This window comes from Acinetobacter sp. TGL-Y2, assembly GCF_001612555.1.
In the GTDB taxonomy this organism is placed as follows: Bacteria; Pseudomonadota; Gammaproteobacteria; order Pseudomonadales; family Moraxellaceae; genus Acinetobacter.
This window is the reverse complement of the sequence record NZ_CP015110.1, coordinates 1785391-2016076: the sequence shown is the minus strand read 5'-3', so window position 1 is coordinate 2016076 and position 230686 is coordinate 1785391. Positions and strand designations below refer to the sequence as shown.

General features: G+C 40.0%; 234 protein-coding genes, 1 tRNA gene, 1 other RNA gene, 4 pseudogenes and 1 riboswitch (2 of these 241 running past the window's edge). Of the genes and pseudogenes, 133 read left to right on the top strand and 107 right to left on the bottom strand.

Annotated features, from left to right (window positions below; translation table 11 throughout):
- From AMD27_RS09635 to pyrF, 17 genes and pseudogenes are all read left to right on the top strand, one after another.
- Window positions 1-187: the 3' portion of a PilZ domain-containing protein gene (locus AMD27_RS09635; protein ID WP_067659611.1), read on the top strand. The gene continues 158 nt to the left of window position 1, outside the view; only the last 187 of its 345 coding nucleotides appear in the window; its start codon lies off the left edge, out of view; its stop codon occupies window positions 185-187.
- Between the two features lie 31 nt (window positions 188-218).
- On the top strand, window positions 219-995 hold the full coding sequence (locus tag AMD27_RS09630) for a TatD family hydrolase (protein ID WP_067659608.1): 777 nt from the start codon (window positions 219-221) through the stop codon (window positions 993-995).
- A 44-nt stretch (window positions 996-1039) separates the two neighbouring features.
- Window positions 1040-1654 (top strand): TetR/AcrR family transcriptional regulator, encoded by a 615-nt coding sequence (locus AMD27_RS09625; protein ID WP_067659605.1) that lies wholly within the window; start codon window positions 1040-1042, stop codon window positions 1652-1654.
- A gap of 6 nt (window positions 1655-1660) precedes the next feature.
- The gene (locus AMD27_RS09620; protein WP_067659602.1) at window positions 1661-2263 is read left to right on the top strand and encodes a pilus assembly FimT family protein; all 603 of its coding nucleotides are present in this window, start codon (window positions 1661-1663) and stop codon (window positions 2261-2263) included.
- Window positions 2264-2408: 145 nt separating this feature from the next.
- A pseudogene (gene gspI, locus AMD27_RS09615) lies at window positions 2409-2783 on the top strand (type II secretion system minor pseudopilin GspI); the annotation flags it as partial.
- Window positions 2780-3421: a type II secretion system minor pseudopilin GspJ gene (gene gspJ, locus AMD27_RS09610; RefSeq protein ID WP_067659599.1), complete on the top strand. Its 642-nt coding sequence runs from the start codon at window positions 2780-2782 to the stop codon at window positions 3419-3421. The pseudogene gspI and the gene gspJ, both read left to right, overlap by 4 nt.
- A 57-nt stretch (window positions 3422-3478) precedes the next feature.
- Complete coding sequence (gene gspK, locus AMD27_RS09605; protein WP_067659595.1) at window positions 3479-4426, top strand: type II secretion system minor pseudopilin GspK; 948 nt, start codon at window positions 3479-3481, stop codon at window positions 4424-4426.
- A gap of 180 nt (window positions 4427-4606) precedes the next feature.
- Entirely contained in the window at window positions 4607-5203 is a 597-nt protein-coding gene (locus AMD27_RS09600) for a 6-pyruvoyl trahydropterin synthase family protein (protein ID WP_067659592.1), read from the top strand.
- Between the two features lie 39 nt (window positions 5204-5242).
- On the top strand, window positions 5243-5956 hold the full coding sequence (ung, locus tag AMD27_RS09595; protein ID WP_067659589.1) for a uracil-DNA glycosylase: 714 nt from the start codon (window positions 5243-5245) through the stop codon (window positions 5954-5956).
- Window positions 5953-7080 (top strand): enoyl-CoA hydratase/isomerase family protein, encoded by a 1128-nt coding sequence (locus AMD27_RS09590; protein WP_067659586.1) that lies wholly within the window; start codon window positions 5953-5955, stop codon window positions 7078-7080. Before ung ends, AMD27_RS09590 begins: the two co-directional genes overlap by 4 nt.
- Window positions 7081-7608 carry a tRNA adenosine(34) deaminase TadA gene (gene tadA / locus AMD27_RS09585; RefSeq protein ID WP_067659583.1) on the top strand — a complete coding sequence of 176 codons (528 nt, stop codon included), beginning with the start codon at window positions 7081-7083 and terminating at the stop codon, window positions 7606-7608.
- A gap of 70 nt (window positions 7609-7678) precedes the next feature.
- Window positions 7679-8113 carry an SRPBCC family protein gene (locus tag AMD27_RS09580; RefSeq protein ID WP_067659579.1) on the top strand — a complete coding sequence of 145 codons (435 nt, stop codon included), beginning with the start codon at window positions 7679-7681 and terminating at the stop codon, window positions 8111-8113.
- Between the two features lie 12 nt (window positions 8114-8125).
- Window positions 8126-8815 carry a (d)CMP kinase gene (gene cmk / locus AMD27_RS09575; RefSeq protein ID WP_067659576.1) on the top strand — a complete coding sequence of 230 codons (690 nt, stop codon included), beginning with the start codon at window positions 8126-8128 and terminating at the stop codon, window positions 8813-8815.
- A gap of 106 nt (window positions 8816-8921) precedes the next feature.
- Window positions 8922-10598, top strand: coding sequence for a 30S ribosomal protein S1 (gene rpsA / locus AMD27_RS09570; protein WP_067659573.1), 1677 nt, complete (start codon window positions 8922-8924; stop codon window positions 10596-10598).
- A 159-nt stretch (window positions 10599-10757) separates the two neighbouring features.
- On the top strand, window positions 10758-11063 hold the full coding sequence (locus AMD27_RS09565) for an integration host factor subunit beta (RefSeq protein WP_067659570.1): 306 nt from the start codon (window positions 10758-10760) through the stop codon (window positions 11061-11063).
- Window positions 11064-11080: 17 nt separating this feature from the next.
- Window positions 11081-11446, top strand: coding sequence for a lipopolysaccharide assembly protein LapA domain-containing protein (locus tag AMD27_RS09560; RefSeq protein WP_067659567.1), 366 nt, complete (start codon window positions 11081-11083; stop codon window positions 11444-11446).
- Window positions 11447-11607: 161 nt separating this feature from the next.
- On the top strand, window positions 11608-12315 hold the full coding sequence (gene pyrF / locus AMD27_RS09555) for an orotidine-5'-phosphate decarboxylase (RefSeq protein ID WP_171254796.1): 708 nt from the start codon (window positions 11608-11610) through the stop codon (window positions 12313-12315).
- A gap of 62 nt (window positions 12316-12377) precedes the next feature.
- On the opposite strand, the gene dapC is transcribed toward pyrF, so the two are convergent.
- The 5 genes from dapC to AMD27_RS09530 all read right to left on the bottom strand — a co-directional run bounded on the left by dapC (window position 12378) and on the right by AMD27_RS09530 (window position 18695).
- Window positions 12378-13547, bottom strand: coding sequence for a succinyldiaminopimelate transaminase (dapC, locus tag AMD27_RS09550; protein WP_067659562.1), 1170 nt, complete (start codon window positions 13545-13547; stop codon window positions 12378-12380).
- A gap of 36 nt (window positions 13548-13583) precedes the next feature.
- Entirely contained in the window at window positions 13584-16250 is a 2667-nt protein-coding gene (gene glnD, locus AMD27_RS09545; RefSeq protein WP_067659559.1) for a [protein-PII] uridylyltransferase, read from the bottom strand.
- Window positions 16251-16280: 30 nt separating this feature from the next.
- Window positions 16281-17498, bottom strand: a complete 1218-nt coding sequence (gene purT / locus AMD27_RS09540) for a formate-dependent phosphoribosylglycinamide formyltransferase (RefSeq protein ID WP_171254795.1) — start codon at window positions 17496-17498, stop codon at window positions 16281-16283.
- Window positions 17499-17620: 122 nt separating this feature from the next.
- Window positions 17621-17971, bottom strand: a complete 351-nt coding sequence (gene ygaH, locus AMD27_RS09535; protein ID WP_067659552.1) for an L-valine transporter subunit YgaH — start codon at window positions 17969-17971, stop codon at window positions 17621-17623.
- On the bottom strand, window positions 17961-18695 hold the full coding sequence (locus AMD27_RS09530; RefSeq protein WP_171254841.1) for an AzlC family ABC transporter permease: 735 nt from the start codon (window positions 18693-18695) through the stop codon (window positions 17961-17963). Before AMD27_RS09530 ends, ygaH begins: the two co-directional genes overlap by 11 nt.
- 122 nt (window positions 18696-18817) lie before the next feature.
- Here AMD27_RS09530 and AMD27_RS09525 point away from each other — a divergent pair, with 122 nt between their 5' ends.
- Window positions 18818-19300, top strand: a complete 483-nt coding sequence (locus AMD27_RS09525; protein ID WP_067659546.1) for a hypothetical protein — start codon at window positions 18818-18820, stop codon at window positions 19298-19300.
- Between the two features lie 77 nt (window positions 19301-19377).
- On the opposite strand, the gene ychF is transcribed toward AMD27_RS09525, so the two are convergent.
- From ychF to AMD27_RS09490, 7 genes are all read right to left on the bottom strand, one after another.
- Complete coding sequence (gene ychF, locus AMD27_RS09520; protein WP_067659543.1) at window positions 19378-20469, bottom strand: redox-regulated ATPase YchF; 1092 nt, start codon at window positions 20467-20469, stop codon at window positions 19378-19380.
- Between the two features lie 317 nt (window positions 20470-20786).
- Window positions 20787-21446 (bottom strand): methionine ABC transporter permease, encoded by a 660-nt coding sequence (locus AMD27_RS09515; RefSeq protein ID WP_067659540.1) that lies wholly within the window; start codon window positions 21444-21446, stop codon window positions 20787-20789.
- The gene (locus AMD27_RS09510; RefSeq protein WP_067659537.1) at window positions 21427-22497 is read right to left on the bottom strand and encodes a methionine ABC transporter ATP-binding protein; all 1071 of its coding nucleotides are present in this window, start codon (window positions 22495-22497) and stop codon (window positions 21427-21429) included. Before AMD27_RS09510 ends, AMD27_RS09515 begins: the two co-directional genes overlap by 20 nt.
- 11 nt (window positions 22498-22508) lie before the next feature.
- Window positions 22509-23363 (bottom strand): MetQ/NlpA family ABC transporter substrate-binding protein, encoded by an 855-nt coding sequence (locus AMD27_RS09505; protein ID WP_067659534.1) that lies wholly within the window; start codon window positions 23361-23363, stop codon window positions 22509-22511.
- Between the two features lie 24 nt (window positions 23364-23387).
- Complete coding sequence (locus AMD27_RS09500; RefSeq protein WP_067659531.1) at window positions 23388-24797, bottom strand: LLM class flavin-dependent oxidoreductase; 1410 nt, start codon at window positions 24795-24797, stop codon at window positions 23388-23390.
- Window positions 24797-26038: an SfnB family sulfur acquisition oxidoreductase gene (locus AMD27_RS09495; RefSeq protein ID WP_067659528.1), complete on the bottom strand. Its 1242-nt coding sequence runs from the start codon at window positions 26036-26038 to the stop codon at window positions 24797-24799. The genes AMD27_RS09500 and AMD27_RS09495 overlap by 1 nt, the downstream gene beginning before the upstream one ends.
- 11 nt (window positions 26039-26049) lie before the next feature.
- Window positions 26050-27252: an SfnB family sulfur acquisition oxidoreductase gene (locus AMD27_RS09490; protein WP_067659525.1), complete on the bottom strand. Its 1203-nt coding sequence runs from the start codon at window positions 27250-27252 to the stop codon at window positions 26050-26052.
- Window positions 27253-27619: 367 nt separating this feature from the next.
- Here AMD27_RS09490 and AMD27_RS09485 point away from each other — a divergent pair, with 367 nt between their 5' ends.
- The 3 genes from AMD27_RS09485 to AMD27_RS09475 all read left to right on the top strand — a co-directional run bounded on the left by AMD27_RS09485 (window position 27620) and on the right by AMD27_RS09475 (window position 29308).
- Window positions 27620-28384, top strand: a complete 765-nt coding sequence (locus AMD27_RS09485; protein ID WP_067659522.1) for a glutathione S-transferase family protein — start codon at window positions 27620-27622, stop codon at window positions 28382-28384.
- Between the two features lie 102 nt (window positions 28385-28486).
- Entirely contained in the window at window positions 28487-28957 is a 471-nt protein-coding gene (locus AMD27_RS09480) for an Lrp/AsnC family transcriptional regulator (RefSeq protein ID WP_067659519.1), read from the top strand.
- Between the two features lie 105 nt (window positions 28958-29062).
- Complete coding sequence (locus AMD27_RS09475) at window positions 29063-29308, top strand: hypothetical protein (RefSeq protein WP_150115769.1); 246 nt, start codon at window positions 29063-29065, stop codon at window positions 29306-29308.
- Between the two features lie 62 nt (window positions 29309-29370).
- Here the strand turns inward: AMD27_RS09475 and AMD27_RS09470 are convergent, their stop codons facing one another.
- On the bottom strand, window positions 29371-30120 hold the full coding sequence (locus tag AMD27_RS09470) for a YebC/PmpR family DNA-binding transcriptional regulator (protein ID WP_067659515.1): 750 nt from the start codon (window positions 30118-30120) through the stop codon (window positions 29371-29373).
- 489 nt (window positions 30121-30609) lie between these two features.
- Window positions 30610-30686: transfer RNA gene (locus AMD27_RS09465), tRNA-Ile, on the bottom strand.
- 300 nt (window positions 30687-30986) lie between these two features.
- Between AMD27_RS09465 and AMD27_RS09460 the strand changes: the two genes are divergently transcribed.
- Window positions 30987-31550, top strand: a complete 564-nt coding sequence (locus AMD27_RS09460) for a 1-acyl-sn-glycerol-3-phosphate acyltransferase (RefSeq protein ID WP_067659513.1) — start codon at window positions 30987-30989, stop codon at window positions 31548-31550.
- A gap of 107 nt (window positions 31551-31657) precedes the next feature.
- On the opposite strand, the gene AMD27_RS09455 is transcribed toward AMD27_RS09460, so the two are convergent.
- The gene (locus tag AMD27_RS09455) at window positions 31658-32539 is read right to left on the bottom strand and encodes a LysR family transcriptional regulator (RefSeq protein WP_067659511.1); all 882 of its coding nucleotides are present in this window, start codon (window positions 32537-32539) and stop codon (window positions 31658-31660) included.
- 162 nt (window positions 32540-32701) lie between these two features.
- Here AMD27_RS09455 and AMD27_RS09450 point away from each other — a divergent pair, with 162 nt between their 5' ends.
- From AMD27_RS09450 to AMD27_RS09415, 8 genes and pseudogenes are all read left to right on the top strand, one after another.
- Window positions 32702-34219: a CoA-acylating methylmalonate-semialdehyde dehydrogenase gene (locus AMD27_RS09450; protein WP_067659507.1), complete on the top strand. Its 1518-nt coding sequence runs from the start codon at window positions 32702-32704 to the stop codon at window positions 34217-34219.
- 11 nt (window positions 34220-34230) lie between these two features.
- Complete coding sequence (mmsB, locus tag AMD27_RS09445) at window positions 34231-35118, top strand: 3-hydroxyisobutyrate dehydrogenase (protein WP_067659504.1); 888 nt, start codon at window positions 34231-34233, stop codon at window positions 35116-35118.
- A 149-nt stretch (window positions 35119-35267) separates the two neighbouring features.
- Window positions 35268-36941, top strand: coding sequence for an AMP-binding protein (locus AMD27_RS09440; RefSeq protein WP_067659501.1), 1674 nt, complete (start codon window positions 35268-35270; stop codon window positions 36939-36941).
- Between the two features lie 19 nt (window positions 36942-36960).
- On the top strand, window positions 36961-38088 hold the full coding sequence (locus AMD27_RS09435; protein ID WP_067659498.1) for an acyl-CoA dehydrogenase family protein: 1128 nt from the start codon (window positions 36961-36963) through the stop codon (window positions 38086-38088).
- Window positions 38089-38150: 62 nt separating this feature from the next.
- Window positions 38151-38924 carry an enoyl-CoA hydratase gene (locus tag AMD27_RS09430; RefSeq protein WP_067659494.1) on the top strand — a complete coding sequence of 258 codons (774 nt, stop codon included), beginning with the start codon at window positions 38151-38153 and terminating at the stop codon, window positions 38922-38924.
- Window positions 38925-38971: 47 nt separating this feature from the next.
- Window positions 38972-40027 carry an enoyl-CoA hydratase/isomerase family protein gene (locus tag AMD27_RS09425; protein WP_067659491.1) on the top strand — a complete coding sequence of 352 codons (1056 nt, stop codon included), beginning with the start codon at window positions 38972-38974 and terminating at the stop codon, window positions 40025-40027.
- Window positions 40028-40365: 338 nt separating this feature from the next.
- Window positions 40366-41766: an MFS transporter gene (locus AMD27_RS09420; RefSeq protein ID WP_081405960.1), complete on the top strand. Its 1401-nt coding sequence runs from the start codon at window positions 40366-40368 to the stop codon at window positions 41764-41766.
- A gap of 149 nt (window positions 41767-41915) precedes the next feature.
- Window positions 41916-42129: pseudogene (locus tag AMD27_RS09415) on the top strand (hypothetical protein).
- Between the two features lie 124 nt (window positions 42130-42253).
- On the opposite strand, the gene bioB reads toward AMD27_RS09415, so the two are convergent.
- Window positions 42254-43243 carry a biotin synthase BioB gene (gene bioB / locus AMD27_RS09410; RefSeq protein ID WP_067659488.1) on the bottom strand — a complete coding sequence of 330 codons (990 nt, stop codon included), beginning with the start codon at window positions 43241-43243 and terminating at the stop codon, window positions 42254-42256.
- Between the two features lie 292 nt (window positions 43244-43535).
- Window positions 43536-44627 (bottom strand): tRNA epoxyqueuosine(34) reductase QueG, encoded by a 1092-nt coding sequence (gene queG / locus AMD27_RS09405; protein WP_067659485.1) that lies wholly within the window; start codon window positions 44625-44627, stop codon window positions 43536-43538.
- Between the two features lie 22 nt (window positions 44628-44649).
- Here queG and AMD27_RS09400 point away from each other — a divergent pair, with 22 nt between their 5' ends.
- Window positions 44650-46176 carry a bifunctional ADP-dependent NAD(P)H-hydrate dehydratase/NAD(P)H-hydrate epimerase gene (locus AMD27_RS09400; RefSeq protein ID WP_067659482.1) on the top strand — a complete coding sequence of 509 codons (1527 nt, stop codon included), beginning with the start codon at window positions 44650-44652 and terminating at the stop codon, window positions 46174-46176.
- A gap of 60 nt (window positions 46177-46236) precedes the next feature.
- Window positions 46237-46569 (top strand): hypothetical protein, encoded by a 333-nt coding sequence (locus AMD27_RS09395; RefSeq protein ID WP_067659479.1) that lies wholly within the window; start codon window positions 46237-46239, stop codon window positions 46567-46569.
- Window positions 46570-46588: 19 nt separating this feature from the next.
- Here the strand turns inward: AMD27_RS09395 and AMD27_RS09390 are convergent, their stop codons facing one another.
- Both AMD27_RS09390 and ruvC read right to left on the bottom strand, forming a co-directional pair.
- Entirely contained in the window at window positions 46589-47839 is a 1251-nt protein-coding gene (locus AMD27_RS09390; RefSeq protein ID WP_067659476.1) for a WG repeat-containing protein, read from the bottom strand.
- A 125-nt stretch (window positions 47840-47964) separates the two neighbouring features.
- Window positions 47965-48510: a crossover junction endodeoxyribonuclease RuvC gene (ruvC, locus tag AMD27_RS09385; RefSeq protein WP_067659473.1), complete on the bottom strand. Its 546-nt coding sequence runs from the start codon at window positions 48508-48510 to the stop codon at window positions 47965-47967.
- A 122-nt stretch (window positions 48511-48632) separates the two neighbouring features.
- Here ruvC and AMD27_RS09380 point away from each other — a divergent pair, with 122 nt between their 5' ends.
- Both AMD27_RS09380 and AMD27_RS09375 read left to right on the top strand, forming a co-directional pair.
- Window positions 48633-49220, top strand: a complete 588-nt coding sequence (locus tag AMD27_RS09380) for an FxsA family protein (protein WP_067659470.1) — start codon at window positions 48633-48635, stop codon at window positions 49218-49220.
- A gap of 137 nt (window positions 49221-49357) precedes the next feature.
- Window positions 49358-49996, top strand: a complete 639-nt coding sequence (locus tag AMD27_RS09375; protein WP_067659466.1) for a LysE family transporter — start codon at window positions 49358-49360, stop codon at window positions 49994-49996.
- A gap of 18 nt (window positions 49997-50014) precedes the next feature.
- On the opposite strand, the gene AMD27_RS09370 is transcribed toward AMD27_RS09375, so the two are convergent.
- On the bottom strand, window positions 50015-50224 hold the full coding sequence (locus tag AMD27_RS09370) for a hypothetical protein (protein ID WP_067659463.1): 210 nt from the start codon (window positions 50222-50224) through the stop codon (window positions 50015-50017).
- Between the two features lie 316 nt (window positions 50225-50540).
- Between AMD27_RS09370 and AMD27_RS09365 the strand changes: the two genes are divergently transcribed.
- Window positions 50541-50786, top strand: a complete 246-nt coding sequence (locus AMD27_RS09365) for a hypothetical protein (RefSeq protein WP_067659460.1) — start codon at window positions 50541-50543, stop codon at window positions 50784-50786.
- Window positions 50787-50967: 181 nt separating this feature from the next.
- On the opposite strand, the gene metK is transcribed toward AMD27_RS09365, so the two are convergent.
- Window positions 50968-52134 (bottom strand): methionine adenosyltransferase, encoded by a 1167-nt coding sequence (metK, locus tag AMD27_RS09360; protein ID WP_067662935.1) that lies wholly within the window; start codon window positions 52132-52134, stop codon window positions 50968-50970.
- A gap of 892 nt (window positions 52135-53026) precedes the next feature.
- Here metK and AMD27_RS09350 point away from each other — a divergent pair.
- The 3 genes from AMD27_RS09350 to AMD27_RS09340 all read left to right on the top strand — a co-directional run bounded on the left by AMD27_RS09350 (window position 53027) and on the right by AMD27_RS09340 (window position 56271).
- The gene (locus AMD27_RS09350; RefSeq protein ID WP_081405959.1) at window positions 53027-53710 is read left to right on the top strand and encodes a GGDEF domain-containing protein; all 684 of its coding nucleotides are present in this window, start codon (window positions 53027-53029) and stop codon (window positions 53708-53710) included.
- Between the two features lie 187 nt (window positions 53711-53897).
- Window positions 53898-55886: a transketolase gene (tkt, locus tag AMD27_RS09345; RefSeq protein ID WP_067659451.1), complete on the top strand. Its 1989-nt coding sequence runs from the start codon at window positions 53898-53900 to the stop codon at window positions 55884-55886.
- Window positions 55887-56055: 169 nt separating this feature from the next.
- Window positions 56056-56271: a hypothetical protein gene (locus AMD27_RS09340; RefSeq protein WP_067659448.1), complete on the top strand. Its 216-nt coding sequence runs from the start codon at window positions 56056-56058 to the stop codon at window positions 56269-56271.
- 301 nt (window positions 56272-56572) lie between these two features.
- Here AMD27_RS09340 and AMD27_RS18150 read toward each other — a convergent pair whose 3' ends face one another.
- Complete coding sequence (locus tag AMD27_RS18150; RefSeq protein WP_228140650.1) at window positions 56573-56842, bottom strand: hypothetical protein; 270 nt, start codon at window positions 56840-56842, stop codon at window positions 56573-56575.
- A gap of 242 nt (window positions 56843-57084) precedes the next feature.
- Here AMD27_RS18150 and AMD27_RS09330 point away from each other — a divergent pair, with 242 nt between their 5' ends.
- Both AMD27_RS09330 and AMD27_RS09325 read left to right on the top strand, forming a co-directional pair.
- Window positions 57085-57531, top strand: a complete 447-nt coding sequence (locus AMD27_RS09330) for a GNAT family N-acetyltransferase (protein ID WP_067659445.1) — start codon at window positions 57085-57087, stop codon at window positions 57529-57531.
- A 118-nt stretch (window positions 57532-57649) separates the two neighbouring features.
- A complete protein-coding gene (locus AMD27_RS09325) occupies window positions 57650-58258 on the top strand; it encodes a YceI family protein (RefSeq protein ID WP_067659442.1) in 609 nt (202 codons plus the stop codon).
- A 126-nt stretch (window positions 58259-58384) separates the two neighbouring features.
- Here AMD27_RS09325 and AMD27_RS09320 read toward each other — a convergent pair whose 3' ends face one another.
- Together AMD27_RS09320 and AMD27_RS09315 are read right to left on the bottom strand one after the other, a co-directional pair.
- Window positions 58385-59008 (bottom strand): LysE family transporter, encoded by a 624-nt coding sequence (locus AMD27_RS09320; protein WP_067659438.1) that lies wholly within the window; start codon window positions 59006-59008, stop codon window positions 58385-58387.
- Window positions 59009-59070: 62 nt separating this feature from the next.
- Window positions 59071-59787 (bottom strand): glutamine amidotransferase, encoded by a 717-nt coding sequence (locus tag AMD27_RS09315; protein WP_067659435.1) that lies wholly within the window; start codon window positions 59785-59787, stop codon window positions 59071-59073.
- 235 nt (window positions 59788-60022) lie between these two features.
- Between AMD27_RS09315 and AMD27_RS09310 the strand changes: the two genes are divergently transcribed.
- The 3 genes from AMD27_RS09310 to AMD27_RS09300 all read left to right on the top strand — a co-directional run bounded on the left by AMD27_RS09310 (window position 60023) and on the right by AMD27_RS09300 (window position 62864).
- Complete coding sequence (locus AMD27_RS09310) at window positions 60023-60775, top strand: SDR family oxidoreductase (protein WP_067659432.1); 753 nt, start codon at window positions 60023-60025, stop codon at window positions 60773-60775.
- A gap of 253 nt (window positions 60776-61028) precedes the next feature.
- Window positions 61029-61622, top strand: coding sequence for a 2-hydroxychromene-2-carboxylate isomerase (locus AMD27_RS09305; protein ID WP_067659429.1), 594 nt, complete (start codon window positions 61029-61031; stop codon window positions 61620-61622).
- A 189-nt stretch (window positions 61623-61811) separates the two neighbouring features.
- A complete protein-coding gene (locus AMD27_RS09300; protein ID WP_067659427.1) occupies window positions 61812-62864 on the top strand; it encodes an NAD(P)-dependent alcohol dehydrogenase in 1053 nt (350 codons plus the stop codon).
- Window positions 62865-63005: 141 nt separating this feature from the next.
- Here AMD27_RS09300 and eutC read toward each other — a convergent pair whose 3' ends face one another.
- From eutC to AMD27_RS09280, 4 genes and pseudogenes are all read right to left on the bottom strand, one after another.
- A complete protein-coding gene (gene eutC, locus AMD27_RS09295) occupies window positions 63006-63821 on the bottom strand; it encodes an ethanolamine ammonia-lyase subunit EutC (protein WP_067659424.1) in 816 nt (271 codons plus the stop codon).
- Between the two features lie 9 nt (window positions 63822-63830).
- Window positions 63831-65213 (bottom strand): ethanolamine ammonia-lyase subunit EutB, encoded by a 1383-nt coding sequence (locus AMD27_RS09290; RefSeq protein ID WP_067659421.1) that lies wholly within the window; start codon window positions 65211-65213, stop codon window positions 63831-63833.
- 34 nt (window positions 65214-65247) lie between these two features.
- A pseudogene (eat, locus tag AMD27_RS09285) lies at window positions 65248-66695 on the bottom strand (ethanolamine permease).
- Between the two features lie 272 nt (window positions 66696-66967).
- Window positions 66968-68479, bottom strand: coding sequence for an aldehyde dehydrogenase family protein (locus AMD27_RS09280; RefSeq protein ID WP_067659418.1), 1512 nt, complete (start codon window positions 68477-68479; stop codon window positions 66968-66970).
- Window positions 68480-68867: 388 nt separating this feature from the next.
- On the opposite strand from AMD27_RS09280, the gene AMD27_RS09275 reads away from it, so the two are divergent.
- Entirely contained in the window at window positions 68868-70046 is a 1179-nt protein-coding gene (locus AMD27_RS09275; protein WP_067659415.1) for a transcriptional regulator, read from the top strand.
- Between the two features lie 69 nt (window positions 70047-70115).
- Here AMD27_RS09275 and AMD27_RS09270 read toward each other — a convergent pair whose 3' ends face one another.
- Window positions 70116-71066, bottom strand: a complete 951-nt coding sequence (locus AMD27_RS09270; RefSeq protein ID WP_067659412.1) for an alpha/beta hydrolase — start codon at window positions 71064-71066, stop codon at window positions 70116-70118.
- Window positions 71067-71198: 132 nt separating this feature from the next.
- Window positions 71199-72044 carry an SDR family oxidoreductase gene (locus tag AMD27_RS09265; RefSeq protein WP_067659408.1) on the bottom strand — a complete coding sequence of 282 codons (846 nt, stop codon included), beginning with the start codon at window positions 72042-72044 and terminating at the stop codon, window positions 71199-71201.
- Between the two features lie 381 nt (window positions 72045-72425).
- On the opposite strand from AMD27_RS09265, the gene AMD27_RS09255 reads away from it, so the two are divergent.
- The 3 genes from AMD27_RS09255 (at window position 72426) to AMD27_RS09245 (ending at window position 76781) form a co-directional block, all read left to right on the top strand.
- Complete coding sequence (locus tag AMD27_RS09255) at window positions 72426-74489, top strand: hypothetical protein (protein WP_067659402.1); 2064 nt, start codon at window positions 72426-72428, stop codon at window positions 74487-74489.
- A 99-nt stretch (window positions 74490-74588) separates the two neighbouring features.
- Window positions 74589-76304 (top strand): AAA family ATPase, encoded by a 1716-nt coding sequence (locus tag AMD27_RS09250; protein ID WP_067659398.1) that lies wholly within the window; start codon window positions 74589-74591, stop codon window positions 76302-76304.
- Window positions 76305-76412: 108 nt separating this feature from the next.
- The gene (locus AMD27_RS09245) at window positions 76413-76781 is read left to right on the top strand and encodes a 5-carboxymethyl-2-hydroxymuconate Delta-isomerase (RefSeq protein WP_067659395.1); all 369 of its coding nucleotides are present in this window, start codon (window positions 76413-76415) and stop codon (window positions 76779-76781) included.
- Between the two features lie 88 nt (window positions 76782-76869).
- Here the strand turns inward: AMD27_RS09245 and thiM are convergent, their stop codons facing one another.
- Complete coding sequence (gene thiM / locus AMD27_RS09240; RefSeq protein ID WP_081405958.1) at window positions 76870-77757, bottom strand: hydroxyethylthiazole kinase; 888 nt, start codon at window positions 77755-77757, stop codon at window positions 76870-76872.
- A gap of 9 nt (window positions 77758-77766) precedes the next feature.
- Window positions 77767-78930 (bottom strand): hypothetical protein, encoded by a 1164-nt coding sequence (locus tag AMD27_RS09235; RefSeq protein ID WP_067659392.1) that lies wholly within the window; start codon window positions 78928-78930, stop codon window positions 77767-77769.
- Window positions 78931-79325: 395 nt separating this feature from the next.
- On the opposite strand from AMD27_RS09235, the gene pepN reads away from it, so the two are divergent.
- The gene (gene pepN / locus AMD27_RS09230) at window positions 79326-81935 is read left to right on the top strand and encodes an aminopeptidase N (protein WP_067659389.1); all 2610 of its coding nucleotides are present in this window, start codon (window positions 79326-79328) and stop codon (window positions 81933-81935) included.
- Window positions 81936-82017: 82 nt separating this feature from the next.
- Here pepN and putA read toward each other — a convergent pair whose 3' ends face one another.
- Window positions 82018-85767: a trifunctional transcriptional regulator/proline dehydrogenase/L-glutamate gamma-semialdehyde dehydrogenase gene (putA, locus tag AMD27_RS09225; RefSeq protein WP_081405957.1), complete on the bottom strand. Its 3750-nt coding sequence runs from the start codon at window positions 85765-85767 to the stop codon at window positions 82018-82020.
- 126 nt (window positions 85768-85893) lie between these two features.
- On the opposite strand from putA, the gene AMD27_RS09220 reads away from it, so the two are divergent.
- Window positions 85894-86385: an Lrp/AsnC ligand binding domain-containing protein gene (locus tag AMD27_RS09220; RefSeq protein WP_067659383.1), complete on the top strand. Its 492-nt coding sequence runs from the start codon at window positions 85894-85896 to the stop codon at window positions 86383-86385.
- 87 nt (window positions 86386-86472) lie between these two features.
- Here the strand turns inward: AMD27_RS09220 and putP are convergent, their stop codons facing one another.
- The gene (gene putP, locus AMD27_RS09215; RefSeq protein WP_067659380.1) at window positions 86473-87987 is read right to left on the bottom strand and encodes a sodium/proline symporter PutP; all 1515 of its coding nucleotides are present in this window, start codon (window positions 87985-87987) and stop codon (window positions 86473-86475) included.
- A 440-nt stretch (window positions 87988-88427) separates the two neighbouring features.
- Here putP and aspA point away from each other — a divergent pair, with 440 nt between their 5' ends.
- Together aspA and AMD27_RS09205 are read left to right on the top strand one after the other, a co-directional pair.
- A complete protein-coding gene (aspA, locus tag AMD27_RS09210) occupies window positions 88428-89885 on the top strand; it encodes an aspartate ammonia-lyase (protein WP_067659377.1) in 1458 nt (485 codons plus the stop codon).
- Between the two features lie 131 nt (window positions 89886-90016).
- A complete protein-coding gene (locus tag AMD27_RS09205) occupies window positions 90017-90925 on the top strand; it encodes a DUF4349 domain-containing protein (protein WP_067659374.1) in 909 nt (302 codons plus the stop codon).
- 137 nt (window positions 90926-91062) lie between these two features.
- On the opposite strand, the gene AMD27_RS09200 is transcribed toward AMD27_RS09205, so the two are convergent.
- A complete protein-coding gene (locus tag AMD27_RS09200) occupies window positions 91063-91764 on the bottom strand; it encodes an SIR2 family NAD-dependent protein deacylase (RefSeq protein ID WP_067659371.1) in 702 nt (233 codons plus the stop codon).
- Window positions 91765-91974: 210 nt separating this feature from the next.
- Between AMD27_RS09200 and AMD27_RS19150 the strand changes: the two are divergent.
- Window positions 91975-92271: pseudogene (locus tag AMD27_RS19150) on the top strand (acyl-CoA dehydrogenase); the annotation flags it as partial.
- Window positions 92272-92330: 59 nt separating this feature from the next.
- On the opposite strand, the gene AMD27_RS09195 reads toward AMD27_RS19150, so the two are convergent.
- Genes AMD27_RS09195 through AMD27_RS09185 form a run of 3 tightly spaced genes read right to left on the bottom strand, consistent with a single transcriptional unit; the run spans window position 92331 to window position 94172 of the window.
- Window positions 92331-92672, bottom strand: a complete 342-nt coding sequence (locus AMD27_RS09195) for a hypothetical protein (RefSeq protein ID WP_067659368.1) — start codon at window positions 92670-92672, stop codon at window positions 92331-92333.
- Window positions 92673-92702: 30 nt separating this feature from the next.
- Complete coding sequence (locus tag AMD27_RS09190; RefSeq protein ID WP_067659365.1) at window positions 92703-93623, bottom strand: alpha/beta fold hydrolase; 921 nt, start codon at window positions 93621-93623, stop codon at window positions 92703-92705.
- A gap of 12 nt (window positions 93624-93635) precedes the next feature.
- The gene (locus AMD27_RS09185) at window positions 93636-94172 is read right to left on the bottom strand and encodes a PadR family transcriptional regulator (protein ID WP_067659362.1); all 537 of its coding nucleotides are present in this window, start codon (window positions 94170-94172) and stop codon (window positions 93636-93638) included.
- Between the two features lie 146 nt (window positions 94173-94318).
- On the opposite strand from AMD27_RS09185, the gene AMD27_RS09180 reads away from it, so the two are divergent.
- The 5 genes from AMD27_RS09180 to AMD27_RS09160 all read left to right on the top strand — a co-directional run bounded on the left by AMD27_RS09180 (window position 94319) and on the right by AMD27_RS09160 (window position 101209).
- A complete protein-coding gene (locus AMD27_RS09180) occupies window positions 94319-96343 on the top strand; it encodes an NADPH-dependent 2,4-dienoyl-CoA reductase (protein WP_067659360.1) in 2025 nt (674 codons plus the stop codon).
- A gap of 183 nt (window positions 96344-96526) precedes the next feature.
- Window positions 96527-96934, top strand: a complete 408-nt coding sequence (locus tag AMD27_RS09175) for a nuclear transport factor 2 family protein (protein WP_067659357.1) — start codon at window positions 96527-96529, stop codon at window positions 96932-96934.
- An 87-nt stretch (window positions 96935-97021) separates the two neighbouring features.
- Window positions 97022-98107 (top strand): YheT family hydrolase, encoded by a 1086-nt coding sequence (locus tag AMD27_RS09170; RefSeq protein ID WP_067659354.1) that lies wholly within the window; start codon window positions 97022-97024, stop codon window positions 98105-98107.
- Between the two features lie 290 nt (window positions 98108-98397).
- Window positions 98398-100455: a bifunctional 2',3'-cyclic-nucleotide 2'-phosphodiesterase/3'-nucleotidase gene (locus AMD27_RS09165; RefSeq protein WP_067659351.1), complete on the top strand. Its 2058-nt coding sequence runs from the start codon at window positions 98398-98400 to the stop codon at window positions 100453-100455.
- Between the two features lies 1 nt (window position 100456).
- Window positions 100457-101209, top strand: coding sequence for a tetratricopeptide repeat protein (locus tag AMD27_RS09160; protein WP_081405956.1), 753 nt, complete (start codon window positions 100457-100459; stop codon window positions 101207-101209).
- Between the two features lie 140 nt (window positions 101210-101349).
- Here the strand turns inward: AMD27_RS09160 and AMD27_RS09155 are convergent, their stop codons facing one another.
- The gene (locus AMD27_RS09155; protein WP_067659345.1) at window positions 101350-101805 is read right to left on the bottom strand and encodes a hypothetical protein; all 456 of its coding nucleotides are present in this window, start codon (window positions 101803-101805) and stop codon (window positions 101350-101352) included.
- A gap of 227 nt (window positions 101806-102032) precedes the next feature.
- On the opposite strand from AMD27_RS09155, the gene AMD27_RS09150 reads away from it, so the two are divergent.
- The 10 genes from AMD27_RS09150 (at window position 102033) to AMD27_RS09105 (ending at window position 112480) form a co-directional block, all read left to right on the top strand.
- Window positions 102033-103670 carry a CTP synthase gene (locus AMD27_RS09150; RefSeq protein WP_067659342.1) on the top strand — a complete coding sequence of 546 codons (1638 nt, stop codon included), beginning with the start codon at window positions 102033-102035 and terminating at the stop codon, window positions 103668-103670.
- Between the two features lie 31 nt (window positions 103671-103701).
- Window positions 103702-104559, top strand: coding sequence for a 3-deoxy-8-phosphooctulonate synthase (gene kdsA, locus AMD27_RS09145; protein WP_067659339.1), 858 nt, complete (start codon window positions 103702-103704; stop codon window positions 104557-104559).
- A 45-nt stretch (window positions 104560-104604) separates the two neighbouring features.
- Window positions 104605-105894, top strand: coding sequence for a phosphopyruvate hydratase (gene eno, locus AMD27_RS09140; RefSeq protein WP_067659336.1), 1290 nt, complete (start codon window positions 104605-104607; stop codon window positions 105892-105894).
- A 12-nt stretch (window positions 105895-105906) separates the two neighbouring features.
- Window positions 105907-106296, top strand: a complete 390-nt coding sequence (locus AMD27_RS09135; protein WP_067662930.1) for a septum formation initiator family protein — start codon at window positions 105907-105909, stop codon at window positions 106294-106296.
- Complete coding sequence (gene ispD, locus AMD27_RS09130) at window positions 106262-106981, top strand: 2-C-methyl-D-erythritol 4-phosphate cytidylyltransferase (protein ID WP_067659332.1); 720 nt, start codon at window positions 106262-106264, stop codon at window positions 106979-106981. Before AMD27_RS09135 ends, ispD begins: the two co-directional genes overlap by 35 nt.
- 375 nt (window positions 106982-107356) lie before the next feature.
- Window positions 107357-107731, top strand: coding sequence for an IS630 transposase-related protein (locus AMD27_RS09125; RefSeq protein WP_067655598.1), 375 nt, complete (start codon window positions 107357-107359; stop codon window positions 107729-107731).
- Entirely contained in the window at window positions 107728-108276 is a 549-nt protein-coding gene (locus tag AMD27_RS18145) for an IS630 family transposase (RefSeq protein WP_081405914.1), read from the top strand. Before AMD27_RS09125 ends, AMD27_RS18145 begins: the two co-directional genes overlap by 4 nt.
- A gap of 55 nt (window positions 108277-108331) precedes the next feature.
- Window positions 108332-109594 (top strand): D-amino acid dehydrogenase, encoded by a 1263-nt coding sequence (locus AMD27_RS09115; protein ID WP_067659329.1) that lies wholly within the window; start codon window positions 108332-108334, stop codon window positions 109592-109594.
- 182 nt (window positions 109595-109776) lie between these two features.
- Entirely contained in the window at window positions 109777-110913 is a 1137-nt protein-coding gene (gene rodA, locus AMD27_RS09110) for a rod shape-determining protein RodA (RefSeq protein WP_067659326.1), read from the top strand.
- Between the two features lie 83 nt (window positions 110914-110996).
- Window positions 110997-111085: riboswitch (glycine riboswitch) on the top strand.
- 150 nt (window positions 111086-111235) lie between these two features.
- A complete protein-coding gene (locus AMD27_RS09105; RefSeq protein WP_067659323.1) occupies window positions 111236-112480 on the top strand; it encodes a D-amino acid dehydrogenase in 1245 nt (414 codons plus the stop codon).
- Window positions 112481-112545: 65 nt separating this feature from the next.
- Here the strand turns inward: AMD27_RS09105 and nfsB are convergent, their stop codons facing one another.
- The 4 genes from nfsB to AMD27_RS09085 all read right to left on the bottom strand — a co-directional run bounded on the left by nfsB (window position 112546) and on the right by AMD27_RS09085 (window position 115382).
- Window positions 112546-113199 carry an oxygen-insensitive NAD(P)H nitroreductase gene (gene nfsB, locus AMD27_RS09100; protein WP_067659320.1) on the bottom strand — a complete coding sequence of 218 codons (654 nt, stop codon included), beginning with the start codon at window positions 113197-113199 and terminating at the stop codon, window positions 112546-112548.
- Between the two features lie 231 nt (window positions 113200-113430).
- A complete protein-coding gene (locus tag AMD27_RS09095; protein WP_067659317.1) occupies window positions 113431-113850 on the bottom strand; it encodes a hypothetical protein in 420 nt (139 codons plus the stop codon).
- Window positions 113851-114025: 175 nt separating this feature from the next.
- Window positions 114026-114745: a UDP-2,3-diacylglucosamine diphosphatase gene (locus AMD27_RS09090; protein ID WP_067659315.1), complete on the bottom strand. Its 720-nt coding sequence runs from the start codon at window positions 114743-114745 to the stop codon at window positions 114026-114028.
- A gap of 127 nt (window positions 114746-114872) precedes the next feature.
- Window positions 114873-115382, bottom strand: coding sequence for a peptidylprolyl isomerase (locus AMD27_RS09085; protein ID WP_067659313.1), 510 nt, complete (start codon window positions 115380-115382; stop codon window positions 114873-114875).
- A gap of 165 nt (window positions 115383-115547) precedes the next feature.
- Here AMD27_RS09085 and AMD27_RS09080 point away from each other — a divergent pair, with 165 nt between their 5' ends.
- On the top strand, window positions 115548-117272 hold the full coding sequence (locus AMD27_RS09080) for a glutamine--tRNA ligase/YqeY domain fusion protein (RefSeq protein WP_067659301.1): 1725 nt from the start codon (window positions 115548-115550) through the stop codon (window positions 117270-117272).
- Window positions 117273-117368: 96 nt separating this feature from the next.
- Here the strand turns inward: AMD27_RS09080 and AMD27_RS09075 are convergent, their stop codons facing one another.
- Complete coding sequence (locus AMD27_RS09075; protein WP_067659298.1) at window positions 117369-118271, bottom strand: LysR family transcriptional regulator; 903 nt, start codon at window positions 118269-118271, stop codon at window positions 117369-117371.
- Window positions 118272-118375: 104 nt separating this feature from the next.
- Between AMD27_RS09075 and AMD27_RS09070 the strand changes: the two genes are divergently transcribed.
- Window positions 118376-119434 (top strand): aldo/keto reductase, encoded by a 1059-nt coding sequence (locus AMD27_RS09070; RefSeq protein ID WP_067659295.1) that lies wholly within the window; start codon window positions 118376-118378, stop codon window positions 119432-119434.
- Window positions 119435-119941: 507 nt separating this feature from the next.
- Here AMD27_RS09070 and AMD27_RS09065 read toward each other — a convergent pair.
- The 6 genes from AMD27_RS09065 to AMD27_RS09040 all read right to left on the bottom strand — a co-directional run bounded on the left by AMD27_RS09065 (window position 119942) and on the right by AMD27_RS09040 (window position 124186).
- Window positions 119942-120496, bottom strand: a complete 555-nt coding sequence (locus AMD27_RS09065) for a lecithin retinol acyltransferase family protein (protein WP_067659292.1) — start codon at window positions 120494-120496, stop codon at window positions 119942-119944.
- A gap of 190 nt (window positions 120497-120686) precedes the next feature.
- Entirely contained in the window at window positions 120687-120932 is a 246-nt protein-coding gene (locus AMD27_RS09060; RefSeq protein WP_067659290.1) for a hypothetical protein, read from the bottom strand.
- Window positions 120933-121123: 191 nt separating this feature from the next.
- Window positions 121124-121357, bottom strand: coding sequence for a hypothetical protein (locus AMD27_RS09055; protein WP_067659288.1), 234 nt, complete (start codon window positions 121355-121357; stop codon window positions 121124-121126).
- Between the two features lie 243 nt (window positions 121358-121600).
- On the bottom strand, window positions 121601-122686 hold the full coding sequence (trmA, locus tag AMD27_RS09050; protein ID WP_067659285.1) for a tRNA (uridine(54)-C5)-methyltransferase TrmA: 1086 nt from the start codon (window positions 122684-122686) through the stop codon (window positions 121601-121603).
- Window positions 122687-122776: 90 nt separating this feature from the next.
- Window positions 122777-123676, bottom strand: a complete 900-nt coding sequence (locus tag AMD27_RS09045; RefSeq protein ID WP_067659282.1) for a LysR substrate-binding domain-containing protein — start codon at window positions 123674-123676, stop codon at window positions 122777-122779.
- A 57-nt stretch (window positions 123677-123733) separates the two neighbouring features.
- Window positions 123734-124186: an HD domain-containing protein gene (locus AMD27_RS09040; protein WP_067659279.1), complete on the bottom strand. Its 453-nt coding sequence runs from the start codon at window positions 124184-124186 to the stop codon at window positions 123734-123736.
- Window positions 124187-124414: 228 nt separating this feature from the next.
- On the opposite strand from AMD27_RS09040, the gene AMD27_RS09035 reads away from it, so the two are divergent.
- Window positions 124415-124744: a hypothetical protein gene (locus AMD27_RS09035; protein ID WP_067659276.1), complete on the top strand. Its 330-nt coding sequence runs from the start codon at window positions 124415-124417 to the stop codon at window positions 124742-124744.
- Window positions 124745-124849: 105 nt separating this feature from the next.
- On the opposite strand, the gene AMD27_RS09030 is transcribed toward AMD27_RS09035, so the two are convergent.
- Window positions 124850-126202, bottom strand: a complete 1353-nt coding sequence (locus tag AMD27_RS09030) for a TrkH family potassium uptake protein (RefSeq protein WP_067659273.1) — start codon at window positions 126200-126202, stop codon at window positions 124850-124852.
- On the bottom strand, window positions 126202-126858 hold the full coding sequence (locus AMD27_RS09025) for a potassium channel family protein (protein WP_067659272.1): 657 nt from the start codon (window positions 126856-126858) through the stop codon (window positions 126202-126204). The genes AMD27_RS09030 and AMD27_RS09025 overlap by 1 nt, the downstream gene beginning before the upstream one ends.
- A 129-nt stretch (window positions 126859-126987) precedes the next feature.
- Between AMD27_RS09025 and AMD27_RS09020 the strand changes: the two genes are divergently transcribed.
- The 6 genes from AMD27_RS09020 (at window position 126988) to AMD27_RS09005 (ending at window position 129469) form a co-directional block, all read left to right on the top strand.
- Entirely contained in the window at window positions 126988-127194 is a 207-nt protein-coding gene (locus tag AMD27_RS09020) for a hypothetical protein (protein ID WP_067659269.1), read from the top strand.
- 67 nt (window positions 127195-127261) lie between these two features.
- Entirely contained in the window at window positions 127262-127459 is a 198-nt protein-coding gene (locus AMD27_RS18140; protein ID WP_150115767.1) for a hypothetical protein, read from the top strand.
- Between the two features lie 27 nt (window positions 127460-127486).
- Window positions 127487-128434, top strand: coding sequence for an IS5 family transposase (locus AMD27_RS09015; protein ID WP_067658713.1), 948 nt, complete (start codon window positions 127487-127489; stop codon window positions 128432-128434).
- A 37-nt stretch (window positions 128435-128471) separates the two neighbouring features.
- A complete protein-coding gene (locus tag AMD27_RS18135) occupies window positions 128472-128723 on the top strand; it encodes a transposase family protein (RefSeq protein WP_171254793.1) in 252 nt (83 codons plus the stop codon).
- Window positions 128671-129141 carry a transposase family protein gene (locus AMD27_RS09010; RefSeq protein WP_067655823.1) on the top strand — a complete coding sequence of 157 codons (471 nt, stop codon included), beginning with the start codon at window positions 128671-128673 and terminating at the stop codon, window positions 129139-129141. The genes AMD27_RS18135 and AMD27_RS09010 overlap by 53 nt, the downstream gene beginning before the upstream one ends.
- A gap of 118 nt (window positions 129142-129259) precedes the next feature.
- Window positions 129260-129469 carry a hypothetical protein gene (locus tag AMD27_RS09005; protein WP_067659266.1) on the top strand — a complete coding sequence of 70 codons (210 nt, stop codon included), beginning with the start codon at window positions 129260-129262 and terminating at the stop codon, window positions 129467-129469.
- A 61-nt stretch (window positions 129470-129530) separates the two neighbouring features.
- Here AMD27_RS09005 and ilvA read toward each other — a convergent pair whose 3' ends face one another.
- Complete coding sequence (gene ilvA / locus AMD27_RS09000; RefSeq protein ID WP_067659263.1) at window positions 129531-131069, bottom strand: threonine ammonia-lyase, biosynthetic; 1539 nt, start codon at window positions 131067-131069, stop codon at window positions 129531-129533.
- A 107-nt stretch (window positions 131070-131176) separates the two neighbouring features.
- Here ilvA and rpiA point away from each other — a divergent pair, with 107 nt between their 5' ends.
- Together rpiA and AMD27_RS08990 are read left to right on the top strand one after the other, a co-directional pair.
- Complete coding sequence (gene rpiA, locus AMD27_RS08995) at window positions 131177-131848, top strand: ribose-5-phosphate isomerase RpiA (RefSeq protein ID WP_067659260.1); 672 nt, start codon at window positions 131177-131179, stop codon at window positions 131846-131848.
- A 134-nt stretch (window positions 131849-131982) separates the two neighbouring features.
- A complete protein-coding gene (locus AMD27_RS08990) occupies window positions 131983-132663 on the top strand; it encodes a SprT family zinc-dependent metalloprotease (protein WP_067659257.1) in 681 nt (226 codons plus the stop codon).
- 262 nt (window positions 132664-132925) lie between these two features.
- Here the strand turns inward: AMD27_RS08990 and AMD27_RS08985 are convergent, their stop codons facing one another.
- Entirely contained in the window at window positions 132926-133735 is an 810-nt protein-coding gene (locus AMD27_RS08985; RefSeq protein WP_067659255.1) for an alpha/beta fold hydrolase, read from the bottom strand.
- Window positions 133736-133738: 3 nt separating this feature from the next.
- A complete protein-coding gene (locus AMD27_RS08980; RefSeq protein ID WP_067659252.1) occupies window positions 133739-134491 on the bottom strand; it encodes a hypothetical protein in 753 nt (250 codons plus the stop codon).
- A 193-nt stretch (window positions 134492-134684) separates the two neighbouring features.
- Here AMD27_RS08980 and argC point away from each other — a divergent pair, with 193 nt between their 5' ends.
- The 6 genes from argC to AMD27_RS08950 all read left to right on the top strand — a co-directional run bounded on the left by argC (window position 134685) and on the right by AMD27_RS08950 (window position 141405).
- The gene (gene argC / locus AMD27_RS08975; protein ID WP_067662927.1) at window positions 134685-135734 is read left to right on the top strand and encodes an N-acetyl-gamma-glutamyl-phosphate reductase; all 1050 of its coding nucleotides are present in this window, start codon (window positions 134685-134687) and stop codon (window positions 135732-135734) included.
- Window positions 135735-135813: 79 nt separating this feature from the next.
- The gene (locus tag AMD27_RS08970) at window positions 135814-136563 is read left to right on the top strand and encodes a DUF6776 family protein (protein ID WP_067659249.1); all 750 of its coding nucleotides are present in this window, start codon (window positions 135814-135816) and stop codon (window positions 136561-136563) included.
- An 18-nt stretch (window positions 136564-136581) separates the two neighbouring features.
- Window positions 136582-137007 (top strand): ATP-dependent Clp protease adapter ClpS, encoded by a 426-nt coding sequence (gene clpS / locus AMD27_RS08965; RefSeq protein WP_067659246.1) that lies wholly within the window; start codon window positions 136582-136584, stop codon window positions 137005-137007.
- A 10-nt stretch (window positions 137008-137017) separates the two neighbouring features.
- On the top strand, window positions 137018-139294 hold the full coding sequence (gene clpA / locus AMD27_RS08960) for an ATP-dependent Clp protease ATP-binding subunit ClpA (protein WP_067659243.1): 2277 nt from the start codon (window positions 137018-137020) through the stop codon (window positions 139292-139294).
- Window positions 139295-139398: 104 nt separating this feature from the next.
- Window positions 139399-139752 carry a YnfA family protein gene (locus AMD27_RS08955; protein ID WP_067659240.1) on the top strand — a complete coding sequence of 118 codons (354 nt, stop codon included), beginning with the start codon at window positions 139399-139401 and terminating at the stop codon, window positions 139750-139752.
- 360 nt (window positions 139753-140112) lie between these two features.
- Window positions 140113-141405, top strand: coding sequence for an MFS transporter (locus AMD27_RS08950; RefSeq protein ID WP_067659237.1), 1293 nt, complete (start codon window positions 140113-140115; stop codon window positions 141403-141405).
- Between the two features lie 210 nt (window positions 141406-141615).
- Here AMD27_RS08950 and argF read toward each other — a convergent pair whose 3' ends face one another.
- Window positions 141616-142536, bottom strand: coding sequence for an ornithine carbamoyltransferase (gene argF, locus AMD27_RS08945; protein WP_067659234.1), 921 nt, complete (start codon window positions 142534-142536; stop codon window positions 141616-141618).
- A gap of 116 nt (window positions 142537-142652) precedes the next feature.
- Complete coding sequence (locus AMD27_RS08940) at window positions 142653-143303, bottom strand: TetR/AcrR family transcriptional regulator (RefSeq protein WP_067659231.1); 651 nt, start codon at window positions 143301-143303, stop codon at window positions 142653-142655.
- 232 nt (window positions 143304-143535) lie between these two features.
- Between AMD27_RS08940 and prpB the strand changes: the two genes are divergently transcribed.
- Both prpB and prpC read left to right on the top strand, forming a co-directional pair.
- Entirely contained in the window at window positions 143536-144420 is an 885-nt protein-coding gene (gene prpB, locus AMD27_RS08935; protein WP_067659228.1) for a methylisocitrate lyase, read from the top strand.
- Window positions 144421-144424: 4 nt separating this feature from the next.
- Complete coding sequence (gene prpC, locus AMD27_RS08930) at window positions 144425-145561, top strand: 2-methylcitrate synthase (protein WP_067659224.1); 1137 nt, start codon at window positions 144425-144427, stop codon at window positions 145559-145561.
- Between the two features lie 170 nt (window positions 145562-145731).
- On the opposite strand, the gene AMD27_RS08925 is transcribed toward prpC, so the two are convergent.
- From AMD27_RS08925 to glnL, 3 genes are all read right to left on the bottom strand, one after another.
- A complete protein-coding gene (locus AMD27_RS08925) occupies window positions 145732-146373 on the bottom strand; it encodes a hypothetical protein (protein WP_067659221.1) in 642 nt (213 codons plus the stop codon).
- Between the two features lie 92 nt (window positions 146374-146465).
- Window positions 146466-147953 carry a nitrogen regulation protein NR(I) gene (glnG, locus tag AMD27_RS08920; RefSeq protein ID WP_067659218.1) on the bottom strand — a complete coding sequence of 496 codons (1488 nt, stop codon included), beginning with the start codon at window positions 147951-147953 and terminating at the stop codon, window positions 146466-146468.
- Window positions 147940-149049: a nitrogen regulation protein NR(II) gene (gene glnL / locus AMD27_RS08915; RefSeq protein WP_067659214.1), complete on the bottom strand. Its 1110-nt coding sequence runs from the start codon at window positions 149047-149049 to the stop codon at window positions 147940-147942. The genes glnG and glnL overlap by 14 nt, the downstream gene beginning before the upstream one ends.
- 362 nt (window positions 149050-149411) lie before the next feature.
- On the opposite strand from glnL, the gene rimO reads away from it, so the two are divergent.
- The 12 genes from rimO to lpxA all read left to right on the top strand — a co-directional run bounded on the left by rimO (window position 149412) and on the right by lpxA (window position 161745).
- The gene (rimO, locus tag AMD27_RS08910; RefSeq protein WP_067659211.1) at window positions 149412-150755 is read left to right on the top strand and encodes a 30S ribosomal protein S12 methylthiotransferase RimO; all 1344 of its coding nucleotides are present in this window, start codon (window positions 149412-149414) and stop codon (window positions 150753-150755) included.
- 63 nt (window positions 150756-150818) lie between these two features.
- The gene (gene pyrH / locus AMD27_RS08905) at window positions 150819-151547 is read left to right on the top strand and encodes a UMP kinase (protein WP_067659208.1); all 729 of its coding nucleotides are present in this window, start codon (window positions 150819-150821) and stop codon (window positions 151545-151547) included.
- A 79-nt stretch (window positions 151548-151626) separates the two neighbouring features.
- Window positions 151627-152181, top strand: a complete 555-nt coding sequence (gene frr / locus AMD27_RS08900; protein ID WP_067659205.1) for a ribosome recycling factor — start codon at window positions 151627-151629, stop codon at window positions 152179-152181.
- An 8-nt stretch (window positions 152182-152189) separates the two neighbouring features.
- A complete protein-coding gene (gene uppS / locus AMD27_RS08895; protein WP_067659204.1) occupies window positions 152190-152942 on the top strand; it encodes a polyprenyl diphosphate synthase in 753 nt (250 codons plus the stop codon).
- Entirely contained in the window at window positions 152942-153766 is an 825-nt protein-coding gene (locus AMD27_RS08890; protein WP_067659203.1) for a phosphatidate cytidylyltransferase, read from the top strand. Before uppS ends, AMD27_RS08890 begins: the two co-directional genes overlap by 1 nt.
- Window positions 153767-154963: a 1-deoxy-D-xylulose-5-phosphate reductoisomerase gene (ispC, locus tag AMD27_RS08885; RefSeq protein ID WP_067659201.1), complete on the top strand. Its 1197-nt coding sequence runs from the start codon at window positions 153767-153769 to the stop codon at window positions 154961-154963.
- 2 nt (window positions 154964-154965) lie between these two features.
- A complete protein-coding gene (rseP, locus tag AMD27_RS08880) occupies window positions 154966-156321 on the top strand; it encodes an RIP metalloprotease RseP (RefSeq protein ID WP_067659198.1) in 1356 nt (451 codons plus the stop codon).
- 41 nt (window positions 156322-156362) lie between these two features.
- Window positions 156363-158870 (top strand): outer membrane protein assembly factor BamA, encoded by a 2508-nt coding sequence (bamA, locus tag AMD27_RS08875; RefSeq protein WP_067659195.1) that lies wholly within the window; start codon window positions 156363-156365, stop codon window positions 158868-158870.
- Between the two features lie 39 nt (window positions 158871-158909).
- Window positions 158910-159398, top strand: coding sequence for an OmpH family outer membrane protein (locus AMD27_RS08870; RefSeq protein ID WP_067659192.1), 489 nt, complete (start codon window positions 158910-158912; stop codon window positions 159396-159398).
- Between the two features lie 3 nt (window positions 159399-159401).
- A complete protein-coding gene (gene lpxD, locus AMD27_RS08865) occupies window positions 159402-160472 on the top strand; it encodes a UDP-3-O-(3-hydroxymyristoyl)glucosamine N-acyltransferase (RefSeq protein ID WP_067659189.1) in 1071 nt (356 codons plus the stop codon).
- 2 nt (window positions 160473-160474) lie between these two features.
- Window positions 160475-160960 (top strand): 3-hydroxyacyl-ACP dehydratase FabZ, encoded by a 486-nt coding sequence (gene fabZ / locus AMD27_RS08860; RefSeq protein ID WP_067659186.1) that lies wholly within the window; start codon window positions 160475-160477, stop codon window positions 160958-160960.
- Window positions 160957-161745 (top strand): acyl-ACP--UDP-N-acetylglucosamine O-acyltransferase, encoded by a 789-nt coding sequence (gene lpxA, locus AMD27_RS08855; RefSeq protein WP_067659183.1) that lies wholly within the window; start codon window positions 160957-160959, stop codon window positions 161743-161745. Before fabZ ends, lpxA begins: the two co-directional genes overlap by 4 nt.
- 76 nt (window positions 161746-161821) lie before the next feature.
- Here the strand turns inward: lpxA and AMD27_RS08850 are convergent, their stop codons facing one another.
- Window positions 161822-162655, bottom strand: a complete 834-nt coding sequence (locus tag AMD27_RS08850) for a YbgF trimerization domain-containing protein (protein WP_067659180.1) — start codon at window positions 162653-162655, stop codon at window positions 161822-161824.
- 295 nt (window positions 162656-162950) lie between these two features.
- Between AMD27_RS08850 and ffs the strand changes: the two genes are divergently transcribed.
- Window positions 162951-163047: signal recognition particle sRNA small type (ffs, locus tag AMD27_RS08845), an RNA gene on the top strand.
- Between the two features lie 63 nt (window positions 163048-163110).
- Here the strand turns inward: ffs and AMD27_RS08840 are convergent.
- From AMD27_RS08840 to AMD27_RS08825, 4 genes are all read right to left on the bottom strand, one after another.
- The gene (locus AMD27_RS08840; RefSeq protein WP_067659177.1) at window positions 163111-163734 is read right to left on the bottom strand and encodes a regulatory protein RecX; all 624 of its coding nucleotides are present in this window, start codon (window positions 163732-163734) and stop codon (window positions 163111-163113) included.
- Between the two features lie 66 nt (window positions 163735-163800).
- Complete coding sequence (recA, locus tag AMD27_RS08835; protein ID WP_067659174.1) at window positions 163801-164841, bottom strand: recombinase RecA; 1041 nt, start codon at window positions 164839-164841, stop codon at window positions 163801-163803.
- Between the two features lie 147 nt (window positions 164842-164988).
- Window positions 164989-165429, bottom strand: a complete 441-nt coding sequence (locus tag AMD27_RS08830) for an RNA-binding S4 domain-containing protein (RefSeq protein ID WP_067659171.1) — start codon at window positions 165427-165429, stop codon at window positions 164989-164991.
- Window positions 165413-166132, bottom strand: a complete 720-nt coding sequence (locus AMD27_RS08825; RefSeq protein ID WP_067659168.1) for an HAD-IA family hydrolase — start codon at window positions 166130-166132, stop codon at window positions 165413-165415. Before AMD27_RS08825 ends, AMD27_RS08830 begins: the two co-directional genes overlap by 17 nt.
- Before the next feature lie 17 nt (window positions 166133-166149).
- On the opposite strand from AMD27_RS08825, the gene AMD27_RS08820 reads away from it, so the two are divergent.
- Both AMD27_RS08820 and AMD27_RS08815 read left to right on the top strand, forming a co-directional pair.
- Window positions 166150-166998 (top strand): 3'(2'),5'-bisphosphate nucleotidase CysQ family protein, encoded by an 849-nt coding sequence (locus AMD27_RS08820; RefSeq protein WP_067659165.1) that lies wholly within the window; start codon window positions 166150-166152, stop codon window positions 166996-166998.
- Between the two features lie 65 nt (window positions 166999-167063).
- Window positions 167064-167795 (top strand): histidine phosphatase family protein, encoded by a 732-nt coding sequence (locus AMD27_RS08815; RefSeq protein ID WP_067659162.1) that lies wholly within the window; start codon window positions 167064-167066, stop codon window positions 167793-167795.
- Between the two features lie 177 nt (window positions 167796-167972).
- Here the strand turns inward: AMD27_RS08815 and rpsT are convergent, their stop codons facing one another.
- Window positions 167973-168242 carry a 30S ribosomal protein S20 gene (gene rpsT / locus AMD27_RS08810; RefSeq protein ID WP_067659159.1) on the bottom strand — a complete coding sequence of 90 codons (270 nt, stop codon included), beginning with the start codon at window positions 168240-168242 and terminating at the stop codon, window positions 167973-167975.
- 215 nt (window positions 168243-168457) lie between these two features.
- Between rpsT and AMD27_RS08805 the strand changes: the two genes are divergently transcribed.
- The 7 genes from AMD27_RS08805 (at window position 168458) to AMD27_RS08775 (ending at window position 176747) form a co-directional block, all read left to right on the top strand.
- On the top strand, window positions 168458-169123 hold the full coding sequence (locus AMD27_RS08805; protein ID WP_067659156.1) for a nucleoside-diphosphate sugar epimerase: 666 nt from the start codon (window positions 168458-168460) through the stop codon (window positions 169121-169123).
- A gap of 14 nt (window positions 169124-169137) precedes the next feature.
- Entirely contained in the window at window positions 169138-169650 is a 513-nt protein-coding gene (gene rraA / locus AMD27_RS08800) for a ribonuclease E activity regulator RraA (protein ID WP_067659154.1), read from the top strand.
- Window positions 169651-169704: 54 nt separating this feature from the next.
- Window positions 169705-170484, top strand: coding sequence for a glutathione S-transferase N-terminal domain-containing protein (locus AMD27_RS08795; RefSeq protein ID WP_067659151.1), 780 nt, complete (start codon window positions 169705-169707; stop codon window positions 170482-170484).
- A gap of 145 nt (window positions 170485-170629) precedes the next feature.
- Complete coding sequence (locus AMD27_RS08790; RefSeq protein ID WP_067659148.1) at window positions 170630-170983, top strand: hypothetical protein; 354 nt, start codon at window positions 170630-170632, stop codon at window positions 170981-170983.
- Window positions 170984-171129: 146 nt separating this feature from the next.
- On the top strand, window positions 171130-174591 hold the full coding sequence (mfd, locus tag AMD27_RS08785; RefSeq protein WP_067659145.1) for a transcription-repair coupling factor: 3462 nt from the start codon (window positions 171130-171132) through the stop codon (window positions 174589-174591).
- Between the two features lie 229 nt (window positions 174592-174820).
- Window positions 174821-175258, top strand: a complete 438-nt coding sequence (locus AMD27_RS08780) for an HIT domain-containing protein (protein ID WP_067659141.1) — start codon at window positions 174821-174823, stop codon at window positions 175256-175258.
- Window positions 175259-175313: 55 nt separating this feature from the next.
- Window positions 175314-176747, top strand: coding sequence for an adenylate/guanylate cyclase domain-containing protein (locus AMD27_RS08775; protein ID WP_067659138.1), 1434 nt, complete (start codon window positions 175314-175316; stop codon window positions 176745-176747).
- A 151-nt stretch (window positions 176748-176898) separates the two neighbouring features.
- Here AMD27_RS08775 and fdx read toward each other — a convergent pair whose 3' ends face one another.
- From fdx to AMD27_RS08735, 8 genes are all read right to left on the bottom strand, one after another.
- Window positions 176899-177237 (bottom strand): ISC system 2Fe-2S type ferredoxin, encoded by a 339-nt coding sequence (gene fdx / locus AMD27_RS08770; RefSeq protein ID WP_067659134.1) that lies wholly within the window; start codon window positions 177235-177237, stop codon window positions 176899-176901.
- A 16-nt stretch (window positions 177238-177253) separates the two neighbouring features.
- On the bottom strand, window positions 177254-179113 hold the full coding sequence (hscA, locus tag AMD27_RS08765; RefSeq protein ID WP_067659131.1) for a Fe-S protein assembly chaperone HscA: 1860 nt from the start codon (window positions 179111-179113) through the stop codon (window positions 177254-177256).
- 37 nt (window positions 179114-179150) lie between these two features.
- Window positions 179151-179666: a Fe-S protein assembly co-chaperone HscB gene (hscB, locus tag AMD27_RS08760; protein ID WP_067659128.1), complete on the bottom strand. Its 516-nt coding sequence runs from the start codon at window positions 179664-179666 to the stop codon at window positions 179151-179153.
- A gap of 102 nt (window positions 179667-179768) precedes the next feature.
- Window positions 179769-180089, bottom strand: coding sequence for an iron-sulfur cluster assembly protein IscA (iscA, locus tag AMD27_RS08755; protein ID WP_067659125.1), 321 nt, complete (start codon window positions 180087-180089; stop codon window positions 179769-179771).
- A 30-nt stretch (window positions 180090-180119) separates the two neighbouring features.
- Window positions 180120-180506 (bottom strand): Fe-S cluster assembly scaffold IscU, encoded by a 387-nt coding sequence (gene iscU, locus AMD27_RS08750; RefSeq protein ID WP_067659122.1) that lies wholly within the window; start codon window positions 180504-180506, stop codon window positions 180120-180122.
- Between the two features lie 105 nt (window positions 180507-180611).
- Window positions 180612-181829, bottom strand: coding sequence for an IscS subfamily cysteine desulfurase (locus AMD27_RS08745; protein WP_067659119.1), 1218 nt, complete (start codon window positions 181827-181829; stop codon window positions 180612-180614).
- Window position 181830: 1 nt separating this feature from the next.
- Window positions 181831-182304, bottom strand: a complete 474-nt coding sequence (locus tag AMD27_RS08740; RefSeq protein WP_067659116.1) for an Rrf2 family transcriptional regulator — start codon at window positions 182302-182304, stop codon at window positions 181831-181833.
- Between the two features lie 139 nt (window positions 182305-182443).
- A complete protein-coding gene (locus AMD27_RS08735) occupies window positions 182444-183085 on the bottom strand; it encodes a hypothetical protein (RefSeq protein ID WP_067659113.1) in 642 nt (213 codons plus the stop codon).
- Window positions 183086-183286: 201 nt separating this feature from the next.
- On the opposite strand from AMD27_RS08735, the gene AMD27_RS08730 reads away from it, so the two are divergent.
- The 3 genes from AMD27_RS08730 (at window position 183287) to AMD27_RS08720 (ending at window position 186170) form a co-directional block, all read left to right on the top strand.
- Window positions 183287-183733: a phasin family protein gene (locus AMD27_RS08730; RefSeq protein WP_067659110.1), complete on the top strand. Its 447-nt coding sequence runs from the start codon at window positions 183287-183289 to the stop codon at window positions 183731-183733.
- A 168-nt stretch (window positions 183734-183901) separates the two neighbouring features.
- Entirely contained in the window at window positions 183902-184174 is a 273-nt protein-coding gene (locus AMD27_RS08725) for an HU family DNA-binding protein (RefSeq protein WP_067659107.1), read from the top strand.
- A gap of 130 nt (window positions 184175-184304) precedes the next feature.
- The gene (locus AMD27_RS08720; protein ID WP_067659104.1) at window positions 184305-186170 is read left to right on the top strand and encodes a SurA N-terminal domain-containing protein; all 1866 of its coding nucleotides are present in this window, start codon (window positions 184305-184307) and stop codon (window positions 186168-186170) included.
- Between the two features lie 64 nt (window positions 186171-186234).
- Here the strand turns inward: AMD27_RS08720 and AMD27_RS08715 are convergent, their stop codons facing one another.
- A complete protein-coding gene (locus AMD27_RS08715; protein WP_067659100.1) occupies window positions 186235-187209 on the bottom strand; it encodes an AraC family transcriptional regulator in 975 nt (324 codons plus the stop codon).
- Window positions 187210-187400: 191 nt separating this feature from the next.
- On the opposite strand from AMD27_RS08715, the gene AMD27_RS08710 reads away from it, so the two are divergent.
- A complete protein-coding gene (locus tag AMD27_RS08710; protein ID WP_067659095.1) occupies window positions 187401-188624 on the top strand; it encodes an alkane 1-monooxygenase in 1224 nt (407 codons plus the stop codon).
- Between the two features lie 89 nt (window positions 188625-188713).
- Here AMD27_RS08710 and AMD27_RS08705 read toward each other — a convergent pair whose 3' ends face one another.
- The 6 genes from AMD27_RS08705 to AMD27_RS08680 all read right to left on the bottom strand — a co-directional run bounded on the left by AMD27_RS08705 (window position 188714) and on the right by AMD27_RS08680 (window position 194322).
- Window positions 188714-189199: a GNAT family N-acetyltransferase gene (locus AMD27_RS08705; RefSeq protein WP_067659092.1), complete on the bottom strand. Its 486-nt coding sequence runs from the start codon at window positions 189197-189199 to the stop codon at window positions 188714-188716.
- A 103-nt stretch (window positions 189200-189302) separates the two neighbouring features.
- A complete protein-coding gene (locus tag AMD27_RS08700; RefSeq protein ID WP_067659089.1) occupies window positions 189303-190502 on the bottom strand; it encodes an acyl-CoA dehydrogenase family protein in 1200 nt (399 codons plus the stop codon).
- Between the two features lie 31 nt (window positions 190503-190533).
- Window positions 190534-191829: an acyl-CoA dehydrogenase family protein gene (locus AMD27_RS08695; protein ID WP_067659085.1), complete on the bottom strand. Its 1296-nt coding sequence runs from the start codon at window positions 191827-191829 to the stop codon at window positions 190534-190536.
- 241 nt (window positions 191830-192070) lie between these two features.
- Window positions 192071-193444 carry an ABC1 kinase family protein gene (locus AMD27_RS08690; protein WP_067659082.1) on the bottom strand — a complete coding sequence of 458 codons (1374 nt, stop codon included), beginning with the start codon at window positions 193442-193444 and terminating at the stop codon, window positions 192071-192073.
- 157 nt (window positions 193445-193601) lie between these two features.
- Entirely contained in the window at window positions 193602-193910 is a 309-nt protein-coding gene (locus AMD27_RS08685; protein ID WP_067659079.1) for a hypothetical protein, read from the bottom strand.
- A 202-nt stretch (window positions 193911-194112) separates the two neighbouring features.
- The gene (locus AMD27_RS08680; RefSeq protein WP_067659077.1) at window positions 194113-194322 is read right to left on the bottom strand and encodes a cold-shock protein; all 210 of its coding nucleotides are present in this window, start codon (window positions 194320-194322) and stop codon (window positions 194113-194115) included.
- A 372-nt stretch (window positions 194323-194694) separates the two neighbouring features.
- On the opposite strand from AMD27_RS08680, the gene prmB reads away from it, so the two are divergent.
- On the top strand, window positions 194695-195705 hold the full coding sequence (gene prmB / locus AMD27_RS08675) for a 50S ribosomal protein L3 N(5)-glutamine methyltransferase (protein WP_067659075.1): 1011 nt from the start codon (window positions 194695-194697) through the stop codon (window positions 195703-195705).
- Between the two features lie 12 nt (window positions 195706-195717).
- Window positions 195718-196803, top strand: coding sequence for a chorismate synthase (gene aroC / locus AMD27_RS08670; RefSeq protein WP_067659072.1), 1086 nt, complete (start codon window positions 195718-195720; stop codon window positions 196801-196803).
- A gap of 70 nt (window positions 196804-196873) precedes the next feature.
- Here the strand turns inward: aroC and AMD27_RS08665 are convergent, their stop codons facing one another.
- Both AMD27_RS08665 and AMD27_RS08660 read right to left on the bottom strand, forming a co-directional pair.
- Window positions 196874-197350: a hypothetical protein gene (locus AMD27_RS08665; RefSeq protein ID WP_067659069.1), complete on the bottom strand. Its 477-nt coding sequence runs from the start codon at window positions 197348-197350 to the stop codon at window positions 196874-196876.
- A gap of 175 nt (window positions 197351-197525) precedes the next feature.
- On the bottom strand, window positions 197526-198068 hold the full coding sequence (locus AMD27_RS08660; RefSeq protein WP_067659066.1) for a hypothetical protein: 543 nt from the start codon (window positions 198066-198068) through the stop codon (window positions 197526-197528).
- A gap of 364 nt (window positions 198069-198432) precedes the next feature.
- On the opposite strand from AMD27_RS08660, the gene AMD27_RS08655 reads away from it, so the two are divergent.
- Window positions 198433-198675, top strand: a complete 243-nt coding sequence (locus AMD27_RS08655; protein ID WP_067659063.1) for a hypothetical protein — start codon at window positions 198433-198435, stop codon at window positions 198673-198675.
- Window positions 198676-198746: 71 nt separating this feature from the next.
- Here the strand turns inward: AMD27_RS08655 and AMD27_RS08650 are convergent, their stop codons facing one another.
- Window positions 198747-199190: a universal stress protein gene (locus tag AMD27_RS08650; RefSeq protein WP_067659061.1), complete on the bottom strand. Its 444-nt coding sequence runs from the start codon at window positions 199188-199190 to the stop codon at window positions 198747-198749.
- 888 nt (window positions 199191-200078) lie between these two features.
- On the opposite strand from AMD27_RS08650, the gene AMD27_RS08645 reads away from it, so the two are divergent.
- Window positions 200079-200276, top strand: coding sequence for a hypothetical protein (locus tag AMD27_RS08645; RefSeq protein ID WP_067659055.1), 198 nt, complete (start codon window positions 200079-200081; stop codon window positions 200274-200276).
- 150 nt (window positions 200277-200426) lie between these two features.
- On the opposite strand, the gene AMD27_RS18730 is transcribed toward AMD27_RS08645, so the two are convergent.
- The 3 genes from AMD27_RS18730 to AMD27_RS08635 all read right to left on the bottom strand — a co-directional run bounded on the left by AMD27_RS18730 (window position 200427) and on the right by AMD27_RS08635 (window position 201716).
- Window positions 200427-200600 carry a hypothetical protein gene (locus tag AMD27_RS18730; protein ID WP_171254792.1) on the bottom strand — a complete coding sequence of 58 codons (174 nt, stop codon included), beginning with the start codon at window positions 200598-200600 and terminating at the stop codon, window positions 200427-200429.
- 302 nt (window positions 200601-200902) lie between these two features.
- The gene (locus tag AMD27_RS08640) at window positions 200903-201373 is read right to left on the bottom strand and encodes a transposase family protein (RefSeq protein ID WP_067659053.1); all 471 of its coding nucleotides are present in this window, start codon (window positions 201371-201373) and stop codon (window positions 200903-200905) included.
- A complete protein-coding gene (locus AMD27_RS08635) occupies window positions 201321-201716 on the bottom strand; it encodes a transposase family protein (RefSeq protein WP_067659051.1) in 396 nt (131 codons plus the stop codon). Before AMD27_RS08635 ends, AMD27_RS08640 begins: the two co-directional genes overlap by 53 nt.
- Window positions 201717-202029: 313 nt before the next feature.
- Here AMD27_RS08635 and AMD27_RS08630 point away from each other — a divergent pair, with 313 nt between their 5' ends.
- From AMD27_RS08630 to AMD27_RS08615, 4 genes are all read left to right on the top strand, one after another.
- Window positions 202030-204771, top strand: a complete 2742-nt coding sequence (locus AMD27_RS08630) for a type VI secretion system Vgr family protein (RefSeq protein ID WP_067659046.1) — start codon at window positions 202030-202032, stop codon at window positions 204769-204771.
- Entirely contained in the window at window positions 204764-205783 is a 1020-nt protein-coding gene (locus tag AMD27_RS08625) for a T6SS immunity protein Tli4 family protein (protein WP_171254791.1), read from the top strand. The genes AMD27_RS08630 and AMD27_RS08625 overlap by 8 nt, the downstream gene beginning before the upstream one ends.
- Before the next feature lie 10 nt (window positions 205784-205793).
- The gene (locus tag AMD27_RS08620) at window positions 205794-207689 is read left to right on the top strand and encodes a lipase family alpha/beta hydrolase (protein ID WP_067659043.1); all 1896 of its coding nucleotides are present in this window, start codon (window positions 205794-205796) and stop codon (window positions 207687-207689) included.
- Between the two features lie 609 nt (window positions 207690-208298).
- Window positions 208299-209471, top strand: coding sequence for an MFS transporter (locus AMD27_RS08615; RefSeq protein ID WP_067659040.1), 1173 nt, complete (start codon window positions 208299-208301; stop codon window positions 209469-209471).
- A 47-nt stretch (window positions 209472-209518) separates the two neighbouring features.
- Here the strand turns inward: AMD27_RS08615 and AMD27_RS08610 are convergent, their stop codons facing one another.
- On the bottom strand, window positions 209519-210913 hold the full coding sequence (locus tag AMD27_RS08610) for a GGDEF domain-containing protein (protein ID WP_067659035.1): 1395 nt from the start codon (window positions 210911-210913) through the stop codon (window positions 209519-209521).
- Between the two features lie 433 nt (window positions 210914-211346).
- Here AMD27_RS08610 and AMD27_RS08605 point away from each other — a divergent pair, with 433 nt between their 5' ends.
- Window positions 211347-211829, top strand: a complete 483-nt coding sequence (locus AMD27_RS08605; protein ID WP_067659031.1) for a hypothetical protein — start codon at window positions 211347-211349, stop codon at window positions 211827-211829.
- Window positions 211830-211939: 110 nt separating this feature from the next.
- On the opposite strand, the gene accC is transcribed toward AMD27_RS08605, so the two are convergent.
- The 5 genes from accC to AMD27_RS08580 form a co-directional block, all read right to left on the bottom strand.
- A complete protein-coding gene (gene accC, locus AMD27_RS08600; RefSeq protein WP_067659027.1) occupies window positions 211940-213298 on the bottom strand; it encodes an acetyl-CoA carboxylase biotin carboxylase subunit in 1359 nt (452 codons plus the stop codon).
- Between the two features lie 15 nt (window positions 213299-213313).
- Window positions 213314-213733 (bottom strand): acetyl-CoA carboxylase biotin carboxyl carrier protein, encoded by a 420-nt coding sequence (gene accB, locus AMD27_RS08595; protein ID WP_067659026.1) that lies wholly within the window; start codon window positions 213731-213733, stop codon window positions 213314-213316.
- A gap of 18 nt (window positions 213734-213751) precedes the next feature.
- Window positions 213752-214207 carry a type II 3-dehydroquinate dehydratase gene (gene aroQ / locus AMD27_RS08590; RefSeq protein WP_067659025.1) on the bottom strand — a complete coding sequence of 152 codons (456 nt, stop codon included), beginning with the start codon at window positions 214205-214207 and terminating at the stop codon, window positions 213752-213754.
- Window positions 214208-214443: 236 nt separating this feature from the next.
- On the bottom strand, window positions 214444-215772 hold the full coding sequence (locus AMD27_RS08585; protein WP_067659022.1) for a Y-family DNA polymerase: 1329 nt from the start codon (window positions 215770-215772) through the stop codon (window positions 214444-214446).
- 11 nt (window positions 215773-215783) lie between these two features.
- Complete coding sequence (locus tag AMD27_RS08580) at window positions 215784-216401, bottom strand: LexA family protein (RefSeq protein WP_067659019.1); 618 nt, start codon at window positions 216399-216401, stop codon at window positions 215784-215786.
- A 145-nt stretch (window positions 216402-216546) separates the two neighbouring features.
- Between AMD27_RS08580 and AMD27_RS08575 the strand changes: the two genes are divergently transcribed.
- Window positions 216547-216894, top strand: coding sequence for a hypothetical protein (locus AMD27_RS08575; protein ID WP_081405954.1), 348 nt, complete (start codon window positions 216547-216549; stop codon window positions 216892-216894).
- A 3-nt stretch (window positions 216895-216897) separates the two neighbouring features.
- Window positions 216898-217311, top strand: coding sequence for a hypothetical protein (locus AMD27_RS08570; protein ID WP_067659016.1), 414 nt, complete (start codon window positions 216898-216900; stop codon window positions 217309-217311).
- Between the two features lie 92 nt (window positions 217312-217403).
- Here AMD27_RS08570 and AMD27_RS08565 read toward each other — a convergent pair whose 3' ends face one another.
- The 4 genes from AMD27_RS08565 to tusD form a co-directional block, all read right to left on the bottom strand.
- Window positions 217404-217727, bottom strand: coding sequence for a TusE/DsrC/DsvC family sulfur relay protein (locus tag AMD27_RS08565; RefSeq protein ID WP_067662917.1), 324 nt, complete (start codon window positions 217725-217727; stop codon window positions 217404-217406).
- Between the two features lie 86 nt (window positions 217728-217813).
- Window positions 217814-218098 carry a DsrH/TusB family sulfur metabolism protein gene (locus AMD27_RS08560; RefSeq protein WP_067659011.1) on the bottom strand — a complete coding sequence of 95 codons (285 nt, stop codon included), beginning with the start codon at window positions 218096-218098 and terminating at the stop codon, window positions 217814-217816.
- Window positions 218099-218104: 6 nt separating this feature from the next.
- A complete protein-coding gene (locus tag AMD27_RS08555; protein ID WP_067659009.1) occupies window positions 218105-218455 on the bottom strand; it encodes a hypothetical protein in 351 nt (116 codons plus the stop codon).
- A gap of 43 nt (window positions 218456-218498) precedes the next feature.
- Window positions 218499-218867 carry a sulfurtransferase complex subunit TusD gene (tusD, locus tag AMD27_RS08550; RefSeq protein WP_067662913.1) on the bottom strand — a complete coding sequence of 123 codons (369 nt, stop codon included), beginning with the start codon at window positions 218865-218867 and terminating at the stop codon, window positions 218499-218501.
- A 281-nt stretch (window positions 218868-219148) separates the two neighbouring features.
- On the opposite strand from tusD, the gene AMD27_RS08545 reads away from it, so the two are divergent.
- Window positions 219149-220168 (top strand): tyrosine-type recombinase/integrase, encoded by a 1020-nt coding sequence (locus tag AMD27_RS08545; protein ID WP_067659006.1) that lies wholly within the window; start codon window positions 219149-219151, stop codon window positions 220166-220168.
- Here the strand turns inward: AMD27_RS08545 and AMD27_RS08540 are convergent.
- The 6 genes from AMD27_RS08540 to AMD27_RS19145 form a co-directional block, all read right to left on the bottom strand.
- The gene (locus tag AMD27_RS08540) at window positions 220165-220452 is read right to left on the bottom strand and encodes a DNA-binding protein (RefSeq protein WP_067659004.1); all 288 of its coding nucleotides are present in this window, start codon (window positions 220450-220452) and stop codon (window positions 220165-220167) included. The genes AMD27_RS08545 and AMD27_RS08540 overlap by 4 nt on opposite strands.
- 76 nt (window positions 220453-220528) lie before the next feature.
- Window positions 220529-221128, bottom strand: coding sequence for an HNH endonuclease signature motif containing protein (locus AMD27_RS08535; protein WP_067659001.1), 600 nt, complete (start codon window positions 221126-221128; stop codon window positions 220529-220531).
- Window positions 221129-221131: 3 nt separating this feature from the next.
- Complete coding sequence (locus AMD27_RS08530) at window positions 221132-221374, bottom strand: hypothetical protein (protein WP_067658998.1); 243 nt, start codon at window positions 221372-221374, stop codon at window positions 221132-221134.
- Between the two features lie 164 nt (window positions 221375-221538).
- Window positions 221539-222273: an ERF family protein gene (locus tag AMD27_RS08525; RefSeq protein WP_067658992.1), complete on the bottom strand. Its 735-nt coding sequence runs from the start codon at window positions 222271-222273 to the stop codon at window positions 221539-221541.
- 11 nt (window positions 222274-222284) lie between these two features.
- Window positions 222285-222581, bottom strand: a complete 297-nt coding sequence (locus tag AMD27_RS08520) for a hypothetical protein (protein WP_067658991.1) — start codon at window positions 222579-222581, stop codon at window positions 222285-222287.
- Complete coding sequence (locus tag AMD27_RS19145) at window positions 222581-222847, bottom strand: hypothetical protein (protein ID WP_228140649.1); 267 nt, start codon at window positions 222845-222847, stop codon at window positions 222581-222583. The genes AMD27_RS08520 and AMD27_RS19145 overlap by 1 nt, the downstream gene beginning before the upstream one ends.
- 357 nt (window positions 222848-223204) lie before the next feature.
- Here AMD27_RS19145 and AMD27_RS08510 point away from each other — a divergent pair, with 357 nt between their 5' ends.
- Entirely contained in the window at window positions 223205-223426 is a 222-nt protein-coding gene (locus tag AMD27_RS08510; protein ID WP_067658986.1) for a hypothetical protein, read from the top strand.
- Window positions 223427-223623: 197 nt separating this feature from the next.
- Here the strand turns inward: AMD27_RS08510 and AMD27_RS08505 are convergent, their stop codons facing one another.
- The 4 genes from AMD27_RS08505 to AMD27_RS08490 all read right to left on the bottom strand — a co-directional run bounded on the left by AMD27_RS08505 (window position 223624) and on the right by AMD27_RS08490 (window position 227449).
- A complete protein-coding gene (locus AMD27_RS08505) occupies window positions 223624-223947 on the bottom strand; it encodes a hypothetical protein (RefSeq protein WP_067658983.1) in 324 nt (107 codons plus the stop codon).
- A gap of 80 nt (window positions 223948-224027) precedes the next feature.
- Window positions 224028-224891 carry a DNA adenine methylase gene (locus AMD27_RS08500; RefSeq protein WP_067658980.1) on the bottom strand — a complete coding sequence of 288 codons (864 nt, stop codon included), beginning with the start codon at window positions 224889-224891 and terminating at the stop codon, window positions 224028-224030.
- Window positions 224892-224918: 27 nt separating this feature from the next.
- On the bottom strand, window positions 224919-226646 hold the full coding sequence (locus AMD27_RS08495) for an AAA family ATPase (protein ID WP_067658977.1): 1728 nt from the start codon (window positions 226644-226646) through the stop codon (window positions 224919-224921).
- Window positions 226647-226669: 23 nt separating this feature from the next.
- Window positions 226670-227449 (bottom strand): LexA family protein, encoded by a 780-nt coding sequence (locus tag AMD27_RS08490; RefSeq protein WP_067658975.1) that lies wholly within the window; start codon window positions 227447-227449, stop codon window positions 226670-226672.
- Between the two features lies 1 nt (window position 227450).
- Between AMD27_RS08490 and AMD27_RS08485 the strand changes: the two genes are divergently transcribed.
- The 8 genes in view from AMD27_RS08485 to AMD27_RS08450 are tightly spaced (at most 59 nt apart) and all read left to right on the top strand, a layout consistent with a single transcriptional unit that may run on beyond the window.
- Window positions 227451-227696 carry a transcriptional regulator gene (locus tag AMD27_RS08485; RefSeq protein WP_067658969.1) on the top strand — a complete coding sequence of 82 codons (246 nt, stop codon included), beginning with the start codon at window positions 227451-227453 and terminating at the stop codon, window positions 227694-227696.
- Between the two features lie 24 nt (window positions 227697-227720).
- Window positions 227721-228167, top strand: a complete 447-nt coding sequence (locus tag AMD27_RS08480; RefSeq protein ID WP_067658967.1) for a phage regulatory CII family protein — start codon at window positions 227721-227723, stop codon at window positions 228165-228167.
- Between the two features lie 59 nt (window positions 228168-228226).
- Complete coding sequence (locus tag AMD27_RS08475) at window positions 228227-228484, top strand: hypothetical protein (RefSeq protein ID WP_067658964.1); 258 nt, start codon at window positions 228227-228229, stop codon at window positions 228482-228484.
- Window positions 228481-228777: a hypothetical protein gene (locus tag AMD27_RS08470; RefSeq protein ID WP_067658962.1), complete on the top strand. Its 297-nt coding sequence runs from the start codon at window positions 228481-228483 to the stop codon at window positions 228775-228777. Before AMD27_RS08475 ends, AMD27_RS08470 begins: the two co-directional genes overlap by 4 nt.
- Window positions 228774-229112, top strand: coding sequence for a hypothetical protein (locus tag AMD27_RS08465; protein ID WP_067658959.1), 339 nt, complete (start codon window positions 228774-228776; stop codon window positions 229110-229112). The genes AMD27_RS08470 and AMD27_RS08465 overlap by 4 nt, the downstream gene beginning before the upstream one ends.
- Window positions 229109-230065: a helix-turn-helix domain-containing protein gene (locus tag AMD27_RS08460; RefSeq protein WP_067658952.1), complete on the top strand. Its 957-nt coding sequence runs from the start codon at window positions 229109-229111 to the stop codon at window positions 230063-230065. Before AMD27_RS08465 ends, AMD27_RS08460 begins: the two co-directional genes overlap by 4 nt.
- A complete protein-coding gene (locus AMD27_RS08455) occupies window positions 230062-230322 on the top strand; it encodes a hypothetical protein (protein WP_067658949.1) in 261 nt (86 codons plus the stop codon). Before AMD27_RS08460 ends, AMD27_RS08455 begins: the two co-directional genes overlap by 4 nt.
- Window positions 230319-230686 carry the 5' portion of a hypothetical protein gene (locus AMD27_RS08450; RefSeq protein ID WP_067658946.1) on the top strand. 37 nt of this gene lie beyond the right edge of the window, so the window shows 368 of its 405 coding nt (coding positions 1-368); the start codon lies at window positions 230319-230321; its stop codon lies off the right edge, out of view. Before AMD27_RS08455 ends, AMD27_RS08450 begins: the two co-directional genes overlap by 4 nt.

Here is a 230686-nt window from a genome sequence, read left to right as displayed (position 1 = left end):
ACCCAATCAGTCTCAAAAAATTCCGCTCACTGGCAAAGTCATTTGGTTATCCCATAAACAGGTCGCTAATAAGCCACAAGGCTTTGCAATAAAGCTCAGTGGTGAAAAAGGCATCTATTACAAAATGGAAGCAGAAAAATTACTCGCAGGGAGTATGTCTGCAGACCATCCTAGTTTTACAATGTAGTTCACGAATTTTATAAACTGTAGGTGTTGCTGTGTTTGTTGATACACACTGTCATTTAACCCTGTTAAATCTAGATCCCTATAACGGCGATCTAGATGCTGCAATTTTGCAAGCCCATGAAGCGGGTGTATCTAAAATGATGGGCATTTCAGTCGATCTGGATGATCATATTGCCTTATCTGAAATTGCAGTACGTCATCCAAGTGTAGGCTATAGCGTAGGGGTACATCCGTGTGAAGACCCGGTCATGATGCAGCGCGCTTCAGTTGAAACCTTGGTTAAACTGGCTCAGTTTGAAAAAGTTTGGGCGATTGGTGAGACAGGACTGGATTATTTTCATAGCACCGAATTTGTCGCTGAACAAAAAGACTGTTTTGCACGACATATTCAAGCGTCGCAGATTGTAAAAAAACCAGTGGTGGTGCATACACGTTCGTCTAAATCAGACACCATTGACATTATTCGTGCTGAAAAATCAACGCATGGTATTTTGCATTGTTTCACCGAAGACTGGGAAACCGCCAAAGCAGTGCTTGATTGTGGCTATTACATCTCATTTTCAGGCATTGTATCGTTTAAAAATGCGCAAGATTTACGTGATGTGGCCAAGCAAATACCGCTTGATCGCTTGCTCATTGAAACAGATAGTCCTTATCTTGCGCCTATGCCCTATAGAGGAAAGTCTAATGAACCAAAGTACGTTCCCTATGTAGCCAAAGCCTTAAGTGATGTATATGATAAGTCACTCGAAGAGATTGCATTCATCACTACCCAAAATTTTGAAAATCTTCTTCGAATGCAAGCATAACGTTTCAACGGTTAGAATAAAAGAAGAGAGCTTATAGAGTGAAGATGGATCGTCAGGCTCAGTTTAGAGCGAGAGAAGCATTAATATTTCAGGTAGCTGAACAACTTCTTCTAGAAAATGGTGAGTCAGGAATGACTTTGGATGCTCTTGCCGCTGAATTGGATTTGGCCAAGGGTACGCTCTATAAACATTTTCAAAGTAAAGATGAGCTGTATATGTTGCTCATTATTCGTAATGAGCGCATGCTGCTAGAAATGGTGCGTGACACTGAAAAAGGATTTCCAGAACACTTGGCATTTTTTATGTTGCATCACTTGCATCATCCTGAGCGTACTGTGCTTTTTCATCAAATTGAAGAACGTCTTTCGACCACAGGGCAAGGCATTAATCATTTGTTTAGCGAGATGTATCAGATCCGTAAAAGTCGTTTAAGAATTATTATTCGCATGACAGAAAACCATCTTGAAGCCATTCAAAGTGCCATGTCTTCACGTGATTATTTGGCATCCATCTGGTCGGTGACACATGGTGGTGCTGCTATTCTTAATTCTAGTTTTTATCAGCGTTATTTGGGATGTCGCGACACGCTCCGTGTCACCTTGATTGATCAGGCGTTAATGTTGCCGAAGCAGTCAATGGCTACAGATTCTAGGGCTTAATTTCCAATGACAACACAATCATCGCATCAGCAAATGGGTTTTACGCTCATCGAGCTTATGGTGGTGATTGTGATCATCAGTATTATGGCCTCTCTGGTGGTCATGAACCTGAGTGGCACAGATCAACGTAAAGCGATGCAGGCGCGCGAAATTTTGATGTTGGATTTACAGCGTATCAATCGCGAAGCCAATGATCAATCCCGCATTTATGCCCTGAGCACTCAACCTGCAACGGATGTCCAGCCTTTTCGATATGGTCTACTAGAGTATCGAAATGCCAATATGTCTAATCAACACGCTTTAAATAACACCAATCAAAATGGGTTCAATCGCTCGGCTGCCCAATCAACTCAAAATGAAACTTGGGCTGAAGTCAAAGATCAGCCGATGAAAGAATTACCACATGGCGTTTCATTTTCAATTCAAGCTGAAGAGCATGAGTTTAAAAATGCCAATAATTCAGATTTGATCAGCGCCGAAGCGCCCAAACTCATTTGGTTAGGCAATGGCGAAGTCAAACCGGTTACTATTCAAATGTATTTTGAACAAAAGTCTGTTGGCGATTTAATTCAGGTGGATTATTTGGGGAAGGTGATCGATGAAAGCTAGATATTTAACAAAAAATTCATCAAATTGCTCCTCAACTAATGCTTATGGGCTTTTGACACTATCCAGCAGTGCTGTAATCGTTAATTCGAAACAAAGTTTCTCATCTTGCACTCGGGCAAAACAATGTTTTGCTCATCCTCGTTCAGGGTTTACCTTAATTGAAGTCGTGGTGGCTTTGGCGATTTTCGCAGTGGCGGCGATGGCACTAACCAAAGTGGCGATGCAATATACCCAATCGACCGCACACTCCATTCTACGCACCAAAGCACAGTTTGTGGCGCAAAATGAAATTGCGCAAATGCAAATCAATAATGAATGGTTAGAGGGCACACAGTCCAAACAAATCACAGCACAAGGTGAAACTTGGCAGATTGATAAACGTTCGGAATCGACCATCAGCCCGAATGTCCAGAAAGTTGAAGTGCAGGTGAGTCTTTATAATAACGCGCTAGGCAAAGTTGAATCTGGTGTGAATCATACTGTGTTTTATAATTATCCTGTGAAAGACAAACAATTATGAGGCTTCAGATCGCGCGAAAACATCTTGGCTTTACCTTGGTCGAGTTACTGGTTGCCATTGCCATTTTTGCGGTGCTGTCTGCTTTGGGCTGGAAAGTGTTTGATTATTTAATCAAAGTTAAAGATCGTAATGCCACGCATGAACAGAATCTTGGACAGCTTCAAGACGCCTATTTGCAAATCCAGCGTGATGCTTTACAGATTGTACCCATCACGGCCAATGTTGCAGGCGAGATTCAACCGGCATTGGTCTTAAACAATCAGAATCTAAGTTTTAGCAAGGCGGGCGTAACAGACCCTTTAAAGCAAGGCTTATCGCCGTTTGAGCGCATTGAATACCAATATAATCAGCAAGAGAAGAAAATTTACCGTTTAAAGTATCCACAATTAAATATGAATGCTTCGGCACAGCCCTTATCAAGCGTACTGCTCTCCGATGTGGAGCAATATCAAATTCAAGTCTTAAATCCCAATGAGCTGACGCAGTGGCCTGAAGATTCGATGAGTCAAGAAGATGCTAAAACTGCGCAGTTATTGCCGAAAGGTTTTAAAGTGAAATTTATGCTGCGTGATGTGGAGTATGAATGGATACTGACAGTGTTGAATACTGATTTTCTAAAAGATCAAAAAGATGAATAACTTTAAAATTATTTATAGCAAGTCTGTTTTATCTATCTTTAGAGTGTGGGTGTTGAGATGAAGCATCAGCGCGGTATTGCCCTTATTACCATTTTAATGATGGTGGCGCTTGCAACCATTATTGCGGCGACCATTGCTAAACGCCAAGCCAATACCAATGAAAATACGGCGTATCTTATGCGGCAAAATCAATCTTTGTTTTACGCCCAAAGTGCAGAGTCCTTTTTTTCAGACGTCTTGGTTCAAGATGCTGAGTCCAATTCAAGCGCAGACTATTTACAAGAGGTTTGGGCAAAGCCCATGCCTGGTTTTCCTATAGACGGTGGAATGGTGTCTGGGCAAATCATAGATGAATCGGGTAAGTTTAATTTAAACACCTTGACCAATGCCGAGGGTGCACCGAATCCTGAAGCACAAGCATACTTCGAGCGCTTGCTAAAACGCGTGGGTCTAACACCTGAACTGAGTCAAGCGGTGATTGATTGGCAAGATCCGGATGACTTGACGGTAGGTGCCATGGGCGCTGAAAGTAATCATTACAGTGGTTTGCCTCAAGGTTATAGGGCTGCAAATGCTCTATTTCATAGTTCAGAAGAGCTTAAACAAGTTCGGGGTTTTGAAAGGGCGAACTATGACCTGATTGCGCCTTATGTAACGGCAATTCCAAGCCATAGTACTAAAATCAATATCAATACTGCACCTGCTTTGGTGCTAGCAGCCATAGACGATCAACTTGATCCAAATGCTATTCAAACGATGTTAGAGATGAAAAATGCCAATATGGAATATTTTTCAAATCTCAATGAACTGTGGGAGATTTCTCCCTTTGATCAGATTGATGCCAAGAGCAAAACCACAACAGCGAATCTGCTTGATGTGAAGTCAACGTTTTTTAAAGCTGAGATTGAAGTGATGCTTTCAGATCGAAAGCGTCAATTTAGTAGCTATCTGATGCGTGAAGATAAACAGGTGTATATTTATTCAAGAAGTTTGGCGCCATTTTAAGTCTATCGATTACGTTGTATCGAAGACATATTCATTTACAGATTGAACAAAGCCTTTAACAGCAGGTCAATACCGCATTAATCCCTTTTAGCTATGGACAATAACGTTAAAATTTATGATCCGTTTGGCGTATTTGATCTATAATCAAAGTCCTTAACGTTTTGTTGATTGCTGTGGCATATGTTAATCCGTAAGTTATTTAAATTTGAAAATGCACATATTGTGCGTAATTGCACCTCCGATCGCTGTAAGCGGTCTATTCATGGTCATAGCTATAAAGTCGAGTTATTGTTAAAAGCGTCGAAACTTGATCATGGACAAATGGTGTATGATTTTGGTTTGCTTAAAGGGGTGATTAAAGATCTTTATGATAGCTTTGATCATGCCATTTGCTTTTGGCAAGAAGACAATTCAGAATATATTCAAGCGTGTAAGACGTTTAGCGCAAGATGGGTATCTTTACCTGTATCACCATCAGCTGAACAGTTCTCTCGCATCTTCTTCTATTTGGCACAGCAAGTTTTAAAATCAACTGTGACCCAAAATGGCGAAGGCGATGTTGAAGTTTATTCGGTCATCGTGCATGAAACTGATACGGGTTATGCACAAAGTTTTGCTGAAGATATTAATAATGCCCAAATGGGTTTATTGGCTTTGGATCAAATCATATTTTCAGAACAAATTGAGTCTGAATGGACAGATCCAAGCATGTATCAACATTTAAAATCAGGCTTGGCATTTGAAAACCCAGTCGTTGATTTACAAGTGAATGTATAATTTTTTTAATATGAGTGTTTAATTTAGGATGAATAAGCAATGCAGTTGACCGAACACGACATGACGAAGTTAAATCAGGTTCGGTTAGAAGAGGGCTGGAAAAATAGTTTGACTGAATTTTTGCTCAGTGCACGTATGGATCAACTGCGCGCATTTTTAAAAGCTGAGATTCAGGCAGATAAAGTGATTTATCCACCTAGCTCGCTTATATTCAGTGCATTGAACACCACACCTTTAAGTCAAGTCAAAGCGGTGATTATTGGTCAAGATCCTTATCATGGACCGAATCAAGCACATGGTTTAAGCTTTTCAGTGCAAAAGGGGCTTGCATTGCCTCCATCTTTACGTAATATCTTTCACGAGTTGAATTCGGATTTGGGCATAGCACCGGCTAAACACGGTAACTTGACCCAATGGGCTGAAGAAGGTGTATTGCTTCTAAACAGTGTACTCACTGTAGAAGCGGGTCAGCCGACATCGCATCAAAAACAAGGTTGGGAAGATTTCACCGATGCGGTGATTGATATACTGAATCAAGAGCGTGAGCATATTGTGTTTATTCTTTGGGGTGCATACGCACAACGCAAGGGACAACGCATAGATCAAGAAAGACATTTGGTGCTTAAAGCAGCGCATCCGTCTCCGTTGGCGGCGAACCGGGGTGGCTTTTTTGGTTGTAAGGCGTTTTCAAAAACGAATAATTATCTTAAACAAAATGGCATTGAGCCAATTAAGTGGCAGCTGGAAGCATGACTATTTCTCCTGATATACATCAGTATCACCCAGACTTGATCGTTGAAGAGGCGAATAATGGCTGGCGTGTGATTCGTTTAAACCGTCCAAAATCTTTACACGCACTGGATGAGTCGATTGTGACTGCACTTTTGCAAGTCTTTCAAGATTTTCATCAAGATGACGCGGTAAAAGCAATTTGGTTGGATTCAACTACACCTAAAGCGTTTTGTGCGGGTGGGGACGTTCGTAAGTTACGCCAATTGGTGATTAATAACGAGGCAGATGCTGCCAATAAATTCTTTGAGCAAGAGTATGCTTTAGATTTACTGCTACATAACTATGCGAAACCGATTGTCGTTTGGGGCGAAGGTTATGTTATGGGCGGTGGTTTAGGTTTGTTCATGGCTGCACCATTTCGTCTGGTGACGCCTTATTCACGTTTGGCTATGCCTGAAGTGAATATTGGTCTATATCCGGATGTAGGTGCAAGTCGCTTCTTAGCAGACCGTGGACCGGTAGGCTTATTTACAGGCTTGACCGGTTCAATCATGACTGCGGCAGGTGCTTATGGTATTGGTTGGGCAACGCATATTTGTGATACTCAGCGTGACGTGGTTCTGCAAAAGCTTGTTTCAATCGATTGGGATCATTACCCCGCGGGTGATTTCCGTGCGTTAGATGACACGTTAAACAGTCTACACCGTCCAGTATCGCCAGGACCTTTGCAAATCTCTTTGGATGTGATTCATAGTGTATGTCGCGGTGCTCACTTTGAAGCTGATTATGAAGCGATCATTGGTTTAAGTGATGCGCGAAGTGATTGGCTTCGTCAAGCCAGTGAAAACCTCGAAAAAGGTTCGCCAAGTACCGCAGCCATTACTTGGTTACTGTGGCAATGGGGACGTCAAGTTCATTCATGGCAAGAAGTTTTTGATCTTGAGACTCAAATTTCAGATTGGAAAATTCGTCATCCAGATTTTGTTGAAGGGGTGCGTGCACGTTTAGTCGATAAAGACTTGTCTCCTGAATGGGCGGCAACCGAATCGATGAGTCTAAAAGCAATCTTGGGTTCAAACCCGCCTATCACCAATATTGAAAGTTGGAATGCATTACTTAAACATCACGGTATTATTGAAGCTTAAATGACGGTTGTACAAAGTAAGAATGATGAACAGTGGATGCAGCTTGCCTATGCGCAGGCTGCATTGGCCGCTGATATTGGGGAAATTCCAGTCGGAGCGGTCATTGTCAGTCAAGGACAAGTGATTGGGCAGGGGTTTAATAGCCCGATTAGTCAACAAGACCCAACCGCACATGCTGAACTGGTGGCAATACGTCAGGCTTGTCTCAATATTCAAAATTATCGCTTGCCTGAAGATGCAACGCTATATGTGACTTTAGAGCCATGTACGATGTGTGTAGGTGCATTGATTCATTCCAGAATCCAGCGCGTGGTTTTCGCGGCAACTGAACCCAAAGCTGGTTCACTGGTCAGTGCCCGCCAACTGCTCAATAACAATGGTTATTACAACCATGTGTTTGAGTTTTCAGCAGGCTGTATGCAAGAACAATGTTCACAGCAATTGTCTGATTTTTTCAGGATGCGCCGAGAGCAAAAGAAGCAGCTTCGGTTACAACAAAAAAAACAAAATCAGCCACAGAATGAATGATGATTATGGCAAAATAACTGACAAGGATAATTGTCAAATTTTAAAAATCGTTTCATAAAAAGGAAAAACAATGAACTCAATCCAAGTTAAACAAGAATTTAATGCGCCGCTCGAAACTGTTTTTGAGCTTTTATCAAAACACGCCACCTATAATCAGGTCTTCGCGCCGGTTCAGGTTGAACGAATTAAAGATGCCGCAGATCCACAGCGTCCTGATGGTGTCGGTTCAGTACGTAAAATGGGTATTGGTCCGATTAAACCACTTCAAGAGCAAATTACGCTTTTGGATGTCAATGAACGTATTGAATATCAGATTATTAAAAATCCATTGATTAAGCATCATTTAGGTATGATTGAATTTAAAGCTATTGATGCAAATAAAACCTTAGTTACTTACACGATTGAATTGCAGGCAAGAGCGCCATTTGTGAGTAAATTAATACTTGCACAGCTTAAACTTGCGATTACACTGGGTTTCAAGAAGTTGGCAAAAACGCTAGTTTAAATTGGACATGCAATGACAATTCATATCATTACGATAGATGGGCCGAGTGGTTCAGGCAAAGGCACACTTGCTGCAAAACTTGCGCAGCATTATCAATATCATCTATTAGATTCGGGCGCAATTTATCGTTTATTGGGATTGTCTTTACATCAAAAAGATTTGATTGATTCTCTTGATCAAATATTGATTTTGGAGCAGTGCGTAGAGATTGCGACACATTTAGACATCAAATTTATCAGTGATGTAAAAGGTACTCAAATCTACCTTGATGATATTGATGTCACTGAAACCATCCGCACTGAACGTGTGGGTGAATTTGCATCAAAAGTTGCAGCGATTCCTGCACTTAGGGTAGCACTTTTTGAGCGCCAACGTATTTTCGCACAAGTACCAGGTTTGGTTGCAGATGGTCGAGATATGGCAACGACTGTGTTTCCTGAGGCACAAGCCAAGATATATTTGACTGCTTCTGCTGAATCTCGTGCTGAACGACGTGTAAAGCAGTTGCAGGGTATGGGGCTAGATGTTAAAATAAGCGACATTTTATCTAATATCCAAGCACGTGATAAGCGTGATATGGAGAGAACTGTGGCGCCCCTTAAGCCGGCAGAGGATGCATTCATTATCGATAGCTCAAATTTGAGTATTGAAAATGTCTTTACTCTGATGACCGATTATATTGACGCGCAGTTGGGTAAATAACTTATTATCAGTGGAAGCATAGCTTGATCAGTTTATACGGACTATGTGGATACTTAATTAAACCGGCCTTGTCTGATCCAAGACCGCTGACTTTTCTAGGTATATCATGACCGAATCTTTTGCAGCCCTCTTTGAAGCAAGTGAATTAAACCTCAACGTTGAAAAGGGTGCAGTCATCCAAGGTATCGTTGTTAGCATCGATTCTGACTGGGTAACTGTAGATACTGGCCTTAAATCTGAAGGCGTAGTTTCTCGCTCTGAATTCTTAAACGAACAACGTGAACTTGAAGTTCAAGTTGGCGACACTGTTGACGTTGTTGTTGAAGCGCTTGACAACGGTATGGGCCAAACAGTTCTTTCTCGCGAAAAAGCGAAACGTGCTGAAACTTGGACTAAACTTGAAAAAATCTTTGAAGACGGCGAAATCGTTACCGGTATTATCTCTGGTAAGGTTAAAGGCGGTTTCACTGTAGACATCGGTCCAGTACGTGCGTTCCTTCCAGGTTCTTTGGTTGACACTCGTCCTATCCGTGACACGACTCACCTTGAAGGTAAAGAGTTAGAGTTTAAAGTAATCAAACTTGATGCTAAACGTAACAACGTTGTTGTATCTCGTCGTGCAGTTATGGAAGCTGAATCTTCAGCTGACCGTGAAGCATTACTTTCTCAACTTGAAGAAGGTCAAACAGTTACAGGTACGATCAAAAATCTTACTGATTACGGCGCATTCGTTGACCTTGGTGGTATTGACGGTCTTCTACATATCACAGATATGGCTTGGAAACGCATCAAACACCCTTCAGAAGTTGTTGAAGTGGGTCAAGAAGTTACTGTTAAAGTACTTAAATTTGACAAAGAGCGTAACCGTGTTTCTCTAGGTCTTAAGCAACTTGGTGAAGATCCATGGTTAGCGATCATGAACCGTTACCCTAAAGGTTCAATCGTTAAAGCTCGCGTAACTAACTTAACTGACTACGGCTGTTTCGCAGAAATCGCTGAAGGCGTTGAAGGTTTAGTACACGTTTCAGAAATGGATCACACGAACAAAAACATCCACCCATCTAAAGTTGTTCAGATTGGTGACGAAGTTGATGTTATGGTTCTTGAAGTTGATGAAGAACGTCGTCGTATTTCTTTGGGCATCAAACAAACTCGCGCTAATCCGTGGGAAGAGTTTGCTAAAGACCATGACAAAGGCGAAAAAGTTTCTGGTACGATTAAATCGATCACTGACTTTGGTATCTTCATTGGTCTACCAGGTGGTATCGACGGTCTAGTTCACTTGTCTGATATTTCTTGGAATGAACAAGGCGAAGAAGCAATTCGTCGTTACAAGAAAGGTGACACTGTAGAAGCTGTTATCTTGTCTGTTGACGCTGAAGGCAACCGTATCAGCCTTGGTATCAAACAAATGAACAACGATCCATTCAATGACTTCTTGGCAACGAACGAACGTGGTGCATTGGTTAAAGGTACTGTAACTGCTGTTGACGCTAAAGGCGCAACAATCAAGTTAGCTGATGAAGTTGAAGCATCGCTTAAAGCTTCTGAAATCAACCGTGATCGCGTTGAAGATGCAACTAAATTCTTGGAAGTTGGTCAAGAAGTAGAAGCGAAAATCATCAACGTTGACCGTAAGTCACGTGCAATCAACTTGTCAATCAAAGCGAAAGACGAAGCTGAAGAAAAAGAAGCAGTTGCTAACTTAAAAGTAACAGCAACAACTTCTGAAAATGGTCCTAAGACGATTGGTGACTTAATTAAAGCTCAAATGGGCAACTAAGTCTGTGCGAACTGTATTGTTAATGTAATTTAACTAATACTTTTTACACAAATACTGTAAACGGTAGCGTAGTATTAACTTATTGCGCTACCGTTTTGTATTTAAACAGGTTATTATCAGCCTATCTACCAAGTAGCTTGATAATTAAAGAGGTCGCAGATGACTACTGAAGCACTTAATAAGTCTGACTTAATAGAGCGCATTTCTGTTAAAAATCCACATTTAGCTGAGCCATTAGTTGAAGAAGCTGTTAAAATTATGATCGATCAAATGATTGCATCATTATCTTCGGATAACCGCATTGAAATTCGCGGCTTTGGCAGTTTTGCGTTACATCACCGTGATCCACGTGTTGGTCGTAACCCAAAAACAGGTAAGTCAGTAGAAGTAGCTGCTAAAGCAGTTCCTCACTTTAAGCCTGGTAAAGCGCTACGTGATGCAGTAAACGAAACTGCAAACAAATAAAATAATATGGGGTGTTTATGCGTTACGTACTAGTCGCATTATTAATTGTACTTTTTGGCTATTCTCTAGCATTGGTACTTCAAAATGGTACTGAACTAACAGTCGATTTGCTTTTTACTCAAGTTCCAGCCATGCGTTTAGGGTTATTGCTCTTACTTACGTTAGTGTTGGGTGTAGTATTAGGTCTATTGTTGGGCGTTCAAATTTTCCGTGTTTTCCAAAATAGTTGGGAAATTAAACGTTTACGTAAAGACATTGAGCATCTCCGTAAGGAACAAATTCAAAATGCTCAACTGGCTGCTGCTGAAGCTGCTGCAAGTGTGAGACATGAAAAAACAGTTTTAGATATTCAAACGGAAGATAAAACTACACATCCTTTATAAAGATCTGTACTTCCTAAAGCTCTTCACTGCTATGCAGTTGAGGAGCTTTTTTTATTAAAAATTAGATTTTACAAAAAATGAGTTATAAAAACAGAACTTAAGTTATAACGGGACTTTGCAGCGAGTGTCAAAGATCTCTATAATTACGCAACTTTTGTGTGATGGAAAAAAGACCCATGAGTATCATTGTTGCGTTGGATGCAAAGAGCCAATTTGAGGCCTTAACGATTGCTGAACAACTTGATCCATCACTGTGTAGAGTGAAAGTGGGCAAAGAAATTTTTACGCATGAAGGTCCATCTGTGGTGCGTGCATTACATGATCAAGGATTTGATGTATTCCTTGATTTAAAATTTCACGATATTCCAAATACAACGGCTCAAGCGGTGTGTGCAGCGGCGGATCTAGGGGTATGGATGGTCAATGTTCATGCCTCAGGTGGCCGTAAAATGATGGAAACCTGTGTAGAGCGTATTCAAGCAGGAAACTATCAAACTCAACTCATTGCAGTGACTGTATTGACTTCTATGGGGCGTGAAGACTTAAAAGATTTAGGTTTAGATGTTGAGCCTTTTGAACAGGTTAAGCGTTTGGCGAAATTAACCCAAGACAGTGGTTTAGATGGTGTGGTGTGCTCTGCACAAGAAGCGAAAATGCTTCGAGAAACCTTAGGGCAAGAGTTTTCTTTGGTTACACCTGGTATTCGACCTGCGGGTTCAAATGCGGATGATCAAAAACGCATTGTGACTCCCAAACAAGCCATGTTGGATGGTTCAACCCATTTGGTGATTGGTCGTCCAATTACGCAAGCCAGTAATCCGAGTCAAATGCTTAAAGATATTTTACAGAGCCTTGAGTCTGTTATTTGATCTGTTCAATGCGATAAAAAAATCCACGCTGAACGTGGATTTTTTTATGTCTGATTTAATTGTTAGAGTATGGCTTTTAAACGTTGAATCACTTCTTCACACTGCTTTAAATCCGCCACTAAGGCCAGTCGAACATGACCTTCACCTGGATTGCCTTGCTCAGTATCACGAGACAAATAGCGACCCGGTAAAACTTTAATGTGTGCTTTTTCCATCAAAAGTTGGGCAAATTTTTCGTCATTTTCAACTTTAAGCCAGTAATAAAAGCCAGCATCTGGTTTCTTGAGTGGTAATAAATGTCCGAGTTCTTTTTGAAATAAATTAAATTTAGCGCGGTATTGGATACGGTTTTCTTCGACATGGCTTTCGTCATTCCATGCTGCAATTGAAGCCAGCTGATGTTGTACTGGCATCGCTGCTCCGTGATAGGTACGGAATTTCAAGTATGGTTTTAATAGATTTGCATCACCTGCAACAAAACCTGAACGCATACCCGGTAAATTTGAACGTTTAGAGAGGGAGTGAAATACGATGCAATTTTTATAATCATCGCGGCCTATTTCAGCACACACTTCTAACAGTCCGACAGGAGCTTCATCAAACCAAAGCTCTGAATAACATTCATCCGATGCGATCACGAAATTATATTGATCTGATAGGGCAATGAGTTTTTTAAATTGCTCTTTTGAAAGAACTGCACCTGTTGGGTTACCGGGAGTGCAGACGAACAGAAGGGCTGTCTTCTCCCAGACCTCAGCAGGAACAGAATCAAAATCACCGAGGTAATCATTGTCTTCCGTGCAGTTGATGAAGTAGGGTGTTGCGCCTGCCAATAAAGTCGCACCTTCGTAAATTTGATAAAACGGATTGGGCATCACCACATAGGGCGCTTCATCACGATTGATCAGTGCTTGCACAAATGAAAAAATACCTTCACGTGTTCCAGTGACCGGAATGATGTGATCTTCAGCACTAATGTTATTTAATTTAAAACGCCGGGTTAACCAGTTGGCGATGCTTTGGCGTAATTCAGGCAAACCTTTACTGTTTGGGTAAGTCGACAGATGATTAAAATTCTCGAGAATCGCTTGTTTCACAAACTCTGGCGCAGGATGCTTGGGTTCACCAATAGACAAAGGAATCAATGGTAAATCAGCGGGTTTGACATCCTTAAAAAGCTGGTTCAATTTTTCAAAAGGATAAGGATGTAATAAAGTCAAACTTGAGTTCATGAAACAATTACCGTGATGTTAAATCAATAAATAAAATTAATGGGTATTGCAGACTTGATTAGAGGCTTCATCTAAGGCTGCAATTAAGCGTTCAGCAAAAGCCTTGGATTCACTGTCTGTCATCGGAATATTATTCTTTTTCGTGACAAAGAAAATATCCTCGGCGCGTTCACCTAATGTGGCAATACGGGCGGAATGAATATCAAGACCTTGCATCATAAATAATCCGCCAATTTTCGCCAGTAAGCCGGGATGATCGAGCGTTGCAATTTCAACCATATTTTGCTGTAACGCTTCATTGAGCGTGATATCGACTGTATTTTCAATATCAAAATGACGCAATTGGCGTGGAATACGGCGCTGCATCAAGCCTGGATATTTGTCTGAATCACTTAAGGCTTGTACCAGTGCTTGCTGCACGGTGGCTTCACGCTCAGGATCAGTCAGCAGTGTGCCAAAACGATCGAGCACCACATAGGTATCCAAGCTAAAGGCCTTAGTGGCAGTAATAATACGTGCATCTTGGACATCGAGATTCATCCGATCCAGCACAGCCACGGTGGTTGCAAATAGATTCGGCTGATCCTGCGTATAAATAAAGATTTGCACGGCATCTTGTGCAGCCTTTCGGTGCGCACGCATCATCACGATTGGAGCAGGATTATCACCATGTTCCAATATGACACGGGTATGCCATGCAACCTCATCTGCGGTTTCTTTAAGGAAATAATCATCACCGAGTTCTTGCCAGACTTTTTCGACTTCATCTAAAGAGAAGTCGTTGACCAATAATTCACTGGCTGCAAATTTGGTGTCTTCAATCAGCAGTTGATACTCGACAGGACGTCCAAGCCCAGTACGAATGTCATCACGTGCATGAGTGTAAAGCTGGCGCATGAGCGATGAACGCCACGTATTCCAAAGACTTGGATTGGTTGCATTGATATCTGCCACGGTCAGTGTGTACAGATAATCGAGATGCTCCATATCACCGAGTTTCTCAGCAAATGCTTTGACGATATCTGGATCTGAAATATCTTTCTTTTGTGCAGTCATCGACATCAGCAAATGGTTTTGAATGAGCCATGCAACCAGATTACATTCTCTTTCAGTAAAACCGTGGGCGGTACAAAATTCAATCGCATCCACTGCACCCAGTTCACTGTGATCACCACCACGGCCTTTGGCAATGTCATGAAACAGGGCTGCTAAGAAGACAATATCACGGCGCACTAAACGCTGAAACACTGAGCTGACTACAGGATAATCCTTGGCGAATTCAGGTTCTTTAAAGCGATTTAAATTTCGAATCAATAACAGGGTATGTGCATCGACAGTGTAAATATGAAATAAATCATATTGCATGAGTCCCATGATCTGACCAAATGCAGGAATATAATTACCCAAGACCCCATAGCGTTTCATCGCCAGCATGGTTTCATACAGACGATAAGGTGAGCGAATAATCGCCATAAATAGGGCTTGATGCACAGGATTATTGCGATAATCTTGATTAATACGTTTTGCTGCAAGTGTTAGCAGTCGGAGGGTTCTTGCGCGAATGCCTTGAATTTCAGGTCGATTGGCTAAAATATAAAATATTTCTAATATCGCGCTGGGTTTTTCTGAGAAAATTTTATGGTGCTGAACTGCAAGTTTGCCATCGACCAATTTGAAATTTTCATTAATTTCTTCAATTTGACGCTCATAGTTCGGCAGGCGCGGGGTAATGACCGACTCATTAAAATACGCCAACAGCATTTCATTTAAAGTTGAGACTTGTTGAGCTGCACGGTAGTAGCGTTTCATGAACTGTTCAATCGGGTAATTGATATGTTCGCCTTCCACTTTTTGGTAGCCAAATTTCGTTGCAATATCACGTTGATAATCAAACAGCAGACGGTTTTCATCGCGTTTGGTGAGGCGGTGCAGTTGAGTGCGGATTTCCCAGAGAAAGTTTTCAGCTTCTTCTAAAACGCCCAGTTCAAACTCAGAAATAAAACCCAAATGGACCAAGTCATAAATACGATTGACTCGAAAATGACGTTTAGCAATCCACCCAATTTGGTTGATATCTCGAATACCGCCGGGTGCATTTTTAATATCCGGTTCTAAGTTGCTTTCGGTATTGTTATGTTGAGCATAACGTCGGGCTTGTTCATCCATTTTCGCATCAAAAAAGGTTTTATCTGTCCACGTTTGTGACACCACACGCCGCGGCCATTTGGCCAAATGCGGATTACCCGTAATGAGGCGTGCTTCAATGAGCGTGGTAGCAACAGTTAAATCGGCCATGGCTTGATCAAAGCAGTGCTGAATGGTACGCACACTCACGCCAGGTTTGAAATTGCCCACATCCCAAAGCGATGAGATAAAACTGGAAACGGCAATCTCTTGCTCTGGCGTTAAGGCATCTTCAGACAAGATCATGATGTCCACATCTGAATAAGGCAGCATTTCACGGCGACCGTAACCCCCGACTGCAAATAAACCCAAATTGCTCTGATCGAGTTCGACATGCTTCCAGAGGAAAATTAGGGCTTCATCGATCAGATTGGAACGTGCCAGAATAATCTCACGAATCGGCTTTCCTTGATCAAATTCTGTTTGCAACTGATTTTCGACATCGCTACGCCACTGGTTAATGGCTTTAATGTCATGAATATTAGAAACATATTGATCTAAAGGAGACGTGTTGATCATGAAATAATTGCCCGCCCAAATGTGTTGATACTATTTATTTTGATGTACAGAAACTTTCGATGCTACTTCGATTGCCAGTTCACGTGCTTGATCGGTTGTTTCTGCACGAGCCGTCGCAACGCCCATACGGCGACGTTTAAAACCTTCTGGCTTTCCAAAGAGTCGTAAATCAGTATTTGGATTTTCTAAAGCAAGATCTAAGCCAGAGAATGAAAGATTTTGATCATCTACACCTGCATAAATGACAGCGCTTGCAGCCACGCTATGACGTTGGGTGTTGACAGGTAGGCCTAAAATGGCGCGCGCATGTAGTTCAAATTCACTTTGAAATTGGGATGCAAGCGTGACCAAACCCGTGTCATGAGGTCGTGGTGAAACTTCACTAAACCAAACTTGATCTGCTTTGACAAACAGTTCTACACCGAAAATACCACAACCCCCAAGGGCAATGGTGACTTTATTGGCAATTCGTTTTGCTTCATCCAGTGCAGCCGCTGACATCGGCTGAGGCTGCCAGCTTTCAACATAGTCACCTGCATCTTGACGGTGTCCAATCGGGTCGCAGAAATGCGTTTCGATTTCACCTGTTTGCGAATTTTTAGCACGGACGGTGAGCAGTGTAATTTCAAAGTCAAAATCAATTTGTGATTCCACAATGACAGTACCTTGATTTACACGACCGCCGGTTTGTGCGTATTTCCAAGCTGCATCGACTTCAGCAAACGCTTTTACGCGAGATTGACCTTTACCGGAAGATGACATCACCGGCTTAACAAAGTTTGGATAACCAATATCATCACATGCCGCGCGGAACGACTCTAAAGTGTCTGCAAAACGATAAGCTGATGTCGGAAGACCTAATTCCTCTGCTGCCAAGCGTCGTATACCTTCACGGTTCATGGTTAGATTGACGGCTTTAGCCGAAGGAATGACCGTGGCGATGTTTTGTTCTTCGATTTCGATTAACACTTGTGTTGCAATCGCTTCAATTTCAGGCACGATCAGATGAGGTTTAACTTGTTCAATTAAGGCTTTGAGTGCAGATGGGTCTGCCATATTTAAGGTATATGAAAAATGAGCCACTTGCATAGCAGGAGCATGGTTATATCGGTCAGCTGCGTGTACTTCGACACCTAAACGCTGCAAAGAAATCACCACTTCTTTCCCTAATTCGCCTGATCCAAGCAGCAGAACTTTGAATGCAGAAGATTGAAGTGGAGTACCGAGAATAACGCTCATGCTGATCATCCATGCTTGATATTTTGGTCTTTTAGCATATCAGAACTAGCACAGCTGTTAAGCTTTGATTCACATAAAATAATGATATTGTCTAACACTATTTTAGATAACGAATACCTTAATGAATGTATTCATGAAAATGACAAAGGCAGGTAGGTATAAACCAATCCATAGCTTAAGGCCGCGGTTAAAGTCGCAGGGACAATTTGCCTAAATTTGAAATATAGACCTGTTAGCACAGCAAAACCGACCAACATGGCAAAGCTTTTATTGGGTGTTTGGAGGAGTGGCGGAAGGGTGGCCACCACGAGCATAGAGCTAATTGCTGCGATACCAATTGAACCCAGTGCAATTTTGATCCATAAAGAACCGCGTTTTTGTGAGCCTTGTTGGAACTTTTGAATTACAAAAAAAGGACCGAAGCGTGATGCAAAGTTAGCAATTCCCACCACAATTCCGACCAGAATAATCTCAAGATTCATGTTGTTCTCCAACCACAGCGTCATGGTGACGCTTTAAAACATAATGCTCAAATAAGCCTGCAAGGATACCTGACGTGATACCAATAAAAATGGCAGCAGAAATATCAATAAAATAGCAGGCTACAGCAGATACAAGCGTGGTAATGGCAACCACAAAGGTATGTTTCTTTTCAAAGGCAGCCAATAAGAAACTTAAGAAAAGTGCAGGAAGTAAAAAGTCTAAAGCCGCTTGTAAAAACTGCGGCATGTTGCTGACTTGATCTGCAAAAATTCCACCGAGAAACGAACCCAGTGCCCAAGATAGCCAGCTAAATAAACTTAATCCCAGCATCCAAGATTCAGACCATTCTTGACGGCGCTGAGTCAATTTAATCATGCCTGAGGCAAAAACTTCGTCAGTCAAACCCCATGACCAAATCGCGGTTTTCTTTAAATTGAGTTTGTCTTGAATTAAGTTTTGAAGTGCAGGCCCGTAAAGCAGATGACGGATATCTAAGGCAATAACGGTCAGCGCCGTCATCCAGATCGACGTACCACTGCCTAAAAGTGCGACCACTAAAAATTGACTTGCGCCCGCATACATCGAACAAGATAAAAATAAAGCTTCCCAAGCGCTAAAACCAAACTGGGTGGCAGATACCCCAAAGGCGAAGGAAACAGGAAGATAAGTAAATATAATTGCTTGACTGTCTTTAGCGCCTTGCCAAAAACCAGCAGGTTTTATTGTTGAGATTGTCTGCTCTGACACGCTACACCTGATGCGAAAAGAATAAAAGGTAGAAATCAAGATTGAGTATTGTAGCTGAATTTACTAGCATAGGCCGAATTGTTTGTTTGGGCGATCCTATGTTTGCTTTGAAAGATTATCCTTGGCTGTGCATGTGTATGATACTCATGACAGTTGGGCTACAAGGTTGTGGAAATTCATCAAACGGAACTGACGAAAAGATTGAACTGAAAGTTGCACCGAAGATTACCAATGATGCAACGGTTTACGCGCAGCAAGCTTGGGTGTTGATCAATCAGGTCGATCCTGTGCTGTATAATGCGCAGACAGATCAGATTGCAACTCAAGTACGTGAACCTGTACGTAAGCTTATTTTAGATTGGCGTATTAATGTAAAAATGACAGACTCGGTGACTGAAGGAAAATATGCTTTGTGCCGTAAAGCATTGAACAGCATAGATTCTTGGGCACGTGCCATCGCGGAAAATGAAGGGCAGCTAGCAACCCGACAAGCCAATTATGAGCGAGATAAAACGCAGTGTAAAACTGCGATAGACAACCCAGCACTGGGCAATACCAAGGAATATAAAAATTTATTCTAAGGTCTAATTTGAGTATAAAAAAGCCCCGAATCATCGGGGCTTTTTAGGCTTCAAAACTTATGTTTTTGAAAATATTTTTAGACGTTAAAACGGAAATGTAAAACATCGCCATCTTGGACGATATACGTTTTACCTTCTAAACGCCATTTACCTGCTTCTTTCGCGCCAGCTTCACCGTTGTATTGAATGAAGTCGTCATAAGCCACACATTCAGCACGGATAAAGCCTTTTTCAAAGTCGGTATGAATCACGCCAGCCGCTTGAGGGGCAGTCGCACCGATTTTCACAGTCCACGCACGTACTTCTTGTACACCTGCAGTGAAATAGGTTTGTAAGCCAAGAAGTGAATAGCCTGCGCGAATCACGACGTTTAGACCCGGCTCTTCCATACCCATTGCTTCTAGGAATTCAGCACGGTCTTCATCTTCAAGCAATGAAATCTCAGCTTCGATTTGGTTGCATAATGGCACAACAATCGCATTTTCTTCAGCAGCTAATTTTTTCACAGCATCTAAATGTGGGTTGTTTTCAAAACCGTCTTCAGCCACGTTTGCAATGTACATGGTTGGTTTTAAAGTCATTAAACCGTAACCACGAACCAATTTACGTTCATCATCATCAAGATCAGCTGCGCGAGCAGGCTTACCTTCATCCAGTAATGGCTGGATTTTTTCTAAAATTGCTTTAACTGCAATCGCTTCTTTGTCACCGCTTTTTGCAGATTTGCTTAAACGCGTGATCGCTTTCGCCACAGCTTCGAGGTCAGCCAGTGCCAGTTCAGTGTTAATGGTTGCAATATCGTCGAGTGGATCAATACGACCATTGACGTGAATCACGTTTTCATCTTCAAAACAACGTACCACGTGAGCAATGGCATCTGTTTCACGGATGTTGGCAAGGAATTGGTTACCCAAGCCTTCACCTTTCGATGCACCCGCAACCAAACCTGCAATATCAACGAATTCCATAGAGGTTGGAATCACACGTTGTGGTTTAACAATGGCAGTGAGTTTATCTAAACGTGGGTCAGGCACAGGAACGATACCTGTGTTGGGTTCAATGGTACAAAATGGGAAGTTTTCTGCAGCAATAGCAGCTTTAGTCAATGCATTGAAAAGTGTAGATTTACCAACGTTCGGCAAGCCGACAATACCGCAATTAAAACCCATGAAATGACTCACAAAGTGTTTTTTAAAAATTGTCGCTGATTTTACATGAAAGCTGTGACAAAGTCAGGTCACAAATCGGGTTTTCAAAGTGTGATGGGGTCTTGAAATATTTCAGCACATGATACTTGTGCGATGAGATCAATGGTTTGAGTAGACAATCTGTGGGTTTTAATCAAACATAATATCGATTCTAAAGGTATATCGCTTTTATTTCAGCAGAGTGTCAGATGAGATGGTCAAAATAGCCTAAGCATATTTAATTGCTCCATGAGATTTGAATCAAATAAATCATGCAAACCTCATAGCGCGATTCATGTTTAAATTTTACGTTTATCCAGCAGGTTAGACAAATTATCTCCCAATGCTTGAACCAACATAACCAGTACCACCAAAACTAAAATGACTGCCAACATGATTTGCATGTCAAAGCGCTGATAGCCATAACGATAGGCAATATCGCCTAAACCACCTGCGCCAATGGCACCGGCGATGGCAGAGGAGTTAATCATCGTCACAAGAGTGACTGTAAAGCCCGCCACAATACCGGGTAAAGCCTCAGGCAAGAGCACATGCCAAATGATTTGCTTACGATTACAGCCCATGGCTTGCGCCGCTTCAATCAAGCCATGATCGACTTCGCGCAGGCTGACTTCTGCGATGCGTGCAAAGAAAGGTGTCGCTGCAATGGTTAAAGGCACAACAGCCGCCCAAACGCCATAACTTGTTCCTACAATAAAACGGGTGAGTGGAATGAGTGCCACCATTAGAATCAAAAAGGGCACAGAGCGGGTGATATTCACGATCCAGCCCAACACTTGGTGAATACTTTTCGATGGGTAAATACCGTGCTCTGAAGTATTGACCAAAATCACCGCCATCGGTAAACCTATCAATAAGGCAAAAAAAGCAGATACGCCCACCATCAGTAAAGTATCAATGGTTCCTGTAATCAGCAAATCAATGAGTTGGTCGTGCATAGCCCAATACCTCTACATGTGCAATCTGATGTTTAAACTTATTTTTGAGTGTTGCGATATCAAGGTTGAGATCTGGTACGGTAAGGATCAGTGTCCCGACCAGATGATGTTGAATGGTATCTACATGGCTTTGATATAAATACACGGATTGCTGAAACTGATTTAACACATGGGCAAGGTCAGGCGAGGATTTGGTGTCAGTAGCATATTTTAATTTCACTACACTATGCGTCACCAGTTCATTTAACTCGTTATACACTTTAAAGGGTAAATCCAGTTGTTCCAGATTAAGTAGCTCTTGGGTAATCACTTGCTGTGGATTTGAAAAAACCGACCAGACTTGACCCGATTCTACAATTTCGCCTTGATCAATCACCACCACTTGATCACAAATCTCACGGATCACTTGCATTTCATGGGTAATCAGTACAATGGTAATCCCCAGTTCAAGATTAATTTTTTTCAGGAGTGCCAAGACCACAGAAGTGCTTTCAGGATCTAGCGCGGAAGTGGCCTCGTCACAGAGTAAAATTTCAGGTTTGCTGACCAAGGCACGCGCAATCCCTACACGTTGCTTTTGACCGCCTGAAAGCTGAGACGGATAATGCTGGGCTTTGTCAGTTAAACCGACCAGTGCGAGCACTTCATTGACACGCGTTTCGATCTCTTTCGTTTTATAGTGAGCAATCTTGAGCGGCAACGCCACATTTTCCCAGACTGTTTTGGCTGACATTAAATTAAAATGTTGAAAAATCATACCCATTTTCTGTCGAAGTTGAATCAGTTCAGTATGCCCAAGTTCACTCAAAGACTGCTGATGAATCTGGATATGACCTTGGTCAATGTTCTCTAGACCATTTAGGGTTCGAATGAGGGAAGATTTACCTGCGCCACTTTTACCAATAATGCCTAAAATTTTGGCTTGCGGAATATCTAGGTTGATATTTTTAAGTGCATGTACTTGCTGACCATTGACGTGATAAAACTTATTTAAATGTCGAATCGTGACATGCGGAACAGCAAATTCAATGTGTGAGCCGAAACTAACCATACTGTTACTCCTTATTTCCAACCTTTAAACCATAGTTTTTCACCGATATCTGCATTCAGTTCTTGTTTTACTTTTTCAGAATTTTGATAGATCTGAATAAATTTCTTCAAGTTTTCAGCTTTTTCAGGGTGGGTTTGTTCATAGTCATCACGGACCACAAATAAAATGGCATAACGCGTGTTATTGATTTGATCAAGAACTAAAGCAGCATTAGGGTCTATGGTTTTAGCCAAACGCAGATACATTGGGTAACTAAAGACCAAATCAGCTTCGTCTACAGCACGAGCGGTCTGAGGACCTTCCACCTCAATGAATTTTAAATTTTTAGGATTGCTGGCAATATCTTGTAGATTAGATAAGTGATTATTCGCATCTTTTAAAGTAATGAGTTTTGATTGTTGTAGAAGTAATAATGCTCGACCTTGATTTACTGGATCATTGGGGATTACAACGCGAGCGCCATCTACAACTTGATCAACGGATTTATATTTTTTAGAATACAATCCAACATGTGTGCCTGACCCTATGCCAAGCGCTTTTAGCTTGAAATTAGTTTCTTTTAAAGCATTGTCCAAAAAGGGTTGATGTTGAAAATAGTTCGCATCAATATCGCCATGATTAAGCGTGATATTTGGTGTATTCCAATCTGAAAACTCTACTAATTTGACGTTAATTCCTTCTTTTTTAGCCTCATCTACTGCCACTTGTAAGGGTTTTGCAAATGGAGGACTAATTCCAATGACAATTTCTTGCTGATCTTGTTTGCCTTTTTGTGACCAAATGACGAGTCCAATAATGATGGCAACAATAACAACTGCGACAATAGTGAGTTTCTTTTTAGCGGATTGATTTGTAGTTTGTGGCATAGTGCACCCCGAGTTTTAATATTCTTAAGCTGTTTGCTTTGTTAAATCTTTAGTTTTAATAGTTGAGTGAGAGCTTTGACATCGAAACTGTTGGGCGGGGTGGTTGGCAGGTAAATGATGACCTTTTTGAAAAATTTTATGTCTTAAACTCCCAGAATCATATTCAGTTTTATAACGCCCTCGTTGCTGTAACACAGGAATGACCAAATCAATAAAATCATGATGAGATTCAGGGGCGACAGTACGAGTCAGATTAAAACCATCAATTCCTGTGTCATCCATCAGTTGAATTAAGGCGTCTGCAACGGTTTCAGCACTGCCCACAATCAGTGGATAGCGTCCACCCAGTCTGTGCTGTGCTTTGAGGTCATTTTTTGAAATTTTTTGTTCTTTGAATTTCTGATTGACTGAGGCAATGCTGTTGGTTTTTTGGTAGGGAATGGCTTCATCATCTGTAAATTTCGACAAATCAATACCAACTGAACTTGAATAATGTGCGAGTCCTGCTTCTGGGCTGGCATAGCGTTCGTACTCTGCTAGCTTTTCCTGTGCCAATTGATCTGTTGCAGCAGTGACTACGGTAATACCGACGAAAATTTTAATTTCCTCAGCAGGACGCCCTTGTTCTAATGCCAATAGACGAATGTCATTTACTTGTTTTTTTATTTTTTCAGGCTGATCACCACCAATAAAAATCCCTTCTGCATGACGTGTAGCAAAACTTAAGCCTTTGGCAGATGAACCCGCTTGGAACAGGACAGGGGTGCGTTGAATAGATGGCGACACTTGAAACACGCCTTGGCTTTGATAAAACGGTCCATGATGTTGAATGGCGTGCACTTTTTTAGGGTCTGTAAAGATGCGATTTTTCTTGTCTTTCACTACCGCATCATTTTCCCATGAACCTTCCCAAAACTTATAGCAAAGTTCTAAAAATTCTTCTGCCTGATCATAACGTAGGTCATGATCTTTTAAGCCTTTTTGTCCAATCAGCCGTTCGGCACTGTCTAGATAACCCGTTACGATATTCCATCCAATACGACCATGACTCAAATGATCTAAACTGGCAAATCGCCGTGCAAATTGATAAGGAGACTCATAACTTAAATTGACCGTAATTCCAAACCCGAGATGGTGCGTAACTGCTGCCATAGCAGATACCAATGTACTTGGATCATGACTTGGAAGTTGAATGGACTCTTTTAAGGTTAAATCGAGACCATTCTGATAGACATCATATACGCCCGTAATATCGGCAATAAATAATCCATCAAATAAACCTTTTTCCAAGGTTTGGGCTAAATCTGTCCAATAGCTCAGCTCATTGAAACGATGTGATTCATCTCTGGGATGGGTCCATAGACCGTGATTGATATGTCCAACAGAGTTCATATCAAAGGCATTGAGTAAAATTTTCTTTGGCGTAATGGTCATTACAGTGTTCCTCGGCGGGGAGGAACAACACCATTTAATGCAAAATTAGCAATGAAATAATATTTCCAGCGTGAGGCATCATGTAGGGTATGAACCCGAGCATTACGCCAAAAACGATCTAATCCCGTTTGACGCTGACTGCCACGACTGCCTGCCAGCTCGATCAATTTTGAGGACGCTTTAAGTGCAGTCTCTGTACTGTGCGCGCGCACTTTAGCGACATCTAATGAAGCTTTAGCGACATGATGTTCAGTGGGGTCAGCTTTGGCCAAGTCCACTGATTTAGCCGCGCGTTTTAACAAAACTTCAGATGCACGCACATCAGTCACGACACGTCCCAATTCAAATAAAGTCAGAGGATCTTGGGTGGCGTAATCGACCCCTGAATCAATCCAAGGACGGGCTTGACGGACATGAATCAAGGTTTCTTCAAAGGCAGCGCGTGCAATGCCTGTTTCAATGGCGGCATGAATTAGCTGAGCAAAGGGTCCTGAAGTGGTCGGCTTGCTATAGGCTTCATCAAATGCAATCACGTCTTCTGCCAGTATGTGAACATTGTCAAACTTTACTGTGCCGCTGCCCGTGGTGCGCTGCCCAAAACCGCTCCAGTCATCGATAAAAGTCAGCCCGACATTGTTGGAGGGCACAAAAGCTAAAAATTGACGCTCAAGATCATCAGTGACCAAAGTGGGAATCCGCTGTGCAAATAAACTGCCCGTGCAATAGAATTTTTCACCATTGATCACAAAACCATGATTGGTCTTACGAAGAGCGGTATGTTTATGCGAGGCAGTTTTGGTTTTAAACTCAGCCAAGGCATTGCCAAATCTGGCCCCCCTTAAAACTTCGGCATACAATTTCTGTTTTTGCTGTTCTGTTCCGGTATTGCGTAGAATCTCTAAGGCATAAAAATGATTCTGAGGGATTTGACCGATCGAACCATCGACACCACTCATTAAGGCAATAATTTTTGCCAAGGTATAGCTTGATACCTCGGCGCCGCCATATTGTTTGGGTACGGTAATGGCCCACAAACCCGACTGACTATAGGCCTGTATTTCATCAAACGGCAAAATACGTTCAATGTCACGTTGAATGGCATTTTTTTTAAATTGTTCAGCCAGCGCTTGAGCCACTTCAAGTGCTTCAGCATCGGATTGAATAATATGCGCGTGGGTCACGTGGAGCACTTGTGCCTGTTCAGCACTTTTTACATGTTGAATTTGTTGATAGGAAGTCATGGTGTTGCTCCTTAAATCCAAGCGTGGCGAGCAGGAAGTTTGTCATTCAAGTAATACTCACCCAATGCATGTAGTTTCCATCGAATAGGATCATGGAGCGTATGCACACGGGCATTACGCCAGTGTTGATCTAAGTTATGCGTACTCAGGCTTGAACGGCTACCGCCTAATTCGAGAAGTTTTTCAGAAATATGTAGCGCTGCATCATTGGCATAAACTTTTGCCTCTGCGACTAAAATGGACGCTTTAGCGGCTTGTTCGTCTGTGATATGTTCAAGCGCATCGAGTTCATCTAAATATTCAGCAGCGTCGTCAAGCAGTAAAATTGCCGCGTCAAGCAGCACATTTGATTTACCGATCTCTTGTAAGGTGTAGTGCTCAAAACGGGCATGTTCGACTTGCGCGTCAATAATTGGGCGGGCTTTTTGCACCGCAGTTAAAGTATCTGCGAAAGCGGCTTCAGCAATACCAACATCAATGGCGACTTGCATTAACTGTGAAAAGGCGCCGCGGTAGTTGGTTTGGGTGCTCAGCAAACGCTCATCAAAAATAAGAAAGGGGTCTATTTCGACCTGATTTAAGCTGATTGTGCCACTTGAGGTGGTACGTTGCCCAAAACCATCCCAGTCATTGATGACGTCCACACCTTTGGCATGACGATCAATGATGGTCAGCACGACATGACCTTCAGGATGCACTGCTTTAATGGCCAACCAGTCTGCAAAACTGCTGCCTGTGGAGTAAAATTTTTGCCCATGAACAATGTGACGACCGTCTGCAATGCTGAGGGTGGTATTTAAGGTTTTAGAATCCTTGGTATTACGCTCAGGGCCACCATTGGCAAGGCGTTTTCCTTTTAAGATCTCAGAGAAGACAAATGCTTTTTGCTGTTCGGAACCCATAATATTGATCATGTTGAGCAGTGCAATTTGGTTTTGCGGAATTTGCCCTAAACTTGAGTCTGCTTTATTGATAATCCGAAACACATGCGCTAAGGTTTTATTCGAGACATATGCGGCACCGTAAGACTTGGGTATACGGATACCGCCCAAACCTTTCTGGCTAAACAATTCCACTTCATTAAAAGGAAGCTCGTGATTTTGGTCTCGTTTATTTCGACCTTCCAAAGCAAAATCGGCCACTTGGTAAGCAGCATTGATCGCATCTTGTTCATTTTCAATAATATGGACACTTTCAGTGATTAAGCGTGACATAATGAAATCCTCTTTGAATCTCATTACGCTACGCCTGAAGGCTTTAGTTTTTAAATGTCAGATTTTGCTGAGCTATGCTGAAAAAAGATTAAAAAAAAATGATGATAAGGTTTGATTCAAAATGAATAATTCAACAGACTGAAAATACTCAATATTTGTAAATTGCATGATGCTGTGGCTGGTTTGCATATTTATTTTAAAGATAAGGTTTTAATCAATACGTATAAAACCGAATCAGTCAAAACTGCTCAAGCATGACTTATACCCAGAAAATGAGTTGGATTGCGGGTTGTCTTTTCGCGAGGGCTTATCTAGGGTACACTCAAGAGAAGTCAAAACTGTTTAAGCCTTAGTTTTTGGAGAATATATGCGCACCATTTACCAGTTTCCTCTGTCTCACTTTTGTGAGAAAGCTCGCTGGTTGCTCGATTATAAAGAGTTGGATTTTGTGGCGCAAAATTTGATCCCGGGGGTGCATCGTGCATTCGCTCAGTTAAAGACTGGGCAAAACACTTTGCCTATTTTAAAAGATCAAGAACATTGGATTTCAGACTCGACCCAAATTGCACTGTATCTCGATGATACTTATCCAGAACATGCTTTATTAAGAGCAGATAAAATCTTGCGCGAACAGGCGCTACAGATTAACCAAATTGCCAATGAATTGGGTTTGCACGTTCGCCGATGGGGGTTAGCACATGCTTTATCTGAGAGTGATGAGCCTTTAGAAATCATGATTGGTGAAAAAGGGTATTTGCGCAAATTTGAAAAATTTTCAAAACCGATTTTAAAAAGCTTGGTGTCAAATGGCTATCAACTTGATTCAGAAAAAGTAATGGGTGCAAAACAGCGGCTGGATGAAATTATTTTAGATTTGAATCAGAGGTTGATTGAAAACAATGGTCGATATTTAGTGGGCGAACGCCTTGGCTTGGCGGATATTGCGGTCTGCTCCATGCTGGCACCCTTACTTGAAATAGCGGGAACGCCTTGGGAACGTGAACATATTGCTATCGTTTCAGAAGACTATGATCAATTTAAGTTGCAACTTTTAGATTTACCGCTGGGTCAATATGTAAAACGGATTTATGAAACAGAACGCCATGCAAGAGTGGATTGGCGCGGTATATAAGACTGACATTATTTAAATGTTTGAATTGAATCATCAATACTTCATTAGGTCTCGACCCATACAGTTAGGATAAAAATTAAATTGAAAAAAATGGAAAATTCGATGGAATTGGATCGTTATGATAAGCAAATTCTCGAAATTTTGACCCATGAAGATCTTAATTTAAATGAGTTGTCCGAACGGATCAGTTTGTCGGTGAGTTCAGTGCATCGACGGATTAAACATTTGATTGAAACCAATATCATGACCAATCTAAAGCGTGATATTAATTATCAAAAGCTCGGCTTTAGTTTGCATGTGTTATTACAGGTATCTTTAAGCAAACATGATACAGACACCTTTGCCAAATTTTTAGAGGAACTAGAAAGCATTCCAGAAGTGATTAATGCGTTCTTAGTCACAGGGCAGTCTGCTGATTTTATTGTGGAAGTGGTGGCACGTGATATGGAAAACTACAGTGACATTTTACTCAAAAGAATTGGCAAAATAGAATTTGTGGTGGCACTGCATTCAAGTTTTGTGATTAAAGAATATAATGTGTTTAATTGTCATGGATTACTCAGTCGAGTCTAAGTCTTCACTTTAAAAAGATAAATGGTAAGAAAAGTGAAGGGAACAGAAACGGTAAACATAATCTTTAAATTCTTTTGTTTCTTTATTCTGATTCTGAATTTTTGGATGTTACTCGATTTTCTACAGATGCATGATCTGGCCAGTGGATTGAGCATTATTCCGGATGAACTGTGGCATCTTCTACATTTGGCGATTTGGTGCTGCGCTGTCCGAAATTTATTGAGTGATTATACTTGGGTCAATAGATGGTTGCGTCGTGTATGTTTGGCGTTAATGTTATGGTTAGGCTCAACTGTTCTTTTGGTCGTTATTATTTTAAATGTCCATAGTCAAATGGGTTGGACGCTTTGAAAGCTAATGATTAAAAATAAAAAAATGCACCTACAGGTGCATTTTTTACAAACATAATAAATTTAAGCTTCTAGTTCAACCATCACTTCAGCTGAGAATTCAACGTTGGTATAGACGTTTTGAACATCGTCTAAATCTTCAAACATATCAATCATTTTCAAAATCATTTTGGCTTGATCAATATCCGTGATTTCAGCTTTGGTCGATGGACTCATGACCACTTCAGCGTTGTCAGACTTCAAACCCGCAGCTGTTAAAGCATCTTGTACATCACCAAAACTTTCTGGTGTGGTAATCACCAAAATTTCATCTTCAGAAACTTCAATATCTTCCGCACCCGCTTCTAAAGCGATGTCCATGATTTGATCTTCTAAAGACACATCATCAAAGCTGATTTCACCACGTTTGGTAAAGAGATAAGCCACAGAACCTGCTGTGCCTAAATTACCATTGGTTTTAGAGAAGCAGTGACGCACATCTGGAACGGTACGGTTTAAGTTATCTGTCATGGTTTCGACCAGAACAGCTACGCCACCTGTACCATAGCCTTCGTAAGTTACTTCTTTTAAGTCATCGTTGTCTTCGCCGCCTGCACCGCGTTGAATTGCACGGTTAATCACATCACGTGTCATGTTTACAGACAATGCTTTTTCAACCACGGCACGAAGACGAGGGTTACTTGCAGCGTCAGGACCACCAAGTTTTGCAGCGGTTACAAGCTCACGAATATATTTAGTAAAAACTTTACCACGGCTCGCATCTTGTTTTGCTTTACGATGCTTAATATTAGCCCACTTGGAATGACCCGCCATGCGAAATATGCTCCTTGTAGATTGGCCTTATGCCGAATCAAAATAATTCGAATTCTACCATAAGGCGTTTTTTCTTAGAAAGTACTTCATTTTTTGATTTGAACATATCAAACAAAAAAACCCCAAAGATGATGAATTATTGCTCAAACTAGACATGCGCTTGAATCATGAAGATGGATTTCCTGATTCTAAACCCATTCAATAATCAAAATTGCCATAGGGTTTTAATGTATAGAAGGGCTTTATGTTCTAAATTATTGAAATCTGGCGGTCTAAAATAAACGTTTGAATGAGTTAAAAAAATATAATCAGCACATAGGTTATAAAATAACAATTTCTGTTTAGGATATTTTCTGATTGACTGAGTAGACTCACGATGTGGAGCTAGTTCAATTTTCGCCATTTATTTTAATTGCTTACATAGTGTTTACATCAGATTAGACATTAAAAAAGCACCTAGAAGAAGTGCTTCTAAGTGCTTCAAATATATGGTGGGCCCAGACAGACTTGAACTGTCGACCAACGGATTATGAGTCCGCTGCTCTAACCAACTGAGCTATAGGCCCGATAAATACTGAATAATCAAGTATTTTCGACTCAGAATACTAGCGAATCTAAAAATGAAACACAAGCGCTTTAAAGCAAGTAAAATTCGATATGCGCAAATATCAAGCGATTCAATCTTTTTATTCATTTTTATAAATGAATTCTAATCGCAGTGATCTTTGACAGTCGATTGATGACAATTGATCTGTTTGCTTATTATTTAAGATTTTAAGCAGATTTATACGCTTTACACATTGTAATTTTCGAGTGTTCATTTCACACTTAGAAGTAAAGTGTAATTTCGCTATAAGATCATTGACATGAAAAAACAAATTGCAAAAATGGCATTCAAGCTTGCGGGTGTTGAGTACCATGTTGAACCGAATATTTTAGAAGATAAACAAGTGATTATCGGTTTTGAACACACCACCATGATGGATGCAGTATTATCTATCGCATTGTTTGAAATCCACGATATTAAAATTCACACCTTAATTAAAAAAGAGCTGTTTAAAGGGCCTTTCAAACCGCTTTTGGAAGGTGTAGGGGGAATTCCAGTTGACCGCAAATCTAATCAAGATATTGTCTCGCAAATGGTGGAGCAGTTTGAAAATAATCAAAAATTTAATTTAGTCATTGCACCAGAAGCAACACGTGCTAAAAATGGTGAATCACGTCGTCCGATTCGTACCGGCTTTTGGCATATTGCAAAAGCGGCCAATGTCCCGATTGTATTTTTATTTGTGAATCAAAAAACCAAGAAAGGCGGAATTTTCGGTAAGCTTTATCCTTCAGATTTAGACAGCGATTTGGCTCAAATTAAAGCCATGTATAAAGAATACACCGAGCTTGATATCGTGATTCCAGAGCCCGTAACTGTCTAAAACAAATCCTTTTTTAGTTTGTTTAAAATTTTTATTTAAATTTAGAGGCTTACTGAATGGTGAGCCTCGAATGTTAAAATTTGAACGATATAACAAAAATAAATGAATCAATCCATTAATAAGTTCTGCTGAGCATCAACTTGTTTTCTTAGAAAATCCCACACCAACTTAATCCGCGGTTCATGTTGTAAATCCACCAAGGTTAGCATCCAAAAAGTATGGGTAAAGCGCACCTGCTGTTGTAAAACCTGTTCAAGTTCAGGTTTATCTTCCGCTATAAATTTGGGTAAGATCGCAAGTCCTGCGCCGGCACTGACCGCAATTTGTTGGGCCAAAATACTGCTGCTCCTAAACTGTGCAGATAACTGTAAGGGAATGCGTTCTAAACAATACAGTTCAGGGCTATAGACTAAATCATCAATGTAATTGACAAAACGATGCTGAGCCAAATCATCTAAAGTCTGTATGCTTGGGTTGGCTGCCAAATAGCTTTTACTGCCATAAATTTTGAGACAATAATCGGTGAGCCGAGTAATGATATAAGGTCCAGATTTAGGCCGATCAATTGAAATGACAATATCTGCTTCACGATGAGACAGTTTTAGCATCTTGGGTACAGGAATCAGGTCAATACTGATCAACGGGTATTGTTTAGAGAACTTCACCAAAAGCTGAGTTAAAAATGCTGTTCCAAACCCTTCGGGTGTGCCAATTCGCACACGGCCTTCTAAGGGATTATGCGGTTTTTTAATTTGTAAATAAGCTTGTTCCATATGTTCAATACGAGGAACCAGTGCCATTCCCTCGGTGGTTAACTCATACCCAGTGACTTCTCGTTTGAACAGCGGTGTACCCAAAGCCAGCTCTAAAGCCTGTATGCGCCGTGCCACCGTACTGTGTTCCACCCCAATAATCTTGGCGGCATTGGTCAATGTTTTGGCCCGTGCCAGCACCAAAAAAAACTGCAAATGATCCCAATTGATTTTCATTGTTCTTTCCACGTCCTGTGCAATTTTGCACATTGATCGTGCACGAATTTGCGTTGGTGGTCAAAGATAATTTTGCTAGTTTGAAGGGAGAGAATTTGAAAAAGCACAGCTCATAGATTGAGCGTGACAACGAATAGAACAATCAAAACCTAAGGAAAGGTCATGAACGCAATTCACACCCTACAATTGACAAAAGCACAGTTACTGATTAACGGCGAATTTATTGAATCTACAACCACACATTGGCAAGACATTGTGAATCCAGCCACTCAAGAGGTGATTGGGCAAGTACCTTTTGCAACGGTAGATGAGGTCAATGCTGCGATTGAATCTGCGCAAAATGCATTTGCCAGCTGGCATCAAACGCCGATTCAAGCGCGTATGCGTATCATGCTGAAGCTGCAAGATTTGATTCGTCAAAATGCCAAAGACATTGCCAAAGTATTGACCGCCGAACAGGGTAAAACCTTGGCAGATGCTGAAGGTGATATTCAGCGTGGACTTGAAGTGGTTGAACATGCTTGTTCAATTGGCAGTCTGCAAATGGGTGAATACATTGAAGGCGTAGCACGTGGTGTGGATACCTATACTTTGCAGCAGCCGCTAGGCGTGTGTGCAGGGATTACCCCATTTAACTTTCCAGCGATGATTCCACTGTGGATGTTCCCTATGGCGATTGTGTGCGGAAATACATTTGTGCTTAAACCCTCTGAGCAAGATCCATTATCGACCATGATGTTGGTTGAGCTTGCGGTTCAAGCCGGCGTGCCAGCCGGGGTCCTCAATGTTGTTCACGGTGGCAAAGAGGTGGTGGATTTACTCTGTACGCATCAAGATATCAAAGCGATCTCATTTGTCGGTTCAACCCATGTGGGCACACATGTTTATAACTTGGCAGGCAAACATGGCAAACGTGTTCAATCGATGATGGGCGCAAAAAACCATGTGGTGGTTATGCCAGATGCCAATAAAGAACAAACTTTAAATGCTTTGGCGGGTGCGGCTTTTGGTGCGGCAGGACAGCGTTGTATGGCTTTATCGGTAGCGGTTATGGTCAGTGAGAGTAAACAGTGGATTGATACACTGGTTGAAAAAGCCAAGACATTGTCTGTCAATGCAGGGCATGAGCCCAATACCGATATTGGACCTGTGATTTCACCTCGTGCTAAAGCACGCGTGATTGACCTGATCAATAGTGGTGTCGAAGAAGGTGCGACACTTCTACTGGATGGTCGTGATGTACAAGTCAAAGGTTATGAGCAAGGTAACTTTGTCGGTCAAACTATTTTTAGCAATGTCACCACCAACATGCGGATTTATAAAGAAGAAATTTTTGGTCCAGTGCTCGCGATTATTTGTGTAGATACATTGGATGAAGCCATTGCGCTGGTGAATGCCAACCCGTTTGGCAATGGCGTGGGTTTATTTACCCAAAGTGGTGCAACGGCACGTACTTTTCAACATCAAATCAATATTGGTCAAGTTGGCATCAATATTCCGATTCCAGTCCCTGTTCCATTCTTTAGCTTTACGGGTTCGCGTGGTTCAAAACTGGGTGATTTGGGTCCGTATGGCAAGCAAGCGGTGCAGTTCTACACCCAAACCAAAACCATTACCAGTCGTTGGTTTGAAGATACCCAAGAGTCCACTGGCGTCAACACCACCATCAATTTGCGCTAAGGAGATCGACCATGAAAATTGCATTTATTGGTCTAGGTAATATGGGGGGTGCGATGGCGCACAATCTGTTAAAAGCAGGGCAACAGGTTTTTGGTTTTGACCTGAGTGAAAAGGCCTTGAATACGTTTGCATCTCAAGGTGGCATCGTTTGTGAAAGCCCGCAGACAGCAGCTGCGCAAGCGGATGTGGTGATCAGTATGTTACCTGCTGCAAAGCATGTCCGTGATGTGTATTTGGGTGAAGACGGTGTGTTGGCCGTACTTAAAGCAGGAAGCCTATGTATTGACTGTAGTACCATTGACCCGAAAACTATTCAAGATATTGCCAAAACGGCCCAAGACAAAGGCATTCAAATCTGTGATGCACCTGTTTCAGGTGGCACTATTGGCGCACAAGCAGGCACATTGACTTTTATGGTCGGTGCCAACTCACAGACCTTTGAGGCAGTTCAGCCCATTTTGTCTTTCATGGGTAAAAATACAGTGTCCTGTGGTGAGGTCGGTGCAGGTCAAATTGCCAAAATTTGTAATAATCTAATCTTGGGCATTTCAATGGCCGCTGTTGCAGAAGGTATGGCATTGGGCGCGAAACTGGGTATTGATGCACATGCGCTGGCAGGGGTGATTAACAGCTCAAGCGGTCGCTGCTGGAGCTCTGAGGTGTGTAATCCATGGCCTGAGATTAGCCCGAATGCGCCTGCATCACGTGGCTATACAGATGGCTTTGCCAATCAGCTGATGCTCAAAGACTTAGGTCTAGCAGTTGAAGCGGCGGGTCAAGTGCAACAACCTGTTTTACTTGGCGGCTTAGTACAACAGTTGTATCAACAAATGTGCCTACAAGGCAAAAACCATTTAGATTTTTCCAGTGTGATTCAGCAGTATTTACCGCAGCCCTAAATAGCTGAACCCTTCACATGTGGACTGATACATGTGGAATGATTAAAGATTAAAAAAAAGCGTCATGGGATGACCAGTGCAGCACTTAAATTTTCTAGTCAATTTTCTAAGTGCTGTCATCAATAATAAAGCGAGACTGAGGTAGCAAGATGTCAAACTATCAAGAAGTTGCACAAAATTTTAATTTAGAAAATGCAGCCAGTGCGCTGCTGAGCGGTTCACTCAATGCATTGAATGCTTGTTATGAATGTTGTGATCGACATGCGACAGGTGACAAAATAGCATTGTATTGGCAGTCCAAAGAGGGTCAAAAAAAGCAATATACCTTTAAACAGTTACAAGATTATTCCAGTCAATTTGCCAATTTTTTAAAGTCTCAAGGCGTGGGTCCTGGAGATCGAATTTCAGGTTTATTGCCTCGAAATGTCGAGCTACTCATTACCATTTTAGCTGCATGGCGGATTGGTGCAGTATATCAGCCCCTTTTTACGGCGTTTGGACCAAAAGCCATTGAGCACCGCGTACAACTGGCAAAAAGTAAGTTTGTGGTGACCGATCTCACCAATCGTCCGAAACTCGATGAAGTCCAAGATTGCCCTCAGATTATTTCAGTCAGCGCTTTAGACGGTCATGATCTTCCGAAAGGCGATTTAAATTTTTGGCAGGAAGTGAATGCTCAGTCTCATCAATGTGATGTGGTTTTACTGGGGATCAATGATCCATTTTTATTGATGTTTACCTCAGGCACTACAGGTCTAGCCAAACCCTTAGAAGTGCCGTTAAAGGCGTTGATTGCCTTTGGTCGTTATATGCAAAACGCCGTAGGACTTACAGAAGATGATGCGTTTTGGAACATTGCAGATCCGGGTTGGGCCTATGGGTTGTATTATGCCATTACTGGACCCTTGTTATTGGGTCATTCAACTTTGTTCTATGAAGGTGGATTTAGCACTGAAAGCCTGATTAAGATTACTCAAGAATATAACATCACTAACTTAGCAGGTGCTCCGACAGCATATCGTTTAATGATGGCAGCCGATCCAGATCAAATGGCGAGCCTACGTGGTCAGTTCCGCCGAGTCAGTAGTGCAGGTGAGCCTTTAAACCCTGAAGTGATCCGTTGGTTTAAGCAGGTATTAGACGCCCCGATTTATGATCACTATGGTCAAACCGAAGTAGGGATGGTGGTGTGTAATCATCATGCTTTAGAACATAATATTCGTGCAGGTTCTGCTGGCTTTGCCAGTCCTGGTTATCATATTGCGGTGGTGGATGAACACGGTCAGCCTTTGCCCGCAGATACACCTGGAATCTTAGCAATTGATTTAAAACAATCACCGCTGATGTGGTTTGGCGGTTATCAAGAAAGTCGCAAATCACCATTCATTGGAAGTTATTATTTAACGGGCGATACTGCTGAAATTCATGCGGACGGTAGTATGAGTTTTGTCGGTCGCAGTGATGATGTGATTACTACGTCTGGCTATCGTATTGGGCCATTTGATGTGGAGAGTGCATTATTAGAACATGATGCCGTCGTTGAAGCGGCTGTGGTGGGCGTGCCTGATCCTGAGCGTACTGAAGTGGTAAAAGCCTTTATTATTTTGGCACAAGGGTTTGAACCCAGCTTAAGCTTGTCGAGTGAACTGAGTGAATTTGTCAAGAAACGGTTGTCCGCGCATGCTTATCCAAGATTGGTTGAATTTGTGACTGAACTGCCGAAAACCCCGAGTGGAAAAATCCAGCGCTTTTTACTGCGCAACCAAGAAATTAATAAACAAGAAGCTCAAAACCAACAAGCTGCATCCACAGCCGTGAATTAATGTATTAAAGGGATTAAGCATGCAATTAACCGAAGAACAAGTCCTGATCCAAGATATGGCGAAAAGTTTCGCAGTCGAGCAAATTAAACCCTTTGCCAGTGAGTGGGATCAAAAAGGCATATTTCCGAAGCAAGCCCTGAATCAAATGGGTGAGCTTGGGTTTATGGGCATGTTGGTACCTGAGCAGTGGGGTGGCTCAGAAACCGGTAACTTGGCTTATGTGTTGGCTTTAGAGGAAATTGCCGCGGCAGATGGCGCAACGTCAACCATTATGAGTGTGCACAACTCAGTCGGCTGTGTGCCCATTTTAAAATTCGGTACGGATGAGCAAAAAGAGCGGTATTTAAAGCCTTTGGCGCAAGGGGAAATGATTGGTGCTTTTGCCCTCACTGAGCCACATACTGGCTCAGATGCGGCTGCTATTAAAACCCGTGCGGTGAAAGAGGGTGATGACTATATTTTAAATGGGGCGAAGCAGTTTATTACCTCAGGGCATAATGCTGGCGTAATTATCGTATTTGCTGTAACGGATCCAAGCGCAGGTAAAAAAGGCATGAGTGCTTTTTTAGTACCGCGTGAAAGTGCAGGTTATGAGGTGATTCGCGTTGAAGAAAAACTCGGGCTACATGCCTCCGATACCTGTCAAATCGCCTTAACCGATGTGCGTCTGCATAAAAGTATGATGCTGGGCAAAGAAGGCGACGGTTTAAAAATTGCCTTATCCAATTTAGAAGGTGGGCGTATTGGCATTGCCGCGCAAGCGGTGGGTCTGGCACGCGCTGCCTTAGAAGAAGCAACTCAATATGCCAAAGAACGTGTTGCATTTGGTAAGCCTATATTTGAGCAGCAAGCCATTTCATTTCGCTTGGCCAGTATGGCAACTGAAATTCATGCGGCACGCCAAATGGTGCATTATGCAGCGCGTTTAAAAGAAGCGGGTCAGCCGTGTCTGACTGAAGCGTCTATGGCGAAACTATTTTCGTCTGAAATGACCGAACGGGTCTGTTCACAAGCCTTACAAATTTTTGGTGGCTACGGGTATTTAAAAGATTTCCCGATAGAACGGATTTATCGTGATGCACGTATTTGCCAAATCTATGAAGGCACCAGCGATATTCAACGCTTGGTGATTGCCCGTAGTTTATAAAACGGCATGCATAAAGAAAATAATTTAAACCTAAATATAAAGATATCAAGGATTAAAAAATCATGAATTGGCAAACGATTTTATTAAACAAGAACAATGGCGTAGGGCTGATTACCTTAAACCGTCCCAAAGCGCTGAATGCTTTAAACACTGAACTCATTTCAGAAATGAATCAAGCTTTAGATGCGCTTGAACGAGACCCTGAGATTGGCTGTATTGTCCTGACAGGTTCAGAAAAAGCCTTTGCTGCCGGTGCTGATATTAAAGAAATGGCGGAGTTAAATTTCCCGAATATTTATTCTGATGATTTTTTTAGTCTGGCAGATCGAATCGCTCAGCGTCGTAAACCGCTGATTGCCGCAGTCAGTGGTTATGCACTCGGTGGTGGCTGTGAATTAGCGCTGATGTGTGACTTCATTTACTGTTCGGACACCGCCAAATTTGCTTTGCCAGAAGTCACTTTAGGGGTGTTGCCTGGCATGGGGGGGACTCAGCGGTTGACCTTAGCGGTCGGTAAAGCTAAAGCGATGGAAATGTGTTTAACCGCACGTCAAATGGGTGCAATTGAAGCTGAACAAAGTGGTCTAGTGGCTCGGGTATTTGCTCACGATGAACTGTTAGAACAGACCTTACACGCTGCTGAAAAAATTGCTGAGAAATCTTTGACTGCCGTGATGATGATTAAAGAATCGATTAACCGTGCTTTTGAAGTCAGTCTGGCAGAAGGCTTGCGCTTTGAGCGCCGTACCTTTCACTCGATCTTTGCAAGCCAAGATCAAAAAGAAGGGATGCGCGCATTTATTGAGAAACGTCCTGCGATCTTTAAAAATCAATAAATTGTAATCGGACATTCTCTCATTTGAAAACAGCGAGAAAATCAAAAATGAACCATGAAAATAGCCATGAAAAGAACCATGAAAATAACTTAATCATTCATACACAAGGTGCTTTGGGCATCATCACCTTAGATCGCCCCAGTCACTTAAATGCGTTGTCACTTGAGATGATTCAAGGCATTCAAGCGCAGTTTGAAGCGTGGGCAGACCAACCCAATGTTCAAGCCATTTTAATCAATTCGAATAGTCCAAAAGCCTTTAGTGCAGGCGGTGACATTCGCTATTTATATGATGCCTATAAAAATAACACGAGTAATTATCGAGATTACTTTGTGGCCGAATATAAAATGCTCAGCACTATTCGACAATACCCGAAGCCTGTACTGACCTTTTTAGATGGTTATGTATTGGGCGGTGGATTCGGTTTGGCACAAGCCTGTCATATTTTAGTCAGCAGCGAAAAATCCCGCTTTGCGATGCCTGAAACAGCAATTGGTTTCTTCCCTGATGTAGGCGCAACGCATTTTCTATCACGTTTAGATGATATTGGGGTTTATTTTGCGATTACAGGCGAGCAGATGAGCAGTAGCGATGCCTTGTATTTAGATTTAATTGACTACCATGTGCCAAGTGAGCGTTTGGCTGAGTTACTCGAGGCGATTAGCTATAAACCTGAACTGGATCAGTTGCAAATTGAGCAGATTATTTCGCGCTTTATTACAGACCCTGCCAGTAGTGATTTAAGAGCATTGACGGCGGTGATCCATCAACATTTCTCCCCTGCAACCATTGAAGAAATCGAAAGCAGTTTAGCCAAAGAACAGGATCCTTTACATCAGGCGTGGACTGAAAAAATCTTAAATGTGCTTCAGCAGCGCTCATCCATTGCCAAACAAACCAGTTTGAAGCTCCAGCACGTGGGACGTAGCCTGTCACTGGAACAATGTATGCAGTTAGAGCGTAATTTACAGGATATTTGGTTTGAGCATGGTGATTTGATGGAGGGTGTTCGTGCCTTGCTCATTGATAAGGACAAGCAACCAAAATGGCAAAGCCACAATCCAACATTAATAAAAATCATTGATGATCTGACAGCTGCATAATCAAATGTAACTGTTAACAGTGTTGAATTGAAAATAAAACTCTTTCATAAAATAAAAGACATTTCGCTGGTATTTAAGTAATGAATAAACACTCCTGCTTCCTTTGGGAGGGAAGATACTCCACAGGAAGATGAGAGAGGTTTCATTAAAACTTCATTTTGGGAAGTTTTATTTCTTATATCAGAGAAAAATAGACAATCTTTGTTTGATGGTATGAATCTTCAAAGATGAAAGATACCGAATAGATAGGCTTGAGGAGACAGCTAACGATTAAACATTGAAATTGGGAATCTATTAAACACAACAAGAAATATGAATCAATATGGAAGAGAGTCACTATGGAACAGGTGAAACAGCAAAATCCACAACAGAAGAAGTCATCTCATCGCTTGGCAGGAATATCAAGCATGGTAGGCACCACCATTGAATGGTATGATTTTTTTATTTATGGCGCAGCTGCCGCGTTAGTATTTAATAAATTATTTTTTCCCAATTTAGATCCGCTATCCGGTGTTTTGGCAGCCTTTGCCACCTATGCAGTAGGTTTTATTGGTAGACCCTTAGGTGGCATCGTGTTTGGTCACTACGGTGACAAGATTGGGCGTAAGTCAATGTTGTTACTGACCTTATTACTTATGGGTATTCCCACAGTACTGATTGGATTGCTACCCACCTACGAGACGATTGGCTATTGGGCGGCATTTGCTTTGGTGTTGCTGAGATTCATTCAAGGCATGGCAATGGGCGGTGAGTGGGGAGGCGCAGTCCTCATGGCCGTTGAACATGCACCCGAAGGTAAAAAAGGCTTTTGGGGGAGTCTGCCTCAAGCCAGTACTGGCGGTGGTTTAATGTTGGCATCCATTGCACTTTGGCTGGTGTCATTATTGCCTGAAGCAGCCTTGTTTAGTTGGGGTTGGCGCTTACCCTTCTTGGCGAGTATTTTGCTCTTAGGTGTGGGCTGGTATATTCGAATGAAAGTGCCTGAATCACCTGATTTTGAGAAAGTGAAAGAGAAAGCCAAAGAGGTCAAAATTCCTGCGTTTCGCGTACTACGAGATTATCCAAAACCTGTGCTACGCATTATTGTGGCACGTGCTGCAGAAAATGCCTGGTTTTATATGGCATCTACCTTTACCTTGGCCTATACCACCACACAACTAGGGATTCCGCGAGCCGATATCTTATTTGCCACCATTTGCGGTGCGGTGGTTATTATGTTTATGACTCCCTTATGTGGGCATTTGTCCGATAAAGTCGGTCAGCGCAATATGTTTATGTTTGGGCTTGTTGTATTGGCGCTATATTGCTATCCGTTCTTTATGATGTTAGATACCAAAGATCCTATTTGGGTCTGGACGGCCATCGTCTTAGCGATTGGTGTAGTTTTTCCACTGATGTACGCGCCACAAGCTCAGCTCTTTTCTCGCCAATTTCCTGCAGAAATCAGGTACAGCGGTATTTCAATTTCAGTACAATTTGCGGGGGTACTTGGGGGCGGTTTAGCGCCATTAATTGCGACTAAACTTTTAGGTGTTGGCGGAGGAAGCCCTTATCTGATTTCATTGTATATCTTGGGTATGACTCTGATTGCAATTATCTGTACCAGTTTTATGCCTCGTGACCGAGACGTACTTCAACACAAGACTTTTATGGATAATAATGGTGTTGACCCTACGCTTACCAATAATGAAATCGCTTCTAAAGGTGCAGTAAATAAGGCGTTAGTTGATAAAGTTTAAGCTCATTGAGTCTGATCATTCATAATTACCTGACTAACGTACCAAAAGGGATCCTCAAACGTAGGGGGATCCTTTTTTAGAATTATAATTTATAAAATGACGACTTTCGGTAGAATGACACTCATCTATGTTCAATATAACATCCAACTATGTCTAAAGATTTTAAAGCATTGACCTATATCGTCGATGATCATTTGGCAGATACCTTAACTTGGTTAGTCGAGCATCAAGATTGTTATGAATTCTTTTGAATATGATGCTTTAACCCAAGAGTTACGTGTACATCACGCCAATGGTACAGATCGTATTAAACAGGGAGATTATCTCAATGCAAGTTACGGTATTTTAATTAGCTCACTTTAAGGTGAACTCAGGCTAAATGCTTTTTTGAATGTTCCCACATATAGTCAGTTCAATGTTTAAACATATAGATAGTTTAGAGCGTAAAAAGCCCAAAATGATTTGGGCTTTTTTTCTGTCGTGATGTTTAGCTTGCCATGGCGTCAATGGTCAGCTCAACAATAGACGGTTTGGCTTTTTCAGCAGTTAACCCTAATTTTTGGAAGAGTTGTTTATCACGACCATCACCAGCATTCGGGGTGGTGAGCAATTTCTCGCCTGAGAAAAGTGAGTTTGCGCCCGCCATAAATGCCAGTGCTTGATCAGAATCAGACAAAGACTCGCGACCCGCAGACAAACGAATATAGCTTTTTGGCATAATGATGCGCGCAACAGCAATGGTGCGTATCCATTCCGTCACATCAAGTTTTTCCACATCTGCAAGCGGAGTACCTTCAATCGGCACTAACATATTAATCGGTACAGATTCTGGATGAATCGCCATGGTTGCCAGTTCGTGTAATAGTCCCACACGGTCTTTACTGTTTTCACCTAAACCGACAATACCACCGCTACAGACTTTCATACCTGCTTGGCGGACATAATCAATCGTATCTAAGCGGTCATCAAAAGTACGTGTGGTTATTACATTTGGATAATATTCACGTGAGGTATCTAAGTTATGATTATAATAATCCAGACCAGCATCTTTTAAGCGTTCTGCTTGAGACTGGTTTAGCATACCCAAGGTCATACAAGTCTCTAACCCAAGCGCTTTCACTTCTTGCACCATTTCCAGTACATATGGCATATCGCGCTCATGCGGATTACGCCAAGCAGCGCCCATACAAAAACGTGAAGAACCCGAAGCAAGCGCTTCTTTGGCTTCGCGAATTACTTTATCTACCGCAATACGCTTTTCTGCCTCAAGTTTTGAGTCATAGCGCGCAGATTGCGAACAGTATTTACAATCTTCAGGGCATTTACCTGTTTTGATTGAAAGTAGTGTGCTGACCTGAATGGCATTGGCTTCAAAATGTTGGCGGTGGACAGATTGCGCTTGAAATACCAAATCTAGAAAAGGTTGGTCATACAGGTTTTGAATGTCTTCACGCGTCCAATCATTGCGAATGTGCATATCTTATCCATATCATAAATTCCATTTTTTTGATCATACTGTGTTTTTCCCAATTCAAAAGCGTAAAAAATGCCATTTTTGTTGAAAAAAATTCATCATTTTTGCCAAGTTGATTGGAATTTAAAATTGTCAATTTACTGACAAAGTTGAGGGTTATTTTCAATAAATACTGACAAAGTTTATTTTTAACAATGAAAATCGCAAACGTGATGCGATCGTGCAGTTAAAATTCAAAAACGTGTCCATTTTTAGATTTTTGGGGGAAATTTAATAAGAGAATTTCTTTTTAAATTTATTGTTTCATGTTCTGTTCTTGAATGGCCCAATCAATATGGACTTGCACAAGTTGACTTTGTGCTTCACGTTTTAATTTCAGTTGCTCAAGAATTTGTGCTGAATATGGCGCATTACCCAGTCCAATGGCGACATTACGCATAAAACTTTGATAGCCAGTTCGACGCAGGGGACTACCTTCAGTACGTGCTAAAAAAGTGACTTCATCCCATTGCCATAAATCCAAAAGGCTGACCGTATCTAGGTCGTAACGTGGGTTAAAGTCATCTATAGTGGCCTTTTGGGCAAAACCATTCCATGGGCAAATGAGCTGACAGTCATCACAGCCAAAAACGCGATTACCAATACCGCGGCGCAGCTCAATCGGAATAATGCCTTGATACTCAATGGTTAAATAGGCAATGCATTTTCGTGCATCGAGCATATAGGGTTCAACAATGGCTTTAGTTGGACAAATATCAATGCATGCAGTACAGGAGCCGCAGTGCGCTGTAGTGGGTGAGTCAAAAGGTAAATCCAATGAGGTAAATAGCTCACCCAAAACAAAAAATGATCCTGATTTTTTATGAATGAGTAAAGTGTGTTTTCCTGTCCAACCCATACCTGCACTTTCTGCTAAGGATTTTTCAAAAATAGGGGCTGAATCTGCAAAAGGACGAGATTCAAACTCACCAACTTTGGCTTTAATTTGAATTGCCAGTGTTTTTAAACGTCCACGCATGACCTTATGATAATCGCGTCCTCGAGCATAGCGAGCGATAATGGCGGCATTCGGTTCATAGGGCACATAACGAGGTTTGGGTGTTTCAACCAAGTAATTCATTCGCACACAAATAATGCTTTTGGTGCCCGGAACTAAGAGTGCAGGATTGGCTCTTTTTTCTAGATTTTCTGCCAAAAAAATCATATCGCCGTGATAACCACGGTCTAAATACTCTTGAATTCTTGGCAATTCTGCTTGAGCATCCGGTTGGGCAATGACACAATCAGCAAAACCCAAGGCTAAGGCTTGTGCTTTAATCCACGCTTTTAAAGCATGAGGATCCATCTGATCCAATTGAATTTTATGTGAAGACGTGGACGTAGTCATAACCAAAGAACAAGGAAGAATAATGCATTCGCAAGTTTATCACAGCCGCGATATACGCGCATGGGAGCAGCGCTGGTTTGCTCAGCAAAATAGCGCCTATGGCTTAATGCAGCAGGCAGCATGGGCAATAACTCAGCGAATGATGGCTAAACTCGACATACAAAATAACAAAGATTTAAAAATAGCGGTGTGCTGTGGTCAAGGTAACAATGCAGGTGATGGCTATTTACTTGCAAAATATTTAACTCAGCACGGTTATGACGTTGAAATCTATGCCGCAGAATTAGGCGCTTCAGCATTATTAATGCAAGCAAAGCATGAGGCGCAACAAGCAGGGCTTACCATTCATACTGGGTTTGATTTTCTTAGAAGTTATGATGTTTATGTCGATGCTTTATTTGGGATAGGTTTGAATCGTACTTTAAGTGATGAATGGCAAGCCATTATTCAAAACATCAATGTCCAATCAGGTTTAAAAATTGCGATTGATATTCCCAGTGGACTCGATGCCAATACAGGGCAAACACTCCCAATCGCTTTTAAGGCAGATTATACATTGACCATTTTGGGGCTAAAAATAGGACTATTTACCGCTCAAGGCAAAGAATATGCCGGTAAAATTGAGATCCTTTCACTGATTCCTCAAGATGCAGCGCTTAAAGCTCTCGCGCAACTATCTCCAACTAATATTGAACTTCCTAAGCGTCAAGCGTTTGGGCATAAAGGCAGTTATGGTCATGTTCTCATCGTGGGTGGGCACGCAGAGATGGGCGGTGCGGTGATATTGGCGGCAGAGGCTGCATTTCATGCAGGCGCAGGTAAAGTCACTGTCGCCTGTCATGCCAAACATCACAGCGCTATTTTATCCCGTGCACCGAATATCATGCTTCGCGATATAGATGCTTTATCTTCAAGCGATATTGACGTGTTGCTTGAGCAGGTGGATGCAGTCAGTTTCGGTATGGGCTTAGGACGAGATGCTTGGGCTGAACAGATGTATTTAAAATGGTTCGATCAAATCAATTCATCGAATTTGGAGGTGGTTCTAGATGCAGATGCACTCTGGTTTTTAGCATTAAATCCCTCCATGTTAAAACTCAAGACGTATGCAACACCTCATCCTGGCGAGGCAGCTAAACTTTTAGGCATAAGGACTCAAGACATTGAATTAGATCGTGTGGCCGCTATTCAGCGCTTAAAGCAACACTATGCGGGTGAGTGGGTACTCAAAGGTGCGGGCAGTCTTATTTTAGAAGAGATATTGATAAAAGATAAACTTCTACCAAATATACAGTCTGAAAAAGAGATGCTGCCGCAAAATCAACTCTGGGTCTGTACATTAGGCAATGCCGGCATGGCGACAGGTGGCATGGGTGATGTACTTTCAGGCATGATTGCCAGCTTAAAAGCCCAGTTTCAAGCTCAGATTCAACTGCATCAAATTGTGACCTTGCATGGTTTAGCAGGGGATGAACTGGCGAAAGGGGGTATGCGTGGTGTCCAAGCACAGCATATGAGTGAAGCGATTTATCAGGTGGTAAATCGTTAAAACAATGAATTGTTCGGTTAGAATATCATTTATATATAAAAAATAAGGATACTTTGATTGATGGAAAAATACTTTATTGTGGGATTAGTGGCTTTGATTCTGATCGTTGTAGTTTGGTACACTCAAGTCTCATCTGGAGAAAATAAAGATCCGAATACGCTGAAACAAAGCCTTCAAAAAGCATTTCCGCAGTACAGCGTGATTGAAAAAAATGGCACGATCATGATCTGTGAGATCAATCATCGTAATGAACCCGATGAACTGGTGTTTATTCGCGTAGATCGCAATCAAGAGAAAAATGTGCGTATGTTCGGAAGGCGTGCAACTATTACCTATAAGAAACCACCGTCACTTCGAGAAATAAAAAAAGATGTCGCAGCCTATTTAAAGTAAATCGCTTTTAAAAAAAGAGTTAAAGCGAACGAGTGATTTGATGGGCGTTCAGATCGTACACTTGCCATATTTGATTTTGGAAGATCAAAATATGTTGTGCCTGATCCTCTAATTGAATTCGCTGTATGTGGTCGAAGACAATAACACCCTGCATATTCAACAGACGAAAATATTGTTCTAAACGTTTAATGGGTTTAATTAAAATATAGTCATCTGAAATTTTTCGTAAATATTCAGGATAATATTGTCCTAAATAAGTTCCAGAACAATGATAAAAGTTTTTGTAAGCTTTGCGATCTGATTGTGTAAAAAAAATATGTTCATCCCAAATTTCAAAGCTAGATGGGTGATTTTTAATGACTGGATTTAAGTGATGGTCTAAAATTGAAAAATATTCATTTTCTTGTATTTGAATATAACCATTATAAAAACACGTTATTTCTGTAAACCAAGTATTAAATAGAAGCTCTCCTGTTTTTAGATCCATTAAGTTTGCATATTTACTTCGGTATACAACACAGCGAAAATACTGATGATCGTCAACGTGCTTAATCCAATCCCATTCAATTTGCACAACAACCTGTCCTAGGGTGTCGATAAGACCAAATACGTCATTTTTTTTGACAATAGCAAGACCATTGAGTGTAAATGACCAAATTTCATCATAAGTAGCATATAAAATGATTTTTTGTTGTTTATCTTTTAAACCAAAATGCTGATGGTCTTGATAGATATAAACTTCAGTATGATTAAATTGTCCGACTTCAAATAATCGCCAGCCATATTGGTTATTTTCATGTTCGAGCACAGCCAGCCAATGATCATAATGACATTCATCTAATAAATTCTGAAGCAGATCTAGATTGCCTAGCGAGATTGCGTTTTCAATCAGAACATTTTTCTCATTAATGTGTTGCAGGTATTGTTGTGCTTGTTGCTCATGAGGCTGCCTTGATAAGTTGAACACATCAGTTGCATTTAAGACCAACATTTCATCAGGAAGTTCAGTTAAATATTGAAATACTTTTTGACGGTATTTTTGAAAATCTTCATGTTGCTCTAAACATAAACTTTTTTCTAAAAAAAAATAGAATAATCGAAGATTTTTTATCCCCGAATTTCGATCAAAATAAAGTTGATCTTCAACGATTTGCGGATTACTCAATAAAGGAATAAATAGCAGCGGAATCTCATATTTCCACTCGCAAATTTGAAAGCCAATTTTTTTTGATCGATGGCTATAGGTGTATACATTAAGTCGATGTGCCATTTATATTCAATCTTTAATATTCTAATTTTTTATGGATTAATGGATTGATCAAGTTTGGATGGCTTATTTAAACAGGTTCACTCATTGATTTCAGTAGTTTAATCTATGCCAAGTCTGAAGGATTACTATCTCCTTCGACTGCTGGTCCGGCTACGCCCACGTGCCATGCCACCCAAAGCATTCAGAACTGCCATCTTGGACATACTGCCTGAGGCATGCGCATGACAAATGGCCGCGGCGAGTGCATCGGCTGCATCCGATTGCGGTTTAATGCTTAAGTTTAAGATGCGCATGACCATCATTTGGACTTGTTCTTTATCTGCGGCGCCGTAGCCAACCACAGATTGCTTAATTTGGCGTGCGGTATATTCAGCCACTTGTAAGTCTGAAAAAGTCAGTGCTGCTATGGCAGCACCTCGCGCTTGACCTAATTTCAGCGCAGAATCTGGGTTGACTGCCATAAATACTTGTTCTACCGCAGCCTCTGTAGGACCATGAAATTTGACGATTCGGTCAATCCCTGCAAAAATTCGCTTTAAGCGTTCTGGCATGTCCGGGGTTTCTGTGCGAATGGTACCTGCATCAACAAATATTAATTTTTGACCTTCCTTTTGAATGATTCCATAACCCGTTAACCGTGAACCAGGATCGATACCAATAATTAATGACATGCAAAGACTTTAAAAATACAATAATGCCCATATTGTTACATAAGCGTATGAAAAAAGCTTGATACAGATTAAGCACATGATTACTGCCATCTATTTATTTTGTTGAGATTAAAGTACGACCCATGAAATTAGCTCTTATTGTTTTAATCGGCTTGGTATTAGAAATATTCGTATGGATCGGGGTAGGTGATCTCGTCGGAAGCATGTGGTATGTATTCTTCTGGTTTATCGCAGCCTTTTTTATCGGTATGAATATGATTCGTACGCACGCTTCAGGACTGATGCCGCAGATGCAACAAATGCAGCAAGGTCACATGAGCGCAGATCCGAACTTAACCAACAACTTACCTAAAATTATTTCGGGTTTATTCCTGATGATTCCGGGATTAATTACAGATCTGATTGCGCTTTTGATTTTGATTCCACCCGTACAAGCTGCGTTTAAGGCCATGATGATGAAAACCATGATGAAGCGTCAGCAAGCCATGATGGAAAAAATGATGGGTGGTATGATGGGCGATCTAGGTGGCATGGGTGGTATGAGCGGCGGTGCTCAAGGTCAAAACCCGTTTGCAGACATTATGCGTCAAATGCAAGAAGCGCAAAATCAACAATCAGGTCGTCATCAGGACTCGACTATCATTGATGGCGAAGCACGTGAAATTACACCTGAAGCAAAAAAAATTGAAATGAAAGATGTAAATAAATAATCCTTATACGTACTGCTTAAAGCTGAATGATTTGATTCGGCTTTTTTTAATGGTCGTTATGCATAGATGCGCGCTTCGATGTTCATCAGGCGCTGTCAACGCTATAATAGGTTTTTGAAACACGCGCCTGATTTTATATGTCTTTGCTTTTTACCATCTGTGCTCTACACTTTGTGGCACAGCTTAGCCCCGGTCCTGATGTTTTGCTGATTGCAAAAAGTGCCGCCACCACCACACGTGAAAACTCTCTTAAAATTATCTTGGGAATTTCCTTGGGTATTGTAATTTGGGTCTGTTTAACTTTACTGGGTTTTACCGTTCTGATTGAGCAATTCCCTTGGATTCAGCAAGGGCTGATGCTCGTTGGTGGCTTATTTTTAGCAAAAATGGGCTGGGCGATGTTTCAAGGCGGTATGCGCAGTTTAAATTCAAGCGCAGATTTGGCTGAAGGTGAGATTCTAAAAACCGAAGCTGCACAAAATTATTTTTTATTGGGGCTATTGACCAATTTATCCAATCCTAAAACCTTAATTTATTTCAGCAGTGTATTTTCACTGGCTTTAAGCTCATCTGCATCGGACTATTTAAAGATGCAATTGGCGGTGATTATTCCCTTACAAACCTTTATGGTGTTCGCTGCGTTTATGTGGATTATGTCAATGCCAAAAATAAAAGCGATTTATCAAAAATCCGGCAGTTATATCGACATCGTCTCAGGGGGCCTATTTTTAATTTTTGCATTTTGGTTGTGGTACGACGCTTTAGTTCAAATCTGAATCTGTCAAAAGTAGAAATTATTCAGGATCCGATTCATCGGTATGTATTGCATTTGGGTGAGATGGGGAGGTTATCGGCGTCTCATTTTTGTCGCTCGCCAATAAAGAAGGCATAGTGTTCTGATAACGATTGGGTTTCAGTGTCGTCTCAGTGTTTTCAGAGCCTTGATAAGTACGGCTGCGGTTTGCACGTTCTCTTAGCCCGCCTTTTTTAATGAGCTGCACCATACGCTTTCTCCTAAAATGAAGCGGGTTATTTTAACTGAAATTAACCGCGATTATCATTCGAATCTTACTGAAATGATCTTAATGGGTGTTTCAGCTCAGCTTTCAATAAAATTTGCTTACATATTTGTTAAGATGCTTCAAATTAAAGATTATGATGCAATACAGAGGTTTAAAAAAAAATTGTGAATAAATGCTAAATTACTCATGCATATGTGTTGAAAATAGAATGTGTCTCACATAAACTTAATCTTGAGTGAGGTTTGACTCTAAAATAATCATAAAAATAAATAGTTAAAGTCAGATAAGGAGTGTAAAAATGCTATATCAATATCACTGTGCGTGTTGTGAAAAGGTGGTTACATCAAATCAAAAAGCGTGTCATGAATGTGGTTCGCAAAATATCAGAACCCCCTATGGCTTTTGGTTATTTTGTATTTTAGCCTGTCTGATTGCAGCGATCACCTTTAAATTGGTGCATGTATATTTAAAAGATCACCAAAGTGTTCCTGTGCAGCAATCCTTTTTAGACAGTCTCAATCAGAGCAATAAAAACACACATTAGAAAATACTGATCATTAAAACCTTTGATTTTTTGAAAATGTTGACCTGACTCATTATAAAAATATGAAGTGATCACATATGGAGTTATAAAAATACTAAGCTGATAAATGGTTGAAATAATATAGATAAAAGATTAAGCCATAAAAAAGCTCACCAAAGTGAGCTTTTTTATATGGAAACTTTTATAGACCCGCAGAGGCTTTAAGTGCTTCAACTTTATCTGTTTTTTCCCATGTAAATGCTGTATCAGAACCTTCGCGACCAAAGTGACCATAAGCCGCTGTTTGCTTATACATCGGCTGAATCAGGTCTAACATACGGGTAATGCCGTATGGGCGTAAGTCGAAATGTTCACGAACCAAAGCAATAATCAATTCTTCAGACACTTTTGCCGTATTGAAGGTGTTGATTGAAATCGACGTAGGCTCAGCCACACCAATCGCATAAGAGACTTGAATTTCACATTTGTCTGCAAGACCTGCAGCAACAATATTTTTTGCAACATAACGACCCGCATATGCAGCAGAACGGTCAACTTTCGATGGATCTTTACCCGAGAAAGCACCACCACCGTGACGCGCCATACCGCCGTAAGTATCGACAATAATTTTACGACCCGTTAGACCACAGTCACCGACAGGACCGCCAATCACAAACATACCGGTTGGATTAATGTGGAATTTAGTCTCTGCATGGAACATATCCGCAGGAATCACTTTCCTTACAATCTCTTCAATGACCGCTTCTTTTAAGTCAGCTTGTGAGATATCTGGATCATGTTGAGTCGATAGAACCACAGCATCTAGACGAACCGGCATGCCATTTTCATACGCAAAAGTCACTTGGCTTTTTGCATCAGGACGTAGCCAAGGTAGATTACCGTTACGACGTAATTCAGCTTGTTTTTCCATGAGGCGATGCGCATATGAAATTGGTGCAGGCATTAAAACGTCAGTTTCACGGCTTGCATAACCAAACATTAAGCCTTGGTCACCAGCACCTTGATCTTCAGGCTTCTGACGATCTACACCTTGCGCAATCTCTGGAGACTGTTTGCCAATCATATTGATGACTGCACAAGTCGAACCATCAAACCCTAAGTCTGAATGATGGTAGCCAATACCGTTTACGGTTTGACGAACAATCGCTTCAAAGTCTACATTTGCAGTTGTTGTGATTTCACCTGCAAGAACGACAGCACCTGTTTTGACAAGCGTTTCACAAGCAACCCGCGCATACGGATCTTCTTTTAAGACGGCATCTAAAATAGCATCACTGATTTGGTCAGCCATTTTATCTGGATGACCTTCGCTTACAGATTCTGAAGTAAATACAGCGTACTCGCGCATAAGTCCTATCACAGTTAATTCAAAAGACGCAATATGGTACATCGAGTTAGACTTTTGGACTAGCTTAACCTGACTAAAAATCATGAAATTATTTCAAATAGTTGTCTTTTTATCTGATATTGAGCTGAAGCATGCTCAGTTGATCATTTAAGAGCTGAATTAAATCTACTTTTTGCGCATAGCTTTTAACATTCTTTTTGAAGTCTTCGACTACTTTAGGCTTATTCTTAACGCTAGGAATATAATGATCGAGCTTATCTTGGCAAATTCAACTTGTAATTAATTGTGGTATTAATACAACATTGGGTAGATTTTATAGTTGATTTGTAATGATTAGAGAATAGGATGTTATTTGTTTAGATATTTTGATTAAATTATTAAGTGTAAGTTAATAGCTTTAAAAGAATAGGTTGCTCTATATCAATGAGAAAAAACTTACAGCAACTACGGTTTAAAGTTGTTCGTGATCCAAACATTTTAAACTGGAGTCCTATTCATAAGTGCATTTTGATGCTTGTTTTTTTTATCTTTATAAAAACCTTATGGATTACATGGAAGGTTTATACACTTAGCTCAGCAGAACTTATCGAGCACATCAATTACGATTCAGTCATGTTTCATTTAAAGATCGATATTTTTGAATTTTTTATGATCGTATTTATTCTGCCTGTTTTTATCTCAATCGAGGGCGAAGTCAAGCGCAGCACTATTTGCCTTATGGTTGCATGGTGCTTTTAATCAGTATGTTGGTCTTCGATTGGTATTCATCGGGACTTTTGGTTGCAGGTATTATTAATGTTATGAGCTTTATATACCTCATGATTGTACTGTTTGAACGTAAGATTATCTTTTTTCACTGGGTTACTCATTATTAACCTTCCGTGCTATCCATATGAGTGGCATCGTGACAGGGGAATATCAATATGCGCCCATGTTTAATTTGTCAACCATTGGCTATCCCAATTTCAAGAACTTATTCTGGTTGGCAAGTACCTTATATTTTAGTGTGCCACCTTTTCTGATTGGTATATTTATTTTAAGTACTATTTTAAATCAATGGCGTAAGCGTGAAATTTTTATTACAGAACTCAGTCAAAAGGATGATTTAACGGGGATTTATAATCGACGTGTATTGACCCAGCATTTGCTGAAACTTGATCAAGATCCGCAAACCGTGTCTAGCTATGCCATTTTGCTGTTGGATTTAGATCATTTCAAAAGAGTAAATGATACCTATGGTCATATTGTCGGGGATCAAGTCTTGATTCAGTCAGCGCAAATTTTAAAACAAAATTTAAGAACTGATGATATGTTAGGGCGTTATGGCGGTGAAGAGTTTTTAATTATTATTCACAATTCACATTTTTACGAAGTGTATAGAGTCGCAGAACGTTGCAGACAGGCACTCGAGACTTCTAGATATCTGGCGGGTGTTGGCATCGAAATTCAAGTGACCTGTAGTATAGGCATTGCTTGTTCGGAAAGTGGTCAAAATGCTTTGAGTATTCTCAATGAAGCAGATTTGGCTTTATATCAAGCCAAATCAAAGGGACGCAATCAGATCACTTTTGCCTAAATTCACATTAAATACATGCTTGAGCTGTAGTATAATTTGTCAGAAGGATGGATTTTTATTTTTTCTCACACAGAAAAGATAAATATTCACGCCTAGGCTTTACGCTGTGCTGTTTTTTTAAGACAATACGTCTAGTTCTTGAATTCTATTCAACTTTCCCATCTTTTTATATATCGGACGCTGATCTATGACAACCCCGCTGAATGAACGTCGCATTGCCAATGCAATTCGTGTATTAGCAATGGATGCTGTGCAAAAAGCAAATTCTGGACATCCAGGTGCTCCAATGGGGATGGCAGATATTGCCGACGTAGTATGGCGTGATTTTTTAAATCATAACCCGACCAATCCACAATGGGCGAACCGCGATCGTTTCGTCTTGTCCAATGGTCATGGATCAATGCTTCATTATGCATTGTTACATTTGACAGGTTATGATCTTTCGATTGAAGATTTGAAATCTTTCCGTCAATTGCACTCTAAAACCCCAGGTCACCCAGAACTCGGTTATGCACCGGGTATTGAAACGACCACGGGTCCACTGGGTCAAGGTATTGCCAATGCAGTCGGTTTTGCTTTGGCAGAAAAAACCCTAGCTGCGCAATTCAATAAAGATGATATTCAAGTGGTCGATCACTTCACGTATTGTTTCTTGGGTGATGGCTGCTTAATGGAAGGTGTTTCACATGAAGCATGTTCATTGGCAGGAACCTTGGGCCTCGGTAAACTCGTTGCTTACTATGATGACAACGGTATTTCAATTGACGGTGAAGTAGAAGGTTGGTTCTCTGATGATACAGAGCAACGTTTCTTAGCATACGGCTGGCAAGTGCTTAAAGTGGATGGTCATGATGCAGATGCATTACGTGCTGCAACTTTGGAAGCAAAAGCTGAAACGGCTAAACCTACTTTAATTATCTGTAAAACAGTGATTGGTTTGGGTTCACCCAACAAACAAGGTAAAGAAGATTGCCACGGTGCACCATTAGGCAATGACGAAATTGCGTTAACACGTACAGCTTTAGGCTGGACCGATGAAGCTTTTGTTATTCCTGCTGATGTATATGCGGCTTGGAATGCGAAAGACAAAGGTACTCAGGCTGAAGCCGCTTGGAATGACACTTTTGCTGCCTATGCTGCAAAATATCCAACTGAAGCCGCTGAACTGAAGCGTCGTATGTCGGGTGATTTGCCAAGCGATTTTGCTGCCAAAGCAGATGCTTTTATTGCTGAAACCAATGCAAAAGCTGAAACCATTGCAACGCGTAAAGCCAGCCAAAACACCTTACAAGCGTTCGGTCCACTACTACCAGAAATGTTGGGTGGCTCTGCAGATCTTGCAGGTTCTAACCTTACACTTTGGAAAGGTTGCCAAGGTGTTCAAGACAATCCAGCGGGTAACTATGTACACTATGGCGTACGCGAGTTTGGTATGACTGCCATTGCCAATGGTGTAGCCCTTCATGGTGGTTTTGTACCTTACGTGGCTACATTCTTGATGTTTATGGAATATGCACGTAATGCAGTGCGTATGTCTGCACTGATGAAGCAACGTGTGATTCATGTGTATACGCATGACTCGATTGGTTTGGGTGAAGATGGTCCAACGCATCAACCTGTTGAGCAAATTGCATCTTTACGTGGTACACCGAACCTCAACACATGGCGTCCATGTGACACTGTAGAAGCTGCAATTTCTTGGAAATCTGCACTTGTACGTAGTGAAGGTCCATCTGCACTGATCTTCTCTCGTCAAAACCTACCATTCCAAACCCGTACAGATGCTCAAATTGCAGATGTAGCGAAAGGTGCTTATGTATTGGCTGAAGAAAAAGGGGAATTGAAAGCGATCATCATTGCGACGGGTTCTGAAGTGTCACTTGCTATGGAAGCGTATGCACAACTTGAAGGTGTGCGTGTGGTGTCTATGCCGTGTGCTGAAGAATTTGTGAAACAAGATGCGGCTTACCGTGAAGCAGTTCTTCCATCTAACATTCGTGCACGTGTTGCTGTTGAAGCGGCGCATGTCGATTACTGGTGGAAGTTTGTGGGTCTTGATGGTCGTGTGATTGGTATGACGACGTATGGCGAGTCTGCACCTGCAAAAGATTTGTACCAACACTTCGGTATTACCACTGAGGCGGTTGTCGCAGCGGTTAAAGAGATGACAGCTTAATCACTTAGATTGAGCCTGCGAAAAAGCGCTCCTTTGGGGGCGCTTTTTTTGTTCATTCAAATGCTGAGCGATATTCTTCTTTAATGTAAAATTAACGCGTATAATGTCTACGCCATTTATTCAGTATTAAAATTTTAGTGTGGCCTTGAAAGGTTACAAGTGAGGAAATATGAGCCTGTATAACCAGATTAGTGATGAAATTACCTTAATGGATGCGGGTGAAGAGAAGTGGATTGGCCAAGATCTATCTTTGGAAAGCATGGTCGCCGTGGTTCTTTTGTTGAAAGATATGGAAGAAGACAAGATTATTAAAGTCCGTCGTCAAAACCGCGAAACGACTTCTGGCCGTAAGCAAGTTGACCGCGTATTGGTGAAGAAGCTTTAAATTGTTGTAAAAAAAGCCCTGAAAGGGGCTTTAATTTTTTCTAGGAGGCTGATCTTACTTTTATTCAGACACGTTGAAATTTAAGTTTTCAGCTTATTGCTGAATAATCTCTCCTCCACTTATGCGAAATGAAGCTGCCAAAGCATAAGTGTCTTCCATCAAGTGAAACAAGTCATGAAACCATTTTCAACCATGACTTGAATTGAATACAGTGAACTAAAGGTGCGTTTTCCAACCCCAGATGTATAAGTTAACTGACTGAAATAGCGACATTTTCACTATCAAAAATTAAGTTACTGACTTAAAAACCATCGACACTCCAATATATGCCCACATTCGAAAAGGTATAAACATAGACTTCTCGACCTTGAGAGGTTCCTGCCCAAGGCTCAATTTTTTTAAGTTCAGGATTGCTAAAACTCAAAGATACATAGTCAGCATCGATCGCAACTAATTGTTCAGCTGCATAGGCAACCTGTTCTTTTGAAGTGTTAAGTAAAAATGCATGGACTACGTCTTTAGGTGATTTTGTTTCAAGTGCTTTATCGATCGCGCCTAATGATTCTGACATTTTAGTTTCAGCTTAAGTTGACTATATTCCTCCATCTTAATCAAACTTGGTCTTTAGATCTGCTGAGCATAGTGTGAAACTGTTTCCCAAAAGTATGACAATACACCACAAAGATGAGCAGCTTGTAGCTTACTGTCGTCTTAAGCAATTGAGAAAACAATTGAAATTTAAGCGCGAGTAACACTAGATTGTCTTTTGGTAAAATTAAAAAATAAATTTAAGACTTGGTAAAAGGTAGAAAGATGAAATCAAATACTGCAATTCAAGCATTGAATGAATCACATGAAAAGCCGTGGCTTGATCTATGGAAGGGATATCAGGCATTTTATCAGACTAAAATCGGTGACGATGTAACACGCAATACATGGACTAAGTTATGCCAAGCACAATATGCGCATATATATGGGTTCGTGGCTGAGGTCGATGGCAAAGTAGTGGGAATAGTCCATGTAATTGAACATGACAGTTGTTGGACTTTAAAACCTTATGCCTATTTACAAGATTTATTTACCCATGAAGCGTATCGTGGACAAGGCATTGCACGTCAATTGATTGAACATGTACATACTTATACCCAAGTAAGACAGTGTGATCGTGTGTATTGGCTCACGCATCAAGATAATATAGTTGCACAAAGCTTATACGAAAAACTGGCGAAAAAAACTGGTTTTATCCAATATAAACTTTAAATTAAACACACAGATGTGCTTGAGTGTTCTATAGATAGAACATAATGTTTTAAACATAGACCTGACCACAATTAAAATTCGTATACACTCGTTCATATTCCTTAGTGAGAAAATAATCATGAATTTAAAAACATTAACATTGGGTTTAACTTTAGCATCTGTAGCGACTTTCAGTGTTGCTAAACCTGTAGCATACCAAATTGACCCAACCCATACTGCGACTGTATTTACCTGGAATCACTTTGGTTTCTCTACGCCATCTGCAAACTTTAGTGATATTCAAGGGACAATCAACGTTGATAATGCAAAACCTGCAAATTCATCTGTAAATGTGACAATTCCGCTTTCGAGCTTAAACACCAATGTCAAAGTTTTGGATGAGCATTTGTTAAAAGCAGATTTTTTTGATGCTGAGAAATATCCAAACATCACTTTTAAAAGTACCAAAGTTCAAGCTTTAGCGCAGAACAAATACAAAATTACAGGTGATTTGACCATTAAAAATGTCACTAAACCAGTGGTGTTGGATGCAGTTTTAAACAAGCAAGCTGTACATCCAATGTCTAAAGCGCAAACCATCGGTTTTAATGCAACGACATCTTTTGATCGTTCTGCTTTTGGTGTAGGTGCTTATGTGCCGAATGTGGGTGATAAAATTACGGTTAATATCACCACTGAAGCCTCTGTTCCTACAGCGGAAACGACTAAAGACGCTGCTAAAAAATAATGCTTAAAGATTAAAAAAGCCCTCAGATCTAACGATTACGTTAAAGATCATGAGGGCTTTTTTATGTCGCATTTTTTATATATCGAATTTTTTTAATCGAGTATTTAAATGATGTCTGAACTAAAATTAATCTCGATTCAAAATTAAAAAACAGCCAAAACTAATAAAGATTCCACCCGTAATCCCATCAATCCATTTGCTCAAGCGTTGATAATACATTGTGATTCGAGCAATTGAAAATATATAGGCGACAACAGCAAACCACAGCAAGCTTTCAATCCAAATTAAAAGCAGTAATGAACTTTGTGTGCTCAGCGGTGCATCTGAATTGATGGCTAAGGCAAACACACTACTGAAATACACCAAGGCTTTCGGATTTGCCATATTGGTCAAAAAGCCTTGAATGAGTAGTGTACTTCTGGATTTAGGGGTATATGTGACCTGCTTTAACGGCGTGGTGTTATTCTTTGGCTTGAGTGATTGACACATTTGGTAGCCCAAATAGATCAAATATAGCCCACCGAAGATCATTAAAAATTGTTGCAACCATGCCATTTTTTGAAATAAGTAATGCAAACCACTGATTGCACAAACCGCCCAGACTAAAATACTAAACGAAATTCCGACCGCTGCGCATAATGCGTGAGATCTCGACTGTCGAATCGCGCTTTGCGTGACAAAGAAAAAATCTGGCCCTGGACTAATTAAAGCAAAAAAGTGGATCAGGGCGATACTCAGCAGTGGGGTCATATAGATTCAATGGATTGAAGAGACTACGCTTATTCAAGCGTAGTCACAGTCAGATGTAAAGTCTACTTTATGATGATTTGACGCATAAAGTTACTTAAAATTTCAGCTGCGACTGGTGCTAAAGCAGGGGCATAGCTGAGGTTGTCTTGACGTAGTTTAGGTATGTGAATAGCAGCTTTATGCAGTTCGCAGCTGTGCCCAATGAGCCATTTTTCAAGACTTTCACTCGCCACTTCAATATGAAATTGTAAGGCTAAAATATTTGAGCCGATTTGAAAGGCCTGATTACTATACACTTTTGAGCTGGCAAGCAGCGTCGCTTGCTCAGGCAAATCAAAAGTATCGCCATGCCAATGTAGTACAGGAATATTGGCAAGCGGCGCTAATAAGTTTTGGCTTGCGTAGCGAATATCTAAAGCACTCCAACCGATTTCTTTCACATGACCTGCATACACTTTCGCACCAAGCGCATGTGCGATCAGTTGAGCGCCGAGGCAAATACCAAGTGTAGGTAAGTTTTTCTCTAAGCGTAATTTGAGTAAGTCTATTTCTTGTTGTAAAAAAGGATAATCATCGGCTTCATACACACCTATAGGGCCACCCAAAATAATGGTCAGACCTGTGTATTCTAGAGCTTTACTTAAGTCCTCTACACCTGCTTCAAAATAACGCACACGAAAACCCAATTCGTACAATACATCTTCTAAAGCACCTAAGTCTTCAAAAGCTAAATGTTGAATGGCATAAATGGTTTTAGGAAGATGCTCAAATGCAGACATGGGGTTGATCAGATATGAAAATAGAGAGTGTGAACTGTACTGGCTTCAGTTCTAAAAAAGAATAACTATTTTGTGAAATTTATTGATGACATGATGGGCGGTATTCTCGGGTTAAACCGCACGGGTTAAGTTGGATATTGATTTAAAAAACCACAAGCAAGATACAGATATTCATTTGCTTAAACGGACAATCCGAGTATCTTTAAAACTAAGTTACGATAAAATGGAATGCTGAATGCAACCTGAATTAAACGATATAACTATACAGAAAAAGGTCGCTTTGGTGATTGGAGCAGGTGATGCAACAGGTGGTGAAATTGCCAAACGGTTTGCTCAAGGCGGTTATATCACCTGTATGACTCGGCGTAATGTAGACAAATTACAGCCTTTAATCCAAGATATTGAGCAGTCGGGCGGACAAGCCTTTGGTTTTGCGTCAGACGCACGAAAAGAAGATCAAGTCATTGCGCTGGTTGAAAAAATAGAAGCTGAGATCGGTACTATTGAAGTGATGGTGTTTAATATCGGTGCCAATGTACCCTGTAGTATTTTAGAAGAAACAGCACAAAAGTATTTTAAGATTTGGGAGATGGCTTGTTTTAGTGCATTTCTGACAGGACGTGAAGTGGCGAAGCGAATGGTCACACGCGAGCGAGGGACGATTATTTTCACAGGTGCAACCGCAGGCATGCGAGGCTCGGCTTATTTTGCTGCTTTTGCAGGAGCTAAACATGCTTTACGTGCCTTGGCACAAAGTATGGCTAGAGAGCTTGGGCCACGGAATATTCATGTGGCGCATGTGGTTATTGATGGTGCAATTGATACAGACTTTATTCAAAGCAGCTTCCCAGCCCTGTATGCCAAAAAAGAGCAAGACGGAATTTTAAATCCAATACACATCGCTGAAAATTATTGGCATATAGCACATCAACCGCGAGATGCATGGACACATGAACTTGATTTAAGACCGTGGATGGAACAATGGTGATTTTGGTGTGTCTTAATTTCTATAGATTGAGCGCTGAGGCTAGACGGTTTCAGCTCACCAAAACAGAAAAGACATTGATGTATGTTACTTAGATAGATAAAACAACTCTTTAAATATAAATTCGTCTTTTTAAAAGAATGAACAAAATTGTGGATATAAAATTGAGCTTTATAACCCTGATCAGAGCAATCAAAGAAACAGCAAACAATATATTAAACAAAACATGAAGCAGAACAAGAGCAGGAATGACAGCATGAATATCGTAGAGTTTTATTTTGATTTGGGCAGCCCTTATAGCTATATCGGTTTTCAGCAGCTACAAAAAATTGCTGGGCAGTATCATGCTGAAATCATTTATAAACCGATGCTTTTAGGTGCCGTGTTTAAAACAACAGGCAACTCAAGTCCTATTATGGTTCCTGCCAAAGCACAATATGCCATGATTGATTTGCGCCGTTGGTCAAAGCTTTGGAATATTCCCTTTAAAATGAATTCGAATTTTCCCATTAATACTTTGCCTTTAATGCGCTTGGTTACAGCGATAAAATTGTTTGCCCCTGAACAATTTCATCAGGTGTTAACAGGGCTGTTCGACGCCATGTTTGGTCATCCGCGTAATTTAAATGATCGAGAGGAGTTAATTCAAGTTGCTAAAGCATTAGGTCTTCATGAAGCTCAAGTAAAGCTCTGGCTAGAAGATGAAAAAGTCAAAAGCGAGCTTAAATTTGTCAGCGATGAGGCGATTGAACGTGGTGTTTTTGGTGCACCGAGCTTTTTTGTCAAAGATGAGATGTATTGGGGCGTAGACCATTTACATTTTGTTGAAAGCGCTTTGAATGAGCAATAATCACAGCCGCTTCACTTTTGATCTGATGAACTCAGGTTGCGATTTAATTTATAAAATTGACCTAGCTCATTTGACCAGTCGAACGAGTCTTAGGATGATCTATTTTATAACGTTCTTTTAAGATTGTTAGCACATATTCATTTCAACACATATCAGTACATAATATATCAGTACATAAGGAACACTCCCATGACACAACAAATTTTGGCTTATGCCGCACTTGATTCAAAAAGCCCTTTGGTGCCCTTTAAATTTGAACAGCGCAAAGCGCGAGCGGACGATGTCATTATTGATATCGAATACTGCGGTGTATGCCATTCAGATTTGCACCAAGCACGTAATGACTGGGGCGGGAGTCAATATCCAATCGTGCCTGGTCATGAAGTGGTTGGCCGTGTGAAAAGTATTGGTAGTGCTGTAACTAAATTTAAAGTGGGTGATTTGGTCGGCATTGGCTGTATGGTTGATTCATGCCGTACTTGTTCTGCCTGTCATGAAGGTTTGGAACAATACTGTGAGCAGGGCAATACAGGCACTTATAACAGTCTAGATCGTCATGATAAAAGCGTGACTTATGGTGGCTATTCACAAACCATTATTTGCAGTGAGGCTTTTGTCCTTAAAGTACCTGAGAACTTAGATACTCAAGCCGTTGCTCCGCTGTTGTGTGCAGGGATTACCACATGGTCACCACTACGTCATTGGAAAGTTGGTCCTCAGTCTAAAGTAGCGGTGGTGGGTTTAGGCGGCTTGGGCCATATGGCGATCAAACTTGCCCATGCGTTAGGTGCTGAAGTAACTTTATTTACGCGTTCTGCCAGTAAAGAGGCTGATGCTAAAGTGTTGGGCGCAAATCATATCGTACTGTCAACTGATGAAAAACAGATGAAAGCGGCGCGTAATCAGTTTGATTTGATTATTGATACTGTTCCTTATGATCATGATTTAAAACCGTATATTCCAACGCTTGCTCTAAGTGGTACTTTGGTTTTAGTGGGGTATCTAGGTCAAATTAGTGCCAATTCTGTCCCGATGATTATGGGGCGTAAGTCTATTGCAGGTTCATTGATTGGTGGTATTCAAGAAACGCAAGAATTACTCAATTTCTGTGGTGAGCACAATATTGTGTCTGACGTCGAAATGATTGATATGCAAAACATCAATGATGCTTATGAGCGCATGTTAAAAAGTGATGTCAAATATCGTTTCGTGATTGATTTAAAGTCGCTTAAAGATGAATGATTCATCTATGATTTAGATTAGAAAAGCCCAATGCTGACTCAATCAACATTGGCTTTTTTATATAAAAGAATAGACGTTTAAAAACAAGATCAAGATTAAAAAATGGGTATAAATACCAGTCTCAGATGAACCTAGGATGATTTAAAACAATCGTTTTTGTGTAGCATTTGAATCAATACTTTCAACTTCATGCTCATCTTTCAAATTTACCCCCGAGTAGCCGAGCTTTTTCGACTGACGCATTAGACAGATCAAGCGTTGGGTCGCTATGGGAATGCTTAAACCAGCAGGGCGCACATTTGAAATACAGTTGCGCTTTGAATCTAAGTAACCGGATTTTGCCTGCCATGTATAGTAAATCCCCATACTGTCAGGTGAGCTTAAACCTGGACGTTCACCAATCAGCATCACCAGCATTTTGGCTTTGAAAATCTCTGCAACTTCATCTCCTAAAGCCACACGACTGCCTGTAGCCAAAACAATTGGGGCGAGTGTCCATTGTTCATGTTCTAGCTGGGATTGCAAAGACTGGATTAAAGCTAGAGCATTTTCTTCAATCGCCAGTGCCGAGAGTCCATCTCCCACCACGATGCATACATCATAAGTGGCGTTATTATTTTGCTTAAACTGCATCAGATGTTGTTTTGATTCATCGCTGAGCAGACGACCATAATCAGGACGTTTCAAATATTCTTGTTTGTCTTTCGCTTGGCTTTGAATGACGAGACTGCCTAAACCAAGTGCATTTAATTTGTCTTGCAAACTATCGGTATCGAGTACTTGATACACTGCATCACGTGCTTGCGCATGTGCCAATTGAAATTCCAACATGGCTGTGGTGGGAATACTACAGCCCGCACGTCCAATCGCAATCCGAGCATCGGTAAATTGTTTCAGTTTTTCCCATGGATTAAGATGGGTGTCATTTGAATAGGGATCATTGGGGGTAAGATTCATGATGCGCTCCTAAGCCAACAGTTTCGAAAATTGCGTAGGCATAGCATCTGCCCATTGAATTTGGTTGTTCTGCTGTTTAAAAATCCCTTGTTCAGCCAGCCAAGTATCAAATTCGGGTGCAGGTTTTAAACCTAAAAGTTGACGCAAATACAAGGCATCATGAAAAGAAGTGGTTTGATAGTTCAGCATGACATCATCTGACCCTGGAATACCCATGATGAAATTTAGCCCTGCTGTGCCAAAGAGGGTCAGTAACACATCCATATCGTTCTGATCGGCATCCGCGTGGTTGGTATAACAAATGTCACAGCCCATCGGTAAACCGAGCAACTTTCCACAAAAATGGTCTTCTAAACCTGCACGAATAATCTGTTTTCCGTCATAAAGGTATTCAGGCCCGATAAAGCCGACCACAGTATTCACCAGTAACGGTTTGTATTTTCGGGCAACCGCATAGGCGCGGGCTTCGATGGTTTGTTGATCGACGCCGTGGTGGGCATTGCTGGACAATGCGCTACCTTGACCCGTTTCAAAATACATGACATTTTGCCCCACTGTGCCACGTTTTAAGGCGAGCGTAGCATCGTATCCCTCTTGTAACAGTTCTAGAGAAATCCCAAAACCTTCATTCGCCAGTTGTGTTCCTGCAATAGACTGAAACATCAGGTCAATCGGTACATTTTTCTCAGCCAATTGAATGCCCGAACTAATATGCGTTAATACACAGGACTGAGTCGGAATATCGTGACTTTGAATCACATGATCCATGAGCTTTAACAGTTCAGATAAATTTTGCAGATTATCTGTCGCAGGGTTAATGCCGATCACGGCATCACCATTGCCATACATCAGCCCATCTAAAATACTGGCAGAAATGCCGAGCATGTCATCAGTGGGATGGTTCGGCTGTAAGCGTGTTGAAAGATGACCTTTGAGTCCAATGGTATTGCGAAATTTAGTGACCACTTCACATTTACTTGCCACCAGTATCAAGTCTTGATTACGCATGATTTTACTGACCGCAGCCACCATTTCTGGGGTTAGGCCCATCGCCAGTTTGTGCAGTTTTTCAGTTGTTGCATCTGCGCTCAACAACCAATTCCTAAAATCACCCACGGTAAAATGGGAAATCGGTGCAAATAAGTCTGCCCGATGCTCATCAATAATTAAGCGAGTGACTTCATCACTGTCATAGTCCACCAAAACTTCATTTAAGAAATTTTTAAGGGGAACATCGGCCAATGCCATTTGAGCAGCAACATGCTCCGTGGCATTTGTTGCTGCGATGCCAGCCAGTTCATCACCTGAACGGAGCGGGGTAGCTTTAGCCATGAGGGTTTTCAAATCTGCAAAAACGTATTGCTCTTGCGCAATGATGGTTTTATAGCTCATATTTAAAGTCCTTTTTTCTTTGAAGCTTCACGTTTTAAAGCTCCTGTTCGGCTTTACGGATATTTTCAAACTCTTCTTCTGGTGTGCCTTTCACCAACTGGTGGCGACTATAGAAAATGAAGTAGGCAATGAATAATACGTAGATACCGGCAGCCATAAACCACACCTTAGGATTCACGACGAAACCTGCAATTACCGCAATCATCGCCAGCACCAGTGCGATGCTTGAAGTGACTATGCCGCCCGGGGTTTTGTAAGGACGAGGCATTTCAGGACGGCTTAAACGGAGTTTGATATGAGATAGCATCATCAACACATAAGAAATAGTGGCGCCAAATACGGCCATCAAAATCAGAAGATCACCTTCACCCGTGAGTGAGAGTAAGAAACCGATAATGCCAGGAATGATAATGGCCAAATACGGGGCTTTATTTTGATTGGTCAGTGACAAAGAGGTCGGTAAATATCCGGCACGTGACAGAGCAAAGATTTGGCGTGAATAGGCATAAATGATCGAGAAGAAACTCGCGATTAGACCCGCCAAGCCAACGAAGTTTACGAAACTTGATAACCATGTATTTTGACCATAGACAGCAACCAAAGCATCGACCAAGGGTGCGCCAGAGTCTTTGAGTAAGTCCGCACCTGCTGCACCCACGCCTAAGATTAAAATCAGTAGGGCAAAAGTCGCCAAAATGAGCATCGCACCAATCAGGCCACGGGGTACAGATTTGGTCGGGTCTTTGGCTTCTTCAGCTGCCAGAGGTACACCTTCAACGGCTAGAAAAAACCAAATGGCATAAGGAACAGCAGCCCAAATGCCCATATAACCGAAAGGTAAAAATGAGCTTGCGCCTGTTTTATCAGTCACCGCAATATCAAATAAGTTCGCACTGTTAAAATGTGGAATCATGGCAATGATAAATACAAACAGGGCAACCGCTGCGATCGCCGTGATCACAAACATGATTTTAAGGGCTTCGCCAGCACCTTTTAAATGGATGCCCATAAATACCAAGTAGCAGACCAGATAAATTTTCCAGCCGCCTATGCCAAATAAGCTTTCACAATATGCCCCGATAAAACAAGCAATCGCAGCGGGTGCAATCGCGTATTCAATCAGAATGGCTGTACCTGTCAGATAACCGCCCAGAGGGCCAAAAGCTGTACGGGCAAACTATATCCACCGCCTGCTGTGGGAAGCATCGTGGCCATTTCAGACATGGATAAACACATACACAAGTACATAATCGCAACCACAACGGTGGCTACAAACATACCGCCCCAGCCCCCTTGCGCTAAGCCGAAGTTCCAGCCTGCAAAGTCACCTGAAATGACGTAGGCAACCCCTAGTCCGACCAACAGTAACCAGCCGACTGCACCTTGCTTGAGTTGTCTTTTTTCAAAATATTCTTGCTGAGCATGTGTTTGGGCGGAAGACGATAAGGGTGTTGAATTATTGCCGCCATTTGAATCAGTCATGTTGAGCTCCATCATTTTTATATTGCGATATGCAATGTTTGATTTGTGCAATAAGAGATATGAATGCAAATTCAATACCAAGCACAGGTCATACGTCCGTGTGACTGTTAAAGTGTGAAACCTATTAATGTTGTTTTTATTGGGAATATTTACATTTATACGAGGTTAGGTTGCTTTAAGCAGTGGGCACTCGGGCGACATATGTCATCCGAATGATCTGTTTTTAACAGTGCTTATTTTTTAACTCAATTTAAGTACTATTCACCAGAGCTTTAGAAGAAGCCCATGGCTTTGGTTGAGTAACTCACCAACAAGTTTTTGGTCTGTTGATAATGATCGAGCATCATTTTATGGTTTTCACGACCAATGCCTGATTTTTTATAACCACCAAATGCCGCATGCGCAGGGTAGATATGGTAGCAATTGGTCCAAACTCGACCGGCCTGAATCGCACGACCTGCTCTGTAAGAAGTATGCGCTGAACGTGACCAAACCCCTGCGCCTAAGCCATAAATAGTGTCATTGGCAATCTTGATCGCATCATCAAAGTCTTTGAATGTTGCAACAGCAAGCACAGGTCCAAAAATCTCTTCTTGGAAGGTTTTCATATCATTGGTGCCTTTGAAGATGGTCGGCTCAATATAGAAACCTGCACCCACTTCATGACGCTCTTCACCACCAGTTAAAATCTGTGCACCTTCAGCACGACCTGTAGCAATACAGCCTAAAATTTTATCTTGCTGTTCTTGCGATGCTTGAGCGCCGATCATGGTCTCTGTATCCAGTGGATGACCAGTTTTGATCCGCTTAACACGCTCTATCGCCATTTCTAAAAAGCGATCTGCAATACTTTCTTGAACCAATGCGCGCGAAGGGCAAGTGCAAATTTCACCTTGGTTTAAGGCGAACATGGCAAAACCTTCTAAGGCTTTATCTAAAAACTCATCATCTTTATCCATGATGTCTTCAAAGAAGACGTTTGGAGATTTACCACCGAGTTCTAAGGTCACAGGAATAATATTTTCAGTGGCATATTGCATAATTTGTTGACCGACCGCCGTTGAACCGGTAAATGCAATTTTAGAAATACGTGGATTCGTCGCCAGTGGACGTCCCACTTCAACGCCGTAACCATTGACAATATTGAGTACACCGGCAGGCAATAAATCTTGAATCAGCTCAACCAATACTAAAATACTGGCAGGGGTTTGTTCAGCAGGTTTCAAAACGATACAGTTACCAGCAGCAAGAGCAGGCGCTAGTTTCCACGCCGCCATTAAAATGGGGAAGTTCCATGGAATAATTTGACCCACAACTCCCAGCGGCTCATGGAAATGGTAAGCAATCGTATCATCGTCTATTTCAGAAATACCGCCTTCTTGCGCACGAATACATCCGGCAAAATAACGGAAATGATCAATCGTCAGTGGAATGTCTGCTGCTAAAGTTTCACGGACAGGCTTACCGTTGTCCCATGTCTCTGCAACAGCAATCAGCTCTAAATTTTCCTCTAGACGATCTGCAATTTTGAGTAAAATATTGGCACGTGTGGTGGTCGATGATTTACCCCAAGCCTCTTTGGCTTTGTGGGCAGCATCGAGCGCAAGTTCGATATCCTCAGCAGATGAGCGTGGGATTTTGGTAAAAACCTTACCATCTACAGGTGAAATATTATCAAAATATTCACCTTTTAAAGGTGGAACCCATTGTCCACCAATAAAATTTTCGTATTGAGCTTTAAATTGAACTTTTGAACCCGGTTGGTTTGGATCGACATAACGCATAATAATTTCCCTTTATTTTGTTGGATATGAAGTGAAGTAGTTAAAATGAAACCTGTAACAATGAATCCTGAATAAAATACCGCTAAAAAGAGCGTCTATAGGTGAGCATAAATCTTAAAGGTTGGTAAAAGGTTGGAGCGATGAATTTCTTGCTTTTATTTCTAGATATACCTGAGCCAAAACGTTGTGGCTGTCTTTGTTTTTTAACAGGAATATGTTGCTCTAATGTTTCAGCTCTTTCCTAAGTTTTTGCATTGGTATAAAATGAACTGATCTGAGGATGAATGTGCTTTAAATTGCGTTTATCTTTGGTTTTTTCTGAGAATAAATATAAAAACAGGATGCTAAAAACAGAAAAAGTTTTTTTAAGATTTAAGGATGATTGGATATGTTAAGCAAGCAGGTTTTATTGCAGAAAAGACATCAGATAGAACAGCTGCGACACAGCAGCAGTTTATCACTTCAGCAAGCACAGCAATTGGGTGAAAGTATTCTGCATTCTTGGAAACGATCTCATTCGGCCGATATTCCGAAAGACCGTGAAGCTGCGCCACTCATTTACCCGCAGAAGAAAACAGCTTATTTAGATCAAGCTCTCATGCACTGTGCCCAAGATTTAAAGCATATTGCTGAACAGTCTTCCATGGTCATTGCGGTGGCTGATGTAGGCAGTACCATCGTTTGGAGCGCTGCCAGTGGTGTGATGCAACAAGCCGCAGAAAAAGTGCATTTTGTAGAAGGTGGTCAGTGGCGCGAGGATTTCGTCGGAACCAATGCATTGGCTTTAACGGTAAAAACCCAGCAATCAAGTTGTGTGTTTTCCAATGAACATTATATGTCATCCATTCACGATTGGGTCTGTTATGCCGCACCGATTATGGACCCCAGTTCTAAACAATTGTTAGGTGTGATTGATTTATCCACCACGTGGAATAAACACAACAGCTTGGGACTATTGGCTGCAGAGCGCTGTGCATCTATCATTCAAAACGCTTTAGTTGATCTGCAACAGCAGCGTTTATTTATTCGTTCGTTTGGTGTGCCACAGGTAGCGTTCAATGGCAAAATTGTGGTACTGACACCGCGTCAAATTGAAATCTTGTGTATCTTGGCTCTCTGTCCACAAGGAATGAATTTAGAGAATTTACATCATGCACTGTATGGTGAACGAAAAGTGAGTTTAGGCACCTTAAAAGCAGAAATGTCACATTTGCGTGAAATACTCGGTGCAATACTGGGTTCTAGACCGTATCAACTGCTATATCAAATTGATGCAGACTTTTTACAAGCGGAACAGGCGTTAAATTCAGGTTATATTGAATCTGCACTACAGCTCTGTACGGGAGTTTTTCTGGCGAAAACCGAGAGTCCGTTTTTGACTGCATGGCGCGATTGTCTAGAGTCGAGGTTGAGTACAGCTATTTTTGAGACAGAACAGACGGATGTTTTATTTAAACATTTATCTAGATGCCCTGATGCCATAGATGCAGTCGAGCGACTCATGGAATTAATTCCAAAGCATCATCCTGCCCATGCACGTTTAAGCAGTCATTCCATTCTCATCTGACATTGACATAATTGCTTTGTCGAAAGGCTTAAATATTAAGAACTTCAAATGTAAAATCAAATTCAAATTTTATAATTGCTTTTCTTTGATCCACTGAGATAGCTCAGCATAAACTTTTTGACGTACATCGGGTTTTGATAGCACTAAATCGTGTAAACCTTGTTTAATTGTAATGACATTAACATCCCCTTGTAATGATTTGGCGTATTTTTCAATATTTTTAACATCTAAAATCACATCTGTTGTTTGAGCATTTTCATTGAATTTCTTTGGGGTGGTTGTTCGATCTGAGTGCATCACCAAGGTGGGAATATTTAATTTTGCTCCTGTATGAATTTCCTTTTGCGCCTGATAAATCGCATGAACAAAACTTAAATACACAAAACGATAGCTTTTAGGTTTCCAAGCCAAATTGAAATTCCATTCGCCGTAAAAGTCTTGATGCAAACTGGGTACGTAGAATGGATTGAGTTCACTGGGAAATTTGAGTCTAGGAAAGTTACGACCCAAACGTGCCAGTTGTGGCAGAGCAAATTTCTTCTTGATTGGATGCATATTAAAATCAAAGAAAGGACTATTCAGCCATAATCCTTTAATGAGTTCATAGTGTGGATGATGTGCTGCAAATAAAGTTGCAATGAGTCCACCAGTCGAATGTCCAGCCAGCAAGACACTGTCATGATGTTCTTGTTTAATGATGGACAGTGCTTGGCTAATTTCAGGCTCATATTCATTTAAGTCTTCAACATAAAACCAAGTTTGATGGGATTGGTGTGAGCGACCATATTTTCTTAAATCAAGGGCGTAAAAATCAAAACCTTGTTGGTTAAATTGCTCAGCCATTTCAGTTTGAAAGAAGTAATCGATAAAGCCATGAATATATAAAACCGCTTTTTGGGTTTTATGCAGGGCCTTTTTTCGAATCAGTGTCGCTGTGACAGCACCTTCTACATCATCTGGAAAGTGAAGGGTAAGTTGTTCATAACCGTCATCTAAAATATCCGGTTGATAATCCTTCATCAAGTCTTTACTCCTTTTTTTACTTAGTTTAATAAATCTCGCTCATTCGGAATATCGCTCTATCCGCTCTTAACTCGATTGTTATATGTATTGCCGAGATTAAACTTTATGTCTCATTATGTCTCATTTAAGTTATGACTTTTTTAAATAGTCTTTGAGTAATGCATAGGTGTGATCATAAAGTGCTTGAGCGAGTAGTTTGTCTTTGGCATGACCTGATTTAATTGCAGGGGTTTGCAGGCTGACATAATCGCCATTTCGATTCATCCAAGACGGATCGAGCGCGATTTTTTGAATCAGATTTGCCGGTTTGCTCGGTGAAATCAAAAACAGCTTTATCACTGCATATTGATATTTTGGCAATTCACGGTAAATTTCAGAATTAACACCGCCTGGATGAAGGGCATTACAGGTTACATTTGTACCCACCAGCTGTTCAGCTAAAGCATTACTAAACAGTAAATTGGCAAGTTTACTGTTGCCATAACTAAGCACGCCATTGTATTTTTTGACTTGGTCTGCTCGGAATTGATTCACATCAATTTTCCCCAGCATATGCATCATAGACGCGAGGTTAATAATGCGTCCTGCATCGGATTGTTTGATGACAGGCAACAGTTTCATGGTCCAGAGAAAATGCCCAATATAATTCACCCCGATTTGCTTCTCAAAGCCATCTTGGGTTTGCTCTAAGTTTGGCGTCATTAGACCTGCGTTATTGACCAGTATATCGATTTTGGGATAACGCTGTATGAGTTGATCTGCAGCATTGGCCACTTGTTCAAGGCTTTCAAGATCGAGCTGAATAATGTCGACGTGTCCTTTAGCGTATTCTGACTGTTCCAACTGTTGTTTAGCTGCTTCAGCTTTTTTTAAATTACGACAGGCCAAAATGACCTGATGACCTTGTTCTAAAAAGCTTTGAGCGGTAGCAAATCCGATGCCTGTGTTTGCACCTGTAATGACGACTGTTTTCATTGTTTTATCGACGTAGTTTGTGTAGTTCAGTTTTAATTCAGACCTATAGACTTGTCAAATATTGAGCCTTTAAGTTGTATGACAATGTTGGGCATCTCAGATGAATTTCATTATTTTGAAATTTTTGTGACAATTTTCAAATTCAATTCATTCGGCTTGAATGCCATTTATCATCCAGTTCTCATGATTTTAAAATATCTATCCTTGATACTCCTATCATTCAGATTATTTTCACATTTTAAAAAGCAGAAAAATAAAATGGCGATAATCATGACCAAGACTATAGATTACAGAATCTGAACTGCAATGCTTTTTTTTAATCGAATAATGTTAAGATTCATTTACTTTCATTATCAAGCTGCGTGAGTTTAAGGCTCTGTTATGGAAATCGACCTTGAAAAAAGATTAATGCAGAAGCACCAACAGACAGCGCAGCAGTTGCTCGATTATTCTGTGAGTTTAAAGCAGCTTTTCCAAGATCAGTGGTTCTATCTGTGGACGCTGACACCAGATAATCTATTTGTGGTGGACTCAGACCATCAACAGCTGTTGATTGCCGACGGACTATTGAAGGTTGAATTTAAACAAAGCCCAGCGGGTTTAATCCAGTTTTCTACATCACATCCCGAAATTTCAGTTCAAAAGCTGGCAGATTTCGTTGCCAATGAAATTTCGTTTCTCATTCGAGATTTAAAAGCTCAGCACTCTTTATTTTTAAAAACCAAAGTTCAATTGTTTAGACAACTGTTGGTAGAAGAAGTCTTTAAATGGGTCGATGGTGAAAATCGAATCGAGCACTATTTATATAATTTAAACTTACATGACGCTCAAGCCCTTGATCAAATCATGATGGATGCCGGCTATTATGAGGTTGCACATTTAACCGCATTTGCAGCATCGGGTACGACCATTCCTTTAAGTGTTGAACTGAATTTTAAACATTTAAGTTTGGTGAATTCAATTTTAGGGGCTAATTTTTTAACGATTCAACCGCTTATGCTTGCTTACGATCAATTGTGTTTTTCGGCTGAATCATTTATCCCTGCACCAGTTTATCGGATCATTGAAACCACCTTTCATGATCACTTTACTTTGGCTCAAGTCATTGAACACCAAACTGAGTTTAATTTACTGCTGAATCATGCCAAAGAGCAGCCTCAGGTGTTGGTCTTTGCCTCTTGGATTAAGCGTGGGTATTGGCAATATAGCGATATTTTCAGTAAGAAAAATTTCACGACAGCGAATTCACCGTATTGGGATGAGCAGATCAGCTCGCGGTTTCCACTGTTTTATTTTAATCGAACGGTTAACTGGTTGTTTAAGCAAGACAAGCTAGTGATTGATTGGGTCGCTAAACGCATTGATCAAATCAATGTCAGAGTCGCTGTGACTGCGCTGAGTTTTGTCGATACCAGTCAAATTCATCCGCACATATTAGTCTTAACCTTAAAATATTTTAAATCGATTGCAGGTAGATTGTTTGTTCAAGCATGTCATGATGCAGCGGATAAGAACGCTTGGTTTTTATTAGAAAATTCTTCCGATGAGTCTACTCAAAGCACCGTTAAGCATCCCTATGTATTACGAGATACTGTACCGAACACTTCAAATAAGACGGAAATTAGCGCATCGGTGTTGTATTTAGAAGAATGGTTGCATCTTTTATATCTGCAAGCCAAAAATGATCAACGTGTCGCTAAACATGTCTATAAAAATTTATCTCGGGTGATGCAAGCCTATGCTTTATTTATGCAGCGTTTGATTGACGGTTTACCGAACGAATTGATTGGGTTCATTGAACCGCATACCCAAGAACATCCGCAATTTTTAGCCATCTTACAAAAGTATCAGCTTGAGAAGGAAAAGTTTAGAAAAATCTTTAAACACCCCGTTTTACAATTTAATCGTAATACCAGTGTCTTTGATTCCTATGTGGCAGATTATTTGCTCGATTATTTCCATCAGCCGCAAACTTTAGCTAAAAATGTTACATGGTCTGGTTTATATCAGCAGGCAGTGCGTTGGCATCAGCAGATCCATTATCAAGACACCTTGTCCAAGTTGCGTTTAAGATTGGATATTGAGACGTGGCGCCGTGTTTCTCCGCAAGAGATCATGTTTACGGAGCGCTGGAAATTTATAGAATTAAACAGTCTTGAGCAAATTATTCATGAATCGACCAGCTATAAACACTGTTTGGCACTGTCGTATACTGAACGTATTGCGGAGGGTGAATATGTGGCATTTCACATGTCATCCCTTGATGATGAAGACATTCATTTGACTTTGGGTTGTTATTTTAAATTTGAGCAATTACATTTTGATCAGCTAAGACTGCCCAACAATGAACACGCTAGTAAAGATGTCGTACAAGATGCCAAACTATTTATTCAACAGGTCAATCAGCATCTGATCTGGGATTTTAAAGCGCGTAAAGTGGAGTAGAAAATGGACTAGCCATAAAACATACCAATCGTAATTTAAACTTAACTTTTTAGACAAAAATCGTTAGGCTATGACCCATCTGATAAGGTTATGGTTGTTATGAAGCAAGAAACTGCACTTAAATTAATGAAAGCGGGTGAAAGTGTCTTTTTGACAGGTTCTGCCGGTGCAGGAAAGACCTATACATTAAATCAGTACATCAATTATTTAAAAGCCCGTAAAGTGCCTGTTGCCATTACCGCATCGACAGGAATTGCTGCAACCCATATGAACGGCATGACAATTCATACGTGGGCAGGGATTGGGATTAAAGACTTTTTGTCTGATGACGACTTAAAGCGCATGAAAGAACGTAAATATTTAAAAGAGCATTTAGAAAATGCCCAAGTCTTGATCATTGATGAAATTTCAATGTTGCATGCCAAACAGCTCAATTTGGTTAATCAAGTTTTAAAATTTTTCAAGGAATCCGATGAAGCCTTTGGCGGCATACAAGTGATTGCCGCAGGGGACTTTTTTCAGTTGCCACCCGTGGGTCGTAATGATGAAAAGAATCGGGATAAATTCTGTTTTATGTCACAGGCCTGGGTAGAAGCCAAATTTCGGGTATGTTATCTGACCGAACAACATCGTCAAGATGATTCAGCCTTAAACGATATTTTAAATGCGATTCGCTCACAAAGTATCAGTCAAAAGCATATTGAATGTTTAGAGCAAACGCGTGAACAAGATATAGGCGAGACCTATACGCGTTTATACACCCATAATATGGATGTCGACAGTCTTAACTACCGTCATTTAAATGAGATTGAAGGTGATGGTCATCAATTTTGCGCACAAGTCGATGGCAATGAAAAACTGATTGAAACTTTAAAGTCATCCGTTCGTGCGCCAGAAGAACTAACCCTAAAAAAACATGCTAAAGTGATGTTTGTTAAGAATAACTTCGATATGGGTTATATCAACGGTAGCTTGGGCGAAGTCATCGGTTTTGAAGAAGTAGATGACCATGGTATTTTGCCTAAGGTTAAACTGACCGATGGCACCGTGCTATTGGTTGAACCTGAAACGTGGTCAGTGGATAACGATGCCGGTAAAACCATTGCCAGCTTTGCGCAAGTTCCACTACGTTTGGCATGGGCAATTACCATTCATAAATCACAAGGGATGACCCTTGCTGCTGCCGAAATTAACCTCGCCAATACCTTTGAAAAAGGGCAGGGTTATGTGGCTTTATCGCGTTTAAAATCGATCAATGGTTTAAGGCTTTTGGGTTTTAACACACAAGCATTAGAACTCGACAGTTTAGCGATTAAAGCAGATAAACGTTTTCAAGAATTGTCTGCGGAAGCGGAAATACATTTTGCAGATCAAGACTTAGATGCACAGCACAAAGCCTTTATTCGTCATTGTGGTGGAACGCTAAACGAAACAGAAATTACACGCAACGAAAAGAAAATTGCTAAAAATGCGGGTAAACAAAGCTATGCGACTGCAACTTTGGATGAAACCAAAGAATTGTTTTTGGGCGGTTATGAAATTCAAGATATTGCGGTTGAACGCGGTTTAACGCCAGCCACGATTATTAATCATTTAGCGAAACTGCACCGTGAACAAGGGTTGGATATTTCGGTTGCACATCCGGGTGATGAAGTGGTGGAACAAGTGCGTAAGATTTATAAAAAACTGATGAAACGTAAAAGCCCAGAACATTTTGCAGATGACGGTGCAATTAAACTGCGTCCAATTGTGGAAGCGACCAGTCCACGTATGGGCTACGACCAAGTTCGTTTGGCGCTTTTATATATTGAATAATTTTAATCACGGTAGAAAGTACCTAAGTCCTATTGAGGCAATCGGACTGAGCTAATAGTATTTAAGCATGATCAGCTGATCGGTGAATTGAAAAAAAGGATATCATTTATGCCACAAATGTTTGTTGATTATTCAGCCAATATTCAAAATTTAGATACGAAAAAACTATTGCTCGGTTTGAATCAAGCCTTATTTGATACAGGTTTAGTCGGGCATGAGTATGATATTAAATCCCGTACTCGGCTCAATTCAGATGACCTGATTGGTTTTGGGAATAATCATCAAGCCTTTATCTTTGTTCAATTGGCGGCGCTGAGTGGGCGTACGGATGAACAAAAAAATAAAATGTCAGATGCATTGTCAGATTATTTACAGACCTTTGATGGTTATTCGGCTCAAGGTCTAGAGGTTCAATTGTGCGTCGAACTGGTCGAAATGCCAAAAGCGTTTTATCGTAAAGTTAAAGTTCAAAAATGATGATATGAGTTGATTGGATTCGTTTGTTATTTATCAATTGATCCCGAACTAAAAAGCCAATCTGATCTGATTGGCTTTTTTTATCATATTATTTTAAAACCTGAATATCGGCATATTGCGCAATCATTTCAGCGTCAATCGAGTATACATAATCCATAAATGCCACATTAAAACTGCCGACGCTTTGTGCTTGTTCGAACGCCAATTTGCCTGCAATTGCGAAATGCACGTGTGCAGCAATACATGCCAGTGTCGGTGTCGTCACGGCACTATACGCCGCAATAAGCGCACCTAAGGCACAACCTGTAGCGGTGACTTTAGGTTGTAAAAATGATCCTCCATTGACTTGAATGACGGCATCCCACGCTTTTGATACGATAAAATCAGATTCGCCTGAAATCGCGACGCACTCCGTGTGTGCAAGCAGAACTTGTGCCTGATCATACATATCTGCGCTATTTAAGGTGCTATCGACGCCTTTAGATTCAACTTGATTTCCTGCAAGGGTACTGATTTCAGAAGCATTACCACGGATAACGGTTGGTTTGAACTGGATTAGTTCATCGACCATGTCTGAGCGCCATTTTAAAACAGATCCATAACCAACAGGGTCAAGCACCCATGGAGTTTGATGGGCTTGCGCCGTTTGCGCAGAAATTCGCATGGCTTGCATTTGCTCAGTGGTGGGTGTACCTAAATTGATGCTTAAAGCGCCACTGATTTTGACAAAGCTTTCAGCTTCAAAAGGGTTGTCGATCATGGCCGGGGACGCGCCCGCTGCAAGTAAAATATTCGCCGCGTAATTGGCGGCCACAGTGTTGGTAATGCACTGCACCAAAGGTTGCTGGAGCTTGAGCTGTTTCCACGCTTCAATCACAGCGTCTAGAATCTCGTGCGGATTCAATTTCTCAGGCTCAATATTTTCAGTTTGTTCTTGAGCTGGCTCTGCTTGGATCAGTTGTTCTAGATGATTCATGGGATTGCCTTACTGGGTAAAGTAATGATCTTGATGCTTACAGCTTCTACACAACAGAGAAACATAATCATTGGCATCATATTCAACGGTCAGCTCATTTGAGCCACAATGCATACAGCGCTTTTGCGAATAGAAACTTAAACGGGGTTCAATACTTTTCCAAGAGCGCCAAATCGGTTGGAAAAAGATATTTTCATCATAGCCTAAAAATTTAAAAAATAAGATTTCACTCATTTTACTAAAAGGCATATTGGGTAAACGAGGCAGGGTTGAGGTTTCCCATTTTTCGTTGAGTGAGCGTTCACGGTATTGCTCTAAAGTTTTCTTGAGCAAATTCGTATTGATGAAATTTTCATTGCGCGCTTTGAGCAGTTTTTGTTTATTGAGATATTCAAGTGCAGTTTGCACCAAATAATAAATTTGTCCCACCGCGAGTGAATCCATAAGACGAAAACAAAAGCTTTGAAATGCAGTGTTGCCTGCAATTTGAATGCCCCAAGGACGACAGTAAAATTGCATGAACTGAATGATTTCTTGGTACAGCACCATGTACAGCGCACTCTTAACTTCGTCAGCATCTTTAAAAGGGACGCCCAAACTCAAATTTTCAAAAAATAAATTGCGTAATTGCTGGGTAATGCTAAACAGGCTGGGTTCAGAATAACCATCAAGACGAATATTAATATAATAATCATGTGCTTCGTCTGCAAAATCTTTGGGTACTAATATTTGATCACGTACCAATTGCTTAACTAAATAATTTTGGTAAAGATAGTTTGGCGTAATCGAGTGATATTTAATACTTTCCCAATGAATAAATTCTTGGTGATGGGTATGTTCATGCACCTGCTGATCTAAAATGCTAAGTAAAAAAAGTTTATTGATAAAACTCAGTTGATTGAGATCATATTCATAGACCTCTTTATTTTTGGCACTGATTTTACGCTGTTCTTGAAGACGGGTTTCCTTCATCATTTTTTTACGTTTGTTCTTACAGCTTTCGCAGTGGCAGGTTTTGCTTGGATCTTGGAAAACCTGATGCTGACAGTGTTTGCACTGATGAAAAAACACTTCCTTTTCAAATTCTTCGGCTTCTATGAAGTACATACTTGCCTGACACAGTGGGCAATGTGAACTTTCATCTAACTGTTTTTGCAGAATTTGAAGAAGCATGGAAAGATTCAACACACAATAAATTAAAGGTTAAATTGATTATACACATCTGCAAATTATGCAGAACACTTTATCCGCTTTAATCACCATGTAACGTGACTAATCCTTATGCTTAAACATCTTTTAAGTACATTTTCCCTAATCCATTTTGGGGACTGGGCTAGAAATAAATCTTCAGCATCATTCACTTTTAGCATTTGAATTTTTAAATGGCTGCGAATGATTGAAATTAGTCCAAATGACTTGCTTATTTGATTCTATAAATTGAAAAGCGGTCTGTGAATGCCCATATATAAATACAAAGCAAAGGCGCAGACAGATGGATCAACTTGTCGTATGATCTTTGCATACACAAGAATTCGTTCTCTGATGAGACAACAAGATCAGGACATTTTATGAATATCGCGGCAAATCCAGTAATCGAGGCCGATCAAACGGTTTACTTAAAAGATTATCAAAAACCATCATTTTTAGTTGAATCTATCCATTTAGATATTCAAGTTTTCGCAGATTATAGTAACGTCAACTCCACTTTAGTGATGAAGCGCCAAACGGCGGGCGATCTGGTACTTTTGGGACGTGATCTCGAACTCAAATCGATCGTATTAAATGGTAAGGCATTGACTGAAGCGGAGTATCAACTCGATACTGAGCAATTGGTCATAGTGGATGCCCCCGATGATGTCATTTTAAATATAGAAGTGGTGATTCACCCTGAGTCAAATACCCAGCTTGAAGGTTTGTATCAAGCCAGCGGTGATTTGTTTGTGACGCAAAACGAACCTGAAGGTTTCCGTAAAATTACCTTTTATCCTGACCGCCCAGATGTGCTGTCAGTATTTACCACACGTGTAGAAGCCGATAAAAAATTCCCTGTATTACTTGCCAATGGCAATTTGCTGGAAAAAGGCGACGTAGGTACAGATCGCCACTATGCCATTTGGCAAGATCCGACCCAAAAACCAGCATATTTGTTTGCTTGTGTGATTGGAGATTTAGCGGTATTCAAAGATCATTATGTAACTTCTGAAGGACGTGATGTTGCTTTAGAAATCTACGCTGAAGAAAAAGATATTCCAAAGTGTCATATTGCCATGGAAGCGCTCAAGCACTCGATGCGTTGGGATGAAGAGCATTATGGTCGTCCTTATGATCTAGACAATTATATGATTGTGGCGACCAGTGCGTTCAATATGGGGGCGATGGAAAATAAAGGTCTCAATATTTTCAACACCTCGTGTGTACTTGCAGATGAAGAATACACCACTGATGCTGCAATTATGCGGGTACAGTCGGTGATTGCACATGAGTATTTCCATAACTGGACCGGTAACCGTATTACTTGTCGTGATTGGTTCCAACTGTGCTTAAAAGAAGGGTTAACGGTTTTTCGTGATCAGTCTTTCTCGGAAGATTTACAATCGGCTGCGGTACAACGTATTGATGATGTGGCTGTGCTGAAAGCTCATCAATTTCCCGAAGATTCAGGTCCCTTGTCACACCCACCAAGACCAGATCACTTTGTCGAAATTAATAACTTCTATACTGCAACAGTGTACGAGAAAGGTGCTGAAATTAACCGCATGATGGCGACCTTGCTTGGAAAAGAGAAGTTTCGTGCAGGGACAGATGAGTATTTCAAACGTCATGATGGTCAAGCTGTTACCGTAGAAGATTGGGTCGATTCATTGACGGCAGGTTCGTGTGTTGATTTATCTGCATTTTTAACTTGGTATAACCAGCCGGGTACGCCAAAGCTTGAAGCGCAAGGTGCATATGATGCCACAGCTCAAACCTATCGTTTGACTTTAAAGCAAAGCTTAAAAGCTCACGCCAAATATCCAAATTTAAAAGCGGTGCCTATTCCTGTGGCACTGGCATTATTTAATGCAGAAACCGGTGAGCAACTGCTGTTAAATTCAGAGGCTTTGGTGGAAAATGGCATCAAAGATGGCGTGTATTTATTTGATACAGAGACAGCAACTATTGAATTTACAAATGTCACTGTTAAGCCTGTGGTATCGCTACTGCGTAATTTCTCTGCACCAGTAAATCTTGAGTTTAACTATTCAGATGAAGAGCTTGCATTTTTAATGCAGTTTGAGACCAATGGCTTTAACCAATGGCAAGCCACTCAAACTTTGCTTGAACGTATTTTATTGAATGGTCATGATGCCCATATCTATATTCAAGCCATTAAAAATACCATTCCAAATTTAATTCAAAAAGATCCGTTATTGGTTTCACGTCTATTTGATGTGCCGTCAGAAGGTTACTTGGGTAGTCGTATTGATACAGCTTACAATCCATTTAAAGTTCAAGAACAGCGTGAAGCTTTAATCAATAAACTCGCACGTGAATTGGGCGCATTCTGTAAACAGACTTATTTGGCCTTAGATCCAAAAGCGCAAACTGAATTTTCTCAAGCGATGGGTGTGCGCGCACTGAAAAACATTATGCTGAGTATGATGGCGCGTCAAGGTGATGAAGATGTCTTTGCACTGGCAGATGCCCAGTATAAAACCACCGGCAATATGTCTGAGCGCCTAGGTGCCTTACGCGTTTTGGTTTGGAATGATGCGCCTCAAGCAGAAGCCGCTCTGATTGATTTTTATTTGCGCTTTAAAGATGAAGCATTGTCGATGGATCAGTGGTTTATGGTTCAAGCATCACATCCACAAGCAACTGTTGAAACCATTGCTTATTTAACCTCGCATCCAGATTATGATTTGACGGTTCCGAACCGTATTCGTGCGGTCAGTGGTGGATTAAATGCCAATCCTGTGAATACGTGGAGTTTTGGTGTGCAACACTTTGTTAATCTCGCCAAATATCTCGATGAGAAAAATCCAATAGTTGGTTCTCGTTTGCTGCAAGTGTTGTCACGTTGGTATACATTGGCTGAGCCACAGCGCTCAGAAGTCAAAGCGACCTTAGAATCACTGAAACCTTTGGTGAAATCTAAAAATGTCAGCGAAACCTTGAACAGTATGCTCAGTGTTTAAACTTTGATTCTTCAATAAAAAATCCCAGTCATGTGACTGGGATTTTTTATTCATTGTTTAATTTATTGCTTAATGATTATGCTTAAGCATCTTCAAGAGTCATGAGGCTTGCATTACCGCCTGCGGCTGCTGTGTTAATACTTAATGCACGTTCAATCACTAAAGCTTCAACAGGAATATTCAACTCGTGGTCTTTAAAATGGTTGATCGCGATAATTGCGCCCTCACGCTGTGCAATATGCTTTTGTAATTCAATTAACTGATTGGTGCTGCCATGATGTAGAACAGCATCAAATTCGCCAGTATGGAGATCTTTAATCATCGCAACTTGTTGTCTAAGGGCTTCTGGCATACTTTGTAGATATTGAAGAACAAAAGCATTATCGGCTAAAACAATCGCTTGAGCGCCGACGGTAAATATTGCATTTAACTGTGCCAGTTGCTGCGCTTCGTTTTGAGCAATCGAAAGCACACGTTGACGTGCTAAAACCGTGTATTGATTGGTTTCACCTGTAGGACCCGGTAAAGTGTAGATACCGACAGGGGAATGAATATTTTCAAGATTTATCTGTGGAAAATGTTTAGATGTCCACGTTTTAAAGAGTTGACGTGGCGATTGATCATTATTTGGCTCAGCCACTTGCGACAGTGTACCAAAAGGCTTCGCAAAAGCGAGTGAGTTTGGCTGCATCAGCTTATGCATATACAAAGGACCACCGGCTTTTGGGCCTGTGCCCGAAAGACCTTCGCCACCAAAAGGCTGCACGCCAACCACAGCACCCACAATATTTCGGTTGATGTAGAGGTTACCGACATGTGCCTGCTCAATCACTGTCTGAATGGTTTCATCGATACGCGTATGTAAGCCCATAGTGAGACCGTAACCTTTGGCATTAATCTGTGCCAAAAGCTGTTTCAGTTCGCCGTATTTGTAGGTAATCACATGCAAAACCGGACCAAACACTTCGCGTTTTAAATCATCCAGATGCGGAAGTTCAATCAGCGTGGGTGGTATAAACGTCCCTGATTTTAACGCTTCTGCATTTTTATTTAGCATGAATTGATGGACCGGATAACCTTTGGCACGCATATGATCAATATGTTTTTGAATATTAGTTTGCGCTTCAGCATCAATCACAGGACCGACATCGGTACTTAAGAATTGCGGCTGACCGACATTAAGCTGTTTCATCGCACCTTTGAGCATTTGGATGAGCGTTTCAGCATTGTCTTTTTGCACACAGAGCACTCGTAATGCAGAACAACGTTGACCTGCACTATCAAAAGCCGAGTTGACGGCATCCAAAACCACTTGTTCAGTCAATGCTGATGAGTCAACAATCATGGCATTTTGACCGCCGGTTTCCGCAATCAGGGGAATGGGTAAGCCGGCAGGGCTTAAGCGTTGAGATACGGTTTTGTGTAAAATTTTCGCCACTTCAGTGGAACCTGTAAACATGATGCCGTGAATACGATCATCAACAGACAACTGTGTACCTACGGTTTCACCGCGTCCAGGTAAAAGCTGTAATACAGATTTTGGTACACCTGCTTGCCATAAAATTTTGACTGCTTCAGAGGCAATGAGTGGGGTTTGTTCCGCAGGTTTGGCAATAACGCAGTTACCTACCGCAAGTGCGGCAGAAATTTGCCCAGAAAAAATAGCCAAAGGAAAATTCCACGGACTGATACAAAGTACAGTGCCTAAAGCTTTGATTGCGCCGTCAGTTTGAACGCTATGTATTTGCGAAGCGTAGTAACGCATGAAATCAACGGCTTCACGAACTTCAGCAATCCCGTTGGAATAGGTTTTGCCACTCTCACGGCAGAGCAGTACCATCAACTCTTGTATACGCGCTTCCATCAAATCTGCAGCTTTAAATAAAATATCGGCACGTGCAGTCACAGCTAAGTTTGACCAATCTGCTTGCGCAATCATAGCCTGATCTAAAGCGAGATTAACTTGATCTGTCGTTGCTTCTATCACCGAGCCCACCACATCTTGATGCTGAGATGGATTCAAAACGAGTTCTGCATTTGGCGCTGCGTTTGTTAGATCTTTGGCTTGTCCAAGTAAAGGGGAGGCATGCCACTGTGCTTTTGTATAATCTGCAACTATCTGATTTAATTCAGCTAAAACAGCATCATCAGCTAAATCTAGTCCTTTAGAATTGGTCCGAACAGGTTCTAAAACATCTTGAGGGAGCGGAATAGCCGTATGTTTTTCACCGACTTGACCAGTGAGTTGTGCCGATTTTTGAATTTCATGGATTGGATCTTCAATGAGATCTTCAACTTTTAAAGTCTTATCTGCAATACGGTTTACAAATGAGGTGTTTGCACCATTTTCAAGTAGGCGGCGAACCAAATAAGCCAAAAGTGTTTCGTGATTGCCTACAGGCGCATAAATACGGCAAGGAATACCGAGTTTAGCATCGGCAACATTTCCGACTACTTGCTCGTACAATGGTTCACCCATGCCATGTAAGCATTGGAATTCATATTGCCCGACATAATATTGCTCAGGATTTGCCAGTTGATAAATCGTGGCTAAAGTTTGTGCATTATGGGTGGCAAATTGCGGGTAAATATGATCGGGTGCTGCCAAGAGTTTCTTTGCACAAGCAATATAAGATAAATCGGTATGCACTTTACGGGTAAAAACAGGGTAGTCAGACATGCCATCGATTTGCGCTTTTTTAATTTCGCTATCCCAATACGCCCCTTTGACCAAACGAATCATTAAACGCTTGTTGCTACGCTTAGCAAGATCAACAATATAATCCACCACGTATAAACAGCGCTTTTGATAAGCTTGAATCACAAAACCAATGCCTTTCCAATCCGCGAGTGTCGGCTCAAAACATAAGCGCTCTAGAAGTTCGAGTGAGATTTCTAAACGATCTGTTTCTTCAGCATCAATATTGAGTCCAATATTATAATTTTTCGCAAGCTCCGCCAGTTCTAAAATTTTAGGGTACAACTCATCATGTACACGTGCGATTTGCGAGCGCTGATAGCGTGGATGTAATGCTGAAAGTTTGATAGAGATGCCGGGACCAGAATAAACATCTTTATCCGCAGATGCTTGACCAATCGCATGAATTGCTTGGGTATAATCATTAAAATATCGAGTGGCGTCATGATCGGTGAGGGCCGCTTCCCCGAGCATGTCATATGAATAGCGAAAGCCTTTTTCTTCTAAAACTTCTGCATGTTCCAGCGCTTCTTCAATGGTTTCACCTGTGACAAACTGTTCGCCCATCATGCGCATAGCAACATCAACGGCTTTACGAATAATACCGCGTCCGCTACGTGCCAAGAGTCCTGTAAGCATACTCGACAGGCTTTGCTGTTTCGGCGTTTCCATAAGCTTGCCTGTCAGCATGAGACCCCAAGCCGCAGCATTGACAAACATCAGGTTACTTTGACCCAAATGATCTTTCCAGTTGCCTTGATTGATTTTATCTTTGATTAATAAATCGCGGGTGGCGCTGTCTGGAATACGAAGCAGAGCTTCAGCCAAACACATCAAGGCAATGCCTTCTTGCGAAGACAATGCAAATTCTTGGAGTAAGCCTTGCACGATGCCGGCTTTACCGCCTGAACTTTTGCGCTCACGTAAGCTATGCGCCAGATTAAAAGCCAAATCATAAATTTTTTGATTTAAATCTTCATCAATTTGAGTGATTTCAATTAAATGTTCAACACATTCTGGCTCTGATCGGCGCCAAGCATGGTTGATTTTAATTTCATATTCGTTTTTGTGACTAAACTTGGTAATCGGATTTAAACTTGATTTAGCCTGATCGAATTGGGTTCTTGAGTCCATCATTTTTACGCCAGCATCCTGTGACAACGAAATTAAATTGAGCGAAACGGTGTATTTAATTTATCATTACAGAAAATATGGCGCATAACTCACTATAATTTGCAGAGTTTTTAGGGATAAATTCAAATGACGAGCCCCATGATGAGCTTAGATCGCACGGATATTCGTATTTTAGACATCCTTCAAAAGGATGGTCGATTATCCAATATTAAACTGGCTGAAGCCGTCAATTTATCGCCCACTGCGGCATTGGCGAGAGTACAAAAGCTCACGAAAGATGGTTTTATTGTGGGGTATGAAGCAAAACTCAACCCTGATCTGTTAAACAATAGTTTTGTGGTCTTTGTGGAAATTTTACTTGATAAAACCACCCCGAATGCCTTGGATGAGTTTTCTCATGCAGTGGTGCATCATCCTGAAATTGTAGAATGTCATATGATCAGTGGTGGCTTCGATTTTGTGGTGAAAATTCGTTGTGCCAATATGGAGGCATTTCGTAAAATTTCAGGACAGATTTTATGGCAATTGCCCGGCGTTAAAGAAACCCGAAGTTACCCAGTCATGGAAGTGATCAAAGAAAGCTCACAAATTCACCTTAAAGCTCATCCCAGAAAATAAAATAAAATATTCAAAGTTGATCTGTAAATTTCAATCAAAAAAAGGAGCATTACGCTCCTTTTTTAGTGTGTCAGGTTTGGGTGTTTATCATTTACCTGCTTTTAATTCCTGCATTTCTTTTTCGTATAATGCATTGGCTTGATCAAAACGATCCGTCACATCTTTAGATGGCGCTTTACCGAGTAAACTTATCACAACGATGCTGATGAGCGAGAAAATAAAGCCAGGGATAATTTCATAAATCCCTGTATCTGCAAAGCTATTTTTCCATAGAATCACGGTAACAGCACCTACAATCATACCGACAATTGCGCCGTTTAAAGTCATACGCTTCCAAAATAGCGATAAGATCACCAGTGGACCAAATGCGGCACCAAAACCTGCCCATGCATAGGCCACCAATCCCAACACCTTACTTTCAGGATTGTGTGCAAGTGAGAGCGCAAGTACAGCTACGACCAACACCATTAAACGACCAATCCACACCAACTCATTTTGAGATGCATTTTTACGCAGAAAGGCTTTATATAAATCCTCAGTCAAAGTACTTGAACACACGAGAAGTTGACAGCTCAATGTACTCATGACAGCAGCCAAAATTGCAGCCAAAATAATCCCTGCAATCCAAGGATTAAATAGAATTTTGGTGATTTCCATAAACACAGTTTCAGGATTGGCATTGACCACAGCACCGATTTCTGGATGTGCGCCAAAGTATGCAATACCCAAATAACCCACGGATACCGCACCGCCTAAGCAGAGAATCATCCATGTCATCCCGATACGACGTGCAGCAGGGATCGATTTAACCGAGTCGGCTGCCATGAAGCGAATCAAGATATGCGGTTGACCAAAATAGCCTAAGCCCCATGCCATAGAGGATAAAATCGCAACCATACTCAAATCTGACAAAATGTTGTTGGCCAGTGGGCGTATAGATTCAACCATTACAGAGACGTCTTGTGTGTGATCGCCAATGGCCAAATAGGTCATAATAGGGGCAAGCAGTAAAGCAAAAATCATTAAACCTGCTTGAAAGGTGTCTGTCCAGCTAATCGCTAAAAATCCACCAATACACACATAACTAATCGTGGCAATTGCACCAATCCACAGGGCAGTGGTGTAGTCCCACCTAAATAAACTTTCAAATAAACGTGCGCCTGCCACCATGCCTGAAGCACAGTAAATAGCGAAGAAAATCAGAATCACCACCGCAGAAATAATGCGAATGACTTTTTGTTTATCACCAAAGCGACTGGTAAAATAATCGGGTAGCGTCAGTGCATTGTGTTGAACTTCAGTGTGTACACGTAAACGACCTGCCACCAATAACCAGTTTAACCAAGCACCAATGATTAGACCGACGGCAATCCAAGCTTCTGAAAGTCCAGACAAATAAATAGCGCCTGGGAGACCCATCAGTAACCAGCCGCTCATGTCTGAGGCACCTGCTGAAAGTGCAGTGACGACGCTACCTAGGCTGCGTCCACCTAAAATATAGTCATCGAAATTTGTTGTTGCTTTATAAGCATATAGCCCAATACCAATCATAGCGACGATATAAAATATAAAGGTGATGAGCGTGGGGTTGAATTGGCTCATAGTTATGCCATCCTTTGTCTGTCCTAAATGACCATCTATCCGAGATGAATTATTGCTCAGCTTAGCTAAGGTGCTGATTCAAGCACAGTTTAAAAATTACGCTCTGTTACAATTGAGTGCGAATTATTATCGCTTTGTGAAACTGATTGTAAATTTAGTTACAAAACCAGCAAAAATCACGAATTAATTTGTTTTTTTTATTTTTTCAGAGTTATCTTAAAGATTCCCCGCTTTTTTTATAAAACTTATACACAAACTGTGAAGTGAACTCAAATGAATAGCTATTCAGCTCATTTTTACATAATGTTACTTTGCTTACTTGAAGCGTGTGTTTGTAATAATTTATTTCATAAATAAATAATAAAATGCTGATTTAAAAAATGGATAATACTAAGATTATAGATGCACAATGATAGTGCATCTTTTGAGAGTATATTAAAGTGTCAACGGTTGATATTGAGAAAACAAGAACAGAACATGACTTACTGGGCGACAAGCAAGTGCCTATTCATAGTTATTACGGAATTCACACGGTTCGTGCATTGGAAAATTTCCAAATATCGGGTCAAACGGTAGGGCAAAATCCACATTTCATTCGTGCTTTGGCACAAGTTAAAAAAGCATCAGCACAGGCCAATTTAAATTTCGAACTGATCGATGCTGATAAAAGTATCGCCATTCAAAAAGCTTGTGATGTTTTAATCGATCATCCTGAAGCGTGGGCTTCGGCTTTTCCAAGTGATGTTTTTCAAGGGGGAGCAGGTACATCCATCAATATGAATTGTAATGAAGTCATTGCCAATATCACGTTGGAAATGCTTGGACATGAAAAAGGTCGCTACGACATTATTCATCCCAATGATCATATCAATAAGTCACAATCTACCAATGATGTCTATCCGACTGCATTAAGGTTAGCAACCTATTATTCGCTAGACACTTTATTTGTGCAGATGAATAATTTAATCAGTAGTCTAATATTAAAATCCACCGAATTTAATTTTGTCTTGAAAATGGGTCGAACGCAGTTGCAAGATGCTGTACCTATGACACTTGGTCAAGAGTTCCATGCCTTTGCAACTTTATTAAAAGAAGATGTAAGACTGATTAAAAAAACCCGTGATTTATTGCTTGAAATTAATTTGGGTGCAACAGCGATTGGTACAGGGGTTAATACACCGCATGGGTATGCGCCTATTGCAAGCCAATACTTAAGTGAAATATCAGGTTTAAAACTGGTCGGCGCTGAAGATTATGTCGAAGCGACCAGTGACTGTGGTGTGTTTATTATTTTATCAAGCACGCTAAAACGTTTAGCAGTGAAACTCTCTAAAATCTGCAATGATTTAAGATTGCTCAGTTCTGGGCCTCGAACAGGTTTGGCTGAAATTCGCTTACCTGAGCTTCAAGCGGGTTCTTCGATTATGCCTGCTAAAGTTAATCCTGTGATTCCTGAAGTGGTCAATCAAATTGCATTTAAAGTGATTGGAAATGATTTGACCATTACCTTTGCAGCTGAAGCGGGCCAATTACAGCTCAACGTGATGGAGCCTGTCATTGCAGTGTCTTTAAATGAGTCGATTGCACTGCTGATCAATGCGATTCAGACCTTGGATGTGAAATGTATTCAAGGCATTACTGCAAATGAGCAAGTCTGCTTTGATGCCGTGATGCGTAGTGTTGGGATTATTACATTGCTTGAACCTATTTTAGGACATTCAAAATGTGATGAGATTGGTAAGCAATGTATTGCTGAGAATAAAACCATTCAAGACGTGGTGTTAGAGCAAGGCTTATTGACCCAAGCAGAGCTGGATCATATTTTCTCATTTGAAAATATGATTTCAGAAATTGCGGTGCAATCTTATGACGATGTCGTGATTGATCGGGTGAGTTAATTGAAGCTTTAATGTGGTTAAAAGTGATGTAGGAATACATCACTTTTTTTATAACAATTCATTACTTACATCCCATTAAAAAGTTTTTATAATCGCCTCGCATAATAACTATTCATCATAACGAGTCCTTCATGAATCATAAACTTTTAGCGGCCTTTCTGTGTGCCGTTGTTTTATCCGGTTGTTCAAAAAAACAAGATGAATCTTCGGCCGAAGCCAGTGCAGATAGCGCTGTCGTTGCAGCAGATTCAGCCCAGACTGAAGCGGTTGCTGTATCTGCCGAGCATGAACCGAATGCAACCCCTGTGACCTCGCAGAAGCCTGATGTGATTTTAAACACTGAGGTCAATGCTGCTGAAGCGACACGTCGTATGGTACGTGAGGCAAGTGTTACATTTACTGCGCAGGATGTGGTCAAAACCACATTGGCGGTCGAAAAAATTACGCTTGAAGCGGGTGGTTTTATTGAGCAGAAAAACATTGATTTTAATGTTGTAGATTCGCGTTCACAAAAAATAGCCGATGGTAAAGTGAAAGTTTTTGAAAAAGTTGATCCACTGGCAGCCATGGTGATTCGAGTACCGAGTGAGCGCGCAGCAGGGGTGGTGAATCAGTTATTGCCACTGATGTACTTTTTGAATCAGCAGCAATATTCAGCCAAACGTTATGAATTACGCATGCTTGAGGAAAAGATTTCTCAAACCCAACATGTGCCGAGTGATACGCGTAATGCACAGCTCAGTGAAATTTCACGTTTGACGCGTATGGAAGTTCAAGATCGTGTGCGTTATAGCACCATTACCTTAGCCATTAGCCAACCGACCTTGGTTCGTGAACGAATCGATGTGGATGTCGATGCAGTGGCACGTCTAAATGGAGACAGTTTCTGGAAACGCGCTTGGAATGGTATTCAATATGGCTGGCATTTTGTCCTTGATTTATTGGTATTACTCATCACCATTTGGCCACTTTATCTATTAGCTATAGGGGCTTACTTACTGTATCGCCTGTGCAAACCATGGATCAATAAGGTTAGATAAAGCCAAGTTTGATCAGGATGTTTTTTCATATATCGTAAAATGAACTAATTTTTAGCTGGGACAGTCCGGCTTAAAACAGATCACTCACTGGGTACAAGGCTAAGGCTGAGCTTGGCTCGGATATCCAGCGAGTAGATCTAGGCAGGGATAAATATTTCTGCGAGCTTGTTCATACCTTCAGTGGCGGTCATGCTTAAACATTGATATTGCTTTGGAACACGGCTGTGATCTGCGTGGGGATCAATATAATAAGCTTGGCAAGATGCCGCAATGTCGTGAATAAGACCCGCAACTGGATAAACACTTAAACTTGAGCCAATCACGATAAAAATATCAGCACTTCGAATGATTTTAATTGCATCTTCATAAGCAGGAACAGCTTCACCGAACCAGACCACATGCGGACGCAGTGGATAGCCCAAAGGACAGCGGTCTTTATCCAGATCTAAGTCTGTACCTGAGACAGCATAAAACTGAGTACTGTACTGTGCATCTGGGCCAGAACTTTTAGACAGACGAATATTGCCATGTAAATGCAGCACCTGTGAGCTTCCTGCACGTTCATGCAGATCATCAATGTTTTGAGTGATGACCTGCACGTCATAATAGTGCTCAAGTTGAGTAATGATCTCATGGGCAGGATTGGGCTTGGCTTCAAGAATATTTTTGCGGCGTTCATTATAAAAAGCTTGTACTCGTGCTGGATTTTTTGCCCAAGCTTCAGGTGTTGCGACATCTTCAATATTATGGTTTTCCCATAGACCATCATGATCACGGAAGGTCTTGATCCCACTTTCAGCACTCATGCCCGCACCTGAAAAAATCACCATGTTTTTCATTATTTTCCCTCTAGACTTTAATGAGTATCTGTAAATGAAGATAGCAAAAATATCGAATAGGCAATAATGCAATAGATTTGATTACACTTATTACTTAGTGATACTTTAATGTGGATAGATCAATAGGTGATTAAACTCATAGGTTCAAGTTAATTACATTTATTTATTTGAGTATTTGATTTTAGAGTACGAGCAACGCCGAAGGAAACTATGCAGACTCAAATCGCCTTGGGTCTTCAAATTGCCTTATGTTTTAGTCGTATAAACGATCAAAGAATGGCTTCTTCGTTGAAGGCACCTCACTGATCAAACGCCATCAGCTGCGAAGCTTTGGATATCGCACATATGGCACCTGACATGATAGGTGGAAACAGCATTTCTGATAAATTTGGTGTGGGCACGTTATTTGTGAATTTAGAAGGGGTAGATATCTATACAGGCTCACAAGATATGCAAGCATTGATCTTATCACGTGCTCAATCAGGTGATGCTGCATTTTATGATTAAGTGAGTAAACTCACTATTACCTTAGACATGCTGATGCGTTTATTATTTACCCTCGATTTTTAAGGTTTGGATAATACTTTTATTTTCTGAATAAAGTACAATTTTTCATCATGGCCTGGACCGACAATGCGATCATTATTGATTTCGTAAGACAGTTCGGCACTGATTTTTTGACCTTTATATTGGCTTTTTAACGTTTCACCTTCATGTTCGGTAGACGCTTCAAACCAGTTGCCACATTGATCCAGACAATAACTATGTATCTCTTGCCCTTGCTGGTTCATGAGTCCTAAAGATCTATCATCCACACCGCCACCAGACACGATCGTATAGGTCAGCATTTTTGCGACAGAAAGCGAGCTGATACAAATCAATAAGCTGAATAGGAATATTTTTTTCATGATGTTCTCAACGGTATTTTGTTTAAGTCGTTATTGAAATCGGTAACTGCTACGTTTTAAAAAATTGGACAGTTCACCACTAAATTTAAAGGGTTCAGTCATTAAAGGCGCGTGACCTGAGCGCTTAAATAACACATGATTTGAATTTGCTACAGACTCCGCAATTTGGATTTGTCCTTGCGCTGGATAGAGTGTGGACTGCGCACCAATAAAGAAAGTCGCAGGACAGTCAAGATTAGACAAAGCTTCACGGTAATCCTCATGATGATACAAATAATTGTCGATGTACCAGCGCATATAGTCTAAGCGCTGAATAGGCAATAGACGCTGTTGCAAGCTCGGCTGATTCAAAGCGAATTTGAGTATTTTTGTGGTGAGAGGAGGATTCGACTGTAAGCTAAGAAAAGCCAGCCAAAGCGCTACCAATTGATTTCTCTGATTTGGGTTTAAGTCACGAAGTTGTGTGTAGTTTTGATGATCATGTAGAAATTTTGCCAATTGCTGCATCAGCACTTTAAACTCAGGATGTTTTGCACCCAACAAGCCATATGCCCAAGTATCATCAGTTATAATTTTGGGCGTTTGGTCAATATGCAGATAAGCTTTGAGTTTTCTGCCTAAATCCCCATATTGCATACCATGCATGGCGGTGGTTGCGCCCATGGAATAGCCCATTAAAATAAAATCATTCAAATCAAGCTGCTTGATTAAACATTCAATATCTTGCCAATGGCTTGAAATGGCGTCAATTGCAGGAATAGCACATTGACCAGATCCGCCAAAACCACGCCAGTCTGGAATCATGAATTTGAATGTTTTTAAATGCGTCGCGATAAAGGGGAGCCATTGCCAACTTTGCATGCCAAGGCCTGAGAGCACAAGTACGGGTTGACCTTGACCGATTTCACGAACATAAAGCTGTTCGCCGTCCTGCATGGTGTATCGCGGCATTATCGCTCCTGATTATTCAAATTTTTTAAGCTGTGGAATCACACGTTCTAACCAATTAATCCAGCCCATTTCTAATTCTATACCCAGCTGTAACACCATTTTATGAATATATAAGGTACGGTCTGAATCATCTGAATGTTTAAAGTCTTTATCATAGATGACTTGATAGGTTTTTAAATTGTTTTGATGTATTTGTAAATGGCGCTTCAGCTCTGGAAGAACGCCATTTCCACCAAGTTGCGCTTCAGCCCGCAAACGAACCATCAGTTCTTCACGTAACTGTGCAGGCGGACTTTGTTTAACCATCCAGTCAGCAAGTTCGGCACGACCCATTTGCTCGACCTGATAGGTTTTTTTACGCCGAATATCATTTTCATTTTCAAGCGGTGAAATCCAACCTTTTTTTTGCATTGCAGCGAGTTCACGGTAAATTTGTTGATGGGTTGCATTCCAAAAAAATCCCATTGAGCGATCAAAGCGACGTGCCAACTCAAACCCAGAGCTTGGTTTTTCAATTAAACTGGTCAATAGCACATGCGAAAGTGACATGAGGGATTCAACAATAAAAAATGTGTAATCCATTATGCAACATGTTGCATAAAAATCAAATCTCGCTTATAAAAGTAAGCATGAAATCATGCAACAAGTTGCAATAAGCAAAAAAAACGCCAGCGTAGGCCAGCCAAGGAACTGATATGTCAAATTATCCACACTTACTTGAAGCCCTAGATTTAGGATTTACCACACTCAAAAACCGGGTTTTGATGGGATCTATGCATGTGGGGCTTGAAGAAGTTGAAGGTGGTTATGAACGAATGGCAGCCTTTTATGCTGAACGTGCCAAAGGTCAGGTGGGGCTGATTGTGACAGGCGGGATTTCCCCGAATGATGCAGGCGTGACTTTCGCAGGTGGTTCAAAACTAGACAATATTGAAGAAGCCAATAAACACAAAGTGATTACGCAAGCGGTGCATGATGCAGGTGGTAAAATTGCTATGCAGATATTGCATACAGGTCGCTATTCATATCAAGCGGAAAATGTCGCGCCGTCAGCGATTCAAGCACCGATTAATCCGACCAAACCACATGCATTGACTTCTGCAGAAGTGAATCAGACCATTGCAGACTTTGCCCAATGTGCAAAATTGGCACAGCATGCAGGCTACGATGGCGTTGAAATCATGGGCTCAGAAGGGTATTTGATTAATGAGTTCATTGCTGCGCGCACTAATCATCGTGATGATGAATGGGGCGGAAATTACGAAAACAGAATTCGTTTACCCATTGAAATTGTTCGTCGTACCCGAGAAGAAGTCGGTGAAAACTTTATTATTATCTATCGTTTATCCATGCTTGATTTGGTTGAAGGTGGCTCAACACTCGATGAAGTCATTTACTTGGCCAAAAAAATTGAGCAAGCCGGTGCCACCATTATCAACACAGGTATTGGTTGGCATGAAGCACGTATTCCGACCATTGCCACCAAAGTGCCTCGTGCAGCATTTACTTGGGTAACTGAAAAACTTAAAGGTCATGTGTCTATTCCGCTGATTACTTCAAACCGCATCAATACACCAGAGATGGCGGAGCATGTCTTGGCTTCGGGTCATGCAGATATGATTTCAATGGCACGTCCTTTACTTGCAGATGCATTTTTTGTAGAAAAGGCAGAGCAAGGTAAAAGTGATGAAATCAATACCTGTATTGGTTGTAACCAAGCCTGTTTAGACCATATTTTTTCGATGCGTATTGCCACATGCTTGGTCAATCCACGCGCATGTTATGAAACTGAGCTCATTTTTAAAGAAACACAGTCAGTTAAAAATATCGCAGTGGTGGGTGCAGGGCCAGCCGGTTTAAGTTTTGCAACCTATGCAGCAGATCGTGGTCATAAAGTCACGCTATTTGAAGCAGCCAATCAAATTGGTGGGCAATTTAATATTGCCAAGACCATTCCGGGTAAGGAAGAGTTCTATGAAACTTTACGTTACTTCAAACGTAAAATTGAACTTCAGCCCAATATCACATTGAAACTCAATCATTTAGTGAATATCGGTGAGCTGAATCAAGCTGAATTTGATGAAGTGGTGGTTGCTTCTGGTGTGACCCCGAGACAACTCGATATTGAAGGGATTGATCACCCTAAAGTATTGTCTTATCTCGACGTTTTAAGGGATCGTCTGCCTGTCGGTCAGCGTGTCGCGATTATTGGTGCAGGCGGAATTGGCTTTGATACTGCAGAATATTTAAGCCATACAGGGGAGAGTGCCAGTTTAAATACCCATAAATTTTATGACGAATGGGGCATCGACACCAGTTATGCCCATGTTGGGGGGGTAAAGGAACCTGTGCTTGAACAGTCTGAACGTGAAATTTATCTGTTACAGCGTAAAGCCAATTCAGTCGGCGCGGGTTTAGGTAAGACCACAGGTTGGATTCACCGTACAGGATTGAAACATCGCAATGTGAATATGATCCCAGGCGCAAGTTATGAAAAAATTGATGATCAAGGTTTACATATTTTGCTTGATGGTCAACCCAAGTTACTTGAAGTGGATCATGTGGTGATTTGTGCAGGACAAGAACCCTTTACCGCAATGTATGAGCAGCTTCAGAGCATGGGTAAAACGGTACATTTGATTGGAGGCGCGTTAGAGGCGGGTGAGCTCGATGCAAAACGTGCGATTCGTCAAGGGGCTGAATTGGCTGCGAAGATATAGTCCATTTTGACCTTTCTTTGGTGAAAGATGGAAAATTCCCCCTTTGCAAAAGGGGGAATTTAAGAATGAATGAGTTCTAAAAATCATCCTGCCTTGCGAACTCAGCATATATTCTCAGGATTCTCACCCTTGAAAAGTGGGGAAGTTCTTAAAAAAATACCAGAACAAAAAAGGAATTTTAACATGAGCATTCAAACCACTCAGCATTCGATTAAACGTTGGCATAGCATGTTAGACACGCGTGACATGTCTATACTCAATGAATTATTGGCAGAGGACATTGTGTTCCGCTCGCCGGTTGCATTTAATCCTTATTCAGGCAAGCAAGTGGTCTTTTTTATTTTAAGCAATGTGATTCAAATCTTTGAAAATTTCACTTATCACCGTGAGTTTTATAGTGAAGATGGTCTAAATGTCGTGCTGGAGTTTTCAGCCAATATTGGTGAGAAAAAACTCAAGGGCATTGACATGATTCGTTTCAATGAACAGGGTCAAATGGTCGACTTTGAAGTGATGATTCGCCCGAAAAGTGGTTTAGAAGCTTTGGCGGCGTTAATGGGGCAACGAATGTCACAAGCACCGCAGATTTAGGTTTAAGATATGGGCTGAGTAAGAATCAATGTGTGGTCAAGGAATGACTTTTGTAGATGAAATCAATACGATATTCCAAGGTTTAAGATGATGAAATTTGTGGTAAATAAGCTCAATCATTTTGTTCAAGAAATTATTGATCAAGTGACTGGCGCAGAAAAACCTGTACTTTATTACGATGCACAGGGACCGACTCAGCAGATTTTAAAGCAGCTTCCTCAGCTCTACCAAAAATACCGACCTACACCGTGGTTATCCAATAATCATGTGCATTTGCTTTATTTTGATTTAATTCGTAAACGTAGCATCAAACTTAATTATAGCAAAGTCAATCAATTGACCATGTCCGATGGTGGAATTACGGCGGTGGTTTGGTTTGGCTATGATTTACCTATGGACACCCCCACGATTGTGCTTATGCATACCATCACAGGTTCACCTGAGAGTATGCGTGAATTGGTCAAAGATCTGCATGAATATACGGGTTGGCGTATTGCGCTGTGTATCCGCCGTGGACATGCCAAGTTACCCATGCCTATACCGAAAATGAATTTATTTGGATCAACTGAAGATTTGAAAGAGCAAATTCAATTTATTCAAACTGAATTTCCTCAGTCAGGTTTGTATGGGGTGGGCACTTCGGCAGGAACGGGACTGTTGGTGCGTTATTTAGGAGAAGAGGGGGATCAAACCCCACTTAAGGCTGCATTTGCTTTATGCCCTGGATATAACACCGAGCTTGGCTTTAAAAATGTTCACCCTTTTTATAGTAAATTGATGACTAAAAAACTGTTTAATAAATTTATTAAGCCTTATTCTGAAACGTGGCAAAAAACCAATACGCTCTCACAAGTACTCATGTCAAAAAATTTATTTGAGTTTGAGCAGACTTATTTTGAAATGGCTGGTTTCGCAGATTATGCAACTTATAGCCAAGCAACCAATCCAATTTATGTATTTGAAAATGTCAAAATTCCCCTCATGATTTTAAATGCAGAGGACGATCCCATCTGTAGTATTAAAAATTTAGATCCTTATAAGGCTGTGATTCAACATATGCCCAATATCATTGTGGTTACCACGAAAAAGGGCAGTCACTGTGGGTATTATGAGGGTTTAAAAGTACAGTCTTGGTCTTCGAAACTCATTGCAGACTTTTTGCAACAGTTCTAATACCAGTTGGGCTAGCATTGTTTAAAATTCAGTGCATTATTTAAGCTGATAAAAAACAATCAATCCCAATGATACCGTGTTAAATCGAGCTGCTTGATCCATGTTGATCGCTGCTGTCTTGTGCTTGGTGAGTCATGCTTGAATTTTCTCTGGTCATGGTCATGAGGCAAAATAAAACAAAGGATCGAGTCGTTAAGAGGGTTTCACAGCTTGGTCATGATTTCGTCACGATTGCTTCATAAATATTCAGCACACTGTGTGAATAAAATAAAGTCATTTTCGAGAATGAAATGCAAAAAACAAAAATCGCGTTAGTGGTAAGCTGTTTGATGGGTATGACTGTATTACAAGGATGTAATGATGATGACGATAATGATCACGATACACCACCACCTGCTGCGACAACCCTAAAGGGGGCTCAGGCGACAGTTGCCTTGCTTGAAACAAGCGATTTACACAGCAATATTTTAAGTTACGATTATTTTAAGCTTGCAGAAGACAAGTCGATTGGTTTAGAGCGAACAGCCAGTTTGATTGCACACGCTCGCAAGCAATTTACCAACAATATCTTGCTCGACAATGGCGATACCATTCAAGGCTCTGCTTTGGCAGATTTTCAAGCGACGGTCAATCCAATCCAATGTAATCAGACTTTAGCTATTTATAAAATCATGAATTTGTTGAAATTTGACGGTAGTGGGATTGGTAATCACGAATTTAATTATGGTTTGCCTTTTTTAAATCAAGTCACCAATCACAAATTTGACGTCGATGGTGTGAACAGTCCTGCATCTCAACCGAACTGTTCTGGACCTCAATTTCCTCAAGTGTTAGCCAATGTTTATAGTGCTAAAACCAAGCAACCGCTTTTTAAGCCATATAAAATTATCGATAAACAAATTACTGCAACCACACCTGATGGCAAGATGGTGACCTCCACCATTAAAATCGGCATTATTGGTTTTACCCCGCCACAAATTTTAAATTGGGATAAGCGTTGGTTGGAAGGCAAAGTCTATACTGTGGGTGCCAAAGAAGCTGCTGAACAATATATTCCAAAAATGAAAGCAGAAGGTGCGGATATTGTGGTGGTGATTTCTCATGGTGGTTTAGACAACCGTGAGTATTCTCCTAGCATGGAAAATGGCAGTTATCATTTGTCTAAAGTCAAAGATGTCGATGCCATGCTGATCGGTCATTCGCATGACACTTTTCCCAATAAAGACAGTACTTCAGCTCAGTTTAATATAGCTGGGGTGGATAAAGTCAAAGGGACGGTCAATGGGATTCCGACGGTGATGAGTAGTTTTTGGGGTAAAGTATTAGGTGTTATTCAACTTAATGTCACCTATGATGGTAAAAAATGGGTGGTGGATAAAACCAAAACGGTCGTTGAAGCAAGAAGTACACAGAATGCTGATAAAAGTTTTATTGAGGTCGATCCAAGCATTGCCAAAGCCATTGAAACAGAACATCAAGACACCATCAAATATGTTAAAACACCGATTGGTGCAACCGACTTTAATATGAGCAGTTATTTTGCCGATGTCGGTGACCCCACGGCTATTGAAATCGTTAACCAAGCACAAACCGCTTATGTTACTCACTATGTCAAAGCCAATTTACCTCAGTATGCTCAATTACCGATACTCTCAGTAAGTGCACCTTTTAAGAGTGGTTTTGCAGGCGGCGCTGACTATACAGATGTCAACGCAGGGAATGTTGCAATTAACAATGCGGCAGATTTATATCTTTTTCCAAACACTGTGTATGCAGTCAAAGTGGCAGGTTCTGATCTTAAAAATTGGTTAGAAACTGCAGCAAAACGATTTAATCAAATCGACCCCAATAAAACTACAGCACAAAATTTAATTAGTACATTTCCTGGGTATAACTTCGATATGTTTACCAGTGCTGATTTGAGTTATGAAATTGATGTGACTCAAGCGGTGAATAATCGGATTAAAAATCTGAAATATAAGGGTACTGCTATCAACCCGACGCAGGAATTTATTGTGGCGACCAACAACTATCGTGCGAGTGGTGGTGGTAACTTCCCTGGTTTAGATGGAACAAAAACCATTTATGCTGCCCCAGACGCCAATCGTGATGCCTTGATCAGTTATATCAAAAACATTAAGAATATGACACGTGTCAATAATGGCAGTCATCGTAGTTGGACCTTTAGTCCAGTAACGACTGCAGGGGCTGTCATATTTACTTCAGCGCAAAACAAACTTGCGCATGCTCAAGCTGCTGGTCTTAACAATATTTCGCTCTATCAAGCCGATGACGGTTCAGGCAAAGGCTTAGCGATTTATAAAATTGATTTAGCGAAAGCCAATTAACATGACTACGAGCATCCGCCCCCTGTATCGCTATATGCTCTTGATATTAAGTGGGGCGTGTATATGCTGGATGCTGTGGCACATTGATCGTCCCAACAGCTTACATCCTGCTGAAATTGACCAGTTGCTCATGCAAGCCACTTTTGCTCAAGATTTGAAATCTTTAACTGTATTAAAACGTGCTGCAGAAGCTGGGCAAGTGGAAGCACAACTGGCTTTGGCTAAAATCTATGTATTTAAGCAACAGTCTCAGCAGGCGATCTTATGGTTAATGCAAGCAGAAGAGCAGGGTAACCATGAAGCGGCAACAGTCCTAGGAAAGCTATATTTTCAAGGCGATGCAAAAACACCGCAAAATTATCGCGCTGCCAAGCATTGGTTTGAGCAAGCACAGCTACAGCATGATCCTGTCGCAGCCTATTATTTGGGTTTGATCTATAAAAATGGCTATGGAACAAAAATTCAACATAAACAGGCCGTGCATTATTTTCAACTGGCGGCGCAGGATCAGATTCCAAGTGCTATGTATATGTTAGCCAACGCTTATCAATTTGGAGATGGTGTGAACGTTGATTTAAGGCAGGCCTTGTTTTGGTATAAAGCAGCAGCAGACCTTGAGCTGCCAGAGGCAATTCAAGAGCTTGCGCAAATTTACCGATACGGCAATGCAGAGATTCAAGCAGATACAATCGCCTATCAAAAACACGTCTTGGAAATAGGACATTCTCTTAAACATCCTGCGTTGGTACCTTAACGCTGGCGAATCAAAAGCAGCACTCAAAAAATATCAAAATCAAACGAATACAACACAACAAGATAAAAGTTTGACATTGAAGCTAAATCAAAATCAGTCAATCGGCTGATTTTGATTTAGCTTGGCGCCGTGTTAAATGATTATTCTAAAGCAGGTGTTGCCGCAGCAATAGCCGCAGCGACAGCGTCTTCTTCACTTTTTAAACTAGAAGAAGATGCTTGAGCTTGTGGCGCTGGTTTTTCTACAGCTGGTTTAGCTGCGACTGCTTTAGGTGCTTCTGGCTTGGCTGTTTCAGCTTTAGGTGTTTCAGATTTAACAGCCGTTGCTTGAACTTCTTCAGCAGACACATCACGATATTCACGGCGAATCGTTGCTGAGGTATGATTGGTTTCCTGATGGTCAATTTCTACACGCGTCGGAATTTCAGTGGTTTCCACAGGTTCAGGTGCGATTTGAATTTCAGGTTGAGCAGTCTCTTGCTGGGTCGTTTCAACAGTTGAACCTTGCTCTTCTTCCTTTGGCGCTTCTTTTTTTACACATGCTGTTAGGACTAAGACTGCTACAAGTGCAGCACCCACTAAAAGTTTCTTATTCATAATTGCTCAAAACAAACTTGATATATTGATGAGCATAGTATAACAGCAAATTCACAGATAAAAATCACCCCAAGTTTGCTTAAATCTTCATTGGAAATGGTGATAGAATAACCAATTGTTTATTGTTCTTTGAATTGATGCGGATTGACTTTGCTTTATAGGTACAAGGTAAAGTAAAATTGCGCAACATTGCAGGCCGATTTAGGCTCGATTGTACGAGAAACCCAATGACCCATTTTATTTTCGTGACTGGTGGTGTAGTTTCATCACTAGGTAAAGGTATTTCAGCTGCTTCAGTTGCTGCACTTTTAGAAGCCCGTGGTTTAAAAGTGACCATGGTCAAAATGGATCCATACATTAATGTCGATCCAGGGACGATGAGCCCGTTCCAACATGGAGAGGTTTTTGTCACTGAAGATGGTGCTGAAACCGATTTAGACTTGGGTTATTACGAACGTTTCTTACGTCGTGCGAAAATGACCAAGCTGAATAACTTTACTTCAGGTCGTGTTTATCAAGATGTTCTCAATAAAGAACGTCGTGGTGACTATCTTGGCGGTACAGTACAAGTTATTCCACATATTACGGATAATATCAAAGAACGTGTTCTTCGCGCAGGCGAAGGCTATGACGTTGCCATCGTTGAAATTGGTGGAACAGTAGGTGACATTGAATCTCTCCCATTCATGGAATCTGTACGTCAACTGATGGTTGAACTTGGTCACAAACGGACCATGCTCATGCATTTAACTTTGCTTCCATACATTAAATCTGCTGCTGAATTAAAAACCAAACCTACCCAGCACTCTGTAAAAGAGCTGTTGTCGATTGGTATTCAGCCAGATATTTTGATCTGTCGTACAGAATATGATGTAGATGCAGACACCAAACGTAAAATCGCGTTGTTTACTAACGTTCAAGCGCGTGCGGTGGTGGTATGTAAAGATGCAAAATCGATCTACCAAATTCCACGTACGTTCTATGAGCAAGACGTTGATGATCTCATCTGTGAACGCTTTGGTTATAACTTGCCAGAAGCAGATTTAACCGATTGGGATAATGTGGTTGAAGCATTTTTCAATCCAGAATATACCGTTCGTGTTGCAATGGTGGGTAAATACGTTGAACTTCCAGATGCATATAAGTCTGTAAACGAAGCGTTACTTCATGCCGGCATTAAAAACCGTGTGAAAGTGCAGATCGACTATGTCAATGCTGAAGAACTTGAAAGCCAAGATGTAAGCGATGTATTGAAAGATGCTGATGCGATCTTAGTGCCGGGCGGTTTTGGCGAACGTGGTACTGAAGGCAAAATGCAAGCGATTCAATTCGCACGTGAAAATGGCGTTCCATTCTTGGGTATTTGCTTAGGTATGCAGCTTGCTGTGATCGAATATGCGCGTAATGTTGCTGGAATTAGTGATGCAACCTCGACTGAATTTAACCGTTCGACTAAATCTCCAATCATTGGTTTAATTACTGAATGGTTAGATGAGCGCGGCGAAGTTCAACAGCGTTCAGTTGAATCTGATCTTGGCGGCACCATGCGTTTAGGGGCTCAAAAATCAGAATTGGTTGAAGGCACGAAGACACGTGAAGTTTACGGTTCAGCAGACATTGTAGAACGTCATCGTCACCGTTACGAGATGAACAACCGTTTCATTCCTGTTGTAGAGCAAGCAGGGATGAAGATTTCAGGTTATTCCCCAGTGCAACATTTAGTTGAAACTGTTGAAATTCCTCAACATCCTTGGTTTATTGCTGTACAATTCCATCCAGAATTTACAAGTTCACCACGTGATGGGCATCCATTATTTGCTAGCTTTATTGATGCTGCGAAAAAGCAGTACCAAAAAGTGAAATAATGCTGGGTTCAGAATAAACTAGGAAGTTTGAATGTCACCATTAAAACCACAAGAGATTGTACGTTTAGGCGATATACAGATGGCAAATCATTTGCCATTTGTATTGTTCGGCGGCATGAATGTACTTGAGTCTAAAGATTTAGCGTTTGAAATTGCTGAAACTTATGTGGATATCTGCACACGTTTAGGTATCCCATATGTATTTAAAGCAAGTTTTGATAAAGCCAATCGTTCGAGCCTGACCTCATTTCGAGGCCCAGGTCTAGAAAAAGGACTTGAGTGGCTCGCGGACATTAAAAAACACTTTAATGTACCGGTCATTACCGATGTACATGAGCCGTATCAAGCGGCAGAAGTGGCAGAAGTGGCTGACATTATTCAGCTTCCTGCATTTTTAAGTCGTCAGACTGATTTGGTCGAGGCGATGGCAAAAACCAATGCTATTATCAACATCAAAAAAGCTCAGTTCCTTGCACCGCATGAAATGCGCCACATTCTAAATAAATGTTTAGAAGCAGGGAATGACAAGCTGATTTTATGTGAACGTGGTTCAGCATTTGGTTATAACAATTTGGTTGTAGACATGCTGGGCTTTGATCATATGAAAGAGATGAATGTGCCTGTGTTCTTTGATGTGACCCATGCGCTACAAACCCCGGGTGGTCGAAGTGACTCTGCGGGTGGTCGTCGCGCACAAATTACCACTTTGGCACGGGCAGGTATGGCAACAGGTTTAGCTGGTTTATTCCTAGAGGCACATCCAGATCCTGAACAGGCAAAATGTGATGGTCCATGCGCACTGCGTATGTCACAGCTTGAGCCTTTCTTGGCACAATTAAAAGAATTGGATACTTTAGTCAAAGGATTCAAAAAATTAGATACTCATTGATGCTGGTTAAAGCATCTCGTTATTCAATCAACTGAGGAATTGTTCATGAGTCAAATCGTTGACATTCGTGCACGTGAAATTTTGGACTCTCGTGGTAACCCAACCATCGAAGCAGACGTGATCTTAGCATCTGGTATCGTTGGTCGTGCATGTGCACCATCTGGTGCTTCAACTGGTTCTCGTGAAGCTTTAGAACTTCGTGATGGCGACAAAGCACGTTATTTAGGTAAAGGCGTTAAAACTGCGGTGAATAACGTCAATACTTTAATCCGTGATGCTTTAATTGGTAAGTCAGTATTTGAGCAAAAAGACATCGATAACACGATGATCGCGCTTGATGGCACTGAAAACAAAGAAAAATTAGGTGCGAATGCAACTTTAGCGGTATCGCTTGCTGCTGCACGTGCTGCTGCTGATGAAAAGAAAACTCCACTTTTCCAATACATCGCAGATCTTCGCGGTCAGTCAATCTTGACGATGCCTGTACCCATGATGAACATCATCAATGGTGGCTCACACGCAGACAACAACGTCGATATTCAAGAGTTTATGATTGAGCCGGTTGGCTTCACTTCATTCTCTGAAGCTTTACGTGCGGGCGCTGAAATTTTCCATTCTTTAAAATCAGTATTAAACAAAAAAGGTTTGAACACTGCTGTTGGTGATGAAGGTGGTTTTGCACCAAACCTTCGTTCTAACGAAGAAGCGATTACAGTGATTCTTGAAGCGATTGGTCAAACGGGCTACAAAGCAGGTTCTGACATTATGCTTGCGCTTGACTGTGCATCTTCAGAATTCTACAAAAATGGTCAGTACATTCTTGCAGGTGAAGGCAACAAAGCATTCACAAGCAACCAGTTCTCTGATTACCTTGCTGGTCTTGTAAGCCAGTACCCAATTATCTCAATTGAAGATGGTTTGGACGAGTCGGATTGGGAAGGTTGGTCTTACTTGACTTCAATTCTTGGCGATAAAATCCAATTGGTGGGTGATGATTTATTTGTGACCAATCCTAAGATTTTACAACGTGGTATCAATGAGAAAGTCGGTAACTCAATCCTGATCAAATACAACCAAATCGGTACCTTGACTGAAACGTTAGATGCAATCTATCTTGCCAAAGCAAATGGTTACTCTACCGTGATTTCTCACCGTTCTGGCGAAACTGAAGATTCAACGATTGCTGACTTAGCAGTAGGTACGGCAGCGGGTCAAATCAAGACCGGTTCACTTTGTCGTTCTGACCGTGTAGCGAAATATAACCAATTACTTCGTATTGAAGAATTGACCAACGCTGCATATCGCGGTAAAGCTGAATTCAAAGGTTTGAACTAAGCTTAAATGGCTATGCTAGAAGTATTTAAAACAACTTCGAGTAAAGTGATCTTGGTGGTTGCAGTGTTAATCATTGCAATCCTCCAATTTCGCTTTTTGTTTGGTGAGGGTGGTTATTTCCCTCATCAGGCTTTACTTCAGCAAATTCAACAACAGTCTGACATTAATGATGAGCTCAAAGAGCGCAATCGTATTTTAGCTGCTGAAGTTTATGACCTTAAGAGTGGTGTCGAAGCCATCGAAGAACATGCTCGTTTAGACTTGGGTCTGATCAAGCCGCATGAAACATTTGTTCAAATGAGTACCATTAGCAGCAATTATAAGCCCATTTATATTGATCCAAATGCCAAAATAGACTTAAGAACCAATGAAGTTGATGACCTTGAACCTGAACAACCGTAAATTATGGGCCATTATTCCTGCGGCAGGTTCTGGGCGACGTTTCTCTCAACATGAATTAAAACAATATCAATTGATCCAAGATTTAACTGTGCTTGAACACACTGTTGCTCGACTCAATCAATTGCCTTTGGTAGGCTATGTCTTGGCCATCTCTAAAGATGATCATTTTGCCAAAACGCTTAATTTCTCTGCACTACATAAAGCTCATTTTTGTTTCGGTGGTGCTGAACGTGTTGACTCCGTACTGAATGCGTTAAACTATTTGGTTGAGATCGCAGATCCAGAAGATTGGGTCTTTGTACATGATGCAGCACGTCCATGTGTAAGTATCGAGTGCTTAACCGCTTTGGTTGAAGCTGCCGTACAGAATAAATGTAGTGCTATTTTAGCCACGCCTGTACGTGATACTTTAAAGCGTGTTGAACAGGATCAGCAGATTGCTCAAACGGTCAGTCGTGACCATCTTTGGCAAGCGCAAACGCCACAAATTTCAACCTTGAATACTTTAAAACGTTCCATTGAAACAGCATTGCAAAATGATATCAATATTACCGATGAAGCCAGTGCCTTAGAATATATTGGTGAAACTGTGAAAGTAGTCGCAGGGCGTTCTGATAATATCAAAATCACTTATGCAGAAGATTTGGATTTAGCGCGCTTAATCATTCAATCGCAACGTTTATAGTTTTATAACCAAAAATATTAAAAAAATATGAGAACCAGAAACATTCAAAAGGCATTTAGGCTTTAATTTAATCTGTTTACTGTTGCTCAATAAAGTATCAATCATCTCAAAGTAATATTTTGATGTGCATGCATCATTTTTTGTTCTGCTTTAACTCAACTGATTTTTTATATAGCTTTAAATTTTTAATATTCAATGTCACTTGAAAGCTTGATTGTTTGGGTCTATTTTGAAGATAAGTCATCTGCTTCAATACACAGTAATTCTGCATTGAAGCGCCCCTAAAAAACTAATGTAAAAAGCGTAAAACTCAAAACAGTATAGCTGCAATCTTATTTTAGGATACAATGATAAAAAATTAATTTGTTCAAGATCATGCCTAAAGTATATTCAGTGGATTTACGTGAAAAAGTCATGCAGTTTTATGAAGAAAATAATCACAAATCATATACATGTAAAACCTTTAAAATATCTAGAACCACTTTGGATGATTGGATTCTTCTTCAAAACACCACTGGAGAATTGAAACAGCCTAAAATCAATGCAGGTCGACCCACTAAAATCAAGGATATGGATGCTTTCAAACACTTTATTGAAACTACTGAATTTTCTCAAGTGAAAGATCTCATCCCTTTATTTGAACAAAAGTTTGGGTATCCAATCCTTTACTCAACCCTGTTAAAAGCCATTCATAGACTTGGTTGGACACGTAAAAAAAGAGTTTTCTCTATAAGCAAGCCGACAAAATAACAAGGGCTGTATTCAACTGGTTTCTTCCGCAATGGAAAGAGGCGTTTGGGGAAGATCAGATTCTTTATATTGATGAGTCTGGGATAAACACCACAGATACAGCGCAATATGGTTGGTCTAAACTAGGCAGTCGTTGCGCTGCTTTAAAATTGGGTGGTCATGGTAAAAGATTAAGTATCATCAGTGCTGTGAGGTCTAATTCAGCGTATCAGTTCCTTTACCCTTTGATTTTTCAAGGTTCATGCGATCGAGCAATGTTCACGGGATGGTTGAGATATCTACTTGAAAATTTAACCAAAGATAATCAAGATAAGACCAAAAGACATCTGCTGATTCTAGATAACGCTTCGATTCATAAGAACGGAGATATCAAAAAACTAGCCAAAGACTTTAACTGTAGAATCATGTACTTGCCTGCTTACAGTCCAGATTTAAATCCAATTGAAAAAGCATGGTCAGTGCTAAAATCCAAAGTTAAAAGTATCGCTGTCCGTTTTGACAAAAACATAGAAGAAGCGCTCGATTTAGGCTTGAAGGCAATGTAGCTTAAAATTTAAATCCAGCTATACTTAGAATAAAATTTAAAACATGGAGGTGTGTATGCATGTCATTGTGATGGGTGCAGGTGTCATCGGAACCACAACCGCTTATTACTTGGTCCAAGCTGGGCATGAAGTGACAGTCATTGATCGGCAACCCAATGTCGCGTTGGAAACCAGTTTTGCCAATGCAGGGCAAATTTCTCCAGGTTATGCATCTCCTTGGGCGGCACCGGGTGTCCCGCTTAAAGCATTTAAATGGATATTCCAACATCACGCGCCGCTTGCGATCAAGCTCACAGGTGATATGTATCAGTATCAATGGATGATACGAATGCTCGCGGAATGTAATATTCATCGATATCAAATCAATAAAGAGCGTATGGTGCGAATTTCAGAATATAGCCGTGACTGTTTAGATCAGCTTCGTCAAGACACACACATTCATTTCGATGAGCGTCAGTTGGGCACATTACAGCTGTTTCGTAAACAATCGCAACTGGATATCGCCGGCAAAGACACTGAGGTGCTAAAAGAGGAAGGTGTTCCATTTGAATTGTTGGATAAAGCAGGTGTTATGCGTGCTGAGCCAGCTTTGTCACATGCAACCGTCGATTTTGTAGGTGGCTTGAGACTACCCAATGATCAGACTGGAGACTGTCAGAAATTTACTACCGAGCTTGCTGAACTGACCATGAAGCAGGGTGTGCAGTATTTATTTAATACCCATATTGAAAGTATCGAACATACCACTGACAGTATTCAATCCATTACCTTAAAAAGTGGACAGGTTTTAAAGGCGGATGCTTATGTCATGGCATTAGGGAGTTATAGTCACGAAATGCTTAAACAACTCAGTATTGATGCTCCCGTTTATCCACTCAAAGGTTATTCGATTACCACTAAAATTTTAAATCTAGATCGATCACCTGTATCCACCATTTTAGATGAAAGTTATAAGATTGCATTAACCCGTTTCGATGATCGCATTCGTGTTGGCGGTATGGCTGAAATTAATGGTTTTGATCGCTCATTAAATACCAATCGTGAAGACACGCTGATTATGGTGTTAGAGCAGTTATTTCCGGGTGCCAGTGATTTATCAGATGCACACTTTTGGACAGGGCTTCGACCCGCAACTCCAGATGGAACCCCCATTGTAGGTAAAACCTTTTATAAAAATCTATACACCAATACAGGTCATGGAACCTTGGGTTGGACCATGTCCTGCGGCTCGGCCAAGCTTTTGACAGATATCATCTCAAATCGAACCCCAGAAATTGATTATGAAGATTTGAATATCTTTCGCTACGTACCCCGTTAAGCGCAAATCTATAGTGGATTTAGAAAGTGATCTATCACGGTCTTTTGTTCTAAGCTTTTGTCCTAAGTTAAAGTTTTAGAAGGTTTGAATGAATAATCAATTTATTCATAATTGAATACATTGATTATTTATCAATATAAATATAATGTGCCTGAAATTTCTAGAAAAATGCGTCTCATTGAATGGAACCTTCACAGCAGTATAAATTTTTACGCCATGCCTTGCGTGATGGTCGGAGCTTTAACTCAAGTGCTTCTTTTTGGAATAAGTTCCATTTAGATCCTTGGCTGTTTATGTTTTTAGTGATCAATTCTATTTTTGGTTTGATTATTATTTATAGTGCAACGTCTGAAAATACAAGCATGTTGGTTCGTCAGGCATCGAGTTTTATTGTCGGTTTTATTGTGATGATTGTTTTTGCACAAATTCCGCCAAAAGTATATCAAGTCATTAGTCCTTATTTATATGCTATTTCGATTGCCTTGTTGGTATTGGTCCTCTTTATGGGCGAAGTTCGATTGGGGGCAAAGCGTTGGATATCTATTCCAGGTGTGGGAAGTGTACAACCCAGTGAGTTTATGAAATTTACGATGCCATTGATGGTGGCTTGGTATTTCTCGCGTAAAGCGATACCCCCTAAACTGATTCATATTATTTTTGCTTTTTGTTTAATGATGATTCCGTTTGTTCTGGTGGTGCTCCAGCCAGATATCAATGTCGGACTCATTATTCCTGGTATTTTTGTCATATTTTTCAGTGGGATATCATGGCGTATTATTTTTGGTGGATGTGCTGCATTTGCGATGATTTCCCCAGTAATATGGATGTTTGTCCTACAAGAATATCAAAAGAAGCGAATTGTAACCCTATTTGATCCAGAATCTGATGCTTTGGGAGCAGGCTGGAATATTATTCAATCTAAAATAGCCATTGGGTCTGGTGGATTATTAGGTAAGGGTTTTAATGAGGGCACACAGTCACATTTGGGTTATTTACCTGAACACCATACCGATTTCATTATGTCTACGCTTGCAGAAGAGTTTGGTTTTTTTGGAGTAATGACCTTATTCTCTGTATTTGCAGCAATTATTATTCGCTGCTTATTCATTTCTTTGAATTGTTTTCATAATTTTGGGCGTTTGTATGTGAGTGCCACGGCGCTGACATTTTTCTTCTTTGTTTTTTTAAATTCGGGTATGGTCAGTGGCGTATTGCCTGTCACAGGTGATCCTTTGCCCTTAATGAGTTATGGTGGTACAGCCATCATTGCAACGTTAGCAGGTATGGGGATTGTGATGTCAATTCATACTCATCGCTAAGTATTTTAACCAAATAAGATTTGTTACTTTTGAAGGCTTACTATTTGTATCTACATGGCATATATATTGCTCTATAACAACAATAAGTTATTGCAGGAGAGAGGTCTTCTGTAGATCCGCCGAAGGAGCAACGACCCCGGAATCTCTCAGGCAAAAGGACTGTAATAATTTTAAAACATCTGGAGAGAAGCCTTATTTGTTTCAATTAAACATAAGGCTCACCGAAGGGGATGGGTAAATTTGAATGGATCAAATTTAATCCGAAGCTCTCAGGTACAGTGACAGATGGGGCAATTTGGATCTTATTCCAAGGAGTGTTCTCATGCCTCATGTTGTCGTGATTGGTTCAGGTATCACAGGTGTAACTTCAGCCTACGAGCTGGCTCAGCTCGGTTATGACGTTACGGTTATTGATAAACATTTATTCCCTGCAATGGAAACCTCATTTGCCAATGGTGGTCAGCTTTCTGCCTGTAATGCCGAAGTGTGGAATCAAAAAGCCACAGTGCTGAAAGGCATTAAATGGATGACTCAAAAAAATGCGCCACTTTTGCTCAATCCCTCTTTTGATTTGCACAAATATGCATGGTTGGTCGAATTTCTGGGCAATATTAAACACTATGAAGCCAATACCAAAAACACAGTAAAAATGGCGCTCATGGCACGTGAACGATTATTTTCCATTGCAGAACATGAAAATATCAATTTTGATTTAGAAAAGCGCGGGATTTTACATTTTTATCATTCTGAATATGACTACACCGTGGCCACACGCGTAAATAACGTGTTGTGTGGTGGGGGTTTAGAGCGTCATGCAGTCACAGTTGAGGAAATGAAAAATATTGAACCGAGCTTAACAGGTGACTATTACGCAGGGTTTTATTGTCCGGGAGATGCCACAGGAGATATTCATAAATTCACCACAGGGCTTGCCAATGCATCTAAAAAATATGGGGTGAAGTATTTATTTGGGATGGAAGTAATGAATGTTGAACACTCTGATAAAGGCGTGCACATTCAATATCACCCAAGTGTTGAAAATATGAATCAAGAAGCGGTTGCCGTGGAGCAAATAGATGCGGACGCAGTTGTGGTCTGTAGTGGAGTAGGCAGCTATCATTTGGCGCAGCAATTGGGAGATCGCGTCAATGTTTATCCTGTGAAGGGGTATTCCATCACGGTACAGTTAGATGACGAGCAAAGCATTCAAAATGCACCATGGGTTAGCCTACTGGATGAAAGCGCTAAAATCGTCACTTCTCGCTTAGGCTCAAATCGTTTACGGGTGGCGGGTACAGCGGAGTTTAATGGATATAATCGAGATATTAGTTCTGAACGTATTCAGCCCTTAATTGATTGGGTGAATCGGAACTTTAATATTTCGACTGAACACAGTATTCCTTGGGCAGGTCTTAGACCGATGATGCCAAACATGATGCCTGTGGTGAGACGTGGTAAGCGCGAACGCGTCTTTTATAATACAGGGCATGGTCATTTGGGTTGGACCTTGTCTGCTGCAACAGCAGTCATGATCAGTCAAGAGATTGCCAATTCATATCCTGTTTAAATATCAAGATAAAAGGATGAAGACTAAACTTCATCCTTAATTATTTAACATCTTAGATTAGCATTTTATAAATGGGTGAAAATCGCGTCTTTATTTAAACGAGATTTGGGTAGTTTGGCATTAAAATCATTTTCACTTCTAAAGCCCAACGTCAGAAGAGCAGAGGGGATCAGTCCTTGCTCAGCAAGTCCGAGTTCTTTGATAATGATGTTTTCATCGAAACCACCAATGGGTGTTGCATCTAAACCTTCAACCCCTGCTGCAAGTAGCATTTGTCCGAGTGCAATAAAAGTTTGATTTTCTGCCCAACGTTGAACGTCACCTTTTTCATTACGATAATATTCAACGTATCCGAGACGTGCATCTTTTTGAGTTTGCTTTGCAGCGTCATCTTTAAAACGACCGCTGGCATCATCTTGGCTCAATAGTTGACTTAAATGCTGCTCTGTAATATCGGCTTGAGTACAAAAAAGAATGGTATGTGATGACTCCAAGACTTTAGGTGCGTTATAAGCGTATTTCCCAACTAAAGCCTTAGCAATACGTTCTTTTGCAGTGATATTGTCAGCAATAAAATAGTGCCAAGGTTGAATATTAATCGAAGAGGGTGCTAAACGTAATATTTCTAGTAATCGCTCAAACTGCTGCTGTGGAATTTTTTTTGAAGCATCGTAAGCTTTTGTCGTATAGCGTGTTTTTGATATATTGAGTAAATCCATGTGCATGTGTCCAATCGTGTAGAGGTTAAATATGAATAACTTAGATTTGCATCACTTAAATCTGCATAAGGTTAATGAATTTTAATACTATGTATTGGATATACAAGGGTGTAAATTTTTCTTCCATTACATCATTTAAATCATGCTCTGAATAGCTCAAAGCATGACATGACATTTTATTGTCAATTTTTTTTAAATTTCTACCTAAAAATTACATGTTAAAGCTTAAAATTAATAGGCGTATTTTAAGTCTGTATATTGGCTCATAGCCGTTTGAATATTTTTGTTAATGAACTCTTGAATCTCTTCATGTGTTAAAAGCTGACCTTGATTGGTAATGGCATTTTCCATAGGTGGTTTGCCTTCGGCTGTAATGTGATAAACAAAATTGGTCTGAAGTGTAAATGTATGATCCGATTTGACCATACTGGTCACATAGCGATATTTGTGTTCAAAATTTAAATCACTGTGTGAAAAAATGAATTGATCAAAAAGTTGCAGGGCTTTACCTTCTTCCAGTGCTTTTAGTTCTTCTACAATGCTGCTTTCAAACTGTACACCAAATTTTTCTGATATTGGTTTTCCATCAATCAGTAAGGAAACTTTTTGATCATCATGAGGATTTACGGTGATGTTGTTGAAATCAGACATAGTTAGGCGCACTGTATTGAAAATAAAGATAGAACATCAGTATGGTGATTTTTGGGAGTGATTCAATCTTTAAAAAGCAGAGTGTTGCTTAATTGAGCACTATGGAAATAGATTTGATTAAGATTTTGATTAAGAGCATGAAAGAAGTAATGGTTTTGATGATGATTGATAAGATTTAGTAGTGCCATGCTTGCAATTTTAAATTGTGAACCGGGGTCATCGAATCAATCACTAAAATTTCAGCCTGTTGCTCACGCCAGTCACCTAACACAATTCTGAATTTCCCTGAAACATTATGAATATTGGGTTGATGTGTATGACCATGAATCAAAAGATCTGAATCTGCTAGTGCCAATTCAACAGCCTTCTGGTTTACGTCCATAATCTGATAGCTTTTAAATTGATTTGAAGCGCGGCTTTTTTTACGGAAGCCATTGGCCAGTTTTTGTCTAAAACTGAGTGGTGTACGTTTTAAAAAACCTAATATGAAGGGGTTTCTGATTACTTTACGAAAGCGCTGATAAGAAACATCATCGGTACACAAAGCATCGCCATGTTCAATTCGAATGTTTAAGTTACTAATTTTCAAGAAATCAACGTCTGGAATAAGGTGTCCGTTAAAACGGTTTAAAAATGCTTGCCCTAAAGCAAAGTCGCGATTTCCCACTTGAAAATAGATATGATTGCCGAGAGCCGTAAATGCTTTGAGATGCTGAACAATTTCATCTAACCAAGAAGCTGTGTAGTCGTCACCAATCCAAGCGTTAAACCAATCGCCTAAAATATACAATTGAGTATTTTGATTTTTATAATGGTCGAGTAAAGCTAAAAACCCCCGAACGAGTCGAGGGTGATCAGGTGACAAATGTAAATCTGATATAAACAGATAGGTCACTTTTTTTCCTATTTTCACAATCCCACCTAGCCTCCCTTTTCAAAAGGGAGGAGTTTCCCTTATTTTTAATGATGGGAAGTCCCTCTTTCATAAAGAGACTTGCGTAGCAGTGCTACTCAGGGAGGTTTTATTCAGAAATGATTTTAGCAGATTCGATCACAACATTTTCTAATGGAACGTCAGCGTGGTAACCACGGTTACCTGTACGAACGCTTTTTATTGCATCTACAACGTCAAGACCTTCAGTCACTTTACCAAAAACTGCATAACCCCAACCTTGTGCTGTTTTACCAGAGTGGTTAAGGAAGCTGTTGTTGCTTACGTTAATGAAGAATTGAGCAGAAGCAGAATGAGGTGCTTGTGTACGCGCCATGGCAACAGTACCGATGTCATTGGTTAAACCGTTGTCAGCTTCATTTTCAATAGAATCGCGCGTTGCTTTTTCTTTGAAGTTTTCATCCATGCCACCACCTTGAACCATGAAATTTTCAATAACACGGTGGAAAATTACGCCATCATAAAAACCATCACGAACATACTCTAAAAAGTTAGCAACCGTTTTTGGTGCTTTTTCAGCATTAAGTTCAAGAACAATACGTCCTTTATTGGTGTTTAATTCGACTTGAGGAAAACTCATTCTATAATCTCCTAATCATGGACAAAAAAGCCATGGGTTTGTGGTTGAGAGAAGCATAAGCAAACTGTAAACTACAAGGCAAGCAAAAACGTTATTTTCTTTGTTAATAAATGAGAATCGCGTTTTAATTATCCTATTTTATCTTATAGAAGTGATTTATCAACTATGAAGCCGAATGATGTTGTTTCATCCCTGCCAAATAACCCGACAACACAAAATCAATCTGTCGATGCTGCGCAGCAAGAACAACAACCGGGCTTAGATTTTGTACGCCAAGTGATTGCAGAAGACCTTGCAGCAGGACGTACAAAACAGGTAGTAACACGTTTCCCACCTGAGCCAAATGGTTATTTACATATTGGTCATGTGAAAGCAATTTGCCTAAATTTTGGTATTGCCCAAGAATTCGAGGGTGTATGTAATCTTCGTTTTGACGATACCAACCCAGATGCTGAAGAACAAGAATATGTTGATGGTATTGCCAATGATGTGAAATGGTTAGGTTTTGAATGGAATGGCGAAACACGCTATGCGTCAAGCTATTTTGATCAATTGTACACATGGGCGGTGCAACTGATTCAACAAGGTGATGCCTATGTCGATTTACAATCACCTGAAGAAATTAAGCTAAACCGCGGTAACTTTATTGAGCCAGGGAAAAACTCACCACAACGTGATGCAACAGTTGATGAGAACCTAGCGCGCTTTGAACAAATGCGTAATGGTGAGTTGGATGAAGGACAAGCAGTACTCCGTGCCAAAATCGATATGACCTCACCAAACGTGCATATGCGTGATCCGATCATGTATCGTATTTTGCATTCAGAGCATCATCAGACGGGTGATAAGTGGAAAATCTACCCAATGTATGACTATGCGCATCCATTGTCGGATGCTATTGAAGGCGTGACGCACTCTCTATGTACTTTAGAGTTTGTGGATCATCGTCCATTTTACGATTGGGTGGTTGAGAAAGTGAACTCTCCAGCTGTGCCTCGCCAGTATGAATCTAGCCGTTTAAATGTGGACTATACCATTACCTCTAAGCGTAAATTACGTAAATTGGTTGAAGGGGAGCATGTCAACGGATGGGATGACCCACGTATGCCAACAGTTGTGGGTATGCGTCGTCGTGGTTTTACTGCTGAAGGACTGCGAGATTTCTGTAAGCGTGTGGGTGTGACTAAAGTCGATGGCAGTATTGTTGATGTGGCAATGCTCGAGTTCTGTATCCGCCAATCTTTAGAAAATACAGCAGCACGTGGTATGGCGGTGCTCAATCCACTTAAAGTGACCTTGACCAATTTGCCTGAAGATATGGATTTAACCCATTCACGTCATCCAAACGTGGACATGGGCGAACGTATTATTCCATTGACCAAAGAAATCTATATTGATCGTAAAGATTTTGAAGAAATTGCACCGAAAGGCTTTAAGCGTTTGATTCCTGAAGGTGAAGTACGTTTACGCCATGCCTACGTGATTAAATGCGATGAAGTGATTAAAGATGAAAGTGGTGAAGTGGTTGAGCTAAAATGTTCAATCGATCCTGATACTTTAGGGAAAAATCCTGAAGGACGTAAGGTGAAAGGTGTGGTTCATTGGGTCTCTGCAACGAAAGGTGTACAGGCGGAAGTTCGTATTTATGACCGACTGTTTAATGAAGCAGCACCAGACGCTGATGAAGACTTCTTACAACATTTGAATCCTGAGTCTTTAAAGGTGGTTCAAGCTGTTATTGAGCCTGCTTTAGCGCAAGCTCAACCAGAAGATCGTTTCCAGTTTGAACGTGAAGGGTATTTTGTTGCAGATCAACATGATCACACTGCAGAAAAACCGGTGTTCAACCGTATTCTCGATCTTAAAGACAGCTTCAAGCCTGCAAAATAAAGATGAAAACAACGTATGAGTCTTAATCTCATGCGTCCGTTAAACTCAATAAAAGCTCAACTTCGGTTGGGCTTTTGTATTTTAAGCAGATAACGCTTAGATGGGTTTTGATTCTATTGATAAATTCTCTTCTAAAAAAATGATCAATTGCCTCACTTTGTGGGAGACAAATTTTTTATCAGGTATCACCGCATAAATCGCTGTAGGCTCGACAGGAAATTGGGCTAAGACTTGAACGAGTTTCCCCGCATCAAGATCTTGTTGAACGTGCCACAGAGAGTGATTTGAGATTCCAAGACCCGCTAAACAGGCTTGTCGAATCGCTTCTCCAGAATTTGCTGTAAAATAACCATGGACATGAATAGGGATCTGTTCAGCCAGCTCATTGATGAAATTCCACGTGTGACTTATGCCTTGTTGATGACGCTGTATGATGCAGCGGTGACCCTCTAAATCTTTTAAAGTCTTCGGAATACCATATTCAGCTAAATACTGTGGAGATGCGCAAAGCAGCCGTTTATTATGCGCTAATCTTTTTGCGACTAATGTTGAGTCTTGAAGCTGGCCGATTCGAATCGCCAAATCCATGCCTTGAGTAATCAGGTCAATATTTTGATCATTTAAATCCAAATTCATTTTAAGCTGAGGATGTAATTTTAAAAATTTTGCGAGTGCATCAATGAGCACATGATCAGCAAAGGTTGCAGAGGTGGAGAGGTTTATGGTTCCAGAAAGCGTCTCATCATGATCTTTTAAATGTTCTGTCAGGGCTTTAAAGTGATCAAGTAAAGGGCGGCCATCATTGATTAAAATTTTTGCTTCTTCGGTTAGACTCAAACGGCGTGTTGTTCTATGAAATAGCCTAAGCTTTAATTGATTTTCAAGTCTTTGAATCTTCTGACTTGCAACAGAAACCGCGATATCTGCTTCTTTTGCGGCAGCACTGATCGAACCTAATTCAGCCACCCGTAGAAAGAATTCAAAGTCTTTAGTTTCCATGGTTCATAAAATCGAAAAAGTGTTTATCGATTATCCTGATTTTTTTAAAAGTATTGGGTTGGTATGTTGTGATTCATACTTACTTTTGATGAAAGAGAAACATCATGAAATATAATTTTTTGGGTAATTCAGGACTAAAGGTATCTGCCTTGGGTTTTGGTGCTGGAACCTTAGGTGGAAAAGGACAGATTTTTTCTGCATGGGGCAATGCGGGGCAACAAGAAGCCAATCAAATGATCGGATCGTGTCTCGAAGCGGGAGTGAATTTCTTTGATACTGCGGATGTATATTCAGAGGGTGAGTCCGAACGGATATTAGGAAGAGCGCTTGCACCGCATCGTCAAAACTCAATTATTTCAACCAAAGTATCTGTTCGAACAGACGAGCAAATCAATCATGTGGGTTTTTCAAGACATTATCTGATTCACGCAGTTGAACAATCGCTAAAACGTTTGCAAACGGATTATATCGATATATTACAACTGCATCAGTTTGATAGCTTCACCCCTTTAGAGCAACTGATGTCAAGCTTAGATCAGTTGGTGAAGAGTGGAAAAGTACGTTATATCGGCGCATCTAATTTTTCAGCTTGGCAATTAATGAAAGCACAATCTATTGCTGAGCGTTTTGGTTATGAAAAGTTTGTGACGCATCAAGTGTATTATTCATTGATTGGGCGGGATTATGAGTGGGAACTCATGCCACTGAATCACGATCAAAATATTGACGCAGTGGTGTGGAGTCCGTTGGGTTGGGGGCGTTTGACGGGTCGGTTTGATCGTCAACATGCAATACCTGAGCAAAGTCGTTTACATCAGACTGCCCAATTTGCACCGCCGGTAAATCAAGAATATTTATATCAGGTCATTGATGTGTTAAAAGAAATTTCCTTAGAAATCTCCAGACCAGTTGCGCAAATTGCTTTAAATTGGGTGATGCAACGTCCGACAGTAGCCAGTGTGCTCATTGGCGCTCGCAATCAACAACAATTACAAGAGAATCTGGCAACTCATCAATTTACTTTAAATCAACAGCAATTAGATCGACTCAACCAAGTGAGTTCGGTTTATCCACCTTATCCTTACTATCCGTATTGGAATGGACAATTTTCAGAAAGGCATCTTTCTTTAGTCAAGTCGAACTTTTTAGAGCAAATGAAATAACGCTATCCATTTAATTAAATACCTGCATCAATTCTAGCTCTGCAACTTGGTTATAAAGCGTTGTAATCGAATCTCAAGGTCTGAGGCCTATGCAGAATACTTTGTGCTGCTCAATATAATGGATGATCTATCTTACTACGTTTTGATTAGCATGAGCCTTGAAGCAAGATCAGCACCACAAGGGCTTCGCTTGATGACTGGGTAAATACGCTTTGACAATTTAATGACAAGGACAAGATTTTTACCAGTGATAAGGTAAAAATATGTAAATTTAATGCATAAATTCATGTGAAAATTCAATATTTAATGCATTTAAATCATAGTATTTTTATGCTTAAGTTTTTAGAATTAAATAAGTTAATATTTCTGATTAGGTATTTTAAAAAAATAGTGTAGATTATTTTAATTTTTAAAATCAATAATTTGAATTGACATTAATCTGATGAGCACGCATATTGATGCTGAACCGAAAGGTTTATTTGAAACGATGTTTCCCTCGAAACCCTGCTAAAGCGGGGATTTTTTTTGCTTGGATTTTGGACTTTCTTTTAAACTTAAATATACAGGTGTATTCAGTTTGTTTTGGTCTTTTAATTTCTTTTTAATATATAAAACCAAAGCAAAACAAGTCGTTGCCAAAGTCAAAAACACACTGTTCAAATAACTCATCAGCGAGCTGATATAGCCAAGGGTGGTGAGACGGTTCATCATCTTAAAAACTTGTGGGCTACTTTCGACCCCTGTAATGGCCCAACTACATAAATGCTCACAATTGTTAATAATCAAATGATAATTATTTTCGTGCATGCGAGTACGCATACGTTTAACAATCATGCGACCTGAGTATTTCGGCTGATTGTAGTGACGAATTTGAATTTTCTTACCCCGCGCAAACTTTTTAAGCGTGGTCACTTCTATCGGATATGTTTTAAAAAAATGTGCAAAACCTGAATAATGAATGACACGACCTTTCCCGACATAAATGCCGTGATGACTGTAACCAAAGTGATGAATAATTAGATGACTACCCAGAGGGTATTTTTTCAAATTTTTACGCCGCATAACCCAATTGACAATAAATTTTACAACTGTATTTTATTGAAAATAACAGGCTGATGATACCCAATATTCAACATTTCAGACATGTTCGGCGGATTAAATTTAACTCCAAAAAAGAATGGAGGGCTTAAACTCTAGTGATGAAGGTTAGATTAGAGTTCAAGCTAGGTTAAATTTCAAAGTGTCCTAAAGACTATTTGATTGAACCGAATACTGAATTTTGAGCATTACAGGCTTGAATGGCCTGTTCTTTACTGAGCTGTTGTAGCTGTGCTTCAAATTCCTTTTTTTGAGCTTTAAGGGCATCTTCAGGAATACCACTTTCTTTTGCCATTTTCTCAATGCTGTTCCAAGCGTCTTGGCACTCTGAAGGGATTTTGCTACAGGCGGACAGTGCAAGACTTAGACCAATCAGGGTTAGGCTAATTTTTGTGTACATAAAAGTATCCTTTTCGTTTTTATAATTTGATCAGTATTGTTGTTAATCTCATTGTAGTGGTTTTCTATCATTTGTTTATATTTTTAAACAGTAGTGATTTGTAGCGTTAAGCTTCGTTCAAACGTATATATTGAAAAATTTTAAAAGTAACCATTAAAAAAAGCACTTATAGATAAGTGCTTTTTCTTTGCTTATTGTATAGGAAACTTCGGTGACACAAGTTCCGTTAAATCTTTGCGACTGTAACCTCTGGAGAGTAGTACTTTCTTGATACCCAAAATCACATCTTCGTCGGTCGCCTTTTGTAGCGCGATAACCAATTGTTCATTTGACTTACAAGAACAATCATTTTCAACACAAGCAATTTGGTTCTTTTGCTCGTTTTGCTGTGGACTTGTTGAAAACAGCTTTTGCCAAAAACTCATAGAGCCTTCATATACAACCTAACATAGTTCGAAATATAGCCACTTTAAAATTTAATGCAAGCGAATAAATGTGACGCAAGTATCAAAACAAGAGTAAATATTTCGATAATAACATCGGTATTTAACGTTATTATGACATAAGACAATATTGCAATTTTTTAACTATATGATTTATTTATGAAATATTTATGGCGAAAAAAAGAGCGATGAAAACATCGCTCTTTGACTGCTGAAATAAATTGTTTAGATTCTCTCTAACACAACACCAGATTCAACATGATGTGTATAGGGGAATTGATCAAATAAAGCGAATTTCACGATACGATGTGTCTGCGAAAGCGTCTTGAAATTGTCATGCAGCGTATCAGGATTACATGAGATATAAATAATACGTTCAAAACCTTGAAGTAGCTTTAGAGTATCATCATCAATGCCTGCACGTGGCGGATCGACAAACACGGTTTCAAAGCTATAGCTTTGAATGTCAATATTGGCTTCTTGTAGACGACGGAATTCACGTTGTGCCGTATACGCTTCTGTGAAATCTTCAGCAGATAAACGCGCCACTTGAATGTTATCAATCTGGTTTTGTTCAATATTCCACTGTGCAGCATAAACAGAGGATTTAGCCAGTTCGGTAGCCAAAACGCGATTAAATTTTAAAGACAAGGGAAGGGTAAAGTTACCATTACCACAGTACAGCTCAAGCATATCTTTTTCAGACTTTTCAATGCTGGAACATGCCCATTCCAACATTTTTTGGCAAACTTGGGCGTTGGGCTGGGTAAAACTGCCTTCGATCTGTTTGTATTTAAAAGTGCGGTCAAAGACTTGAAGCTCTTCCACTACAAAGTCATCGCTGATGACCACTTTTTTACCACGGCTGCGACCGATCAACTTAATATTCAGTTTTTCAGCTAAAGCTTTTGCTAAAACTTCCCACTCTTCAGTCAAAGGTGCACGGTAAATCAGTGAGACCAGCATTTCACCTTTAAGAGTAGTAAGGAAATGCGCTTCAAATAAGCGATTAGACAATACGTCGTCGCTGTTTAATTCTTTTAATAAAATCGGCATTAAGGTATTAATGCTTTGATCTGCAACCTCGAATTCATCAATACGAATGACGTTTTTGTGTTGACCATCTTCACTTCGTTCAAACATGGCATAGAACATGTCATCTTCAGTATGCCAAATACGAAATTCTGCACGCATACGATAGTGTTTTTCAGGAGATGCAAAAACCTCTAATGCTGGTGGATTGTACTGCGCAAATTGCGTCTGAATACGTTCAATTTTAGCATCGAGTTGTTGTTGATAAGATGAAGTCATAAAAATCTAAAAACTAGCACAGAGCAGAGGCGATGTTAACAAAGATTAGCCAAATTTTCTGCATAATCTTTGCGCAACACTTTTTGTGGCTTATCTTTTGGTAAGCTGCTCCACCAAATAATCAATAAAGACTCGAACGGCGGGCAGCAGACCGCGGCGTGAAGGATAAACCGCATGTAAAATTCCATGCGCAGCTTTCCATTCAGGCAGAACTTTGACCAATTCACCACGATCAACATAGTCTTGAACAATGCTATCGGGTAACAGTGAAATACCACAATTTTGACTGGCAAGTTGTGCCAGCATGATTAAATCTGAGCCCATGAGTATAGGATTAACTTTGACTTTAACGCTTTGATTGTGTGCATCATGTAATACCATGTGCTGATCGGTATGTTCATCTACCATGCTGAGTATCCGATGCTGAGTCAAATCTTCGGGGTTTTTGAGCAGACCAAATTCATTTAAATAGGCTTGGCTGGCAAACAGGTGTTGCTCAATATTTTCAAGTTTACGAATGACCAAATTTGGGTCATCATCAAGGTTTGAGCGCACACGTAAAGCTAAATCAATGCCTTCATTGATCACATCGACACGCCGATTACTGACAATGAGCTGTACTTTTATTTCAGGATATTTCTTTAAAAATTTAGGCAAAATACGCGACATTTCACTTTGCGCCACCGATACCGGCAGGCTGACTCGGATTAGGCCGCGAGGTTGATCGCTCAAATGATCGACCAGATCGTGTGCAGACTGTGCAGCGTTCATCATGACTTGAGCATGACGGTACACATTCATGCCAATATCCGTTACTGCAAAGTGTCTAGAGCTACGCTGAATTAAACGCACACCTAAATTTTCTTCTAAATTATAGACGCGACGACTCAGTTTAGATTTGGGTATGTCTGTGGCTCTCTCGGCTGCACTAAAACCACCGTGTTCTACCACAAGTGCATAACAGTAAAAATCGTCTAAGTCTGACAGCATCTATTCATTCCAAAAGGGTAGCAGCTCCGCTATTTAAACCAAGCTCATTGCTTGAAGTCAATGCACGGACTGTTGATCTGCAACATATTCATTGGAAATTAAGATTTGGCGTACCCGTTGATATTCTTCTAAGCGTCTAAAGTCAGCAGGTGTTGGTGTGGCAATACGAGAAATATCCATATTGTCAGCTACGTCTGCAAGTTTTACTGCGCGTGCAATCGGATTTTTCACCGCTCGATAAGCTGCTTTAATACGTGTTTCACCTGACTTTTTAGTCAGCGCTTGTACGGCTTCAACCACGACAGGACTAAAACCGAGACTAATCAGCTCTATAACAGTGGTATTGGTATCTTCTAAAATATCATGCAGCACCGCAGCAATTTGCTCGTTAGGCGTTTTGACTTTAAGCATCAAGCGTTGAGGGTGCAAAATGTAGGGCTGCTGCGCTTTATCGACTTGTCCTGCATGCCGGTTGGCGGCGAGTGCAATGGCTTTTTCAAGAGTAGACATATATTCCTAAATTTTTATTGTAAATAGAGTGTTGGGTGTGTGTTTTTAGTCTTTTCGATTTACAAGCGTTGTGAATGAGTTTCATAATTTCCCATCAAAGTAAGCTAAGCGTTTGGATCATAATTTAAGTTCATTGTTTTTATGAGCATTCCATTACGCCTTGTAAAATCCCTATTCATCAATAGCCGAGATCGTTTAAACTAAACTTTTCATTGTGTTCCAAAGACTATGGCTTTTCAACTGACTGAACTTCAAAATAATCAAGCAAATGTAACATGCCCACACTGTCAGCATGATGTCATTGATTGGGATCAAGAACAGTATATTCAGCCGTGTGAGCATACACTTTTTATTGCAATGGATTTGGGTTTTGAATATATCTCGGATGAGTTTGAGCAGACCATGCAGCGTACTGTCGATGAGATTCATGCCGATGACGAAAACTCGCATGTATTTACTGAAATTGGTAAATCGAGCTTAGAAAACTTTATGATTTACAAAATGGATTTGGGTGTAGAGGAGATGTATCGTTACATCGGTTTCGCTGCAAAAATTTAAAATTTAGTTTTTGGGAATATAGACATCGCTCTTTAAAATATCCGTGCTCAGAAGAGAAATGCCAATGTCAGCCAACATTGGCATTTTATTTTGGGAAAAAGAGGATTAACCAACTTGAATTTCAGCTGTGGGGTGACTTAATCGACTTTTCTTTGGTGTGGCAATCAGATAAGCGAGCGTTAAAGGTCCTAGGCGACCTGCAAACATTAACAGCATCAAGATGATTAAACTGGCAGGCTGCAATTGTTCGGTAATGCCTCTAGAAAGCCCGACGGTACAGGCAGCTGAAAATGCCTCAAACATCAAATCTAAAAAAGCATGATTGGGTTCAATGATCAATAAGCAAAAAAAGCCAACAAAGATCAGCATTGTTGTAATCAAAATGACCGCTAAGGCTTTATAGGTGGTTGAACTCGATACTGAATGTTTGAAAATAGTGATCTCATCAGAGCGTCTAAGAAAGCGAATTACGCTGAGCACCACAATAATAAAGGTTCCTACTTTAATCCCCCCTGCGGTACTAAGCGACCCACCACCAATAAACATCAGCATCATCGTAATCAGGGTCGAGGGATCGCGCATATTCGCAATGTCGATGCTGTTGAAGCCAGATGAGCGTGGCACAGTGGCATGGAACCATGCATTCAAGGCTTGATCGCCAATCGACATCGGTGCAAGCGTCAGTGGATTACTCGCTTCAAGACTCCAAAGCACAATAAAAGCAAAGAGGTTTAAACCTGCAATGGTTGATAAGATTAATTTACTGTTGGTGGATAGCTTTTTCCATGAATGCGCACGCTTGATATCCATCAACACCACAAACCCAATTCCGCCAAGAATGTAGAGCAGGCTAATGGTCAGGGTGACCAGATACTGACCCGAAAAGCTCATCAAACTATTCGGAAAAAGCGAAAATCCGCCATTGTTAAATGCCGAAATACTATAGAAAGCTGCATAAAATAAAGCATCTGAAAAATCGTAGTATTGCATCCAAGCCAGCGTAAGAATGAGAGTTCCAATCCCTTCAAAAAACAAAGAATAAAGCAGTACCCCTTTCATGGTGAAAGTGGCACGTGCCAAACTGGTTTGCCCAATGGTTTCTTGCGCCATGACTTGCTGTTTTAAACCAATTTTGGGGGACAGGCTGAGCGCTGCCAATATTGCGAAGGTCATAAAACCTAAGCCACCGCATTGAATCAATAACATAATGATGAATTGACCTAATGTAGAATAGGCCTCCCCAATGTTCACCACCGAAAGGCCGGTAATGGTAACCGCAGAGGTGGCTGTAAACAGGGCATCCAACCAGCTGATCGAGCCATGATGAGAGATGGGCAGTTTAAGCAGCAGTGTTCCCAGCACAATAAAGCTCAAGAATCCGAATGCAAGCAAACTTGGCGGACTGAGGTTAATACTTTGAGTTTTTTTATTCAGTAATTTTGAACTATAAAATTTCATCATTTGAAAGCAAATCTCGTGGCTAGCTTTCTTAAAATTTCAACAGGACCTTCCACAATAAGGATATCGTGTTCTTGAAGCAAAGTTCCTAAAGCGACGTCATAAATCACATGAGAACCACGTTGTAATAAAAGTGTCTTTACGCCATCGCTATGATCCATGATTTGTCTAAACTCAATCCCATTTAAATGCTGACCGACTTCGATTTTAACAATATAACGCTCATTGTTGAGTGCCATATAACGGCGAACCATGGGGTAACTTAAAGATTGAGCAACTCGAATACCCATATCTTCTTCTGGGTGAATAATTTTGGTGATCCCAAGGTGGGTTAAAATCATATGATGCGATTTAGATTTGGCTTTGACCAATATTCGATCCACACCTAAGTTTTTAAGGTGCAATACACATAAAATACTGGCCTCAATATCTTCGCCAATGGCCACTACCACTGCATCACAATTTTTAATATTGAGCTCTTCAAGGACATGTTCATCGGTTGCATCTGCAATTACCGCATGGCTAATCTGGTCAGAGAGGCGCTCAACATATTTTTTTTCAGTATCAATACCAATCACATCGTGTTTTAAACTGGTGAGTTCTAAAGCAACCGTTGCACCAAAACTGCCTAAACCAATAACCGCAAACAGCGCCATAACTAAAATATTCCTGAATGAAGTTCAAATTGGATTTATATTTTGATCTGAGTTTATATTTTTGGCTGATAATTTGATAGATTGAGCGCTGACTTTTATAAATTTAAAATCAATAAAGAGAAGATCACAATGTCACAACACATTTATAGCCTAGTACAATCTCTTATTCCTGAACTAAAACAACCGCTAGAAAGCGAACAGGCTGATTTTGATTATTTCCGAGATTGGCTCAATCAAGATGCTGAATATTTTCATTATATTGAGCTTAAAGAATATTTTGATAATGGTATTGATGAAAATTACTATTTTAAAAAATTCAATAGATCTCTTTCATAAATCAAAAAATAATCAATCTTTTGCCGATTATTTGTACCAAAGCCTCTTCAATAATCATGCATAATCTTTGAATGAAATACATCGATTCAAAAAGCTTTCTGAAACACAGTTCAAGCGATATACAGGCATCTCATGGTCAACCTTTTATTTAATGGTTGAGCAACTTAATATGCATGTTCCTGCCAAAGGCAGACCACCTAAATTGAGCATAGAAGATCAAATCCTTCTATGCTTAAGTGGCTTTGTTGCACAAAGCTGTTCTTAAAGGCATCTTCATCAATATAATTTCTAAATGAATAAGCCAACACCTAAAATCTATCGGACAACCAATTGGTCTTCCTATAATCGAGCCTTAATCAACCGAGGAAATATCTCCATTTGGTTTGATCCTAACACTCAATGGTATGCTCAGCCAAAAGGTAAACAAGGTCGAAATCAAACATATTCCGATACAGCTATTCAATGCTGCTTAATGATCAAATCCTTATTTCGACTCTCTTTACGTATGGTCACAGGCTTTGTCCAAAGCCTCATTAAACTTTGTAGATTAGGCTGGACCGCACCAGATTACTCTACCCTCTGCAGAAGACAAAAGCACATTGATATTGCGGTTAGTTACCAAAAGAGCCGTGATGGACTGCATCTACTTATAGACTCCACTGGCTTAAAGTTTCTAGGTGAAGGTGAATGGAAACGTAAGAAACATCAGCCTGAATACCGTCGCCAATGGCGTAAACTTCATATCGGTATAAATGCTGAAACCCTGCAAATACGTGCTGTTCAGCTCACGACGAACAATGTGAGTGACTCTCAGGTTCTTGGCAACTTGCTTGCTCAAATTCCATTGGATGAGCAGATTGACTCTGTCTATACAGATGGGGCTTATGACACGAAACACTGCCGACAAGTCATTTCAGATCGACAAGCGCATGCTGTGATTCCGCCAAGAAAGAATGCAAAGCCTTGGAAAGACAAACAAGCGAGGTCTATAGAGCGGAATGAGTTATTGAAAACAGTCAATCTTGCGAAGCAGTGCTTCTCAGGAAGAGCCCTTTGGAAAAAATGGTCCGGTTATCATCGTCGAAGTTTGGTAGAAACCAAGATGCATTGCATCAAATTATTGGGAGATAAATTAACGGCAAGGAGTTTCTCTAGTCAGGTGAATGAGATTCATGCACGTGTAGCAGTCTTGAATAAATTCACGGAATTAGGCCGCCCTCATACCCAAATTGTATCTTAAATTTGGATCCTTTGGGATAGCTCTGCCTCTCAAGCATTTGTGCAACAAAGCCTGCTTAAGTTATTGGCGTGAATACCGAACATTGTTCCATGTCGCAACAAGTTATGGTGTTTCAGAGCCTACAGCTTCAAGAATCGTCCGCCACGTAGAGGACTGCCTCATCAAGTCGAATTTATTTAATTTACCAAAGGATTTGCCAGAAGGCGAAGGCATTGATTGGAATGTGGTGATCGTAGATGCCACAGAAATTACAATACAAAGGCCTAAAAAAACAGAAGAAAAGCTATAGTGGGAAGAAGAAGGCACATACTTTCAAAGTTCAAGCCATCATTCATTATAAGACTCAGAAAATTCTAAGTTTATGCACGAGTCGTGGTGCTGTACATGATTTTGAACTCTTCAAACGTAACTTGAATCAGATTCCTATAGGTGCCTTCATTCTTGCAGATAAAGGCTATCAAGGGATTTATGCAGTATATGCGAATAGCCTATTGCCATTAAAAGCAAAAAAGCGCTGCAAACTGGATCCTGAGCTAAAAATGTATAATCAAGAAATCAATAAAAGGAGAATTGGCATTGAGCATATATTTGGTAGTTTGAAAACTTTCAAAATTCTTGCTGAGCGATATCGTAACCGTGGAAAAAGACTGGGCTTAAGATTCAATTTAATTGCTGGAATTTACAACATGGAGCTGAATAAAAAATGACTTATGAAAGAAGTCTAATGTCAATACACAGCAGTTAAACAATGATATTGATCAGCAACTTTCGAACTTATTTGAACAAAATGAAGAGGGCTTTGAACAAGAGTTATTTAATCAAGAAATGGATCTCACGGAGCACACTGAGACGATTATTTTCGATAACATTAAAAAAGTTGCAGAAGAGCATCAATTGTCGTTATTGGTGGTGTATCGGGAAAATCCCTACTGGTTACTCCTTCCTACCCAAAATCAGCAGCAACTTGAGATGATCGTTCAAGAATTCAATCAAGCTTTTAATGATGATGGCGATCTAAATATAGCGATTTACTAGCAATTTCGTCATGAAAAAGAGCTTCATCTTTGAAGCTCTTTTTTTAAATAATAGTAATGACTTATTTTAAGAAACGCTGATAACCCAAGTTGTTAGTAATTTCATCGTATGGATAGGTGATGCTTTCTAAGGTCTCAATCAGTCCATCTGGGTTTTGTTTGGCGTCCGTTGCTTCAAGCCCGACTAAGACACGACCTTCCGCAGCACCATGATTACGGTAATGGAAAAGGGTAATGTTATGCGTAGGGCCAAGTCGATCCAAGAAGGTGAGTAAAGCACCTGGGCGTTCAGGGAATTCGACACGGAACAAGCGCTCATTTTCAATATTGGCATGACCACCAATCAAATAACGAATATGAAGTTTTGCGACTTCGTCATCTGATAAATCATCGACATCATATTGGACTTTGAGTAAGTCAAAAATATCATGGCGCTCTTTTTCACCCTCTTTTAAGCTAATACCGACAAAGACTTGAGCGGCAGATGAATCACTGGCACGGTAGTTAAATTCAGTGATGTTACGACCTTGAAGCGCACGGCAGAAATTTAGGAATGAACCTTTTTCTTCTGGAATGGTGACTGCAAAAATCGCTTCTTTACGTTCACCTAGTTCAGTCCGCTCAGCGATATAGCGTAGGCGATCAAAGTTCATGTTTGCACCGCAAACAATTGACACCATGTTTTTGTTTTCTATACCGTGCTGAGCAACGTATTTTTTAATGCCCGCAAGCGCCATCGCACCTGAAGGTTCAACAATACTTCGACATTCATCATAGGTGTCTTTAATGGCAGCACAGATCTCGTCTGTGTTCACGAGCACCACTTCGCGTTCAACGATAGGACCTGAGTTATCAGACTTTATCCATTGAATCACTTCAAATGGCTTTTCACCAATTTGCGCTACCGCCGTGCCATCTGCAAATAAACCTACAGAAGGTAAAATTACACGTTCGCCAGATTCAAAGGCTGCTTTAAGGCAAGCAGATTCATCATATTCAACAGGAATCACTTTAACGTGTGGGGCAACTTCACCCAAGTACGCCGCTACACCGCCGATCAGACCGCCACCACCAACTGCGACAAAAACATAATCGACATCACGCCATTGACGTAAAATTTCATTGGCAATGGTGCCTTGACCTGCCATGACCAGTTCATCGTCATAAGGCGGAATAAAAGTCATACTTTCATCAGTTGCACGTTGAATCGCATATTTATTGGCAACATCGAAAGAGTCACCATATAACACTACTTCACCACCTAAGCGCTTTACAGCCTGAACTTTAATGTCAGGTGTGGTTTTTGGCATGACAATAATCGCGCGAATTCCAAGCTTTTGACCAGATAGTGCTACGCCTTGCGCATGATTTCCTGCCGATGCTGTAATCACACCGCGTTCAAGTTGTGATTTTGGCAGTTGGCTAATGCGGTTATACGCGCCACGTAATTTGAATGAAAATACGGGTTGTAAGTCTTCGCGTTTAAAGCGAATGTTATTATTCAGTTTTTCACTAATTCGGGGTGCTGCTTCGAGTGGGGTTTCAATTGCAACATCGTAGACTGTTGCTTGTAATATTTGTCGAACCATACGAGACAGCATGTTAATTTTCCATCTAACAGTTTAAAATAGGCATTTATTGTAACAAACCCCTGTACATTTAGGCTGTAAAATCAGCAACAAATGTCAAAATTTAGTTGAGCCAAGTTATGAGTCTGTATGCTACCCAAGATGAAAAGAAACAAGCTGCCGCGAAAGCTGCGTTAAAGCACTTACCGAAAGGCGGTATTTTGGGTGTCGGTACAGGAAGTACTGTAAATTTCCTCATTGAATTATTGCCAGAGCTGCAACTTGAGGCGGCGGTTGCAAGTTCAGAAGCGACTGCACAACGTCTTAAAAAATTAGGCATTGAAGTGGTGGACATGAACCATGTTGGTGGTTTAGATGCGTATGTCGATGGTGCGGATGAAATTGACCGTCATATGCATATGATCAAAGGTGGTGGTGCTGCCTTGACGCGTGAAAAAATTGTGGCATCGATTGCTAAAAAATTCGTTTGTATCGTCGATGACTCAAAATGGGTGGATCAATTGGGTCGTGGTTTTGCACTTCCAGTTGAAGTGATTCCAATGGCGCGTTCTGCTGTAGCACGTAAAATCGTCTCTATGGGCGGTGACCCTGTCTATCGTGAAGGCGTAGTGACAGACAATGGTAATGTGATTTTAGATGTTCATAACTTGAATATTTTAAACGCTTTGCAGCTTGAAAAAGATATCAATGACATTCCAGGTGTGGTGTGTAATGGTATTTTCGCAATCAATAAAGCGGATGTTGCTGTGGTGGCGACAGACAACGGTATTGAAGAGCGTACTGCGGTTTAACTTGTACTATAAAATCCCCCTATTTCCCCTTTGCTAAAGGGGGATTTAAAACCCATAATTTCGCATAGAATTAGGTTTTGCTCCCTCCTTTAAAAAAGGAGGGTTGGGGAGGATTTTAAAATTAAAAGAACAATATGACTCTATCTGACTTACCTGAAATTCAAATCACTCGGAATATCCGCTCTACACGACTTCGCCTACGAGTAGATCAGACTCAGATTCGTTTAACTGCACCTGTATTTTGTACAAAGCGTCAAATCCAGCAGTTTATCGATCAATCTGAGCAATGGTTGATTGAGACTTGGCAGAAACAACAAGAAAAAATCATTCATATTGATAAAACATTACCAACAGAATTAAAGCTGTTTAATGTAAATCAGCCTTTCACTGTTATCTATCAAACACAAAAAAAATCTTTTAATTTAGACATTGAAAATCATCAGCTTTTGATCAGTGATCGTCAACCAGAAGCATATTTAAAAGCATTTGTGATTGCGTATGCAAAACAGCATTTACCTGTTTATTTGCAAGAAGTGAGTCAAGCATGTGATTTGCATTATGGGAAGTGTTCTATTCGGCAGCCGAAGACACGTTGGGGAAGTTGCACCTCAAAGCATGACATTATGTTGAATTCGGGCTTAGTTTTATTTTCGAAAGAAATTACACGCTATGTCTGTGTACATGAGCTTGCTCATACTAAACACTTTGATCACAGTGCAAGTTTTTGGAATGAAGTTCAAAAGTATGATGTAAATTTTCAACAGCATCGGAAAATTTTAAAAACCACTCCAATGCCGTGGTGGTGGATTAGTTGATTTAAACTAATGAGAAAGCTATATTTTTTAGAGTTAACTTTAATATTGTTTCTTCATCATCTTTATTTTTCCTATTTCAAAATCTTTCAAATCAAAATAATTCATGTAAATTTTCTCCCAATATTTTTAAAAAAACTCTATCGTCTTTTTCTTAAGACTTGATATTAGAGTCGCATTATTTATTCCAATATTTTGATTTATAAGAAATATTTAAAATATAAATCTAATGGTTAAATATTTCATAGGTTTAGATAACGGTTTTTCAATGTGTCCAACTCTTAATTAATTTCACAATTTCGTCAGGCTGTTTAATCCATGCTGAATGTTGATTGCCTTTGAGCGTGTTTGTTAAGTTTAATGTTTTTACTGTGGGATCGTCAAAATACCGACTTAAACCGAGCATTGAACTCATTGGCGCAAAGTCATCCTCTTTTAAATGAATGAAAAGAGCAGGTTGGTGACTTACGGATTGGTCATTTTGGATGTGCTTATAATTTCCAGTAAAAATCACCTTAGACCAGTCGCGCATAAGAGTTTTTGTTTCACGGTTGCCAAAAGCAATTTTGTATCCTGCAAAGTACCCATCCTTCAATATCATCGCATTGATTATAGTCACAGCTTTTAAAATATTGAACTTACCGTTTAAATCCCAATATTTTAGACCAATGTTTCCAGTTGCGATTCCGATCACTTTTATAGCGTGATTTTGAGCGTACAGTGTTGCTAAATGCCCACCTAAACTGTGACCTAATAAAATAGGTTCTTGTCCAAAAGTGTCTCGAGAAATTTGCTCAAGTTGAGGTATAAAATCTGTCAGTAAATCTTTATAACCAAAATCAATTTCGGATGAAACAAGAGGCGTGTTTCGACCACAATGAGGGTAATCTGCTGCAATGACATTGAAATGATGATCTACAAGTAAGCCAATCAATTTCTGATATTTTTGGATGGTGATCCCGAGCGCAGGTAAAATAATGACACTATGTTGGTGACTTGGATTTGAATAAACATCAACTTTAATTGGATATTGATGAAAGTGAATGGTTGCTTGGATTAAATTGTTATTGTCCATATTCTATTCCTTAAATGTATTCATTGAAATCATCAATGGCAAACCTAATTTGCTCAGTAAAGCTGTTCTAGAATCGGGATTTTTTTTGGTTTCAGTTTTTAATAGTTTTTTAAATGTCGAATTGAAATTTGATCGTGGGTAATGTGAGAGTACCTCATCTTTAAATGCTATGGATAAATGACCAAGATCAGTTCCAATCACATCACATGAGGTTGCTTTTTGAAGTAGTAAGACTTCTTTAGATAAATTTTGATTATTTTTGTCTAAATGACCATTCATATGTAAGCAGATCGCATTAGAAATATTGTCTATTTTATCTTTAGGATAATGATGTTTCACACATAAGCTTTCTGAGCGTAAGGAGCTTTCAAAAGTAAAGCATTGACAAGAGTAGTGTTCTAAATGCTCAATTAGACTCAGGTCATGCATCAAACTCGCGATCAATAAGCTTTCTTCATCAAATTGCCAATCTTGAATTTGTGCAATGGCAACACCCCAAATATAACTACGCCATGAGTGATGAATGATTGCTTGATTCTGTGTATTTTCCAGTTCAAAAATTGCTTCTTTAACAATAGAAGTATCGGGGATTTGAATATTCTTAAGTTCAAAGTGTTGTGAGTTTTTGGACTGCCTTATAAATGTTTTACTGTAATTCAAAGTCGCAGGAACTAAAACCTGTTTAATGAGCTGAGTTTTCTCTTTGAAGTTCAGCTTGCCCTCACTTAATGTCATCCATTCACGTGATCCTATCATGACGCATTGTTCCTATTATTGAAATTAGAGTAAATACTCTAAAATAATTATGCGTATATTTTTATCAATTACAAGTGAGAAAATAGAATGAGCAATAAAGGAACTTAAACCTGAGCAAAACAGTTCAGAAATTCAAAACTTCCTGTCATACTTCTCAACATTGTTAGAAACACTCAAAACAGAGGTAAACATCGTGATTTCAGTAGGTATTGTGGGTGGTACAGGTTATACAGGCGTTGAATTGTTACGTCTTTTACTACGACACCCAAACGTACAGGTAAAAGTACTGACTTCACGTACTGAAAATGGTCGCCGTGTCGATGATATGTTCCCAAATCTACGTGGACATACAGACCTTTGCTATTCAGATCTAAATATTGAAGCGCTTAAACAATGCGATGTCGTATTCTTTGCGACCCCCCATGGCGTAGCAATGAAACATGCCGAAGAATTGGTGGCTGCAAATACCAAAGTTATAGACTTAGCCGCAGATTTTCGTTTACAAGATTTAGAACAATTTGAAAAATGGTACGGCATGCAACATGCGTGTCCAGAATTGTTAAAAGATTCTGTTTACGGTTTATCAGAACTCAATCGTGAAAAAATTAAAAATGCCCAAGTGATTGGTAATCCAGGTTGCTATCCAACCACAGTTCAGCTTGGTCTAGCACCGTTGTTTAAACACACTGACGCTTTAGTGAAACCTGAAAGCATTATTATTGATGCAAAGTCAGGTGTATCAGGCGCAGGACGTAAAGCAAGCTTAGGTATGATCTATTCTGAAAATGCTGATAACTTTAAAGCCTACGGCGTGGCTGGACATCGTCATCAGCCTGAAATTGTGGAAGCCTTAGAAAATATTTCGGGTTTGAAAGATGTGTTTGATCACATTGTCTTTGTACCGCATCTGGTACCGATGATTCGTGGTATGCTCAGCACGATTTATGTGGATTTGACTGATGCAGGCGATGCTTTAGATTTACAAGCATTGTATGAGCAATTCTATGCCAATGAAACGTTTGTCGATGTGATGCCAGCGAACAGTTCACCTGAAACGCGCTCAGTACGCGGTGCCAACCAACTGCGTATTGCATTGTATAAACCCCAACCGAAAAAGTTGGTGGTTTTGTCTGTACAAGACAACCTGGTCAAAGGTGCAGCGGGGCAAGCAGTACAAAATATGAACTTGATGTTTGGCTTTGCAGAAGATGCAGGCTTACAAAACATCGGATTATTACCATAAGAAACCGTTTTCAACTTCACACACATTTAACTTTAGCGTTAAATGTGTGTCTTGATACTAATAATATTTAGAGATTACGATGCCGAACACAGAAATTCATAGCTTACCTCAGCCTACAAAGAAGACCAAAACATCTTTATTTAAAGGAAACACACCACTTTTGGTGGGTGGAGTTGTACTGTGTGCAGGCAGTATGCTGTTAGGTTATACCGTAGGTCATCGTCAAGGACTCACCGTTGTGGGTTATGATGCCGATGCGGAGCAACTGGTTGAAGTGGTTGAAAAGCAGAAAAATGATCTAAGTGTATTGAATAAAAGCTTAAATACGGCTGTTCAAGAACGTGATGTTGCAGTGACCAACTCTAATGATATGTATGCTGCGCTGAATCAGGCCAAAGCAGATAAAGTTCAAATTCAAGGCATGAGCGCGATTTATCGTGAAGTGCTGCGTCAACGTGGTGGTTTGAGTTTAACCGTGCAAAACTTGGGCGTGACCTCATTGCCTGAAAATGCCTATGAATATCAAATTGATTTGGTTCAGGTGAGCCCAAACAAGCGCCGTGCTTCAGGTGAAATTGAGTTAAGACTGATTCAAGGCACCGAAGTTTTGGTTGTGCCTATTGCGGAAAATGATTTTAATTTTGAAGATTATCAACGCCTAACGGGTCGCTGGACCATGCCTAAAGGCTTTAGCCCGCAGTTCATCGAGGTTCGTGTGAAAGGTTCCACACCTGTCACCAAGCGTTTTAGCTGGCAACGTGGGCAAGCAGTTGAAACCACATCAGCACTTGCAGCCGAAATTCCACAAGCTGCTGCTAACTCCCAATAATTGTAGATTTAGAGAATTATGCGAAGTAATAAGCGTCAAGCCTGTTTAAAAGATATTAAATTATCATTTGATCAGTCAGGTTATATAGATTGGCATTTTAATCCTCGTTTAGGCGACTCGCACAATGGTGATGCTGATCATGATCAAGAAGGCGATATTGCCGTCGAGACAGCACCACCGCAATTTAAGAAACCACCTTTATATAATGTGGTTTTGTTGAATGACGATTACACACCCATGGATTTTGTAATTGAAGTTTTACAACAATACTTCGCATTGAACCTTGACCAAGCCACTGAAGTAATGCTAACAGTACATTATGAAGGTAAAGGTATTGCTGGCGTCTATCCAAGAGACATTGCAGAAACAAAAGCAAACCAAGTCAATAATTACGCTCGATCTCAAAGCCATCCATTGCTTTGTCAGATTGAGCCACAAGAATAAGGGGGATCTCATGCTCAGTCGTCAATTAGAAGTTTCATTACGTTTGGCTGTTAGCATGGCTCGTCAAAAGAGACATGAGTTTCTGACCGTAGAACATTTATTATTGGCTTTGTTAGACAATGATTCGGCAGTCAATGCTTTAAAAGCATGTGGCGCAGAAATTGTGAGCTTACGTAAAGAATTAGAAGAATATGTAGAGCAGCATACGCCTAAGCTGGGTGAAAACAGTGAGCAAGCACCTCATCCAACAGAAAGTTTTGATCGTATTTTACAGCGCGCTATTTTCCATGTGCAATCAAGCGGTGGAGACCGTACCGTTGAAGGTGCAGACGTCTTGGTTGCAATGTACTCTGAGCGTGACTCTTTCGCAGTTTACTTGCTTAAACGCCATCAAATTAATCGTTTAACTTTGACGCAGTACCTAGCACATGGTGGTCGTAAAGAAGAAATCCAAGTTGAAGAAGAGTCTGAAGACTTAGATGGTGAAACAGGCGCATCTGCAAATGCAGGACCGCTTGAGCTTTACACCGTTAACTTGAATGCAGAAGCGCAAAAAGGCAAAACGGATCCACTGATTGGTCGTGAAAAAGAAATTGAGCGTACTGCACAAATTCTTTGCCGTCGACGCAAAAATAACCCGCTATTGGTCGGTGATCCAGGCGTGGGTAAAACCTCAATTGCTGAAGGCTTGGCTTGGTTAATTGTCAATGGTAAAGCACCGAAACCACTTGAAAATGCTGAAGTCTACAGTTTAGACATTGGTTCATTGGTTGCCGGCACTAAATACCGCGGTGATTTTGAAAAGCGTTTGAAACAGCTCTTAAACGCAATGAAGAAAAAACCTGAAGCGATTTTATTTATTGATGAAATTCATATGATCATTGGTGCAGGTTCAAGTATGGGCAGCACCATGGATGCATCGAACCTGATCAAGCCTGCATTAGCCAATGGAAGTTTGCGCTGCATCGGTTCAACCACTTTTCAAGAATATCGTCAAGTATTTGAAAAAGATCATGCTTTATCACGTCGCTTCCAAAAAGTTGATGTGAATGAGCCGTCTATTTCAGAAACTATTGATATTTTACGTGGTTTAAAATCTAAATTTGAAGAATTTCATCATGTTCAGTATGAAGATCAAGCGCTAGTTTCAGCTGTTGAGCTTTCGGCTAAGTTTATTAATGATCGTTTTTTGCCAGATAAAGCGATTGATGTAATTGATGAAGCAGGTGCACAGCGCCGCCTTAAAGCTGAGCAAGATAATTCAGTGATTACTGTTGAAAACGTTGAAGATATCGTGTCTAAAATTGCACGGATTCCACCGAAAACGGTGTCTAAAGATGACAAATCTGTGCTTGAATTCCTTGAGCGTGATTTAAAACGTGTGGTCTTTGGTCAAGATGAAGCCATTACGGCGCTTGCATCTGCGATTAAACTTTCACGCGCAGGTTTAAAAGCACCCGATAAGCCAGTCGGTAACTTTGTATTTGCAGGTCCTACAGGTGTGGGTAAAACCGAAGTCACCAAGCAGTTGTCTAAGTTGCTTGGGGTGGAGCTGGTTCGTTTTGATATGTCTGAATATATGGAACGCCATGCGGTGTCACGTTTAATTGGTGCGCCTCCGGGTTATGTGGGTTATGACCAAGGTGGATTGCTGACAGACGCGATTCATAAAAATCCGCACTGCGTGTTGTTATTGGACGAAATTGAAAAAGCACATCCAGATGTCTTTAATTTGTTACTGCAAGTCATGGATCATGGTGCTTTAACCGACAACAACGGACGTAAATCAGATTTTCGTAATGTGATTATTGTGCTCACCACCAATATTGGTGCTGAAAGTATTTCACGCACCAGCATTGGTTTCACTGAGCAAGACAATAGTAATGACAACCAAGAAGCAATGAAGCGTGCATTCTCACCTGAATTCCGTAACCGTTTAGACGGTGTGATTCAATTTAAAGCATTACCTTCGACGGTGATTGAGTCTGTGGTAGATAAATTCCTGACAGAATTGCAGGCGCAATTGGATGATAAAAAAGTGGTACTTGAAGTGGATCAAAGTGCCCGTGATTGGATGATCGAACACGGCTATGATCGCTTAATGGGTGCACGTCCGATGCAGCGTCTGATCCAAGAACATTTGAAAAAACCGCTTGCCGAAATGATCTTATTTGGTGAGTTGGCTGAGCATGGCGGGAATGTTGCAGTCACTGCTAAAAAGGAAAATGGCAAAGCAGTGGGTCTAAATTTAGAAGTATTTGAAGATCAAGCTGCAGAACCTGCTTAAACCTTAAATGTTAAATAAAAACCCGTGCTTGCACGGGTTTTTATTTACTTTACACATAAAATATATATGACTTGCATCCGTCGTCACCACATTTGAGAAGCGCTATGGATATTCAAATCACAAAAGTATTCAGTACAGTGGCTTTGTTTTTGATCACCGCACTTATGGAAATTTTGGGGTGTTATTTTCCTTATCTGATTTTAAATCAGCAGAAGTCGCAGTGGCTTTGGATTCCTACAGTACTGGCTTTGGCTGTTTTTGTTTGGCTGTTGACGCTTCATCCTGCTGCATCAGGTCGTATCTATGCAGCCTATGGTGGCGTTTATATTTTTTCAGCGCTGCTTTGGCTTCGTTTCGTAGATCGAGTGTATTTAAGTCCTTGGGATATTTTAGGCGGGAGTGTGGTTTTGCTGGGCGCAGCCATTATCATTCTTCAGCCACAGGGTTTAGTGCGTTAAATACCACTGTAAATAGAGTATTTGATTAAATGAGCACTGGGTCAATGTACTCTGGCTTATTTTCAGGTTCTTTTTTTGTCAAGAAATGAAAATGGATAAAAATTTAAGGCGTATAATTGTGTGACATTTAGTCTTTTAAATGAACATAAAAGGCGATTTTGATCTTTTTGGTTGCGTTTTAAATGGATTGAAAATTGATAAAAATAGAGTTTAAAACGATATTGTGCACTGGGTCATACTTTGGTCATGCGATAAACACGTTTTAAAATTCATCATGAGAAAGACGGTAAGCAGGCTAGATGAGTGAAAATTTAGCCAAGCATTCAATAGGTTGCACAATTATACAAGGATGGACTTTCTATGAGCCAAACCTATACCAAACAAGAAAAGGCCAGTCGTATTAAGGGAATTGTAGGCGCAGCCTCCGGTAACCTTGTGGAATGGTTTGACTTTTATATTTATGCCGTTTTCGCTGTGTACTTTACCAAAGCCTTAACCGCACCAGATATGGACCCCTCAACGCAGTCGATTTATGTCTGGGGTGTATTTGCTGCCAGTTTCTTTATGCGTCCCATCGGAAGTTGGTTGTTTGGACGTATCGCGGATAAACATGGTCGTAAAAAATCGATGGTGATCTCGATTTGCCTCATGGCAGTAAGCTCGTTCTTATTTGCGATGCTACCCACTTATGAACAAGTAGGCATGGCAGCGCCATTCTTGTTGTTAATGGTGCGCTTGCTGCAAGGTTTATCTGTAGGCGGTGAGTATGGCGCTGTTGCAACCTATATGAGTGAATTGGGTCTTAAAGGTCAACGTGGATTTTTCTCATCTTTTCAGTATGTAACCCTAACAGGTGGTCAGTTGCTTGCCAGTTTACTGGGTGTGTTATTCCTGACTTTTATGAGCGAACAGCAACTTCTTGATGGTGGATGGCGTATTCCATTTGTGATTGGTGGTGTTGCTGCGATTTTATCTTTACTGGCGCGTAGTCGTTTAGAAGAAACACTTTCTGTAGATGAAAGTGATAAAGAAGAATCAGGTAGCTTAAAAGAATTGTTTAAAAACCACTGGAGAACCTTCCTTTTAGTCGTGGGTTATACTTCTGCAGGCTCACTGAGCTTCTATGTCATTACGGTTTATTCAAAAACTTATTTAACCAATATTGGTATCGATGCAAAAACGGTGGGTCTGATTATGACCGGCTGTATTTTTGTACTGATGGTGGCACAGCCATTCTTTGGTATATTGTCCGATAAAATTGGTCGTCGAAATTCAATGCTATTGTTTAGCGGATTGATGGCGATCTTTATTTATCCCGTTATGGCGATTGGTATGCGTCATTTTAGTTATTCGCCATTCATGGTGGCAGCCTTACTCATTTTCCTGATGCTACTGTTGAGCTTCTATACTTCCATCAGTGGGATTGTTAAAGCTGAAATGTTCCCAACACATGTACGTGCTTTAGGTGTGGGCTTCTCCTATGCCGTGGGTAATGCAATTTTTGGTGGATCTGCGCCTTCCGTTGCCTTGCAGTTTAAATCTGCAGGTATCGAAAACAGCTTCTTTGCGTATGTGATCGTCATGCTCGTGATCTGTTTCTTGTGTAGTTTAAAGCTACCCAAAGAGCCGAAGTACTTAAAAGAAGAGCATTAATCAAAGAATCGTAAACAGAGAATCATGTAACTAAACTGAAGTTTAGTTTTAATAAAAGCCTGCACGCTGGTGTGGGCTTTTTTAATGGGATTTTTTGTGGTTTGAATATAGTGTTATGCAATGAATATTTCGACTAAATGAATATTATTCAAGCCAAAAAAAAGCACCCGAAGGTGCTTTAATCTTGCAAAAAAAATGGACGCTAAGCAATTAATCTTTTTTTAAATTTTCATTGATTAAGAATTCAACCAACGCTTTTTGCGCATGTAAACGGTTTTCTGCTTCATCCCAGACCACGGCATTTTTATGATCCAGCATATGTTCAGAAATTTCTTCACCACGGTGTGCAGGTAAGCAGTGCATGAACAAGCAGTCTGGATGTGCCAAATCCATTAAGCGCTCATTCACTTGATAATCAGCAAATGCAGCTTCACGGATTTTTTGCTCTTCTTCTTGCCCCATGCTCGCCCAGACATCAGTCACGATCATATCGGCATTTACCGCAGCATCTTCAGCAGAGCTGACCAATTCTGCACAATGTGCAAATTCAGACATAAACTCAGCTTTTGGCTCGTAGCCTTTAGGTGCGGCAATTTTCAGCTTAAAGCCCCACATGTGCGCAGCTTCAATATATGAATTACACATATTGTTGCCGTCACCAATCCAAGCCACGGTTTTACCTTGAATCGAACCGCGATGCTCAACGTAGGTTTGTACGTCTGCCAGTAACTGACATGGGTGATGATCATCCGTTAACGCGTTAATCACAGGCACTTTAGAATATTCGGCAAAACGTGTCACAATGTCATGACCGAAGGTGCGAATCATCACGATATCAAGCATGCTTGAGATTACACGTGCTGAATCCTCAATTGGTTCGCCGCGACCCAATTGGGTATCGCGTGAAGATAGAAAAATTGCACTACCACCGAACTGGCTCATACCAGCTTCGAATGAAACGCGGGTACGTGTACTCGATTTTTCGAAAATCATTCCCATTACTTTACCAACGAAAGGTTGGTAGACGTCATTGCGATGTTGCATGCGTTTTAATTCAATTGCACGCTCAATGATGCGGTTTAATTCTGCAGTAGAAAGGTCACGTAAAGTAAGAAAATGTCGTAGAGCCATGGTTACTCCACAATCATTGCTAGGCCAATAGCGTATTGAACCAGAATAGATTGTTGGTTGGTGAGAAAAACAGAGAATCAACTAATATACTATAAGTACATATAATTGCAAAAAAACTAGACTTTTTGATGGCCGTCTAAGAAGCGATCAACAGAATATGCAATGTAATTGATGTTTTCTTGATCAGATTCGCTAATAGGAATCCCCATTAAAATACACCATTCTAAATTTCTTAAAATACCGAAATAAAGCTGTGCAGAAAATAACGGATTTTCACATTTTAAAACGCCTTTTTGATCGGCTTTTTCTAAGGCATGAGCAATATCAAGTTGAACCTGTTTCGGTCCTTTTTCATGAATATAAAGCGCAAGTTCTGGATTGCGCTGGGCTTGTTCAAAGACCAAACGCATAAATGCAGTGTTATCGGGCTTTTTAATGAAATTATAAAAATTGAGCAAGGTGTTGATCAGATAGTTTCGGAAGTTATCTACTTCAGGGTCAAACGGAATGCATACATTCTTAAAGCACAATTCACGGCGATAATCACAAATAGCCGTAAATAAGCCATCTTTATTGCCAAAATATTTATAAATAGAGGCTTTCGAGCCGCCCGCATGATTGACAATATCATCCAGTGAAACGGCATCATAGCCACGTTCAAGGAATAAATCATTGGCACTCAATAAAAGCGCTAAACAGCGTTCATGACCACGTTTGGTGTGTGGTAAATCTCGAGTTAGGGGTTCTAATTGAGCTAAATCATTCATATTGTATAAAATCGACCAAAAATAAAATTTATCTCGCCATCATAGCAAATTTATGTACAGATTACTGTGCCGAAAAAAACCGTAACAATGCTGCATTTTAGAAAAAATGAATGGATATTCACTTTTATGTGGCTAAAGTTTTAGAGCAAAAGCACTATAAAGTCATTTCAGAAAAGCAAATTCTCGATATACTCAAACTTCGATAATTATAGTAAATACTGTGGAAAGGGATATGACAGAACAAACGTCTGCAGGCTTAAAATTTAGACAAGCATTAGAAATTGAAAAGCCACTACAAATTATAGGTACAGTGAATGCCTATGCCGCGATGATGGCAAAACAAGTCGGTTACAAAGCCATTTATTTATCGGGTGCTGGCGTTGCAAACTATTCTTACGGTTTGCCAGATTTGGGTATGACCAGCTTAGACAATGTCTTGGAAGATGTTCGTCGTATTACTGAGCGTGTAGACACGCCTTTACTGGTCGATATCGATACAGGCTGGGGCGGTGCATTTAACATTGCCCGTAGCGTTAAGCAAATGATTGCAGCCGGCGCAGCAGCAGTTCATATTGAAGATCAAGTGGCACAAAAGCGCTGTGGTCACCGTCCAAATAAAGAAATTGTGACCCAGCAAGAAATGGTGGATCGGATTAAAGCCGCTGTTGATGCCAAAACTGATGCAAACTTTGTGGTCATGGCGCGTACAGATGCCTTACAAAAAGAAGGCTTAAATGCCGTGATCGATCGTGCCTGTGCATGCGTCGAGGCGGGTGCCGATGCGATCTTCGCTGAAGCAATGACCGACATTACCATGTATAAAACAGTATGTGATGCTGTAGGCGTTCCCGTCCTTGCCAATATTACTGAGTTTGGCGATACCCCGTACTACACCAAAGATGAGCTAGGTGAGCAAGGTATTGCGATGGTGCTATACCCATTGTCACCAACACGTGCGATGCAAAAGGCTGCACTAGAAGTTATGCACGCGATTCGGGGTGAAGGTACGCAAGTGAACGTACTGGACAAAATGCAACAACGAAAAGAACTCTACGAATTTTTGGATTACCACACTTTTGAAAATACTTTAGATAAATTGTTCACTCAGGAGAAATAAAAAAATGGCTGAAGGAAAAGTACTGACTGGCGCAGGACTGCGCGGACAAGTGGCAGGCAAAACCTCACTCTCTACTGTTGGTAAAAGTGGTGCAGGTCTAACCTATCGTGGTTATGACGTGAAAGACTTGGCCGAGAACTGCCAATTTGAAGAAGTCGCTTATCTGATTTTCTTTGGTGAACTGCCCACTGCTGAGCAACTTGCAACGTATAAAGCAAAATTAAAATCATTGCGCCAGCTTCCTCAAGCACTTAAAGAGGTTCTTGAGCGTATTCCTGCAGATTCGCACCCGATGGATGTGATGCGTACAGGCGTTTCTATGTTGGGTAACTTGGAAACTGAATCCTCCTTTGATGCACAGCAAGATGTTGCAGATCGTATTTTAGCAACATTGCCTGCAATCATTTGCTATTGGTATCGTTTTAGCCATGATGGCGTACGTGTAGAAGAAAACACCGATGATGATTCAATTGGTGCACAGTTCCTACATTTACTGCGTGGTGAAAAACCAAATGAATTGCATGAGCAAGTGATGAACGTTTCACTTATTTTATATGCAGAGCATGAGTTCAATGCCTCAACCTTCACAGCACGTGTATGTGCATCGACATTATCCGATATGCATTCATGTATTACTGGTGCCATTGGTTCGCTTCGTGGTCCACTGCATGGGGGGGCAAATGAAGCTGCAATGGAAATGATTGAAAACTGGACGTCTCCTGAAGAAGCTGAACGTGAAATGCTGGGTAAGCTTGAGCGTAAAGAAAAAATCATGGGCTTTGGTCATGCGATTTATAAAGACAATGATCCACGTAATGACATCATCAAAATTTGGTCTGAAAAGTTAGCCAAAGATGTGGGGGATACGGTACTTTATCCAGTCTCTGTACGCTGTGAAGAAGTGATGTGGCGTGAGAAGAAACTGTTCTGTAATGCTGATTTCTTCCATGCTTCGGCGTATCACTTTATGGATATCGCAACCAAACTGTTTACCCCAATCTTTGTAATGTCGCGTGTAACAGGTTGGGCGGCACATGTGATGGAGCAACGTGCAGATAACCGTATTATTCGCCCAAGTGCTGATTATACAGGTCCTGAACTTCGTAAAGTTGTGCCGATTGCAGAGCGAAGTGCAGCTTAATTAAAAAGATCTATATATTGTTATGGTTGTAACTGTAATGAAAAACAAAAGCCTTGATTGAGGCTTTTGTTTTATCTATTTATTTTAGGTATTTATCTTTACGTAATTATCTTTTTATTTTAGGTATTTATCTTTACGTAATTATCTTTATCTACTGATCAATGATGATTCTATTTTTTGGGTATAAGTAAAACTGGCTCTTCAGTGTTATATCCACCTTCCTCGGGGAAAGCCATATAAGTGACAGTTGCAATTTGTTGGCGCTGATGAGGAATACTGTACGCCTGATTTACTCTGATCTTGGGGGTGTAACTTATAGCTTCTTGTTTGTGACTTTGATGTGTGGGATTGTAAAGTTGATACCTAAAGCGATACTGCACGATTTTACTTAATTCACTAAAAATAGACGGCACATGCTTTTGAGATTTTTGACTTAAATCCAATTTGATTTGCTCGGATTTAATTTTGACGAGCGGTTTAAGCCGTTTTTTGATTTTGCTGAGCTGTTGATTAAACTGAGCATCATCCTGATCGTAATCGATCTTTCTTGTTTTAGGGTTGATGTATAGCGAATTAACTCTAATCATCTGAGGTTTAAGTGTGGATTGTGTTGAAAATTGATAATAATACAGCTGTGGAAGCCGTCCACGGCCATCTTCGAAATGCCTTAATACATAGAGTTTTTGATCTTTAGGTTCATAACCCAAGAATTCTAAATGCTGTCCACCACCGACAGTCGCATATGCGGATAGCGGAATAAAAAGTGGGGTTGTATATAACGTAAAAGCGAATAATCTTGAGGTTATTTTCATAAATCAACTCAATGATGGTTTATCTATGAATAACCGATTATTCGCTGAATTCAATGTGCATTTGGTTAAACACACATTGAATAAAAAATGGATTATTCGCTGAGGGAGCTGATGATTTCTTCTTCCTCTTCATCCACCGTGTCCATACCCAGCTCTTTCAGTTTACGGGTCAGGGTATTTCGTCCCCAACCTAAAAGTTCGGCGGCATGGCGTTTACGACCGCGGGTTTGTTGCAGTGCAGCATTGATTAAAGTGCGCTCAAACATTGGGGTTGCGATATCAAGCAACTTCATTTCACCATTTTTAAGTTTCTGAATTGCCCATTGGTTGAGCAATTCATCCCAATGTTGAATCGAGACACGTTCTGCGCCTTGGTGCGGATGATTGGGATCATCCGATTTTTGAATTGGAAGTTGTTTTAACTCAGACGGTAAATCTTCTGGATAAACTTCGCGACCTGTAATCATCACCGTTAGCCAGCGACAGGTATTTTCAAGCTGACGCACATTGCCTTGCCATGGCAACTGCTGCATATAAGCAATGGTTTCAGAGCGCAGAATTTTTGGGCTTACACCAAGCTCTTTGCCCGCACGTGCTAGAAAATGTTGCGCCAACATTGGAATATCTTCTGAACGATGTGCAAGTTTTGGAATATGAATCCGAATGACATTAAGGCGATGATATAGATCTTCACGGAAGCGTGCGTCTTGTACCAATTTCTCTAAGTCTTGATGAGTGGCTGCCACAATACGTACATCGACACGTACTGGAATATGACCACCTACACGATAAAACTCACCATCTGCCAGTACACGGAGTAAACGGGTTTGCGTTTCAAATGGCATGTCACCAATTTCATCTAAAAACAACGTCCCGCCATTGGCTTGTTCAAAACGACCTTGACGTTGGGTGTTTGCACCCGTAAATGCACCTTTCTCATGTCCAAAAAGCTCTGTTTCGATTAGATCTTTGGGAATCGCTGCCATATTAAGCGCAATAAAGGGTTTGCTGCCACGCGGGGAGTGGCGATGTAATGCATGTGCAACCAGTTCTTTACCCGTACCCGATTCGCCGTTAATTAAAACCGTGATATGCGATTGAGACAAACGACCAATGGCGCGGAATACTTCCTGCATGGCAGGGGATTCACCAATAATTTCGGTGGTTTGAATCGGTTTGACTGACTTGGCTGACTCTTGTTGTTGTAGTTTATTGATGTGCATGATGGCGCGATTGACCAGTGCAAGCGCTTCATCAATATCAAAAGGTTTTGGTAAGTACTCAAAAGCACCGGTTTGATAACTCGACACCGCAGACTCTAAATCGGAATGCGCCGTCATAATAATTACAGGTAGATCAGGGTGACTCCCTTTGACTTTGGCTAAAAAAGCCAAACCATCAATACCGGGCATACGAATATCAGTCAAAATGACGTCAGGCGTATCATCCGCAAGTTGATCTAAAGCGGATTGTGCCTCTTCAAAGCTTGTGACTTCGAAGCCTTCTTCTTTGAATGTTTTTTCCAGCACCCAGCGCATGGCACGATCATCATCAATGACCCAAATTTTATTTCGCGACATGGTTTAACTCCCAAGGTATATAAAGGCTAAATATTGTTTTTCCTGGAATAGATTGGCACTCAATCATTCCGTTGTGTTGGTGCATAATGTTTTGCGCAATACTGAGTCCCAAACCTGTACCTTTGGCACGGCCTGTGACCAGCGGGTAAAACACGGACTCTAAAATATCTTCTGGCACGCCTGGACCATTGTCCTGAATGTCTATGCGCACAGTAGATCTGTGTAAAACACCATTAATGGTGACCAAGCGTTGAATCCGGGTTCTTAAAATCAGTTCAGGCTGCTGATCTGTGAAAAATTCTTTATTTTCAGTCATGGCTTGCACAGCATTGACGCTGATATTGAGCATGACCTGTATCAATTGATCACGATCTGCTTTCACTTCAGGTAAAGACAGATCGTAATCTCGGGTAATGATAATTTTCTTTTTGGTTTGATTGACAATCAGTGATCGGACACGTTCCAAAGGGTCATGCACATTGACAGGCTCGTAACTTGGAAGTTGACGCGAGCCCAGCATGGTATCCGCAAGATTACGTAAGCGATCAACTTCACTAATAATAATATCGGTAAATTCGGCGTATTTAGGGTCATTTAAACTACGTGCTAAAAGTTGAGTGGCACCGCGTATTCCACCAAGTGGATTTTTAATTTCATGCGCCACGCCTCGGATCAGTTGGCGTGCGACTTGATGTTGTTGAGTGAGATTTTCTTCTTTTGATATTTTCAGCATTCGATCAATCGGATTGAGTTCAATCAGCAACAAGGGGTGATAGGGTTTGCCAGTATTAAGCTGGACCACCGAATAATCTACATGCACATCTTTAAAGTTCACAATAATGGTAGCTTCACGACGGGTATAGGCTTGTCCTGTTTTTAAGCTATTGAAGAGTGCTTCTTCGGTATTGAATACATCTCCAGGGGATTGCAGGATGTTCAGTACAGTTTGTCCAGACGCGCGTAATAAACTGATATCGAACAACGTCTCACAAGAAGAGTTGAGATAAAAAATATTTAAATCGCGATCTACCAAAAGAATTGCAGTGCTTAAGTTGTCTACCAGTACTCGATAGTCAATCATGGGGTGTTGATCCATTAACTCAATAATCCTGTCTTAAAATAGCGCAATTGATTTCAAATCTAATGCTATTACTGCTCATAAAGAGGGAGTGCACAATGATTAACGTCCCTAAATAAAGCAAGATACACGCCAACTTTATAATTTTATCTTCACTTGACCGATAAAAATCATCTTTTGAGTTGAGTGGTTGGCTTAAATTTAAAATTGAAGGGCTATTGGATAGGCTTTACCTTATCACCGTTCCAAAATGGTGCAATATTAATATTTTGTCAAATTTGTGGATATATTTTGGTGCGTTATACAAAGAGTGATGTTTTCAACTGTTTTTATGAAACGAAAAGTCATACAATACGCGGATTATAGTGGAGTGCAGATTCATGAAATCCCCCAAAGTCGGTTTTGTTTCTTTAGGTTGTCCTAAGGCATTGGTAGATTCCGAGCGAATCCTTACTCAGTTAAAGACTGAAGGTTATGATGTGGCGTCAGACTATGACGGTGCTGATTTAGTTGTAGTAAATACCTGTGGTTTTATTGAATCTGCAGTACAAGAATCTTTAGACGCGATTGGCGAAGCCATGAGTGCAAACGGTCGTGTGATTGTGACCGGCTGTTTGGGTAAAGATGAAGCCAAAATTCGTGCAATGCATCCGAATGTTTTAAAAGTCACTGGTGCAGCAGCATACCAAGATGTGATGGAAGCGGTTCATGAATATGTACCTGCGCCGCCAAAGCATAACCCTTATATTGACCTTGTTCCTGAACAGGGTATTCGTTTGACCCCAAAACATTATGCTTACCTTAAAATATCAGAAGGCTGCAACCATCGTTGTACCTTCTGTATTATTCCAAGCATGCGTGGTGACTTGGTTTCACGTCCAGTAGGATCGGTATTGTCTGAAGCACAAGCATTGAAAAATGCCGGTGTGAAAGAAGTTTTGGTGATCTCGCAAGATACATCAGCATATGGTCTAGACACCAAATACAAACTGGATTTTTGGAATGGTCAGCCGGTTAAAACCAAATTCTTTGACATGTGTGAAGCACTCGGTCAACTCGGTATTTGGGTGCGTCTACATTATGTTTATCCTTATCCACATGTGGATGCGGTGATTGATTTAATGGCGCAAGGTAAAATTTTACCGTATTTAGACATTCCTTTTCAGCATGCCAGTCCACGCATCCTAACGTTGATGAAGCGACCAGCACATAGCGAAAATACCCTCGATCGTTTAAAAGTTTGGCGTGAAAAATGTCCTGACTTGGTTTTGCGTTCGACTTTTGTGGTCGGTTTCCCAGGTGAAACGGAAGAAGATTTCCAAATTTTACTTGAGTGGCTTAAGGAAGCGCAATTGGATCGTGTCGGCTGTTTCACCTATTCTCCAGTAGAAGGTGCAACCGCCAATGATTTGCCAGATCATGTGCCAGAAGAGATTAAGCAAGATCGTTACGAGCGTTTCATGCAAGTCCAGCAAGAAATATCTGCTACTAAATTAAAGCAACGTATTGGTCGCACCATGACCGTGTTGGTGGATGATTTGGATGAAGAGTTTCCCGTTGCCATTGCAAGATCTTATGCTGATGCACCTGAAATTGATGGTAATGTCTTCGTTGAAGATATAGATAAGAGCGTGATCAAAGCAGGTGATTTGCTTGAAGTTGAAATTACTGATGCAGACGAATACGACCTCTTCGCGAAATTGATCCAAATTAAATCCGCTTAATGAATTGCTGTGATTGTATATAAAAACGTATGTGCAGATATTAAAGATATTGGAGTTTAAGTAATGCTAGATTCAAAAAAACCACGCTTTGGGCGTATCTTATTAAAACTATCTGGTGAAGCCCTTGCAGGTAATAAGGATATGGGGATTGATGCACAAGTGCTTGATCAAATGTCTTTGTCTATCGCGCATTTGGTGGGTTTAGGTGTGCAAGTCGGCATCGTGGTGGGCGGCGGTAACTTATACCGCGGTAGCCAACTACAAAAAGAGGGTTTAGTGGGTCGTGTAACAGGCGATCAAATGGGGATGCTTGCAACAGTAATGAATGGTTTAGCATTACGTGATGCTTTGGTTCGCCGTAACATCAAAACTCGTTTAATGTCTGCATTACAAATTGGTACGGTAGTTGAGTCTTACTCAAGCCGCGATGCAATTCGTCACCTCATGCGCGGTGAAGTCTGTGTGTTTGTTGCAGGAACAGGTAATCCTTTCTTTACCACGGATACCGCTGCTTGCTTACGTGGTATCGAGATTGAATCTGATTTGATTTTAAAAGCCACTAAAGTGGATGGTGTGTATAACAAAGACCCAAGCAAATATGATGATGCCGTTAAATACGACACCTTAACTTTTGATCAAGTATTGGATGAAAAATTGGGTGTAATGGATTTAACTGCGATTTGTTTGTGTCGTGATCATAATGTGCCACTACAAGTATTTGACATGAATAAGTCAGGTGCGCTGCTTTCTGTGGTGATGGGCGAAAAAGAAGGGACTCACGTTACAAACTAATGTACGTGGGGCTTAAAGCTCTTTATACTAGCCGAAATTTAAGTTAAACATTTTAGACAAATTATGTAAGGAAGATCATATGATTAACGATCTTAAAAAAGACGCTGAAGACCGCATGAGCAAAACACTCGACTCTATGGAACATGGCTTTGCTAAAGTTCGTACGGGTCGCGCACATCCCTCTATTTTAAATGGAGTGATGGTTTCTTACTATGGTTCTGACGTTCCTTTAAATCAAGTGGCAAACGTCGGTGTTGAAGATTCACGCACATTGTTGGTTCAACCCTTTGAGCGTTCAATGGTTTCAGCAATTGACAAAGCGATTCGTGAAGCAGATTTGGGTTTGAATCCAATCACAGCAGACGCGATTCGTGTACCGATGCCGGCCTTGACTGAAGAAACCCGTCGTGACATGCAAAAAGTGGCACGTACTGAAGCTGAAAATGCGAAAGTTGCGATTCGTAACATTCGCCGTGATGTATTGGGTGATTTCAAAACATTGCTCAAAGATAAAGAAATTTCTGAAGATGATGAGCGTCGTGCAAGCGATGACATTCAAAAGATCACAGACAAATTCGTTGCTGAAGTTGAAAAGCGTTTGGCTGCGAAAGAAGCAGAGTTGATGAAGGTCTAAGCTGTATAATGACCATCTCAGAAGAGCAACGTCTTCCGAAACATGTTGCCATCATCATGGATGGCAACAATCGTTTTGCAAAAAAGAAACAACTACAAAAAGGCGATGGGCACCGTGAAGGTAAAAATGTCCTTGATCCTGTCGTAGAACATTGTCGAAAAGTAGGTGTAAAAGCACTCACTGTTTATGCATTTTCCAGCGAAAATTGGAATCGTCCCCAATACGAAGTCGAATTGTTGATGCAACTGTTAGGAGAAACGGTGCGTGAGCAAATTCCACGTATGGAAAAATTCAAAATTGCGTTACGTTTTATTGGTGACCGCAGCCGCCTTACGACAGAATTACAAGATTTAATGTTGCATGCTGAACAAAGGACTGCTAAGTTCACAGAAATGACGCTCACCATCGCGGTGAGCTATGGTGGAATGTGGGATATTACGCAAACAGCAAAAAAACTTGCTCAACTCGTTAAAGATCAAGTGCTTGATGTTGGTCAAATTGACAGTGATTTATTTGGTCAACAGATCAGTTTGGGTGATTTACCTGCAGTAGATTTGCTGATTCGCACAGGCGGGGATTATCGTTTGTCCAATTTTTTATTGTGGCAAGCGGCTTATGCGGAATTGTACTTTACAGAGACTTTGTGGCCAGAATTTACCACGGACGAACTGGATCATGCATTTGGTGTTTTTTTAGGGCGAGAAAGACGCTTTGGAAAAACCTCTGAGCAGATTCAGCAAGAAAAAACAGAGAACGAATAATGTTAGAGCGGATAATTACCGCATTGGTTTTGGTTGCCGTTGTGCTTAGCTGTATGTTTGCAACAACCTCCATTTATCCAATGTTAGTGTTAATGATTATCGCTGCAGGTGGTGCGGGTTATGAGTGGTTTAAACTCATGCCGCGTCAAACTGATCAAGTGAATAAACTCAAAGCGGGATGTTTTGGTGTATTGACAGCTGTTGTTTCTGGCTTTGCCCTTTATTTTAATGACCTTGCACTTATTCTTTGGAGTGCGTCAATTATTAGTTGGTTCATCAGTCTGTATTGGGTGAAACATTATCCGCAATACGATGGTTGGTATAATCAAGCACTTAATATCATTGGTTTGGTAATTATTGGTGCAGCTGTAACCGCTATTTTTGAAGTTTGGTTAAGTTCACCTTGGTGGCTCATGTATTTGTTCCTCCTGGTTTGGGGGGCAGACAGTGGTGCCTACTTTGTTGGGCGTAAACTGGGTAAGCGTAAACTTGCGCCAGAAGTCAGTCCGAATAAATCTATTGAAGGTTTGGTCGGCGGTATTGTAACCGTTGTGATTATCATCATGATTGTTCAATCAAAATATCTAAATCTGTCTTATATTGAACATGCACTGTTCCTTATTTTATCTTTAGTTACCGTATTTAGTTCTGTTTTGGGTGATTTGTTTGAATCCATGATTAAACGCCGTGCAGGCATTAAAGATTCAGGTCGAATCTTGCCAGGTCATGGTGGCGTGTTGGATCGTATCGATTCACTGTTGGCCGCAGCGCCTTTTTTTGCTGCTGGTATGTATGTTTTAAAACTCATTGGTGTAGATTTATAGATGGCTCAATCTGTTTGTATATTAGGCGTTACGGGTTCAATTGGTCAAAGTACGCTGAAAATTTTAGATCAACATCCTGATAAATATTCTATTTATGCTGTTTCAGCGTTTAGTCGACTAGAAGCCTTAAGCGAAATATGTAAACAGTATCAGCCAAAAGTGGTGGTTGTACCCGCGACGAAGGTGGATGAGCTCAATCAGATATTCAAACAAAAAAATATTCAAAACATTGAAATTTTAACCGATGAAGCTGGCTTAATTGCTGTGTCTGAACATCCAAATGTGGATGTGGTTATGGCGGCAATTGTAGGTGCTGCGGGATTACTTCCGACTTTGGCAGCCGTCAAAGCAGGTAAGCGTGTACTCCTTGCAAATAAAGAAGCCTTGGTGATGTCGGGTGATCTCATGATGCAAGCTGCAAGAGACAGTAAGGCCTTATTGCTGCCTGTAGACTCGGAGCACAATGCGATTTTTCAGTGCTTACCACAAAATTATTTACAAATTGAAACCCATCAAGAACCGCAACTCGGTGTGTTAAAAATCTTACTGACTGCTTCAGGTGGTCCTTTTTTGAAGCATAGTGCTGAACAATTAAAACATGTAACGCCGACGCAAGCCTGTAAACATCCAAACTGGTCCATGGGGCGAAAAATTTCGGTCGATTCTGCCACCTTAATGAACAAGGGTTTGGAGTTGATTGAGGCATGTTATTTATTTTCAATTAAAGAACATTTTGTTACAGTGGTTGTGCATCCACAAAGTATCATTCACTCTATGGTTCAATACGTAGATGGTTCAACTTTGGCACAAATGGGTAATCCCGATATGTGTACGCCAATCGCGCATGCATTAGCATGGCCTGAACGTATACACACGCATGTATCGCCATTAGATTTGTTTGTTAATCACAGTTTGGATTTTCAAGCACCTGATACAGATCGCTTTCCAGCGCTTAAACTTGCACGTCAATCCATGCAAAGTGGTGGTTTGGCACCTGCTATATTGAATGCGGCCAACGAAATTGCAGTTGATGCTTTTTTAAATGAAAAAATTGGATTTATGGATATTCCACAAGTAGTTGAATTTACGCTTGATCATCTTGAAAATTCAAGTGCAGACTCATTGGATCTGATTTTAGAGGTTGATATTCAAGCTCGAGACATTGCTTCAAAACGAATTATGCAATTGAGTAAATGATTATGAGTGTCTTATTTATCATCGTTGCAGCCATTTTGCTCTTGGGTCCATTGATTGCAATTCATGAATTTGGACACTATTGGGTGGCACGTAAACTCGGTGTTAAAGTGCTAGTATATTCCATCGGTTTTGGCCCAACCTTACTGAAGTGGACCTCTAAAAAATCAGGTATTCAATATCAGCTTTCTGCCTTGCCTCTCGGTGGCTATGTAAAAATGCTGGATGAGCGCGAAGGTAACGTAAGTGCAGAGGATTTGCCTTATGCATTTAACCGTCAGTCACCTTGGAAGCGTATTGCAATTGTGGCAGCCGGGCCTTTGGTTAATCTCATTTTTGCCGTTTTTTTGTTTTGGATTTTATTCTTACCAGCACAAGAGCAGCTCAATACTCGTGTAGGTAAAATTGTTGAAAATACCCCAGCAGCGCTTGCTAAAATGCAAGCGGGCGACAAGATTGTAGCGGTCGATGGTGCAACGACGATAAATTGGGAAAAGTTAAATTATGCTTTGGTGGATCGTGTTGGTGAAACAGGGCATATCCAAATTCAAGCAGAACGTCATGGTCAGTTGCAGAATTTCCATTTACCGATTCAGAATTTTTTAAAGGACCAGACGCAGTCGCCGCTCGATATCTTGGGTTTTTTACCGTATAGACCGCAAATTGCGCCAGTTGTACATAAGTTAAGTCCAGATGGTGCAGCCATACGACAAGGCATGAAAGAGGGTGATCGTATTGTCGCGGTAGAGGGTAAACCGATAAAAGATTGGTTTGAAGTGGTTGATGTTGTTCAAAAATCACCTGAAAAACTTTTAAAGATTGATGTTTTACGAGATGGAAAAACCGTTCAACTTCAAGTGATGCCTCAAGGAAAACGTGACAACATGGGTCAAACAACAGGTATGTTGGGTGTGCAAGCACAGTCTGGACAGATTAATATTCCGGCTGAATATAAGCACACCATTCAATATAATCCTGCTGAAGCCTTTGTGGTGGCTGTTGAAAAAACAGGGCAATTGTCGGGCATGATTTTAAACTCGATCGTCAAAATGGTACGTGGCTTAATTGGACTCGATAATTTATCAGGCCCGATTACCATTGCTAAAGTGGCAGGTCAAAGTGCTGAAATGGGCTGGAAAACTTTTATTTCCTTTATGGCTTTGATGAGTGTTAGTCTAGGTGTACTCAATTTATTGCCTATTCCAATGCTGGATGGTGGGCATTTGCTCTACTACATTATTGAACTTATTCGTGGTAAACCTGTTTCTGAACAAATACAATTAGTTGGATTAAAAATTGGTATGGTATTGCTCGGAAGTATGATGTTCCTTGCAATATTTAATGATTTTATGCGTTTATAAGCGTTATAGATGAAAAATTAACTTACTGGAAAACAATAGGCATGCAGCACACACATTTATTTATGCCGTTGGCACTCGTTAGCGCAATGGCAGCAGTACAACAAGTATATGCAGCAGACGAGTTTATCGCACGGGATGTGCGAGTTGATGGATTGGTGCGATTAACCCAAGCCAATGTATTGGGAATGTTACCCATAAACAGCGGTGATCGTATTTCTGATCCTGTCATTGCAGATTCAATTCGTGCCCTGTATGCCTCAAATGCATTTGATGATATTCAAGCATTTAAAGAAAATGATGTATTGGTCTTCAAAGTGGTTGAACGTCCGATCATTTCTAAAGTGAATCTCAAAGGGAATAAACTCATTCCAAAAGAGGCTTTAGAAGAAGGTTTGAAAAAGATGGGCTTGGCTGAGGGTGAGGTTTTAACGAAATCTGCCTTGCAGACCTTAGAAACTGAGCTTGAACAACAATATTCACAGCAAGGTCGTTATGATGCTGACGTGCAAGTTGAAACCATTGCGCGCCCTAATAACCGAGTCGATATTAATGTTAATTTTGCAGAAGGTAAGCCTGCGAAAGTTTTTGATATCAATATTATTGGCAACACCGTTTTTAAAGATGATGAAATCAAGCAAGCATTTGCAGTAAAAGAAAGTGGTTGGTTGTCTGTGATTTCACGTAATGATCGATATGCACGTGAAAAAATGGCGGCGAGTTTAGAGGCATTACGTGCGCTTTATTTGAATAAGGGTTATATCAATTTTGATATTAACAGTTCAAACCTGAATATTAGTGAAGATAAGAAAAATATCTTTATTGAAGTCTCTATTAATGAAGGTCAGCAGTTTAAGTTTGCTGAAACCAAATTTTTAGGCGATGCACTGTACAAAACTGAAGATTTGGAAGCGCTTAAGCTCTACAAAGATGGCGAAACCTATTCACAAGAAAAAGTGAATGGTGTAAAGCAGTTATTACAGCGCAAGTATGGTAACGCGGGTTACTATTATTCAGAAGTAAACGTCGTTCCTGAAATTAACAATGAAAATAATACTGTTGCACTAAACTACTACATTAACCCAGGTCAACAAGTTACTGTTCGCCGAATTAACTTCGCCGGTAACACCAAGACAGCAGATGAAGTGCTTCGTCGTGAAATGCGTCAAATGGAAGGCGCTTTAGCCAGCAATGAAAAAATTGAGCTGTCTAAAATCCGTTTGGAGCGTACTGGTTTCTTCAGTAAAGTCGATTTAAAACCTGTTCGTGTACCGGGTTCTCCAGATCAAGTGGATTTAAATATTGATGTAGAGGAGCAGCATTCAGGCACCAGTACCTTGGCTGTGGGTTACTCACAAAATGGTGGTATTACCTTCCAAGCCGGTCTAAGCCAAACCAACTTCTTGGGGACAGGTAATCGTGTTTCTATGGACTTCTCACGTTCAGAAACCCAAGATTACTATAACCTCAGTGTGACAGATCCATACTTCACCATTGATGGTGTGAGCCGTGGTTATAACATGTACTACCGCAAAACTAAGCTAGATGATGACTACAACGTTAACAACTATGTGACAGACAGTCTGGGTGGTGGTTTAACGTTTGGTTATCCAATCGATGAAAACCAAAGCATCAGTGCGGGTTTAAACATTGACAAAACTGAGGTCACGACAGGACCATTTGTGTCTACCTATGTTCGTGATTATCTGCTTGCGAATGGTGGTAAAGAAACAAACAATGCTGCGTATTGTCCTTTAGACGTAAATGGTAAGCCTCAACAAAATGAAGATGGCACTTGTAAAGTCAATCCAGTCCCGTATGGTAATGAATTCAAAGGTGATTTCCTGACCTACAACCTGAATTTAGGCTGGTCATACAATACCTTAAATCGACCGATGTTCCCAACTTCAGGGATGTCACATCGTATCAATGCTGAAGTGGCATTGCCAGGTAGTGATGTTGAATATCAAAAGATTACCTATGACACGCAAGCCTTCTTGCCTTTAGGTAAGGATTTTGTATTACGTGGTTATGGTAAGCTTGGTTTTGGTAATGATTTACCATTTTATAAGAACTACTATGCCGGTGGTTATGGTTCTGTGCGTGGCTATGACAACAGTACTTTGGGTCCAGCATATCCAGGTGTGACAGCGAACTCTACCAATCAAGAGGATCGTGATCCTGAAGAAGTCGGTGGTAACGCATTGATTCAGTTTGGTACTGAATTGGTGCTGCCTGTGCCATTTAAAGGTGATTGGGCGCGTCAAGTACGTCCTGTGATCTTCGCGGAAGGTGCACAAGTTTTCGATACGCAGTGTGATATCCCTAAAGGCAATTTATATATAAACTCAGCTAATCCTGATGTAAATGCTAAGCAATACTGTAAAGATAATTTTGGTTTTGAGCCTGATAATATGCGCTACAGCGTAGGTGTGGGCTTTACTTGGATTACCATGATTGGGCCATTATCACTGAGCTATGCGTTCCCACTGAATGACAAGCCAGGCGATGAAACCAAGAATGTTCAATTTGAAATTGGTCGTACTTTCTAAGTGCGGTCAAGCTTCATTAGCTAATTAAGGATGATAAAAATGAATACCATTCAAAAACTCATGTTGGGTGTTGCAGCTTTAAGCTTAAGTGCGATGGTACAAGCTGCAGGTTACGGGATTGTTGATTTAGAAAAAGTGGTTGAAAGTAGTACCTATCTAAAACAGCAAAATGTCAGTCTTGAGCAATCTATTAAGCCGCAAACCACAAAGCTTGAGCAAATCAGTAAAGAGATTGAAGCTTTACAGAAAAGTGCCCAAGTAAAGGGTGCGAATGTTCAGCAAATCAATACCCAATACCAAGCCAAAATGACTGAATTTCAAACCATTCAGCAAGGTGTACAAAGTCGTGTTCAAACCACGATTCAAAACACCAACAAGACTTTTGACGCACGCGTGAAGCAAGTCGCTGAACAATTACGTCAAGAATCGAGTTTAGATATGATTTTGAGTAAAAATGCTGCTTTGGCGTTTGACTCAAAATATGATTTAACTGCTAAAATGATCCAAAAGGTCAATGCAATTAAATAATCAATGAAATCAAAACAGTTTCATCTCGATGAATTGGCTCAGCTGGTACAAGGTGAGCCAATTGGTCAAAGCAAACTTCCGCTTTATGGCCTTGCAAGTTTAGCTCACGCAGGTCCTCATCAAATTTCCTTTGTAAACTCAGAAAAGTATTTGGCTGAAGCTCAGCTGTCCAAAGCAGGCGCATTGATTGTTACTAAACCCATGCGTGAACTTCTGCCTCAACATCAAAACTTTATTGTGGTCGCCAATCCTTATTTGGCATTTGCCATACTGACGCATGTTTTTGAAGCTAAGCAGTCTAAGCGTGGGATCGAAGCCACAGCTCAAATTGATCCTTCTGCGATCATCGCAGACAATGCCTATATTGGTCACTATGTCGTAATTGGCGAGCATGTAGTGGTCGGCAGTAATACCATTATTCAATCTCAAACTAAAATTGATGATGGTGTCGAAATTGGCAGTGACTGTTTTATTGACTCTCATGTGACCATTACTGGTTTTAGTAAAATTGCCAATCGGGTAAGAATTCATGCCAATACCGTTATAGGGGGTGAGGGCTTTGGATTTGCGCCTTATCAGGGTAAATGGAATCGAATTGCACAATTGGGTTCAGTTCGGTTGGGTGATGATGTTCGAATCGGTTCAAATTGTAGTATTGATCGTGGTGCATTGGACGATACAATTATTGAAGAAGGTGTCATTATTGATAACCTTGTGCAAATCGCCCATAACGTCAAAATTGGCGCACATACCGCCATTGCAGCGAAGTCAGGTATTGCTGGAAGCACCACTATTGGCAAAAACTGTGTGTTGGCAGGTGCAGTAGGCGTAGTGGGACACATTAATATTGCAGATAATGTAACTATAACCGGAATGTCAATAGTCACAAAAAGTATTTCTGAAGCGGGATCTTATTCTTCAGGAACAGGGCAGTTTGAAACCAGTCACTGGAAACGCACCGTTGTACGCCTTCGACAATTAGCAGATGTGCCATTGACCAAGTTGGTTAAACAAATAGATCATATGCAGTCTCAAATCGAGTCAATTGAATCAACTTTAAAATTGCGTAAATGAATATGACTGAGTCTACAACACTACCTTTTGCAGTTCCTGAATTACCGATGCAAGTTCAAACGATTCGTGAGTATTTACCACATCGTTATCCGTTCTTATTGGTTGATCGTGTCACTGAAGTCTCTGAAAATGGCATTGTCGGCTATAAAAATGTCTCAATCAATGAAGAGTTCATGCAAGGACATTTTCCAGGTTACCCCATTATGCCGGGTGTACTTATTGTTGAAGCTATGGCGCAAATTTCTGGTGTGCTTGGCTTTATTATGAACAATGAGAAACCGAAAGCGGGTTCTTTGTTCTTATTTGCTGGTGCAGAACGCATTCGTTTTAAAAAACAAGTCGTTCCTGGTGATCAACTCGTGCTAAAATCAGAGCTTATCATGCAGAAACGCGGCATTTACAAATACCAATGTACTGCCAGTGTGGATGGTGTGATAGCAGCGACAGCTGAAATTATCATTTCTCATCAAAAACTAGAGCAGGCATGAGTAACAACGAGCTAATTCATTCAACTGCAATTATTGATCCTTCTGCAGTCATCGCATCAGATGTAAAAATTGGTCCATATTCAATTATTGGACCAAATGTCACTATTGGCTCGGGTACAACGATCCATTCGCATGTGGTGGTTGCTGGTTACACCCGCATTGGTGAAGGGAATGAAATTTTCCAGTTCGCAAGTGTAGGTGAGGTGTGTCAAGATTTGAAGTATGCAGGTGAGGAAACCTGGCTTGAAATTGGTGATCACAATAAGATTCGTGAACACTGTAGTTTGCACCGTGGCACCATTCAAGATCAAAGTCTGACCAAAATTGGCAGTCATAACCTTTTAATGGTGAATACCCATATTGCCCATGACTGTGTAATTGGGAATCACAATATCTTTGCCAATAATGCAGGTATTGCAGGTCATGTGCATATTGGTGATTTTGTAGTGATTGGTGGAAACTCAGGCGTTCATCAGTTCTGTAAGATCGACTCATACAGCATGATTGGTGGTGCATCTTTGATATTAAAAGATGTTCCCGCCTATGTGATGGTGTCTGGTAACCCTGCACATACATTCGGTTTAAATGTTGAAGGTATGCGTCGTAAAGGGTGGTCGAGAGACACTATTATGGGTTTAAGAGAGGCTTTTAAGTTGATTTATAAATCAGGTCTGACCACTGAGCAAGCGATCCAAAAAATTCGTGAAGATATTCTACCCACTGTTGCCGAAGCGCAGCTGTTGATTGATTCTTTACTTGAGTCAAAGCGCGGTATTGTTCGTTAATGTGAATTTAACGAGAGCAGGCATAAAAAAGACATCCTCGGATGTCTTTTTCTATTTTAAATCTCGTGCTTCATCATTAACTTTTATTAAAATAAGCTGCTTCTTCAGAACTTGGATAAGTTGCAATCAACTTTTTCTTATATACATCTGCGGTTTGAAGATTTTTATTGACATCTTTTGCAATACTATACAACTGATACAAAGAACGTGACGCTTTAGATGAGTTTGGGAATTTTGCGGCTACAGTCTCGTAGTATTTCTTTGCTTCATCGTAGTTAGGCGGTTCAATTGCGAGATTAAACTCAGCTAACCAAAAATAAGCATTGCCGGTGTATACGCTATTTGGGTTGTTTTTGACAAAGTTCTGCATTGGAGCAATGGCTTTTTTTGCACCACCTTGTTTATAGGCATCAAGAGCAATAGTGTACGCTGCTTTATCGAGTTCAGTTTGATCTGTATGGGTGTTTATATTTGATGCTGAGCTTTGAGGTGCAGATTCAGCGTTGTTGGATGGTAGTGTGCTAGGAGCAGACTCAGTTGGTGAAAGCTCAGTAGATGGAGACTCTTCAGTTTCAGGTTGGTCTTCAGTTGGATCAATTTTTTGTTGTAAAAGCTCCAAGCGTTGATCGATATCTGCATAGCGGTTGGTGAGCTCTTTGTTTAATTGATCGATTTGATGATCTTGTTCTTCTATTTTGCCGCGTAACTCACGCAATTGATTGTCTAGGCGTTGATTCTGTTGAATCAAATCCCAGTTCATGTTGCTTGCCACAGCCGGTGCTGTAGATGTATTTGAATTTACATAACTTGAGGAGCCTTGACTCAAGCCTCGTGATTCAATGGGAATGTTTGCAAAAGTGCTTGAAGTGCTGAGAATCGCAATAGTCAGTAGAGTATGCTTATTGAGCATTATTATAAATCCAAATCAGATAAGGTAAGCGCCCATGAACTTTATCATAGCGCTAACATTAGAAATCAAAAGCTAGTCCCATTTAAAACGTCAACTCACTTAAATGCAATATCTATTTACAATCTTGATATAGAAAATTAAGCATGAAATTTACTGCATTTTCACAAGATAGGTATGCTTTCTGAGATGATTTGATTGCTAAATAAACAAAAGAATGAGTCACTTGCGATTATTCTAAAAATGCACTTGCAACATCGAGAAAAATCTCTATACTCTGACCTTGCAATGGTAGCCCCGCTGGTGGCTTCGCAATTGTACTCTATGAACCCCGCCAGGACCGGAAGGTAGCAACGGTAATAGAACTATGATGTGCCGAAGTTTTGCTAGTGGGGTTGCCACCAGTTTGTATGCGATATCTTATTATTATAAAGCTATTTTCCTTCTCTTTATTTCGCTTAATCTTCTCTCTTACGAATAGCCTTCATAATTGCATCCATTTCAAAACCTCGATACTGTAAAAACCGAATCTGTTTTGCTTTCATTTTTGCATCTATTGTGACTTCAGTTCCGTACTTTTTGACTTTAAGCATATACGCTTGCTCATACCAGTCAATTTCATCCATATCATTTTTTGCCAGTGCTTTATCGATACTTTTTGCATTGAGCGCAAGTTTAATGCGATTTGGACCTTTGCCTTTACGAATTTGGCTTCTGACTGTCATTTCAGCCACGCGTTGATCACTTTGATAATTTTCTCTAGACAATTCATCGACCAGCATTAGCACTTCTTCGCGATCTTCCGCATATAAACACAGCTTTTCGATTAAATCCTTTTTAGAATATTCTTTGCGCGTTAGCACTGCAAAAGCATAAGAACGTAGGCGTGTTCCTTTCATACCTGGTTGTTGGGGCTGTGGATTGTCTTCATCATTTAAAGATGAATATTTGCTGGGCGGGGTTCGTTTGCTGTAGCGCTGATATTTAGATTCAGTCTTTTCCTTTTGAAGATTTTCATCTTCACCGTATTCGCGTTTAAGCGCTTCGTAGTCAATGACTTTGGGGAACTTTGGGTCATTCATGTCAACATCACTTTATAAGAAAAAACGCCTCGTAAGGCGTTTTATAGTTTAGCGTTGATTGAGTCATTAAACATCTAAAAGATCAGGCTCTTCTTGTTTTTCTTCAACGGCTGGCGTTGCTGTTACAAGAAGTCGTTCACGGATCATACGATCTAGTTCGATTGCAATTTCAGGATTTTCTTCAAGGTGACGAATCACATTGTTTTTACCTTGACCAATTTTGTTACCTTGGTACGAATACCAAGCACCGGCTTTTTGAACCAGTTCTTGTGCAACGGCTAAGTCAACTAATTCACCTAAATGGTTGACACCTTTACCATACAAAATTTGGAAAATGGCTTCACGGAAAGGGGGAGCCATTTTATTCTTCACCACTTTAACGCGGGTTTCTGAACCAACAATTTCATCACCTTCTTTAACTTGGCCAATACGACGAATATCAAGACGAATAGAAGCGTAGAATTTTAGTGCATTACCACCAGTTGTGGTTTCAGGGCTACCAAACATCACACCAATCTTCATACGAATCTGGTTAATGAAAATAACCATGCAATTTGAGCGTTTTGCATTACCTGTAATTTTACGCAGCGCTTGGCTCATCAAGCGTGCTTGTAAACCCATGTGAGAGTCACCCATTTCGCCTTCAATCTCGGCTTTTGGGGTAAGGGCTGCAACAGAATCGATAACGATCATGTCTACAGCACCTGATCGTACCAACATGTCTGCAATTTCAAGCGCTTGCTCACCATGGTCAGGTTGCGACACCAACAGGTTATCAATATCAACACCCAGTTTACGCGCATACTGAGGATCTAATGCATGTTCAGCATCAATGAATGCACAAGTACCACCCGCTTTTTGACATTGTGCAATCGCTTGTAATGTCATGGTGGTTTTACCCGATGATTCAGGACCATAAATTTCAACAATACGACCTTTGGGTAAGCCGCCAATGCCGAGTGCGATATCTAGGGTTAATGAACCTGTAGATACTGCTTCAACTGCTTGAACATTATTATCGCCTAGGCGCATAATCGTGTTTTTACCAAATTGTTTTTCAATTTGACCTAAAGCAGCTGTGAGCGCTTTACTTTTGTTCTCATCCATCTCGTAACCTCAAAAACGATGTAATATCACTTATAACTTAAGTGGATGTCTTGAATTAAATCTCTTGTCCACGCCAGTATAGTGACAGAAAAAAATGCTGTATTCTATCTTTTAAAGCTATAGCACGACATATATTGTCGCATGGGTTTAATCATCATTGTATGACCAAGTCTGGTCAAATTGCTGCCCATTTTCTTGTCTAAACTTGCTGATATCGCGACGATCTTTTTTGGTTGGGCGATGTTCAGGTCGTGCAAGATTATGCAATTTTCTTTGTGAAGAAAGCAACTCACGTCGTACAATACTGACTTCTGTCTCTTCATACATCAATTGTGCAGCAGGCGCGCCACCACGTACACTTGAGAGTGCTTTCACCATTACGGTTTTTTTATCAAAACCTTGTTGTATGGTGAGTTCCATGCCGATGCGTATTTCACGTGAGACTTTAACGCGTTCATTATTGACGTGAACTTTACCACCTTCAATCGCTGCTTTGGCAATTGAACGTGTTTTAAAAAAACGTGCAGCCCACAGCCATTTGTCGACACGCATTGACTCTGTGGGTTGTTGGTTAGGCTGTTTTGACATTCATTTCCTTTTTTGATTGCTGCTTAATTTGAGAATGTTGTTCTAAAATTTCGACCAGTTCAGTTAAATCATTTATTGCAGGGTATTCAAGCTCTAACGCATTTTTTGCGACTTTGTTGCTAGACGGCTGACGAATGGTAATGAGTGATTCAATTCCAAACAAGGCAGCGCCATTGAGTACTTTTGCGGTGTCATCAATGAGTACGACATTTTTCGGATCAAAAGGATGTATTTTTTGTAAGATTTGCCAAAATTCGATAAATTCTTTGGCATGCCCAATTTCTTCGCTGCTGACCATAACTTCAAAATAAGGGCTTAAATTGACATTTTCAAGTTTTAACTTAAGTCCCGCACAATCTGCATTGGTTACAATCCAGCATCTATAGCCTTGTTGTTTGAGTATTTCTAACAACTCGAAACAACCTGGACGTGGTTGAATATTCTTTTTATAGTCATACTGTAGCGCTAAAGTGTCCACACCAACTTTAGACGTCCAGAAGCTTGATGAGTACCAAGAAAGCGTGTGCTTATGCTTTTCATAAAAGCTGTGTAATGTAGTATGGCTTTGTTCAAGTGTACAGGCATGCACAGCTGCATGATGTTCAGGAAGTTTATGATTCCAAATTAGATCATCATAAGCTAAATCAAGTAGGGTACCGTCCATGTCGAACATGACGATAGGTTTATTCTCTAAATCAGACATAAAATAGGTTTTTATCCATGTTTATCACAACTCAAGCACCACAAGATCAACAAATATTGAGTTTAGTACCAATCTTGGCTGCTGCGAGTAAAATTCTCTTAGAAGAATACCAAAATTATTGTGCTGGGCGTGAGTTTAAAATCAATGAAAAAGACGATCATTCACCTGTCACTCAGGCTGACTTAAAGGTGAATGAGTATTTGATGTCTGAGTTAAAGCGTTTAACACCTGATATACCTGTGGTGTCTGAAGAAAGTGATTATTCAGCTCGCCATGCGTGGTTAACCTGTTGGATGCTTGATCCGCTCGACGGAACCAAGGAGTTTATTCATCAGCGAGATGAATTTACGATTAATTTAAGTTTAGTTGAAAATCATCAAACTACTTTCTCTGTGATTGTGGTGCCGACTGAGCAGGTGATGTATATCGGATATTTAACCGAACTGCCTTATAAATATTCATTCGCGGAAAAAATCTGGGAGCGTTATTGTAAGTTTAAAAGTGTGGAAACTGATGCGATTCAGGTTGGTTTAAGCCATAGCAGTAAAAACCCGAAATATCAGCATTATATTGATTATATTGAACAAGAAAATCCAGTCATTAAGCGTGAAGCAGGCAGTGCTTATAAGTTTTGTATGATGCTGGAAGGAGAAATTGATATTTACCCACGCTTTCATCCAACCTCTGAGTGGGACACAAGCTCTGGTCAAGGTTTACTTGAAAGTATTGGAGGTGGTTTGGTGAGTCTAGATGCCGTGCCATTTAGCTATAATCAGCGCGAAACCGTATTGAATGAAGGTTTTATCGCCTTTCGAGATAAAGATCTTGAGCGTATTGCCTTGGAGGCTTTGTCAAATATACCTTAATCGCATGGTGAGGCGTTTGCTACATGGTATAGTGCAAGTGATCTTTCGCGGTTTGAAATATAGTTATGAGTCTCATATTATTGCCTGACAGTATGTTGCGGGCGATTGATTTACTCCCTGATACAGCCATTCCAGTGACTTTATTTACCCGCCATTCAGTGCGTGAAATTGTTCCAGGTCAGGGGCTTGCCGGCTATGACTTACAGTTAACGGACGCTGGGCGTGATTTGGCACAGGCATGGGGGGCGTACCTGATTGGACATACAGACCGCGTAATTCAGCATTGTATCTCTAGCCCGATTCAGCGCTGTGTGGATACTGCGGCGCTAATGATTCAAGGGGCAGATGAAATATCAAAATACGAAAATACCCATCATATTGAGATTGTGGAACAAGGTTTGCTGGTTGAACCCGGAAGTTTTGTTTTGGATATTCAACAAGCTGGCCCTTTCTTTCGTGAGCAAGGCGCTTTGGGTTTTATCAATAGTTTTGTCAACAACGCATTGCCAGGCATGAAGCAGCCAATTAACGGTGTAATCGATGTACTGGAGCTGATTTTCAATACACATCCACGACATAAAAATGGCTTAAGTCTTGCCGTTAGCCATGACACAATTTTGGCAGCGATTATTGCGCTGATTTCTGGTCAGACTAAAATTCATCAAAACGATTGGCCTGAAATGATGGAAGGTTTGTTTGTATGGTTTGAAGGAGATGATTTTTTAGATTCTAAACTCAAGTGGATTTGGCGTGGTCAGCGCAATGAATTGGTGATTCGAGATTTTATAACCGCTTAATTGAGCAGAGGAGTGAGGATGCGGTCAATGTTTCATGCGGAGCTTAATATTGAGTTTAATGCTGATGCATTGAAAGGATTTGAGTGTTTTGACCATTTATTAATTTGTACAGCGAGTTTCATGCTGAATTTTAAGTATAAAAAAAAGCCCTATAAAGGGCTTCTTTTACAACGCAACTTAGTTAGCAGCTAAAGCTTTAACTTGTGCATTTAAACGGCTCTTATGACGAGCTGCTTTGTTCTTATGGATGATGCCTTTATCAGCCATACGATCGATTACAGGAACTGCAGTTTTATACGCTTCAGTTGCTGCTGCATAGTCACCAGCTGCAATAGCAGCAACAGTGCGTTTAAGATATGTACGAACCATTGAACGTAAGCTAGCGTTGTGTTTGCGTGCTTTAACGTTTTGACGAGCACGTTTTTTAGCTTGAGCAGAGTTTGCCACTCGTGCACTCCTTGAAATAGATTGGTCTGGGCGGGCTGAAATTGCATCTAATAATCTTCATCAGAAGAATTTACACCAGCCCGTAAACAAGTGCCATATTGTGATTAATTGAGTAAGCAAAGTCAAGTCTTGACATGCTTTGACAACATTTTTGATGCAGATAAAATAGGGTTAAAGCGTTAAATTATACAAATTAAAGACGGAATGATTAAAAAATGACTAACTTTATTAAAAGTGCGGTGGTAATCGGTGCAACGGGCTTAGTGGGGCGTGAGCTGTTAAAACAGCTTAATCAAATTGAAAGTTGCAACAAAATCGTTGCCATTGTTCGTCAAGAAGATCTAGAGTTAAAAAATCTGAAAAAAGTTGAACAATTGGTGATGGATGATTTTTTATTGATCAATGATCAAGATGTGCAGGGTTTTAGTCATGCATTTAGTTGTTTGGGCAGCACCCTTAAAAAGGCAGGTTCAAAAGCCAACTTTTATACTATTGATTTCGAAATGAATGCGCATTTTGCAGATTTATTCAGTGGCACGAATACGCACTATGTATTGGTAAGTGCGCATGGTGCAGATGCAGGTTCGTTATTTTTCTATAATCAGGTGAAAGGTGAGCTGGAGCAGCATTTGCAAAAATCCAGTTTGGTAACCATTTCAATACTGCGTCCATCTTTGCTCCTAGGTGAACGAAATGAGTCACGTACACTTGAAGATGCCAGTCAAAAATTGTTTAGAGGATTATCGCGTTTAGTACCCGATACTTTTAAATATAAGCCAGTGACAGCAGTTCAAGTGGCTCATACTATGGTCGAGGTGGCACAAACTCAGACTGAAAAATTTAAAATTTATGATAATTTACAGATTCAACAAAGCATATAAAAAGGAAGAACACCGTGACTGTAGCTGCATTTGTAACCTGTGATATTTTAGATGATCATCCTCAAAAAGACATTCAAGTCATGACGCCATGTTTAGATGGGCATTTCTTTAAAAGCTATGGCGCAGTTAAAAGCTTTGCAGGTGAAGTCGTGACGGTGAAATGTTTTGAAGACAATTCCCGGGTGAAAGAGTTATTGGCAACAGACGGTACAGGCAAGGTCTTGGTGGTTGATGGCGGCGGTTCTATGCGCTGTGCCTTAATGGGTGACATGATTGCAGAATCTGCGGTAAATCATCATTGGAATGGTGTCATCATTTATGGCTGTATCCGCGATGTCGATGCAATCGCAAGTCTGCAGCTGGGTGTACATGCCTTGGCGTCTATTCCACTGAAAAGTAACCGTAAAGGTGTAGGTGAAGTAGATCTGGTGTTAAAATTTGGCGGTGTCACCATTCATTCGGGTGATTTTGTTTATGCAGACAATAACGGCATTATTATCGCAAAAGAAAAATTAGCTGCTTTTTAAGCAGTCGCTTTGTAGCCGTAGAGACAATAATAACCATAAGGAGAGATTAGCGTGATGCATCAGATTAAAGTGTTACAGGCGGTTTTATCCGGTGTAACTGAAGGTGGTCGCGGTGTCACGGGAACACCGTTTCCGAAGCAGCCAGAAAAAGCATTAAAATTATACGAATTTGAAGGTTCACCTTTTTGTCGTCGAGTGCGTGAAGTGCTGACCAGCTTGAATTTGGATTACGAGGTCTATCCGTGTCCTAAAGGCGGTAGCAAATATCGTGAACAGGCACAAGCCTTAGGCGGTAAAATGCAGTTTCCGTTTTTTGTCGATGAAAATACAGGTGAGCAGCTGTATGAGACACAAAAAATTATTCATCATCTGTTTAAACATTATGGAAAAACGGGAACAACCCCTCAAAAGTATGCACATTATCCTAAGATTCCTGCGGTGGCTTTAATCGGGACCTTGGTGAACGGTGTACGAGGTGTGTATATCAATAAGCAGATTATTGATAGGCCTGCGCCTCAACATCTATTAGAGCTATGGGGGTTTGAAGCAAGTCCTTATACGCGCGTTGTACGTGGCGTACTGACAGAGCTTGAAATCCCTTTTAAATTTCACAATGTCGCTAAAGAGCGCTGGCAAGATCAAGGACCTGCATTACTGCGCTTAAAGCCGGGCAAATATATGCCTTTAGCAGGCGGTAAGCGTGAACAGGTGGTTCAAGTGATGAATCGTCAAAAGCAGGATATACAAGTGCCTTATCTGATTGATCCGAATCAAAATGTCAAAATGTTCGATTCTGCTAAAATTGTTGCGTATTTACAACAGCAGTACGGCTAAGTCGAAGTGATCAATAAAAAGCACGCATCAGGCGTGCTTTTTTATATGCATGTTTTTTGTATGATTACCTTCTTAAAATCGCCTTCTATTTAAATTCGTCTTCAAGGATTATCATATCCTCATTGTTCATCATAGAATCTAGACCATGCTCAATAAACTAATCGGACTGTTCAAATCGGATAAAGAAAGCCCAGAACAGCTGTTCTTGCGTGAGAATAATATTCAAATCGATGCAGAATTGGGTTTTATTGTCGATGGAATTGTGGTGAATGAATGGTCTGAGCGACTTGAATATTTTTCAAATCGAAAGCTGAAGCATTTCGATGATTTAAAAGAGTTGTATTTTAAAGCGATACTTATCAATGAGAAAATCGACTTGGAAATTGCCAATCAGCGTTTTGTGGCTCGACTTGGGAATACCGAAGAGAATCTGTTGGTATTAAAGCAGGTCATCTCAAAATTAAATCAGTACTATCGACTGTTCTTAAGAGAAAAATAAACAGGCTTTTGATTGATACATTCGTTTTGATTTGAGTGCGTCAGCTTTGTATGGAAATAGCATGTTTTGAAACTGATAAATAACTCAAAGCTCAAAAACATCATGTTAAGATATTGCTCATGTCATTTAGACCCAAAGCGATATTCATGTTCCAAAATGAAATTTCACAGCTCAATTTAAAACAACTTAAAAACAATGAAAAGAGATGGGTGGGGACCTTGGCAGGATCCTCCGCTGCTTTATTGTTGAAAGAAATCAGCATCAGCTCAGATCGATTATTGGTATTGGTGGCACGCAATAATCAGCATTTGGGGCAGCTGGAAAATGAGCTGGAATTTTATGGCATAAAGCCGACCATTTTCCCTGATTGGGAAATCTTGCCTTATGATCGCTTGTCTCCGCATCAAGATATCGTCTCCGAACGGTTGGCGATTTTATCCAATATGCCAAAAACAGGCGTGTTACTGCTGTCGAGTACCACTTTGGTACAACGGGTTTCGCCGACTTCATGGGTGTTGGGTGAGCATTTTGATATTAAAGTCGGTCAAAAATTCGACCTAGAACAACAAAAAATGCGTTTGGTTCAGGCTGGTTATCATCTAGTCGATACCGTCTATGATCATGGTGAGTTTGCTGTACGTGGCAGCATCATGGATATCTATGCCTCAGGTCAGGAAGCTCCAATTCGTATTGATTTATTTGATGATGAGATTGACAGCTTAAAGTTTTTCGACCCAGAGACGCAGCGCACCACCACCAAACTTGAATATTTCACCGTATTGCCTGCTAAAGAATTTCCTTTAAAAGAAGCGCGTTCTGTATTTAGAGATCGTTACGCAGAAAGCTTTCCTACGGCAAATCCGAAGAAAAATCCGATTTATCAGGATGTTTTAGAAGGGATTGCATCACCTGGTCTAGACTTTTATTTTCCATTATTTTTTAGCAAAGTAGCGATGCAAACGCAAAGTAGTATTGCTTCGTACTTACCTAGTAATTCGATTGTCATTACAGATCGTCATTTAAAAGATGAAGTAACTCATTTTTGGAAAGAAATTTATCGACGATATGAGGATCGCCGACATAACCAAGACCAGCCCTTACTGCCACCTGAAGAATTGTTTTTTTCGCAAAATCAAATTTTTGAACAACTCAATCAGTTTTCCAGAATGATTGTGTCGAGTGAAGCCTTTGATGAAAAAGCGGGTGTGATTAATCTACCTACGGCAGAATCACCACGTTTAGCGGTCGATCCAAAACATGAACGACCGTTTCATTTAGTCAAGCAGTATATTGATGCTGCAAATCATCCTGTATTATTGGTGGCTGAAAGTGCGGGGCGCCGCGAATCTTTAAAGGATTCTTTGCGTTCAAGCATGGGAGATATTCCCGTTGTTGAAAATTATCAACAATTTATCCAGCAGCAGTATTCCATTGCCATGACCAATGCGCCTTTAGAGCGAGGTGTGGTGATTGAGAATAAACTCACGGTCATTTCTGAAAATCAGCTCTATGAGCATCGTGTGGTACAGCGTCGCCGTAAACGTCAGCAAGAAGTCTCCGAAGAGTTCTTGGTGCGCAGTTTGACCGAGCTCAGTCTGGGTGCACCTGTGGTTCATATTGATTATGGTGTTGGGCGTTATGCAGGGCTTGTGACCTTGAGCATTGATGATCAAGATTATGAGTTTTTACAACTCGATTATGCAGATGCCGCCAAAGTCTATGTGCCGGTCACCAATTTACATTTGATTAGTCGTTATAGTGGTGGTGATCCAGATTTAGCACCACTGCATAAGCTGGGTACGGATGCATGGAACAAAGCCAAGCGTAAAGCTTTAGAGCAAATCCATGATGTGGCAGCAGAACTTTTGCATATTCAGGCGCGCCGTAAAGCCAAACCAGGTATTAGTTTTGAGCTGGATCATACTGCTTATATGCAATTTGCGGGCGGTTTTGCCTATGAGGAAACCTTAGATCAAGTCAATGCGATTGAAGCGACCTTACATGATATGCAACTGGCCAAGCCGATGGATCGTTTGGTGTGTGGTGATGTTGGTTTTGGTAAGACAGAAGTGGCGATGCGTGCAGCATTTCTAGCAGTGCAAAATAATAAGCAAGTGGCTGTTTTGGTGCCCACAACATTACTGGCTCAGCAGCATTTCGAGTCTTTTAAAGACCGTTTTGCAGATTGGCCCATCCGTATAGAGGTATTGTCTCGTTTTGGTACCAACAAAGCACATACCAAGGTGATTGAAGATTTAATCAACGGCAAAGTGGATATTGTCATTGGAACACATAAGATTCTACAAGAAAATGTCCAGTTTAAAAGTTTAGGACTGATGATTGTAGATGAAGAGCATCGTTTTGGTGTGCGCGATAAAGAGCGAATCAAGGCCATGCGTGCGGATGTGGATATGCTGACTCTTACAGCAACACCTATTCCACGGACTTTAAATATGGCCTTTTCGGGAATGCGTGATCTCTCGATCATTGCCACACCGCCTGCACGTCGTTTAGCGGTGAAAACCTTTGTCAATGAGCAAACTGATGCCACCATGAAAGAGGCGATTTTGCGTGAGTTGCTGCGTGGCGGTCAGGTGTATCTGTTACATAATGAAGTCGATAGCATTGAGCGCGCCGCAGAAAATATTCGAACCCTCGTACCTGAGGCTCGGGTTGCCGTTGCGCACGGTCAAATGCGCGAACGTGAACTTGAACAAATCATGCAGCAGTTTTATCACAAAGAATATAATGTACTGGTGTGTTCAACCATCATTGAAACTGGGATTGATGTGCCTAACGCTAATACGATTATTATTGAACGTGCAGACAAGTTAGGTTTGGCACAGCTGCATCAACTGCGTGGTCGTGTTGGGCGTTCACATCACCAAGCGTATGCTTATCTGATGGTGCCTTCACTCAAAACCTTAAAAGGTGATGCAGAGAAGCGTTTAGATGCGATTCAACGTGCATCGAATCTCGGTGCAGGCTTTATCTTGGCCACCGAAGATTTAGAAATTCGTGGCGCAGGCGAGCTTTTGGGGGAGCAGCAAAGTGGCTCAATGCATGCAATCGGCTATAGCCTCTATATGGAAATGTTGGAAAAGGCAACTAAAGCCATTCAGCAAGGTAAAACCCCGAACTTTGATGCACCGTTATCCCTGACCTCTGAGATCAACTTGCATATGCCGGCACTGATTCCAGATGACTATCTGGGTGATGTACATCAGCGTCTATTGTTTTATAAGCGCATTAGTAATACCGATACGCAAGAAAAACTCGATCATATTCGCATGGAACTCATCGATCGCTTTGGCATTCCACCGATACAGGTCAAACAGTTGTTTAGCGTGCATCAATTAAGGATAAAAGCAGAGCAACTGGGGATTACTAAAATTGATTTAGGTGCACATGGTGGCAATATTGAGTTTTCTCCTGATACACCTGTGCAAGCAATCAGTATTATCCAAATGATGCAGAAGCATCCGACCTTCTTCAGAATGGATGGGGGACAGCGCTTAAAAGTGATGGTGATGCTCGAAGATAATGCCAAACGAATACAATTTGCAGATGATTTATTGACTGAACTTTTAAAAGGATTAAATGGCTAAAATTTTGCCAGTTTTGAGGCCTACCTGATGAAATCAAGCCTTTTTCATTGGTTACGATGCTAGGCAGATAAAGGCTTGATTTATTTATGACAATGCTTAAAGTATCCATGCGATTTGAATCAAATCATTTAGTATTTTTTTGTGTCAAAACACGGTACTAATAATATTCAGGTCAAAACTGATGTGTTAGTATTAGCGATCAATTTAATTTTGCGTCATGTATAAATATATGTTTAGTTTGCATCCACAACTTGCTCAAGATACTTTTTTTGTCGGCGACTTTCCGCTTTCTACATGTCGTTTGATGAATGATATGCAATTTCCATGGTTGATTTTGGTACCCCGTGTACCAGGTGTAACTGAATTATATGAATTAAGCCAAGCCGACCAAGAGCAATTTTTAAGAGAATCAAGCTGGTTATCCAGTCAATTGGCTCGTGTATTCCGTGCGGATAAAATGAATGTGGCTGCGTTAGGCAATATGGTTCCACAATTGCATTTTCATCATGTCGTGCGTTATCAAAATGATTTGGCATGGCCAAAACCGGTGTGGGGCGAAGCACCTGCTGTTCCTTATAGTAATGATGTACTGGCACATATGCGTCAAACATTAATGCTTGCATTACGTGGTCAAGGAGATATGCCGTTCGATTGGCGTATGGACTAATCCCTCAAATACAGGGAAAGAATATAATAATAGCTGTGAATTGAGGTAATATGCATTGCCATTAGATCGGATATTGGACAAAGAACCAAAGCAATTTGAAGTACTCCAAAGGATCATGGGGTACCTGATGATTGCACTTTTGGTCGTGATTTATTACTTCACTTCACCCGATGCAAACTATCAGCTTTTTTATCCTATTTTTGTTGTTGTTTTAATTTTATTTACCTCACGTATTTCGCACGCTATCCAATATCGCTATGGCAGTAAGACCTTAAGGTACTGCTTTTTTGTCATTGATAGTGTGGTGGTGTCCATTGGACTTGCTGCGGTACATTTAAGTCTGTTGCTCACCTTTGTGTTTTTATTTGGGTTGGTCTTCACCGCCATTAATAACAAAATTTCGATGATGGTGGTATCTATCTCAATTTTGATCGCGATCGTTGTCTTTTACTTAAGTACCATTTTTATTTTTGGTTTTGAAGATTATTTTACTCAAACGCCGACTGAGCTTTCTGTCGTATCCTGTATTTGTGCGATTATTTTCGTCAACTTTGCCAATTATTATCAAAATCGCCGTGTAAAAAAGCTAGATATTCAGCGTCAAACTTATTTTAAAGAAATGAACCGCTATATTGAGCTGTCCAACCAGCTGAGTCGTTATGCACCGATTCAATTGTGGCAGTCGATTATGCGCGGTGAAACTGAAGCTAAGCTTGAATATAAACGAAAAAAAATCACCATTTTCTTTTCTGACATTCAAGGGTTTACAGAGCTATCAGAAACCCTCATCCCTGATGATCTTGCATTTGTACTCAATGATTATTTAAGTCATATGACTGAAATTGCCAAACAGTATGGCGGAACCATTGATAAGTTCATGGGGGATGCTATCTTGATTTTTTTTGGCGATCCAAACTCTCAAGGCGTAGAACGGGATGCGGAAAATTGCATCAATATGGCCATGGCCATGCGTCAGCAAATGAAATTTCTGCGTGAGCGTTGGGTGAAAATGGGCTATTCGGCGTTGCATGTCCGTATGGGGGTCAGTACAGGCTATTGTCACGTCGGTAACTACGGCGCGGTACACCGCATGGCATATACCATTGTTGGACGTGATGCAAACTTAGCTGCACGTTTGCAAAGTGCAGCAGATATTGATGAAATTTTGATTTCGGATGAAACCTATAAATTGGTTAAACACCATTTTCTATGTGCGCCACAAGCACCTATTGAACTCAAAGGAATTCAAGGTTCAATTAAAAGTTGGCAAGTCATGGAGAAATACGAGTCTAAGAAAAATAATCAGCAATGGTTTGATTATGAATACAAGGGCTTTCAACTGGTGTTGAACTTGGAAGAAGTTCAAAACTATGAATATGCCGAATTATTGGCTGTACTTGAAAATATGATCGAGCGAATTAAAGTTCAACAGCAACTCACCAATCATTCAGGCGTGGTTAAACTCAATTTAGAAGATGAAATTAAATAATCTTAAATAATTGAGTTAAGGTTTTTTGTTTCTTATTCGTTTAACTATAAAATGCAGACTGAAACAACAATTTTATAATAAATGAAGCATAAAAAAGGTCACATGAAGTGACCTTTTTCCCTACTTGAACTGTATTGTACTTAAACCGTATTTAGTGATTTTCTGACGCATGGTTAATCGTATATTTTGGAATTTCTACAATTAAGTCATCATTTTCAATTTTCACTTGGCAAGACAAACGCGAGTCTGGCTCTAAACCCCAAGCACGATCAAGTAAATCGGCTTCGACATCATTCATCTCATCTAAACCGTCAAAACCTTTGCGAACAATGACATGGCAAGTGGTGCATGCAGCCGACATATCGCAAGCATGTTCGATTTTAATGCCATTGTTTAAAAGACTTTGACAAAGGTTTGCACTTTGTTCAACGTCAAACTCAGCACCTTCAGGGCAAATTTGCGCATGGGGAAGAACTTTAATACGTGGCATATTCTTTACCTATTCTTTAGTTTGAGTTTGACCAATCGTCAAGCTTGGTACCTTTAAGTGCATGATCAATATGTTGATTCATACGTTTTGCAGCAAATTCATCACTATGAACTTTAAGCCCTTCAACGGCCTTTTCAATCGCATCAATGTCATCAGATTGAAGTGCGTGTTGCAGTGCATCTTTAGCAATATTTAAACGCTGCAGTTCGTGCTCAGTCAATAGTGTCGCATCGACTTTCAACGCTTGTTCTAATGCTTCAAGTTCGCGCTGTGCTTCGACTTTGGTTTCTTGAAGATGGCGCAGTGCTTTGTCTTCTGCAGCAAATGTAAAACCGTCAATCAGTAAACGTTCCATATCCACATCAGATAGGCCATAAGAAGGCTTAATATCAATTTGAGCTGAAATATTCGAGGTAGTTTCACGTGCAGAAACCGCAAGCAAACCATCGGCATCGACTTGATAAGTGACTTCAATACGCGCTTGACCAGCTATCATTGGGGGAATACCGCGCAGCACGAAACGACCCAAGCTACGGCAATGCTCAACTAGATCACGCTCACCTTGAACGACATGAATCAACATGGCCGTTTGACCATCTTGATAGGTGGTAAATTCTTGGCGACGTGCAACTGGAATGGCAGTATTACGTGAAATTAAACGTTCGACCAAACCACCCATGGTTTCAATACCGAGTGACAACGGCGTGACATCAAGTAGCAGTGATCCATCTGTACTGTTGCCAATTAATTGATTGGCAGTAATAGCAGCACCAATCGCAACCACTTCATCTGGATTGATGGTACATAAAGGTTCTTGGTTGAACACTTCAGCGACTGCATTTTTTACCGCATAAGAGCGGGTAGAACCACCAACCAAGACCACGCTTTGAATATCGCTTAATTCAAGTTTGGCATCACGTAATACGCGTTTACATACACTGATGGTTTTGTCTAAAGCGATTTTGATAATCTCTTCAAATACAGGACGCGTTAAGGTCAGTGTATGATCTAAAACTTTGAGCTGCACCGTGTCTTGTTCAGACAATGCTTCTTTGGCTTTACGAGCAGACACCATGAAATGTGCAAATTCAGCATCATCGAGCGTTTCAAGCTTTAACTGTTTTTTTGCCCATTTCACAATCAGGCGATCTAGGTCATCACCACCTAAAGCAGTATGACCACCTGTAGCTAAAACCTCAAATACACCTTGGGTAAAGCGTAAAATCGAAACGTCAAAAGTACCGCCACCTAAGTCATAAATTACATAGTTGCGGTCATTTTCAAGATTAGACACTTGATCTAGACCGTAAGCGACTGCTGCAGCTGTTGGTTCATTCAATAGACGTAATACGTTTAAGCCGGCAAGCTCTGCGGCATCACGTGTCGCTTGACGCTGTGCTTCATCAAAATAGGCAGGGACTGTAATGACAGCGCCATTGATTGGGTTTTTTAAACTGGCCTCAGCACGATTTTTTAACTGTTTTAAGATTTCAGCGGAAATCTCAACTGGTGTTTTGCGGCCTTGTGCGGTTTCAAAAGCCGGCATTTGATGATCTTCACCTACCAATGTATAGGGGTGTTGAAACTTAACGTCTGCTTTAGAGCGTCCCATAAAACGTTTAATGGAAACGATGGTGTTTTTAGGGTCAGTTGTTATAAATGGATTGGCGTCATAACCAAATTGTGTGTCTTGTTGAGCATAATGTACAACTGAAGGAAGTAACACACGACCTTGTTCGTCATTGAGCACTTTGGTTTGGCCTGAAAGTACAGTTGCCACAAGCGAATGTGTGGTGCCTAAATCAATGCCGATCGCGATACGATGTTCATGTGGCGCACTTGATTGTCCAGGTTCTGCAATTTGCAAGAGTGCCATATGTTAAGTCCCTTGAAAATAAGTCAAAAAAGTAAAATTAGAATTCATCATCTAAATCGAAATCTTCATCATCTAACATACGATCTTCGGCTTTTAAAATGTCATTCATGACTTTTACAAAGAAACGTAATTTACGAACCGTATCACGTGATTCAGGCCAGTCTTCGGCTTCAAAGTCAATTTTGAATTCACGAACTAAGCCATCAATCCACTGTTGGACTTCATGCTTAAGCGACTGAAGTTGTTCTGTTTCAACGGCTTCATCCAATTGTTCACGAATTTCTAAAGCAGATTGTAAAAACTCGAAATCACTGATGGATTGGTCTAAATGATGATCTTGTTTTTTGAGTGCCAGTAAATAGCCTGCGCGACTGTCTACATTTGATAAAACCTTAAAGGCTTGATTAATCTCACTTGATTTAATCAGAGCTTGGTTCTTATCTTCTGCCTTGTCAGGGTGATATTGTTGCTGCAATTTTAAGAAGTTGCTTTTTAAAATTGCTAAATCAATATCGAGTGCTACAGGTAAATTGAACAACTCAAAATGATTCATTGGGAGAAAATTCCAAGATAGTGATGCAATAAAACAAAGAGGTTAATAAAATTAAAACAGTGATGGACACTGTTTTAATTTGAAAAGCTGACGTGGGCTGTATTATACAGTGAAAGATTCACCACAACCACATTCGCCTTTTTTGTTGGGGTTGTTAAATTCAAAGCCTTCATTTAAACCATTTTTCACGTAGTCCATCTCCATTCCTTCAAGATAAACGAGGCTTTTGGGATCAATAAAAACCTTAACACCAAACTGTTCAAATACTTGATCGTGCGTATCGACTTCATCGACGAATTCGAGTACATAAGCCAAGCCTGAACATCCAGAAGTTTTCACACCAACGCGAATGCCTTCACCCTTACCGCGACTCAGTAAGTAATTGCTGATATGGGTTGCAGCATTTTCAGTTAAATTGATCATGAAAACTCCATCAATCATTAATTAAGGCTATTAAGCCTGAGCTTTCTTACTACGGTAATCTTCTACAGCAGCTTTAATGGCATCTTCTGCAAGTACTGAACAGTGTACTTTTACAGGAGGAAGAGCAAGTTCAGTCGCAATATCAATGTTTTTGATCGCTTGAGCTTGATCTAAAGTTTTACCTTTCAACCATTCAGTCACTAAAGAACTTGATGCAATTGCAGAACCGCAACCATAAGTTTTAAAGCGTGCTTCTTCAATAACACCGTTATCATCGACTTGGATTTGTAGACGCATAACGTCGCCACAAGCCGGTGCGCCGACCATACCTGTACCCACATTTTCGGCATTTTTATCTAAAACGCCAACATTACGAGGGTTTTCGTAATGATCAATTACTTTTTCGCTATAAGCCATGATGCGTCTCCAAAACTCGGGGTCTGCCTGATAATATTAATATTGAGGCATCTTGTTTAAAATCAATCTGATTGTTAGCAAAGATGCTCAGTGTTTTGCACGGTATTAGTGTTCAGCCCATTCAACTTTAGACAAGTCGATGCCTTCTTTGAACATATCCCAAAGCGGTGATAAATCACGTAGCTTTTGTACAGCGGCTTTGGTCACTTCAAGCACATGGTCAATGTCTTCTTCAGTGGTATATTTACCAAAGCTAAAACGAATTGAACTGTGTGCAAGTTCGTCAGATAAACCTAGAGCGCGAAGTACATAAGATGGCTCTAGTGTTGCAGAGGTACATGCTGAACCTGAAGATACAGCAGCATCTTTGAGTGCCATCATGAGCGATTCACCTTCAACAAAGTTAAAGCTCACGTTTAAATAGTTTGCAACGTTTAGCGTAGGGTGACCGTTTAGGAATACTTGTTCAAGATCTTGAACGCCATTCCAAAGCTTGTCACGCAGTATGCGAATACGTTTTTGTTCAGATTCAAGATTTTTGCCAGCAAGTTCGAACGCTTCGCCCATACCCACAATTTGATGCGTTGCAAGCGTACCAGAACGCATACCACGTTCATGACCGCCACCGTGCATTTGTGCTTTAAGACGAACGCGAGGCGAACGACGTACGAACAGTGCACCTATGCCTTTAGGACCATAAATTTTGTGTGCTGAGAAGCTCATCAAATCGACTTTCATAACAGATAAGTCAATTTCAACTTTACCCGCAGCTTGAGCAGCATCTACGTGGAAATACGTTTTATTGGCACGCGTCAATTCGCCAATCGCGGCAACATCAGTCACTGTACCAATTTCGTTGTTCACCATCATTAGTGATACAAGAATGGTGTCCGGACGAAGAGCAACTTTAACCATTTCAGGTGTAATTAAACCTGTTTTTGGCTCTGGCTCTAAATAGGTAATTTCAAAGCCTTCTTGTTCTAATTCACGACAGGTATCTAAAATTGCTTTGTGTTCAATTTTACTGGTGATGATATGCTTGCCTTTAGAACCGTAGAACTGAGCAATACCTTTAAGTGCAAGGTTATCTGACTCAGTTGCACCAGACGTCCACACAATTTCACGTGGGTCTGCCTTAATCAGATTTGCCACTTGCTCACGTGCATATTCAGCTTTTTCTTCTGCTTGCCAGCCATACGCGTGTGAACGTGATGCAGGATTACCGAACGTGCCATCAAAGGTAAGGCACTCCATCATGCGCTCTGCAACTTGAGGATCAACAGGCGTGGTTGCTGCATAATCAAGATAAATTGGACGTTTCATGTCAGATACCTGTAACCGATAAAAGGGCTGAATCAAGAGGTGCTGTCGTTTGACGAATGGCAACAGTTTGCACGTTGTCACGCGCGACTAAGTCAGCAAGAGTGATTTTAGCTAAATAATCGGCAATATGAAGGGAGAGTTCTTGCCATAAATCGTGAGTTAAGCACATTGCACCATTTTGACAGTTGCCCTTATGGTCACAACGGGTTGCATCAACCGTTTCGTTTACAGCTTGAATAATTTCTAGCACAGTAATTTCTTCAGCAATACGCGCTAAATGGTATCCACCATTTGCTCCACGAACACTAGAAACCAAACCATGACGTTTTAATTTAGCAAAAAGTTGCTCAAGGTATGCCACCGAAATGGTTTGTCGGTTGGCAATTTCTGCTAAGGTAATTGTTTGCTCGGGTGGCTGCAATGCTAAATCAAGTAAAGCAGTCACTGCGTAGCGACCGCGAGTGGTTAAGCGCATGATTCGATACACGTGTAAGGCTAGATGTATGAATTTTATGAATCCTGACTAAAATAGTCAAGTATTATTTGTGAAATCCGACTAAAGTAGTCAGGATTAATTAAAATAAGTTTAGAATTTGTTTTTATTCAAAATAATGCTAAATAAGACACAAATTATACACGATAAGTGCTAAAAAAAGAACTGCTGTTGTTGCAAAAGCAAAGTTGATTCTTTTTTGCATACGGCGTATACGATTTTTATACTGCTTTACTTCTACTTGCAGTGTGTTGATTTTTGAACGCTGTAAATCAATTTTCTCTAACAATGGCGCAATACGCTTTTTGGATGCAATCGAGCCATCATCATCTGTGTCTGTATTTGATAGCCATTGTTTCCAATCGGACAATAATTTGGGCGTAGATAAATGCAGCAACAGATCACGGAACTCATCTTTTAAAGTCACGTCACCTTCAATGCGCATTTTTTTAAGACTACGGCGGTTTGCAAAAATAAAGACTTGTATCAAATCCACTAAAGTGCTGCTAACGGTTAAGTCAATGGCTTGCTCAGGTGCTTTAAGATCAAATAACAAACCCTTGTCCGTAAATTGAACATAAAAATCAAAGTAAGGAATATAGCTGTTTATTTTTATGGTTGTTTCCTGTTCTATAAATTTTTTTGCTTGTAGGCGAACAACACGATCATGTTTAAGTACAAACGAATAAAACGTTTCTAATACAACCATGGCAATGTTAAGCAACAAACGAGTATGACCCTGTTGTTGTTGCATATCACTCATAAAAAAATCCTATTCAAGTTGCGTGTCCAATTGCAAATCAATTAAAGTGTTTCAAAAAGACAATTTAAGTTAATTTATACTGCTTTGTAGAACAGTTTTACAAAAGGTTCAAGAACAATATTTGATAATATTAAAGTATTTTATGCACGCTTAGATGCCTCAGTCTATAAAATATACAGGAGTAATGCAGTGGATCCACAGATGAATAACAATAATGAACACGAAGAAACCTTGCAAGGCGCTGCAAAAAAGCCAAGACCTCAGCGTAAATCGCATTTGGATTTTCGCAAATATACCAAGCAAATTTGGCTTGCAGGTCTTGGTGCTTTCTCTCGCGCTGAGGAAGAAGGCAATAAAATGTTTGATTCCTTGGTCAAGGTAGGCGAAGAACTTGAATCAAAAACGGTCGAATTAACCGATCAAACTGTACATAAAGTCGCTGAAAAGACCAAGGAGTCGGTCACAGATACTAAAGACAGAGTTGAGAAACTACTTGATCAGCGCGTAAGTTCATCATTAAATAGAATTGGCTTGGTGACCGCAAAAGATATTCAGTATCTTGAAGGCCTGATACTGGATCTGCATAGCAAGGTTGAGTTTTTGGTGGAACAAAATCAAAAATTAAATCAACAACGACAAAAAAAGTGATTCAAAACACTACAATTTGAGCTTTTTATCATTTTTTGCCCGTTATTTTTGTGAAAAGCAGCTGAGTAGTCTTGCGTTTGCCCCCAAAGCATTGCTATAAAGTCGTCATGGCCTTTTCAAACAACAGCCTTGGATTTTAAACAAACGATATAAGAGGACGTAATCTTCATGAATAAATCAGAATTAATCGACGCGATTGCAGAGAAAGGGGGATTGTCTAAGACTGATGCAGGTAAAGCATTGGACGCGACTATTGCTTCAATTGGTGAAGCGTTGAAAAAGGGTGATACTGTAACTTTAGTTGGTTTTGGTACATTTAGCGTTAAGGACCGTGCAGCACGTACTGGTCGTAACCCTAAAACCGGTGAAGAGCTGCAAATTAAAGCAAGCAAAGTACCAAGCTTTAAAGCAGGTAAAGGACTTAAAGATTCTGTTGCTTAATAGTCTCTTATAAAAAACGCGCCTCAATTGGCGCGTTTTTTATGAAATAATAAAAATTAACCGCATGATCTGATTCATTCAGTTTTGAATATCAGTTAGAATCCCATTGAAATAAAATATTGGAATACTTATGGAATCGTTTCGTAAACTCATTAAGGGGTGGCTCGGCAAAGTCCTACTAGTTTTATTCTTAACGCCTTTGGCTTTAGTGGGTATTGAAGGTTATTTTGGCGGCGGGAATAAAGACGGTATTGCTAAGACTGTTAATGATTTAGAAATTTCTAATAAAGACCTAGAAGTTCAAACGAAGAACTATAAAGATCAATTTTTACAAATGGTTCAAGGTGATGAGTCTTTACTCAATCAGAGTTACATCGACCAAGTGGCGATGGATAGTCTCATTGATCGTGCAGTATTGATTCAACAGGCGCAAACATTAGGGATCACTTTAAGTGATGCTCAAATTGAACAAATGATTGCGCAGCAGCCAAGTCTTCAAGTCGATGGTAAATTCGATAAAAAGACCTATGAAAATTATTTACGTTCTATTGGCATGACCAATCTATCTTTGATTAATAATATACGTCAAGATCATGCGTTAAAAATGTTGGTGTCATCTATTACAGATAACTCATTGGTGAACCCAGTGGATGTTCAGCAAATTTCAAATTTGCAATCTGAACAGCGTAGCCTTTTTATGTCTTCTGTAAAACTTGAAGATTATAAAAAATCAGTGAAAGCCACCAATCAAGAGATTGCTGACTATTACAACAAACATCAAAATCAGTTTAAGCAATTGGCATCTGTCGACGTTGACTATGTGGTGGTCACCCCAGCAATGGCAGCCAAAACTGATACAACGGTCACTGATGCTGAATTAAAGCAAGCCTATGATCAGTTCGTTGAACGTCAAAATAAAGATGCGAAAGCAGAAGTTAAGCATATTTTAATTACCGCCGATACACGTGGTGTGACAGAAGCTGAAAAGCTTGCGGGTGATGTGTATAGTAAAATTCAAGCGGGTATGACTTTTGCCGATGCTGCAAAACAATACTCTGAAGACACTGGTTCTAAAGCAACGGGTGGTGTGGTTGAAGGCTATGAAAAAGGCGTGTTTGGCGATTCATTCGACCAAGCGGTGGTAGCATCGAAGGGGCAGGTGTCAAAACCTGTAAAAACTGATTTTGGTTATCATATTATTACTGCGCAAGGTGCAACAGTCACAGTTCCAAGTTTTGAAGTTGAGAGAGAGCGCTTAAAAGCGGAAGTGATCAAATCTAAAACAGCCAATGCATATTCAGACTTGGTCAATGGTTTGAATGAATTGGTGGTAGATAGTGATGCACTTGATGTGGTTTCACAAGAATTGAAAATAGCACAAGTTCAATCACTGAAATCAGTAGGTTTGGGTACAACCAATCCAGTGCTTGCAGATCCAGCAGTAAAAGCAAAACTCTTTAACCAAGACGTGAAGAATGGTGATCGTAATGCATCATCAAATATTCAACTTGCAAATGGTAATACAGTTTGGATTAAGGTGCGTGAATATCATCCCGCTGGTGTTCAACCTTTGGACAAAGCAACCGCAAAAGTGAAAGAAAAGCTGATTAACCAAAAGGCCTATGACGTAGCAAAAGCGAAAGTTGCGACAATGCTTGCAGATTTTAAAACCTTGCCTTCACAGCAAGTATTGGCCAAACACAGTCAATCTTTTGAAAATGCTGGTGTATTTACGCGTTCACAAGGCTTAAAGCGTGAAATTGAGCGGACTGCATTTAGTCTAGCAACGCCAAAAGCGGGTATGTGGTCGGTAGGGACTGTTGCACTTCCTGACGAAATGGTGATTGTCGCTGTAGCGGATGTGAAAAAGCCAACAGCTGATTCTTTAACAGCGGAGCAAAGTCAGCAGTTAGCCAAGCTATATCAAGACTATCGCGGTAAAGAGCTATTGAAAGATTACACAGAGTATTTAAAGTCAGAAGCGAAAATCAAATAATCTAAATTTTCTCTTTTAAGTAAAAAAAAGCGCTTCGGCGCTTTTTTTTATGGGCGAAATTTGACTATCCACTGTGTTGAGTGGATAGCTGTCCATCATTTTGAATAGCTGTTTGGGTATGGATTTGTCGATACTGACTAGGTGTGAAAGCATAGTGTTTTTTAAATGCCTGACTAAACGCAGTTTCTGAGGAGTATCCAACCCTGTGTGCAATTTGTTGAATAGAGAGTTGTCCCAGCCTTAAATGTTGACTGGCGAGCCTGAGGCGGTGCTGTTGCAAGTAAGCCAAAGGGGTCTGATTGACAATGCTGTTAAACAGGAAGGCAAATTTAGAACGTGACATAAAACAGCATTCAGCCAAACTTTCCACAGACCACGCATATTCAGGTTGACTATGAATGGCTGCAAAAGCAGGGCTCAGTTCTGGGTGAGTCAATGCGCTTAGCCAGTTATTCGGATCGGATAAGTTGGTTATATAATCTCGAATACATTCAATTAGCATAATGCTAACCAAATGATCCATAATTTTATGACGACCCGGTTGTTTAAGCTGAGTTTCGCCTGCAACGAAATATAGTCCAATTCGTAGCCATTCAGGTTCTTGTGCATTCAAGGCATTTTTTATATGTAAATAGGTTGGTAAGGCTTTAATGAGTGGACTTGCCATGACGCTGTCCATGTGCGAGCGAATACTGAAAATGAGTGTTTTAGGTCTTTGATTGGTTTGACCTAAGTGAATGGCATCATCACGAAGTCCTTGAAATAATGGCGCGATATTGATCGATTCAACCAGATTATTTTCAAATTGACTTTGTACGCTATGCGCTATTCCTGAGGGAATAATCAGCATGTCACCTGAAGCTAGATGTACAAATTCTTGGTTGTTAAAATGAATATACATGTCGCCAAACAGTGCGATATGACACAGCACGGCAGACTGAGAAGGCGAGTGAAATGCCCATTCTCCTTGATTTTGCAGATAAAGGTATTCGGTTTTTTTGAGGTGAATGTCCTCTAAAACCTGACTAAGCGCATCCATGTCTAATTTTAGCTTCCCATCATTATTTTGATATTAGTCTTTTCATTTTTGAATCATATGTTTTTAAGGGTCAAAAAGCCATCCAAACATGCCAAGGACGTTAGCATAGAAAAAATGGACGCTTACGACTGTTACTGCCTCTCTAAATATTCAATTATATGAATGAAAGTACTAAAGAGGATCTTTTGCAAATGAATGCGCCCTTAAAACTACAACAGACTGATCTTTTAAATTCTACGCTCTCAGGTTTGGCATTGGACAAAAAGCGTTATCTTTGGCTGATTAGTCCTGCATTACCTGTTATTGGCTTAGGTATTTTAGCAGGTTATCATTTCGCGCCTAAACCATTCAAACTTCTTTTTGCAATGGGTGGTCCTTTGGTCTTGCATGTGATTATTCCGAGCATTGATACCCTTGTTGGTGCAGACAACAACAATCCCAATCCAGAGGAGATTAAACTGCTTGAACAAGATCCTTATTATGCGCGTCTGGTCAAATCTTTTATTCCACTACAATATGCAGCCAATATCTATGCTTGCTACTTAACTGCACGTAAAGAGACGTCACTTTTGGATAAAGTCCTACTGGGTATGTCGATGGGTGCGATTAATGGTATTGCCATCAATACAGCACATGAACTCAGCCATAAATCAGCGCGTTTGGATCATCTCTTATCGCATTTGGCATTGGTACCCTCTGGTTATAATCATTTCCGTATAGAGCACCCTTATGGACACCACAAGCGTGCAGCAACCCCAGAAGACCCAGCTTCATCTAAAATGGGTGAAAATTTTTATGAATTCTTGCCACGAACGGTCATTGGATCCTTTAAGTCCGCAGTTGAAATTGAAAGTTCGCGCTTAAAGCGTAAAGGGTTGCCATTTTGGTCTAAGCACAACGAACTGCTACAGGGCTGGTCAATGGCTGGGGTCTTCCACTCCTCGATGCTGGGTATCTTTGGAAAAGGCATTTTGCCGTATCTGGCTGTGCAATCTGCTTATAGTATTACGTTGTTTGAAATTATTAATTACATTGAGCATTATGGATTGCTCCGTCAAAAAGATGCCAACGGAAAATATGAACGTGTACTGCCTGAACATAGCTGGAATAACAACAACATTGTGACCAATTTGTTTTTATACCAATTACAGCGTCATTCTGACCATCATGCTTTCCCAACGCGTCCATTTCAGGCTTTACGCCACTTTGATGAAGCACCTGAACTGCCGAGTGGTTATGCCAGCATGTTGTTGCCTGCGTTAATTCCGGCTTGGTGGTCGAAAATCATGGATCAGCGTGTTTATGATCATTATCAAGGGGACTTGAACAAAGCCAATGTTTATCCAAAGCGCCGTGCAAAACTGTTTAAAAAATTTGGAGTGATTGATCGTATGTTGGATAAAGTGGTTAGTTAATTTTATAGATTATCGCCAACAAAAAAGAGTTTAAATTTAAGCTCTTTTTTGTTGAATACAGGTTTTTAAACATGAGTCAAAATGAAGTTTTATGGCGTTTTAAGCATCCAAATTTCACAGGCATGGCTATGACCAGTATTTCCTTGGGGAGTGTCTAAATGTAGGAAACCTAATTTCTCATAGAGTTTAACGGCTTGCCAAAGTTCTTTTGTAGTTTCCAGGTACAGCGACTTAAAACCTTTTCCTTTTGCAAATTCGGAGCATAAATTTAAAATTTGCTTAGCAAAGCCTAAATTTCGAATTTCAGCTAAAAAATACATTTTTTGAATTTCTAAGATGCTTTCATCACCTTTTAACGGTGCTAAACCGCCACCGCCAAGAATCTCCCCCAACTCATTTTCAACCACCCAGTACTGTGCATAGGTTTGATCGTAAACTACAGATAATTGATCTAAGATTGGATCTGCAACTGCAAAACCAGCTTCTGCTGCTAGACCAAATTCTTTTGAGACTTGACGGATGATATGCGCCATTTGGGCATTGTCTTGGGCTTGGATGGTTCTGATGCTGTACATAAATAGGGTATTTAAAACTAAAAAAGCTATGGCGGTTATAGCATTAAGAAGGCCAGAAACACCATAGCTATCAACTGAAAAAACTTAAGAAAGTTTCAGATCATTATTTGAGTTCACTAGAGCTTTTCCCCAGTTCACGTCGTGCAATAATCAATTGCTGAATTTGCTGTGTTCCTTCAAAAATATCCAAAATTTTCGAGTCACGCGCCCATTTTTCTAGCAGTTCATCTTCTGAATAGCCGATACTTGCAGCCAGTTCAACGCATTTCAACGTGATTTCATTACAAATGCGACCAGCTTTAGCTTTGGCAATGGATGCTTCACGTGAGTTGGGTTTTTTATTGTCAGCCATCCATGCTGCTTTTAAAGTCAACAAGCGTGCAGCTTCCCATTCGGCTTCAAGGCGATAAATTTGAGCGGCTATATTTGACGTTTGTAAATAAGGTATTGAATAATTTGGATCAAGACTGTCTTTAAAGATTTCTTGAATTCGTTCCAGTGATGCTTTGGCACAACCGACAGCCATCGCGGCAACCAATGGGCGAGTGTTATCGAAGGTTTCCATAACTCCAGCAAAACCTTTGGCAACATCAATTTCAGCATTTCCCAGTAGGTTAGCAGCAGGAACGCGACAATCAATAAAACGAATGACAGCAGTATCTGAGGCTTTAATACCCAGTTTGTGCTCCAAACGCTCAACATTCATTCCAGCTGTACCTTTTGGAACAACAAAAGACTTAATTGCAGCACGACCTAATTTCTTATCTAAGGTCGCCCAGACCACCACTGAATCAGCGCGATCGCCGCAGGTAACAAAAATCTTTTCACCATTCAAGATATAATCATCACCATCCTTGGTTGCTGTGGTGCGAATTGCAGCAGAGTCAGAACCACAACCTGGCTCTGTAATTGCCATCGCAGCCCACGTGCCTTTAAAACGTTCTAATTGCTCATCATTGGCAACAGCGGCAATAGCTGAATTACCTAAACCTTGGCGGGGCATGGTGAGTACTAAGCCTGTGTCGCCGTAACACATTTCTATAATGCTTAGCGCCGTAGACATATTTACGCCATTTTTATTGCCTTGTTCGGTATCGCCACGTTTGTTGACTGCAGCACCGGCATTCATACCGTCGCCACCTTCGTTCATACCATCAACCAATGAAGCCAACATATCTAATTCTTTCGGATAGCTATGTTCAGCTTTATCGTATTTACGTGAAATAGGGCGGAGTACATTCAAAGCGGTTTCATGTGCCTGATCGATCAACATTTTGAATTTTTTTGGATTTTCTAAATTCATGAGTATTCTTCCTTATTCAATATGTGATGGTTTAAGCATGTAAACCAGATTGTACAATTGCTGTGGCACGTAAATCACGATACCAGCGCTCAACAGGATGTTCTTTGGTAAAGCCATGACCACCTAATAATTGAACACCATCAGTACCAATTTTCATCGATTTTTCAGCACATAAAATACGTGCTAAGTATGCTTCACGATGGAAAGGTTTACCCGCTTCAGCCAGACTGGCCGCATTTAGAACCAGCATTCTCATTGCTTCTATTTCAATCGCCATGTCTGCGATAATGAAAGCAACACCTTGACGATGAGAGACAGGTTCGCCAAAAGCAACACGCTCATTAACATACTTAATGCAGTAAGTTTTAACGGCTTCACATGTGCCGACACTGATGGCACACCACATTAAATTACCAAGATCAAGGAATTGAGAATAATTAAAATCACCATCACCAAGACGTTCAGCAGCTGTGTTATTGAATTTTAATGTCACTGTTTCTGCAGCTTTTAAACCCATTGCTGGACTTTTCTTAAAGGTAATAGATGAATCACGTTTAACAATAAACACTTCAGTTGCGCCATTTAAGTCGGCCGAAACTAAAATAATATCCGCTGTTTCACCTAAAACTACCAATGTCTTTTCACCAAAGAGTGAATATTGACCTTGATTTGCTATGACTTTAGTTTGTAGTTTGAATGGATTAAACGCAGGCGTGGCTTCTTGTACAGCAAAAGTAGCTTTAATATCACTATCATCTGTAAATGCATGCAAGTATTTGCCTTGAACTTCTTTAGAACCCCATTGGGTAATAGCGTTAATAACACTAAAAGTGGAGAGTAAGCCTGCGCTCAGTGTAAAATCCCCTTTTGCTAAATGCTCAGCAATAAGCACGTTGCTGACGATATTTTTTTCAGCTGCCACACCACCAAACTCTTCTGGTAAAGCGTAATAGTTTAAACCTAAATCTGTGCTGTGTTTCCAGAGTTCAATTGGAAACTTTTCATGATGATCTGCATCATGAGCTAAAGGGTAAAGTACTTCAGAAGCAAATTGATGCATCGCATCTGCAGTCATTTGCTGCTCTTCAGTCAAATTTAAATCGAAAAGTGACTTTTGTTGGCTAGGTAAACGCTGTTTATCCTTGGTTTCATTAGATTTAAAAGCCTTTTGTGTTGAACTCATTGCTTTAAAACCAGCTTTAGAGCCTTGATAGAGTGATTTTTCTAAAATCTTACGTAATTTAAGCTGGTCTAATAAATCGCTTCCTGCAATTTTGGTCAGGAATGCCAAGCCTAAACCTTGCGCTTTATTTGCCATATTGGTCATGATGATGTCCCTGAATTTTGTCTGTGCTTTTTATTATCCTGACATGCAAGGTCTAAAAAGACTATGTCGTAAATGACATTGAAATTGACTATAATGTACAAATTAGATGAGTGGTATTTATTAGTATATATGTATGATATTAGAGTTTTTTATTTTTATTTTATTCAAGTTATCGAGAAAAAAATTGACCAAAATGACAGTTTAATAAGGCCAGTTTTGGTCAATTGAAGTGTGGTTGGTTTCAAAGATAAGGTTGAATCATTTTACGAACATTGGTTTTCGCTTCTATAACAGTCATAAAGGTGTAAGCACCAATAAATTTTCGGCTAATAAACATAAACTCTTTTGGAGGGACAGAGAAGTATCGAGACGCCATCGATTTAGATGCGCGCTGCATGACTCGGCTATGCAGTTGACTTTTCTTCCAATCATAGCGCTGTTGGTCATCCATGACATTTTGAGGTAAATCTTGATTATTACTGTGTGTACTGAAAGCTTCCGTTGTAAGCAAAAATACCTTGGCCATATCAGGTTTAATGCTTAAAGGCATATCATCAAAGAACTCATAGCCAGTCATGGCTTTAACCATAGCTTCAGCATCATGATCATAACCTGCTTTAATCAGATTACGCGCAACAGCCAGCAGCTGATCATCAAATTGACGGATTGCACCAAAATCAAGTAATACAATTTTATCTTGAATCTGCTCACCATCCCCTAAGCGCACCAAGTAATTTCCGAAATTCGGGTCAGTTTGCATTTCGCCCCATTCAAAAATTTCACGAACCGCAATTTCAAGTGACGCTTCACCTAATCGGTTGCGGCGTTCTTGGGGAAGGGAAAGCATCACGGGGCTATTGATCGGCACGCCACGCTCAAATGTCATGCACAGCACTTGGTCTGTACAATATTGATGAATGATGTGCGGAACGGCATAGCGTGGGTCGTCTTTTAAGCGTTCAGCAAAACGGCGGGTGGTATCTGCTTCAATCTTATAGTCGACTTCGCGGTGCATCATTTCACGAACTTCATCGAACCACTGATCGAACTCGCGGGTCTGCGGTACCATGCGCGTCAATTTGAGCATGTTTTTAAACAGGCTCATGTCCGAATCGATGGCGCTGGCAACCCCAGGGTATTGAATTTTAAGCACCAATTCTAAACCATCAGACTTGCGTGTAGCACGATGCACCTGTGCAAGAGATGCAGTACCTAAAGGTTCATGATCAATGGTTAAATCATCAAGTTTTGAACCCAGTTGACTCACCAGTTGCGTCTTTATCGCAGGCCAGTCGAGTGCAACAGTTTGATTGTTTAATGTATTTAAGGCTTGAGTAATTTCTTCAGGAAGAAAGTGTTCGCCATAAAGTGCCATCATTTGACCAATTTTTACAATTGATCCTTTGAGCTTACCTATTTCAGCAACCAAATATTCTGCCTGTTGCTTGGTGGCTTGCTTACGTTTTTTTTCTTTGTCTTCTTCATTGGAAAAGATAGAGGAGGCACTTGAGGCCGCCCAGCGTGTACCTGCTAAAAAAGAAGCCTTGGCAATTGATAGACGTCGATCCATAGATGAGGTTTTTAACTGTTTAAGCTTTTCATTCTGATCTGACATGAAGATAAAATCCTGTAAGCGAATCGAGCAAATAAATCATTGTAATCAATATTACATGCAAAGACCGTATTAAAATAGTTCAAGTATTTCAATATTTGGTGTAAATAAAGTCAATCAATCCGCTGCTAAAAATAGCCTAAGCAGAGAAATTTAATTTTTATCTCATCTGGTACTCAATTTGAAGATCTGACTTTGCAATTAACACACTTTTATTTCGATAAATATGTTGTTCAAGCAGCTGCTTTACGGATTTATCTTCAAACCCTAAAGAATAACCTTTGACAATAACGATACTTGGGAGCGTAAAGAAAAAGTATTTCACATCTTCAAGACTTGCTTCAGTGAAAACGTCATGTTCGATCAATAGCTTTTGAAAGAAATTTTTTTCAGCCTTGACTTTAGCAGAGATGGTGTCGTTCCAATAATTTTGACGCATGGCCATTAAGTCATTGTGCTTATAGCTCATAGTGAGGAAACTACAATAGGAGAAGTAGAGTGTATATATAGGGGAGTGATATCGCTAATTCAAGCATAATAAGGTACAGGTATTTATAATTTTTGTTTATAGGCTATTAGCTCTACAATTAAATCTTGAAAATATTAAAATTTAGGTACAAAAAAGCGAGAATAAACCTCGCTTTTTTAATCAATTGCTAGACAATAAAGTCTTAGATAGCAACGATATCAACAGCGTTAGGACCTTTAGGACCTTGAGTAACGCTGAATTCAACTTGTTGGCCTTCAGCTAAAGTTTTGAAACCTGAGCTTTTGATTTCGCTGAAATGAGCGAAAACATCTGGACCATTTTCTTGTTGAATAAAACCAAAACCTTTAGTTTCGTTGAACCACTTAACAGTACCTTTAACAGTATTAGACATAATATAAATCCTTTGGAAATCTGGTAATCAAGGTCACATAAATGACCCGTTTGTAACTTGGAAAAAATAATGAAACTTAAAATCTGAAACGAAACGTAGGATTATGAATAACACTGCGAAATAAAAGATTTAACGAAACAACACTAATTTTCTAGTTGGATATGATTATACAGGATAAAAATTAAAAGTTGAAACATATATATGAGAAATTTACAAAAATTGTGATGTATTTTTGTTAAGAGTAGGTGATTTCAGTGTTTTTGAATAAAATATTTGCTTAAAAAATTTAAAACACGTTTTAGAAATTCATAAAATTGCGTAAAACAAGGTATTATAACGCGCTTAAAGATACTGACCTTGGAGATACCTGACGTGGATCAACTGACCATTAGCCCTGAACACTTACAGGAAGCCGCTGACAATTTGACCACAATACGTGATTTTATCCGTTTTGGTGTGTCAGCATTACGTCAATATGATGCTCACTTAGGTCAAGGTACTGAAGATTTTTTTGCTGAAAGTTCAGCGTTGGTGTTACAAACGCTGGCTTTAGATTGGAGTGCAAACCCAGATATTCTAGAAGCAAAATTATTGCCAAGTGAAAAAGCAGAATTTATTGCTTTATTAGAGCGTCGTATTAATGAAAAAGTACCGACCTCTTATTTATTAAATCTTGCATATTTCTGTGACAAACCTTATTACGTCGATGAGCGTGTACTGATTCCACGTTCTCCAATAGCAGAATTGATTCAAAACCGTTTTGCACCATATTGCTTAGATGAAAATCATCAGCCACGAGAAGCAGCAAACAATCTTCCTCTAAGTAGCAATCCAAAAATGCCACGTCGTATTTTAGATATGTGTACAGGTTCGGGTTGTATCGCGATTGCATTGGCATATGCATTTCCAGAAGCTGAAGTCGATGCAACTGATATTTCAAAAGAAGCGCTTGAAGTGGCTTCAATCAATGCAGAACATCATAATAAACAATTTGAAGTAGCACTACTTGAGTCTGACTTATTCACTAAAATTCCTGCTGAAAATCAATATGATCTAATCGTGTCTAATCCTCCTTATGTAGATGCTGAGGATATGGCAGACTTGCCAGCGGAATTTTTGCATGAACCAGAGCTTGCACTGGCGGCAGGTCAAGACGGTTTGGATCTAGTACGTAAGATGCTTGCTCAAGCAGCGGATTATTTGACTGAAGATGGTTTAATTGTCATTGAAGTGGGTAATTCTGAATGGGCAATGAAGCAAAATTTCAATACGGTTGATTTCCACTGGTTAACTTTCCAAAAAGGTGGTTCAGGTATTTTTGCGTTAACAGCAGCGCAGTGCCGTCAATACCGTGATTTATTTATTCAATCTGTTCAAGCATAAGGAGTCGTGAACGTGGCTGGTAATAGTATTGGACAACTTTTCCGTGTAACGACTTGTGGTGAATCTCATGGTGTTGGGCTCATGGCGATTGTCGATGGTGTACCGCCCGGAATCGAACTGTGTGAAGCAGACTTACAACATGATTTAGATCGTCGCAAACCCGGTACCTCTAAGTTTGCAACCCAACGTAAAGAACCCGATCAAGTTGAGATCATCTCTGGTGTGTTTGAAGGTAAAACGACTGGCACATCCATTGGGCTATTAATTCGTAACACCGACCAAAAATCGAAAGACTATGGCAATATTGCACAAAGCTTCCGTCCAGGACACGCAGACTATACCTATACTCATAAGTATGGTTTTCGTGACTACCGTGGTGGTGGGCGCTCAAGTGCTCGCGAAACTGCGATGCGTGTTGCAGCGGGTGCAATTGCTAAAAAATACTTAACTGAAAAGTTCGGTATTGTGATTCGTGGTCATGTGACGCAAATTGGTACAGAAAAAGCAAAATTTTTAGATTGGAATGAAGTCCCGAACAATCCATTCTTTTGTGGTGATGTGAGTGCTGTCCCGCGTTTTGAAGCTTTAGTGACCTCACTACGTGAGCAAGGCACAAGCTGTGGTGCTAAACTTGAGATTGTGGCTGAAAATGTACCTGTTGGTTGGGGTGAGCCAGTCTTTGATCGCCTTGATGCGGACATCGCCCATGCCATGATGTCAATCAATGCTGTAAAAGGCGTTGAAATTGGTGATGGTTTTGCAGTGGCTGAGCAGTTTGGTCATGAATCGCGTGATGAATTAACGACTGACGGGTTTCTTGCCAATCATGCAGGCGGAATCTTAGGGGGTATTTCATCTGGTCAAGACATTCGGGTTGCGATTGCGCTCAAACCAACAGCATCGATTACCACTCCAGGTAAAACAATTAATTTGGATCGTCAAGATACCGATGTACTGACCAAAGGTCGTCATGATCCATGTGTGGGCGTACGAGCAACACCGATTGCAGAAGCAATGCTTGCGATCGTGCTGATGGATCATTTTATGCGTAACCGTGCGCAAAATGCAGATGTGGTTGCACCCTTTGCACCGATCTAAAGCTGCATATTTTTTAAATCTAAGAATAAAAAAACCAGACGATTTGTCTGGTTTTTTTTGCTTTAAATCATTATTTGGCAGGCTGTGCTGCATAACCTTTTAAGAAGGTTAAATACGCTGAAGATTTTTGACCATCTTCTTTTAGAATTGGGCGCTGAATGTCACCTTGATCTGTCACCAATTTCAAATCGATCGTTTTTGCATCTCTAAATGAGTTGAGGAAGCTGACAGGAACACGAATTGAATTGCTTGAAGTAACAACAGACTCAGATTTAGTGTGTGTCGTTGGTTCAATGGTTGAGTAAATATAAGGTTGTCCGTCTACAACAAACACCAATTGTTTAATCTCATAAACAGCAGTGTGGTTGATTTCAGCTGAAATTTTAAAACCATCACGTGTTTCCTCATTCCAACGAACAGCTAACTCAGGGCATATTTCATTGCTTGCACAAATAAGTGGGCCTTTCGTTACGACACGTTCTGGGTAACTACCTGCGCAAGCAGTTAGCAAAGTTAAAGTTGAAATCAAGAACAATTGAGTCTTCATATTTATACCTAATGAGATGTTTATTATAGCTGTGTTGCGAATATGTTAAATTAAACCATATTTGTCAAAAAATGAAACTTAAGCTGAAATATCTCACGTAGCAAATTTGTATCAATGAACTTAAAACAAACAAGCGCTTAACTCGAAGTGTTTTAGCGCTGAAGACCTGTAAAAATTATGGATTTGATGTTTGTCTATAACCACTGTTGAAGGTTTTATAGGCAAAAGAGACTTTATCTTCTTTTAAAATAGAATGTGAAATATCACCTTTCTCGGTCACAATCGAAATATCAATGGCTTTAGCACTATTGAAATTATTGAGGAAGCTTGCAGGTACGTCTATATAGTTTGAAGAATTGACCATTTGAGAGTTGAGTACAGGTCTTTGAGTCGTTGCACCCGTTACATTGAATTCATGAGGTTGTCCATCAAGGCGGAAAACGATACGTTGAATATCAAATTTTTCATTGTCATAAAAGTCTGCGCGGACTTTGTATAAATTGTTAGGCTGAAGTTTCCATTCAAAGGTAATTTCAGGACAGGGTTTAGATGCTTCACAGATCACCTGACCTTTGGTCTCAACGCGACTGATTTGATCCGTAGGTTTAAAATCAATCACATTCGATTGATAAGGTTTAGTTGAATCTGGTTTTGTCGAAACAACGATACAGCCTGAAAGAGCAATTGCTGTGACAAGAGATACAAGGACTAATTTCATTATTATCAACCATTTTACTTTAGTTTTTGTTAAGAATTAATTTAGCATAAATTACACATTAATGTGAACTAGTTATCATTATTTTAATTTTTAATTGTTGTGTTTAAGATTCAAATTATTGATATTGTTTTTTATTTATAAATATTAGATTTTTGTATTACTGTCTATCTTTGATAAGTTTCTGTGAAGTATATAGGTTGTAAGAACGCTCAAAATCAAGGATATTTTTATTCATAAATGAAGCATTTCATAGCAAAGAAAATCAAATGAGGCATTACTAATCAAATAGTCATATTTTACGTTTGATCAGGTGTTAAAACCTGATATAACTAGAAATAAAGGGTATGTATAAAGGGTAAGTTCAATGAAAACTACAGTGAAGTATGTTGTTTTGAAGAGTAAGGACTATCAGCTTGGAACAGCATTGTTTGAAGAGAGTTTAGAGGCGAGTAGCCAATACTTTGATGAGATTCCTTCAGTCATTCGTTTTCAGAATCATGATTTTAAGGTGAAGTCTAAAGAATTGACCAGAAAACAAATATTTGATGACTTTGAAGAGTCCCAAACCATTTTAGTAAAAGTCATTGCGCTGAGTGAGACGGTTTAAAGTGAATACAATGAATTGGTATTAAATCGATTCAGTAAAAAGGCAGAACTTGGTTCTGCCTTTTTTATATTTTATTCTTTGACAATAAGTACTGGGACGTGGCTTGAACCGAGTACTTCTTGTGCCACACTTCCAAGCACCAATTTTTTCAAACCTGTACGCCCATGTGAACCCATGATAATTAAATCTGCATGAATTTCCTCAGCAACATTTAAGATGCCAGTAGCTGGTGGAACACTGCGAATGATGCAGGTATGAATTTCGATACCGTGATTAAGAAAAGTTTGCTTAATATCGGTCAAACGACCTTGCGCATTTTGTTCAGCTTCTAAAACATATTGCGTTATGGCAGGTGCAACTTTATAAAAATCGACGCTGCGCAATGGATCTACAGAGAGTACGCACATCACTGTAATTTGACTTCCAAACGCTCGAGCAAATTTTTCAGCATGCTCGACGGCGGCATATGAAATAGGGGAATCATCGACAGGTACTAAAATATGTTGATACGACATGTTGAATCTCCTTATTTTAAATCCTATATCTCATAGTTAACATATTGCTGTGTTGTGCGCAATTCATATACAAACTCGTGTGATTTCTTCAAGTTTTTATTGAAGAGCTTAAATTGAACTATTAAAAAAGAAGTCGGATGCATTTTTATTTAAAAGATTTTTTATATCAAGGTTGCTTCTTATATTTAAGGTACTTCAGGGAGATGAAATCATGAGTAAAATAACGTCACGATACCAATAAAGTCGCTAAAATCTAGCTATTCAGAAAATGAGGCGGTTTAACTTGAACAATGAACTGATTGAGTTATTTTGTGTTAATAGGGGTCTTTCACCACTCATTTTTTCTCATTTCCGTATTTCTAAATTCTAGTGCTTCCATTGAATTTCAAACACAGTCTTTGGCCTCTATTATAGATTTTCGAATATGGACTTTTAGGGCAGAAGTTAATTTACAATTTCTGTTGGCTTTGAACTGCAACACGCTATTGGCATATAGATCAAAAATCTCTTAAAAAAGTTTATTTTTAAGGATAAACGCTCCAAAAAGAATCTGCTTTAAATCACGTTTGAATAATTTAAATGATGTGCCAACCCACAGAAAAATGATAGCAAAAAAATTCTCTAGTCAGTTTTGACCTTTTAAAACGTACTTAGATTGATCTCGTTTTATATGGATTTTTTTATCGTCTAATTTTAGACATAATAATATGTGAAGAATATTATATTATTGATTAGAAATAATTAACAATAAGAGCTATTAGGTTGGTTCTTCAAAGGTTAAAATCGATATAATATTAAAATATTGTGATAAAAGTCACTAAAATATATTGAAATGATATAGGTGTTACAATATGCTTTGAGGGTGGATTTTGATTTGGAACATGATGAATGAGCTTAATATTATGGGATGGTGAAAATAATTTCCCTGAAAAAATCGAAACCTTTAGAAATTTTTTAAATAAATATTTAGTTTCAGTGAGCAGTGTAAATATGCTGAGTAGGATCTCATTTGATTATGATATTGAAAATGATGAATTTTTGAATAATGATGTTCAGGCATATTACCGCTTATGGTCAGTGGCCTAATGTTGACTTTAATGAACCCACCTTCGGGTGGTTTTTTTATTTTTATCTATTTAGATTTAGACATTGTTTGATCTATTTAAGTTAAAAACCACCTTCATGTAGTTATCTTTGAGGTAGCTTGATGAAGATGGTTCTTTTAGTGATTAATCTTTATTTAGCTTTAGTGTCTTTCTTATCATTTTGATCCGGCTGTTCTTTTGCAGGTGTTTTTTCATCTTGAACAGGTTTTTTGTTAGGATCGGTGTTCGTGCTGTTGTTGCCTGTGGCATTAGTTGAAAATTGATTGAAAGAAGCTTTTTTAGCAGTATTGGTTTGAACTAGCATAATGTTCTCAATTTTTTGTTGCCGAAAATTCGACTTAGTCAGCTTGACAGAATGAGATATTTACATTGAGCGTGATTAGAGAGGCAAGTGTAGAGATATGTAGGAATCATAATTTTATATCTTATTCATATTTCAAAGCTTCAGAGATGCACGTGTAGATGATTGATGATGCTATCTAATTTAATAGGCGCTAAAATTGAGTGATACTGTTTAGATACATTCGAAATCAAAAGAGAGAAGTTACTCGAATAATAATGCTCAGTTTTGCGATGAAAGTACGCTTAATAGACTTTTTTCATAAATCATTTTTTACTCAGCTCAAAGTTATAAATTCCAGCAATTAAATTGAATCTCAAGCCCAATCTTTTGCCTCGGTTTCGATAACGTTCCGAAAGAATCTTAAACTTTTTTAAACTGCCGAATACAGGCTCAATTCCGATTCTTCTTTTATTGATTTCACGATTATAACGTTTGAGTTCAGGATCCAGTTTACAGCGTCTTTTGGCTTTGAATGACAACAGGCTATTAGAATACACAATATAAATCCCTTGATAGCCTTTATCTGCAAGGATGAAAGCCCCTAAAGGTATCTGCTTTAAATTTCGTTTGAATAGCTCGAAATCATGTACTGTACTGCGACTGCTACACAAACTCAGAATTTGCTGAGTTCTATAGTGAATTATGGCCTGTACTTTAAAGGTGTGCGTCTTTTTCTTACCGCTATAGCTTTTCTTTTGTTTTTTTGGGTCTTTGTATTGGAATTTCTGTGGCATCTACGATCACAACATTCCAGTCAATGCCTCCGCCTTCGGGTAAAGCTTTGGGTAAATTAAACAATTTAGACTGAATCAGGCATTCTTCAACATGACGTACAATTCTTGAAGCTGTCGGCTCTGAAACCCCATAACTCGTCGCAACGTGAAATAAAGTTTGGTATTCCCGCCAATAACTCAGACAGAGCAGAACCTGATCTTCCAAGCTTAACTTGGGTGGTCTGCCCTTGGCAGGGATATTCATATTCAATTGCTCAACCATTGAATAGAAGGTTGACCATGAGATGCCTGTATATCGCTTGAACTGAGAATCAGAAAGCTTTTTTGAATCGATGTATTTCATCCATAGATTATGCACCAATGCCAAGAAATCCGGAGTGCAAATATTGACCAAAAGAATGGTCACTTTTTGATTTATGAAAGAGATCTAATATTTCTGTGATTGATCAAAAACGAGAATGGGTTAGACAGCATCAACATGATTTAGAAACTTTAAGTATTGAAAAAATTCAAGAAAAGTACAATATCGGAAGGTATGTAGTTCAAGGTTATCGAAAACTTTTAATTGAATTGCAACAAAATGAAAACGGATAACATTTGAGCAAAACGACTCATTCTGTTAATATTTTTTGATTAATAATAAGGCTATAATAACAATGCTCAATAATATTTTTGCCATTTTAGATAAGCTAGGTTTTGGCACCCAAAAACGTGCCATCAGTATTCAATTTTCAAATTCAGAACTTAACACTCAAATCATGCTACAACGCATAGATGGCTATCATGCTATCAATGATGGCTTATCTGCTGAACTCATTTGTCTATCGACCAACCCATACATAGAATTAAAACAATTTATTGGTTGTCAGGTGGCAGTAGATCAAGTTACAGACACAGGCAAACTCTTTAGAACCACGGGTATTATTACAGGTGCTTCACAAGGTCAGAGTGATGGCGCATTTAGTTTGTATCGTTTGACACTACAAGATGCAACTGCACTTTGGCATAAAAGGCGTAACAGCCGAGTGTTTATGAATAAGAGTGTTGTGGAGATTATCGAAGTTATCTTCAATGAATGGCAGTCTAAATCCTCTTTATTCGCATCGAGTCTAAAATTAGACACCAGCGGTCTAAAGAAGACCTATGATATACGCCCTTTTTCAATGCAAGCAAATGAATCCGATTATGCATACCTAACAAGAATAATACGAGAAGAATCAATCAATTGGCTTATAGATGAATCCAATTACATGGTTTCCAGCAGCAGCCAAAGTATTGAACCACAAAAATTACGCTTAGTCGATGACAATGCACAATTTAAAGCCATTGACCGTAGAACCATACGCTATCATAGATCGAATGCCACAGAGCAATATGACAGTATTACCAGTTTTATTGCACAACGCAGTCTACAACCGACAGCGATTCACGTACAACGTTGGCAAGCCGATAGCTTAAGCCAAGAGGATGCCAGTGGATCAGTACTCAGTTCCCATCAGCACAGCGCAAATAGAGATAACGAAAGCTTAAGTCTAGAGCAAGCATGGAGTATCTCTCCAGCATGGATCAGAGATTTAAAAGGTACAGATCAAGCCACTGCATCAAGTAACAGCCAACTCGATAAACTGAATAAACAACTGAATCAATACCAAGCTCTACAAGCCAAATACTTCACTGCACACAGTAGTGTTCGAGATACCCAAGTCGGTTACTGGTTTCAATTATCAGATCATCCAGAACTGGATAAAAACCACAGCGGAAGTGATAAAGAATTCCTGATACTGAAGAAGCATTTTTATAATCAAAACAATTTTCCCAAAGACATCCTTGATCAAATTGAAAAACTACTGAGTTTAAGCCATTGGCAAATCAGTAAAGACAGCGAACAAGAAAGACAAGCCAATGAGCTCATATTGGTTCGTCGCAGCATTGAGGTTGTTCCAGAATATGATCCCCTAATCCATCGTCCGACAGCACATGTACAACGTGCCAAAGTCACCACAGATGGTGAAGAAATCCACGTTGATGAATGGGGCCGAATTAAAGTTCGATTCCTATTCACACGAACAGATGACCATGCCCATGATGGTGGTGCAGGTGCAAATGACACAGATACAGATTCTGCTTGGGTAGATGTACTGACCCCTTGGGCAGGTGAAGGATATGGTGCACGTTTCCTTCCCCGTAAAGATGAAATCGTAGTGATTGATTTCTTTGATGGCAATATAGACCGCCCCTTCGTGACAGGTCGTATTCATGAGGCACAGCGTAATCCAACCAAGTTCGATATAAAAGGGAAACTCCCTTTCACGAAAAAGCTCAGTGGAATTAGATCCAAAGAAGTATCTGGAGATGGATTTAACCAATTACGTTTTGATGATACTACAGGTCAAATTAGCTCACAGCTTCACAGTAGCCATAGTTCATCACAATTGAATCTAGGTAATTTAAGTCATCCTAAAGAATCTGATGAGAGCGAAGGACGTGGAGACGGTTTTGAGTTAAGGACAGATGGATGGGGTGGCATACGTGCACCTAAAGGGATCCTTATCACCACAGAAGGCGATGGTGAGGCAGAGAGCCATCAAATGGTTAGATCAAGCTTAGAATCATCATTAATTGCGGCACAAAGTAATAATGAAAATATTCAAGAATTAGCAAAGGCACATAAGGCTCAAGAACCTGATTTAGAAATACAGAAAAAAATAAATCAAGATATCCCTAAATGGGATGGCAGTGATGAAACCCCTTTCATTGCTCTACATTCAAGTGATCATTTTATTGTGAATAGCTCTAAAGGAACACTGATCCAATCTGCTGACCATATTGAGTTATCAACTAATCGTAATGTACAAACCTTTGCTGGGAATAATGTACTAACAAATGCTTTAGGTAGTATTAGTTTATTTGCTCAACAAAAAGATATTGATTTAAAGGCAGGCCATGGAAATGTAAACATTCAATCTCAAAGTGCTGAAATGACTTTATCTTCTCAAAATCTGATGCATGTTTATGCATTGAATGATTTCGTGAAAATTGAAAGTGGGAAAGGAATTCTTATTGCTTCAGGTGGCGGTTACATCAAAATTGAGGGCGGTAATATAGATATCGTTTGCTCCGGAAAAATTAATCTAAAGGCTGGTCAAATTTGTACAATGCCAGGTAGTAGTCTTAGCAGTGATTTAGCTCAGATGCCAAAGGCTCAAGCATCTTACGATGAACAGTTTATTGTCAGAAATAGAGCTGGAATTATACAACCAAATGTAAAATATAAGATTGTGACCGAAGATGGAAAAACTATTTCTGGAATAACTGATGCAGAAGGTAAAACAGAAAAAATATCCTCTCTTTCTATGGTTAAAGCAGAACTTACAATATTAGGAAGAAAAGATGATTAGAAAATTATTCGCAGTTTTATTAGTAAGTTCTACACTAGGTATTTCAGGGTGTGGTTATGCGGCAAATAACAAAGAAATAGAAGCAGGAAAAACAATGATCGACTTAAACAATATGCAAAATTGGTGTGTTGGGCGTTATACCTTTAAATTACCCAAAGATGCCAAAATGATTGATGAAATCATTAATTACGATTCATTCAAGATAGAAAGTAAAGCCAAAGCCACGAGAGCTGATTTTGATAATGCTGTAGCGTCAGGTATTGGAAATTATAGTGATGGTTTTAAGCTTCTGTTGGAAGATATGCCAGTAAAACAAATAAATAATAAGGTCGTAAAAATTTTTTGGGGAAAATTAAGTAAAAATAGACCAACTTTAGGTACAACTCAAGTTTTTGCGTACGTATTAGATCGTGGAACATTATTTCTTATTAATGGGTCGTATTCAGAAAAATTTAAACAAGAAAGTAGAGATGGGGTGCAATCTTTAGTTGATAATATATATGCAAGAAATAATAGTAAAATACCAACAGAGCAAGGCATCTGTTTTAAAAACGGATTTATTAAAGATGATGGAAAAGACTATAAATTTACAAAACAAAAAATTGGATTTAATTTTGCAACTGCGCCTTCGGTGATTATTACTGCTGAAACAGAAGCAATGCATACACCCGAAGATGATTTGATTACTCGAACAGAAAAAAATCTAAAACAGAGTCCAAATTATTCAAGAATCAAAAATCAGACTAAAGATATAAGAAAAGGCACTAAAACGATAAATCAAACAGCTCCAATCAATGGGCTTGAGTTAGTGACACAAGTACCAATGGAAGGTGGGACTGGCATCATCGCTACCTGGGAACATGCAGGTACTGTGAAATCAGCGCTAGACCCGTTGGTTTCAATTACGGTTGACACAGCAAGTACAGCAAATTATGTCAAAACATCGAGTATTCCAAACCACAATACTCTTCAGATATACGAAGCTATCTTAAATTCATTAAAAAAATTCTAGGATCATAAAAATGGGCTTTGAACACAATCCATATAATACAGAAGATAACTCTAAGTTTGTTTCACAGACAACACCGACTAAGACAGAAACACTATGTAAAGTCACTGTTCCTGCTGATTATGTCATCCCTATTATTTTTATTCCTGGAATCATGGGGTCAAATATCAAAAATAAAAGGAATGGTCAACATGTTTGGTATCCACCTAATGGTACATTTGGTGATTCAGGTGGAATAGCTGCTGCTGATGCTGGTGAGCAACGTGATGCTAGAACTAGACAAATAGAATTAAATCCTGAAACGACCATCGTTGGGCAGGATGGTTTCATTGATGAGGACGATATAGAAGATATTAAGGATTTTAATAGAGCTAAAGCGATTAGTAGAGGATGGGGCTCAGTTTGGTGGCAAGGATATTCTAAAATTCTTATTTATATGGAAAAATATTTAAATGATGAATTAATAAAAGGTACGCCTAGCGCAAAAGAATTAAAAGATCCTGATTTTTTTTCTGGCACTAAAGAATGGAAAAAAATGGTCGCAACTAAATCTAAAGCATGGTTTGGCAAAAGTGATAAAAGTAAGCTCGAAGATATCATGGGCGATTGGGGACCACTAAAAAAGGATATTGAACTTTTAAGTAAGGAGTTGCATGGCAAATTAGCAAATTATAGTTTTCCTATTTTTGCTATAGGCTATAACTGGTTACAGTCAAATGATGATTCAGCTAAATATGTCGCTGCAATGATGAATACTCTAGTTAAACCGCAAATCAAAAAAGAATTTCCGAATCAAGAGTTTAAAAAATTTATTATAGTCACTCACTCCATGGGAGGCTTAGTGACAAGGTCATTGATACTGGAGGATTCAGTTAAAAATGATATTTTAGGTGTGATACATGGTGTAATGCCAGCCAGTGGTGCACCAACAGTCTATCAACGTATTTGTCGAGGTTGGGAAGGTGGTGAAGTTGTTGATGGATGGTTAGCAAAAATGAAGGCAAATAAGGGGGCTCAGGTTTTTGGCGCAACATCTGAACGACTTATGCCTGTTTTAGCTAACTCCCCTGGTGCTTTGCAATTGCTACCTTTTGCGAATTTTTTACAAAATGCGGATAATCAAGGCGGCCAGTCTAAAGCATGGCTCACTTTAAGTGCTAGAAATCGTAATGGTCAAGTGGTCACTGCTCGTTTGCCTAAAGAAGACCCTTATGGGGAAATCTATACACGGACCGATAGTTGGTGGAGTATGATTAATGAAGGATTCATAGATCCTGCAGGCATTTTAAATGCGAAAATGGAAGCCGATGGAAAAACCAGTATTATAGATTTTTATATGGATAATATTATTTTAGTTGAAAATTTCCATACCAAAATAGCAGACAGCTACCATCCAAATACTTATGCCCACTATGGACGAGATGAAAAACATTTGGCTTATAATGAAATTCTATGGAGTACTGAGCAAAATTTACCAATAGATACAGCGGATGATTTGATTGAATACCGTGGTTATGCAAAGCATGGAGCAAAAAAAGAAGAAGTGGTAGAAGAGCAAATTGATACTTCGCCACCTCCAAATGATGAAGAAATTGCAGGAACGATCACACTAGAACCGATCGTAATTACTGCAAAGAGACACGATGGCTTTGAGCATTTATTTGATCAAGATAGTTTTAGAACAATTGAAGATACTGAAGGCAATGTCGTTACTTTTAACATCAGAATAATGCCTACTTCTGCAGGTGACGGAACTGTTTGTGGTGAATCCGGCGCTGATGTTGAAAAAAGAAATTTGAAACAAGTTTTTGTCATGCAAGGTTTAGATCATGCTGCGAGTTATGATGACAAAAATGTACATAGAAGCACAATTTACTCTATTGCAAAAATAGTAGAAAACCTTTGTTAAATTTTATGATGAATATGAAAATATAGCTCAACATATATTGGGCTATATTTTTATTTCCTTGGTGGTAATGCTCAAATATTCAACATAAGTATAAGTTTTGTTCAAAGATCTAATCCTAAAATTTCACAATGGTTATTTTAGTGAAAATGGTTGGTCAATCAAGTTGAAATTGTTTTGGTCAAGATAGTGTATTTGCATTGGTCAGTTGGTATGCAAATATCCATTAAGAATGATGTTTAATTAGAAAAGCCCTTTAAGTGAGGGTTTCTTTTTACCAATTCAGCACTAAGAAACTGAGCTTTTTCATACGACTTAAATACTATTTGTGTTGTATTGATAAATAAAGATTAAAAAATATGCAATATTAGTTTAATCATATTTTTAAATATTCATAATTTGAAGTGGTAAAAAAATATATATGAAAATATTAAATAATTATTTAAAGATTGATAAAAATGTATTCCAGTCTACAAATTTATAAATATCTACAAAAAATAAATTTGTAGACTTTTTTGTAGACACTTGGATTATAAATTAGGAAAAATGGGTACAATTGAATACAACCCTAATTTATTTTAAGACATTGAAAATACTCATGAATATAACTTTATGCTAACGATTCCAATCCACTCTAGACTGGGTGGATTCTATTTTTTCTACTATGCCATTGTCGGTACATTCATGCCCTATTGGAATTTATATCTCCAAGATCAGGGGTTTGACTACTCAGACATAGGGGTATTAAGTGCTATTGCAATTATTACACGTTTTTTCGCGCCCTTTATTTGGGGCTGGGTAGCTGACAAATCAGGCAAAAGAATGCTGCTGGTTCGTGTGGCAACCTGTATGGAAGCGATGGTTTGGTTGCTAATTTTTATGATTCCCAATGATTTTCAATCGATTGCATTACTGATGCTGATTTTTAGCTTCTTTCAAAATGCAATATTGGCGCAGTTTGAAGCGGTCACTTTATTTTGTTTGGGAGAGCAGCGTGCAGAGTTATATGGAAAAGTGCGCAAATGGGGTTCGATTGGTTTTATTGTAGGTGTTTTCGCTGTTGGAGCTATTCTGGAAATCATCTCTATTTCATTGTTGCCGGTTTTATTACTGTGTATTGCGTTCTTGGCTTTTATTTGGTCTTTTAGCATTGCTGAACCCAAATCTGCACCCAACGCACAGCAGCAACTTGAAGCCTTATTTCCTGTACTGAAACGTTCAGTGGTGGCGAGTCTATTTGCAATAGAGTTTTTTATGTTGTTAGCGCAAGCGCCGTTTTATAGCTTTTACAGTAATTATCTACAAGCTCATGGCTTTAGTACCAGCGCAATTGGATTTTTATGGGCTGTTGGTGTTGTTGCAGAAATTATCATGTTTGCCTACGCTTATTTTTTTCTAAAAACCTATTCTTGGCGAAACTTGATCGTGGTCTGTGTATTAGCAACCTCACTTAGATTTGTTGTAGTTGGACGTTTTCCTGATTCATTTGTCATACAGTTGCTATCGCAAAGCCTACATGCTCTAAGCTTCGGGCTTTTTCACATGATTGCCATGCGCATTATCTTTGAGCATTTTCATCCAACCCAACAAGGTCGTGCCCAAGCAATTTACAGCACCATGTGGGGCTTAGGTGTGGCGCTGGGGAGTCTGTTGGCGGGACATTATTGGCATACTTTTACAGGTCAGTCTATTTTTATTATTGCTGGACTATCGTGTTTGTTTGCATTGTTGTTTATTGGAGGAATTCCTAAATTACAGTCCAATTCGAATCCTCATGCTGGTTAATCATGGCGGATTATGATCAGTACTTCTGCATCAAGTTAAGACGACACTTAGGTGTTTTGTAGACGTTCTTCCAAACATAAACGATTGCGACCAGACTCTTTGGCTTGATATAAAGCAACATCCGCACGGTTAATCAATTGTTGAAACTGAGTGCAAAACGGTAAGCTTTGATAACTTAAACCAATGCTGATACTGATATTCAGCTTTTGACCATTTTCCAATGTAATTGGGGTTTTAAACACGGTATTGCAAATACGCTCCGAAATTTCAATGCTTTTCGCTAAGCTAACATTTTTCAGCAGTACAGCAAACTCTTCGCCACCAATACGCCCAAACAAGTCAGAAGCGCGTATTTGAGCCTGTACAATTCGGGTAAAGTCTTGCAAAACTTGATCACCTACGGCATGCCCATAGTTGTCATTGATCCTTTTAAAATGATCGATGTCGAGCAGTAAGATCGCAACGGTTTTGGTATTGGCCTTAGCAGGGTTGACCGTACGTTCGCTTTCTTCATAAAAATAACGACGATTCATTGTAGTGGTGAGACCGTCATGATTGGCAAGATACAGAATGTGATGATAAAGCTTTTGGCGATTTAGACTAATAATTGATAGGGTCAATGGTCCTAAAGCCAACATCACTAAACCAATACGAACCGATAAGGTTGTAGAGATATAAGCATCGGATGATTCAGTCAGATAGTAGATGCTAAGAATGTTATATAAGGACATACTGACAAAACAGTTGACGATGGACACTAAAAATAAGTTATAGGTTAGCGCTGCCCAAATCAGTGCGCCAATGGGGAACATAATTGCCCCGGGACCCATAAAAAAATGGGTAAGACCTACAGAGAACATCACAAAAAGTAAAGGTAAACCATCTTGAAGCCTGAGGCGCTGTTGCCGTTTTTCAGCTATATAGTCTTTAATGCTATCCATCTGCGGAATGGCTAAAATAATGGGCAAGAACGCCACTAAATTCAGAATTTCACCTGTCCACCACATACCAAAATCAATCCAGATTCGATCCAGTTGCATAAAAGTGTTTGGAATATGCGGAATGGTGGAAATGGCAAATAAAGGGCTCACTAAGCAGCCGCCCACGGCACTGATCAGAACCAAATAAACAAAAGTCAGACCTTTATTGAACTCTTTATAATCAATTTTAAAAGTTCGCAGCAGTAACAGTGTTACCAATGGATTGGTTAGATTTGCCATGGTCAGAAAAAGCGTCAGTAAAAAATGATTCCCTGTGACCAAATCTGCAAACATAAAGCCAGTAAATGCACCCAACCATCCGCCCATATTCTTTAAGGAATTAAACCGCAAAAATAAGCCCAATAACACAGCATTGGCAGGCCATAAAATAGCCAAAAATGAATGTGGACGACCCAATATTCCCGCAAGACAACATAGGGCAATAATGACGCCAACAACCATAAAAGAGCGGGCATTCGTTTGGAACTGTTGCTTAGAATCCGTTACAAAAGTATCCAATATGACGACCTATTATTTTAATCAATCCGCTTAAAAATATTTTGTTTGATTAGATGTAAGTAGCATAACTTTTAAATAGAATATTTCAATCTTTATATTTAATCTAAGTTATTTTCCTTGAAATGTTAAATTTGCCTATATATTGACTTTGAAGGAAGTATATAACAGGCAGAGAATACTGAAGTTAGAACATAAAAAACAGTAAACTCTAAATCTTGATGGCTACTTTCTTAAAGCCTTGTTTTGATCCCACATATGTCATTGTAATGTCGACCTTATACGCTTGCCATAGAATTGTTTTGGTCACGTTAATTTCCCATGAAAGATCGTTAAATTATGCTAAGTTATCGATAAAGCACCTGATTGTTAGATATCTATGAAAAAAACTGTGTTCATCATTCCATTTTTGCTTTTCGTTTCATTTTTTGCAAATGCAGAACAGAACATTCAGGCCAAGGCGGAAACTGCTGACTTACAACAACCCGAAAATTCCATCCGTATCATTACGCGCCCTGAGATTTTGGGTTTATGGGGAATGAATATTCCTTCAAATAAGCAATGTGTTGAATACTATAATTTTCGCGGTGGTAATGAGGTCGTGGTCAATAGTCATAAGGAATGGTCAGTGGGATTGTTTGAATATCAACCATCTGCTGATATTACTCAAAATCAGTTGCCGACTTTGGTCATGCAAGTCAACTATGAAAACAATGAAAAAGATTGCTCTGGTAATCAAATCGATCAAGCAGGTGAGTTGTCCCAGTATTTCGTAAAATGGGCAACGCCAAATCAGATCGACTTTTGTACCTCAGAAAAAGGCAATGAGTGCTTTGCGACTTTAAATCGAGTCTTGCCTTAATTTAAAACCTGATCTTTCTATTTGCTGGGGAGCATTGGATACAGTTTAAAAACCTGAATAACCACAAATAAAAAGCCTCATCTAGAGGCTTTTTTTGATGTAAATCATGCTTATTTTTCATTGCCTTGTAATTGCTGGAGCAAATGCTTTTCAAGGTAATGAATATCCATCGCATTTTTGCAAAAGTTTTTATCTTCTAAAATTAAATCTTTGTGCAAAGGAATGTTGGTTTTTACGCCCGTTAGAATGATTTCATCCAACGCCTGTTTCATTCGTGCAATCGCTGTTTCACGATCTTTGCCATGTGCAATCAGTTTAGCAATCATGGAGTCGTAATACGGCGGAATGTTATAACCCGGGTAAATATGCGAATCTAAACGAATACCTGCACCACCTGGGGTATAAAATTGTTCAATTTTACCGGGAGATGGCATGAAATTGCTGGGATCTTCAGCATTGATACGGCATTCAATCGCATGACCTTGAACCTTAATATCGTCTTGTTGTAGATCTAAACCTAAACCAGCAGCAACACGTAATTGTTGTTCAATAATATCGATGCCTGTCACCATTTCAGTCACAGGGTGTTCCACTTGAACACGGGTATTCATTTCAATAAAGAAGAATTCGCCGTCTTCAAATAAGAATTCAAATGTACCGGCGCCGCGATACTGCATGAGCTTACAAGCTTTCACACAAGCTTCTAAAATTTCTGCACGTGCTTCTTCAGGTAAGTTTGGTGCAGGTGCTTCTTCAAGCACTTTTTGATGACGACGTTGAAGTGAACAGTCACGATCATATAAATGCACCGCATGGCCGTTACCATCGCCAATCACTTGGACTTCGACATGGCGCGGCTTTTGTAAGAAACGCTCCATATACACGGTATCATCACCAAACCACATTTCAGCATCACGTTGTGCAGCTTGAACTGACTCAAGTAAAGTATCGACACGCTCAACAATACGCATACCACGACCACCACCGCCAGACGCAGCTTTGACAATCAGTGGAAACCCAATTTCTTTGGCTTCGGCTAAAGCATTGCTTGTGGTGACTGCATGTGCAGAACCTGGAACAGTTGGAACACCCGCTTTACGCATCGCCATAATCGCAGAAACTTTATTGCCCATGAGGCGAATATGTTCTGGACGTGGACCAATAAAAATAAAACCAGAGCTTTCTACAATTTCAGCAAATTCTGCATTTTCAGACAGAAAACCATAACCTGGATGAATCGCGTCTGCGCCCGTTATTTCCGCCGCGGTAATAATGGCCGGGATATTTAAATAGCTTTCACTACTCGCACCCGGTCCAATACATACAGCTTCATCAACAAAACGAAGGTGCATCAGGTCTTTATCCGCATCTGAATAGATACCGACGGTTTGAATACCCAATGTTTTGCATGCCCGAGTGATGCGTAGCGCAATCTCTCCTCGGTTTGCAATTAAGACTTTTTGCAACATATCAATCCCCAAGTATTACGCGCGGTAGCGGAATAGTGGTTGACCGAATTGGATTACATCACCATTTTTAACCAATATTTCTTCAACAACACCGCTTTGTGTTGCCTCAATCGGATTCATGATTTTCATGGCTTCGATAATACCTAAAGTCTCGCCTGCAGACACAGTTTGACCGACATTTATAAAGGGTCCTTCACCTGGGCTAGGAGCAGAATAGAACACGCCAACCATAGGAGAGGTTTCAACGGCACCACGAGCAGCAGCTTTGACCACAGGCGCAGCAGCTGGTGCAGCTGCAGCAACTTGTGCAACGCCAGCAACGACAGGATTACGACGGGCTAATGCAATTGATTGGTCACCTTCTTTTACTTCAATCGATTGAAGATCAGATTCAATCATTAAGTCGATGAGCTTTTTAATTTTGCGAATATCCATGAATTCGTATTCCTAAGGTTAAAGATGTGTAGAAGGTTGAATTTTCTGCGTGGCATGGGTTAGTGCAAATGCATAACCTTGTGCGCCTAAGCCACAAATGACACCCACGGCTTTATCTGAAAGAAAAGAGTGATGCCTAAATGCTTCACGTGCATGAACATTTGAGATGTGGACTTCAATAAAAGGAATGGCTACACCCAGTAGCGCATCACGTACAGCCACCGATGTATGGGTGAGTGCTGCAGGATTAATAATAATAAATTTGACGCCGTCGATTTGGGCTTGATGAATTCGGTCGATAATGGCACCTTCCCAATTGCTTTGGAATGTTTCAAGGTGAATGGCAGTCTGCTCAGCCTGTGTAGTCAGTTGTTGGTTAATATCATCCAACGTGAGATGACCGTAAACTTCAGGTTCTCGCTTTCCTAGCAAATTTAAATTTGGTCCATGTATGACCAAAATGGTCGAACGCATGAAGACTGCTCCATTGTGAAAGTTGCAAAATGACTTTGTAAGATGTCTGCAAAGTTTGCATATTATGGCATGTTTTTCCACTTCTACTTGATCAATTGTTTTAAATCAAGTGAAAAAAGACATATCAATCTAGCACTATATTTTGGAAACTTTGCAGTGAATTCACAATGTTAAAAAATGACATTTTTCATTAATTTTTATTTTCAAGTATTTTAAACTGAATTGACCAAAACTATTCATTTGTTTTGTGTAACTGCCAGATGTGAATCATCAATCACCAGCATCTCATGCCAGTGGGTGGTATAGCGAGGTGAGCGATATTGCTGCTTCATTTGCCAGTGGGTTTCCTCCGAATGGTAGCCGACTTGTATGCAGTCTGAACCGTAACGTTTCTTCATGCGCAGTAGGGTTTGCATCAGTTGATCACGCTGCTCAATCAGCACCAGCGGTTGCCATAAATCATCGATATGTTGTTGCTTGGGATTCAGCACAGAGAACATGATCGAGACTTTAACATATTGAGTTTTTTCCTTAAATAAAACATCAATTTGCCTTTGTGCGGCCTGTGTCAAAACCAGTAGGTCATCAGTGGCATACTCTAAACCCGTCACCTGTGAAATGGCTTTTTTATAAGGTGGAGTTTTGATTTTTTCATATAAAGAAACATGAACACAGGCGCACAGTTGTTGCTGTTTGATTAGACGTCGATGCGCACGATTTAAATGAAAAATGACAGCCTGCTTGATCAGGGAAATGTCGCTCAGTGCTGTGGCAAAACTACGTGAGGCTAGAATGCGTTTTGACGGTAGGGCAGGATCATCGAGGGCAATACACGATTGACCTTTTAGTTCACGAATGGTCCGAGCAATGAGTACAGAGAACTGTTTCGCAAGATGATGTTCATTGGCAAAAGTTAAGTCATAACAGCTTCGAATACCATAGGACTGCAACTTTGTGCTGATTTTACGCCCAATCCCCCAGACTGCTGATACATCCGTTTCGAGCAGTAAGCTTTCAAAACTACAAGGATCTAAGTCAGGCAAAGAGCATACATTCTCAAAGGCGGGAATCTTTTTGGCAAAATGATTGGCCAGTTTGGCTTGGGTTTTACTGTAACCGATGCCTATGCAGCATGGTAAACCCAACCACTGTTGAATTTGCTTAAGCAACTGACCACAATATTGTTCAAGATCAAGAAGTGCTGAATAGTCAGTTAAACGAATAAAACACTCATCAATTGAATAGGCCTCTAAATCTTCAACTTTAAAATGCAAATGCAGTAGCTCAAAAAAACGCCGTGACATATCCCCATATAACGCATAATTACTGGAAAAGACTTTGACGCCTGCATTTAATGCCTGCTGTTCTATTTCATACCAAGGTACAGCCATACCAATGCCCAAAGCTTTGGCTTCATAGCTGCGAGAAATAACGCAGCCATCGTTATTGCTCAGTACGACTACGGGCTGATGGTTAAGGCTGGGATCAAATACCCGTTCACAACTGACATAACAGTTGTTAATATCAATGAGCGCATAAATTTCAGCTTGATCATGTGAAGACATCATTTAAAGGCTTATCTGAGCTTTTTTAAAACGCAGGTCACCACGCCCCAAATCATCATTTGTTCTTCACTTTGCGGATAAATATCTGGGTAGTCAGGATTTTCAGCTTTTAGCCAAATGCTCTGCTGGCTATTAGCTTGTTTATTTTGCATCAAGCGTTTTACAGTAAATTCATTATTGATCAATGCCAATACAATGTCGCCATGTTCAGCTTGTAAGCTACGATCAATCAGAATTTGATCACCCACTTCAATGCCTGCATTTTTCATGGATAGAGAGTTGACTCTTAAGATAAACGTTGAAATGGGATTTTGAACCAAATATTCATTGAGATCGATATGCTTTTCAACATAATCTTGCGCTGGGGATGGAAACCCTGCCGCAACAGACTCAAGGGGACAAGGCAAGCTCATTTGAGTTCTAAACTCAATCGGAATAAGCTCGATGTCCTGAATGAAATCATCCGCAGGTTGAGGTTTTAGCCATGCTTTAATTTCAATCACTTTAGACTCAGGGACACGCATCGCCACTGTTTTTTCAGGATAGAGAGGTTTGCGTCCTGCATTTTGACGTGATCCGCCGTGACTGGATTTGGGGATGTTAGATGGTTTGGAAAAATGATCACTCATGTTTTAAATGTCTATTTGAATATGTAACTTATTCAAAATAACAAAAAATCAAAATTAAAAATAGATTCTTTCATCGGATAGATTGTGTCGTTTAGCGCATCCGCATAGAATCAGGTTTGTATTTATGATCATGACGGAATCGTCTATGTTGCAAGATTTTATTGAAGAGCAGAAGTTGGTTTGTGAAGAATTTGATTCTGCATATATTAAAGTCAACGAAGATGATGTCGTTGCTATTGCAAAACATACCTTAGATAAAGAGCCCATCGTGGGCTTACGTAAAAAACCTGAAACAGACGAAAATATCTGCTGGTTTATCTACGGCGGTGAGTTGGAAGAGGGTGAAGACTTCTTTGAAACTGTGACCATAAAGGAACTTGAAGAAATTCTACCCGAAGCGATTCCATACTTATCTTTAGAGACAGGGTTTCGTTTTATGATCGATCGTGATGATTATGAAGACGTGTGGAAAGCTGAACCTGAATTATTTTAAGTCATGACCTACATGAAGATGCTTGAAAAATTGGCTCATGCTAGTCAGCTTAGTTTATTGTGCATCTTAATGTGCTGTTCGGGGCTGACTTGGGCAAATACAGTCCATCAAAATCATGCTTTTGATTTAAAGCTTCAGCAGTATATTGATGTGGTGAATCACACCAAAACGGTTTTGGATGATCCAAACGCAACACCCACTGCCTTAGAGCAAAAACAAGCGCTTTGTATGCGTATTCAAGCGTATAAGAACATTGTTCAGCTTAGTCAAGACAACTTGGACTTGGATTCAGCACGTTTAATGAATCAGGTGGCTCAGGTTTTTTTAGAGCGTCAGCGAACAAGTTTCCAAGATTCAGGCGTCAATGTGGCAATTTTTTGTACGCCTATCTCCGTTGATCAATCCGAAGTACTTTAAGGTCATTTTCTTAGAATAAACGGTTTCTGCTAGAGGGTTAATCTGAATAGATAAGATTAAATTCACTTTTATTTAGCTGAAATACTATTTTTTTATAAACAATTCGCAGGTTTAGGCACACCTGCCAAACGACTTAAATGACGCGCAACTAAGCCTGTATTAAACTTCTCTTGTAATACGGCATTATTGATTTCAGAGCTGACCGTTTTCATTAAAAATTTAATCAATGGGCGCGTTGCAGGTGAGTGTCCAAACTGCGCATAGAACTGACGTACTGCTTCTAAGATTTCAAAATGCCATGCAGTCAACTCTAATTCCAATGATTGAGCTAAAGTTTGGGCAACTTGATGATTCCATACAGTGTAATCAACCAAATGACCATCTTGGTCAAGCTCAAGCACAGCATTATCACTCATTGATTTACTACCTGTTTTAAATGTCTCGTTTAAATGTCTTTTTTTCAACATCCAGTCTTAAAAATTAAACGTCTTTTTCGAAGCCATTATTTTAAACTGATACAGCGTTTAAACGAGAGCACCACATCAGAAAATTTCGCGTAATCGATGATTTGAATCGCATCTAAGGCTTGATTGGGCAAAACTTCAGCATCATTTTCCAACATAAAAATAGGACTCTTGTCTTTGAGCAGGTCAGACTGTGCATGCAAAGCTGAATCACCCATTAAAACAATAGCGTCGCTTGGGCTATAGATTTGCTGAAGTTGCTTTAAAACATGTTCGGTACTGGCAAAATCGGATTGAATTAAATATAGGGTAGGTTCAGTCATGAGGCATTACCAATACAAAACATGGTCAAAGGATTGAATGAAAGTGGCGTTCAATTCGACAAACTCGAGGTCTTGTTCAGACTGAAGCACAAAGGCATGCTGCTGATGTTTAGATTCAATCAAAACAGGGGTGAGGTCGTAAAACTCAAAACTATCGACCATATTTGAGGCAACTTTGAAGGCGTGTTTTAAGCCATCGAAAGCCAGTTCAGACTTAAGTAAACTGAGTGCGCCGTCTTGTAGTAAAACCTTCACTTCACAGCCAAAAGTGGCCAAAACCATAGTAGCAGACAAGCTTTCATGAACTTGCAAAGTATTCAAATTGGCTTGGGTTAATATAACGAGTACAGATTTCACACAATTTACCTTTCAATTGCAACAGTCAAATAAAAATAACAACTTAAAATTGAATTAAGCGTTCAGCAGATTGAACTACATCTGCAAGTTCACCCAAACCCACCAATTCAAAGCCCGTTGCTAAGTTGTGTGTATGAATGTGATGACGCTGTGCATTTTCTTCGTCAGTGATACCTCGTGCAAGTGCGGCACTGACGCATACAGGAAGTCTAATGTTTAATTTTTGCCATTCAGAACTTAAGTTTCGCTGATCATCTGGTACCCATTGCAAATTATTCGCGACAGTTACGCCATCTTGATAGAAAAAAATTCGAAAATCTTGATTTGTAGCTTTCAATGCTTGAGCAAGACCTAAGGCATGCCATGCATGAATCGAACTTGGAGCAGAGGTAATTAACAGTAAAGTAGGCATTGAAACATCACTTAAAGAATCTGCGAGAACTGAAAGCAGCATTCAGACTTCATAACAAAAAGGTAGTATACAATGATTTTAGGTGGCATTCAGCACAGAAAATATTAAAAATAAAAAAATATTCAAAAATTAATAAATAAAAACAATAACTTATAATGATCTTTAATTTAAAAAAGTCACAATACTAAATCCATATCTGCACTAAATGCTGTTTATTTTCTTTCATTTTTCTACTTAATTGCTAGAATAAAAACAAATCTGCACCAGATCTGCACCAAAAAATGAAACTTCCAAAACCGATACAACGCGGATCAAGTTGGCGCATTACCGTTACTTTTGACAAGAAGCGATATTCAGTCACAAAAGACACCGCGAAAGAATGTGAATTATGGGCAGCGCACAAATTACTTGAGCTAAAAACTGGTAAAGTCGATATTGAGCAAGGCATTAAACCCTCATATCCATTCAAAGAGCTTTGCGACAAATATTATCAAGAGCATGGTCGCCACATGCGATCTGCAAGGACCATTAATTTTAAGCTAAAAAACTTAGACCGTATTGCACCAAACCTTTTAAATAAATCAATTTATGATTTTAAGCCGGCTGATATTGCGGAATGGCGTAATAAACGGAAAAAAGAAGTCAAAGTGTCTACGCTCAGAAATGAGCATGCGATCTATTCAGCTGTGTTCACTTATGCAATGAAGGAACTGTTTTTAATTGAATCCAACGTGTGGCATTCAGTCACCATGCCAAGCAAGGAAAAATCTAGAAATCAGCGCATCACAGATGAGCAGCAAGAGCAATTATTAAAAGCATTGTCTTGGAACGGCACTACAACGCCTGAAAACTCAAGACAATATGTAGCATGGGCGTTTCTATTTGCGCTTGAAACTGCAATGCGTCAAGGCGAAATACTAGCAATGCGTAGGGCTGACATAAGAGATGGCTTTGTACATTTACCCATGACAAAAAATGGCGAAACTCGAAACGTTCCATTATCTAAAGAGGCAAAACGCCTACTGGCATTATTAGCAAACAATAATGATGAACTACTACCGATCGACAAAGATGTATGCTGTGCAACATGGGTGAGAGCGAAAAAGAGAGCAGGATTACCAGGTATTAATTTTCATGACTCTCGACATGAAGCAATCACGAGAATGGTGAAAGTTCGTAAATTACCAGTTGAAGTGTTGGCTAAGATTACAGGGCATAAGACGATCGGGATTCTAATTAACACGTATTACAATCCAGATGCTCAAGATCTGGTAGAAATGTTTAATGACAGTGAGAGCTAATTAGCTCTCGGTCTGCCTCTTTTGTTTTTTGTGGTCAGTAAGTCATGGGCTAGGCGAGGATTGTATAGCGCCTTGCCTTGAGTGCCTTGATTGATCGATATAAGTTTATCGCGGATCGTAGTCACAGATAAATTATATCTTTGGGCCAAGTGAGATGCTGAGACAAGCTCTACGTCCACTTCCTTTAATTCCTTAACAATCCCACCACCAATATCTTGCCCAAGCACGACATGTGGTGGAGTATTGGATTCAACTATAATTACATATTTCTGCAGTGCTCCCATCACCAGCTCCCGATTTCAATCAGTATTGGTCCGTAAATCACCATTACTATTTCAGTAAGTAAAAGTCCTATTTCCATTACGCCATCTGCTTCTGGATTTGATGTTTACGGTTTTTGATTTTTGCCATCAATAGACATGACTCATTGCTTTCAGGCGTAGCCAACTTATGAAAACTTTGGTTATATCGAACCATCTCTGCCTTGTTCATTAAAAGCAAATTCTCTAAACGACAATCAGCTCTATCCATGTTCTTGAAGGCAAGGGTATGGCTGTCAGGTATAGGGCCGTTTACTTTCTCCCAAATAAATCTGTGCTTAAGGACAAAAACATTAGGCTCGGCAATCTTAATCAGAAGATAGCCATCTTTAGAGCATATTCGTTCGTACCCTATGGGTTTTTTATTCCAAGTAATCTGGCCTTTTTTAAAGTTTCCAGAGTTTGGTTTACAGACTCCTTTAGTGCCAGTATTCCAAGGTATTGATCCCTTCTGAAAGCAACCAGATCTACCTGTATTCCATTTTTTACGCGTGCACAGGGATTTAATATGATCAACTGCAAAAGAAGTTCCAAATTTACTATTCACTTTTTCAGTCAGCTCTTTTCTCCCTAAGATACAATTAGATTCTATAAACTCCAATTGTGCTTGGGTGTATATGATTGCAGCACCTTTTGACATATATCACCCAATTAAGCTTTGTGGAATTTCAACTGAATCAGCATTTTTAATGCCACGATATTCAGCCACTAATTTTGCGGCACTTAAACGCATATTGTTATTTTTAATGACTTGCTCACTAATTTTTTCGATAGCTACAGATTTTTGAATTTCAGCCTCTAATTCACCACCTTTCAAATCTGGATTACTGAGGCGCTCAAGTTGAGCAAACAAAACCATGTTTAGATCCATTGGGGTGTTATTCATTTTAATTTCTCCAAGTCGCTTCTTTAAACTTTGCATCTATGATTAAGTGCTCAATTTCACCAACACCCACGTTATTGAATATATGTGTCATCTTTGCCCCGAACACTGTGAGTGTTCGGGTGATTGACGAGTAGTTGAAATTCATTCTGACCATTCCTCGACAATTAGTGATGAACGGGTTGGTTTTGTTGAGACTGGCTTTGTGTTGGCCAACCCATCTGATCTGCTCGAGCACGACAGGCATTGGTAATACCTGCTTCGTAAGTAGTACCCTTAAATCTATTTATTGCAGCTTTAAGCACCTGTTTATCTGGCGTATCACGGATGGCTTTTAAAGCATCTTGATAAAGCTGATCCGGTGTACGTTTTGGTTTTTTGGGTGGAGCTGCTTGCTGTTGTTGTGAAGTCTGGTTATTTTGGCGAGCTTGATAGTTCTGCTGTTGTTTCTGCTCTCTGGCAGCGCCATTATTGACCTGATCGTGGTATTCATCCGAGTCATAGTCTTTGGTGTCATCGATTAAGAACATGCCATTTAGGGCGTATTTACGCGCATATGAGCTTGATGCACCGAATGTTTGAGCAACATCCATTCCTTTCTTATTAACTTCTACTCCTGCATGAGCTTTTACGATTGTTGCTGTACCGAATGAATCTGTGAAGATCACATTTGCACTCACAATCACCACGCCAGCAACTTCCTGAACTTCATCTGTGATGATGAGGGTCGAATTGTATTTTTGAAGTAGGGGCTTTACCGCTTCAAGAATGTCTTCGCAGTTACGGTAGTGAAAGTTGCCAAATTTATTAAATTTGCTTTTCGGTGCTTTTAATTCCAACTGGATCTGCTGTAAAGCATTTAAATTGTTTTCTGATGGTGCTTGAATATTTGAATTTGTCATGATCATTCCCCTTAAAGTGAGCCAATACGACGCTTGTAAGCTTTGCGTTCGTGAGATGGGATGTAGCTTGATTGATATGCGATTGCACGTGCTTTACGCATCTGGAAATTGATCTCACGATCAAGGTTCTGGCGTATCCAAGGTTTTGCTACATCTTCTTCAAGCGAAAGTTTTGAAAATGAACCATCTGCGTTTTGTTTATAAATAGTGCCAGTCACATACTTGTAGGTAGTGCGGACTAGGCGAACCATGAAATAGCCTTTGTCATCACGACCTTGGTATTCACAAAAATTAGTATTGGTGCTCATTAGACAGTCTCCACTAATTGATGCTTTTCGATATAACCTTTGATGAGTAGGTTGATATAGCGATGGTCCACGTGATCTGTGAAGTCTTTGTATGGATTGCCATTGGCATCGAATACGTTCACGTTATGAAGATCTACTACTTCTACAGCGGTGAATTCTGAACCAGGTACACCGTAACTGTCTGGGAATGGTTCAACTTCAAATGCAACTTGAACTTTAAAACCGTCAAGGTTGATGGTTGCTTCACCTTGGGTATTTGAGCTCATAGTCAGAGCTTGAAGGGCGTATTCAGAATCAGTTGATTGAGATGCAGGGTTTGGGGCTGATTGGTATGAATTAGGCTCGTAGGTGAACGCTAATACACCAATTGATACTGAAGCAGCGAAGGCTGCAACAGTAAAGGAGTTGATTGGATTTAGTTTTGTGTTCATAATTATCTCGCAAGTTGCAAAGCCCTGATTCCGTCGAAAGTTCTCGGGGCTTTTTATTGTCTGTGAGATAAATACTACTTTAAGTAGAAAATAAGTCAATACATAGTAGAAAATAATTCTACTTTAAGTTGTTTTGGTTTATCCTAGGCAAAAGAAAACCCACGCAGGGTGGGTTATTTGGAGTTATTTTGAATGATTGGTATTACAAAAGAAGGTGAATTAGTCGAAATAAAAAAACAAGGTCTTACTGGTGTAGATTTTCTTGGAATAATTATTACAGACCAAAAAGACTTAAGTGAAAAAAATCAAATTATTGGTTGTCATTTTTCTGAACCAGACTCTTCACAGCTATTGGAGTTGATCCAACAAGCTTTACATAGATATCAGAATCCAATCCTTTTGAAGAATGAATAATCTTTACAACCTCATAGATTAATCCTTTTTCATCTTTATCAATCTCTATCCAGTCACCTTGATTGGGTAGAGATTTAAATGAGTGCTTAAATAAATTTACAAGATCACTTCTTGAAACATCAATAACTCTAAGTTCAAACATGGTTTCTCCACCCGATCCAAAGGACTACGTCGGGTTCGCAGTAAAAAATTAAAATTTATTCACACTTAATATTTAGATTGCTTTTGTAATAATCTAAAGCTGTGTCTAAATCTTTTAAAAGCTCAGTTTCTGTATAGTCAGGCGAGAGGACTAAAAGGGCAGGCATGTAATTCTTTTTGTATTCATTTGGGTAGTCTTTACAGGCAATCTGAGTCTTTTCTTCAAGAGATGTAGAAGTCGAGTCTAGCTTATCGAGATAAGTTCCAATCAAAGCATCAGACGTTTCGAATCTAGTTTTACTATTTGGATTTTCAGCATATTCTTTTTGGCAGCCCGTAATTGCGATACTGAAAAGCATAGGTATTAGAATTTTTTTCATTGTTATGGCAATTAAAGTATAGGTTTTTTAATTATAGAATTAAAATGATAAGAAGCCCACCGTTAGGGTGGGAAGTCAACTTATGCAATATCAAATTCAAATTGTTTATTGGGTATTTCTACTGGCTCTATATGATCACAATAAATCATGACTTCAGAACCTTTCATTTTGTAATAAGCGCTATAATTCAAAGCATAATCTTCTTGACGATATCCTGAGTAAATTTCTTTGATTTCAGGACAGTTATCATAAGATACAATCCATTTAGATTTAACATTATCTAAAGCCTGACGAATCTTTACATGATCATCATGAACGTAGAAGTTTCTATATAGACCTTGACCCTTAACATAGTATGGGGGATCAAGATATATCAAGGAGTCTTCAGGTAAAAAAGAGTCAACTCTTTTTAAAAGTTCCAATGCATCTTCATTGTAGACTTTGATACGATCTTTATATAAGCCAATTTTTTCAATACGTTTTGATAGGTTGTTTTTATTGTAGCGTGCATCAAGTTTATAGTTCCCATCTTGATTTTTACCACCAATAACACCACCTTTCAAAATTCCAGAACGATTGGTTCTGTTTAAAAAGAAAGTAGCAAAACCATGTTCAAGTTGGGTGAATTCGTTGGGGTTATTCAAAATGAGCTTTTGCTTGTGCCATTCTTCGATAGTCACATTGGTATCTTGAATAAGTTTCAAAATTCCATCAGTTTGTTCGGTAGCGGATTTCCAGAAATTAAAAACAGCAATATCAAAATCATTGATATGAATATTTTGAGAACATTCATTAAACAGTAGATCTAAAGCAACCCCAGAACCCCCAGCATAAGGTTCCAGATAATCGCCTGATAAGTTATTAACCGCCATTAAGTCTTTAACAAATGGCGCAAATTTACCTTTTCCACCAGGATAGCGAAGCGGTGTTAAAAAAGAAGACACTTATATTCCTTATAAGATGGAAATAAATCATTGCTGAGTGACAAAAGCAACACTCTTTTCAAAGTTTGAACAAAATGAATCAACATTTGATTCATTTTCGCTACACCATAGCTCAATAATTTTACCATTTTCTATAAAGTCTTTATGTAAATTAAACCAGTATTTCATTCTATCACGTGGTTTCTTAAAGTGGTTATGATTGGTATCATTTTCAGGTAATGGTAAAATAGTATTATATATAAAATCGTAATCATATGAACCATTATTATATTCTAATAGTTTTTCCCAAAACTGATCATCATTATTATAATTTACAATTTTATTGTTAATATAATTGTAAATTATTTTTTCTGGATTCCGATCTGTTGATATTGTGTTAGGTGTGAAAGATTTATCACCCGGTAATGGAGAAAACTGCTGATTATGCTCAACGATTAATCTATTACCTTGTTCTGAGAGAATATCGTTATCAGGGATTATTACTACACCCTTAAAATAATCATCTGCCATAAATAGATTCATTAGGCTAGTACAGCTAACTTTCAATGGGATTATTTTTAAATCAACACCGAAAGTTTTAACATAATCGTTTGTATTTTTAAAACAAAATATTTTTTTTAGAAAAAAAGCAGCTTCCTCATCTTCAAGATAAACTTTAACCTCTCTTGGAATTTCGACTTGTTGTGTTTCTATGTTACTTTGCGAAAATTGATTATTTTCAATCCAAATATATGACGGATTAGGGGTGATTTTAGGAGATGGTGTATTATGCATGTAGACAACAGAATCAGGAATATTTCCATTAGCTCTTTGTTGATCATTAACGGTAAGTATATTTTTAAATATTGTTAGAGAATGCGTAGTGAATATGATTTGAATATTTAATTTACGTGCTTCAGTTTTCAATAAATTTATTAATCTGACTTGAGCAATATGATGTAAACCAGCATCAATTTCATCAATTATTAGTAAACCGCCTGGATATTCACTACCCATTTCACGTTGTATTTTTTTAAAAGAAGCTAAAGCTGTAAAGATGCTACTCAAAGAGTCCTGACCCAAGGAAATTGAAAGAGTATTATGCTTTAAGCTGGGAATTTTTGATCTTTTTTTAGAGCCTTTAAAATCATGATCGATAATTGGTTCAGTAACTGGAGATAAATCAAATACAACTACGCGACTAAAAAGATCATATATATAATTTTTATCGATTTGGTCAATAATTCTAATTTTAGTTTGCTTAATTCTATCTTTTTCATATTCACCAATAGGTGTCATACGACTCATTCCAAGATATAAGGTAGGCAATGGAACTTTAGCTGAATCACCTATTTTTAATAAACTCCCCATGGACTTGTCTTGACTTCTAGGTACAATTTTTAATCTAGTTATTGTTTCGCTATTTTCGAGAGTTTCACTATGCCTTGTTACACTGCAACGTTTTAAAAACTTATTGCCATCACAATCATATTCAATATCAATATATGCCTTATTTTCAGTTGATTCTAAGTAATCGTCATTTTCATCCAAATGAAAAAGTTCTTGAAAATTAGATTGATATACGCTATCAAAATAACTTTTATAAGTAGCTGATCTAATTCCGCTACAATTAGCAATCAAACCTAAGATAGTGGATTTCCCAATACCATTTAAACCACCTATAACGGTTATTCTATCTGAAAATTTTATATCAAGTTTTTGCAATTTCCTGAATTTTTTTTCTCCAAAGTTGATGGATTTAAGTTTAATTTTCATATTTATTCCCCAAAAAAATAATTTTAAACATCTCGGTATAAACCAACAACTTTCCCAACCAATTTACAGCCATCCTCCAAAGCAATTGCTTTCTCAGACCATTCAGGATTTAAAGGCTGTAAATACATACTGTCTGTTTCTACGATGAGTTTTTTAAAAGTAGCAGCCTTATCACCTTCACAAGAAACAATAACTAAATCCCCAGTTTTCAAGTCACTTACCTGAAAGTCAGGGTTTACATATATTTTATCTGTAGGTCGGAAGTCGGGGAGCATAGATTCACCCACAACTTCAAGTCCGTAACCATTTTTTCCACATTTTGGATTTGGTGGAAGCCATTCATCAAATTGAGTATTCGCAGGAACAGCTTCAGCACTGGTCCATGTACCTGCCTGTACCCAAGAAATAACCGGGATTAAACGGCCAGCAATAGGGAATGGGTTAGTTATATTCGGCTCTACACCAGTTCCATGATCCAAATAGCTAATATCAACATTAAATTTCTCAGCTAAAACCTGCATTTTCTCTTCACGAGGCTTTGCAGAACCAAGCGTATAACGTCGTGCCATTTCATATGTCACTTCGATAGCATCTTTTAACTGGTTCACTGTTTTTATTGGTGAGCCATTTTTTTCCATAAGACTTTTAAGTCTAGATGCAAATTCTTGATATTTAACTGTTTGCACTTTGGATCGCTTTCCACTTTCTACCAATGGTAGAAGTTTACCCCGTATTTTTAGTTGCACCAATTCTATTTTTGGTAGTATATTATCTTCTACTTTAAGTAGTGTTAGTGGTTGCATTATGTCATCTCCAAAAAATGCATTAGAAAAAGCGATAGGAATAGCTGGCAGTAAATCTGCATTAGCCCGTGGATTGGGCATAACGCCATGGGCTTTAAGTAAATGGAATTTCAATAGAATTCCTGAAGAGCGTTGTTTACCTATTGAAGAATTTACCAATGAACTGGTAAAGGCCGAACAATTACGTCCAGATATCAATTGGGCATATGTTCGTTCTACTGAAAATAGTAATAAAGCATCTGTTTAATAACCACGTTCAAAAGGACTCTCAATGAACATTTCAGATGCTGCTTACAACACCGTGCACGACTATCCAGGCGGATCTAACGCATTGGCACCACGCTTAGGCATCAAAAGCCCAGCAGTGCTGAACAGCAAAGTGAACCCAAATACAGAGACCCATCATTTGACGCTGATTGAAGCTTCAAAACTGATGGAACTCACAAACGACTTTAGGATTTTACAGAGCTTAAATGCCCAACATGGAAAAGTGGCCATTAATCTACCGTGCATTCCTGAATGCAGAGATACGGCACTCACAGATCTAGTACTGAGTCTTGGTATGGGAGGGGGTGACGTGTATTCGCTATTCAAAGAAATGATGACAGATGGACGAATCACACGTGGGGAAGCAATGGATATGTCAAAAGTGATTCACCAGTTACATGTGGTGCTAGCTGAACTAGGCGCTCAAATAAACAAATGCGTAGACGAATAAAAAAGCCTGATCTAGAGAATCAGGCTTTCAGTAATTCAAAACATTCGAAGGTATTGAATATGAAATCAAATTTAGCACAACAAGTCGTCCAAAACAATCCAGACACAGATTTCCTGACTGGTGATGTCGTGGTGTACATGAACCATATCAAAATTGATGACCTCAAGATGGTCGAGGCATTTCAACCTGCAGAATATTATTGGTTGGAAGGTGATCAGCTCGTACATCGCACCGATATTCAACTGGCATCACCTGCAGAACTTATGGCGAAGCGTCGTTTGTCCGCAACAGAGCGATCCATAGCGGAGGTGTCATGAATACACAATTTCAAAAACAACCTGAATTTAGGCAACAACAGAGTGTGCAGTCATTTTATGAACCGACGCTGCAGTTGTTGGATGAAGTTTATGTGGTTAAGCGAGGCAATCTTAAACGCCGTGGCTATAACGAAAACAATGCTGCAGTGACCAAGGAAGAACTGGCGCAAAAGATGGCATACCGCTTTCGCATAACGATTTGGTTAGCGCATCAAGTTATCTCGAGTTTAATTAAAGCAGATCAAGTAATGGCATTTGGTGGATATGTGAAGCCAAAGGATGGTGATAAATGAGCAAAAAGCCTAAAACCACTTTTGTCGCTCAAGAAAGACAAATTGACTTACTTGAACCCGTTCGGATTTATACCGCTTTGGAGCTAGTAGCAATGCCTTTATCAAAAATGAATGCCGCTATAGAGGCTCAGGAACGTTTTTACATGATCGAGCAATCTACACAAATGGGCGAGAAAGCAATCGCCGTGCGAAAGCTTCTGCAGGAAGGTGAAAAGCTCATTCAGGTATCTGAGAAGGCTCGTACACGTTACAAAATTAAAGGTGAGTTTATAGCTCCAAGAATCATACGTCAGCTCGAAGTCAGAGGGTTGATTAAGTTGGGAGTTCAGTTATGAGCTTAGATGCAAGTGTATGGGCATGGAAAATTGAAATGCCCGCCAAAAAAGGCGGTGCTTTGAAACCGCTTAAAAAATTAGTATTGCTCTCACTTGCTGATCGTGCTGGCGAAGATCACTGTGCATATCCAAGCATGAGCAGGTTGGTAGAAGATACAGAAATGGACCGTAAGACTGTTCTTAAAATCATCGATGAGCTTATTGAAGATGGATTAATTGCAGATACCGGTGAGCGCAAAGGCAGAACCAAACAGGTAAAAGTCTATCAATTGGTGGGCGTAAATGGCCGTGAAACAGTCCCAACAACGGTACTCTTTGATGCTGAAAATGATGATTTAAACAGTCCCAACAGTGGAACAGTTCCAACAACGGAACAGTTCCAACAATTCCATGAAAGAGTCCCAATAATTCCGTTAAAGGGTCCCAACGTTGGGACACGGAATCTTTCAAAGAATCTATCATTAGAATCTAAAAATAAAAAAACGTGGTTTTGCTTTAAAAAACTTCGTGAAGAAATTTACTTGGCCGATGACGAAATCGAATTTGAATCCATCATGAATTCAAAATGGGCTGAACGAGAAAAACGAGCATTTGAAATTTACAACGCTGAAAAATCCATGAGCGATGGTTTGATGATCTACCACTTCGCTGATTGGCTGATCAACGCCTACAAAACCAAATATTCTGAAAAACCAAGTTCAGGCGCTTTTGGAAATTCGAGTTCACCGAAAACAAATTCAACAGGACTCACTGAAAAACAAATTCAGATCTTCGCTCAAAAACTTGCTCACCATCCTGAGTTCGCAGGGAAGTTCAGTGAACCAGGGGAGTCATACGACAAACTTGCAGCACGTATCGCCGTGAAACTTGAAAACCCAGCGCAAGCAAAAAAATGGGAATCGTATCTCAAGCAAGTTGGATTCAGTGGATCTCTGCAGGGGAATGCAGCATGACCGAAGCTGATCGCACCATCACAAACCTGATGATCTTGAGAATCATGTCTACGACCAATGGCCGAATCTCTGTAAAACAAATTTACGATGAAATTCAACCGAACATGGGCATTTCCATTCGAAGCCTACAGCGCTATTTGAATGGGTTGGCAAATTGGGGACTTGTTGAAAAAGATGGTTGTGTACCACAGGGTTTTTTACTGAGTGCATCTGCAAGAAAATTATTTGCTGACATCGCACTTGGAAAATCTGAATGACGAGTATTTCCCTTTCTGAATACAAAAGTTTGTACGGAACCAAGAGTAAGAATGCGCGTAAATCAAAATCTCCGCGCCGTGGTAAGCAAATTGAGAGTGAAGGTGAGTCGTTGTTAGGAATTCAGCTTAAAGCGCTCAGGATCGAATTTGAGAGAGAATTTAAGTTTCATCAAAACAGAAAATGGCGGGCTGATTTCCACCTAGTTGGAAAAATGATTTTGGTTGAGGTTGAAGGTGGGATCTGGAGTGGAGGGAGGCATACCAGAGGCAAAGGATATTTAGGGGATATGGAAAAATATAATGCTGCAACGATGTTGGGTTATCAGGTCATACGGTTTAGTACAGAGCAAGTGAAGTCAGGTTT

Excerpts from the sequence above, each read along its gene's own strand:
- AMD27_RS09625 (WP_067659605.1), top strand. The coding sequence starts at position 1,040 with ATGGATCGTCAGGCTCAGTTTAGAGCGAGAGAAGCATTAATATTTCAG.
- AMD27_RS09620 (WP_067659602.1), top strand. The coding sequence starts at position 1,661 with ATGACAACACAATCATCGCATCAGCAAATGGGTTTTACGCTCATCGAG.
- gspJ (WP_067659599.1), top strand. The coding sequence starts at position 2,780 with ATGAGGCTTCAGATCGCGCGAAAACATCTTGGCTTTACCTTGGTCGAG.
- gspK (WP_067659595.1), top strand. The coding sequence starts at position 3,479 with ATGAAGCATCAGCGCGGTATTGCCCTTATTACCATTTTAATGATGGTG.
- AMD27_RS09600 (WP_067659592.1), top strand. The coding sequence starts at position 4,607 with ATGTTAATCCGTAAGTTATTTAAATTTGAAAATGCACATATTGTGCGT.
- ung (WP_067659589.1), top strand. The coding sequence starts at position 5,243 with ATGCAGTTGACCGAACACGACATGACGAAGTTAAATCAGGTTCGGTTA.
- AMD27_RS09590 (WP_067659586.1), top strand. The coding sequence starts at position 5,953 with ATGACTATTTCTCCTGATATACATCAGTATCACCCAGACTTGATCGTT.
- tadA (WP_067659583.1), top strand. The coding sequence starts at position 7,081 with ATGACGGTTGTACAAAGTAAGAATGATGAACAGTGGATGCAGCTTGCC.
- AMD27_RS09580 (WP_067659579.1), top strand. The coding sequence starts at position 7,679 with ATGAACTCAATCCAAGTTAAACAAGAATTTAATGCGCCGCTCGAAACT.
- cmk (WP_067659576.1), top strand. The coding sequence starts at position 8,126 with ATGACAATTCATATCATTACGATAGATGGGCCGAGTGGTTCAGGCAAA.
- rpsA (WP_067659573.1), top strand. The coding sequence starts at position 8,922 with ATGACCGAATCTTTTGCAGCCCTCTTTGAAGCAAGTGAATTAAACCTC.
- AMD27_RS09565 (WP_067659570.1), top strand. The coding sequence starts at position 10,758 with ATGACTACTGAAGCACTTAATAAGTCTGACTTAATAGAGCGCATTTCT.
- AMD27_RS09560 (WP_067659567.1), top strand. The coding sequence starts at position 11,081 with ATGCGTTACGTACTAGTCGCATTATTAATTGTACTTTTTGGCTATTCT.
- pyrF (WP_171254796.1), top strand. The coding sequence starts at position 11,608 with ATGGAAAAAAGACCCATGAGTATCATTGTTGCGTTGGATGCAAAGAGC.
- dapC (WP_067659562.1), bottom strand. The coding sequence starts at position 13,547 with ATGAACTCAAGTTTGACTTTATTACATCCTTATCCTTTTGAAAAATTG.
- glnD (WP_067659559.1), bottom strand. The coding sequence starts at position 16,250 with ATGATCAACACGTCTCCTTTAGATCAATATGTTTCTAATATTCATGAC.
- purT (WP_171254795.1), bottom strand. The coding sequence starts at position 17,498 with ATGATCAGCATGAGCGTTATTCTCGGTACTCCACTTCAATCTTCTGCA.
- ygaH (WP_067659552.1), bottom strand. The coding sequence starts at position 17,971 with ATGAATCTTGAGATTATTCTGGTCGGAATTGTGGTGGGAATTGCTAAC.
- AMD27_RS09525 (WP_067659546.1), top strand. The coding sequence starts at position 18,818 with ATGTTTGCTTTGAAAGATTATCCTTGGCTGTGCATGTGTATGATACTC.
- ychF (WP_067659543.1), bottom strand. The coding sequence starts at position 20,469 with ATGGGTTTTAATTGCGGTATTGTCGGCTTGCCGAACGTTGGTAAATCT.
- AMD27_RS09515 (WP_067659540.1), bottom strand. The coding sequence starts at position 21,446 with ATGCACGACCAACTCATTGATTTGCTGATTACAGGAACCATTGATACT.
- AMD27_RS09510 (WP_067659537.1), bottom strand. The coding sequence starts at position 22,497 with ATGGTTAGTTTCGGCTCACACATTGAATTTGCTGTTCCGCATGTCACG.
- AMD27_RS09505 (WP_067659534.1), bottom strand. The coding sequence starts at position 23,363 with ATGCCACAAACTACAAATCAATCCGCTAAAAAGAAACTCACTATTGTC.
- AMD27_RS09500 (WP_067659531.1), bottom strand. The coding sequence starts at position 24,797 with ATGACCATTACGCCAAAGAAAATTTTACTCAATGCCTTTGATATGAAC.
- AMD27_RS09495 (WP_067659528.1), bottom strand. The coding sequence starts at position 26,038 with ATGACTTCCTATCAACAAATTCAACATGTAAAAAGTGCTGAACAGGCA.
- AMD27_RS09490 (WP_067659525.1), bottom strand. The coding sequence starts at position 27,252 with ATGTCACGCTTAATCACTGAAAGTGTCCATATTATTGAAAATGAACAA.
- AMD27_RS09485 (WP_067659522.1), top strand. The coding sequence starts at position 27,620 with ATGCGCACCATTTACCAGTTTCCTCTGTCTCACTTTTGTGAGAAAGCT.
- AMD27_RS09480 (WP_067659519.1), top strand. The coding sequence starts at position 28,487 with ATGGAATTGGATCGTTATGATAAGCAAATTCTCGAAATTTTGACCCAT.
- AMD27_RS09475 (WP_150115769.1), top strand. The coding sequence starts at position 29,063 with ATGTTACTCGATTTTCTACAGATGCATGATCTGGCCAGTGGATTGAGC.
- AMD27_RS09470 (WP_067659515.1), bottom strand. The coding sequence starts at position 30,120 with ATGGCGGGTCATTCCAAGTGGGCTAATATTAAGCATCGTAAAGCAAAA.
- AMD27_RS09460 (WP_067659513.1), top strand. The coding sequence starts at position 30,987 with ATGAAAAAACAAATTGCAAAAATGGCATTCAAGCTTGCGGGTGTTGAG.
- AMD27_RS09455 (WP_067659511.1), bottom strand. The coding sequence starts at position 32,539 with ATGAAAATCAATTGGGATCATTTGCAGTTTTTTTTGGTGCTGGCACGG.
- AMD27_RS09450 (WP_067659507.1), top strand. The coding sequence starts at position 32,702 with ATGAACGCAATTCACACCCTACAATTGACAAAAGCACAGTTACTGATT.
- mmsB (WP_067659504.1), top strand. The coding sequence starts at position 34,231 with ATGAAAATTGCATTTATTGGTCTAGGTAATATGGGGGGTGCGATGGCG.
- AMD27_RS09440 (WP_067659501.1), top strand. The coding sequence starts at position 35,268 with ATGTCAAACTATCAAGAAGTTGCACAAAATTTTAATTTAGAAAATGCA.
- AMD27_RS09435 (WP_067659498.1), top strand. The coding sequence starts at position 36,961 with ATGCAATTAACCGAAGAACAAGTCCTGATCCAAGATATGGCGAAAAGT.
- AMD27_RS09430 (WP_067659494.1), top strand. The coding sequence starts at position 38,151 with ATGAATTGGCAAACGATTTTATTAAACAAGAACAATGGCGTAGGGCTG.
- AMD27_RS09425 (WP_067659491.1), top strand. The coding sequence starts at position 38,972 with ATGAACCATGAAAATAGCCATGAAAAGAACCATGAAAATAACTTAATC.
- AMD27_RS09420 (WP_081405960.1), top strand. The coding sequence starts at position 40,366 with ATGGAACAGGTGAAACAGCAAAATCCACAACAGAAGAAGTCATCTCAT.
- bioB (WP_067659488.1), bottom strand. The coding sequence starts at position 43,243 with ATGCACATTCGCAATGATTGGACGCGTGAAGACATTCAAAACCTGTAT.
- queG (WP_067659485.1), bottom strand. The coding sequence starts at position 44,627 with ATGACTACGTCCACGTCTTCACATAAAATTCAATTGGATCAGATGGAT.
- AMD27_RS09400 (WP_067659482.1), top strand. The coding sequence starts at position 44,650 with ATGCATTCGCAAGTTTATCACAGCCGCGATATACGCGCATGGGAGCAG.
- AMD27_RS09395 (WP_067659479.1), top strand. The coding sequence starts at position 46,237 with ATGGAAAAATACTTTATTGTGGGATTAGTGGCTTTGATTCTGATCGTT.
- AMD27_RS09390 (WP_067659476.1), bottom strand. The coding sequence starts at position 47,839 with ATGGCACATCGACTTAATGTATACACCTATAGCCATCGATCAAAAAAA.
- ruvC (WP_067659473.1), bottom strand. The coding sequence starts at position 48,510 with ATGTCATTAATTATTGGTATCGATCCTGGTTCACGGTTAACGGGTTAT.
- AMD27_RS09380 (WP_067659470.1), top strand. The coding sequence starts at position 48,633 with ATGAAATTAGCTCTTATTGTTTTAATCGGCTTGGTATTAGAAATATTC.
- AMD27_RS09375 (WP_067659466.1), top strand. The coding sequence starts at position 49,358 with ATGTCTTTGCTTTTTACCATCTGTGCTCTACACTTTGTGGCACAGCTT.
- AMD27_RS09370 (WP_067659463.1), bottom strand. The coding sequence starts at position 50,224 with ATGGTGCAGCTCATTAAAAAAGGCGGGCTAAGAGAACGTGCAAACCGC.
- AMD27_RS09365 (WP_067659460.1), top strand. The coding sequence starts at position 50,541 with ATGCTATATCAATATCACTGTGCGTGTTGTGAAAAGGTGGTTACATCA.
- metK (WP_067662935.1), bottom strand. The coding sequence starts at position 52,134 with ATGCGCGAGTACGCTGTATTTACTTCAGAATCTGTAAGCGAAGGTCAT.
- AMD27_RS09350 (WP_081405959.1), top strand. The coding sequence starts at position 53,027 with ATGAGTGGCATCGTGACAGGGGAATATCAATATGCGCCCATGTTTAAT.
- tkt (WP_067659451.1), top strand. The coding sequence starts at position 53,898 with ATGACAACCCCGCTGAATGAACGTCGCATTGCCAATGCAATTCGTGTA.
- AMD27_RS09340 (WP_067659448.1), top strand. The coding sequence starts at position 56,056 with ATGAGCCTGTATAACCAGATTAGTGATGAAATTACCTTAATGGATGCG.
- AMD27_RS18150 (WP_228140650.1), bottom strand. The coding sequence starts at position 56,842 with ATGTCAGAATCATTAGGCGCGATCGATAAAGCACTTGAAACAAAATCA.
- AMD27_RS09330 (WP_067659445.1), top strand. The coding sequence starts at position 57,085 with ATGAAATCAAATACTGCAATTCAAGCATTGAATGAATCACATGAAAAG.
- AMD27_RS09325 (WP_067659442.1), top strand. The coding sequence starts at position 57,650 with ATGAATTTAAAAACATTAACATTGGGTTTAACTTTAGCATCTGTAGCG.
- AMD27_RS09320 (WP_067659438.1), bottom strand. The coding sequence starts at position 59,008 with ATGACCCCACTGCTGAGTATCGCCCTGATCCACTTTTTTGCTTTAATT.
- AMD27_RS09315 (WP_067659435.1), bottom strand. The coding sequence starts at position 59,787 with ATGTCTGCATTTGAGCATCTTCCTAAAACCATTTATGCCATTCAACAT.
- AMD27_RS09310 (WP_067659432.1), top strand. The coding sequence starts at position 60,023 with ATGCAACCTGAATTAAACGATATAACTATACAGAAAAAGGTCGCTTTG.
- AMD27_RS09305 (WP_067659429.1), top strand. The coding sequence starts at position 61,029 with ATGAATATCGTAGAGTTTTATTTTGATTTGGGCAGCCCTTATAGCTAT.
- AMD27_RS09300 (WP_067659427.1), top strand. The coding sequence starts at position 61,812 with ATGACACAACAAATTTTGGCTTATGCCGCACTTGATTCAAAAAGCCCT.
- eutC (WP_067659424.1), bottom strand. The coding sequence starts at position 63,821 with ATGAATCTTACCCCCAATGATCCCTATTCAAATGACACCCATCTTAAT.
- AMD27_RS09290 (WP_067659421.1), bottom strand. The coding sequence starts at position 65,213 with ATGAGCTATAAAACCATCATTGCGCAAGAGCAATACGTTTTTGCAGAT.
- AMD27_RS09280 (WP_067659418.1), bottom strand. The coding sequence starts at position 68,479 with ATGCGTTATGTCGATCCAAACCAACCGGGTTCAAAAGTTCAATTTAAA.
- AMD27_RS09275 (WP_067659415.1), top strand. The coding sequence starts at position 68,868 with ATGTTAAGCAAGCAGGTTTTATTGCAGAAAAGACATCAGATAGAACAG.
- AMD27_RS09270 (WP_067659412.1), bottom strand. The coding sequence starts at position 71,066 with ATGAAGGATTATCAACCGGATATTTTAGATGACGGTTATGAACAACTT.
- AMD27_RS09265 (WP_067659408.1), bottom strand. The coding sequence starts at position 72,044 with ATGAAAACAGTCGTCATTACAGGTGCAAACACAGGCATCGGATTTGCT.
- AMD27_RS09255 (WP_067659402.1), top strand. The coding sequence starts at position 72,426 with ATGGAAATCGACCTTGAAAAAAGATTAATGCAGAAGCACCAACAGACA.
- AMD27_RS09250 (WP_067659398.1), top strand. The coding sequence starts at position 74,589 with ATGAAGCAAGAAACTGCACTTAAATTAATGAAAGCGGGTGAAAGTGTC.
- AMD27_RS09245 (WP_067659395.1), top strand. The coding sequence starts at position 76,413 with ATGCCACAAATGTTTGTTGATTATTCAGCCAATATTCAAAATTTAGAT.
- thiM (WP_081405958.1), bottom strand. The coding sequence starts at position 77,757 with ATGAATCATCTAGAACAACTGATCCAAGCAGAGCCAGCTCAAGAACAA.
- AMD27_RS09235 (WP_067659392.1), bottom strand. The coding sequence starts at position 78,930 with ATGCTTCTTCAAATTCTGCAAAAACAGTTAGATGAAAGTTCACATTGC.
- pepN (WP_067659389.1), top strand. The coding sequence starts at position 79,326 with ATGAATATCGCGGCAAATCCAGTAATCGAGGCCGATCAAACGGTTTAC.
- putA (WP_081405957.1), bottom strand. The coding sequence starts at position 85,767 with ATGGACTCAAGAACCCAATTCGATCAGGCTAAATCAAGTTTAAATCCG.
- AMD27_RS09220 (WP_067659383.1), top strand. The coding sequence starts at position 85,894 with ATGACGAGCCCCATGATGAGCTTAGATCGCACGGATATTCGTATTTTA.
- putP (WP_067659380.1), bottom strand. The coding sequence starts at position 87,987 with ATGAGCCAATTCAACCCCACGCTCATCACCTTTATATTTTATATCGTC.
- AMD27_RS09205 (WP_067659374.1), top strand. The coding sequence starts at position 90,017 with ATGAATCATAAACTTTTAGCGGCCTTTCTGTGTGCCGTTGTTTTATCC.
- AMD27_RS09200 (WP_067659371.1), bottom strand. The coding sequence starts at position 91,764 with ATGAAAAACATGGTGATTTTTTCAGGTGCGGGCATGAGTGCTGAAAGT.
- AMD27_RS09195 (WP_067659368.1), bottom strand. The coding sequence starts at position 92,672 with ATGAAAAAAATATTCCTATTCAGCTTATTGATTTGTATCAGCTCGCTT.
- AMD27_RS09190 (WP_067659365.1), bottom strand. The coding sequence starts at position 93,623 with ATGCCGCGATACACCATGCAGGACGGCGAACAGCTTTATGTTCGTGAA.
- AMD27_RS09185 (WP_067659362.1), bottom strand. The coding sequence starts at position 94,172 with ATGTCACTTTCGCATGTGCTATTGACCAGTTTAATTGAAAAACCAAGC.
- AMD27_RS09180 (WP_067659360.1), top strand. The coding sequence starts at position 94,319 with ATGTCAAATTATCCACACTTACTTGAAGCCCTAGATTTAGGATTTACC.
- AMD27_RS09175 (WP_067659357.1), top strand. The coding sequence starts at position 96,527 with ATGAGCATTCAAACCACTCAGCATTCGATTAAACGTTGGCATAGCATG.
- AMD27_RS09170 (WP_067659354.1), top strand. The coding sequence starts at position 97,022 with ATGATGAAATTTGTGGTAAATAAGCTCAATCATTTTGTTCAAGAAATT.
- AMD27_RS09165 (WP_067659351.1), top strand. The coding sequence starts at position 98,398 with ATGCAAAAAACAAAAATCGCGTTAGTGGTAAGCTGTTTGATGGGTATG.
- AMD27_RS09160 (WP_081405956.1), top strand. The coding sequence starts at position 100,457 with ATGACTACGAGCATCCGCCCCCTGTATCGCTATATGCTCTTGATATTA.
- AMD27_RS09155 (WP_067659345.1), bottom strand. The coding sequence starts at position 101,805 with ATGAATAAGAAACTTTTAGTGGGTGCTGCACTTGTAGCAGTCTTAGTC.
- AMD27_RS09150 (WP_067659342.1), top strand. The coding sequence starts at position 102,033 with ATGACCCATTTTATTTTCGTGACTGGTGGTGTAGTTTCATCACTAGGT.
- kdsA (WP_067659339.1), top strand. The coding sequence starts at position 103,702 with ATGTCACCATTAAAACCACAAGAGATTGTACGTTTAGGCGATATACAG.
- eno (WP_067659336.1), top strand. The coding sequence starts at position 104,605 with ATGAGTCAAATCGTTGACATTCGTGCACGTGAAATTTTGGACTCTCGT.
- AMD27_RS09135 (WP_067662930.1), top strand. The coding sequence starts at position 105,907 with ATGCTAGAAGTATTTAAAACAACTTCGAGTAAAGTGATCTTGGTGGTT.
- ispD (WP_067659332.1), top strand. The coding sequence starts at position 106,262 with ATGAAGTTGATGACCTTGAACCTGAACAACCGTAAATTATGGGCCATT.
- AMD27_RS09125 (WP_067655598.1), top strand. The coding sequence starts at position 107,357 with ATGCCTAAAGTATATTCAGTGGATTTACGTGAAAAAGTCATGCAGTTT.
- AMD27_RS09115 (WP_067659329.1), top strand. The coding sequence starts at position 108,332 with ATGCATGTCATTGTGATGGGTGCAGGTGTCATCGGAACCACAACCGCT.
- rodA (WP_067659326.1), top strand. The coding sequence starts at position 109,777 with ATGGAACCTTCACAGCAGTATAAATTTTTACGCCATGCCTTGCGTGAT.
- AMD27_RS09105 (WP_067659323.1), top strand. The coding sequence starts at position 111,236 with ATGCCTCATGTTGTCGTGATTGGTTCAGGTATCACAGGTGTAACTTCA.
- nfsB (WP_067659320.1), bottom strand. The coding sequence starts at position 113,199 with ATGGATTTACTCAATATATCAAAAACACGCTATACGACAAAAGCTTAC.
- AMD27_RS09095 (WP_067659317.1), bottom strand. The coding sequence starts at position 113,850 with ATGTCTGATTTCAACAACATCACCGTAAATCCTCATGATGATCAAAAA.
- AMD27_RS09085 (WP_067659313.1), bottom strand. The coding sequence starts at position 115,382 with ATGAGTTTTCCTCAAGTCGAATTAAACACCAATAAAGGACGTATTGTT.
- AMD27_RS09080 (WP_067659301.1), top strand. The coding sequence starts at position 115,548 with ATGAAGCCGAATGATGTTGTTTCATCCCTGCCAAATAACCCGACAACA.
- AMD27_RS09075 (WP_067659298.1), bottom strand. The coding sequence starts at position 118,271 with ATGGAAACTAAAGACTTTGAATTCTTTCTACGGGTGGCTGAATTAGGT.
- AMD27_RS09070 (WP_067659295.1), top strand. The coding sequence starts at position 118,376 with ATGAAATATAATTTTTTGGGTAATTCAGGACTAAAGGTATCTGCCTTG.
- AMD27_RS09065 (WP_067659292.1), bottom strand. The coding sequence starts at position 120,496 with ATGCGGCGTAAAAATTTGAAAAAATACCCTCTGGGTAGTCATCTAATT.
- AMD27_RS09060 (WP_067659290.1), bottom strand. The coding sequence starts at position 120,932 with ATGTACACAAAAATTAGCCTAACCCTGATTGGTCTAAGTCTTGCACTG.
- AMD27_RS09055 (WP_067659288.1), bottom strand. The coding sequence starts at position 121,357 with ATGAGTTTTTGGCAAAAGCTGTTTTCAACAAGTCCACAGCAAAACGAG.
- trmA (WP_067659285.1), bottom strand. The coding sequence starts at position 122,686 with ATGACTTCATCTTATCAACAACAACTCGATGCTAAAATTGAACGTATT.
- AMD27_RS09045 (WP_067659282.1), bottom strand. The coding sequence starts at position 123,676 with ATGCTGTCAGACTTAGACGATTTTTACTGTTATGCACTTGTGGTAGAA.
- AMD27_RS09040 (WP_067659279.1), bottom strand. The coding sequence starts at position 124,186 with ATGTCTACTCTTGAAAAAGCCATTGCACTCGCCGCCAACCGGCATGCA.
- AMD27_RS09035 (WP_067659276.1), top strand. The coding sequence starts at position 124,415 with ATGGCTTTTCAACTGACTGAACTTCAAAATAATCAAGCAAATGTAACA.
- AMD27_RS09030 (WP_067659273.1), bottom strand. The coding sequence starts at position 126,202 with ATGAAATTTTATAGTTCAAAATTACTGAATAAAAAAACTCAAAGTATT.
- AMD27_RS09025 (WP_067659272.1), bottom strand. The coding sequence starts at position 126,858 with ATGGCGCTGTTTGCGGTTATTGGTTTAGGCAGTTTTGGTGCAACGGTT.
- AMD27_RS09020 (WP_067659269.1), top strand. The coding sequence starts at position 126,988 with ATGTCACAACACATTTATAGCCTAGTACAATCTCTTATTCCTGAACTA.
- AMD27_RS09015 (WP_067658713.1), top strand. The coding sequence starts at position 127,487 with ATGAATAAGCCAACACCTAAAATCTATCGGACAACCAATTGGTCTTCC.
- AMD27_RS09010 (WP_067655823.1), top strand. The coding sequence starts at position 128,671 with ATGCCACAGAAATTACAATACAAAGGCCTAAAAAAACAGAAGAAAAGC.
- AMD27_RS09005 (WP_067659266.1), top strand. The coding sequence starts at position 129,260 with ATGGATCTCACGGAGCACACTGAGACGATTATTTTCGATAACATTAAA.
- ilvA (WP_067659263.1), bottom strand. The coding sequence starts at position 131,069 with ATGCTGTCTCGTATGGTTCGACAAATATTACAAGCAACAGTCTACGAT.
- rpiA (WP_067659260.1), top strand. The coding sequence starts at position 131,177 with ATGAGTCTGTATGCTACCCAAGATGAAAAGAAACAAGCTGCCGCGAAA.
- AMD27_RS08990 (WP_067659257.1), top strand. The coding sequence starts at position 131,983 with ATGACTCTATCTGACTTACCTGAAATTCAAATCACTCGGAATATCCGC.
- AMD27_RS08985 (WP_067659255.1), bottom strand. The coding sequence starts at position 133,735 with ATGGACAATAACAATTTAATCCAAGCAACCATTCACTTTCATCAATAT.
- AMD27_RS08980 (WP_067659252.1), bottom strand. The coding sequence starts at position 134,491 with ATGATAGGATCACGTGAATGGATGACATTAAGTGAGGGCAAGCTGAAC.
- AMD27_RS08970 (WP_067659249.1), top strand. The coding sequence starts at position 135,814 with ATGCCGAACACAGAAATTCATAGCTTACCTCAGCCTACAAAGAAGACC.
- clpS (WP_067659246.1), top strand. The coding sequence starts at position 136,582 with ATGCGAAGTAATAAGCGTCAAGCCTGTTTAAAAGATATTAAATTATCA.
- clpA (WP_067659243.1), top strand. The coding sequence starts at position 137,018 with ATGCTCAGTCGTCAATTAGAAGTTTCATTACGTTTGGCTGTTAGCATG.
- AMD27_RS08955 (WP_067659240.1), top strand. The coding sequence starts at position 139,399 with ATGGATATTCAAATCACAAAAGTATTCAGTACAGTGGCTTTGTTTTTG.
- AMD27_RS08950 (WP_067659237.1), top strand. The coding sequence starts at position 140,113 with ATGAGCCAAACCTATACCAAACAAGAAAAGGCCAGTCGTATTAAGGGA.
- argF (WP_067659234.1), bottom strand. The coding sequence starts at position 142,536 with ATGGCTCTACGACATTTTCTTACTTTACGTGACCTTTCTACTGCAGAA.
- AMD27_RS08940 (WP_067659231.1), bottom strand. The coding sequence starts at position 143,303 with ATGAATGATTTAGCTCAATTAGAACCCCTAACTCGAGATTTACCACAC.
- prpB (WP_067659228.1), top strand. The coding sequence starts at position 143,536 with ATGACAGAACAAACGTCTGCAGGCTTAAAATTTAGACAAGCATTAGAA.
- prpC (WP_067659224.1), top strand. The coding sequence starts at position 144,425 with ATGGCTGAAGGAAAAGTACTGACTGGCGCAGGACTGCGCGGACAAGTG.
- AMD27_RS08925 (WP_067659221.1), bottom strand. The coding sequence starts at position 146,373 with ATGAAAATAACCTCAAGATTATTCGCTTTTACGTTATATACAACCCCA.
- glnG (WP_067659218.1), bottom strand. The coding sequence starts at position 147,953 with ATGTCGCGAAATAAAATTTGGGTCATTGATGATGATCGTGCCATGCGC.
- glnL (WP_067659214.1), bottom strand. The coding sequence starts at position 149,049 with ATGGATCAACACCCCATGATTGACTATCGAGTACTGGTAGACAACTTA.
- rimO (WP_067659211.1), top strand. The coding sequence starts at position 149,412 with ATGAAATCCCCCAAAGTCGGTTTTGTTTCTTTAGGTTGTCCTAAGGCA.
- pyrH (WP_067659208.1), top strand. The coding sequence starts at position 150,819 with ATGCTAGATTCAAAAAAACCACGCTTTGGGCGTATCTTATTAAAACTA.
- frr (WP_067659205.1), top strand. The coding sequence starts at position 151,627 with ATGATTAACGATCTTAAAAAAGACGCTGAAGACCGCATGAGCAAAACA.
- uppS (WP_067659204.1), top strand. The coding sequence starts at position 152,190 with ATGACCATCTCAGAAGAGCAACGTCTTCCGAAACATGTTGCCATCATC.
- AMD27_RS08890 (WP_067659203.1), top strand. The coding sequence starts at position 152,942 with ATGTTAGAGCGGATAATTACCGCATTGGTTTTGGTTGCCGTTGTGCTT.
- ispC (WP_067659201.1), top strand. The coding sequence starts at position 153,767 with ATGGCTCAATCTGTTTGTATATTAGGCGTTACGGGTTCAATTGGTCAA.
- rseP (WP_067659198.1), top strand. The coding sequence starts at position 154,966 with ATGAGTGTCTTATTTATCATCGTTGCAGCCATTTTGCTCTTGGGTCCA.
- bamA (WP_067659195.1), top strand. The coding sequence starts at position 156,363 with ATGCAGCACACACATTTATTTATGCCGTTGGCACTCGTTAGCGCAATG.
- AMD27_RS08870 (WP_067659192.1), top strand. The coding sequence starts at position 158,910 with ATGAATACCATTCAAAAACTCATGTTGGGTGTTGCAGCTTTAAGCTTA.
- lpxD (WP_067659189.1), top strand. The coding sequence starts at position 159,402 with ATGAAATCAAAACAGTTTCATCTCGATGAATTGGCTCAGCTGGTACAA.
- fabZ (WP_067659186.1), top strand. The coding sequence starts at position 160,475 with ATGACTGAGTCTACAACACTACCTTTTGCAGTTCCTGAATTACCGATG.
- lpxA (WP_067659183.1), top strand. The coding sequence starts at position 160,957 with ATGAGTAACAACGAGCTAATTCATTCAACTGCAATTATTGATCCTTCT.
- AMD27_RS08850 (WP_067659180.1), bottom strand. The coding sequence starts at position 162,655 with ATGCTCAATAAGCATACTCTACTGACTATTGCGATTCTCAGCACTTCA.
- AMD27_RS08840 (WP_067659177.1), bottom strand. The coding sequence starts at position 163,734 with ATGAATGACCCAAAGTTCCCCAAAGTCATTGACTACGAAGCGCTTAAA.
- recA (WP_067659174.1), bottom strand. The coding sequence starts at position 164,841 with ATGGATGAGAACAAAAGTAAAGCGCTCACAGCTGCTTTAGGTCAAATT.
- AMD27_RS08830 (WP_067659171.1), bottom strand. The coding sequence starts at position 165,429 with ATGTCAAAACAGCCTAACCAACAACCCACAGAGTCAATGCGTGTCGAC.
- AMD27_RS08825 (WP_067659168.1), bottom strand. The coding sequence starts at position 166,132 with ATGTCTGATTTAGAGAATAAACCTATCGTCATGTTCGACATGGACGGT.
- AMD27_RS08820 (WP_067659165.1), top strand. The coding sequence starts at position 166,150 with ATGTTTATCACAACTCAAGCACCACAAGATCAACAAATATTGAGTTTA.
- AMD27_RS08815 (WP_067659162.1), top strand. The coding sequence starts at position 167,064 with ATGAGTCTCATATTATTGCCTGACAGTATGTTGCGGGCGATTGATTTA.
- AMD27_RS08805 (WP_067659156.1), top strand. The coding sequence starts at position 168,458 with ATGACTAACTTTATTAAAAGTGCGGTGGTAATCGGTGCAACGGGCTTA.
- AMD27_RS08795 (WP_067659151.1), top strand. The coding sequence starts at position 169,705 with ATGCATCAGATTAAAGTGTTACAGGCGGTTTTATCCGGTGTAACTGAA.
- AMD27_RS08790 (WP_067659148.1), top strand. The coding sequence starts at position 170,630 with ATGCTCAATAAACTAATCGGACTGTTCAAATCGGATAAAGAAAGCCCA.
- mfd (WP_067659145.1), top strand. The coding sequence starts at position 171,130 with ATGTTCCAAAATGAAATTTCACAGCTCAATTTAAAACAACTTAAAAAC.
- AMD27_RS08780 (WP_067659141.1), top strand. The coding sequence starts at position 174,821 with ATGTTTAGTTTGCATCCACAACTTGCTCAAGATACTTTTTTTGTCGGC.
- fdx (WP_067659134.1), bottom strand. The coding sequence starts at position 177,237 with ATGCCACGTATTAAAGTTCTTCCCCATGCGCAAATTTGCCCTGAAGGT.
- hscA (WP_067659131.1), bottom strand. The coding sequence starts at position 179,113 with ATGGCACTCTTGCAAATTGCAGAACCTGGACAATCAAGTGCGCCACAT.
- hscB (WP_067659128.1), bottom strand. The coding sequence starts at position 179,666 with ATGAATCATTTTGAGTTGTTCAATTTACCTGTAGCACTCGATATTGAT.
- iscA (WP_067659125.1), bottom strand. The coding sequence starts at position 180,089 with ATGATCAATTTAACTGAAAATGCTGCAACCCATATCAGCAATTACTTA.
- iscU (WP_067659122.1), bottom strand. The coding sequence starts at position 180,506 with ATGGCTTATAGCGAAAAAGTAATTGATCATTACGAAAACCCTCGTAAT.
- AMD27_RS08745 (WP_067659119.1), bottom strand. The coding sequence starts at position 181,829 with ATGAAACGTCCAATTTATCTTGATTATGCAGCAACCACGCCTGTTGAT.
- AMD27_RS08740 (WP_067659116.1), bottom strand. The coding sequence starts at position 182,304 with ATGCGCTTAACCACTCGCGGTCGCTACGCAGTGACTGCTTTACTTGAT.
- AMD27_RS08735 (WP_067659113.1), bottom strand. The coding sequence starts at position 183,085 with ATGAGTGATATGCAACAACAACAGGGTCATACTCGTTTGTTGCTTAAC.
- AMD27_RS08730 (WP_067659110.1), top strand. The coding sequence starts at position 183,287 with ATGAATAACAATAATGAACACGAAGAAACCTTGCAAGGCGCTGCAAAA.
- AMD27_RS08725 (WP_067659107.1), top strand. The coding sequence starts at position 183,902 with ATGAATAAATCAGAATTAATCGACGCGATTGCAGAGAAAGGGGGATTG.
- AMD27_RS08720 (WP_067659104.1), top strand. The coding sequence starts at position 184,305 with ATGGAATCGTTTCGTAAACTCATTAAGGGGTGGCTCGGCAAAGTCCTA.
- AMD27_RS08715 (WP_067659100.1), bottom strand. The coding sequence starts at position 187,209 with ATGGATGCGCTTAGTCAGGTTTTAGAGGACATTCACCTCAAAAAAACC.
- AMD27_RS08710 (WP_067659095.1), top strand. The coding sequence starts at position 187,401 with ATGAATGCGCCCTTAAAACTACAACAGACTGATCTTTTAAATTCTACG.
- AMD27_RS08705 (WP_067659092.1), bottom strand. The coding sequence starts at position 189,199 with ATGTACAGCATCAGAACCATCCAAGCCCAAGACAATGCCCAAATGGCG.
- AMD27_RS08700 (WP_067659089.1), bottom strand. The coding sequence starts at position 190,502 with ATGAATTTAGAAAATCCAAAAAAATTCAAAATGTTGATCGATCAGGCA.
- AMD27_RS08695 (WP_067659085.1), bottom strand. The coding sequence starts at position 191,829 with ATGACCAATATGGCAAATAAAGCGCAAGGTTTAGGCTTGGCATTCCTG.
- AMD27_RS08690 (WP_067659082.1), bottom strand. The coding sequence starts at position 193,444 with ATGTCAGATCAGAATGAAAAGCTTAAACAGTTAAAAACCTCATCTATG.
- AMD27_RS08685 (WP_067659079.1), bottom strand. The coding sequence starts at position 193,910 with ATGAGCTATAAGCACAATGACTTAATGGCCATGCGTCAAAATTATTGG.
- AMD27_RS08680 (WP_067659077.1), bottom strand. The coding sequence starts at position 194,322 with ATGTCTAATACTGTTAAAGGTACTGTTAAGTGGTTCAACGAAACTAAA.
- AMD27_RS08665 (WP_067659069.1), bottom strand. The coding sequence starts at position 197,350 with ATGAAGACTCAATTGTTCTTGATTTCAACTTTAACTTTGCTAACTGCT.
- AMD27_RS08660 (WP_067659066.1), bottom strand. The coding sequence starts at position 198,068 with ATGAAATTAGTCCTTGTATCTCTTGTCACAGCAATTGCTCTTTCAGGC.
- AMD27_RS08655 (WP_067659063.1), top strand. The coding sequence starts at position 198,433 with ATGAAAACTACAGTGAAGTATGTTGTTTTGAAGAGTAAGGACTATCAG.
- AMD27_RS08650 (WP_067659061.1), bottom strand. The coding sequence starts at position 199,190 with ATGTCGTATCAACATATTTTAGTACCTGTCGATGATTCCCCTATTTCA.
- AMD27_RS08645 (WP_067659055.1), top strand. The coding sequence starts at position 200,079 with ATGAGCTTAATATTATGGGATGGTGAAAATAATTTCCCTGAAAAAATC.
- AMD27_RS18730 (WP_171254792.1), bottom strand. The coding sequence starts at position 200,600 with ATGCTAGTTCAAACCAATACTGCTAAAAAAGCTTCTTTCAATCAATTT.
- AMD27_RS08640 (WP_067659053.1), bottom strand. The coding sequence starts at position 201,373 with ATGCCACAGAAATTCCAATACAAAGACCCAAAAAAACAAAAGAAAAGC.
- AMD27_RS08635 (WP_067659051.1), bottom strand. The coding sequence starts at position 201,716 with ATGAAATACATCGATTCAAAAAAGCTTTCTGATTCTCAGTTCAAGCGA.
- AMD27_RS08630 (WP_067659046.1), top strand. The coding sequence starts at position 202,030 with ATGCTCAATAATATTTTTGCCATTTTAGATAAGCTAGGTTTTGGCACC.
- AMD27_RS08625 (WP_171254791.1), top strand. The coding sequence starts at position 204,764 with ATGATTAGAAAATTATTCGCAGTTTTATTAGTAAGTTCTACACTAGGT.
- AMD27_RS08620 (WP_067659043.1), top strand. The coding sequence starts at position 205,794 with ATGGGCTTTGAACACAATCCATATAATACAGAAGATAACTCTAAGTTT.
- AMD27_RS08615 (WP_067659040.1), top strand. The coding sequence starts at position 208,299 with ATGCTAACGATTCCAATCCACTCTAGACTGGGTGGATTCTATTTTTTC.
- AMD27_RS08610 (WP_067659035.1), bottom strand. The coding sequence starts at position 210,913 with ATGGTTGTTGGCGTCATTATTGCCCTATGTTGTCTTGCGGGAATATTG.
- AMD27_RS08605 (WP_067659031.1), top strand. The coding sequence starts at position 211,347 with ATGAAAAAAACTGTGTTCATCATTCCATTTTTGCTTTTCGTTTCATTT.
- accC (WP_067659027.1), bottom strand. The coding sequence starts at position 213,298 with ATGTTGCAAAAAGTCTTAATTGCAAACCGAGGAGAGATTGCGCTACGC.
- accB (WP_067659026.1), bottom strand. The coding sequence starts at position 213,733 with ATGGATATTCGCAAAATTAAAAAGCTCATCGACTTAATGATTGAATCT.
- aroQ (WP_067659025.1), bottom strand. The coding sequence starts at position 214,207 with ATGCGTTCGACCATTTTGGTCATACATGGACCAAATTTAAATTTGCTA.
- AMD27_RS08585 (WP_067659022.1), bottom strand. The coding sequence starts at position 215,772 with ATGTCTTCACATGATCAAGCTGAAATTTATGCGCTCATTGATATTAAC.
- AMD27_RS08580 (WP_067659019.1), bottom strand. The coding sequence starts at position 216,401 with ATGAGTGATCATTTTTCCAAACCATCTAACATCCCCAAATCCAGTCAC.
- AMD27_RS08575 (WP_081405954.1), top strand. The coding sequence starts at position 216,547 with ATGTTGCAAGATTTTATTGAAGAGCAGAAGTTGGTTTGTGAAGAATTT.
- AMD27_RS08570 (WP_067659016.1), top strand. The coding sequence starts at position 216,898 with ATGACCTACATGAAGATGCTTGAAAAATTGGCTCATGCTAGTCAGCTT.
- AMD27_RS08565 (WP_067662917.1), bottom strand. The coding sequence starts at position 217,727 with ATGAGTGATAATGCTGTGCTTGAGCTTGACCAAGATGGTCATTTGGTT.
- AMD27_RS08560 (WP_067659011.1), bottom strand. The coding sequence starts at position 218,098 with ATGACTGAACCTACCCTATATTTAATTCAATCCGATTTTGCCAGTACC.
- tusD (WP_067662913.1), bottom strand. The coding sequence starts at position 218,867 with ATGCCTACTTTACTGTTAATTACCTCTGCTCCAAGTTCGATTCATGCA.
- AMD27_RS08545 (WP_067659006.1), top strand. The coding sequence starts at position 219,149 with ATGAAACTTCCAAAACCGATACAACGCGGATCAAGTTGGCGCATTACC.
- AMD27_RS08540 (WP_067659004.1), bottom strand. The coding sequence starts at position 220,452 with ATGGGAGCACTGCAGAAATATGTAATTATAGTTGAATCCAATACTCCA.
- AMD27_RS08535 (WP_067659001.1), bottom strand. The coding sequence starts at position 221,128 with ATGTCAAAAGGTGCTGCAATCATATACACCCAAGCACAATTGGAGTTT.
- AMD27_RS08530 (WP_067658998.1), bottom strand. The coding sequence starts at position 221,374 with ATGAATAACACCCCAATGGATCTAAACATGGTTTTGTTTGCTCAACTT.
- AMD27_RS08525 (WP_067658992.1), bottom strand. The coding sequence starts at position 222,273 with ATGACAAATTCAAATATTCAAGCACCATCAGAAAACAATTTAAATGCT.
- AMD27_RS08520 (WP_067658991.1), bottom strand. The coding sequence starts at position 222,581 with ATGAGCACCAATACTAATTTTTGTGAATACCAAGGTCGTGATGACAAA.
- AMD27_RS19145 (WP_228140649.1), bottom strand. The coding sequence starts at position 222,847 with ATGAGCTCAAATACCCAAGGTGAAGCAACCATCAACCTTGACGGTTTT.
- AMD27_RS08510 (WP_067658986.1), top strand. The coding sequence starts at position 223,205 with ATGATTGGTATTACAAAAGAAGGTGAATTAGTCGAAATAAAAAAACAA.
- AMD27_RS08505 (WP_067658983.1), bottom strand. The coding sequence starts at position 223,947 with ATGAAAAAAATTCTAATACCTATGCTTTTCAGTATCGCAATTACGGGC.
- AMD27_RS08495 (WP_067658977.1), bottom strand. The coding sequence starts at position 226,646 with ATGAAAATTAAACTTAAATCCATCAACTTTGGAGAAAAAAAATTCAGG.
- AMD27_RS08490 (WP_067658975.1), bottom strand. The coding sequence starts at position 227,449 with ATGCAACCACTAACACTACTTAAAGTAGAAGATAATATACTACCAAAA.
- AMD27_RS08485 (WP_067658969.1), top strand. The coding sequence starts at position 227,451 with ATGTCATCTCCAAAAAATGCATTAGAAAAAGCGATAGGAATAGCTGGC.
- AMD27_RS08480 (WP_067658967.1), top strand. The coding sequence starts at position 227,721 with ATGAACATTTCAGATGCTGCTTACAACACCGTGCACGACTATCCAGGC.
- AMD27_RS08475 (WP_067658964.1), top strand. The coding sequence starts at position 228,227 with ATGAAATCAAATTTAGCACAACAAGTCGTCCAAAACAATCCAGACACA.
- AMD27_RS08470 (WP_067658962.1), top strand. The coding sequence starts at position 228,481 with ATGAATACACAATTTCAAAAACAACCTGAATTTAGGCAACAACAGAGT.
- AMD27_RS08465 (WP_067658959.1), top strand. The coding sequence starts at position 228,774 with ATGAGCAAAAAGCCTAAAACCACTTTTGTCGCTCAAGAAAGACAAATT.
- AMD27_RS08460 (WP_067658952.1), top strand. The coding sequence starts at position 229,109 with ATGAGCTTAGATGCAAGTGTATGGGCATGGAAAATTGAAATGCCCGCC.
- AMD27_RS08455 (WP_067658949.1), top strand. The coding sequence starts at position 230,062 with ATGACCGAAGCTGATCGCACCATCACAAACCTGATGATCTTGAGAATC.